The sequence below is a fragment of the Enterobacter sp. JH25 genome (assembly GCF_021725435.1).
In the GTDB taxonomy this organism is placed as follows: Bacteria; Pseudomonadota; Gammaproteobacteria; order Enterobacterales; family Enterobacteriaceae; genus Enterobacter; species Enterobacter intestinihominis.
The window spans coordinates 3,550,551-3,778,818 of record NZ_CP091319.1 but is presented as its reverse complement, the minus strand read 5'-3'; the positions used below and the strand labels follow the sequence as shown (position 1 = coordinate 3,778,818).

Here is a 228,268-nt window from a genome sequence, read left to right as displayed (position 1 = left end):
CTACGGCATTTTCAGCTCGGCGGGGCAGGCGTGCATCGCCGGATCGCGGCTGTTTATCCACGAGAGTATTTACGCCCCGCTGATGGCGAGGCTGCTGGAATTAACTCGCGGGCTGCGCGTCGGGCATCCGTTTACCGACGGCGTGCATGTAGGACCGCTGATCGGCGAGAAACATCGCCAGAGTGTGATCGAGTACGTCGAACTTGCGAAGCGGGAAGGGGGCCGCGTGCTGTGCGGCGGCGAGATCCCCGCCGATCCCGCTCTGGCAAACGGCAGCTTTTTCCAGCCAACCATTATCGAAGGGCTACACAACAGCGCCCGCGCATGTCAGGAAGAGATCTTCGGCCCGGTGCTGGTGGCGATGCCGTTTGGCGATGAAGCGGCGCTTATTCGCGAGGCGAACGACTCGGTTTACGGCCTGGCGGCGGGGATCTGGACGCGCGATACCGGGCGCGCCCTGCGTCTCAGCGAGCAGCTGGAGGCAGGCACGGTGTGGATCAACACCTACAAAGTTTTTGCGATTTCGACCCCGTTCGGGGGCTTTAAAGAGAGCGGTCTGGGCCGCGAGAAGGGTATCCAGGGGCTGAAAGCCTGGATGCAACAAAAGAGCATTTATCTGGCGACGGGTAACAGCGTCAACCACTGGTGCGACTGAGAAAGGGTGAGCAATGAGCGAAATGATAACCGTCGGCGACGCCATCGCCAGAACGCTGGAGCAGTATCAGGTTGAGGCCATCTACGGCGTCATCTCCATTCACAACCTGCCGATAGCGGATGCGGTTGGGCAGCGGGGCAATATCCGCTTTGTACCCGCGCGCGGTGAAGCCGGTTCCGTCACCATGGCCGATGCTCACGGGCGCTTTTCCGGCCTCGGCGTGGCGCTGACCAGCACCGGCGCGGGGGCCGGGAACGCGGTAGGCGCGCTGGTGGAAGCGATGAATGCCTGCACGCCGCTGCTGCATTTAACCGGGCAGGTAGAGAAAGCCTGGCTGGACGCCGACACCGGGTTTATCCATGAAACCCGCGATCAGCTGACCTTCCTGAAGGCCAGCTCAAAACGGGCGTACCGTATCAGCAATGCGAATCAGGCGATAGCCATTCTGCATAAAGCCATCCAGGACGCGCAGACCCCGCCGTGCGGACCGGTTTCGGTGGAAATCCCGATTGATATTCAGGGCGCCAAAATTCCGCTGTCGCTGGTAACTGCCCCGGTCAAACCGGCATCGGTTCCAGCCGTGGATACCGGGATGGTTGACGCGCTGTGGGCGCAGCTCAAACAGGCGAAACAGCCGCTGCTGTGGCTGGGCGGCGGGGCGCTGGGAAGCGCTGAGGCGGTGAAAAAACTGGCGGATGCGGGCATCACCGTGATTTCCAGCACCCACGCGCGCGGCGTGCTGCCGGACGACCACCGCGCCAGCCTGCGGGCGTTCCACAACTCGCCGTCGGTGGAGGCGCTCATTGCGCAGTGTGATTTTACGCTGGTCGCCGGTTCACGTCTGCGCAGCAACGAAACCCGCTCCTGGACGCTTGAGCTGCCGTCCCCGTGCGTGCAGATTGATATCGACCCGGCGGCAGCCAGCCGTAACTACTTGATGGATAGCACGTTGATAGCCGATTGTTCAGCGCTGCTTGGCGCGCTGGCTAAAAAAGTGCAGGGCCGCGAGTGGGGCAACGCGCAGTGGGATATGCAGGTGCAGCAGGCGGTCGGGCAAGCTGAGCAGGGGCTGCGCGAGCAGTGCGGCGCCTATGCGAAGCTTAACGACGCCATAGAAAAAGCCCTGCCGAAAGACGGCCTGCTGGTGCGCGATATCACCGTGTCCGGCAGCCTGTGGGGTAGCCGCCTGTTCAGGGCTAACGGTCCGCTGCTGAACATTCACTCCCTCGCCGGGGCGATTGGTATGGGACTGCCGATGGCCATCGGCACCGCGATTGCTAACCCGCAGCGCAGGGTGGTGGGACTGGTGGGCGACGGCGGCCTGAGCCTCAATTTAGGCGAGCTGGCGACGCTGGCGCAGGAGAAAGCCAACGTGACGCTGCTCATCATGAACGACGGGGGCTACGGCGTAATGCGCGGTATTCAGGATAAATATTTTGGCGGGCGTCAGTATTATAACGAACTGCATACACCGGACTTTACCCTGCTGGCGCAGGCGATTGGCCTACAGGCCTGGAGCGTTGAGCGGGCTGAGGACTTTGATGCGGTGATGACGGAAGCGCTGGCGATGCCGGGGCCGTCGGTGGTGGAAGTGCGGATGGGGCAGATTGGCGCCCTGAAGTTTGCCGGGCCGCCACAGAAAACGCTGTACTGATTGAGCCTTGTTGCCCGGTAGCGCGGCGCGCACCGGGCCGAAGTTTTATTTAATTCCGTCTGCCGCCATGCGGTCACGGATATGCTGCGCGCGTTCAACGGAGGCCGGGTGATCGTCAAACATGGAGCTTTGACGGCCTTCCTCCAGTTTCGCCAGTTTTTCGAAGCTGGTGGCTAAACCCGATGGATTGATTCCGCGTTTGCGCAACAGATCGTAAGAGTAGTCATCCGCTTCCGACTCCTGACGCTGGGAGAACTGGGAGTTAACCAGTTTCTCACCCACGTCGCCCAGCTGCGACTGGGACAGGCTGCCGACAATGCCGCCCGCAGAGGCCGCCGCAGCACGCACGGCATTGGTGCCCAGCGCAACCTGCATCCCTTTCTTCACGTGACCGAGAGCAACGTGACCCATTTCATGGCCGATCACCGCTTCCACTTCGTTGTCGGTCATCATGTCCATCAGGCCGCTGTAAACGCGGATACAGCCGTTAGCCATCGCGAAGGCGTTGACGTCTTTCGCCATATACACCTTGTAGTTAACCGGCTGACCGTTAATGTTGTCGCCCAGCGCGGAAGCAATCTTGTTCAGACGCTGCGTGTAGGTGCTGTTTGCCGGGGCAAGCGTAGCTTTTCCATCCATATCCTTACAGGCCTCGTCGCTCAGCGCTTTCACCTGCGCATCGCTCAATGAGTAGGCCTGAAAAGCTTCTGCGCCTGAGGTCATCAGGCCGTTAGAATCCATATTCTGACAGCCGCTTAGCAGGAGCGTTGTTCCCACAGCCAGCCCAATTGCACGCATTTTCATGATGTTGCTTCCGTACTCGTTAATCTGAATTAATTCCGAAAAATGCACCGTCAACGAAGCCGGTGTCGGGCTAAGTATAAGGAATATCTACAGGGGCGGGCGAGTAGATTGCGCAACATGCGAGCATGATCCAGAGATTTCTTAAGCTGCAAAAGAATGGTCCATGTACATGCCCTGCGGCTTGGGTTACATTGTTGGCACTTTTTTCCGGCGTAGCCCAAAACGCGCTGTCGTCAAGGGCATGGCCTTTAACAGTCCGATCTGGAGTTAAAATGTCCTCACGTAAAGAGCTTGCTAATGCTATTCGTGCGCTGAGCATGGACGCAGTACAGAAAGCCAAATCCGGCCACCCGGGCGCCCCTATGGGCATGGCTGACATCGCCGAAGTCCTGTGGCGTGATTTCCTTAACCACAACCCGCAGAACCCGGCATGGGCAGACCGCGACCGTTTCGTGCTGTCTAACGGCCATGGCTCTATGCTGATCTACAGCCTGCTGCACCTCACTGGCTACGATCTGCCAATCGAAGAGCTGAAAAACTTCCGTCAGCTGCACTCCAAAACTCCAGGTCACCCGGAAGTGGGCTACACCGCTGGCGTTGAAACCACTACCGGTCCGCTGGGTCAGGGCATTGCGAATGCCGTGGGTATGGCGATTGCTGAGAAGACCCTGGCGGCACAGTTCAACCGTCCTGGCCACGACATCGTTGACCACTTCACCTATGCGTTCCTGGGCGACGGCTGCATGATGGAAGGCATTTCTCACGAAGTGTGCTCCCTGGCAGGCACCCTGAAGCTGGGTAAACTGGTTGCGTTCTACGACGACAACGGCATCTCCATCGACGGTCACGTTGAAGGCTGGTTCACTGACGACACCGCCGCACGTTTCGAAGCCTACGGCTGGCACGTTGTGCGCGGCGTTGATGGCCACGATGCTGACTCGATTAAACGTGCCGTAGAAGAAGCGCGCGCCGTGACCGACAAACCGTCCCTGCTTATGTGCAAAACCATCATCGGCTTCGGTTCTCCGAACAAAGCGGGCACTCACGACTCCCACGGCGCACCACTGGGCGACGCGGAAATCGCACTGACCCGTGAAGCGCTTGGCTGGAAACACCCTGCCTTCGAAATCCCATCTGAAATCTACGCGCAGTGGGATGCGAAAGAAGTGGGCCAGGCGAAAGAAGCGGCCTGGAACGAGAAGTTCGCGGCTTACGCGAAAGCCTTCCCACAGGAAGCGGCTGAATTCACCCGTCGTATGAAAGGCGACATGCCGTCTGACTTCGACGCGAAAGCGAACGAGTTCATCGCGAAGTTGCAGGCGAATCCGTCTAAAATCGCCAGCCGTAAAGCGTCTCAGAATGCGATCGAAGCGTTTGGTCCTCTGCTTCCAGAATTCCTCGGCGGCTCCGCTGACCTGGCGCCATCTAACCTGACCCTGTGGTCTGGCTCTAAGCCAATCAACGAAGACACTGCCGGTAACTACATCCATTATGGTGTACGTGAATTCGGTATGACTGCGATTGCCAACGGTATCGCTCTGCACGGTGGTTTCCTGCCGTACACCTCTACCTTCCTGATGTTCGTAGAATATGCACGTAACGCCGTGCGTATGGCTGCGCTGATGAAACAGCGTCAGGTGATGGTCTACACCCACGACTCCATCGGTCTGGGCGAAGATGGTCCAACTCACCAGCCGGTAGAGCAGGTGGCTTCCCTGCGCGTGACCCCGAACATGAGCACATGGCGTCCATGTGACCAGGTTGAATCTGCGGTGGCGTGGAAATACGGCGTTGAGCGTCAGGACGGCCCGACTGCGCTGATCCTCTCCCGTCAGAACCTGGCGCAGCAGGAACGTACCCCAGAGCAGCTGGCAAACATCGCCCGCGGTGGTTACGTGCTGAAAGATTGCGCGGGCCAGCCTGAGCTGATCTTTATCGCGACCGGTTCAGAAGTTGAACTGGCCGTTGCCGCATGGGAAAAACTGACTGCTGAAGGCGTGAAAGCGCGCGTGGTTTCCATGCCGTCTACCGATGCGTTCGACAAGCAGGATGCCGCGTACCGCGAATCTGTACTGCCTAAAGCGGTCTCCGCTCGCGTGGCAGTGGAAGCGGGTATTGCTGATTACTGGTTCAAATATGTGGGTCTGAACGGCGCTATCGTCGGTATGACCACGTTCGGTGAATCTGCTCCGGCAGAGCTGCTGTTCGAAGAGTTCGGCTTCACCGTTGAGAACGTTGTCGCTAAAGCGAAAGAACTGCTGTAAATCTCTCCGTGAGGCAAAACGGGTCGCTCAGGCGGCCCGTTTTTATTTTGGTGGTATTTTCTTTGGTGTTAACAACATATATTTGGTGATTCCCATCACAAATACGAAAGGTTATAATATGTTTAATTTGCAATGGATATCACATTTATAGACTTGCTTTTTAATTTCTTGTTTTTAACGATCTGTTTTTATTCGTTTTATTAAAATCCACTCTGACATGCTCGCTATTTTCTCTCCGTTTGATTTCATTTTACCGCAGGCGTATTTTGTTTTTAGCGATACGTTGTACCCTAAAAATAAAATAAGGATGATATATGCGGTTAATTGATTATTTCCCTGAATCCTCAATATCAATAAAATCCGCAGCAAAGGACTGGCAGGAAGCCATTGATTTTTCCATGTCGTCTTTGCTGCAAAATCATTGTATTAACGCTGATTATATTGAGGCAATTAAAACCTCGACGCTCACTAATGGTCCTTATTACATTCTCGCTCCGGGTGTAGCGATGCCTCATGCCCGTCCGGAGTGCGGTGCCTTAAAAACAGGTATGTCATTAACGCTTCTTAAACAGGAAGTGCAATTTGCCGACGACAATGAGCCCGTAAAATTACTCATTGGTTTATCTGCGGCGGATGCGGATTCACATATCGACGCTATCCAGGCATTAAGCGAATTATTATGTGAAGAAGATATGCTGTCGGCGTTGTTAACCGCTAAGTCAGAAAAGCAACTGGCGGATATTATCGCTCGCGCATAATTATTCTCTCCTTTACAGGATATTATTATGGAACACAAGTCTGCTCGTGCAAAGGTCCAGGCTTTTGGGGGCTTTTTGACTGCAATGGTCATCCCGAATATTGGCGCTTTTATTGCCTGGGGATTTATTACCGCATTATTTATACCAACCGGATGGATGCCAAATGAGCATTTCGCCAAAATTGTCGGACCGATGATCACCTATTTACTGCCGGTGATGATTGGCTCTACCGGTGGACACCTGGTTGGCGGCAAACGTGGGGCGGTGATGGGGGGGATCGGCACTATCGGCGTGATCATCGGCGCGGATATTCCTATGTTCCTCGGCTCAATGATCATGGGGCCACTCGGCGGCCTGGTGATTAAGCATATCGACCGAATGCTGGATAAACGCATTCCAGCGGGTTTTGAGATGGTCATCAACAACTTCTCGCTGGGTATTGCGGGCATGATCCTCTGCCTGCTGGGGTTTGAAGTCATCGGTCCTGCGGTGTCGATTGCCAATAACTTTATTAAAGAGTGTATTGAATCACTGGTACATGCAGGCTATTTGCCGCTGCTGTCGTTGATTAACGAACCGGCAAAAATCCTGTTTTTAAATAACGCTATCGATCAGGGTGTTTATTATCCGCTGGGAATGCAGCAGGCTTCCGAGACGGGTAAATCCATCTTCTTTATGGTGGCCTCCAACCCCGGGCCGGGTTTAGGCCTGCTGCTGGCTTTTGCTTTTTTCGGCAAAGGGATGGCGAAAAAGTCAGCCCCCGGCGCGATGATCATTCACTTCCTGGGCGGCATTCATGAGCTCTATTTCCCTTACGTACTGATGAAACCACTGACGCTGATTGCGATGATTGCTGGCGGCATGAGCGGGACGTGGGTATTTAACCTGTTAGGCGGTGGACTGGTGGCTGGCCCAAGTCCGGGTTCGATTTTCGCCTACCTCGCGTTAACGCCTAAAGGCGCATTCCTCGCCACGATTGCTGGCGTAACGGCAGGCACGTTGGTCACCTTTGCGGTCGCCTCTTTTATCCTGAAGATGGATAAAAATAGCGAAGCTGAAACGGAAGATACTTTCAATGATTCTGCCAACGCCGTTAAAGCCATGAAGCAGGAAGGCAAGTTTTCTTACCAGGATGTTAAGCATATCGCTTTTGTCTGCGATGCCGGAATGGGCTCCAGCGCTATGGGCGCGACGACATTCCGGAAGCGCCTGGAAAAAGCCGGACAAAATATCGAAGTAAAACATTATGCCATCGAAAATGTGCCTGACGACGCGGACATTATTGTTACCCATGCCAGCCTGGAGGGGCGCGCTAAACGGGTCAGTGACAAACCGTTAGTGTTGATAAAAAACTATCTCGGCGATCCGCAGCTTGACGAATTATTTAAGCATCTAACGGCGAATTAATCTATCTGGTTCCTGGAGTCATTATGAAAACGAAAGTGGCTGCCATTTATGGCAAGCAGGATGTTCGTATCCGCGAATTTGAACTGCCCGAAATAAGCGACAATGAACTGCTGGTGAACGTAATTTCCGACAGCGTTTGTTTATCCACCTGGAAGGCAGCCAAATTAGGCAGTGAACATAAACGTGTGCCGGACGATCTGGAAAATCATCCGGTCATTACCGGACATGAATGTGCCGGGGTGATTGTTGAGGTCGGAAAAAACCTTGCCGGGAAATATAAAAAAGGTCAGCGCTTTGTTTTACAACCGGCAATGGGATTACCGAGCGGTTATTCCGCTGGTTACAGCTACGAATATTTTGGCGGCAATGCGACGTATATGATTATTCCAGAAGTCGCGATTAATCTGGGCTGCGTTTTACCTTATCACGGCTCCTATTTTGCGGCGGCTTCGCTGGCGGAACCCATGTGCTGCATTATCGGCGCCTATAACGCCAATTATCATACGACGCAATATGTCTATGAGCACCGGATGGGTGTGAAACCGGGAGGTAATATTGCGCTTCTGGCCTGCGCCGGGCCGATGGGAATTGGCGCTATTGATTATGCGATTAACGGCGGGATTCAGCCGTCGCGCGTTGTGGTGGTAGATATTGATGAGGCCCGCCTTGCGCAGGCGGAAAAACTCCTGCCGGTTGAGCTGGCGGCACAAAAGGGTATTGAGCTTATCTATGTCAATACCTCTGTACTGGAGAACCCGGCCGCTACGTTACGCGCATTAACTGACAATGTCGGCTTCGACGACGTGTTTGTCTATGCTGCGGTTCCGGCGGTCATTGAACTGGCTGACGATCTTCTCGCCGAGGACGGGTGCCTGAATTTCTTCGCCGGACCAACGGACAGCAATTTCAAGGTGCCGTTTAATTTTTACAACGTCCATTACAACAGTACCCACGTGGTGGGCACCTCCGGCGGCTCGACGGAGGACATGAAAGAGGCGATTGCGCTGAGTGCGACGGGCCAGCTTCAGCCGTCGTTTATGGTGACCCACATCGGCGGCCTTGATGCGGTGCCGCATACGGTACTCAACCTGCCGGACATTCCTGGAGGCAAGAAGCTTATCTATAACGGTGTCACCATGCCGTTAACGGCCATTGCCGATTTTGCCGAAAAGGGTAAAACCGATCCGCTTTTCCGGGAGCTGGCAAGGCTTGTGGAAGAGACTCACGGCATCTGGAATGAAAAAGCAGAGCGCTATTTGCTGGCGAAGTTTGGGGTGGATATTGGGGAGGCGGCAGCATGATGTCTCTGGCATGGCCGCTCTTTCGCGTTACGGAACAGGCGGCGCTGGCCGCCTGGCCGCAAACCGGATGCGGCGATAAAAACCGAATCGACGGGCTGGCGGTAACCGCCATGCGCGAGGCGCTAAACGCGATAGCGATTCGCGGGCGTATCGTCATCGGCGAAGGTGAGATTGACCATGCGCCAATGCTGTGGATTGGTGAGGAGGTTGGAAGCGGCGTCGGCCCGGCGGTAGATATTGCCGTCGACCCCATAGAGGGCACCCGCATGGTGGCGATGGGGCAAAGCAATGCTCTGGCAGTGATGGCGTTTGCGCCTGAGGGCAGCCTGTTTCATGCCCCTGATATGTACATGAAAAAACTGGTGGTTAACGCAGCGGCCGCCGGGGCAATCAGCCTCGATCTCCCGCTGGCAGAAAACCTTTGCAACGTTGCCCGGGCGCTGGGCAAGCCGCTGGAGCATCTGCGGATGGTGACGCTGGACAAACCGCGCCTGCAAAATGCAATTGCCGAGGCGACGCAGCTGGGCGTGAAAGTGTTTGCGCTGCCCGATGGTGATGTCGCTGCCAGCGTACTGACCTGCTTACAGGATAATCCTTATGATCTGATGTACACCACAGGCGGCGCGCCGGAAGGGGTGATCTCCGCCTGCGCGGTGAAAGCGCTGGGCGGCGATATGCAGGCGGAACTGATCGATTTCTGTGAAGCGAAAGGGGAGAGTCCTGAGAACCGTCGGGTCGCCATGCAGGAGCACCGCCGCTGTGCGGAGATGAAAGTGGAAGTCAATCGTATCTATACCCTTAGCGAACTGGTAAAGGGCAATGACATCCTGTTCAGCGCGACGGGCGTGACGGGCGGCGAACTGGTTAAAGGTATTCAACAGGTTGCGAAGGGTGTGCGCACGCAAACTTTACTGATCGGCGGCGCAGATCGAACGTGTAATATAATAGACTCTCTGCATTCACGGTGATTTATCGAGATACAAATGACGACGCTGACAGAAGACGATGTGCTTGAGCAACTGGATGCTCAGAATAACCTCCTCGCATTCATGACGACGGCACAGTCTTTTTTGCTCCAGGGCATTAAATGTTTTCTGCCGTCGCTGTTTGTCGATAACGATGAAGAGATCGTGGAATATGCAGTGAAGCCGTTACTCGCCCGGAGTGGGCCGCTTGATGACATTGATGTGGCGTTACGACTGATCTATGCGCTGGGGAAAATGGAAAAATGGCTCTACGCCGACATTACGCATTTTTCGCAGTTTTATCAGTATCTGAAAGAGCAGGATACGATCCCTGGCTTCGCCGATGACATCACCTGGGATTTTATCAGCAACGTTAATTGCATCACCCGTAACGCGACGTTATTCAGCGCGCTGGAGTCGATGAAATTTGCTGACTTTGCCGCATGGTCTGAGGTGCGCTTTACCGCAATGATCAAGACGGCGCTCACCCTGGCGGTAACGACAATTTTAAAGGAACTGACGCCGTGAAAATTGGGCTAACGGTTAACGGGCTACATGTAGAAGCACATTACCCTGATGACGAAATCGAAAATGTTCATAAGCCTTTGCTGCGGCAACTGGCGAAACTGCATTCTGCCAGCGCCAGCAAACGTACGATTGTTTTTCTCAGCGCGCCGCCCGGGACGGGCAAATCCACGTTGACCGCCTTCTGGGAATTCCTCTCTCGTCAGATGGAGGGGATGCCGCCGATCCAGACGTTGCCGATGGATGGTTTTCATCACTACAACGCGTGGCTTGAGGCCCATAACCTGCGTGCGTACAAAGGCGCGCCCGAGACCTTTGATGTCGACAGGCTTGCGCAACATCTGCGGCAGATAAAAGAAGGCGACAGTACCTGGCCGCAGTATGACCGACAAACGCACGATCCTGTCGAAGAGGCTATTGTGGTAACGGCCCCTGTCGTGATTGTTGAGGGTAACTGGCTGCTGCTTGATGACGAACGATGGCGAACGCTGATGGAATATTGCGATTTTTCATTGTTCATTCGCGCGCCCGCTGAAGCGTTACGTACGCGCCTGGTAGGGCGTAAGCTGGCCGGGGGACTATCTCAGGCCGACGCCGACGCGTTTTATGCGCGCACCGACGGGCCAAACGTGGAGCGTGTTTTGCGTCACAGCCGTTCTGCCAATGTGGAACTGATGATGTCGGCAAATGGCGAATACCGACTCGTTTGATCCTTCGCGGCTTTCCATGGGGGCACCGGTCAACCCGCCGCGTTTTACGTGGCGGGAAGAAAAGGGATTATTCCGGAAAAATGTGATGGAGATCAGATAAAATCGCTCTTAATCTGGACAGAGATTCCTTTTATTCCCCGATTCGCTTATTCTTGCTGAAGCGTTTCAGTCGATTAAATGTTCGACAATTGACCAATCAATCGCAGTTTGTGACAGCAAGGATTCCCCTTCGGGCGTCGCTGGATTACTCTTTCAGCCACCTCAAACTCAGGGATAGCTTTGCAGGAGATCTATGACCGTACGCGTAGCGATTAATGGCTTCGGTCGCATCGGGCGCAACGTGGTTCGTGCTTTATATGAATCCGGGCGTCGTGCGGAAATCACCGTGGTGGCAATCAATGAACTGGCGGATGCTGCGGGCATGGCGCATTTGTTGAAATATGACACCAGCCACGGTCGCTTTGCCTGGGACGTTCGCCAGGAAAGGGAACAGCTGTTCGTCGGTGACGATGCCATCCGCGTGCTGCATGAGAACAGTATTGAAGAGCTGCCCTGGCGCGAACTGGGTGTGGATGTGGTGCTGGACTGTACCGGCGTGTACGGTAACCGTGAACATGGCGAAGCGCATCTGAATGCTGGCGCGAAAAAAGTGCTGTTCTCCCATCCCGGCAGTCACGACCTCGACGCCACCGTCGTGTTTGGTGTCAACCAGCACGAGCTGCAGGCTGAACACCGCATTGTCTCCAACGCCTCCTGTACCACCAACTGCATTATTCCGGTCATTAAACTGTTAGACGATGCGTATGGCATTGAATCCGGTACCGTGACCACGATTCACTCCGCCATGCACGATCAGCAGGTTATCGACGCCTACCATCCGGATTTACGACGCACTCGCGCGGCGAGCCAGTCCATCATTCCGGTGGATACGAAACTGGCTGCCGGGATCACGCGTATTTTCCCGCAGTTTAACGACCGTTTCGAAGCGATTGCCGTGCGCGTCCCGACGATAAACGTCACCGCAATCGATCTTAGCGTGACGGTGAAAAAACCGGTAAAAGCCTGTGAAGTCAACCTGTTGCTGCAAAAAGCGGCACAGGGAGCATTTCATGGTATAGTTGACTATACGGAATTACCGTTGGTCTCAGTAGATTTTAACCACGACCCGCACAGCGCCATCGTGGATGGCACGCAGACGCGAGTCAGTGGTGCGCACCTCATCAAGACGCTGGTCTGGTGTGATAACGAATGGGGCTTTGCTAACCGAATGCTCGACACCACGTTAGCCATGGCCGCAAAAGGTTTCAGGTAGAGCGCACCTTGCGCTTGCAAAACTTTAAGAATCAACGAGAGGATTCACCATGTCTGTAATTAAGATGACCGATCTGGATCTGGCAGGTAAACGCGTTTTCATCCGTGCCGATCTGAACGTACCGGTTAAAGATGGCAAAGTGACCAGCGACGCGCGTATCCGTGCATCTCTGCCAACCATTGAACTGGCTCTGAAGCAGGGCGCTAAAGTGATGGTCACCTCCCACCTGGGCCGTCCAACTGAAGGCGAGTACAACGAAGAGTTCTCTCTGCTGCCGGTTGTTAATTACCTGAAAGACAAACTGTCCAGCCCGGTTCGCCTGGTGAAAGATTATCTGGACGGCGTAGAAGTTGCTGAAGGTGAGCTGGTTGTTCTGGAAAACGTTCGCTTCAACAAAGGCGAAAAGAAAGACGACGAAACCCTGTCCAAAAAATACGCTGCGCTGTGCGACGTATTCGTGATGGATGCATTCGGTACGGCTCACCGTGCGCAGGCTTCTACCCACGGTATCGGTAAATTCGCAGACGTCGCCTGTGCAGGTCCACTGCTGGCTGACGAACTGGAAGCGCTGGGTAAAGCACTGAAAGAACCTGCTCGTCCGATGGTCGCTATCGTTGGTGGTTCTAAAGTTTCTACCAAACTGACCGTTCTGGATTCTCTGTCCAAAATTGCTGACCAGCTGATCGTTGGCGGTGGTATCGCGAACACCTTCGTTGCTGCGCAAGGCCACAACGTGGGTAAATCCCTTTACGAAGCGGATCTGGTTGACGAAGCCAAACGCCTGCTGAGCACCTGTGATATCCCGGTTCCAACTGACGTTCGCGTGGCGACCGAGTTCTCCGAAACTGCTACCGCAACCCTTAAATCTGTTAATGACATCAAAGATGAAGAGCAGATTCTGGACCTGGGCGACGTTTCTGCACAGAAACTGGCTGAAATCCTGAAAAACGCAAAAACTATCCTGTGGAACGGTCCTGTCGGCGTGTTCGAATTCCCGAACTTCCGCAAAGGGACTGAAATCGTGGCTAACGCTATCGCAGACAGCGAAGCGTTCTCTATCGCAGGCGGTGGTGACACCCTGGCAGCTATCGACCTGTTCGGTATCGCTGACAAGATCTCCTACATCTCCACTGGTGGCGGCGCATTCCTCGAATTCGTGGAAGGCAAAGTCCTGCCAGCAGTAGCAATGCTCGAAGAGCGCGCTAAGAAGTAAGCCATTCAGGGGCAGGGAAACCTGCCCAATTTTCAGCGCGCTTAACAGAGCTCGCACCTTTTCTAACGGCCGAAGATACAGGACTAAGCAACATGTCTAAAATTTTTGATTTCGTAAAACCTGGCGTTATCACTGGTGATGACGTACAGAAAGTGTTCCAGGTAGCTAAAGAAAACAACTTCGCTCTGCCAGCAGTTAACTGCGTAGGTACCGACTCCATCAATGCCGTACTGGAAACCGCTGCAAAAGTTAAAGCACCGGTTATCGTTCAGTTCTCTAACGGCGGCGCTGCGTTCATCGCAGGTAAAGGCGTGAAAACTGACGTTCCTCAGGGCGCTGCTATCCTGGGTGCTATCTCTGGCGCACATCATGTTCACCAGATGGCTGAGCACTACGGTGTTCCGGTTATCCTGCACACTGACCACTGCGCGAAAAAACTGCTGCCATGGATCGACGGTCTGCTGGACGCAGGTGAAAAACACTTCGCAGCAACCGGTAAGCCACTGTTCTCTTCTCACATGATCGACCTGTCCGAAGAGTCTCTGGAAGAAAACATCGAGATCTGCTCTAAGTACCTGGCGCGTATGTCCAAAATGGGCATGACCCTGGAAATCGAACTGGGTTGCACCGGCGGTGAAGAAGACGGTGTGGACAACAGCCACATGGACGCTTCTGCTCTGTACACTCAGCCAGAAGACGTTGATTACGCTTACACCGAGCTGAGCAAAATCAGCCCACGCTTCACCATCGCAGCATCCTTCGGTAACGTGCACGGCGTGTACAAGCCAGGTAACGTGGTTCTGACCCCGACCATCCTGCGTGATTCTCAGGAATATGTGTCTAAGAAACACAACCTGCCGCACAACAGCCTGAACTTCGTCTTCCACGGCGGTTCCGGTTCTTCTGCTCAGGAAATCAAAGATTCCGTAAGCTACGGCGTAGTGAAAATGAACATCGATACCGACACCCAGTGGGCAACCTGGGACGGTATCCTGCAATACTACAAAACCAACGAAGCTTACCTGCAAGGTCAGCTGGGCAACCCGAAAGGCGAAGACCAGCCGAACAAGAAATACTACGATCCACGCGTATGGCTGCGCGCTGCCCAGACTTCTATGATTACTCGTCTGGAGCAGGCTTTCAAAGAACTGAACGCGGTTGACGTTCTGTAATTTGTACTGCTGACAGCACATCAGAAGGCCCGCAAATGCGGGCCTTTTTTTATGCTTTTTCAATATCCTGCAATACCTGATTTTGTGATCTGTTTGGCATTACCCGCTCTTTTTGTTTACCCTTTACTGACCTGCCTGTCCCCTTAAGGGATAGATTTTGTGTTTTGGTTTAGCAAAAGGAAGAATAAATGGAACAACTTGATGTTGTAGACAGCATCAATCACGCGGGTAACTGGCTGGTGCGCAACCAGGCGCTACTGCTGAGCTACGCTGTGAATATTGTTGCCGCTATTGCCATCATCATTGTCGGGATGATCGTGGCGCGTATCGTATCGAACGCGGTCAACCGGGTGATGGTTGCACGTCACATTGACGCCACGGTCGCCGATTTCCTCTCCGCGCTGGTGCGTTACGGCATCATCGCCTTTACGCTGATTGCGGCGCTGGGGCGTGTCGGCGTGCAGACGGCATCCGTCATCGCTGTGCTCGGTGCTGCCGGTCTGGCCATTGGTCTGGCATTACAGGGTTCGCTGTCGAACCTGGCGGCGGGCGTACTGCTGGTAACCTTCCGTCCGTTCCGTTCCGGTGAATACGTGGATTTAGGCGGGATCGCGGGTACCGTGTTGCAGGTACAGATTTTCTCTACCACTCTGCGTACTGTCGACGGTCGTATTGTGGTGGTACCGAACGGGAAAATCATTGCCGGCAATATCATTAACTTCTCCCGCGAGCCGGTGCGTCGTAACGAGCTGATCATCAGCGTGGCGTACGATTCCGATATCGATCAGGTGAAGTCTCTGATTACCAACATCATTGCTTCAGATGACCGTATTCTGAAGGACCGCGAGCAGACCGTTCGTCTGAATGAACTGGGCGCATCATCCATTAATTTTGTGGTGCGCATCTGGAGCAAAAGCAGCGATCTGCAAAACGTATACTGGGATGTGCTGGAGCGCATTAAGCGTGACTTCGATGCTAACGGCATCAGCTTCCCGTACCCGCAGATGGACGTAAACGTCAAAAAAGTCAAAGAAGCAGAGTAACGTCTCCGTAGGCCCGGTAAGCATCAGCGACACCGGGCTTTTCTTTTATTAGCCTCGCTAATCCCCAATTAATATTATCCATTTCCTCTAATGTCGTTCCCGCAGTATAGTCTGCCCCAGGACAACTCTGCGAGAATTACGTTATGTTATCTTACTATTTTCAAGGGCTTGCGTTAGGTGCGGCCATGATCCTTCCCCTTGGTCCACAAAATGCGTTCGTGATGAATCAGGGCATCCGCCGTCAGTACCATCTGATGATTGCCTTGCTGTGCGCGGTGAGCGATCTGCTGTTGATTTGCGCCGGGATTTTTGGCGGCAGCGCCCTGTTGATGCAGTCGCCGTGGCTGCTGGCACTGGTTACCTGGGGCGGCGTAGCGTTTCTGCTGTGGTACGGGTTTGGCGCCCTGAAAACGGCCATGAGCAGCAATCTTGAGCTGGCGAGCGCCGAAGTGATGAAGCAAGGGCGCTGGAAGATTATCGTCACCATGCTCGCCGTGACATGGCTTAACCCGCACGTTTATCTTGATACGTTCGTGGTGCTCGGCAGCCTGGGCGGACAGCTGGACATTGAGCCCAAGCGCTGGTTTGCGCTCGGTACGGTCAGCGCCTCCTTCCTCTGGTTCTTTGGTCTTGCGATCCTGGCGGCGTGGCTGGCGCCACGACTGCGTACCGCCAAAGCGCAGCGCATTATCAATACCCTGGTGGGGCTGGTGATGTGGTTTATTGCCTTCCAGCTGGCGAAAGAGGGCATTCATCACGTACAGGGATTGTTCAACTAAGCGTTGTCTTATGGACATCTGAACAAGACCCGCTAAGCTTGCTGGCATGAGCCCTGTTAACAGGGCACTCTTCGCAACATGGAGGAATGACAGTGAAGTTTAAGGTGATGGCCCTGGCGGCATTAGTAAGTTTAGGTGCGGTGTCGGTGCAGGCGAATGAACTGCCAAATGGCCCGCACATTGTCACTTCAGGTACGGCAAGCGTGGATGCGGTACCGGATGTTGCAACCCTGGCAATTGAAGTGAACGTGGCGGCGAAAGATGCTGCTTCCGCCAAGAAACAGGCAGACGATCGTGTTGCGCAATACCTCTCTTTCCTGGAACAGAACGGTGTCGCGAAAAAAGACATCAGCTCTGCGAACCTGCGTACTCAACCGGATTACGATTACCAGAACGGCAAAAGCATCCTGAAAGGCTATCGCGCCGTGCGTACTGTAGAAGTGACCGTGCGCCAGCTTGATAAGCTCAACGGATTGCTGGATGGTGCGCTGAAGGCAGGGCTGAACGAAATTCGCTCCGTCTCGCTGGGCGTTGCGCAACCGGAGAAGTATAAAGACGAAGCGCGTAAAGCGGCGATTGATGATGCCATTCATCAGGCGCAGCAGCTGGCATCCGGCTTCAAGAGCAAGCTCGGTCCGGTTTACAGCGTGCGTTACCACGTTTCAAACTACCAGCCAAGCCCGATGGTGCGGATGATGAAAGCGGACGCCGCGCCGGTTTCTGCTCAGGAAACCTACGAGCAGCCAACCATTCAGTTCGACGATCAGGTTGATGTGGTGTTCCAGCTGGAGCCGACTGAAAAGCCAGCTCAGTAACCCGTAGGCCGGGTAAGGCGAAGCCGCCACCCGGCTTGTTTTTCAATCCTGTCTTAACACCTTATGCCCAAACGCCAGCAGCGCGTCGGTGACGTTGCGCATCATGCGGCTTTCCGGCGCAAAACGGTGCCAGTACAGCATCCGGCGCTGATACAGCCCCGGAGTTAAATCAATCAGCTCACCGCTTTTCAACTCTTTCTCAATCTGCAGATGCGGGATCATGCAGCAGGTGGTTCCCTGACGTGCAAGCTGCACGAAGGCTTCGGACGAGTTAACGATATGACACGGCACGCTGCCCGGCGGCAGATCGAAGTTTTGCTGCAGGAAGGCCTGATGCATATCGTCCAGATGGTCGAACGCGACGGCAGGGGCTTTTAGCAGCGCGGCGCGGGTCACACCGTTCGGGAAATAGCGCTCGGCAAAGGCTTTTGAACCGACGAAGAGGTAATCCAGCGCGCCCAACTGATCCACCAGACAGCTTGGCAGCGCCTGAGGCTGAATACTGACGGCACCAACCACTTCGCCGCGACGCAGACGTTCCTGGGTGCGGGTTTCATCTTCAACCTGGAGATTCAGGCGGATAGGGGAGTCGGCCAGCACCGGCGCAAGGGCCGGCAGCAGCCAGGTTGCCAGACTGTCGGCGTTCACCGCCAGCGACAGCAGCAGCGGCGTGGAGCCGGTCTGTTCATCGCCCAGCCACTCATCTTCCAGCAGTTCAACCTGACGTAGCAGGGCGAGGAGCTTTTGTCCTTGCTCCGTTGGACGCGGCGGTACGGTACGCACCAGCAGCGGCTGCCCGAACATGTTTTCAAGCTGTTTGATACGCTGTGATACGGCGGACTGGGTGATGCACAGCTTTTGCGCCGCGCGCTCAAAACCGCGTTCACGAATAACTGCATCAAGTGCCTGTAGTGTTCTGTAGTCCGGACGTTTCATTGCTCTGGCTGACTCCTTAATTTTGCTTAATCTGCACTATGACACAATTTTCCCTTCGTGGCAGACGAAATCCATTCGACGTGTTCTATAATGCGCCCTGAGTTTTCACACCACAGGCAAAACGATCATGACGCAGGATGAACTGAAAAAAGCAGTAGGATGGGCCGCTCTCCAGTACGTACAGCCGGGTACCATTGTCGGTGTTGGTACGGGATCGACGGCGGCGCACTTTATCGATGCGCTGGGCACGATGAAGGGGCAAATCGAGGGCGCGGTTTCGAGCTCCGATGCTTCCACGGAAAAGCTGAAAAGCCTCGGCATCACTGTTTTCGACCTCAACGAAGTGGACCGTCTGGGCATTTACGTTGATGGCGCGGATGAAATCAACGGCCACATGCAGATGATCAAAGGCGGTGGCGCGGCGCTGACCCGCGAAAAAATCATTGCCTCCGTGGCGGATAAGTTCATCTGCATCGCGGACGCCTCCAAGCAGGTCGACATTCTGGGGAGTTTCCCGCTGCCGGTCGAAGTGATCCCGATGGCGCGCAGTGCCGTGGCACGTCAACTGGTGAAGCTGGGTGGTCGTCCGGAATACCGTCAGGGTGTGGTGACCGACAACGGCAACGTGATCCTCGACGTTCACGGCCTTGAGATCCTCGATGCCATTGCGCTGGAAAATGCGATCAACGGCATTCCGGGCGTCGTGACCGTAGGGTTATTTGCCAACCGTGGCGCGGACGTGGCGCTGATCGGCACGGCTGACGGTGTAAAAACCATCGTAAAATGATCTGACGGGGGGAGCGCTCCCCCCGCTAAAAAATTTTGAAAAGCTAAATTCGGTGACTTGTGTCACGTTTTTCCGCCTCTTTTGCCGATCCTTCCGCGTTTGTAAATTTCCATAGCATTTTCCTCTGTCATTTTGCTTTGTATGACTTTTCTTCAGAGTGCCGACGCAAACGTTCATATTGCTGCAATAGTTTTTTTTGATATGTTGGCTGCACGGGATTTATATCCAGCACAACATCAGTTCAGATAAAAACAGGGTCGGGTAAATGGCAAAGGTATCACTGGAGAAAGACAAGATTAAATTCCTGCTGGTTGAAGGCGTGCACCAGAAAGCGCTCGATAGCCTTCGCGCTGCAGGTTACACCAACATCGAATTTCACAAAGGCGCGCTGGATACTGAAGAGCTGAAAGCGTCCATCCGTGATGCCCATTTCATTGGCCTGCGATCCCGTACCCAACTGACTGAAGACGTTATTGCTGCGGCGGAAAAGCTGGTGGCGATTGGCTGTTTCTGTATCGGTACCAATCAGGTTGATCTGAATGCCGCCGCAAAACGCGGTATCCCGGTTTTTAACGCCCCGTTCTCCAACACCCGTTCCGTGGCGGAGCTGGTGATTGGCGAGCTGCTGCTACTCCTTCGCGGTATTCCGGAAGCTAACGCCAAAGCGCACCGCGGCGTGTGGAATAAGCTGGCCGCGGGCTCCTACGAAGCGCGTGGTAAAAAACTCGGGATTATTGGTTACGGCCACATCGGTACGCAGCTTGGTATTCTGGCGGAATCCCTTGGCATGCACGTGTTTTTCTACGATATCGAAAACAAACTGCCGCTGGGTAACGCGACGCAGGTGCAGCATCTTTCTGACCTGCTGAACATGAGCGACGTGGTCAGCCTGCACGTGCCGGAAAATGCGTCCACAAAAAACATGATGGGAGCGGAAGAGCTGGCGCTGATGAAGCCGGGCTCACTGCTGATCAACGCCGCGCGCGGTACAGTAGTCGATATTCCTGCGCTGTGCGATGCGCTGAAGCGTAAGCATCTGGCGGGTGCGGCGATTGACGTGTTCCCGACGGAACCGGCCACCAACAGCGATCCGTTCACCTCTCCGCTGTGCGAGTTCGACAACGTGATCCTGACGCCGCATATCGGGGGTTCTACTCAGGAAGCGCAGGAGAATATCGGCCTGGAAGTGGCGGGCAAGCTGAGCAAATATTCCGACAACGGTTCAACGCTCTCTGCGGTGAACTTCCCGGAAGTGTCTCTGCCGCTACACGGCGGGCGTCGTCTGCTGCACATTCACGAAAACCGTCCGGGCGTGCTGACTGCTATCAACCAGATCTTTGCCGAACAGGGCGTCAACATTGCCGCGCAGTATCTGCAAACGAACGCGCAGATGGGTTATGTGGTGATTGATATTGAAGCGGATGAAGACATTGCTGAGAAAGCATTGCAGAGCATGAAGGCCATTCCGGGGACGATTCGCGCGCGTCTGCTGTACTGATAGTGCGGTCTGTGGTGTCGGGTGGCGCTTACGCTTACCCGACCTACAATGTTCGTGCGGTCTGTGTGTCGGGTGGCGCTCACGCTTACCCGACCTACAATGCTCGTGCGGTCTGTGTATCGGGTGGCGCTTACGCTTACCCGACTTACAATGTTCGTGCGGTCTGTGTATCGGGTGGCGCTTACGCTTACCCGACCTACAATGTTCGTGCGGTCTGTGTATCGGGTGGCGCTTACGCTTACCCGACCTACAATGTTCGTGCGGTCTGTGTGTCGGGTGGCGCTCACGCTTACCCGACCTACAACGGTCGTGCGGTCTGTGTATCGGGTGGCGCTTACGCTTACCCGACCTACAAAGTTCGAGGATTTATGTAGGCCGGGTAAGGCGTAGCCGCCACCCGGCTTTGTTCTACCAGGTCCAGGTTTTACTGGGCGTCACCACCGCCGGTAACGGCACATCCCATTTCTCTACGGGTAATGCCTCCACGCCCTGACAATCATGCGCATAGCCCACCGGCTGCAATCCGTACTGCTGCCAGTTTTGTAGCGTTCTGTCGTAAAAACCACCGCCCATTCCCAGGCGCTGTCCCTGCTCGTCAAACGCCACCAGCGGCGTAATCAGCACATCCAGTTCAGATAGCGGCAGCACATCGCGCACGTCGAGTTTGGGTTCGGTGATTTTCAGACGATTCACCACCAGCTCGCTGTGCGGATGGTAGTGCAGAAACAGCAGATTGCCCCGGCTAAAGGGATGCAGCACCGGCAGATAAACTTTTTTCCCGGCGCGCCAGAGCTGGTCGATAAGCGGTTGGGTATCCAGCTCACCATCAAACGAAAGAAACAAGGCGACGGTGTTTGCCATCACCACAGGCGGATAGGCCATCATACGGGCGGCGGCCTGCTGGGCAAACTGTGCCTGTTGTTCGGCGCTTAAGGCACGACGACGCTGGCGAATGAGCTGACGGATATCCTGGCGTGAAGCAGAAACTTCAGGGAATTGAGTCATGGTAGTTGGTAGAAGAAGAGAGAGGGAATCTCCGAGATGCCGCCGCAGGCTGTAACCCTTGAACCCTTGGTTCAAGGTGAATGTGTCGTCATAGTTTTAAGGCTTCTCGGACGGACCGAGCATGCTCACCAACCATGGAGCGCCACATTCTTGTGGTATGAAATATCGGCTCAGGGGACTGGCCCGCTTGCAAACATCTCAGAGAAATTTTGTCTTCACAGTTACTCTACCATAGTCAACTGAGAAGTGTTATTCAAACTTTGGTCCCGGTCTTTCAGGACTGCGACCTTGATCAAGCAATGCCTGTTCAATGGTCTGCTGGAGCATTTTAATGCGCTGCTCCATGCTTGCCGCGTAATCGCGGGTCTTCGCTTTTTCCTGAGTCAGTTCATAGCTGATGTTCAACGCGGCGATGAAAACCAGCTGCTCAGTATTTGTGACTCTAGTGCGTTCTTTTAGATCTTGCAACCGCTGATTCAAATCGTCCGCAGCCTGATTCAAAGCATCCCTTTGTTCAGGCGGACAATTCACTCGCAGTGAACGGCCAAAAATCTGGAGATCGACGGGTTGTGCAGACATGCCACCTTCCTGCTGATTGACTGCGCTGCCTTCGCTTACTGCCCCGGGGGCTGCGAAGGGGCGACACTATAGCTACCCTGATGTGAAGATACAAGCCCTTTTCTGGTATCACCAGGGTCCAAAGTGGTAGCATATCATGAATATCCTCCCTTTGATGACGAATGCGTATGTCTATACAGAACGAAATGCCTGGTTACAAGGATTTAAACCAGTTACTGAACCAGCAGGGAGTCGGTCTAACCCCTGCCGAAATGCACGGTCTGATCAGCGGCATACTGTGCGGCGGAAACAGCGACAGCTCATGGCAGCCGCTGATCCACGACCTCACCAACGAAGGGCTGGCGTTTGGCCACGAACTGGCGGAAGCGCTGCGTAAAATGCACGCCGCAACCAGCGATTCCCTGGAAGACGATGGCTTTCTTTTTCAGCTTTATCTGCCTGAAGGCGACGATGTCAGCGTCTTCGATCGCGCTGATGCGCTTGCGGGTTGGGTAAACCACTATCTGCTTGGCCTGGGCGTAACCCAGCCTAAACTGGATAAAGTGACCGGCGAAGCGGGTGAAGCGATCGACGATCTGCGTAACATCGCCCAGCTCGGCTACGATGAAGACGAAGACCAGGAAGAGCTGGAGATGTCTCTCGAAGAGATCATCGAGTACGTGCGCGTGGCGTCTCTGCTGTGCCACGACAACTTTACGCGCTCGCAGCCGACCGCGCCGGAAGTTCGCAAGCCAACATTACACTAAGAAAAATAACGCACAGGAGGGTGTCATGGTTATCTCCAGTCAAGAGTATTCTCGCCGTCGTCAGGCGCTGCTGGCAAAAATGCAGCCGGGAAGCGCTGCCCTGATTTTCGCCGCGCCGGAAGTGACGCGCAGCGCCGACAGCGAATACCCCTATCGCCAGAGCAGTGATTTCTGGTACTTCACCGGGTTTAACGAGCCGGAAGCGGTACTGGTGCTGATTAAAAGCAATGACACCCACAACCACAGCGTGATTTTCAACCGCGTGCGCGATCTGACCGCGGAAATCTGGTTTGGCCGCCGCTTAGGTCAGGAGGCGGCGCCGGGAAAACTGGGCGTGGATCGCGCGCTGGCCTACAGCGAAATCAACCAGCAGCTCTATCAACTGCTCAACGGCCTGGACGTGCTGTACCACGCGCAGGGTGAATACGCGTATGCGGATGAGATTGTTTTCACTGCGCTGGATAAGCTGCGTAAAGGCTCACGTCAGAATTTGTCTGCACCCGCAACCCTGACAGACTGGCGACCGGTGGTGCATGAGATGCGCCTGTTTAAGTCTGAAGAAGAGCTGAACGTGATGCGCCGCGCGGGCGAAATCAGCGCCCTGGCGCATACCCGCGCCATGGAAAAGTGCCGTCCCGGTATGTTCGAGTACCAGCTTGAAGGGGAAATTCACCATGAATTTAACCGTCACGGCGCGCGCTTCCCGTCCTATAACACCATCGTAGGCGGCGGGGAAAACGGCTGCATTCTGCACTACACCGAAAACGAAAGTGCACTGCGCGACGGCGATCTGGTGCTGATTGACGCCGGCTGTGAATATCAGGGTTACGCGGGCGACATCACCCGTACCTTCCCGGTGAACGGTAAATTCACCCCAGCGCAGCGTGAAATCTATGACATCGTGCTTGAGTCTCTGGAGACCGCGCTGACGCTGTTCCGCCCTGGCACCTCCATCCAGGAGGTTACGGGCGAGGTGGTGCGCATCATGATTACCGGGCTGGTGAAGGTTGGCATTCTGAAAGGCGATGTGGACACCCTTATAACCGAAAACGCCCATCGCCCGTACTTTATGCATGGCCTGAGCCACTGGCTGGGGCTGGATGTGCATGACGTGGGGGCATACGGTCCGGAACGTTCGCGCGTGCTGGAGCCTGGCATGGTGCTGACCGTTGAGCCGGGGCTGTACATCGCGCCGGATGCCGACGTGCCGGAACAGTACCGCGGGATCGGCATTCGTATTGAAGATGACATCGTCATCACCGAAACCGGTAACGAAAACCTGACCGCGACCGTGGTGAAAAAAGCCGACGACATCGAGGCGCTGATGGCGGCGGCACGCGGATGAGCGTAATCATTGTTGGCGGAGGCATGACCGGCGCTACTCTGGCGCTGGCTATTTCGCAGTTAACCCAAGGCCAGCTTCCGGTGCATCTGGTTGAGGCGGTCGCGCCGCAGGCGACCGATCATCCCGGTTTCGACGCCCGCGCTATCGCGCTGGCGCAGGGAACCTGTCAGCAGCTTGCGCGTATTGGGATCTGGCAGGCGATAGCGGATTGCGCAACGGCGATCGGCACCGTTCACGTCAGCGATCGCGGGCACGCCGGGTTTGTGACGCTGGATGCCCACGATTACCGGATCGAGGCGCTGGGGCAGGTTGTCGAGTTGCATGACGTAGGGCTGCGGCTGTTCCGTCTTTTACAGGACGCGCCTGGCGTCACGCTGCACTGTCCGGCGCGCGTCGCCAGCTTTAACCGCCGTGACGAAGCCGTCAGCGTGACGCTGGACAACGGCACCACGCTGGAGGGGGAACTGCTGGTGGCGGCGGATGGTTCACGCTCCGCGATCGCCACGCAGTGCGGCGTCGAATTGCGCTCTGAACCCTATGGGCAGGTGGCGGTCATCGCTAACGTCTCTACGGCTGGCGCGCATAACGGCAGGGCATTTGAGCGCTTCACGGAGCACGGCCCGCTGGCCATGCTGCCGATGTCGAACGGGCGCTGCTCGCTGGTGTGGTGCCATGCGCAGGACCGGGCCGATGAGGTTCTCTCCTGGTCCGACGAACGTTTTAGTTCCGAGCTGCAAAAAGCCTTCGGCTGGCGGCTTGGGCGTATCACCCAGGCCGGAAAACGCGTGGCCTATCCGCTCGCGCTGACGACCGCATCGCAGACTGTCTCCCATCGCGTCGCTCTGGTCGGCAACGCCGCGCAGACGCTGCACCCCATCGCCGGGCAAGGCTTTAACCTTGGCCTGCGCGACGTGATGAGCCTGGCTGAGCTACTGGCGCAGACGTGGAGCGAACAACAGGATTGTGGCGCATACTCAGTGCTTAGCCATTACCAGAAACGACGTCAGGCGGACAAAGCGGCGACCATTGGCGTTACCGACGGTTTAGTCCACCTGTTTGCCAATCGCTGGGCACCGCTGGTTGCGGGTCGCAACCTTGGGCTGATGGCGATGGAACTGTTCATTCCGGCACGTGACGTGCTGGCGCAGCGGACCCTGGGTTGGGTCGCGCGTTAAGGAGTAATCACCGTGCAAAATGTTGATGTCGCCATTGTCGGCGGCGGAATGGTAGGACTGGCGCTGGCCTGTGGTTTACAGGGCAGCGGCCTGCGCGTGGCGGTGCTTGAGCAAAATGCGCCGCAGCCTGTGGCGCAGGATGCACCGCCGGAGCTGCGCGTCTCGGCGATCAATGCCGCCAGCGAAAAGCTACTGACGCACCTTGGCGTCTGGTCTGAAATCGTGGCGCTGCGTGCCAGCTGTTACCATGGCATGGAAGTGTGGGATAAAGACAGCTTCGGCCATATCGCGTTTGACGATGAAAGCATGGGCTACAGCCACCTTGGGCACATCGTTGAAAACGCGGTGATCCACCACGCGCTGTGGCAAAAAGCGCAGCAGTGCAGCGACGTCACGCTGATCGCACCGGCGAAACTTCAGCAGGTGGCATGGGGCGAAAACGACGCGTTTATCACTCTTGAAAGCGGCGACATGCTGACCGCGCGGCTGGTAGTGGGTGCCGACGGCGCCAATTCCTGGCTGCGTAACAAAGCGGATATTCCGCTGACCTTCTGGGATTACCGTCATCACGCCCTGGTTGCCACAATCCGCACCGAAGAGCCGCATGGCGGCGTGGCGCGCCAGATTTTCCACAATGATGGCATTCTGGCCTTCCTGCCGCTTGCCGATCCGCATCTCTGCTCCATCGTCTGGTCTTTAGAGCCGGAGAAAGCGCAGCAGATGCAGGAGGCGACGCCGGACGCCTTTAATCAGGCGCTATGCGTGGCGTTTGATAACCGTCTGGGCCTGTGCACGCTTGAAAGCGAACGCCAGGCGTTTCCGTTAACCGGTCGCTACGCGCGTCAGTTTGCGGCGCACCGTCTGGCGTTGGTGGGGGATGCGGCGCATACGATTCATCCGCTGGCCGGGCAGGGGGTGAACCTCGGCTTTATGGACGCGGCCGAGCTGGTTGAAGAGCTGCGTCGTCTGCATCGGGAAGGTAAAGATATTGGTCAGCATCTGTATCTGCGTCGCTACGAGCGCAGCCGCAAACACAGTGCGGCGATGATGCTGGCGGGTATGCAGGGCTTCCGCGAGCTATTTGCCGGAGCGAACCCGGCGAAAAAACTGCTGCGCGATATCGGCCTCAAACTGGCCGACACCCTTCCCGGCGTCAAACCGCAGCTTCTTCGTCAGGCAATGGGCCTTAACGATCTTCCCGACTGGTTACGTTAATCTCGATCCCCGTCACACTTTATTTTCCCGGCCTTCGCGCCGGGGAAATCTCCTCGTTTGAAATAATCTAATTTCACGTCATTTTTCGCATTAGAAAATCTAATCTTACTATTTTTATGTTACGGAAATTCGGCCCGTTTTTCCGCACGAAATATCACCATCTGCTAAATCCTGTTAGCTCGATGTTAATTTTATGCGGGTTTAATCGCATTTTACCAGTGAATAACTCTGTAGGCTTTTCAGCGATTTTTGGTCATAAGCTAATGTGATGACCCGTTTTACCTTATGGTTAACCGCCGGTTTCGGTGGTAAGTTCAGGTAAAAGAGAACGTTTGCGTCGGCCCTCGATCGCGAGGTCGACACCGGGTTTCACGGTGAATTTTTCAACGAGGAAAAGATGGCTCAACAGACTCCTTTGTACGAACAGCACGTGTTATGCGGCGCCCGCATGGTGGACTTCCACGGCTGGATGATGCCGCTGCACTACGGCTCGCAGATTGATGAGCACCACGCGGTGCGCACCGATGCCGGTATGTTCGACGTGTCTCATATGACGATTGTCGACCTGCGCGGAAGCCGCACCCGGGAGTTTTTGCGTTATCTGTTGGCAAACGACGTCGCCAAACTAAAAACGTCGGGCAAAGCGCTCTATACCGGCATGCTTAATGCCTCTGGCGGTGTGATTGACGACCTCATCGTCTACTACTTCACCGAAGATTTCTTCCGCCTCGTTGTAAACTCCGCCACCCGCGAAAAAGACCTCTCCTGGATTTCCCAACACGCTGAACCTTACGCCATCGACATCACCGTTCGTGACGATCTGTCGCTGATTGCGGTGCAGGGGCCAAACGCCCAGGCGAAATCCGCGTCTCTGTTCAGCGACGAGCAGCGCAAAGCAACCGAAGGCATGAAGCCGTTCTTCGGCGTGCAGGCGGGGGATCTGTTTATCGCCACCACCGGCTACACCGGTGAAGCGGGCTACGAAATTGCAATGCCAAACGAAAAGGCCGCCGATTTCTGGCGTGCGCTGGTGGAGGCGGGTGTGAAGCCTGCGGGCCTGGGCGCGCGCGATACGCTGCGTCTGGAAGCGGGGATGAACCTCTACGGTCAGGAGATGGACGAAGGCGTCTCACCGCTGGCGGCCAACATGGGCTGGACCATCGCGTGGGAACCGGCTGACCGTGATTTTATTGGCCGTGAAGCGCTGGAGATGCAGCGCGAGAAGGGCACTGAACAGCTGGTTGGCCTGGTGATGAAAGAAAAAGGCGTTCTGCGCGGCGAGCTGCCGGTGCGCTTCACCGATGCTGATGGCAATCATCGCGAAGGCGTGATCACCAGCGGAACGTTCTCCCCGACGCTCGGCTACAGTATTGCACTGGCACGCGTGCCAGCGGGGATTGGCGAAACGGCGGTGGTGCAGATCCGCAACCGCGAAATGCCGGTCAACGTGACCAAACCGATTTTTGTTCGCGCCGGTAAGCCGGTCGCCTAACTATTTTTATCAGGAGAACTTCAATGAGCAATGTGCCAGCAGAACTGAAATACAGCAAAGAACACGAGTGGCTGCGCAAAGAGGCGGACGGCACTTACACCGTTGGGATCACCGAGCACGCGCAGGAACTGCTGGGCGACATGGTGTTTGTTGACCTGCCGGAAGTGGGCGCAACCGTGAGCGCAGGCGACGACTGTGCGGTGGCGGAATCCGTTAAAGCGGCCTCTGACATCTACGCTCCGGTGAGCGGTGAAATTGTTGCCGTGAACGACGCGCTGAGCGACTCCCCGGAGCTGGTGAACAGCGAGCCTTATGAAGGCGGCTGGATCTTTAAGATCAAAGCCAGCGACGAAGCGCAGGTTGCCGCGCTGCTGGATGCGACCGCGTACGAAGCACTACTGGAAGACGAATAACGTTGTGCCGGATGGCGCTGCGCTTATCCGGCCTACAGATCTACGTAGGCCCGGTAAGCGTTAGCGCCACCGGGCAACAGCGTTACAGATAATTACGATTCACTGCACGTTTCAGGAACCATCGCTCATGACACAGACTTTAAGCCAGCTTGAAAACCGTGGCGCCTTCATTGAACGTCACATTGGGCCGGATGCTCAGCAACAGCAGGAGATGCTGAAGACAGTTGGCGCGGATTCATTAAACGCACTGATCGGCCAGATCGTGCCAAAAGACATCCAGCTTGCCACACCGCCGCAGGTAGGCGAGTCCACGACGGAGTTCGCCGCGCTGGCGGAGCTGAAGGCCATCGCCGGCCTTAACAAGCGCTATAAGTCTTACATCGGCATGGGCTACACCAACGTGCAGTTACCGCCGGTGATCCTGCGTAACATGCTGGAAAACCCGGGCTGGTACACCGCTTACACCCCGTATCAGCCAGAAGTCTCCCAGGGCCGTCTGGAAGCGCTGCTGAACTTCCAGCAGGTGACGCTGGATCTGACCGGTATGGATATCGCCTCTGCCTCGCTGCTGGATGAAGCCACTGCCGCCGCTGAAGCGATGGCGATGGCGAAGCGCGTGAGCAAGCTGAAAAACGCCAACCGCTTCTTCGTCGCGGCGGACGTGCATCCCCAGACGCTGGACGTGGTGCGCACCCGTGCGGAAACCTTCGGCTTTGAGGTGATTGTCGACGACGCTGACAAAGTGCTGGATCACCAGGACGTCTTCGGCGTGCTGTTACAGCAGGTGGGCACCACCGGGGAAGTGCATGATTACAGCGCGCTGATCGCCGAGCTCAAATCCCGTAAGGTTATTGTTAGCGTCTCCGCAGATTTTATGGCGCTGGTGCTGCTGACGGCGCCGGGTAAACAGGGCGCGGATATTGTCTTCGGCTCAGCGCAACGCTTCGGCGTGCCGATGGGCTACGGCGGCCCGCACGCGGCGTTCTTTGGCGCGAAAGATGAATTTAAACGTTCCATGCCAGGCCGTATTATCGGCGTATCGAAAGATGCCGCCGGTAACACCGCGCTGCGCATGGCGATGCAGACCCGCGAGCAGCATATCCGCCGCGAGAAAGCGAACTCCAACATCTGTACCTCGCAGGTGCTGCTGGCTAACATTGCCAGCTTATACGCGGTGTTCCACGGTCCGGCAGGTCTGAAACGCATTGCCAGCCGCATCCACCGTCTGGCCGATATCCTGGCCTGCGGTCTGCAACAGAAAGGTCTCAGACTGCGTCATGAGCACTACTTCGACACCCTGTGCGTCGAGGTGGCAGACAAAGCGGCCGTGCTGGCGCGCGCCGAGGCAGCACAAATCAACCTGCGCAGCGACATTCACAATGCGGTCGGTATTACGCTGGACGAAAGCACCACCCGTGACGATATCCTGACCCTGTTCAACGTATTGCTGGGTGACGCACAGGGTCTGGACGTTGATACGCTCGACAAAGAGGTTGCGCTCGACAGCCGCTCCATTCAGGAAAGCATGCTGCGCGACGACGCGATCCTGACTCACCCGGTGTTCAACCGCTATCACAGCGAAACCGAGATGATGCGTTACATGCACTCTCTGGAACGTAAAGATCTGGCGCTGAACCAGGCGATGATCCCGCTGGGCTCCTGCACCATGAAGCTGAACGCCGCGGCTGAGATGATCCCAATCACCTGGCCTGAATTCTCCGAGCTGCACCCGTTCTGCCCGGCTGAGCAGGCGGAAGGTTATCACATGATGATCAACCAGCTCTCCGACTGGCTGGTGAAGCTGACCGGGTACGACGCGCTCTGCATGCAGCCGAACTCCGGTGCGCAGGGTGAATACGCCGGTCTGCTGGCGATCCGTCACTATCACGAAAGCCGCAACGAAGGCCACCGCGATATCTGTCTGATCCCAAGCTCTGCCCACGGTACCAACCCGGCTTCTGCCCAGATGGCAGGAATGGAAGTGGTGGTTGTGGCGTGCGACAAAAACGGCAACATCGATCTGGCCGACCTGCGCGCGAAAGCCGAGCAGGCAGGCGACAAACTCTCCTGCATCATGGTGACCTACCCGTCCACCCACGGCGTGTACGAAGAAACGATCCGTGAAGTATGTGAAGTGGTGCATCAGTTCGGCGGCCAGGTTTACCTCGACGGCGCGAACATGAACGCCCAGGTGGGCATTACCTCTCCGGGCTTTATTGGCGCGGACGTGTCGCACCTCAACCTGCATAAAACGTTCTGCATTCCGCACGGCGGCGGCGGCCCGGGCATGGGCCCAATCGGCGTCAAAGCGCACCTGGCACCGTTTGTGCCAGGCCATAGCGTGGTGCAGATTGAAGGCATGCTGACCCGTCAGGGCGCGGTCTCCGCGGCACCGTTCGGCAGCGCCTCTATCCTGCCAATCAGCTGGATGTACATCCGCATGATGGGCGCGGAAGGGCTCAAGCAGGCCAGCCAGGTGGCGATCCTCAACGCCAACTACATCGCAACACGTCTGAAAGACGCCTATCCGGTGCTCTACACCGGCCGCGATGGTCGCGTGGCGCACGAATGCATCCTCGATATTCGTCCTCTGAAAGAAGAGACGGGCATCAGCGAGCTGGATATCGCCAAGCGTCTGATCGACTACGGCTTCCACGCGCCAACCATGTCGTTCCCGGTAGCGGGTACGCTGATGGTTGAGCCGACCGAGTCTGAAAGCAAGGTGGAGCTGGATCGCTTTATCGACGCCATGCTGGCGATCCGCAGCGAAATCGACCGCGTGAAAGGCGGGGAATGGACGCTGGAAGATAACCCCCTGGTTAACGCGCCGCATACCCAGAACGAACTGGTGGCAGAGTGGAACCACGGTTATACCCGCGAGCTGGCTGTCTTCCCGGCAGGTGTAGCAAACAAATACTGGCCAACCGTGAAACGTCTTGATGATGTTTACGGCGACCGTAACCTGTTCTGCTCCTGCGTACCGATGAGCGAATACCAGTAACGTTGTTCCTGTAGTAACGTAGGCCGGGTAAGGCGAAGCCGCCACCCGGCTTTTTTATTGGGAGAAAAGAATGGCAATTGCATTGGTCACCGGCGCCAGCCGGGGTATTGGTAAAGCCACCGCGCTACAGCTGGCAAGCGAAGGCTACACCGTTGCGGTGAATTTTCATCACAACATCAAAGCCGCGACAGAGGTCATTAATCAGATCGTGGACGCGGGCGGTAAGGCCTTTGCCGTGCGCGCGGATATCAGCGATGAATCGCAGGTGATGGCGATGTTCGACAGCATCGATCGCGAAGGTGAGCCGCTCGCCGCGCTGGTGAACAACGCCGGGATTTTGTTTGAACAATCCTCCATCGAAAACCTCTCAGCTGAACGTATTAACCGCGTGCTGTCCACCAACGTCACTGGCTATTTTCTCTGCTGCCGTGAGGCGGTGAAGCGCATGTCGCATAAACACGGCGGCAAGGGCGGCGCGATTGTGAATGTCTCCTCGGCGGCCTCACGACTGGGCGCACCGGGGGAGTATGTGGATTATGCTGCCTCCAAAGGGGCGGTGGATTCCCTCACCACCGGCCTCGCGCTGGAGGTGGCGGCGCAGGGCATTCGCGTTAACTGCGTGCGGCCAGGCCTGATTTATACCGATATTCACGCCTCCGGCGGCGAGCCGGGGCGTGTGGATCGGGTGAAGTCGCTGTTACCGATGCAGCGTGGCGGTCAGCCGGAGGAGGTCGCCCAGGCCATTACCTGGCTGCTGAGCGACAAAGCCTCCTATGTCACCGGTAGCTTCCTGGAGCTGGCTGGCGGGAAGTAACGCTACGACGCCAGCCACAGCCGCAGGCGCATTCCCCAGCCGCTGGTCCAGCCGGTGGTGATCGACTTCACTTCACCGTGAGAGATCACCACAAGCGTTGGCGTCACCTGAACGTCCCACCTACGCGCCAGTTCTCCGCTGGCGTCGTTGACCGTGGGCATCATCGCCTTCTTCTTTCTCATCCATGTTTCGAGCGTCGCGTTATCGCCCGAGCGCAGCGCAACCGACATCACGTTACCCCCGTCCGCGGCAATCGCTGCCACCGACGGCGTGGTGTAGCGGCAGACGCCGCACCATGTCGCCCAGACGTAGACCAGCAGCGGTCGCTCCTTACTCATGGCGATAAGATCGACGGGCTGGCCGTCGAGGGTGTGCAGTGCCGTCGCGGAGAAATTCTGCGGCAGCGCGGGCTGGCGGAAATAGTCCACCGCCAGGCTCACGGCTACGCCAATCAGCAGCCACACGGCCAGCTCGCGCAGCAGGCGCGGAAGCTTACTTGCCACGGGCGTTTGCCAGCTGTTCTTTGACCAGCCCCTCCAGATCGTCATACGGGATTGCGCCCGCCACCATCTGGTCACCGATGATGGTCGCCGGGGTGCCCTGAATATTCAGCACCTGCGCCAGGATCAGGTTCATCTTTACGCTGTCCATAGTTTTATCATCGGTTTTAATGCTGTCCGTCCCGGTCTTCACCTGTGCGGCGGCGATGCTGGCGTCATCGTGATAGCCCTTTTTCATCATCAGCCGCTGGTGTAGTGCCCAGAATTGATCCGGCGCCTGCTGCCACGTTGAGAGCGCCGCTTTCGCGGCATTTACCGAGCTTTGTCCCTTGAACGGCAGCAGTTTGATGATGAGCTGCACGTCGGGATTATCGTGCACGATTTTCTCCAGCATTGGGTCGAACTGCTTGCAATACGGGCAGTTGTAGTCTGTGAAGGAGACGATGGTGAGCTTCGGCGATGTCGCGCCGGTTCGCGGGCTGTTGGGGTCGTTAAACAGCAGTTTTGCCAGCTGGTCGTTGGAAGCGTCATCTGACGGTGCGGCGAAACCGAACGTTGATAACGACAGCAGTAGTAAGGCAACAAAGGCTCTCATGTTATTTTCCTTTTGCATCGGACAGGGTGCTCAGCACCGCTTCGCGGCTTAACAACGCAGGCAGCACGTGACCCTGCGGTAATCCCGGTCCGTAGATCTGGTTAAACGGCACGGCGGCGCTGCCGCGCGTGGTTAAAAACTGGCTGATGGTATCTGAGGGGCGGCTCCAGTCGCCGCGCAGGGCGACAACGTCCGGGGCGGAGAGCGCGACCTGCACGTCGTCGCGCAGCAGTACGTTGTATTTATTGGCTTTACAGGTCACGCACCAGTCGGCGGTCACGTCGACGAACACCCGTTTGTTCTCCGCCAGCGCGCGGACAATGGCCTGCTCGCTGAGCGGCTGCCAGTGAATACGATCGCGGCGGGAGCCCTCGCCGCCGGAGCCGGAAACAAACGCGACTACCCCGGCCACCAGTACAGCTAATACCCCGGCGCGCAGTGCCGTTTGCCAGCGGTAGCGCCAGGCGGTGACCAGCAGCAGCGCAAGGATCAGTAGCACGCCCAGCGTAATGACCGGCAGGCTGCCAATGTGCACCGTCAGCAGGCTCAGCAGCCACAGCGATGAGCCGAGCATCATCATCCCCAGCACTACGCGTACAACGTTCATCCAGCGCCCCGGACGCGGCAACCGCTGGGCCAGCCCCGGCCAGGCCGCCACCAGCAGCCACGGCAGGCTCATGCCGATACCCATCGCCAGGAAGATCCCCCACAGCAGGGGAAGCGGTGCCGCCAGCGCGACCGAGACCGCCGTCCCCAGGAACGGCGCGGTGCAGGGTGTCGCCAGCAGCGTGGCAAACGCGCCTTGCCAGAAATGACCCGCAAGCCCGTTGCCGCCGCGCGTGGCGAGGAAGGTGCTGGCGCCGGAAGGGAGACGGATTTCAAACAACCCCAGCAGGCTGGCGCTGAAGAGCACCATTACCAGCGCCATCGCGGCAATAAACCACGGGTTCTGGAACTGGATCCCCCAGCCGAGCGCCTGATTGCCTAAACGTAATACCGTCATCATCAGCGCCAGTGCGAGGAACGAGATCACGATCCCGGCTACCGATGCAAGAAACTGCCTGCGCACCTGACCGCGCGCCTGCCGTTCGGTTTGCATCAGCGTGCCCAGCTTCATGGCCAGCACCGGCAGCACGCAGGGCATAACGTTGAGGATCAGGCCACCAGCCAGCGCCATCAGCAGCACCCAGCCTAACGGGAGCGTCGGCGCGGCGTTCCCCGGCTGAATGCTCAGGCTGGACTCCTGCGCCTGCCCGCTATCGGCCAGAACCAGTGACAGGGTTTTGCCGCTGAGGTTGGGCGCGGCCTCGCCCCAGCTGTCCGTCACGGGCACGGTGGCGACCAGCGAATCACCGCGCACGGTGAGGGCCGGTTTGCCGAAATCAACATCATCCATACCGTCGATAAACAGCGACGGCGCCTGCCAGCCTGCGTCACGCTGCGCCGTTACGGTCAGCTTGCCGGGGGCATAGGTGGCGTTAAGCGTTGAGGTCAACCCGCCGCTGAGCGGAAGGGTGCCCATGGCCCGACTGAAATCGTAATCAAAACCGGCGCCTGCGGATGCGGTCATGTTCAGCGAAAACGGGTAGTCGGTAAGAATACAGACGTTGCTACAGGTGGAGAGCGTCAGCACGCCGCTCAGGATCGTCGGGACGTCGCCCCGCAGAGTGAGGGGAAAGCTGACATCGCCGTGATAGCCCTGCGTGGTGATGCCCGCGACGTCGAAACGCTGCGGCACAGGCCAGCGCCAGATCGCCTCGACGGGCTGATGCCATTTAATCGCGGGTGCGACGCCGCCTTCGCCCGGCGAGCGCCAGTAGGTTTTCCAGCCTTTTTGCAGGGTGACGTCCAGCAGCAGGCGGGTTTCGCCAGTGCTTTCAGGTTGCGCACGCAGCCTGACGCTGGCGTGCTGATTATCGGCGGCGCGCAGCAAGCCGCTGTCGGCAGCCTGGCTGAGGGGCAGCCATAGCCAAAGCAGGCAGACCAGCAGTCGCCTGAATACAGTAAACATAAATTTTCTCCGTAAATGATGAATTAACCTGAAGTAACAGGCGAAGGCTCATTCACGGAAGACGCATAATCGCAGATGCACCCTTAACCGGGGCGGGGAGATAACGCGGGGAGGCCACTGCCGTTCGCGGCGCGGTGGACTGGCTGCCAGCAACGCAAGCAGCAGGGTGACGGCAATCAGGGCGCCTTCAAACAAAACAGGCGGGACCGACATCAGCGACTTGGCGCTTAGCTCACACGGGGTTACCGGTGCGTCGGCACTCTCCTGCCCCTGCTGAACAGACTGGCTCGTGGCGGTGACGTTCATGACAAGCGCGTGCATCCCGGCCATCCGCTGGGCGGTACATATCAGTACCACCAGGCAGGCCAGGGCTACAAGCAGGATAGCGTTGCGTTGTCGCTTAATCATGTTCGCCTCAAATATTCAGGATGCCTATATTATCGGGCGAACATATTTTGGCAACGCAAAAGCTGTAAAGAAGTGTCTGGAAGATAAGCAGTTTGCCCTCTCCGCTTGCAGAGAGGGCAAGCCATTACAGCGTTTCGCCGTTGCTGGCAATGACGGTTTTATACCACTCAAAGCTCTTCTTACGGGAGCGGGACATGTCACCGGTGCCGTCGTCGTGCTTGTTGACGTAGATAAAGCCGTAGCGCTTGCTGTACTGGCCGGTGGTGAAGGAGACGCAGTCGATGCAGCCCCACGGGGTGTAGCCCATCAGATCCACACCGTCCCAGGTCACCGCCTTCATCATCTCTTCCACATGGGCGCGCAGGTAGTCGATGCGGTAGTCATCGTTGATGCTGCCGTCCTCTTCCACCTTGTCGTAGGCGCCGAAACCATTTTCCACGATAAACAGCGGCTTCTGGTAGCGTTCGTACAGTTCACACAGTGAATAACGCAGGCCCACAGGGTCAATCTGCCAGCCCCAGTCGGACGCCTTGACGTGTGGGTTCGGCACGCTGCCCTCGAAGCCGGAAATGGCGTCACCGGTGCCGCCTTCCGCTTTGACCGCGTTGGTCATGTAGTAGCTGAAACCTAAGTAATCGCAGGTGCCTTCACGCAGGATCTGCTCGTCGCCTGCTTCCATTTTGATGGAGAAGCCACGGCGTTCCCACTCGTTCAGCACGTAAGACGGGTAGTAGCCGCGCAGCTGTACGTCGGTAAAGACGTAGCGCTCGCGCATGGATTCCTGAGCAAACATCACATCTTCTGGCTTGCAGGAGTATGGATAGAGCGCCACCATCGCCAGCATGCAGCCGACTTTCATCTCCGGGTTAATGCGGCGGGCGGCTTTCACCGCCAGCGCGCTGGCCACGAACTGGTGGTGCAGCACCTGGTACATGGTCTCTTCCGGGTTGTCGTGCTCGGTATAGACCACGCCAGAGCAGCAGTAGCCGAACAGCGGCGCACGCCAGTTGCGCTGGTTGTTGATTTCGTTGAAGGTCATCCAGTATTTGACCTTATTTTTGTAGCGCTCAAATACCACTTCCGAGAAGCGGACAAAGAAATCGACTACTTTACGGTTGGTCCATCCGCCGTATTCCTGAACGAGGTGCAGCGGCATTTCAAAGTGGGAGAGGGTGATCACCGGCTCGATGTTGTACTTCAGCAGTTCATCGAACATGTCGTCGTAAAACTTCAGCCCCTCTTCGTTTGGCTGAGTTTCGTCGCCTTTCGGGAAGATGCGCGTCCAGGCGATTGAGGTACGGAAACATTTGAAACCCATCTCGGCAAACAGCTTGATGTCTTCTTTGTAATGGCCGTAAAAGTCGACGGCTTCGTGGTTCGGGTAATATTTGCCTTCAATCACTTCCTGCGTGATTTCACGCGGAACGCCGTGTGCGCCGCCGGTGAGCACGTCGCAAATGCTTGGACCTTTGCCGCCTTTGTTCCAGCCGCCTTCAACCTGGTGCGCCGCCACCGCGCCGCCCCATAAAAAATCTTTCGGTAAAGTGAGTTTTTTCATCTTTGCTATTCTCAATTCAGGACTTAATGATTTCGAGTCTAGCAAAGCGGAAATAAATGTCACGATATAACATTTTGCGGAAATTGTAATTTGTCACATCAAAAAAACAGGATGTTTTATTCTGTTAATTTCTTCGCCAGTTTCCGGCCTAATGATTCCAGAATATAGATGACGGGAATTTGGGTGGTTATATCGTAAACGCCGCCTATGCGCGTTTGGGGGACATGCCAGGAGAGATTAAAGTCCGCCAGTTTCGCGAGACGAGAATGTTCGTGGCTGGTGACAGAGAGCACCTTGCAGCGATGCAGGCTGAACTGGCTGGCGAAGCGCAGGATTTCCTCGGTTTCTCCGGAGACGGAAAGTACAATGGCCAGTGCATTTTTAGCCATATCGTTAGTGACCGGGAAATAAGGATCGTCGATATGGTTGCTGAATTTCCCGATATTTGAAAAGAAACGTGCGCCATATTTTGCCAGCGATCCGGACGTGCCTGCGCCAACAAAAATAATTCGTTCAGATGATAAAATAATATCGACGGCTTTATCTAATAACGCATCGAACTCTTCGTTATTTACGCTTTTAAAGAAGCTGATAATTTCACTGGCACCAAAATTCGCCTGCTGCGGCTCGTTCTGCTCCAGATAGAGTTTAAAGCGCACCCGAAATTCCGAGTAGCCTTCGCAGTTGAGCTTTCGGCAGAAGCGCAGGATAGTAGTGGTAGAGACTCCCGCCGCATCCGCCAGCTCGCGGATGGTCATGTACATCACTTTGTCACGGTTCTTAATGACATAGTTGTAGACCATCATTTCCAGATTGTTGAGGCTGGCAATGGCGGAATGGCTGAACATACTCACAATGGCTAAACTCGCTGTCGGACACTATCCCTGAAGCATACCATGATGACGAAGGGTGAGAGACGGATTTATCTCCTTGATTACTCAGATGTTAATGAAATTATTTACATCTGTGCGGTGGATTTATTTTGCATTATACTGATTTGTAAGGATAAATATTGATTACGGATTTATTTTAGCTAACAGGTGTTCACTGGAATCATTCTCAGTTAGCATAGACTGGCGATGAATAATCATCTTTTGTTTTCCCGGAGTTAAGTATGGTGAGCAGACCATTAATCGCACAGGGATATTCGCTGGCTGAGGAAGTAGCCAACAGTATAAGCCATGGCATTGGCCTGGTGTTTGGGATTGTCGGCTTAGTATTGCTGTTGGTGCAGGCGGTAGATACCAACGCCAGCGCGATGGCCATTACCAGCTACAGCCTGTATGGCGGGAGTATGATCCTGCTTTTCCTTGCCTCAACGCTGTATCACGCTATTCCGCATCAACGGGCGAAGATATGGCTCAAGAAATTTGACCACTGCGCAATCTATCTTCTCATTGCAGGCACTTACACGCCATTTTTGCTGGTGGGGCTCAACTCACCGCTGTCGCGTGGCCTGATGATTGTGATCTGGAGCCTGGCGCTGCTGGGGATCCTGTTCAAGCTGACCATCGCGCACCGGTTCAAAGTGTTGTCGCTGGTCACCTATCTGACAATGGGCTGGCTGTCGCTGATTGTGGTGTATCAGTTAGCCATTAAGCTGGCGGTGGGGGGCGTGACGCTTCTGGCGGTGGGCGGAGTGATCTACTCGCTGGGCGTGATTTTCTACGTCTGCAAGCGTATCCCGTACAACCATGCCATCTGGCACGGCTTTGTGCTGGGCGGCAGCGTGTGCCACTTTCTGGCAATTTATCTGTATGTTGGTCAGGTGTAGTTTTTTTGTAAGGTGCGGTCTGATGCCCTCACCCCGACCCTCTCCCACAGGGCTGAGGGTTCCCCAGTAATTTTTTTATGCAGAAGCAATAAAGTTGCTTTCTAAATGACTGAGGGCTGTCAGCGATGCCCTGGTCCGGCTGTAAATCGCTGAGGCGTTTGCCTTCCGGCCGGGGCGAGGCGCAGGGATGCGCCGAGAGGGCGGCTTTACAGGGACGTTGCCTCCGCCCGTACCCGATAAGCCGGAAGGAATGAGCCGAGGGCACCGCGAAGCGGCGATTTACCGCCGGGAGCCCGGGTCGCCAGGGTGGTGGCGACTGAGCCACCCTGGCACGCTCACCGGTCATGTCGTTACAGAGTAGCAAGGAACATAAAGTGAACGGAATGACCACCACCGCCGTATGTTCCCCTCACCCTAACCCTCTCCCCGGAGGGGCGAGGGGATTGCTCAGTGCTCGCATTAATTTGTGGGGAACCCTCAGCCCACAGGGAGAGGGTGAATATCAACACCGGGCGATACAGCATCAATCTTCCAGTGAATACGGCAGCGGCTCAATGCTGAGCGTGTTTGCATCGTCCCGCACGCGGAACACGCTGTCGGGCTCCATATCATTATTCATGACAACCTGCACCAGCAGGCGGCCATCATCGAGCTGGACGGCGGCTAACACGGTGCCGGTACGGCGCCAGTTTTCGCCCATCTTCATCTCGAGATCTTCACCCGCTTCCGGCACACGGCTGGCGTGACCAGCCAGCGTCCACAGGGCACGTTTGTTCGCGCCGCGGAATTTCGCACGCGCCACCATTTCCTGTCCGGTGTAGCAGCCCTTCTTAAAGCTGATACCACCCAGCGCCTGGATGTTTGTCGCCTGCGGGATAAACTGCGCGCTGTTTGCCGCGTCAATAACCGGCAGGCCCGCTTCGATGTTCAGCGCCAGCCACTGCTGGCTGTTGTTGAGCTGTGCTTCACCGCGCAGGGCGTCAGTGACGCGTTCCGCCGTTGCTTCGTCGGTTACCAGCAGGAAGCGCTCCGCCGGGTGTTCGAACCACAGAATGGAGGTCGCTCCCTCGCTGACCAGCTGTTTTTCAGCATCCGGCAGCTCGGCAAACAGGTTTTTCAGTGCTGCACGCGCCTGGAAACCCGCTACCCCCAGCAGAACGTGTTCATCGTCCGGGGCGATGGTGACTTTAGAAAAGACCGCGTATTTTTTCAGCTCTTTAAGCTGGGCGTCACGCAGGCTGCGACGCTCAATGAAGGCGAATCCGTCCTGACGGCGGAACAGACGCAGGTTGCTCCACATTTTTCCTTTTGGATCGCAATGCGCGGCCAGCAGATGCTGGTGCTCAGTCAACTGCGCCACGTCCGCCGTGACCTGGCCTTGCAGGTATTTTTCGCTGTCCGCACCGGTCAGTGTCGCCAGTGCCCAGTCATCAAGAGTAATCAGCGTCAGCGGCAGACGCGCAGAGGCGGCGGGCTGGCGAGGAGAAAATGGTGTAAATGCCATAGTGATGTCCTGAATTGCTTAACGCTTTGATAATACCTAATGGTAAAAGAGACTGTATTCAATGCAAGCGCTTTCAGCAGGCCATTCGTGCCATTACGCGGTTATGCGTGGCGCTACGCAAAATAGTGTAATCCGCTGTCTTTATAAGGATTATTCAGGAAGCCTGCTTGAGGTTCGCAATATTCCAGTAAAGAAACGGTCAAAAACACGTTACACTAGCAGGTGTTCCCGAAGAGCAATAATGAATACCGAACGGGATACCGACTGTGCCAAACGTAATGCAGGAAACAGAACATGGATATTAACAACAAGGCCCGTATTCACTGGGCGTGCCGTCGCGGCATGCGTGAACTTGATATCTCCATCATGCCTTTCTTCGAGTATGAGTACGACAGCTTAAGCGATGACGATAAGCGCCTGTTTGTCCGTCTGCTTGAGTCCGACGATCCGGATTTATTCAACTGGCTGATGAATCACGGCAAGCCCGCCGACACCGAGTTGCAACGGATGGTGCAATTAATTCAAACACGGAATCAGGAACGTGGTCCTGTGGCAATCTGATCTTCGCGTCTCGTGGCGCTCACAGTGGATGTCCTTACTGCTCCACGGTCTGGTCGCGGCAATGGTGTTATTGGTGCCGTGGCCGCTAAGCTATACCCCTCTGTGGCTGCTTTTGCTGTCGTTTGTAGTGTTTGACAGCGTGCGCAGCCAGCGTCGAATTAACGCCCGTCAGGGTGAAATTAAGCTGCTGATGGATTCTCGCCTGCGCTGGCAGGGAAAAGAGTGGGAAATGATAGGGACGCCGTGGATGCTCAACACCGGGATGATGCTACGGCTGCGTCGGGTCGAGGACAATCGTCGCCAGCACCTGTGGCTGGCAGCAGACAGTATGGATCCTGCGGAGTGGCGAGATCTGCGCCGGTTGATCGTGCAACAGCCGACGCAGGAGTAAATCAGCTGAACTGCTCGGCCATCTCACCCAGAATCTGCTCGCACCAGCTCTGGAGGCGCTCGTCGCTAAGATCGTACTGGTTGGTTTCATCCAGCGCGAGCCCGACAAACAGCTGACCGTCGGCAATAATCGGTTTTTGACTGGTGAACTCATAGCCTTCCGTAGGCCAGTAGCCGATAAAGGTCGCGCCCTTTGGCGCCAGTTTGTCGTGCAGCATGCCGAGTGCGTCAAGGAACCACTCCCCGTAGCCCAACTGGTCGCCCATGCCGTACATCGCAATGATTTTGCCTTCAAAATTGACTGAATCGAGCTGATCCCAGATGGCTTCCCAGTCTTCCTGAATCTCACCAAAGTCCCAGGTAGGGATACCCAGAATCAGCACATCGTACTGCTCCATCAAGGCAACCGCGTCATCTTTCAGGTTATGCAACGTCACCAGTTCCGGGCCAATAATGTCGCGAATTTTCTCCGCCGCCATTTCGGTGTAGCAGGTGCTGGAACCATAGAACAGACCAATATTCATCGCGTAACTATCTCAATTCTTGCTATGACTTTGCGCGTAGTGTACCAGAAACCGATGGCAATCAGGCATAATGGCCAGATTGCAGAACCATAGGGGTTGATGTGGAAAAGGATCTCGCACTCATCGAACAGTTTCTCGACGCGCTGTGGCTGGAGAAAAACCTCGCTGAAAATACGCTTAGCGCCTATCGTCGGGATCTCACTCTGCTGGTCGAGTGGCTGGCGCACCGGGGTCTGACGCTTGAAAGCGCACAAAGCGATGACCTGCAAGGGTTACTGGCTGAGCGGATGGAAGGGGGGTACAAAGCCACCAGCTCCGCACGTCTGCTGAGCGCCATGCGCCGCCTGTTCCAGCACCTTTACCGCGAGAAGATCCGCGCGGATGATCCCAGCGCACTGCTGGCATCGCCTAAACTGCCTCAGCGGCTGCCAAAAGATCTCAGCGAAGCGCAAGTTGAGAGATTATTACAGTCGCCCGCAGTTGACCTTCCGCTGGAGTTACGCGATAAAGCCATGCTTGAACTATTGTATGCCACGGGCTTGCGCGTTTCCGAGCTGGTGGGCCTGACGATGAGCGATATCAGCCTGCGTCAGGGCGTGGTGCGCGTTATCGGTAAAGGGAACAAAGAACGGCTGGTGCCGCTGGGTGAAGAGGCGGTCTACTGGCTGGAGACGTATCTGGAACACGGGCGTCCGTGGCTGCTGAACGGCGTCTCCATAGATGTATTATTCCCGAGCCAGCGCGCGCAGCAGATGACGCGACAAACGTTCTGGCATCGCATTAAACATTACGCCACACTGGCGGGTATTGACAGTGAGAAGCTGTCGCCGCACGTTTTGCGTCACGCCTTCGCGACGCATCTGTTAAACCACGGCGCGGATTTACGCGTGGTGCAGATGTTGCTTGGACACAGCGATCTTTCAACGACGCAAATATACACCCATGTCGCGACGGAACGCCTGCGGCAGCTACACCAACAGCACCACCCTCGCGCGTGAGTGCCGACGAATTGTTACAGGATCATATATGAAAAAGTCTTTAGCGCTGTTCACCCTGCTGGCAGCTTCGGTTTCCGGTTTTGCCCATGCGGATGATGCCGCCATTAAACAGTCTCTGACGAAACTCGGCGTCGCCAGCAGCGAGATCCAGCCAGCGCCGGTGGCTGGCATGAAAACGGTGCTGACCAACAGCGGCGTGCTGTACGTGACCGAAGACGGAAAGCACATCATTCAGGGGCCAATGTACGACGTGAGCGGTGCGCAGCCGGTGAACGTCACCAACCAGCTACTGATGAAAAACCTGAATGCGCTCGAAAAAGAGATGATTGTCTACAAAGCGGCGCAGGAAAAGCACGTCATTACCGTCTTCACCGACATCACCTGCGGCTACTGCCACAAGCTGCATGAAGAGATGAAAGACTACAACGCGCTGGGCATTACCGTGCGTTACCTGGCCTTCCCACGCGCTGGCGTGCAGAGTCAGCCTGAGCAGGATATGAAAGCGATCTGGTGTGCGAAAGACCGCAACAAGGCCTTTGATGACGCGATGAACGGTAAAGGCGTGAAGCCCGCCTCCTGCGATATCGACATCGCTAACCACTACGCGCTGGGCGTACAGTTTGGCGTGAGCGGTACGCCAGCCATTGTGCTGAGCAACGGCTATGTGGTGCCGGGCTACCAGGGGCCAAAAGAGATGAAAGCGTTCCTCGACGAACACCAGAAACAGACGGGTGGTAAATAATTCGCGTGAAAGCCCCGATAAAACTGCGCCGCCGCGATGCGGTTGAAACCGCGGATTTACCAGATACGCTTCCGCTGCTGTTAAAGCGGTTGTACGCCAGCCGTGGCGTGCGTACGGCAAGCGATCTTGAGCGCAGCGTTAAAGGCATGCTGCCCTGGCAAGCGCTGAGTGGCATCGAAAAAGCGACTGAAATGCTCTACGACGCGTTCCGTGACGGGACGCGGATTGTCGTGGTGGGCGATTTCGATGCCGACGGCGCAACCAGTACCGCGCTGAGCGTACTCAGCCTGCGTGCGCTGGGCTGCGATAACGTGGCTTACCTGGTGCCGAACCGGTTTGAAGACGGCTACGGCCTCAGCCCGGAAGTGGTCGATCAGGCCCATGCCCGTGGTGCACAGATGATCATGACCGTGGATAACGGGATCTCTTCTCATGCGGGGGTCGATCATGCCCATGCGCTGGGGATCCCGGTACTGGTCACCGATCACCACCTGCCAGGAGAAACCCTGCCAGACGCCGAAGCCATCATTAACCCGAACCTGCGCGACTGCGATTTCCCGTCGAAATCGCTGGCCGGAGTAGGGGTGGCGTTTTATCTGATGCTGGCGTTACGCACGTTGCTGCGTGATAAGGGCTGGTTCGAATCGCGCGGGATTGCCGTGCCGAATCTTGCGGAGTATCTCGATCTGGTGGCGCTGGGAACCGTGGCGGACGTGGTGCCGCTCGATACCAATAACCGTATTCTCACCTGGCAGGGCTTGAGCCGCATTCGGGCGGGCAAATGCCGTCCGGGGATCAAGGCGCTGCTGGAAATTGCCAACCGCGATCCGCTGAAGCTTGCGGCAAGCGATTTGGGTTTTGCCCTCGGCCCGCGCCTGAACGCGGCGGGGCGGCTGGACGATATGTCGGTTGGCGTTGCGCTGCTCCTGTGCGACAACATCGGCGAAGCGCGCGTGCTGGCCAGTGAGCTGGACGCACTCAACCAGACCCGTAAAGAGATTGAGCAGGGGATGCAGGCCGAAGCGCTGACCCTGTGCGAAAAACTGGAGCGCAGCGGCGATAACCTGCCGGGTGGGCTGGCGATGTATCACCCCGAATGGCACCAGGGCGTGGTGGGCATTCTGGCGTCGCGCATTAAAGAGCGTTTCCACCGCCCGGTGATCGCGTTCGCCCCCGCCGGGGACGGCACGCTGAAAGGCTCCGGTCGTTCCATTCAGGGGCTGCATATGCGCGATGCGCTGGAGCGTCTCGACACGCTTCATCCGAACCTGATGATTAAGTTCGGCGGCCACGCGATGGCGGCAGGCCTGTCGCTGGAAGAGGCGAAGTTCGACGAGTTCCAGCGTCTGTTTGGCGAACTGGTCACCGAGTGGATCGATCCGTCTCTGTTGCAGGGTGAAGTGGTTTCTGACGGCGAGCTTTCTCCGGCTGAAATGACCATGGAGGTGGCGCAGATGCTGCGCGATGCTGGCCCGTGGGGGCAGATGTTCCCGGAGCCGCTTTTCGACGGACGTTTTCGTTTGCTGCAACAGCGCATCGTGGGCGAACGCCATCTCAAAGTGATGGTGGAACCGGTCGGCGGCGGGCCGCTGCTCGACGGCATCGCCTTTAACGTTGATACCTCCATCTGGCCGGACAACGGCGTGCGCGAGGTTGAGCTGGCCTATAAGCTGGATATTAACGAGTTCCGCGGTAACCGCACCCTTCAGATCATCATCGACAATATCTGGCCAATTTAGCGTCAGTAATCTCTATAAAAAAGGGCGTGGATTCGGTACAATCCCGCTCTTATCACCGCATTTTGACAAGCTCATAAAAGAAAACAGACCATGTTTGAAATTAATCCGGTAAAAAACCGCATTCAGGACCTCACGGAGCGCTCTGACGTTCTTAGGGGGTATCTTTGACTACGATGCCAAGAAAGAGCGTCTCGAAGAAGTAAACGCCGAGCTGGAACAGCCGGACGTCTGGAACGAACCTGAACGCGCGCAGGCGCTGGGTAAAGAACGTTCCTCCCTCGAAGCCATCGTAGATACGCTGGATCAAATGGCGCAGGGTCTGGAAGATGTTTCTGGGCTGCTGGAGCTGGCTGTCGAAGCCGACGACGAAGAAACCTTTAACGAAGCCGTGGCAGAGCTCGACGTGCTGGAAGAGAAGCTGGCGCAGCTGGAATTCCGTCGCATGTTCTCCGGCGAATACGATAGCGCTGACTGCTATCTCGATATTCAGGCAGGCTCTGGCGGTACCGAAGCGCAGGACTGGGCCAGCATGCTGATGCGTATGTATCTGCGCTGGGCAGAAGCGCGCGGTTTCAAAACCGAGATTATCGAAGAGTCCGAAGGTGAAGTGGCGGGTATTAAATCCGTCACCATCAAGATTATTGGCGATTACGCCTACGGCTGGCTGCGTACTGAAACCGGCGTTCACCGCCTGGTGCGTAAGAGCCCGTTCGATTCCGGTGGCCGTCGCCACACCTCCTTCAGCTCCGCGTTTGTCTACCCGGAAGTGGATGAGGATATCGATATCGACATCAACCCGGCGGACCTGCGTATCGACGTTTACCGCGCATCCGGCGCGGGCGGTCAGCACGTTAACCGTACGGAATCTGCGGTGCGTATTACCCACATTCCAACCGGGCTGGTAACACAGTGCCAGAACGATCGTTCCCAGCATAAGAACAAAGACCAGGCCATGAAGCAGATGAAAGCGAAGCTTTATGAGCTGGAGATGCAGAAGAAAAATGCTGAGAAGCAGGCGATGGAAGACAACAAGTCCGACATCGGCTGGGGCAGCCAGATCCGTTCTTACGTCCTTGATGACTCCCGCATCAAAGACCTGCGTACCGGGGTTGAAACCCGTAACACGCAGGCGGTGCTGGACGGCAGCCTGGATCAATTTATCGAAGCAAGTTTGAAAGCAGGGTTATGAGGAACCAACATGTCTGAACAACAATCACAGGGCGCTGACGCGGTAGTCGATCTTAACAACGAACTGAAAACCCGCCGCGAGAAGCTGGCAGCGCTGCGCGAGCAGGGCGTGCCGTTCCCGAACGATTTTCGTCGTGACCACACCTCAGACCAACTGCACGCAGACTTCGACGGTAAAGAGAACGAAGAGCTTGAAGCGCTGAACGTTGAAGTGTCCGTGGCGGGCCGCATGATGACCCGTCGTATCATGGGTAAAGCCTCCTTCGTGACCTTACAGGACGTTGGCGGCCGCATTCAGCTGTATGTCTCTCGTGACGACCTGCCGGAAGGCATCTATAACGAGCAGTTCAAGAAGTGGGACCTGGGCGACATCCTGGGCGCTAAAGGTAAACTGTTCAAAACCAAGACCGGTGAACTGTCTATCCACTGCACCGAGCTGCGTCTGCTGACCAAAGCCCTGCGCCCGCTGCCGGACAAGTTCCACGGTTTGCAGGATCAGGAAGCGCGCTATCGTCAGCGCTACCTGGATCTCATCTCTAATGATGAATCCCGTAAGACCTTCAAAATTCGCTCCCAGATCATGGCCGGTATTCGCCAGTTCATGGTTAACCGCGACTTTATGGAAGTAGAAACCCCGATGATGCAGGTGATCCCAGGCGGTGCCTCTGCCCGTCCGTTCATCACCCATCACAACGCCCTGGACCTGGACATGTACCTGCGTATCGCGCCGGAACTGTACCTGAAGCGTCTGGTGGTCGGTGGTTTCGACCGCGTGTTCGAGATCAACCGTAACTTCCGTAACGAAGGCATCTCCGTACGTCATAACCCAGAGTTCACCATGATGGAACTTTATATGGCGTATGCGGATTACAAAGATCTGATCGAGCTGACCGAATCCCTGTTCCGTACCCTGGCGCAGGATATTCTGGGCACCACGCAGGTCCCTTACGGTGAAGAAGTGTTCGACTTCGGCAAGCCGTTCGAAAAACTGACCATGCGCGAAGCGATCAAGAAATACCGTCCGGAAACCAATATGGCGGATCTGGATAACTTCGACTCTGCGAAAGCGATCGCTGAAAGCATCGGTATTAAGGTTGAGAAGAGCTGGGGTCTGGGCCGTATCGTGACCGAGATCTTCGAAGAAGTGGCCGAAGCGCACCTGATTCAGCCGACCTTCATCACCGAATACCCGGCGGAAGTGTCTCCGCTGGCGCGTCGTAATGACGAGAACCCGGAAATCACTGACCGCTTCGAATTCTTCATCGGTGGCCGCGAAATCGGTAACGGCTTTAGCGAGCTGAACGATGCAGAAGATCAGGCGCAGCGTTTCCAGGATCAGGTTAACGCGAAAGCGGCAGGCGACGATGAAGCGATGTTCTTCGACGAAGACTACGTAACCGCGCTGGAACACGGCCTGCCGCCGACGGCTGGCCTGGGTATTGGTATCGACCGTATGGTGATGCTGTTCACCAACAGCCACACCATCCGCGACGTGATCCTGTTCCCGGCGATGCGTCCGGTGAAATAAGCCGTTAAGACGTAAAAAAAGCCCCGTGCGTTTATCGCCGGGGCTTTTTTATTGCGCCGCAAAAGCGCTGAGTTTTTCGCGCGCAGTGTTCGCTTCCTGCACCATCCAGGGACTAAATGCCCACGGTGTGGCGTCCAGCGCGCGGAAGAGCGCGTCCAGCTCCACCCACTGATACTCCATCACTTCGTCGCTATTGATTGCGAGGGTATTCGTTACGCGGGCGGCATAGACCGGGCAGATCTCGTTTTCAACGATCCCTGAAGGGTCGGCTTCACGGTAGCGGAACGCCGGGGCAACGGGGGTGATGTCGGTGATTTCGGCGCCGACTTCAAAGCGGCAGCGGCGTATAATCGCCTGCTCTGTCGCTTCGTCGGCCTGTGGATGTCCGCAAACGGAGTTGGTCCACACGCCGGGCCAGGCTTTTTTACTTAAGGCGCGCCGGGTAATCAGACATTCTCCGTTAGCGTTAAACAGCCATGAAGAGAAGGCCAGGTGTAGCGGGGTGTGTGACGTGTGCGCGGCGTACTTCTCCTGAGTGCCAATCACCTTTCCCTGGTCATTTACCAAAATAACGTGTTCTTGAATACTCATTGATGCTCCAGTGCCATAATGCTTAATGGTTCAGCACCATCAGCGGAATTATTATACTGCATTCTTATGCGAACGGTTTGGCCCACAGAGCGGAAAAGGGCATGACCCGCATCAGTTTGGGCTGCTATCATAGTGCGCCATTCACGCTGACCGAGGAGCTGTTTTGTTTGCAGGAAGCCTGACGAGAAACCCGATCATTGCCATTTTCTGCCTGACGCTGACGCTACTTATAGCAGGATGCTCGGGGAGTAAATCTTCGGATATGGGCAGTTATTCCGGTGCCGTCTATACCGTTAAGCGCGGGGACACGCTCTACCGCATCTCACGTGCCACGGGGACCAGCGTGAAGGAGCTGGCGCGCCTGAATAATATCTCTCCACCGTATACCATTGAGATAGGGCAAAAGCTCAAGGTTAACGGCGGTTCCTCCTCAGGGAAAAAGTCCTCAACGCGTAAAACAGCCAAAGTGACGCCATCCTATCAGGTGCCTAAATCATCCTGGCCGCCGGTCGGTCAGCGCTGCTGGATCTGGCCTGCAAGCGGAAAAGTGGTTGCGCCCTACTCGCTCTCGGAAGGGGGCAATAAAGGAATTGATATCGCTGCCGCACGCGGCACGCCGGTTTACGCTTCAGGGGCCGGAAAGGTGGTCTATGTCGGTAACCAGCTTCGTGGATACGGTAACCTGATCATGATTAAGCATGGTGAGGACTACATTACGGCATATGCGCATAACGACACGATGTTGGTGAATAATGGCCAGAACGTGAAGGCGGGGCAGAAGATTGCGACCATGGGCAGTACCGGGACGGATACGGTGAAGCTGCATTTCCAGATTCGCTATAAGGCCACTGCCATCGATCCGCAGCGTTATCTTCCGGCGCAGGGCAGTAAACCGAAGTGCTAAGTGATTATTTAATCGCCACTTAGTGGGGTAAAGGCTTGTATGAAGAGGCGTAAGGTCTATAATGCCTTACGCACCTCAAAGCGGGCGTAGTTCAATGGTAGAACGAGAGCTTCCCAAGCTCTATACGAGGGTTCGATTCCCTTCGCCCGCTCCAGTCTCCTCATAAATCAAGAAGTTATATTTCATCAGTTAGTTACGTTGCTCTGCTTTAGCAGGTACAACTAAAACTACCCACTGTTCTATACCCGTACCTGTCGCGTGATAGGTCTGTGGTACAAGGGAACATATCATCCACGCTGGCGGTGGTTCCAGGTTCTTACCGCGATAGTACAACAACGAACAAAAAGCCGCATACCTGGCATAACTCCCGAACAGATTGAACACACGCATTTAAGCCCGATGTGTGGCCCTATGAGCCACGTAAACAGGTGAATAGTGGTAATGCCCCGGTAGCTACAGATCCGGCTCTGCCAGCGCTTTGCTCACGCTCCGAAAGGTACACGAGCACCCTGATAAGGTGTGATACCCCTGACAATCTGATTTGGTCACTGGTGACTTTCGCAAAGCGAAACCAACTAGGTTGGCCTGTTGCAGTCGCTATGCTCCGCTTGTTGCTTCTACCACTAACGGGGCTTTATGGCTTCTATTGTCTGAAAGCTGATACATTGCACAAACATCATGTGGATTACTGTAAAGTTCATCACTATGATTATGTGTGCCATTGCCAGTTAAGAAATGCGGAGAGGACAATATGGATGTTACTGATGAGGCTTTGTTGAGTTCTGGCTTTACACCATCGGATTTGAAGAAGATAAAGAACAACGTTGAAAGCTATGGTGGAACGTTGGGGAATGCAATCAGGGACCTGGCTAGGCGATTTATTCTTGCCGTGTGGGTTGTATCCGGTTGCCTTGCTGTATTCATTTTTCTTGTGATGTTCGCATCTGAGCAGAGTGTTTTCTCTGGTGCTATTGGCCTTTCTTGTGGCGCAGCGGTTGCAATTTTTATACAACCGCCTGTACTTGCTTATAAATCTTGGCGATTCTGTAGAGCGAACAAATCTTAATTAGTACTGTTATCAGTAGCCAGAAGATCAAAAATGACTTTCGCTTTGACACCATATCCAGCGATTTTCATCGTTAGCTTAGGCTTGCTCATTGTGTCAACTTTTCGGTAGTAATCACGCGGCAGCCAACGGAATAATCGCCAAGCTCCGGGTTTCCTTGCTAAGCCGAAGATACTATAGACACTCGCCCCTAGAGTCACCGTATTATAAAGAGCTAATCCACTTTTTGGGCTAAACCCCATAAATTGCGCGGTCTCCATTGCGCCATCAGCAAAAATTCCTTCCGATTTGGATTGTTCACCATAGCGAAGATGGCTTGCTTCTTTTGTTATACCGTTAATACCATCAACAAATAAAACTGCTCCTGCAAGAACTCCAACAGGGGTCATAGTGGACATCATAACCATCCCACCAAATAATGCTGCTCCAGATACCACTATATGGATTGCCGAAATCACGTATCCGACGATTTTATTGTTTTCCCTGACAAATTCGACCTCCGCGTAAAGCTGTGCGGCTCTGGTTCTTAACAGGCGTTCTTGTTCGTGTAGATTATCCGTTTCGGCACGCAGATTTTTGATGCATGCAATGCATTCTTCATCGGTTTTGGCCCGTCGTGCAGTTTCAAATTCTTTATCTACAACCTGTTTTATCTCTTCGACAAACTTGATACGTGTAAGACCATCTTGCAAATAGAATGCTGACAGCCGGTTTGCTGTTTCGACTAGTTTCCGGGCCTCCAGATTCACCATGGTATCTGACCATGTTCTGTTCCAGCCCCTGTTAAGCAACGCAATATCCATTAAAGACTCCTTTCCAAAATGTGTCTGGTCATTTTACGTGCAATAAGGTCGAAGACAACAGGAAATACTTTCACAACCCGCCCCCGTAGGTGTCCCGTCTCTTTATCCTCCCAGTTTACATCCTCCTGCTTAAAATATCCCCGGCTCTATTATAGATCCGCTGAGTGGATCGATTAGCCGCCTAATAATTTCACTGAATCTGCATGAAATATCCTGGTGTTATCACTGCGTTACACTACTTTGCTTGCGTTGCAATTTGCCTCGCTTTATTACAACAGGCGAAACGCTGTCTTCCTGTGCCTTTGCCGTAACACTGCTGACTTGCTGGCAATGGTTGAGCGGTTAACAGAACGGGGTGTAGTTGTTCAGTTCCACAAAGAGGATTTTAAGACCGGGAAGAACTCTCCAGCAGGTAATATGATGCTGACCGTACTGGCAGCAGTTGCACAGATGGAACGTGAAACGATGCTGGAGCGCCAGCGTGAAGGTTACGAAGCAGCAAAAGCCGCAGGCAGGATCACCGGACGGGGCAAAGGTCGCTCTATTGATCGTGAAGCCATTAAAGCAGAACTCGCAGCAGGTAAAACCATTCGTGCAATCGCAGAAAGCCACAACGTCAGCACCAGAACAGTCATGAACATTAAGGCCGAAGCCTGAACAATTCTAAAACATCCCCACTTTGACCTCGCTCCGGCGGGGTTTTTTATTGCCTGAAATCCACACCAGCGCGAGCACCACCACCAATAGCTCCGTATGCTCCACCAGAAGCTCTACAGCTCGTCATCCCCACACAATTGTAAACTGTCAGACCCATATCACAGCGTCCCGCTGAGAGGCTCTCACAGGCCCAGAAATGGAGGGTTTTTCGTTGTTTTTGTACGAAAATTATTTATCTGTATAGAAGGGCGGATCGGTGATTGTGTTTAGCTGCGCCACAGATGGTAGTTCTGCCTGGGCCGCGCCATTACTGGCTTTGCTGCATGCACCACACTATAACGCCCATAGGTACAGACTTGTGTTTTGTACGTTCAGTGACCACTTCAGCATGATTAACTACGGATTATAGGCTATTTGAGGTGCATTTAATCTATTTTGTTCGCAGGATAGCCAGTGGCAAAGATCATCCACCTAATTTTTACAGAAAACCAGTATAGGATTGCCAATCTTCAGCCAGCGCGGAGAATGGTCGATACTTTCAGATGAAAGCGGGGGGGGATAATCAATACTCGGAGCGGATCAGGTGTCTGGACCGCCTCAGGTGTTGCCGTTGATTGTGCCATTGAAGCATGACGCGGACATATCAAACCATGTCAAAAATTCCGACATAAACCACTGAAGGAAGGTAAGTGGCTTTCCTCTGTCAGAGGGTAGGGAGGTTTTAGCAAAGTTTGTACATGAATCAATACTAAGTGTTAATCAATACAAAGTACTTCTGACTTTCGCAAAGCGAAACCAACCATTGTCGTAATGTCCTTGCATCACCCAAATAATAAGAAAGTGGAGATGGAATCTGCCGAAAAGTTTCGGCTGGATTGCTGTAAAGTTCATCATTATGATTGCTTGCATAATCAGCGATTGGAAAAACACTTTTGGGAGATAAGGGACGAGACGATATGAAAGTGACTGATGAGGCTTTGTTACGTTCAGGGTTTACGCAGCCCGAATTGCAGAAGATAAAAAGCAATATTGAAAAATATGGAGGAACGCCTGGAGAGGCCATAAATGACCTCGCTAGACGATTTGTTACCCTGGCGGGAGTGGTGGCTGTGTGTACCTTTACCCTACTGCTACTTTTCGTCTTCAGCTCACCTGATAGAGCAGCTGCATGGGGGCTGGCGATGATCTTTGGGGTTGCCATTATGTCCTTCGCACAGCCGCCGGTAATTTCCTATAAATCCTGGCGTTATCGAAAAAATACAAAGGATTAACGGGTTCCATTTTCTGCTGTTAACAGGTCGAAAATCACTTTTGCTTTAACGCCATAACCGATAATCTTCATTGTTATCTTAAGAGTGCTTATTGTGCTGACATTGCGATAGTAATCGTGTGAAAACCAGCGGAATAATCTCCAGGCTCCAGTTTTCGATCAAGTCCTACTTGGCTGCTGAATATACCTACAGGCTGGATAAAGAAAAGCTCACTGATTACTCTCTTGAACAGCAAGCCTCTATTTTAGCTGATTACTGGTTACTGCTGGTTTATGGGATTAGTAAGTGGTCTTATTATCAAAGGCCTGGGTGCATGGGGATGTACAGGGGCGTTAAACATGAAGTACAAAATGTTGCTGGGTGTTGTGTTCATCTTAACGGGATGCCCTGGGCCTGGTGATCGAATGGTAGATCGTGAATCTTCAACGGCATTAATCAAAGATAATCAAGTTTGTGTCGTGTCACCACTGGAGCCACAGGAACGGATCACTGCTATCCAAATTAACAGTGATAATAGCGACTCTCTTCACAAGATTTTTGATGACAAGCCCGTGTATGTTCAAAAGGGCGGGTGTCTTCCTGTGTTCGGATTTAAGTTTACACCTGGAGAGCGGTATTACTTCGCGTATGACGTCCAATCTGATAAATCAGGGTCACATTTAGTCACTGCTGTATTTTCTTATCCCAAAGAATAAGGGGCTGAACGCCCCATATTCTTAACGGCGTGTAAACGCCAACCTGAGCCCTAATCCAATGAATGTTACACCAACAATTCTATCCAGTATTTTCTGCAACCTTCTATTTTGCGAAACGGTTCCGGCTGCACTACCTGCAAGTACGGCGAACGTTAAATCAGTCATAAAAGCGATCAATGCGTAGGTCATTCCCAGGAGTAGAAAAGAAGCTGTCTGGTGCTCGCTTCCAGGCGCAACGAATTGAGGGAAAAAGGAGATGAAGAATAACAGTACCTTCGGGTTGGTTAAGGTAGTTATGAAACCTTTAGTAAGTAGACTCGTCAGAGTCGCTTTTGCCGTAACGCGTTCAGCTTCGTTGTGATTCGTGGTTTGCTTTGTCAGCGTTCCCCAAATCATCTTACTACCGAGATACACCAGATAAGCCGCACCGAGAGACTTAATGATGGTGAACATCATCGGAGATGCTGTTATCAACGCGGTTAAACCCACAGCGCTTGCAATTGCATGTGTGCAACTACCTAATGCTACACCAGCGGCAGAGATAATTCCCGCGCGTCTTCCATTAACCACGCTTTGACCTACCACGTAGGCTATATCAGGCCCAGGTGTAACGGAAAGGAGAAATACAGATAGGGCGAAAAGCCCAAAATGAGTTATGTCCAGCATAGCCATCTCCAGAAAAAAATTATGTACCTCCATGCTAACACTGAATTTTTATGCGTAAAGGGTGATTTTATATGCTTTTAGTCTGCTTTTGCTAAACAATGAATCACTCATGGCATAACACGCTAAGTTGCACATTTCCTGTACCCTGGATACCCTGAGATTAATCCTAATAACTCAAGGGTGAGTATGGCTAGCGGGAAGAGAAAGAATCAAAAGGAATCGCCTGAAGAAGAGTTAGAACGCCTGCTGGATGAGCTTGAACTCACACCGGAGCAACGGGAGTTTATCGAATCCATGCGAGAGGATAAGGGCGATCCCAGTAGTGAGTAACGCTTGTCTTAAGCCGAACGAGTACAAACGGCATTGTAAGCAATTCCTCTCCCGGTGCATGCAGAATCACGGTGCCTTTGTTCCGGCTGTCGCTGGAGTGTCATAAATATAATTACGCGCGCGCATAATTTAAAATTAAACCCTCTTTCTTTTTACGTAATCAATCGCCCCTGTTATATCTGTCGGCAAATTTTTTATTTCCCGGATCGCAGATGAAAACACGACTCCTCCTGTGCGCTGGCTTATTAGCTGCCTCCAGTGCCCATGCCAGCGCCCTCTATTTTTATGAAGCTGGCACCGAAGATACCGCGCTTGCCGGAGCAGGGCAGGCGGCTCGTGCGCAGGATGCCTCTACAATTATGACCAACCCGGCTGGCATGACGCGCTTACCGGATCATATTGTCACAGGTGGGTTACAGGTTATGGATGGCTCCATCGACAACCAGCTGGATAACGATGCCCATCAAAGCCCCGGCGATGTGATGAAAACCATCCCGAATGCCAGCGCCTTTTATAGTCAGAAGATAAACGATGATCTTTATGCCGGGGTCGGGCTTTACGGTAATTACGGCCTGGGGATCGACTACGGCAGCTGGGCGGGCGACAGACTGATTAAAAAGAGTACCATGGTAGCCATGACGCTCAGCCCCTCGCTGGCCTATAAGCTTAACGACCATCTTTCGATTGGCGCGTCCGCCAACGTTAACTACGGTTACTTCTCGCTGACTCGCAGCGTTAATGATGATGACTATCGGCGACGCGATGAAGACCTGGCCATGAGCTATCGGCTTGGGCTGCTGATGCAGCTAACTGACCAGACCCGAGCTGGTATTACCTGGAACAGCGAAACGGACTACAGCTTCAATATTGACGGCAACGCGCGTCTTCAGAACGGCACCTACGACCTGCCGGTGTCAGCACAAATCAGCGCGCCGCAGCAAATTATGCTCAGCCTTGTGCATGACATTAACCCGCAGTGGTCGGTTATGGGCGATCTCGGCTGGCAGGACTGGAGCCAGTTCGGCGCGCCGCAAATCGTCGTCGGGGACCAGCAGCTTAACAACGTCAGCCGCCTGAAGGACACGTGGCACGGTGCGGTGGGCGTGCAGTATCGTCCAACGCCTCAGTGGCGACTGAATGCCGGTGTGGCGTTCGATAGCTCGCCGTATGAAAGCCAGAGCGATGTGGCCTTAACCTTACCTACCGGCGATGAGTGGCGATTTGGTACGGGAGCCCAGTATCAAATCACCCCGGCCAGCAATATTGGTATTGCCGTGTCGTATCTTCATATGCAGTCGTCGCATGTGAAATCGCCGGTGGCGTTTGCCGGAAGTTACGACCATCCTTATCTTTGGTTTGCCAGCGTCAACTACAGCTATCAGTTTTGATCGCCTAACCGCTTAAAATATATGGTCTATAATGGCAGATACTGAATGTCAGAAGGTTGTACCATGCATATTTTACCGCCTGTTCGACCCGAAAAATCCATCGAACGACTGACCGCTATCCTTGAGCCGATAGCGGAGAAAGTGCACGTTGTTCCACGTAAGCGACTCACCTGGTTACGGAAGGGGAAACAGCAGATGTACCTCTTTCTGGAAGGGGAGCTGTCCCTGCTGCGGACATCGGATGGACTGGTGGTCGTGACCGTTTACGAGCCGCATTTGTTTGGTATTGCTGAGATGATCCAGCCTACGCAAGGCCATTTTCTCCGTGCGGAAAGGGAGTCGACCATTTTACGTCTCGATGCGGACAAGGCGGCCGAGTTATTCCGTGCCGAGGGCGTCTGGGAGGATGTCGCAGCGCTGCTCTCATACCATACGGCCTATTTGATATTCCGTGATGCGCAGGTACTCCAGCAGCGTACCTATTCCGTTATTCGTAACCACCTTCAGGAAATGATTTTGCTCCCGGAGGAGACGCGTTTGCGTACCACGATACTGGAATATATTCAGGATCGTACGCTGCTTTCTCGCAGTAGTATACTCAATGTATTATCCGCCCTTAAACAGGGAGAATATATTTCCTTTAAGCGCGGTGGGTATTTGCTTGAAGTCAGACACTTACCTGAATCATTCTAGGGGAAGTTTAAAATTAAACAGAAATGGAATTAACGAGGCTGTTAATTTTCTATATCGTTTGCTTTCTAAGTTTTATCTTTATTAAGTAAACGGTATATTTATGAAAAAGACAGTTCTCGCTTTGATTATGGTTAATGCGTTTACCGCCACTTCCGCGTTCGCCGCCGCTGATGCGGGCACCTGGTATGGCGGAGCGAAATTCGGCTGGTCACACTATTTTGATACCAATATGGGTTCAAAAGCGTTTGATAACAATAATTCCGACCACTTCGATTTTGACCATGATAATGTCGGTGGGGGTGTTTATACGGGTTACCAGATTACCCCATGGCTTGCGGTAGAAGGCGGTTATGATTATTTAGGCAACATGCAGATCAAGGGTCAGCATGGCGCAGGGGCGCAAATGAAGACGCAGGGTCTGCAAATGTCCCTGAAGGCAAGCTATGCCTTGACCAATGACTGGGATATCTACGGCCGTGCCGGTGCGATGGGCTATCGCGCTGAATCCGATGTAAGTGGTCACAATCGTTTTGAAACCGGTGTGCGCCCGCTTGCAGCTGTGGGTACTGAATACGCCTTCAATAAAAACTGGGCTGGCCGCCTGGAATATCAGTGGGTAAGCAATGTGGGTAATGCAAACCAGATCGGTGTGAGCAGCGACCTGAGTTCCGTCACCGCAGGGCTTAGCTATCGCTTTGGTCAGTACGACTGATGCATGTGATATGGCGATTAAGAAAAACCCGGCTGCTATGTTGCCGGGTTTTTTGTTGTCAGCTGGCGAATAACGGTTCAAGCATAATATGAATATTTTGCAGGCCCGTGACATTATTGTCTTTCAGGTATTGCTGATTAACCATATCTAACTGTTCCAGTTTGGTCAGCGAGGCGTAAACGCGTTGAACAGCGCTGTCCGCAACAAAAATTTCTTTTGCGGTAGTGTCCTGAAGATACTGTGATTTTACGCTGCGCGTTAAGTTATCGATCTGCTGTTTATTTTCCTGATAAAGAGACGCGATATGAGATATCTGTGCCTGCGGCGGTTTTTCCCCCGGTAATACCAGCGGAATTTGCAGATGATTAATCTTTTCAACGTTGTCTGGTGGTGGAGAGCTACATGCTGTTAATGTGCTCAGACTTAATATAGCGAAAAAGAACGGCAGGCTCTTCATCGAATCACTCCGGGGAAATAATTGGACTCAGCATTATCCCTGAAGGCCGCAGCGACGAAAGAATAAACTTATTTATTTATAAACGTTATTTCCATAGGTAAAAGAAAAGCCCGGTGATAGCCTCCTTTCCCCCCCATGTACCGCCAGCGTGAATATGACGCCTCGAGGATGTATGAAATTTAAAACTCTCGTTAGTGCGATGGCCGTTGCTGGTCTGCTATTGGCCTCGTTGATCTCATTGCCTGTCCTGGCACAAAAGGAGGTGAAGGAAGCCACTGCCCATACGAAACAAATGAATGATGCACTTTATGGTCAACTGCCCTTCTTTGATAAAACCGATTTCCGCAATGCGCATAAAGGCTTTATTGCCCCGCTGCCACCTGCGGTGATTAAAGGTGAAAAAGGCGCCGTTATCTGGAATCCCCAGAAATACGCTTTTATCAAAGAAGGGCAAAAAGCGCCGGATACCGTCAACCCGAGCCTGTGGCGTCAGGCGCAGCTGAATAATATCGGCGGTCTGTTTGAAGTCACGGAAGGCGTCTACCAGATCCGCAACCTCGATCTGTCGAATATGACAATCATAGAGGGCAAAGAGGGGATCACGGTTATCGATCCGCTGGTGTCTGCGGAAACGGCTAAAGCGGGCATGGATCTTTACGTTAAGCATCGCGGCAAACGTCCGGTTGTTGCCGTTATTTATACCCATAGCCACGTCGATCATTATGGCGGCGTGCGTGGCGTAATTGATGAAGCCGGGGTAATGTCCGGCAAAGTGAAAGTCTATGCGCCAGCCGGTTTTATGGAAGAGGCGGTATCGGAAAATATCATGGCCGGAAACGCCATGAGCCGCCGTGCCAGCTATATCCACGGAAACCTGCTGAAACCCGGTGTGAAGGGGCAGGTGGGGGCAGGACTGGGGACTACCACCTCAGCCGGAACGGTCACGCTCATCGCGCCCACTCACTCTATTACCGAAGAGGAGCAGAAAGAGGTCATTGACGGTCTCACCTATGACTTTATGCTGACGCCGGAATCGGAAGCACCGTCTGAAATGCTCTGGTATGTGGAAGAGAAAAAGCTGATCGAAGCAGCAGAGAACGTCACTCACACCCTGCACAATACCTACTCGCTGCGCGGGGCGAAAATACACGATCCGCTGGCATGGTCAAAGTACATCAATAACGCCATCGATCGTTGGGGTGATAAAGCGGAAATCATTATCGCGCAGCACCACTGGCCCACGTGGGGTAACAAAAAAAGTGGTGAAGCTGATGAAAAGCCAGCGTGATATCTACCGCTATATCAACGACCAGACGCTCAGACTGGCGAATAAGGGGCTGACGAGGGATGAAATAGCCGCTAATTTCGCCCTGCCTTACGGGCTGGCTAAATCCTGGGCAGGCCGTGGCTATTACGGCTCGGTAAGCAACAACGTCAAAGCCACCTATGTCTACTATCTTGGCTGGTTCGACGGCAATCCGGCGACGCTCGATGAACTGCCTCCGGTCGAGGCGGCGAAAAAGTATGTCGATTACATGGGCGGAGCCCGCGCGATCCTTGAAAAAGCCCGTGTCGATTATGCCCGGGGGAATTATCGCTGGGTGGCTCAGGTGGTCAGTAAAGTCGTTTTTGCCGATCCGAATAATAAAGCGGCGCGCGAACTGGAAGCCGATGCGTTTGAACAGCTGGGATACCATGCGGAGTCAGGGCCGTGGCGTAACGCCTACCTCACCGGTGCGCAAGAGTTGCGTAACGGCGTGAAGATAAAGCCGACGCCCAAAACCGCCAGCCCGGATGCGGTCCGTGCCATGTCGACTGAGATGATTTTTGACTACTTCGGCGTTCATCTTAACGGCGTCAGAGCAGCGAATGCCAGAGGCGTTTTTAACGTTGATTTAGGCCGCGAGGGCGGCAGGTATAAGCTGGAGCTGGAGAATGGCGTGCTAAACCACAGTGCCAATATCCAGGCAGAAGATCCGGATGCAACCATTACGCTCAGCCGCGAAACGCTGAACAAAATCATTCTTAAGGAGACCACGCTGAAAAAGGCGCAACAGGCAGGAGAGGTGACGATCGTCGGCAACGCCGCGAAGGTAGACGAAATGCTGCGCTGCATGGAGAGCTTCAGTTTCTGGTTTCCTGTCGTCACCCCTTAAAAGTAAAAAAGGCTGCTTTCGCAGCCTTTTAGCATTCGCCAGCAACAATTTGCCGGGTGGCGGCTTCGCCTTACCCGGCCTACACTCTGCGCTGCTTGAGCGCTAGATGACGCCGTCGCCGCCGTCTGAACACCAGACCTGCCCGGAGGTGTATGAACACTCATCCGAGGCCAGAGTGACATACAGCGGTGCGATCTCCACGGGCTGTCCCGGGCGTCCCAGAGGGGTACTCTCGCCAAAATGTTTCACTTTTTCCTGTGGCTGCCCCCCGCTGGGCTGGAGCACGGTCCAGTAAGGTCCGGGCGCTACCGCGTTCACGCGGATCCCTTTCGGACCCAGCTGTTTCGCCAGCGCTTTGGTAAACACCGCGAGACAGGCTTTGGTCTGCGCATAGTCAAGCAGTACGGCGCTCGGTTTTACCGCCTGTACAGATGAGGTGTTAATGATGGAAGCGGGAGCTTTCATGTGGCGCAACGCCGCCTTTGTGATCCAGAAAGGCGCATAGACGTTGGTTTTAAAGGTCGCGTCAAAATCTTCCGTGGTCAGTTCTTCCAGCGTCTCACGGTATTGCTGGCGGCCTGCGTTATTCACCAGGATGTCCAGCCCGCCCAGTTTTCCGACGGCCTGTTCCACCAGGTTCTGACAAAAAGTTTCGTCCCGCACATCGCCCGGAAGCGCGACGGCATTCCGTCCTTCCGCTTTAATCAGGGCGATCACTTCCGCAGCGTCTTCTTCCTCTTCCGGCAAATAGTTAATGGCGACATCTGCCCCTTCGCGGGCATAGGCAATGGCTACCGCGCGTCCGATGCCGGAATCGCCCCCGGTAATTAGCGCCTTCTTACCGGTAAGCCGGCCATGCCCTTTGTAGCTTGTCTCGCCGTGATCGGGAACAGGGTCCATTTCAGAGGCCAGGCCCGGTGGCGTCTGGGGCTGCTCCGGGAAAGGTGGCGTTGGGTAAGCGTTCGTACGTTGTTCATTATCACTCATAGCTAACTCCTTGTTAGGGGTGAGATTTGATGGATAGTTACAGCGTTAACGCTTCGCTGAATTATTTTTGCAAGTGGCTGACCCGCACTACGGGTGGGGATGATTTTTTATCGAGCGAGCCGCTAATACTGATCATGTTGTCAGGTTCCACGGTTCTGTCGTCAAATACGGCTTTCGGGATAATAACGTCGATTTTCCCGGTTTTATCCTGGAATACGTATTTATCGCCATTGCCATCAATAAGATTGCCGCGCAGTGAAATAGAGGCGCCATCATGCATCTCTTTTGCCTGAGTAATGGTCATAATGCGCGCATCATCGGTACCACGATAACCACTGTCCAGGGCATGCGGCGGTGGCGGCGCTTCACCCTTTTGTAACCCGCCGTTATTATCTGCCCATGCGGAAGGGATAATTAATATTAACAAGGCTGAAATCACTGATAATTTCATCTGATATCCTTCATTTTGGATGTCTTGACTTATTAAGTATTGTTGCTATTCCTTTATGTGGCAAATGTGATAAGTCTTAAAAGCATTTGCGTAGAAAAATCAAAAATTTCGGCAATTAAGCGAAACGGTGACAAAAGCCATGGAACCAAAAAATGAAAAAGTGCCTGGGATAAAAGAGAGTTATCGTTTACTGACGTTTGAGTATGCATTTCGTCAGGTGGGTTTTATTGTACTGTTAGGTATTATCGTGGCCGCGTTAGCCGGCCTGTTTTCCAGCGGTGCGGTTAGCGACGTGGAGAAAACAAACGAAGCAAAATCCCTGAACCTTAGCTATGAGCGCTTCGGCCGCCGCCAGACCGAATCGCGGATGACGCTGACGTTTCCGGTGACGTCTGAGGGTAAATATATTCTCAGCCTGACCAACGAAAGCAGCGACGTATATGAGCCGGGCAGCGTCTGGCCGCAGCCGGACAGCATGTATAGCCGGGGGAATACCCTGTTTCTCGTTTACGACAATCTGAAACAGAGCGATAAGTTCACCGTCCTGCTGTTCATCACGCCGACAAAAGCAGGGAAATGGACAAACAGCATCCGCGTAAACAACGGGCCAGATATCCGCTTCTGGCAGTTTATTTACCCCTAGGAGTCGAATATGGACATGGTTTTTCGTGCCCTGGCAATATACCTGTTTCTGGTGATCGTGTTTAAAGTCGCCGGACGGCGCGCCCTGCTGCAAATGACCAGCTTTGACCTTATTTTGCTCTTAATTATCAGTGAGGCGACACAGCAGGCGCTACTGGGCGAAGATTTTTCCGTCACCGGTGCGATGATTACAATAACAACGCTGGTGGTGGTGGATATTATTTTTGGCCTGATTAAAAAATATTCTTCTTCTGTTGAGAATGTTCTTGATGGCACCCCGGTGATATTGGTAGAGAATGGTATTCCCATTGCGGATAAACTGAAAAAAGTCGATGTATCCTGCGATGATATATTGGTTTCAGCACGCCAGAACCACGGCATAACGGAATTAAAGGATATTAAGTACGCGATCCTTGAGCGTAACGGCCATATTTCAATTATTCCTGAAGAAAATTAACTAAGGGGCACATCCATGAGCAACCTTATTCACGATAATAATACGACCATCAGCGAGCTGACGAAAAAGCTTGCCACGACGCTCACAGAAAGAGGACTGCGTCTAACCACGGCGGAGTCCTGCACCGGCGGTAATCTTGCGGTTGCGCTTTGTGCCGAAGAGAACACGGCGGAATTTTATGACGTTGGCATGGTGGTGTTCAGCGATGCGGCGAAGGAGAGGATCCTCGGCGTGCGGCACGAAACGATTGAGCGCTTCACCGCCGTCAGTGAACAAACGGTTACTGAGATGGCCGCTAAAATTCGCGATATTGCCGAGGCGGATATTGGTGTTGCCATCAGCGGCTATGCGGGACCGGAAGGCGGAGACGATGGCACGGCAGCCGGTACGGTCTGCTTCGGCTGGAATATTCGCGGACAGACGGAAACCCGCACCGTGCTGTTTTCCGGTGAATGTCAGGATGTGGTGGAAAAAGCGGTGCGTTATTCGCTGTCTGAACTGATCGAAATACTCTCCGGATGGGATAACGTCTGAGACAAGGGGAAAGGCTATGGCTGTTATCGTTATTACCGGCGGTACGGCGGGCGTGGGGAAAGCCACGGCGCTGCATTTTGCTAAAGCGGGCTACGATGTAGGCATTATTGCCCGCGATGAGCAGAGCCTGCGCTCCACAGAAGAGGAGTTGCGCCGTTTCGGGATCAACGCGTGTGCCATTCAGGCCGACGTGGCGGACAGCAAGGCGGTGACCGATGCTGCTAACGAAATTGAATACCGGCTTGGAGCCATCGATGTGTGGGTGAATAACGCCATGGGCGGGATGCTGGCGCCGTTTCGCACCATGTCCCCGGAGGAGTTTCGCCGCGTCACCGAGGTGACCTATCTGGGCTATGTTAACGGCACCCGCGCCGCGCTGGAGTTAATGACCCCTCGCGATCGTGGAACGTTTATTCAGGTTGGCTCCGCGCTGGCCTACCGTTCCATTCCCTTGCAGTCAGCCTACTGTGGCGCGAAGGCCGCGATCCGCGGATTTACCGATGCCGTACGCACCGAGCTGATGCATGAAAACAGCCGGGTGCAGATCGCAATGGTACAGATGCCGGGCCTCAATACGCCGCAGTTCGAGTGGGCGAGGAATAAATTTGCCTGGGCGATGCGCCCGGTTCCTCCCGTGTTTCAGCCGGAAGTGGCTGCCAGCGCTATTTTTAAGGTGGCGCAGAAACCGGTGCGGGAGCTGTGGGTGGGCAGCAGCACTGTCCAGTCGATTGTCGGGCAGTTTCTTTTCCCCGGTTTTCTGGACCGGCTGATGGTTAAAAAGGCCTGGGAAGGGCAGATGACCGATACGCTAAATGCGGATGACCGTCAGGACTATCTGGATCAGCCGGTTAACGATCTGCATAAAATCCACGGGCATTTCACCGACGAAGCAAAAGAGCGCGCCACCAGCGTTACCTCCGGCATGCCGGGGAAAGTGCTGCTCGGCTCCCTCGCCGTCACGGGCGCGATCGTGGCGCGTCTGCTGCTCTCGCGGAGACGATAATCAGCGCAGTGCGGTACGATCGGTCCAGAACCAGCGGTAGCCATAGCCGCTGAGGTTAAGCGCGACGGTTTTGCCGCATACCAGCGCGTCGTCGTAGCGTTTGTCCGCCAGGCATGCGGTCCAGGTCGCATGCCGGATCCCTCTGGCGGTAAAATTAACGGGCTTATCGCTGAAGTTAACGAAGGTCAGAATGCTGCGCGTGTCGGTTTCGTAATAGATCCCCAGTACCGCATCGTTGTCGATAGTAATAAGACGAAACGGCGCGACGCCGATCTCAGGAAACTCCGAGCGCGTATTGGCGATATCGATAATGCAGTGCAGGAGGGAGTTGCGGTGCAACAGCGAATCCGCCACGTTGATTTTTTGATAGCGGTACGGACCATGGTCAATCATTGGGGCGATAAAGGTTTTCGGGTCGGCATCTGAGAAACCGCCGCCCTGCGACCCGGCCCACTGCATCGGGGTGCGTACGGCGTAACGCTCCTCCAGATCTAAATCATCGCCCATTCCAATTTCATCCCCGTAGCGCATGACCGGTACGCCCGGCAGCGAAAACAAGACCGCATGGCAAAAGGCCAGCCGCTTTCGATCGCCCTTAAGCATCGGCGCCAGACGGCGGCGGATCCCTCGCTGATACACGCTCATCTCTTCATCAGGGGCGAAGGCATCAATGACGGTCTGCTTCGCTTTTTTGCCTATCCCTTCCAGATCCAGCTCATCATGATTGCGCAGCCAGTTGGCAAAACAGCAGGAGTCCGGCGGCACAATCATCTTTTTCACCGCGTTGCGCAGCGGTCGTGCGCTCTTCTCTGCAAGGCTGACGTAAAAGTACTTATTGAGCCAGAAATTCAGCACCAGGTTGAGCCGGTCATTCTGACCAAAATAATCTTTGTAGGCGTCGACCTCCACGTCGACTTCGCCGAGCAGGATCGCGTCCGGATTGCGCTGTTCGATAAGACGGCGCAGATGCTCCAGGATCCACAGGCCGCGTTTTTCATCTCCACGCCCGGCCTGTTTTGTCAGGTGCGACGCTGCATCCAGGCGAAAGCCCGACACCCCGAGCTTTAGCCAGAAGATGATGATGTTCTCAACCTCCTTCAGCACCGCCGGGGAGGCCAGATTGAGATCCGGCTCGTGGTGATAAAACATATGCCGGTAGTATTGCCCCGCTTCGTCGTCCCATGTCCAGACGCTCTTTTCCACGCCGGGGAACATCGGTGGCGTATCGTCCTCGTCCGTGTCAGACCAGAGATAATAGTCACGGTAGGGTGACTGCGGGTTGCGGCGGGCTTGCTGAAACCAGGGATGCGCATCCGAGGTGTGCTGGATCAGCAGCTCAATAATGACCTTCATCCCCAGCTCCCGCGCCTGTTCAATAAAGGCGATGATATCGTTGAGCTTGCCGAAGCGGGGATCGACCTGCAAATGGTCGCTTACGTCATAGCCTTCATCGAGAAAAGGGGTGAGGTAAAACGGGGTGATCCAGATAACCGTCGCGCCCATCCGGCGGATGTAGCGCAACTTCGCGGCGATCCCGGCGATGTCGCCACAGCCATCGCCGTTAAGATCGTAAAACAGGGCGGTATCAATCTGGTAAATAATGGCGCGTGTATGCCAGCCTGCCATAGCAATCCTTAGTGATAACCTTCGGTATCAGACACTTTGCCCCGGAAGACGTAGTAGCTCCAGGCGGTGTAAACCAGGATCACCGGGATGATTAACAGCGTGCCGATCAGCATAAACAGCTGGCTGGCAGGCGGTGCGGCGGCTTCCCACAGGGTGATGTGCGGCGGGATAATGTGTGGCCACAGGCTGATGCCCAGTCCGCTAAAGCCGAGGAAAATCAGGCCCAGCGTTAACAGGAACGGACGGGCATGGCTGTCGGGATTGCGCGTCAGCCGCCAGATCCATAGGCTGAATACCGCCACCAGAACCGGAACCGGCAGGAACCAGAAGAAGTTAGGCAGTGTAAACCAGCGCTCGGCGACAAACTGCCAGCCGAGCGGGGTCCAGATACTCACCACCGCAATAACGGCGATCAGTGCCAGCAGCACGTGCCGGGTCAGCTCACGCATCCGGTTTTGCAGCGCGCCTTCGCTTTTCATGATCAGCCATGTGGTAGCCAGCAGGGTATAGGCGACAATCAAACCCAGCCCGCAGAACAGGTTAAACGGGGTTAACCAGTCCAGCGAGGAGCCCACAAAGCGTCGCCCTTCCACGTCAAAGCCGTTGATCATCGCGCCGACCACGATCCCCTGGCTGAAGGTTGCCAGCAGGGAACCGCCAGCAAAAGAATAGTCCCAGAATTTGCGGTGGGAAGGGGTCGCCTTAAAGCGAAACTCAAATGCCACGCCGCGGAAAATAAGCCCGATCAGCATGGCCGTGAGCGGGATGGTCAGGGCATCGATAATCACCGCGTAGGCCAGCGGAAACGCGCCGAACAACCCTGCGCCGCCGAGAACCAGCCAGGTTTCATTTCCGTCCCAGACCGGTGCGACGCTGTTCACCATCACGTCGCGCTCTTTGGCATCGCCCACAAAGCTGAACAGCATGCCGATACCGAGATCGAAACCGTCCATGATGATGTACATCAGCGTGGGAAGACAATAATGGCAAACCAGATGACCGGGATATCGACGCCCATCAGATCTTCTCCTCTTCCGGAACAGACTCGGCGGCGGACAGCGGACGGGCAGGGGTGCCCGACGTATTAGACGTTAACGTGCCGACAGGCTGCGGCCCTTTCTTTATCAACCGGGCGAGATAAACATAACCCACGCCAAATACCGAACAGTAGACCACGATAAAAGCCAGCAGGCTGATGCTCATCTGCAACGTGCTGTGCAGAGACACCGCATCTATCGTGCGCAGATAGCCGTAGACGACCCACGGCTGGCGGCCCACTTCGGTGGTGACCCACCCGGCGAGCAGCGCAAGCAGTCCGGCTGGCCCCATGCACAGGGCAAACCAGTGGAATGGTCGCGAGTGATAGAGTCGGCGGCGATAGCGCAGCCAGACGCTCAGCACACCAAGCGTAATCATCAGCAGCCCCATGCCGACCATAATGCGGAAAGACCAGAAGACGATGAGCGAGTTCGGGCGGTCCTCTTTCGGGAAATCTTTCAGCGCCGGGACCTGTTTATCCAGGCTGTGCGTCAGGATCAGGCTGCCGAGCGCCGGAATTTCAAGCCCGTATTTGGTGCGCTCCTCCTCCATATCCGGTACGCCGAACAGCAGCAGCGGGGTAGCCTCGCCGGGCGGATTTTCCCAGTGGCCTTCAATCGCGGCGATTTTGGCAGGCTGATGCTCAAGCGTATTCAGGCCGTGCATATCCCCAACGACTGCCTGGATGGGCGCGACCAGCAGCGCCATCCACATGGCCATGGAGAACATTTTGCGAATAGCGGGCGTGTCGTTGCCGCGCAGCAGATGCCATGCCCCGGACGCGCCCACAAACAAGGCGCTGCACAGGAAGGCGGCGATGGACATATGGATCAGACGGTAAGGGAATGAGGGGTTAAAAATAATGGCCAGCCAGTCTTCGGGAATGACCTGACCATTCTGAATACTGAAGCCCTGCGGGGTATGCATCCAACTGTTGGAGGCGAGGATCCAGAAGGTGGACATCAGCGTGCCCAGCGCTACCATGCAGGTGGCAAAGAAGTGCAGGCCGGGGCCGACCTTGTTCCAGCCGAACAACATCACGCCCAGGAATCCGGCTTCGAGGAAGAAGGCGGTTAAGACTTCATAAGTGAGCAGAAGGCCGGTTATGCTGCCTGCGAACTGGGAAAATCCGCTCCAGTTAGTCCCAAACTGGTAAGCCATTACCAGCCCGGAAACCACGCCCATACCAAAGTTAACGGCGAAAATTTTCAGCCAGAAATGGTAAAGCGAGCGCCAGACATCATTTTTTGTGCGAAGCCACATGCCCTCGAGAACCACCAGATAGCTCGCAAGCCCGATGGTGATTGCCGGAAAGAGAATATGGAAAGAGACGGTAAAGGCGAACTGTATCCTGGCCAGATGAAACGCATCAAGCTCGAACATGCTCCGTACCTCTGGAACTGATAGCCCACAAGGCATTGCCAGACAGCCTCAGGCTGCCTGGCAAAACCGGTTACGGTTTTTTCTTACCCGCGCCAAGCTCGGCACCGGTAAGCGGATCGGCTTTAGGATCGGATTTCGTACGTGCGCACATTGCTTTGACCAGCGTAGCCTGCTCTGTTGTAAGCGTTACGCTTGCGCCGCCGTCACCGCCATCGACCGCTGGCTGAGGAGATTCCACGTAGTCGAAGTGCTTGTCGCTGTTCCAGCTTCCGCGAACTTCTCCCCCCTCAGACATATTGTAGTACTTGTTGGTGTACTCTTCGATTGGAGGCAATTTACCCGGTGGGAAGTTGTTACGGATCGACTGGAGCGCCTTCTCAAACGAAAGCTGGTGTGCTGCCTCACGCGTCATTAAAAACGCCAGCGCATCTTTAACACCTGGATCGTCCGTTACGTTAATAAGCCGTTCGTAGATAATTTTGGCGCGCGCCTCGGCCGCAATGTTAGAGCGCAGATCCGCGGTGGGTTCGCCAATGGTATCCACGTACGCCGCCGTCCACGGTACGCCTGCGGAGTTAGTGAGCGGAGTACCGCCCCCGTAGAGCAGGGAAGTGATATGACTGTCATTGCCGTTTTCGGTCATGGACCGGTACAGCTCCGCTTCATTTTCAACGCCTTCCGCCAGTTCACCTTTCGCACCCTTATTAAGCATACCCACCAGGGTGCCGATAATTTCCAGGTGACTTAACTCCTCGGTCGCGATATCCATCAGCATATCTTTACGACCGGGATCGTCGTCGCTCAATCCTTGCGTAAAGTAACGACATGCCGCGGCAAGTTCGCCCTGTGGCCCGCCAAACTGCTCAAGCAGAAGATTAGCCAGACCCGGATTCGGTTCGGCTACGCGTACTGTGTATTGCAGCTGTTTTACGTGTCGAAACATAGTTTCTCCCTCTTCCGTTATTTTTTCGCTTCAACGCCGTCCGCGTCGGAGCGCAGCAGGAACTGTTCCGTCGTCTGTGGAATATGTTGAATCAGCCAGTCCGCCATCTGGCGCTCTTCTTCCAGAATGGATTCAATGGCTGGAATGGAGGCGGTATCGCCCGCTTGTTTGGCCGCGGCCAGCAGAGAGGTGTAGCAGGCAATTTCAAACTGCTCAAAAACGTAGCCGCTGATGGAGCCTTTAACAATTTCGTCGGAAGGGAACATGCCGCCAATGGACTGGCCGAGCGCCGCCATTTTGCTCATGGAATCTTTTATGACCGAACGGGAAATATTATTGCGGTCGAGAATTTCTTCAAGCACGGTAATTTGATGTTTAGTTTCATTAACGTGTTGTTCAATTCGTGCACGTAAGTCGGGATAATTATCAATACGGCTGGCCATTGATTCCAGCATGGATTCGGCTTGCTTTTCCATCGCATGGGCATCGCGTAGCCAATCATGGTAGTGTTCTACATGATTCATAATTAACTCCTGTGATTTATTTTCTGGTTAATTGTTGGTGCTGATGCTCATCAAATTTTTATTTATCCTTTCTGGGCTTTTTGATTAATATTGCCGACAGCCAGATCGGTTAATTTGAGATCGGTTTCTTTTTCTTCTTCCAGTGTTTCTGCAAGAAGTTTAACGGCTTTTTTATAGCCTAATTGTTCAGCCAGGGTGGCCAGGGTGCCGTAGCTGGCAATTTCGTAGTGCTCGACTTTCTGTGCGGCGGCAATTAATGCAGCGTCACGCACTTCGTTTTTCTCAGTGCTCTCAATAACTTCGTTGGCTTCTTCAATTAAGCCTTCCATTGCAACGCATTTCATGCGCTTCAGCTTGAGGCCGGATTCCTGCTCAATAATCTGATCGATACGTTCGATCTGTCCCTGCGTCTCCTCAAGGTGAGCCGTGAAGGCAGCGCTCAGCTTCTCGCTTGATGCGGCGCGGGCTAACTTGCTCAGCGCGCGGGTCAGCTGCTTCTCAGCGCTATAGGTATCGGATAACAGGTGAATAAATACATCTTCAACAGTTTTCATATTCATATATTCGCTCCAGTGAAATAAAGGGAAGGTACTGCGAGCCGACAGGCCCGCAGCATGCTCTCGGTATATTTATAAGAGCTTTAAATAAGATCAGGAGTTATCAGATTTACGGCCCCCGCCGTGACTGTTCTGTCCCCCTTTCTTACCCGCTTCAGATGCGCGTTGCGGATCGTTTTTGAAATTACCGCCGCTGTGCTGGCCGCCTTTACGTCCAGCTTCTGATGCTTTTTCACGGTCTTGCGCGAAATTACCGGAACCACCACGATGTTGCTCTGCCATATATCAACCCTCATGTTGCGTTTATGTCAGGTGATACGATAAGTAATTCGTATCAGTTGTCGTTCAGAAATTAACATTAGTCGTTATGTGAGAAGAGTCAAATTTCCTGTCTGGGTTGTTTTGCACCATTTCCAGAGATGCGGGGGAAATACCGCTTCGTTACGATTTTTGAAAATCGGAAGTAAATCCATTGCTTAGGGGGAAATAAATTGTGTCGTTAGGATTCCGCTTAGCTAATAATCTTAATGTGAACGCGGCGGAAATGATTACAAGAATTGACGTAGCGCAAAAATATATCTTACCGACCTGAGTATTTATAATCGGAATAGTCTTAAGCGAGAAGTAAAATAACGAGCCGAAACAGTGTATCCGATCGTCGTTTTTGACGTGGTCAGGCGGATCGGGTGAGGGTATGCTGCATTTGTCACCACAATAATTACAGAGGCAATGTCATGGATCAGGAGCTACTGGATGCAGGGTACCGGGCCTATACCGGTGAGAAAATCGATGTCTACTTCAACACAGGGATCTGCAAACACTCGGGCAACTGCGTACGCGGCAGCGCGGCGCTGTTCGACCTGAAGCGTAAACCCTGGATCGCACCGGATGAAGTGGATGCAGAAACTGTTGCGCGCGTAATTGATACCTGCCCGAGCGGTGCGCTGAAGTACCGCCTAAAATAAGTGAGGAACCATGGATATTCTTGAAGGCCATAACAAGTTTTATGTCAACGACGCCGAAGGCAATCAGGTTGCGGAGATCGTCTTTGTCCCGACCGGCGAGCATCTGAGCATCATCGAGCACACCGATGTGGATCCGAGCCTGAAAGGGCAGGGTGTGGGTAAACAGCTGGTGGCAAAGGTGGTAGAGAAGATGCGCGGGGAGAACCGTAAAATAATCCCGCTGTGTCCGTTTGCGAAGCATGAGTTTGATAATACGCGGGAGTATGACGATATTCGGGCGTAAAACAGATGCCCGGCATTGCGCCGGGCAGCACACTCAACCGACAAACATCACCGACACACACAGCACACCCACAATCAGCGTCAGCAGGTTACCGATGGAGCGGTACGGTTTTAACGACGGGATCAGGTACGTCGACAGCGTCGGCATGATGAACAGGATCATGGCGATAAGCGGACCGCTGATGGCGTAAATCATCGAGATCGCATTCGGGTTGATGCAGCAGACCGCAAAGGTAATCAGCGACACGCCGAGAATCGAAACCGCGCGGTTAAAGGCACGACTTTTCTTCACACCCACCTGATTCAGCGACGATTTCACAATTTCCGTTGCCCCTTCAATCACGCCAAAATAGGTGCCGAGGAACGATTTCGACATCGCTATAATTGCCACGATAATACCGGAAATGCCCAGCCATGCCGGGGACGAAGGCATCATCGACAGCGCGGACAGGATCGTCACCCCTTCCTCTTTTGCCGCCACGATATAGGACGGTGGAATCGAAAGCAGGCAGCTGAACACAAAGAACAGCACGCTGAGGCAGATGATCAGGTACGCCACTTTCATGATTTTTTTGCATTTACCCATAGCCTCTTCACCGTATTTCTCGCGACGATCTACGGCGAAGGTCGAGATGATCGGGGTATGGCTAAAAGCGAAAACCATCACCGGGATCGATATCCACACCTGGTGCAGTGTATGCTGGTCGAAGGCCATCTGGCTGGTCAGAAGCGACGGCTGCCAGCTGCCCGTCAGATACAGCGAGACAAACAGGAAATAGGCGATCAGCGGAAAGACAAGGAAACCCATCACCTTAATGGTGATGTGCCGCCCCATCAGGAAGATCAGATTCAAAATCAGCACCACGCCAAAACTCACCAGCATCCGCACGCTGGTATCCACCGTCATCCGTTTCGCCAGCTGTTCAGTAAGTGAGTTGGTTATCGCCACCGCGTAAATCAGAACCACCACAAAGAAGGCCACGAAATAGAGCGTGGTGATGAGGTTGCCGATCTTTTTGCCGTAGTAATGGGAAACGGCACCGGTGATCCCTTCGTTGCCTTTCGTCTTCGACGACAGAATAAATTGCGCCAGCGCTTTATGCGGCCAGTAGGTTAAGGGATACGCCACAAGGGCGGTGATCAGCAGGACAATTGCGCCAGCAGAGCCGAGCTGAATGGGCAAGAACAGGGTTCCTGCGCCCACGGCAGTGCCGTAGAGGGCGAAACTCCAGAGAGTCTCTTCTTTTGACCAAATTTTCGACATTAGAGCAACGTATCAACTATAAAACGAACAAAAAGGAGTGCAATTTACCATAATTATGCGTTGAGGTCGCCGTTGCTTCGCTGGGGTTGGGCCGGAGAAGGTCTCCGGCCGGAAGGTCATTCGCTTGCCAGGGCGCGACGTTGCTGGCGGCGCTTGATAATTTTCTCCCGCAGGGTGTCATACGCCCAGTTGTAGAGCATGGTGTACGGCAGGAAGAACAGGAAGAAACCAATCTCCAGCGTGAAGGCCTGGAGCAGCGTCACGCCCAGCACGGCGGCAACGATGGTTACGCCAATCACAATAAAGCCGCATTCAAAACCCAGCGCATGCAGGGCGCGCACTTTTGCCGTGCGCTTCACCCGCTGAACGGGCCAGAAACGGTCGAAGCCAAAGTTATAGATAATGTTCCAGAGCATTGCCGTGGTCGCCAGAATAATAGTGAGACCCCCCATTTCAACCACCGAGCGGTGCATTAGCCACGCGGCCGTAGGGGCGAGGATCGCCGTAGCAATACCTTCAAAACAGACGGCATGGAAGATCCGCTCCGGCAATTTACGTTGGAGTGCATCCTGATGTTGCATATTTACCTCATATAGACGCCAGTATGGGCGTTGATGCGGCCTATTCTTATCGCTTAAGGTGATATATAAAAGATGGTATCCATCGATAAAGTAGATACATCATGCGTTATTCTCCCGAAGCACTGACCGCGTTTGTTGAAACTGTCGCCGCAGGTTCGTTTTCAGCTGCGGCACGACGGCTGCGTAAAAGCCAGTCCACCATCAGCACCTCCATCGCCAACCTTGAAGCTGACCTTGGCTTTGAGCTGTTTGATCGCTCGGCGCGTCACCCGGTGTTAACCGCCCAGGGTGAACAGGTGCTGGGCTATGTCCAGTCAATCCTCGCCGCCAGCGCGCGCCTTGATGAGCTGGCCGTATCCTTAACGGCGCAAACGGAGGCGCGTTTTACCTTTGTTCTCTCCGATACGCTTAACCCGGCCGTGCTGGAAGAGATGATGAGCCAGTTCGACCAGCGTTTTCCGCACACCGAATTTGAGTGCCTGATTGGGGAAGAGGAGGACGTGATCGATCTGCTGCAAAAGGAGCGGGCGCAAATTGGCCTGACGGAAGCACGCGACAGCTACCCGACCGATATTGGCGCGGCCCGCCTGCCTATGCAGACGCGGATGGCTATTTACGTTTCTGCCGGACATCCTCTGGCAGGGCAACATGAGACGCAGGCGGACGAGCTGCATGGCTGGCGCGAGCTGCGGCTGAGTACCTATCTTGAACGGGAAGCGCCCCTTGCGCGCGGGCCGGTCTGGTCTGCGCCGAACTACCTGCTGCTGCTGAGCATGGCGGTACAGGGCTTTGGCTGGTGCGCGTTACCCTGCGCGCTGGTCGACGAATTTGACGCATCGAAATCGCTGGTGCAGCTGAACGTGCCGGGCTGGCCGAGGTCGATTGCCATCGATCTGGTATGGAACAAAAGAACCCCGCCCGGCGTCGCCGGAAGCTGGCTGCGCCAGTACTTGCAGGACGCACGATAATCCTGTGACTAAACTCACTAATTTTAAACATTTGCGTCAATTGTTGATAACAATCCTCTACTATCGTCATGTCATTTTGCACAGAGGTCGTGATGAAAGATGTCGTTATAGTGGGTGCGTTACGTACGGCTATCGGCTGTTTTCAGGGAGCGCTTGCGCGTCACTCTGCGGTTGATCTCGGCAGCGTGGTGGTAAGAGCGCTGGTGGAACGCAGCGGGGTTGCCGCACATGAAATTGATGAGGTGATCCTCGGCCAGGTGCTGACCGCTGGCGCGGGACAAAACCCTGCGCGCCAGGCGGCGCTGAAGGGCGGCCTGCCTAATACCGTTTCGGCGATTACCATCAACGACGTCTGTGGTTCAGGTTTGAAAGCGCTCCACCTTGCGACGCAGGCCATCCAGTGCGGTGAAGCGGACGTGGTCATTGCCGGAGGGCAGGAAAATATGAGCCGCGCCCCGCATGTCCTGACCGACAGCCGGACCGGCGCGCAGCTCGGGAACAGTCAACTGCTTGACAGCCTGGTTCATGACGGGCTGTGGGACGCCTTCAACGACTACCATATGGGCGTAACGGCGGAAAACCTGGCGCGGGAATACGGCATCAGCCGCGAGCTTCAGGATGCGTATGCGCTTAGCTCGCAGCAAAAAGCGCGTGCAGCGATCGACTCCGGCCGTTTTCGCGATGAAATTGTCCCGGTCAGTACCCAACGCCAGAACGGCGAAGCGCTCATCGTTGATACCGACGAGCAGCCGCGCACCGATGCCAGCGCAGAAGGGCTGGCAAAACTCGATCCGGCCTTCGAAACGCTCGGTTCTGTAACGGCAGGTAACGCATCCTCCATTAACGACGGTGCGGCGGCGGTGATGATGATGAGTGAAAGCAAAGCCCAGGAGCTGGCGCTGCCGGTACTGGCGCGCATCAAAGCGTTTGCCAGCGTGGGTGTTGATCCTGCGTTAATGGGGATCGCCCCGGTCTATGCCACGCGCCGCTGTCTTGAGCGGGCGGGCTGGCAGCTGAACGATGTAGATCTGATTGAAGTCAATGAAGCCTTTGCTGCACAGGCGATCTCGGTCGGGAAAATGCTGGAATGGGATCCGCTACGGGTCAACGTCAACGGCGGTGCGATCGCGCTCGGTCATCCTATTGGCGCTTCCGGCTGCCGCATTCTGGTGTCGCTAGTCCACGAAATGAAAAAGCGTAACGCCCGAAAAGGGATCGCAACGCTCTGCATTGGCGGAGGGCAGGGGGTAGCCCTGGCTATCGAACGGTAATTTCCCCCTCTGCGCACAGAAAGCCTCCCTCGGGAGGTTTTTTTATGTCCGCAGAATCCTTTTTTAACACTTCTGCGTTCTTTCTTAAGCCCACAATAATTATTGCGCGGTGAATTATTCGCTTTGTGAAGTTCTTAGTGTGATCTCACGCCTGGAATTTATGCGTTATACGCCTTTTTTGTTGATGAGGTTCACGTCGATCTTTGCCAAAAAAAATGAAACAAATAATTTCGATCCTTGTCACTAAAATAACGGTACATAAAAAATAAACTCAAGTTTCATAAAAACGAAACGTTATTTTAATTGAGGGTTTTTTCATGTTTAAGAAATCTCTGCTCCTTGCTTCCCTTATTAGTGCCTCTTTTGCGGTTAGCGCCGTTACCGTCGATCTGCGTCACGAATATATTGACAGCGGCTCGAATGCCGACCGTGTTGCCGTCTCGCACCGCTTTGATAATGGCTTCGGTTTTTCAGTCGAGGCGAAGTGGAAATCAGGCGGGGACAAGGCAGATCAGCCATTCGCGGATGTGGTGGGGAACGGTCACGAAGATCAGATTAGCTGGCGCTGGAAAGCGACAGACAATATCGCCCTGACGCCTGCGTTTACGATTGAAAGCACAGACAGTCGTACCATTTATAAACCGAATCTGCATGTGCAATATAGTTTCGATAATGGCTTCTACGTGGCCGCGCGTTACCGTTATGAATATACCCGCTACCCGTCAAGCTCAAATAAGGACGATGATAAAGTTAACCGTGGTGATGCGTGGGTCGGTTGGGTATTAGGTGACTGGCGTACCGAGCTGAACTATGTTTACGCGAAAAGCTCTGAAGGCGTGGCCCGAAATAACAATAAAGATTATTCCAATGAATATAACGCCAAGCTCGCCTACAAATGGGATAAAAACTGGGCACCGTATGTTGAGGTGGGCAACGTGGGGGTTAAAGACACTGACGAACGCCAGACCCGTTTCCGTTTAGGCGTGGCGTACTCCTTCTGATAATCCAGCTTCTTCGCTAAAAACCGCCGGGTGGCGCTTCGCTTACCCGGCCTACACTTTCCTTCCACTCCGTCGTTTCGTATGCCGGGTGGCCCTGCGCTTACCCGGCCTACACTTTCCTTCCACTCCGTCGTTTCGTATGCCGGGTGGCCCTGCGCTTACCCGGCCTACACTTTCCTTCCACTCCGTCGTTTCGTATGCCGGATGGCGATGCGCTTACCCGGCCTACACTTTCCTTCCACTCCGTCGTTTCGTATGCCGGATGGCGATGCGCTTACCCGGATACACTTTCTCTCCAATCAGTCGTTTCGTAGGCCGGGTAAGCGTTAGCGCCACCCGGCAAAAAGCGCCGCAAACACCCAAAAAAAAGCCCTCCGAATCGGAGGGCAAGGCCAGTTACAGAAACACTAACTCATTCAGGCATGCAACATTTCAGGTTGCTCGGGGAGTTTCGCGATATAGAGGGCCGGTTTGCCGTCTTTATCGGAACTGTACAGCACCGCTTTTTCGTCCGGCGTGAAGGACGGATGCGGGTGGGTTACCTGGCGGCTGTTCGCCACCGTAGCCCAGGAAGTGTCATGACGGGCAATGCGGTAATAGGCTTTCTTCGCCACGTCAAAGGCATACAGATAAGGATCGTTATCAATGGTGTAGCCGCCGGTGTCTTTCACATCGACAGGCGTGCCGGAACCGTCGCCAACCAGCATGGTGCCGTCTACGTTGCTCATCAGGTGCGAACAGGCGGGCATGTTCATTACCGCTTCATTCACGCCGGTGTCCGGATTGAAGCGGGAGATGGTGCGCCCTTGCTGACCTTTCAGGTAAGAGACGTAGATCAGTGCGGATCCGTCCGGCACCCAAAATTCATGCGTGCAGCTTTCCCCTTCCGCGTGCGTTTTCACTTTCCGCACGTTGCTGCCATCTTCGTTGACCAGCCACATGCGGGCGTCAACCAGGTCGTGTGGCCCTTCATGACAGAAGGCCACGGTATTGTCATCGAACGGGCGATAAATCGGATGTCCCAGCCAGATCTTCTCGTCATGGATGGTGGTGCTTTCACCCGTTTTTAGATCAACGCGCAGCAGGCGGCAGTGCGGCCCTTTGTGGAAGAAGTCGTGGAAAATTTTCCAGTCGTTGAGTGGCGTCCAGTCACGTCTGGCAATCTCAATACCCACCAGTTTGGTGCAGTCGCTGTTCGCGACCCAGGTGCCGTAGCCAACCCACTCTTCCGGGACACGGTACACTTCGCGCTCTGCCAGCGTCTTTAAATCCACCTCAAGCAGGGTGCGATCGTTCTTCACATAGTAGAGGGATTGATCGTCCGGAGAGAGGAACCCGCCAAAGGTGTTATCGCCCGCGCCTTCGGTCAGCTGCACCGCTTCGGCGTTTTTCAGATCCAGCAGGTAATAGTTCCAGTGACCGTCGAACTCCCCGGCGAACAGCAGGTGGCTGCCATCGTTAAAGAAGCACTTCTGGTAAAAGTAGTTGCGATGACAGGTTACTTCCGGTGGGGTCAGGCGGGTAACTTCCACGCCTGTATCCGGATCGCGGCTGACCTCGTAGTTCAGCTTGACCCGCATACCTTTAGCCATAATGCACTCCTTTGAACGCGTAATATAGGTTGAAAACTAGGTGTTAAATTATCAAAACATCGTTTCATTGTGTGTGACTGACAGCGCAAATTCTCAGTTTCTTTAGCCAGATTGAGGGGCTTAAAGATTTATCGTGATCGAAACACCATTTCTGGCATAAACATACAGAAAAAATGAAACGTTGTTTTAAATGTGATTGAAAACCCCATGTACAGGGGATAATATGTGTTCATCACGAAAACGGAACATTGTTTCGTTATTCATCTTTGCCTTCGGGCACGATCAATTCTGGAGGTTTACGTGGACGTCAGACAAAGCATCCACAGTGCGCACGCAAAAACGCTGGATACTCAGGGGCTGCGCAGTGAGTTTTTAGTTGAGCAAGTGTTCGAAGCCGACAAGTACACCATGGTCTACAGCCATATTGACCGCATTATTGTGGGCGGGATTATGCCGGTGGCGAAAACCGTGTCCGTGGGCGGTGAAGTGGGCAAACAGCTGGGCGTGAGCTACTTCCTCGAACGCCGTGAACTGGGCGTGATTAACATTGGCGGGCCGGGCACCATAACCGTCGATGGCCAGTGCTACGAAATTGGTCACCGTGACGCGCTGTACGTCGGAAAAGGCGCGAAAGAAGTGGTGTTCGCCAGCATCGATGGCAGCAAACCGGCGAAGTTCTACTACAACTGCGCCCCGGCTCATACGACTTACCCAACCAAAAAAGTCACGCCAGCGGACGTTGCCCCGGTGACCCTTGGTGACAACCTCACCAGCAACCGCCGCACCATCAATAAATACTTCGTACCGGATGTGCTGGAAACTTGCCAGCTCAGCATGGGGCTGACCGAGCTTGCGCCGGGCAACCTGTGGAACACCATGCCGTGCCATACCCACGAGCGCCGCATGGAAGTCTATTTCTACTTCAACATGGATGAAGATGCCTGCGTGTTCCACATGATGGGACAGCCCCAGGAAACTCGCCATATCGTGATGCACAACGAGCAGGCGGTCATTTCGCCAAGCTGGTCCATCCACTCTGGCGTGGGAACGAAAGCTTATACCTTTATCTGGGGTATGGTCGGTGAAAACCAGGTCTTCGATGACATGGACCACGTCGCTGTTAAGGATCTGCGCTAGTCGCAGGCAGTTAAGCATACATCTGCCTGTTGGTGACAGGCGCTGAACGATTAAGGAACAAACATGATTCTGGATGCATTTTCTCTGCAGGGTAAAGTGGCTGTGGTTTCCGGGTGTGACACCGGGCTGGGGCAGGGTATGGCGTTAGGTCTGGCGGAAGCGGGCTGTGATATCGTCGGGATTAACATCGTAGAGCCAACGGAAACCATCGAGCGCGTCACCGCGCTGGGCCGTCGTTTCCTGAGCCTGACCGCGGACCTGCGCAAAATCGATGCGATCCCTGAACTGCTGGATCGCGCGGTGGCGGAGTTCGGGCATATCGATATTCTGGTCAACAATGCGGGCCTGATTCGCCGTGAAGATGCGATTAACTTCAGCGAAACGGACTGGGACGACGTGATGAACCTGAACATCAAGAGCGTGTTCTTTATGTCCCAGGCGGCTGCGAAGCACTTCATCGCGCAGGGGAAAGGCGGGAAGATCATCAATATTGCCTCCATGCTCTCTTTCCAGGGCGGCATCCGCGTACCGTCTTACACCGCATCGAAGAGCGCCGTGATGGGCGTGACCCGTCTGCTGGCGAACGAGTGGGCGCAGCACAATATCAACGTCAACGCGATTGCGCCGGGCTACATGGCCACCAACAATACCCAGCAGCTGCGTGCTGATGAAGAGCGCAGCGCGGCAATTCTGGAACGTATTCCAGCGGGTCGCTGGGGTCTGCCGAGCGATCTGATGGGCCCGGTTGTGTTCCTGGCTTCTCCGGCTTCGGATTACATTAACGGCTATACCGTCGCCGTTGACGGCGGCTGGCTGGCACGTTAATTCAGCCTTAATAAAGAACCTCTGCCCTCGGGTGGAGGTTTTTTTTGCGCCAAAATTGGCTTTATCCATATCCTTAAAGATGAAAAATCCATACTAAAAAGGAATAAATGACGGGTATCACACATTTATTGCTTAAATATTAACTAATTAATAAAAAATAAGGTTAAACCACCCTGATTTGAAATTGTAATGTCCATCACAGAACGGTATGTCGTAGCGAAATAATCCATATCTTCACCAGTTCCGACCTGACACTTTCTTCCGGTATCTCGTAATTTCACTTAACGAATTTCGCTGTTGAGGCAGGAAACTATGACATCTATAAATGACTCTACCCTTATGCCCGCTGCGCTGCGCGATACCCGACGCATGAACCAGTTTGTTTCTGTTGCGGCCGCCGTAGCCGGTCTACTGTTTGGTCTGGATATCGGCGTTATCGCTGGCGCACTGCCCTTTATTACCGACCACTTTACGTTAAGCAACCGCCTGCAAGAGTGGGTGGTGAGCAGCATGATGCTGGGCGCGGCCATCGGCGCGTTGTTTAACGGCTGGCTGTCGTTCCGTCTCGGGCGCAAATACAGCCTGATGGTTGGGGCGATCCTGTTCGTCGCAGGCTCCATCGGCTCCGCGTTTGCGACAAACATAGAAGTGCTGCTGCTTTCACGCGTGTTGCTTGGCGTAGCGGTGGGTATCGCGTCCTACACCGCGCCGCTTTATCTCTCTGAAATGGCAAGTGAGAACGTGCGCGGGAAGATGATCAGTATGTATCAGCTGATGGTGACGCTCGGTATCGTGCTGGCGTTTCTGTCGGATACGTACTTCAGCTACAGCGGCAACTGGCGGGCAATGCTTGGCGTGCTGGCGCTGCCTGCGCTGGTGCTGATTGTGTTAGTCATTTTCCTGCCGAACAGCCCGCGCTGGCTGGCGCAAAAAGGGCGTCACGTGGAGGCGGAAGAGGTGCTGCGCATGTTGCGCGACACGTCTGAAAAAGCGCGTGAAGAGCTGAACGAAATCCGCGAAAGCCTGAAGCTGAAGCAGGGCGGCTGGTCCCTGTTTAAGGCGAACCGCAACGTGCGCCGCGCAGTGTTCCTCGGCATGCTGTTACAGGCGATGCAGCAGTTTACGGGGATGAACATCATTATGTATTACGCCCCGCGCATTTTTAAAATGGCCGGTTTTACCACCACCGAACAGCAGATGATCGCCACGCTGGTGGTGGGGCTGACCTTTATGTTCGCCACCTTTATCGCGGTTTTCACCGTTGATAAGGCCGGACGTAAACCCGCCCTGAAAATTGGCTTTAGCGTGATGGCGCTCGGCACCTTAATCCTTGGCTACTGCCTGATGCAGTTCGATAACGGCACGGCGTCAAGCGGCCTCTCCTGGCTCTCCGTGGGCATGACCATGATGTGTATAGCCGGTTACGCGATGAGCGCCGCGCCGGTGGTGTGGATCCTGTGCTCTGAAATACAGCCGCTGAAATGCCGCGACTTTGGTATCACCTGTTCCACCACCACCAACTGGGTGTCGAACATGATCATTGGCGCGACCTTCCTGACGCTGCTGGATGCGATTGGCGCGGCAGGCACCTTCTGGCTCTATACGGTGCTGAACGTGGCGTTTATCGGTGTGACCTTCTGGCTGATCCCCGAAACCAAGGGCGTGACACTGGAGCATATTGAACGCAAGCTGATGAGAGGGGAGAAACTACGTAATATCGGCGTGTAATGTAATTGCCCGGTGGCGCTTCGCTTACCGGGCCTACGATACCGTGTAGGCCCGGTAAACGGCTTAGTGTTTACCGCATCGCACGTCTCAAAATACGCTCCGCCTGACGCTGGAAGTCAGCGGCCGTCTCTTCCACGGTTTTCTGGCCGTAGTCGATATACTGCAAAGAAGTACCGAACTGCGCCACAATCTGTGGGTCGTCAAAGTATGGCGAGACGGTGAGTTTCGCCGGCAGCGACTGCGCCAGACGCAGGCCTGCCACGGAAGGATCGTCCTCTTTAATGGTGCCGTCTTCAGTCAGATACTGCACCGCTACTTTGCTCAGCGGTACGCCACGCTCAAGGCCCAGCGTATCGACCCCTTCTTTGCTGTTGAGCAGGAAATTAATCAGCTTCGCCGCCGCTTCCGGGTTTTTGGTCGACTTACCAATCGACAGCATTTGCGCCGGTTTGAAGAACAGGCCCGCGTCGGTGGCGCCCGGCAGCATTGGGTAGCTGCCCAGCTCCAGTTTCGCCTGTGGCTTCAGGTTGTCGGAATATTTGTTGATGGTGGAGTTCCACATATAGGTGCCGCCCCATTCTCCCTGGATCCACGGCTTCATCTCATACATGTTGCTCTTACCAAACGAGGCATAGTATTTGGTGTCCGGCATGACGTGGCTGTCGATCAGCTTTTTGTAGGTCTGGAAGAACTCCACCCACTGTTCCTTTGTGTAGCTGAACTTTTTGGTTTTCTCATCCACCGCAGGAATGTTGTACTTCTGGATCATGTACGAATTCAGCAGCGCCAGCGTATCCTGGTGCTCGAGGATCACCGGGTAGTATTGCTTACCGAGCTTGCTCTCGAAGGTTTTACCGGCTGCCATCAGCTCGTCCCAGGTTTTCGGGTACGCAATACCCGCTTTTTTCCAGGTTTCGTCATTGAAGTAGAACACCCGCGCCGTCACCGAGATCGGAATGCCGTTCAGCTTGCCATCCACGGTGGTGGTTTGCAGCTCTTTGGGATCGAACTGCGACAGGTCGATCACCTCCTTCAACTTGTTCAGATCGTAGAAGCCGTCACCGGTTTTGGAGAAGATCGGCAGCCAGTTCCAGTTCGTCTGCATGACGTCCGGCTCGGTGCCGCCCGCAATCTGGGTGGTCAGACGGGAGAGGTGACCGTCCCAGCCGGTGTATTCCGCTTTCACGTTGATGTCCGGGTTCTGCTTATGGAACTCTTCCAGCGCTTTCAGAGTGACCTGGTGACGGCCATTGCCGCCCCACCAGGACATCCGTAAATCCACATTCTGCGCCATCGATGGCAAAGCGGTAAGGCCGAGGGTCGCGGAGATTGCTGCGCTTAAAAGCACGTTTTTCATTTTTATCACTCCATCAGAGAGAGAGGTTCTGTTCAGTTTTTGCGTCAAAAATATGACACTTGTTCATCTCAAACGTGAAATACACCTTACGATGAAGGCCCTTATCAATCATTGGCTTAGCTTCATCGGACGGGATTCGGGCGGTCAGTTCATAGTCCGCGACCTTCAGGTACACAAAGAATTCGTGGCCCATGTTTTCAACGCGCACCATCTCCCCGCTACAGCCGCCGTCCGGGAAGGGCTCATCAGAGAGCGATACAAATTCCGGGCGCACGCCGTAGAAGATCTCCTGACCCGCGTAAGCCGCGACTTTCTCCTGCTTCTCCGCGTTCAGCGGCATGGTTTCATCGCCAATGGCGATGTGCAGCTGGCCCGCTTTTTCGACCAGCACGCTTTTGCGTATATTCATCTCCGGCGCGCCGATAAAGCCCGCCACGAACATGTTCTTCGGCTTGTGGTAGAGGTTGTCCGGCGTGTCCACCTGCATGATATGGCCGAGCTTCATCACGCAGATGCGGTCGCCCATGGTCATCGCTTCGGTCTGGTCGTGGGTCACGTAAACGGTGGTCGCCGGTTTTCCGGATTTCTTCAGCTGCTTATGCAGGTCGGAAATACGGATACGCATCGAGGCGCGTAGTTTGGCGTCGAGGTTTGAAAGCGGCTCATCGAACAGGAACACATCCGGTTTTTTCACAATCGCACGGCCTACCGCCACGCGCTGCGCCTGGCCCCCGGAAAGCTGGCGCGGCAGGCGGTCGAGCAGCTCTTCAAGCTCAAGAATTTTGGCGGCTTCATTCACCTGGGACTCAATCTGATCTTTCGGCAGCTTGCTCAACTTGAGGCCAAAGGCCAGATTCTCGCGCACCGTCATGTGTGGATAGAGGGCGTAGTTCTGGAACACCATCGCAATCCCGCGCTCTTTCGGCGCGAGGTTGTTCACGATCTTGTCGCCGATACGCACCTCGCCGCCGCTGATGGTTTCTAGTCCCGCCAGCATGCGCAGAGTAGTGGATTTGGCGCAGCCGGATGGGCCGACGATCACCATAAATTCCCCTTCGGCGATTTTAAGATCGATAGCGTGTACCGCTTTAAAACCGTTGGAGTAGACCTTTTCCAGCTTGTTGAAAATAACTTCAGCCATGGTATTTCCCTCTTAACCTTTAATTCCGCTGCTGGTGACGCCCTGTACGAAGTAGCGCTGTGCCAGGAAGAAGACAATGATGGATGGCAGAATGGAGATGCTCGCCATTGCCAGAATTTCGTTCCACGGCGCCCCTTCGGTGACGTCGATGGACATTTTCAGCGCCAGTGCAATCGGGTATTTATCCACGCTGTAGACATAAATCAGCGGCCCGATAAAGTCGTTCATGGACCACATGAACTGGAACAGGGCGACGGAGATAATGGCCGGTTTAAGGATCGGCACAACCACGTACCACAGCACCTGAAGGGAGTTACAGCCGTCAATCTGCGCCGCCTCTTCCATGTCACGCGGGACGCCGCGCAGGAACTGGATCAGCATGAAGACGAAGAACCCCTGGGTGGCGAAGGCCAGCGGCAGGTACAGCGGCATATAGCTGTTCAGCATGCCCATTTCACGGAACATCAGGTACTGCGGGATCAGCAGCACGGTGCTGGGTAGCAGCATGGTGGTAATGAGCGTGGCGAACCAGAACTTCTTCCACGGGATCTCGAAGCGGGCAAAGCCATACGCCACGATGGTGGAGGAGATAATGGTCAGGATCACTTTCGGGATCACATACTTAAAGGTGTTCAGCATGTAGTGGCCGAAGTTGTACTCGGTGCCGGTTTTCCAGCCGTTGATGAAGCCGTCCCAGGTGGCATGTGCAGGCCACAGGCTCAGGGTGGTGAAGATCTCGTGGTTCGGTTTGAACGACGCGGAGAACATCCACACCAGCGGGTAAAGCATCAGCAGGCCGACAAACAGCAGGATCGCATAGCGAACGGTGGCATTGATTTTCTCTCTGCGCAGCGTGCGGGCTACTTCGCGTTCGGCGATGCTTCTTGCCGTGGAGAGTTGTTGAATATCAGCCATTTTTGCCTCCTTTATCGGCGGAGTAGAACACCCAGTATTTCGACGATTTAAAGGCGATACCGGCGAAGACGGCCACCACCAGGAACAGGATCCACGCCAGCGCCGCGCCATAACCCATATCGAAATACTTAAACGCGGTGTCGTAGATGTAGAGCGAGAACAGGTAGGTCGAATAGGTCGGCCCGCCGCCGGTGATCACGTACGGCCCGGTAAATTCCTGGAACGCCTGCGTGGTCTGCATGATGAAGTTGAAGAAGATCACCGGCGTAATCAGCGGCACGGTCACCTTCATGAACATCTGCCATTTCGATGCGCCATCGATCATCGCCGCTTCATACTGGGACTGCGGTACGTTTTGCAGCGCGGCCAGGAAGATGACCATCGCGGAACCGAACTGCCAGACGCGCAGCAGGGTAACGGACATTAGCGCCAGTGACGGTTCACCCAGCCAGTTCACCGGGTCAAAACCAAATACGCCGATAAAGCTGTTCAGCAGGCCATCGATCGCAAATAAGGCGCGCCACAATACGGCAATGGCGACGGAACTGCCGAGGATCGACGGAATATAGTAGGCAGTACGGAAAAATCCGATGCCGCGTAATTTAAAGTTCAGGACAAAGGCAATCCCTAATGCGAAGGCGAGCTTTAACGGAATGGTTAAAAATACGTATGCAAAGGTCACGCCCATGGATTTCCAGAAGAGCGTGTCTTCGGTAAACATGTAGCGATAGTTTTCGATGCCGTTAAACACCGGCGGACTCATCAAATCGTAATCCGTAAAGCTGAGGAAAAATGATGAGACGAAGGGGAATGCCGTAAAGAGTATCAACCCGATGATGTAGGGTGATATCCATGCGAGCCCCAGCAGCTTGTTTTCATTCATACATACCTACCTGGCGATCAATGGTTTAAAACGGAATCTGCTTTGTTACATCTTCCCAGGCCAGCATCGCGCGGCATGAGAGCTGAATTTTAGGGTGCAATATCTGGCGTCGGCTAAATATAAAATTGTTTATTAACGCTTTTTTGCCTTCCTCTTTGCGCTAAATGCGTTGGGTTTCAAAAGAGCTGAACCGCCGTTCTTGGATGCTAAAACATCGTTTTATTTTATATTATTGCGATTTATTTCTGCGTCATTCGCTTAATGATGGAAATGTGATCAGCGTCGAAACACTGTTTCAATATAGTGAGGGAGGTGGCATTTTTGACTTTCACGGACGTTCGTCGGGACTGCGAGGAGGCGAGACGAAGCACAAGTGGAAACGGGAAAAACAATAGTCACGCAGCGTGGCTAACTACCAGATCTGATAGCAGGTCTACAGATGTACCAATTCGGCATTCAGATAATTCTTACATTCTTGTATGATTTCTCAAACCGGAACCAGTCAGGCAGAATTTCACTGCATCCTTAAAAGAAGAACAGTTATGTCAGCAATGGATTTCAAACAACATACGGATCTCAACTTTCCTCACTATGCTCCCCCGGCGGTGAGCGCTAAAGAAATAGATCTCCTGGGTCTGCTGGACGTCCTGCTGGCAGCAAAAAAACGCATCATTACCATTGTGTTTGCATTTGCACTGGTCGGCCTGGCAATCGCCTTCCTGATACCGCAAAAATGGACCAGTAAAGCGGTCATTACGCCAGCGGAACAGACGCAGTGGAGTTCGCTGCGCCAGATGATGGTGACGCTGCAGGTGCTTGATGTGGACGTTAAAGTTACCCGTGCGGATGTATTTAATCTGTTTATCAAAAAGTTTCAGTCTCAGTCCCTGCTTGAAGAGTACATGAAGAGCTCTCCTTACGTGATGGCTCAGCTCGATGGCGCCGAGGTTGACCCGCTGGAGCTGCACCGCGCGGTGGTCAATATCGCCGAAAAGATGAAGGCTATTGATAACACCCAGGAAAAAAATGCTGATAAAGCACCGTATCTCTCCTGGACGTTAAGCTTCACTGCCCCAACGGCAGAGGACGCGCAGAAAGTGTTGAATGGTTACATTCAGTACATTTCCCGCATCGTCGAGCAGGAGACCATGCAAAACATCCGCGATCAGCTGATCCTGAGAACCAAAACGGTTCAGCAGCAGCTGGAGATGGATCGGGTTCGACTGACCAATATCCACAATACCAACCTGCAACGCCTTAACTACTCGCTGGAAGTGGCGAACGCGGCAGGGATCAAAAAGCCGGTTTACAGTAACGGACAGGCGGTGAAAGACGATCCGGATTACTCCGTCGCGCTCGGCGCGGACGGGATTGCGCAGAAATTGCAGATTGAAAAAAATCTGAAGGATGTTTCTGAGCTGAACGCCGATTTCCAGAACCGCGAATACTATCTGGCGCAGCTGCAAAAACTCTCCTTCGAAGACGTGAGCCTGGAGCCGTTCAAATACCAGCTCTCTCCTTCTATGCCGGTGAAAAAAGATGGCCCGGGCAAAGCACTGATCGTGCTGCTGGCGGGTATTCTGGGTGGGCTGTTCGCCTGTGGCAGCGTGCTGCTGCGCGAAGCAATGCGCTCCCGCAACCCGCTGCCGGAACAACTTCCTGAGCCGGTTACGGAATAACATGAAAAAAGGCGCTCTGATGAGCGCCTTTTTTTATTTCAGGAAATCCTCGCGTACCGGCGTAAAGGTATCCAGCAAGGTGCCGGGTTTGAGGCAAACGCAGCCGTGCATCACGTGCGGCTTTTTATAGAGAGTGTCGCCCGCCGTTACCACATGCTTTTCCTCGCCAATGGTGAACTCAAATTCCCCCGAGAGAACGTAGGTGAGCTGCTCATGCGGGTGGTTATGCAGCGGGCCAATCGCACCTTGCTCGAAATTCACTTCCACTGCCATCATCCTGCCGTCGTGCGCCAGAATACGACGCGTCACGCCGTTGCCCAAATCCTCAAGCGTGGTCTCTTTATGGAAAATAAACATATTTTCGCCCTGTTATGTAATGAAACATTGTTTCATTTAACTTATCTCAGCCGCAGCGAAAAGAAAACGTTTAGCCAAATAACTGGAAAGGCGATCACAAGTTTGCTTCACTGGGTGAAACGTACAGGAGGAAAGATGAAAACGATCGGTCTGTTAGGGGGCATGAGCTGGGAATCAACGATCCCGTACTACCGCCTGATTAATGAAGGCGTCAAACAGCGTCTGGGCGGTCTGCATTCGGCCAGCCTGCTGCTGCACAGCGTGGATTTCCATGAAATAGAAGCCTGCCAGTCGAGCGGGGAGTGGGACAAAGCCGGGCAAATGCTGGCAGACGCCTCACTTGGCCTGGAGCGTGCGGGCGCGCAGGGTATTCTGCTGTGTACCAACACCATGCATAAGGTGGCGTCGCATATTGAAGACCGCTGTTCGCTGCCGTTCTTACATATCGCGGATGCCACCGGGCGTGCCATACGTGCCGCCGGCATGACGCGCGTGGCGCTGCTGGGGACGCGCTACACCATGGAGCAGGATTTTTACCGCGGGCGGCTGAGTAGCCAGTTCGGGATTGAAAGCCTGATCCCGGAGGAGGCAGACCGGGCGCGCATTAACCAGATTATTTTTGATGAACTGTGCCTCGGCACCTTCAGCGAAGCTTCGCGCGCCTGGTACGTCAGCGTGATTGAGAAACTGGCGCAGCAGGGGGCGGAAGGAGTCATCTTCGGCTGTACCGAAATTGGCCTGCTGGTGCCGGCAGACCAAAGCCCGATACCGGTCTTTGATACCGCCGCCATCCATGCCGCGGATGCGGTGGAGTTTATGCTGTCATAAAGGTTTTTGCAGGTCAGGTAACCGAAGCGCCACCTGACGCGCGTGCGCAATCAGGTGTTCACTAAAGGCATCAACCAGCGCTGAGGCGGGCCGGTGCAGCGGGCGGATCAGGCTTACGGTAAAGGGAACGGAAACGCTAAAACGGCGCAGAACCACGCCGCTGCTGGCGTAGTCCATAGCCGTGAGCGGGTTCACCACCGAAATACCCACGCCCGCGCGCACCATCGCGCAAATTGATGCCGCACTGTGCGTTTCCATCACCATCCGCCGCTTCACCTGATGTTCGGCAAACAGGCCATCCAGAAGCTGTCGGTAGCTGTCGGTCTGCGACAGGCTGATATAGTTCTCACCGTGAAAATCTGCCGGGGTCAGAACTGCTTTGAAAGCAAGCGGGTGGCTGGCAGGCAGCACGCAGACCTCATCCAGCGAGAGCAGCTCCGTGCGTTCCGTTCCCGCTGGCGTGACGAGGGTTTCGGTCAGACCCAGATCGTGGCGCTGGGCCGAAAGCCACTCCTCCAGCAGCGGCGACTCCTGCGGCACGATGGTCAGGCTGACCTCCGGATAGCGGGCCAGAAACGGCTGTAGCAGTACCGGCAGGAACGACTGAGAAAAGACCGGCAGGCAGACGATGGACAACTCACCCTGGCGGAACTCCCTCAGGCTCTCTGCCGCGCTCACGATCCTGTCCAGCCCGTACCAGGAGCGCTGAACCTCCTCAAACAGGCGTAAACCCTGCACCGTTGGATGCAGCCTGCCGCGGGTGCGTTCAAACAACTTCAGCCCCAGCACTTTCTCAAAACGCGCCAGCTCGCGGCTGACCGTCGGCTGCGAGGTGTGCAGCATCTGCGCGGCTTCAGTGAGATTGCCGGTGGTCATCACCGCATGAAAAATCTCGATATGGCGTAGGTTAACGGCGGGCATAGGGCACCTGATGGCTGAGCGTGGTCCATATCATTTTTGCATAGACTCACGATAAAACGATATTTTTTATTCTCTTCAGGCTGTGGCGTAATGATAAAAAACAGAATACCGGAGACGACCATGCCACGCCCGCTCAACCAGACCGAAACCGATTTAAACGCCGATAACCTGCTGCGCCTGCCTGCCGAATTCGGCTGTCCGGTGTGGGTCTACGATGCGCAGATTGTTCGCGAGAAAATCGCCGCGCTGCATCAGTTTGACGTGGTGCGTTTTGCGCAGAAGGCCTGCTCCAATATTCATATTCTGCGCCTGATGCGCGAGCAGGGCGTGAAGGTTGACTCCGTATCGCTGGGTGAAATCGAACGTGCGCTGGCGGCCGGGTTTGATCCAAAGGCCGATAGCGACGCGATCGTCTTCACCGCTGACCTGATAGACGACGCCACGCTGGCGCGCGTGCACGAGCTGCAAATCCCGGTGAATGCCGGTTCGGTGGATATGCTGGAACAGCTTGGGCTGGTTTCCCCGGGCCATCGCGTCTGGCTGCGCATCAATCCAGGCTTTGGTCACGGTCACAGTCAGAAAACCAACACCGGGGGCGAAAACAGCAAGCACGGGATTTGGTATGCCGATATGCCTGCGGCGCTGGAGGTTTTACAACGTTACAACCTTAAGCTGGTGGGTATTCACATGCATATCGGATCCGGCGTGGATTATGGCCATCTTGAGCAGGTCTGTGGCGCGATGGTGCGTCAGGTTATCGATTTTGGTCAGGATCTGGAGGCGATCTCCGCCGGGGGAGGGCTTTCGATCCCTTACCGCGAAGGGGAAGAGGCGATCGACACGGATCACTATTACGGCCTGTGGAGCGCCGCGCGTGACAGCATCGCCGCTCATCTGGGCCATGCGGTGAAGCTGGAGATTGAGCCGGGTCGTTTCCTGGTCGCCGAAGCTGGCGTGCTGGTGGCGCAGGTGCGGAGCGTGAAGGAGATGGGAAGCCGTCACTTTGTGCTGATTGATGCTGGCTTCAACGACCTGATGCGCCCGTCCATGTACGGCAGCTATCATCACATCACCGCGCTTGCCGCCGATGGCCGCGATCTGGTCAACGCCCCGCGCATCGAGACCGTTGTTGCCGGCCCGCTGTGTGAATCCGGTGACGTCTTTACTCAGCAGGAAGGCGGGAAAGTCGAAACCCGTTCGCTGCCAGAGGTAAAACCGGGAGATTATCTGGTGCTGCATGATACCGGTGCGTACGGGGCGTCTATGTCTTCGAACTACAATAGCCGTCCGCTGCTGCCGGAAGTGCTGTTTGATAATGGCGTGGCGCGGCTGATTCGCCGTCGCCAGACCATTCAGGAATTGCTGGCGTTAGAGCTGGTCTGATTAAACCAGGGCCCTGTTGTCACCGAATCGCGTAACACCAGCGTGCCGGTGAACGGTGGGATCGCTTCAACCGGCTGGTTTTTTGCCAGCCGGATCGCCTGGTCGATCGCCGTGACGATCATGTTGTCGATCGGCAAATACACCGACGACAGGGCAGGCTCCAGCCACTTTGCGCTGGGGGCATCGTCAAAACCAAACAGCGAAATATCCTGCGGGATCTTCAGCCCGGCCTGGTGTAATGCTTTGGAGGCGCCCAGGGCCATGTCATCGTTACAGGCAAACAGGGCGCTGAACGATGTCTTTTCCGCAATCAGCTCCTTGCACAGCTCGTAACCCCGCGTCATGCCTGCATCGCCGTATTTAATCCGCCGCTCATCGAGACGAATACCGTGCTTCTCCAGCGCCTTACGGTAGCCCATCAGCCGCGCTTTACCCGTTGGGGTGTGGATCGGGACGGTGATACAGGCGATCTCCCGATGGCCCTGGCTTATCAGGTAATCCACCGCTTTGAAGGCTGCGTCCTGCTGTTCAAAGAAGACGCAGCGATCCGCCGCCTGGCTCACTTCGCGGTTAATGATCACCAGCGGCGTCTGCACGCTGTTGATCAGCTTCAGGATCGTCTTTTCGCTCATGTAACGCGTGTACAGCACGATGGCGTCGCACTTGCGGTCGGCGAGCATCTGCACCGCCAGTTCTTCCTGTTCAGGGGCATCGTGACCGTCGGTAACAATCAGCTGTTTACCGTGCGTTTCGGTCTGCCGTGACGCCTGCTGTAGCAAACGACCAAAGTAAAAACCGTCGAACGTCGAGACGACCAGACCGATGCTGTTGCTGGTCTGGTTAGCCAGCGAGCGCGCGAGAAAGTTCGGACGATAGCCCAGCTCCTCCATCGCGCGAAATACCTGCTGGCGCGTGCTCTCTTTAACCTGACCTGTGCCGTTCAGCACGCGCGAAACGGTGGCCTTCGACACGCCCGCACGCAGTGAGACATCCAGCATTGTTGCCATTCGAAATTCCTGTTTCCACGTAATGGTTTGCAGTTTAACACAGACCATCCGGCGCATAAGCGACGTGGGAAGGACAAAACCCCATAACGATCACGCTTTTCAGTAACGATCCTCGCCCGCGGAATAAATGCCTGTCATTGGTATACCAAAATGGTGATAAATCATAATCTGGAATACCTCTAACGGCGTTGGGAGCTTAATCACAGAACAAATCGCCTGTGGACGCTATTTTTGGCATACCAATAGTATCCGGCTGTACACCTTATTCAATAAAAGCCCTTTTACTGAGGTATTACCCTATGGCATTTCAGGAAAAACTGATCGACGCTCTGGGCAGTTTTGCCACTACCTTCAACAGCTATCGCTATATCCAGGCGATCAAGTCTGCGTTTATTACCTTAATGCCAGTCATCATAGTGGGGGCGTTCTCGGTATTGATCTCCAATATGGTGCTGGATCCGAAAAACGGTCTGGCGAGCTTTCAGTCGCTGTCGTTTCTCGCGGCCTTAAAGCCGATCACCAGCGCGCTCAACTACGCCACGCTGAACTTTCTCAACATCGGCGCGGTGTTTTTAATCGGCATTGAGCTGGGGCGTATTAACGGCATTAAGTCCCTGTTCCCCGGCCTGCTGGCGGTGATCTGCTTTATCTGCGTGACGCCGACCACGGTGGAAATGCTGGTGGACGGTGAGATGCACGTGGTGAAAGATGTGCTGCTGCGCCAGTTCTCAGATACCCGCAGCCTGTTCCTCGGTATGTTTATCGCCATCCTGTCGGTGGAGATCTACTGCTGGCTGGAAAACCGCAAGGGGCTGAAAATCAGGATGCCGGACACGGTGCCGCCGAACGTTGCCGCGTCGTTCTCTGCGCTGATCCCGGCCATTATCACCACCACCGCCATCGCCACCTTTGGCTTCGTGTTTCATCAGGTTACCGGCATGTATCTCTACGACGCGGTATACCAGGTGGTGCAACAGCCGCTGGAGCGCGTGGTGCAAAGCCTGCCGGGGATCCTTCTGCTGATGTTTGTCGCCCAGCTGTTCTGGGTGATTGGTATTCACGGCAACCAGATGATCAAGCCGATCCGCGAGCCGCTGCTGCTGGGGGCAATCACCGTTAACATGAGCGCGTTCGAGCAGGGCAAAGAGGTGCCAAACATCATCACCATGCCGTTCTGGGACGTCTATATGAGCATCGGCGGCTCCGGCCTGACCATCGGCCTGCTGATAGCCGTCATGATTGCCACCAAACGTAAAGAGATGAAGGAGATAGCCAAGCTCTCCATCGGGCCGGGTATTTTTAATATCAATGAGCCGGTGATCTTCGGTATGCCAATCATGCTCAACCCGATCCTGGCTATCCCCTTCATCATCACGCCGCTGGTGACGGGCTCGATTGGCTACTTTGCCACCGTGACCGGATTTGCCGGGAAAGCCGTGGTGATGGTGCCCTGGACCACGCCGCCGCTGATCAACGCCTGGCTGTCAACGGCGGGCTCCATGGGGGCGGTCATCACCCAGTTTATCTGCATCGTGACCGCGGTGATTATCTATCTGCCGTTTGTGAAAATTGCTTCACGCCGCGCAGAGCAGGCCGCACTGCAACAAGCCACCGATAACGCATGAGGATACGATGAGCACAAAACAGATAGCCATACCGCAAGATTTTATTCTGGGCGCGGCGGCATCGGCCTGGCAGACCGAGGGCTGGAGCGGCAAAAAGCCGGGGCAGGATTCGTGGATCGATCTCTGGTACATGAACGATCGTCACGTCTGGCATAACGGCTATGGTCCGGCGGTGGCAACCGACTTTATCAATCGCTTCCGCGAAGATGTAGCGCTGATGAAGCAGGCGGGACTGACGCACTATCGCACTTCGATCAACTGGTCGCGCTTTTTAACCGACTATGAAAATGCGACGGTAGATGAAGAGTACGCCGCGTATTACGACGCGCTGTTCGATGAAATGCACCGTCAGGGCATTGAGCCGATGATCTGCCTGGAACACTACGAATTGCCGGGCGTGCTGCTGGAGACCTACGGCGGCTGGGCGTCAAAGCACGTCGTCGAGCTGTTCGTTCGCTATGCAGAAAAGGTATTTGAGCGCTTTCACGGCAAAGTCACCCGCTGGTTTACCTTCAACGAACCGATTGTGGTCCAGACGCGCGTCTACCTTGACGCGCTGCGCTGGCCCTATGAGCAGAGCACCAGCACCTGGATGCAGTGGAACCACCATAAGGTGCTGGCGACGGCGAAAGTGGTGAAGCTGTTTCGCGAGAAAGGGTATGACGGCACGGTGGGCTGTATTCTTAACCCGGAAGTGACCTATCCGCGCTCCCGCACGCCGCATGACGTGCGAGCGGCAGAGATGTACGATCTGTTCTACAACCGCGTCTTTCTCGACCCGCTGGTGCACGGGCGCTATCCGCAGGCGCTCTTTACCCTGCTGGCGCAGCATCAGGTGCAGTGGGACTACACGGCTGACGAGCTGGCGCTGATTGCCGACAACACCGTCGATGAGCTGGGCATTAACCTCTATTACCCGCATCGCGTCAAAGCCCCGTCCCGCGCCTGGCACCCGGAGACGCCGTTCCATCCGGCGTACTACTACGAGCCGTTTGAGCTGCCCGGACGGCGTATGAACACCTCCCGCGGCTGGGAGATCTTTCCGCGCATTATTTACGACATGGCGATGCGGATTAAAAACGACTATCGCAACATTGACTGGTTTGTGGCGGAAAGCGGGATGGGCGTGGAGAACGAAGTGCAGTATCGCAATCGTGACGGTGTCATTGACGACACGTACCGCATCGCGTTTATCAGCGAACATCTCTACTACACGCTGCTGGCGCGGGAGGCGGGGGCAAACTGTCACGGTTATATGCTGTGGGCCTTCACCGACAATGTCTCCCCGATGAACGCGTTTAAAAACCGCTACGGGCTGATTGAGATCGACCTTGAAAATCAACGCGCACGGCGGGCAAAGAAATCAGCGTCCTGGTTCCGCCAGCTGCGCGATGAGCGTGTGCTGACGCTCAGGGTAGACGATGAATGGAAGTAAGCCTTCTGGTAAAATAGCGCACAAACTGGCCGGGGGGACGTCCGGCCCGCGCATTAACTGAAAAACACAGGTGAAAACGTGGATAAGGCTGTCATCCTGCCGGAAAAAAAACAGTACCAGGAAATTGGCGAGGATTTACGGGCGCAGATTATCCAGGGGCATTATCCCGTGGGATCGCGTCTGCCGCCGGAGCGCAACATCGCCGAGACGTATGGCGTCAGCCGCACTATCGTGCGCGAGGCGCTGCTGATGCTTGAGCTTCAGGGAACGGTGGATATTCGCCAGGGGTCAGGCGTGTACGTGATGCGCATTCCGGAAGAGCATGAAAACGAGGAAGAGCGTTTTCTGAACAGTGACGTTGGGCCGTTTGAAATTCTCCAGGCGCGTCAACTGCTTGAAAGCAACATCGCTGCCTTTGCCGCAAAAATGGCGACACGGGCGGACATCGACAACCTGCGCCGCATTATCGAGCAAGAGCAACGGGCGATTGCCGTCGACGATCGCAGTCAGGACAACAACAAAATGTTCCACCTGGTGCTGGCTGGGGCCACACAAAACCAGATGCTGCTGGCGACGGTTGAGAGCGTCTGGCATCACATGGACAGCAGTCCGCTGTGGCAGCAGTTCAATGGCCATATCGCCAGCCGCGCCTGGCGCCTGAAGTGGCTCGGAGACAGGCAAACCATTCTCGCTGCGCTCCGCCGCCGCGACGTGATGGGGGCGTGGCAGGCGATGTTCCAGCATCTTGAAAACGTCAAAAAGAGCCTGCTTGAGCTGTCAGACGAAGACGCGCCCGATTTTGACGGCTATCTCTTCGAATCGGTCCCTCTTTTCCAGGGGAAGCTGGTGTGAATATACTGCCGCTTCACGCTGCGCCGCAGTTTACACAGCAGGTGATCGACTGGATCTGGAACGCGTTTGGTGAAGGTATGCCGCGTGCCTTTTTCCAGAGCATTGTCGAGCACAGCCTGACGCCAGGCGAGTTACCGCTCACCTTTATTGCCGTTGATGATGACCAGCTGCTGGGCACCGTTGGGTTGTGGCGTTGCGATTTAATTTCCCGACAGGATCTTCATCCCTGGCTGGCTGCGCTGTATGTCGATGAAGCCGCGCGGGGAAACGGGCTGGCGGGAAAACTTCAGCAGCATGTTATCGGCTACGCGCGACGCGCCGGGTATCACGAGCTTCATCTCTGGTCTGCCTGCCGCGACTTCTACGAACGTTACGGCTGGCACTACATCGGTGATGCGCTGGAATACCCGGATAAAACCGTCCATCTCTATCGCTGTTCGCTCACGGCTTCCGCGGGCGATACCACCGAGTGACGGCGCACTAAGGTTGGGCTGAACAGGTGGGTAATTTCCGGTGGCGGGCGATGCTCGGCCAGCGCTAACGCCAGTTCTGCCGCCTGCGTTGCCATGGTCACAATCGGGTAGCGCACGGTGGTCAGGCGAGGGCGCACGTAGCGCGACACCAGCACATCATCAAAGCCAATCAGCGAAATTTCTGCCGGGACGTCGATTCCGTTATCATTCAGCACGCCCATCGCGCCGGCGGCCATGGAGTCGTTATAGCTGGCCACGGCGGTGAAATTCCGCCCGCGGCCCAGCAGCTCGGTCATCGCCTGCTCGCCGCCACTCTCATCCGGTTCTCCGTACGCCACAAGACGATCGTTGCACGGCAGACCGGCTTCGCGCAGCGCGTCGTAATAGCCCTGAAGGCGATCTTCCGCATCGGAAATTGGGTGGTTGGAGCACAGATAACCAATTCGGGTATGGCCCTGCTGGATCAGGTGACGGGTTGCGAGCCATGCGCCGTAACGGTCGTCGAGCGCCACGCAGCGGGTTTCAAATCCGGGAATAATACGGTTGATAATCACCATCCCCGGCATCTGTTTCATCAGATGGATCAGTTCGGCGTCGGGGATCATTTTGGCATGGACCACCAGCGCCGCACAGCGATGACGGATCAACTGCTCAATGGCCTGGCGTTCTTTCTGTTCATTGTGGTAGCCATTACCAATCAGCAGGAAATTACCGGTGTGATAAGAAACTTGTTCTACGGCTTTGACCATCGCACCGAAAAACGGATCGGATACATCCCCGACCACCAGCCCGATGGTTTCTGTCGACTGTTGGGCAAGGGCGCGTGCGTTGGCGTTAGGGTGATAATTCAGGTTTTCCATGGCGTCCTGCACGGCCTGGCGTGATGCATCACTCGCTTTAGGGGAGTTGTTGATCACGCGGGAGACGGTCGCGACGGAAACACCGGCCAGACGAGCCACATCCTTAATTGTCGCCATTCAATACCTTCTTATAGGGGTAAGCGTTTACACACTAACTAGTGTTGCGGAAAAGCGGCGCGCATTCAAGGGGAGCGGGTGAGCGTCCTCTGCAAACGTGAAGCAGAACATCCCTCGCGGTGTAATCGTTACACGGCCAGTCATGTCTGAATAATGTCAATCTGAACCTTTAGTTACACTTTGCCTCAGGCTGTTGCGATTGTCCGTTGGCAACGATGCGTTGTGAATTGCTAGAGTCGAGATCCCAGAGGTATTGATAGGTGGAATCAACTTCGGTTGATTAACACGATTTACACCAACCTGCGTTTTACGCAGGTTTTTTTTTGCCTGTAAGTTCAACCTGTAACAGCAAAAGAGATTATTCACACCTGGTTGCACTTCGGCTCATTCCCTTGCGTTTTCCTGCTGGCGAAGCCTGTCGCCGGAGGCCACAATCAAGATCCCAGAGGTATTGATTGGTGAGAATTCCTGGTACGTTTTCGTACTCTTCACTTGCACCAACCTGCGCGGATGCGCAGGTTTTTTTTCGCCTCTGTTTTTGCTATCGCTCCCTCACTACTTCTCGTGTAATCTGCCACCATTTATACCTTTCACACTGGCTGGCAAAGGGAGTTGAAATGCTTTTTGGGTTCTTCCGCACACTGTTTCGTGTCCTGTTTCGCATTCGCGTGACTGGCGATACGCAGGCACTCTATGGCGAGCGTGTTCTTATCACACCGAATCACGTCTCTTTTCTTGATGGCGTATTGCTAGCGCTTTTTTTGCCCGTGCGGCCCGTCTTTGCGGTGTACAGCTCCATCAGTGAAAAATGGTACATGCGCTGGCTCAGGCCGCTGATTGATTTTGTCCCGCTCGACCCTACCAAACCGATGATGATTAAACATCTGGTGCGTCTGATTGGGCAGGGGCGTCCGGTGGTTATCTTCCCGGAAGGGCGGATTTCAGTGACGGGCTCCCTGATGAAAATTTACGACGGCGCCGGTTTTGTCGCGGCGAAGTCTCAGGCCACCGTCGTGCCGCTACACATCGACGGGGCTGAGCTGACCTTTTTCAGCCGTCTGAAAGGGCTGGTGAAGCAGCGTCTGTTCCCGAAAATTACGCTGCATATATTACCGCCGACGTCACTGCCGATGCCCGAGGCGCCGCGCGCGCGTGACCGCCGTAAAATCGCCGGGGAAATGCTGCACCAGATTATGATGGAAGCGCGCATGGCCGTACGCCCGCGCGAAACGCTGTATGAATCGTTACTGTCGGCGCAGTATCGCTACGGTGCGAAGAAAAACTGCATCGAAGACATCAACTTTACGCCGGATACCTACCGTAAGCTGTTGACCAAAACGCTGTTTGTCGGGCGTATCCTGGAAAAGTACAGCAAACAGGGCGAAAAGATCGGCCTGATGCTGCCAAACGCGGGTATCAGCGCGGCGGTGATCTTTGGTGCCGTCTCCCGGGGCCGCATTCCGGCGATGATGAACTACACGGCGGGTGTGAAAGGGCTCTCCAGCGCGATTACCGCAGCACAAATCAACACCATTTTTACCTCCCGCCAGTTCCTGGATAAAGGCAAGCTGTGGCACCTGCCGGAACAGCTGACGCAGGTGCGCTGGGTGTTCCTGGAAGATCTGAAAGCAGACGTCACGACCGCCGACAAGCTGTGGATTTTCGCGCACCTGCTGATGCCGCGTCTGGCGCAGGTTAAGCAGCAGCCGGAGGATGATGCCATTATCCTCTTTACCTCCGGCTCTGAAGGCAACCCGAAAGGTGTGGTTCATAGCCACAAAAGCATTCTGGCAAACGTCGAACAGATTAAAACCATCGCTGACTTTACCGCCAACGATCGCTTTATGTCGGCGCTGCCGCTGTTCCACTCATTTGGTTTGACCGTGGGTCTCTTTACGCCGCTGCTGACCGGTGCCGAGGTGTTCCTCTACCCAAGCCCGCTGCACTACCGCATTGTGCCGGAGCTGGTTTATGACCGTAACTGCACGGTGCTGTTCGGGACGTCCACCTTCCTCGGAAATTACGCGCGCTTCGCCAACCCGTATGATTTCTTCCGCGTGCGCTACGTGGTGGCGGGGGCGGAAAAACTCCAGGACAGTACGCGCCAGATCTGGCAGGACAAGTTTGGCCTGCGGATTCTGGAAGGCTATGGCGTGACGGAGTGCGCGCCGGTGGTCTCCATCAACGTTCCGATGGCGGCAAAACCGGGAACGGTTGGCCGCATTCTGCCGGGGCTGGACGCGCGTCTGCTGGCGGTGCCGGGTATTGAAGACGGCGGACGTCTTCAACTGAAAGGGCCGAACGTCATGAACGGCTATCTGCGTGTGGAAAACCCGGGCGTGCTTGAGGCGCCGACGGCCGAGAACGTCAATGGCGAGGTTGAAACGGGCTGGTACGACACGGGCGATATCGTGCACTTCGACGATCAAGGCTTCGTGCAGATCCAGGGACGTGCAAAACGCTTCGCCAAGATCGCCGGGGAAATGGTCTCTCTTGAAATGGTCGAGACGCTGGCGACCGCAGTCTCGGCGGAGAAAATGCATGCGACCGTGGTGAAAAGTGATGCCAGTAAAGGCGAGGCGCTGGTGCTCTTTACTACTGACGGTGAACTGAAGCGTGATGCGCTTCTCAGGTATGCGCGCGAACATGGTATCCCCGAGCTGGCGGTCCCCCGCGATATTCGTTACCTCAAACAGTTACCGGTGCTGGGCAGCGGTAAACCCGATTTTGTGACCCTGAAGGGCATGGTTGAAGAGGCGGAACAGCATAATGCGTGAGTCAGTTCACACTAACACTTCAATCTGGTCGAAAGGCATGATGGCGGTTATCGCCGCCCAGTTTCTTTCCGCGTTCGGCGATAACGCGTTGCTGTTTGCTACGCTGGCGTTGCTGAAAGCTGAGTTTTATCCTGACTGGAGCCAGCCGATCCTACAGATGGTGTTTGTGGGTGCTTACATTGTATTTGCGCCGTTTGTTGGCCAGGTGGCGGACAGCTTCCCCAAAGGTCGGGTCATGATGTTTGCCAACAGTCTTAAGCTTCTGGGCGCGGCAAGCATCTGCTTTGGTATCAACCCGTTTGTTGGCTACACGCTGGTAGGCATTGGCGCGGCAGCTTACTCCCCGGCGAAGTACGGCATTCTGGGTGAGCTCACCACCGGCGATAAGCTGGTGAAGGCCAACGGCCTGATGGAGTCCTCCACCATTGCGGCTATTCTCCTGGGTTCGGTGGCGGGAGGCGTGCTGGCAGACTGGCATGTACTCGCCGCGCTTGGCATCTGTGCCCTGATGTACGGTGGCGCGGTGATCGCCAACCTGTTTATCCCCAAACTGGCCGTGGCGCGTCCGGGACAATCCTGGCGCTTCGGGCCAATGACCGGCAGCTTCTTCAACGCCTGCCGCGTACTGTGGCGTAACGGTGAAACACGCTTCTCGCTGATGGGCACCAGCATGTTCTGGGGGGCCGGCGTTACGCTGCGTTTCCTGCTGGTGCTGTGGGTGCCGGTGGCGCTGGGTATTACAGACAACGCCACGCCGACCTACCTGAATGCCATGGTCGCCGTCGGGATTGTGGTCGGGGCCGGGGCTGCGGCAAAACTGGTGACGCTCGAAACCGTTGCGCGCTGCATGCCCGCGGGGATCCTGATCGGCGTCGGCGTTCTGTTCTTCTCCCTGCAACATGCCATATTGCCAGCCTATGCCCTGTTGTTACTGATCGGCGTATTAGGCGGTTTCTTTGTGGTACCGCTCAACGCGCTTTTGCAGGAGCGCGGCAAGCAGACCGTCGGGGCTGGCAACGCCATTGCGGTGCAAAACCTTGGCGAAAACATGGCGATGCTGCTGATGCTGGGGATTTACTCGCTGGCGGTAAAAGCAGGTGCGCCGGTTGTGGCAATCGGGGTGGGGTTTGGCGCACTGTTTGCGCTGGCGATTACCGGGCTGTGGGTCTGGCAGCGTCGGCGGTGATATCTTTGCCGGGTGGCGGCTCCGCCTGACCCGGCCTACGTTTCGTGATGTTGGCGGATTTTGTAGGCCCGGTAAGGCAACGCCGCCACCGGGCAAATCGTCAACTTAAGGTGCCGGGTAAGTATAAACCTGATGCACCGCTTCAATCTCCGCTAAGACCTCTTCACTCAGGTTCAGGTGGAAACTCTCAATATTGGTTTTTAACTGATCCATTGTCGTTGCGCCGAGCAGGGTACTTGCCACAAACGGCTGACGACGCACGAAGGCCAGCGCCATCTGCGCCGGATCGAGTCCGTGACGCTTCGCGATATCCACATAGGCCGCCACGGCTTTTTGCGTCTGCTCGCCGCTATAGCGGGTGAAGCGGCTGAAAAGCGTGTTACGCGCGCCAGCCGGTTTCGCGCCGTTCAGGTATTTGCCCGTCAGGGTTCCGAAGCCCAGGCAAGAGTAGGCGAGCAGCTCCACCTCTTCGTACTGCGTCACTTCCGCGAGACCCACTTCATAACTGCGGTTCAGCAGGCTGTACGGGTTCTGGATGGTCACGATCCGCGGCAGGTCGTGTTTATCGGCCAGATGCAGATAGCGCATTACGCCAAACGCCGTCTCGTTGGAAACGCCGATGTAGCGGATCTTACCCGCGCGCTGGCATTCCGTAAGCGCCTCCAGTGTTTCCAGCAGGGTGACGGCCGGAGCACTCTCGTTCCAGGTGTAGCCAAGCTTACCGAAGCAGTTCGTCGGACGCTGCGGCCAGTGCACCTGATAAAGATCGAGATAGTCGGTTTGCAGGCGCTTGAGGCTGGCATCCAGCGCAGCACGGATATTCTTGCGATCGAGGATCTGGTTAGGGCGGATCCCGGCATCGTTATTACGGGAAGGGCCGCTAACCTTAGAAGCGATGACCAGCTTTTCGCGATTGCCGCGTTTCGCCAGCCAGTTGCCGACATACGTTTCGGTAAGACCTTGAGTTTCCGGGCGGGGAGGAACTGGGTACATCTCCGCCACGTCAATCAGGTTAATGCCCTGGCTGACGGCGTAATCGAGTTGTGCATGGGCATCGGCTTCGCTGTTTTGTTCACCAAATGTCATGGTGCCTAACCCCAGCTGGCTGATCTCCAGAGCGCTATGGGGGATACGGTGATAATGCATAGCCGGTTTCCTTTTTTAGACATACAGACCGCGTCAGGAACCTCCCGACAAAGGAATATAAACATGGCAGAGGGAAGGCAAAAGGGGAAGGAAAAAATCAAAAAGGCCAGCAAGCTACTGACCTTTATCTGTTTAACGCTCGATGATCTGGGAAACTTCGTCGCGATTAATTTGCATTTGATTGCCTTCGCGATCGCGGTAACTCACCAGACCGGTATCGTCGTCGACTTCGGGTTTGCCATCGGTCAGGATCATACGACCATCTTTCGTTGACATGACATAGTCGCTGCTACAACCCGATACCGCAAACGCTAAACCGACTGCTGAGATAATTACTGCCCATTTTTTCATCGTTCTCATCCTCACCTGGCTCGTATCAAATCATAGTGTAGTAATAACCTGATATTACGACAGGTGAAAGGGGGGAAATCTTAAAAAGGAGGAGATTATGTTAGCCGGAGCGCAAAATTGGTAAAAAACTATGTTTTCAACAGGAAGTGTCGTGCCAGCAGTGCACCGGTGAAATTCTTTTTAAGATAGAAGCCGCGCGGCAGCGTCAGGATCGGTTCGCCCTGTGCACCTACCGCTTCAGTGAGCGCTTTGCTGTTGGCGGCTTTGGGACGGAGTTGCAGCACTTCGCCATGCCGGGCGGTGATCTGTTCAACCTGTCCCAGCACAATCATGTCCATCAGCTCTTCCCAGTCCTGGGAAAGCTGTCTTTCTTCTTCTTCATCCGGGCTCCAGAGCAGCGGGGCGCCAACGCGACGCTCTGCCAGCGGGATCTGCCTGTCACCCTCAACGGGTACCCACAACACCCGCTTCAGCTTATGCCTGACGTGGCTGGTTTCCCATGTCACTCCGCTATTACCCGTTAGCGGCGCAACGCAGACAAAGGTAGTTTCCAGCGGCCGCCCCAGGCTATCAATGGGGATCGTCTTCAGTTCCACCCCCAGCGCCGCAAAATCTTGCTCGGGTTTACTGCCCGCGCTTGCGCCCAGCCAACGTTCAAGCAACACGCCGATCCAGCCTTTATCGCGCTTCAGATCGTTGGGTATCGTCAACCCCGCCATCACGGCCAGCTCGCCCAGTGCATAGCCTGCCAGACGTTGTGCCTGCTGGAGCAACTGGGCTTCACTGACGGGAGGAGAGAGCAGTGGGGCGAGAGAATGCATGCTGACAACCTTTTGGTTAAAAAATGAACTGATATTTTATCCCTTGTGGATAGAGTTTACTTTTTTCTGAGTATATATTCCATGTGGATGATTTATATTATGTTTTTTAGGAATGTATCCCGTCGCGCCATGGCTAAAAAACAGGTTGTGCAATTCTGGTCACTGACAATAAACAGGATCTTACACCATGTTATCCACAGAAAAATGGGATAACTGGGAATAACCGCCACTACTGTTTCAATTTACAGCCTTGACGTGCGATGAAAATCGAATTTTCACACAAATTGTGCCTAACTTATTGGCACAATCTGTGGATAAAACCGACGCTGTTCGATCTTTCATCACCAGGAAGATCTTTGATGTGACGATCGTCACGTTAATCGCCTTTGATACCCTAAATTTACGTTTAACTATATGAATTTAAATGATTTATTTTAAGTGATGAAAATTGCCGATTCGCCGGGCTACAAGGTTGTTCATCGGTAATTCCATACTTCTTCACAACTATATCCACAGAAAAGGTGAATAAAAATGGTCTCAGTCGCCCTCATCTGTTTATAACTCCTCACAAAATTGTGAGTTATTCAAATGTTATTAGGTTGCAGGCCTGTAAGAGAGTGGTTTACCGCCTCCCTGTAGTGTGAAACAATCATTCATATATCAGATTTAGTTTGGGGTAGTCCGGTGATTGATGACGATGGCTACCGCCCAAACGTAGGAATAGTAATTTGTAATCGTCAGGGGCAGGTGATGTGGGCCCGGCGATATGGTCAGCACTCCTGGCAGTTCCCGCAAGGCGGGATCAATCCTGGAGAGTCCCCAGAACAAGCGATGTACCGGGAGCTGTTTGAAGAGGTTGGTTTAAGCCGAAAAGATGTTCGCATCCTGGCTTCGACCCGCAACTGGTTGCGTTACAAGTTACCGAAACGTTTGGTGCGTTGGGACACAAAGCCGGTTTGTATCGGCCAGAAACAGAAGTGGTTTCTTTTGCAGTTGGTGGGCAACGATTCAGATATCAATATGCAAACCAGCAGCACGCCAGAGTTTGATGGCTGGCGCTGGGTAAGCTACTGGTATCCGGTTCGTCAGGTCGTGTCATTCAAGCGCGATGTATACCGTAGGGTGATGAAAGAGTTCGCAAGTGTCGTGATGCAGCTTCAGGAGACGACTCCGAAGCCACAGAGCGCACCTGCCTGGCGACGTAAAAGAGGTTAAGCTACGCAAATCATGCTCACCCGCTTGCGAGAAATAGTTGAAAAGGTCGCCAGTGCGCCTCGCCTCAACGAGGCGCTGAATATTCTGGTGACGGACATCTGTCTTGCGATGGAAACCGAGGTCTGTTCGGTCTACCTGGCCGACCATGACCGACGTTGCTACTACCTTATGGCAACCCGCGGTTTAAAAAAACCACGGGGACGTACCGTCACGCTCGCGTTTGATGAAGGTATTGTTGGCCTGGTCGGGCGACTGGCGGAGCCAATCAACCTTGCCGATGCGCAAAAACACCCCAGCTTCAAATATATCCCTTCCGTCAAAGAAGAGCGTTTCCGCGCGTTTCTTGGCGTACCGATTATTCAGCGCCGCCAGCTGCTTGGCGTGCTTGTTGTTCAGCAGCGCGAGCTGCGCCAGTACGATGAAAGCGAGGAGTCCTTCCTCGTCACGCTGGCAACGCAGATGGCGGCGATCCTCTCTCAGTCCCAACTGACAGCCCTTTTTGGTCAGTATCGTCATACGCGTATTCGCGCGCTTCCGGCCTCGCCGGGGGTCGCTATTGCCGAAGGCTGGATGGATGCCACGTTCCCGCTGATGGAGCAGGTCTACGAAGCCTCGACGCTGGATGAGGCGCTTGAGCGCGAACGGCTCACCGCTGCCCTGGAAGAGGCGGCGAATGAGTTTCGTCGCTACAGCAAACGCTTTGCCGCTGGCGCGCAAAAAGAGACGGCGGCCATTTTCGATCTCTACTCACACCTGCTTTCCGATGCGCGTTTGCGTCGTGAGTTATTTGCCGAGGTCGATAAGGGGTCGGTGGCAGAGTGGGCGGTTAAAAAGGTCATTGAAAAATTTGCCGAGCAGTTTGCGGTACTGACTGACGGCTATCTGAAAGAGCGCGCCGGCGATTTACGCGCGCTTGGGCAACGTCTGCTGTTCCACCTCGATGATACTATTCAGGGGGCTAATGCCTGGCCGAACCGGTTTGTGCTGGTGGCCGATGAACTCTCGGCGACGACGCTGGCGGAATTACCGCAGGACAGGCTGGCGGGCGTGGTGGTGCGCGATGGCGCAGCTAACTCCCATGCCGCCATTATGGTGCGTGCGCTCGGTATTCCGACCGTGATGGGGGCGGATATTCAGCCTTCCGTACTACATCGCCGTACGCTGGTGGTGGACGGATATCGCGGTGAGTTGCTGGTGGATCCTGAGCCGGTTCTCCTTCAGGAGTACCAGCGTCTTATTAGCGAAGAGAATGAATTAAGCAAGCTGGCGGAAGATGACGTCAACCTGCCCGCGCAGCTCAAGAGCGGTGAGCGGGTGAAGGTGATGCTCAACGCGGGGTTAAGCCCCGAGCATGAAGAGAAGCTCGGCAGCCGCATCGATGGCATTGGTCTCTACCGCACCGAAATACCGTTCATGCTGCAAAGCGGCTTCCCGTCAGAAGAGGAGCAGGTTGCGCAGTATCAGGGCATGTTGCAGATGTTTAACGACAAACCCGTCACGTTGCGCACCCTCGACGTCGGCGCGGATAAGCAACTGCCCTATATGCCCATCAGTGAAGAGAATCCCTGCCTCGGCTGGCGTGGGATCCGCATTACCCTCGATCAGCCGGAAATTTTCCTTATCCAGGTTCGTGCGATGCTGCGTGCCAACGCGGCCACGGGGAATCTCAGCATTTTGCTGCCGATGGTCACCAGTATTGACGAGATCGACGAAGCGCGGCGGTTGATTGAACGTGCAGGGCGCGAAGTGGAAGAGATGATCGGCTACGCGATCCCTAAACCCCGTATTGGCGTGATGCTGGAAGTGCCTTCGATGGTCTTTATGTTGCCGCAGCTGGCGACCCGCGTTGATTTTATCTCCGTTGGCACCAACGACTTAACGCAATACATTCTGGCGGTCGATCGCAACAATACGCGCGTGGCCAGTATCTACGACAGCCTGCATCCGGCGATGCTTCGTGCCCTGGCGATGATCGCCCGCGAAGCCGAGCAGCATAATATCGACCTGCGCCTGTGCGGTGAAATGGCCGGCGATCCGATGTGCGTGGCGATCCTGATTGGCCTCGGTTTCCGTCACCTGTCAATGAACGGACGTTCCGTTGCGCGTGTGAAATACCTGTTACGTCACATCGAACAAGATGAGGCGCATGAGCTGGCCGCGCGAAGCCTGGAGGCACAGCTGGCAGCCGAAGTGCGCCATCAGGTGGCGGCGTTTATGGAGCGACGCGGCATGGGCGGTTTGATCCGCGGCGGCCGCTGATCCCCACAATATAATGACTGCTCGGACGACCCCCTCTCCCTTGAGGAAGAGGAATGGGGTGAGGGGGAACAGCGCGCATAAAACCCTATACACATCTTTTACATCTCAGGCGCATCCTCCGCGCCTGCCTTATGCTATGATTCGCAACTTTGGAGCACCTGCCAACGGCGGGAATGCAATTCAGCCGCTGTCCACTTTCAGCGGAATAACAACATCTTGTGGTGACAGATGAACAGTGGTTATCTGCATTTTCCGGAATTCGATCCGGTTATTTTCTCAATAGGACCTGTAGCGCTTCACTGGTACGGACTGATGTACCTGGTGGGCTTCGTCTTTGCCATGTGGCTTGCTGGTCGTCGCGCCAGTCGTCCGGGCAGCGGCTGGACGAAGAACGAAGTGGAAAACCTGCTTTATGCTGGCTTTCTTGGCGTATTCCTGGGCGGGCGCATCGGCTATGTCCTGTTCTACAACTTCCCGGTATTCCTGAACGACCCGCTCTATCTGTTCCGCGTCTGGGACGGCGGCATGTCCTTCCACGGCGGACTGATTGGTGTGATCCTCGTGATGGTGATCTTCGCCAAACGCACCAAACGTAACTTCTTCCAGGTGGCTGATTTTATTGCGCCATTAATCCCGTTTGGGCTGGGTGCAGGGCGTCTGGGCAACTTCATCAACGGTGAACTCTGGGGGCGTGTCGATCCGAGCGTGCCGTTTACCATGCTGTTCCCGGGCTCCCGCGCAGAGGATATCGCGCTGCTGCCTTCGCATCCTGAGTGGCAGTCCATTTTCGATACCTACGGCGTTCTGCCGCGTCATATGTCTCAGCTTTATGAGCTGGCGCTGGAAGGTGTGGTGCTGTTTATCATCCTGAATCTGTATATCCGCAAACCGCGCCCAATGGGGGCAGTATCTGGTCTGTTCCTGATTGGCTACGGCGCGTTTCGTATCATCGTCGAGTTCTTCCGCCAGCCGGATGCACAGTTTACCGGCGAGTGGGTACAGTACATCAGCATGGGGCAGATCCTCTCCATTCCGATGATTGTCGCGGGTGCCATTATGATGATTTGGGCGTATCGTCGTCGTCCACAGCAACAACTTTCCTGAGGAATCATGAAACAGTATCTTGAATTGATGAAAAAAGTGCTCGACGAGGGCACGCCGAAAAACGACCGCACCGGCACCGGTACGCTCTCCATTTTTGGCCACCAGATGCGCTTCAATCTGCAAGAAGGCTTCCCTCTGGTGACGACGAAGCGCTGCCATCTGCGCTCGATCATTCATGAACTGCTCTGGTTCCTGCAAGGCGATACCAACGTTGCTTATCTCCATGAAAACAATGTCTCCATCTGGGACGAGTGGGCAGATGAGAACGGCGACCTGGGGCCGGTTTACGGCAAGCAATGGCGCGCGTGGCCTACCCCGGACGGCCGCCATATCGACCAGATCACGACCGTCATGAACCAGCTGAAAAATGACCCGGACTCGCGCCGTATCATTGTTTCTGCCTGGAACGTGGGTGAACTGGATAAAATGGCGCTGGCGCCTTGCCACGCGTTTTTCCAGTTCTACGTGGCGGACGGCAAACTCTCCTGCCAGCTGTATCAACGCTCCTGCGACGTGTTCCTCGGCCTGCCGTTTAACATCGCCAGCTACGCGCTGTTAGTGCACATGATGGCGCAGCAGTGCGATCTTGAAGTGGGCGATTTTGTCTGGACGGGCGGTGATACCCACCTCTACAGCAATCATATGGAACAGACGCATCTCCAGCTGACGCGCGAACCGCGTGCATTGCCGAAGCTTGTGATCAAACGCAAACCGGACTCGATCTTCGATTACCGTTTTGATGACTTCGAGATTGAAGGCTACGACCCGCATCCTGGCATCAAAGCCCCTGTCGCCATCTGATACGGCGAATCCTGACACAACCGGTGCTCTTTAGCGCCGGTTTTTTTTCGCGCTCGTTTTGTTCTTCGAGCCTGTTTCCAGAGACGATGTAACGCGTTGCAACGGGTGAAAATCTCCGGAAAGCGGCTCGTAATGTTCTGGTTTAACGCTCGCGCCTTTTCTGCCATTCCGCCACACTTCCGCCATGAAAAACGAACATGGCTTTACGCTTATCGAAACCCTTTTCGCCATCTCGCTGGTTGTGATCCTCAGCGCGACGGGTCTTTATGGCTGGAACAGCTGGCAACAGCGGCAGCGGCTCTGGCAGACAGCCTGTCAGGTGCGGGATTACCTGGCGTTCTTGCGAAACGACGCAAATCGTCACAACAGCGAGCACAGGATCGCGCTTCACGCTGACGGGAATCAGGCCTGCCTTGTCAGCGCTGTGGTCCCGGGCTGCGACAGCGGCGGCCCGTTCGTGATGAAACCGTTATGGCCGGAGGTCACGCTGAGCGACGTAACGCCTGCGCTGGGATTTTACGGCTTAAGGGATACCGCATGGGCCGGACATATTCGCGTGCAGAGCCGCGCCGGTGCGTGGTGGGTTATTGTCTCAAATGGCGGACGTATCAGGCTGTGTGATGCCGCAGGAGAAGGTGCATGCCAGTAAAACAAAAAGGGTTCTCCCTGCTGGAGGTCCTGATTGCGATGACGATAAGCAGTATTCTGTTACTCAGCACGTCACGTTTTTTACCGGGGCTACAGCGGGGTGTTTTACTGCAATCCGGGCAACGGGAGCTGGAAGATGAGGTGTGGCAACGCCTGCTTGCGATGGGTAAACAGCTCCAGCGAGCAGGATACTGTGCAGGGCATTGTCAGGGGCAAGGGTTAATTATCGGCAGGCAAGGGCGATGTGCAATTGTGCAGTGGGATGCAAACAGCAACGGCCAGTGGGATAACACCGCGTCAGAAAATGACAGCACGGGATTTCGGCTTGAAGCCGGAACGCTCGAAACGCTGCGGGGCGCGACATCCTGTGAAGGTAAGGGATGGGATAAGCTCACCGACCCAGATCGGGTCCTGATAGAGCAGTTTATGGTCACTAAAACCGATCGTGCTGGTTTTGCACCGGTAATCAATGTCGAGCTGCGTGCCCGCCGCAAAGGTGAACTGACTGCACCCTTTTCGGCTCGCCACACCGTAACGGGGTTTAATCTGTGAATCGTCAGCGGGGCATGTCATCGCTGGCGCTGGTCTTGTTATTGCTGGTGCTCGGCACGCTGATCCTCACCGGATTAAACCAGCAGTTGCAAACCTTTAGCACGCTGATGAGTGGTGAGAGTCTCTCTATTCGCCAGCAGGCTGCCTTGCAATCTGCACTGGAGTGGGGACGCGTTCAGGACTGGGCTTTACAGCCAGAGGTTCAGTGCAAGCAGACACAAGGTCTGCGGGTCTGTGTAAGGCTGTTTGAGGAGCGTGTTTTGCTTATTGCCGGAAATGACGATCTGTTGCTATGGCGAGGCGGGGATATCGCGGAAGGACAGATACGCTTTTCTGCCCACGGCTGGAGCGACTTCTGCCCCCTTAAGGAAAGTGCGCTATGTCAGTTACCCTGAGCAGACAAAAAGGATTTAGCATGGTTGAGGTTTTGCTGGCAATAATGTTGCTGGTTGTGGTTGTGACGGCGTTATCCGGATATCATCGCGCGCTGGCAGCCCGGTATGCGGCGCTTAGCCAGTATCGCCAGCTATGGCATCATGCGTGGAATCAGTCGCAGATCTCAACATTAACGCTCCCGCCGGGCTGGCAGGTCAGTCGGGGGCAGACAACACAGTCCGGATGTGTCAGCATCACGGTCACACTTATTTCTCCTCTGGGGCGGCAGGGCGCGTTGACGCGTCTGCATTGCCCGGTTAGCCGCTAGTCGGGAGCGTTTATGCTAAGGGTTTACCACTCAAATCGTCTGGATGTACTGGAAGCACTGATGGAGTATATCGTTGAGCAAGAGCGTCTTGACGATCCGTTTGAGCCAGAAATGGTGCTGGTGCAGAGCACCGGTATGGCGCAGTGGCTACAAATGTCCCTTTCGCAGAAGTTTGGCATTGCGGCGAATATCGATTTTCCGCTGCCCGCGAGCTTTATCTGGGAGATGTTTGTTCGCGTCCTGCCGGATATTCCTGAGCAGAGTGCCTTCAACAAACAAAGCATGGCCTGGAAACTGATGACGCTGCTGCCGGACATGCTGGCGCATGATGAGTTCGCCATGCTGCGCCACTATCTGAATGACGACACCGACAAGCGCAAACTTTTTCAGCTGGCCTCACGCACTGCTGACCTCTATGACCAGTATCTGGTTTACCGCGCAGAATGGCTGATTCGCTGGGAAGCGGGAGAATTAGTCGATGGGTTACCGGAAGCGCAAATCTGGCAGGCGCCGCTCTGGAAAGCGCTGGTCGAGCATACCGGGCAGCTCGGTCAGCCTAAATGGCACCGTGCTAACTTGTACGATCGCTTTATCTCAACACTTGAGAACACCGCAGAACGGCCAGCCCGTTTGCCGTCACGCGTGTTCATTTGCGGTATCTCCGCGCTGCCGCCTGTCTACCTGAACGCGCTAAAAGCGCTCGGTAAGCACATTGATATCCATATCCTCTTTACCAACCCATGTCGGCACTATTGGGGAGATATTCAGGATCCGCGCTGGCTTTCACGGCTGGTCACCCGCCAGCGTAAACGCCTCTTTGAGGAACGCGCCGTGCCGCTGTTTAAAGACACTGAAAACGCGGCGCAGCTTTTCGATGAAGAGGGGATTCAGAACCTGCCGAACCCGCTACTTGCCTCGTGGGGCAAGCTGGGGCGCGACTATATTTATCTGCTTTCAGATATCACCTCCTCGGGAGAGGGGGACGTGGACGCGTTTGCGGATATTACGCCGGACAGCCTGCTGCACAATATTCAGCTTGATATTCTGGATTTAGAAAACCGTGCCGTGGCCGGGATCACTGCCGAGGAGTTTGCGCGAAGCGATAAGAAGCGAAAACTGGATCCTGACGATCGCAGTATCGCGATCCACGTTTGCCACAGCCCACAGCGTGAAGTTGAAATTCTTCATGACCGCCTGTTGGCCATGTTGCAGGACGACCCAACCCTGACACCCCGCGATATCGTGGTGATGGTGGCGGATATCGACAGCTACAGCCCGTTTATTCAGGCTGTATTTGGCAGCGCAACGGGCGACCGCTATCTTCCCTACGCGATCTCTGACCGCCGTGCTCGTCAGTCACACCCGGCGCTACAGGCCTTTATCAGCCTGCTTTCGCTGCCTGATAGCCGGTTTATCTCTGAGGATGTGCTGGCATTACTGGATGTGCCTGTTCTGGCCGCACGCTTCAGCATTAACGAAGAGGGCTTGCGCTACCTGCGCCAGTGGGTCAACGAATCCGGCGTCCGCTGGGGAATCGACGATGATAACGTCCAGGAGTTTGAGCTGCCCGCGACTGGCCAGCATACCTGGCAGTTTGGCCTGACGCGTATGCTGCTGGGGTATGCGATGGAGAGCATCCATGGCGAATGGAATGACGTGCTGCCGTACGATGAGTCCAGTGGGTTAATTGCGGAACTGGTTGGTCACTTAGCCTCGCTGCTGATGCAGCTCAACCGCTGGCGCCGTGCATTGATGCAGCCCCGTCCACTCGAAGAGTGGCTGCCGATTTGCCGCGAAATGCTAAATGACTTCTTCCTGCCGGACAGCGAAACGGAAGCCGCCATGGCGCTTATTGAGAAGCAGTGGCAGGCCATCGTTGATGAGGGGGTTAATTCGCACTATCACGAGGCGGTTCCCCTTTCGCTTCTGCGTGATGAGCTGACGCAACGTCTCGATCAGGAGCGCATCAGCCAGCGCTTCCTTGCTGGGCCGGTGAATATCTGCACCCTGATGCCGATGCGTTCAATCCCGTTCAAAGTAGTCTGTCTGCTTGGCATGAACGACGGTATTTATCCACGTGCGCTGCCACCCCTTGGCTTTGATCTCATGAGCGCACAGCCGAAGCGGGGCGACCGCAGCCGCCGCGATGATGACCGTTATCTCTTCCTTGAGGCGCTGATGTCTGCGCAAAGCAGGCTTTATATCAGCTATATCGGCCGTTCAATTCAGGACAACAGCGAGCGTTTCCCGTCCGTGCTGCTGCAGGAGCTGGTGGACTACATCGGGCAGAGTCACTATCTGCCGGGCGATGAGGCCTGTAACTGCGACGAAAGCGAACGTCGGGTGAAAGCGCATATTACCTGTCACCATAGCCGTATGCCGTTTGATCCTGTCAATTACGTTCCTGATGAACTGCAAAGCTACGCCCGCGAGTGGCTTCCCGCTGCGAAGAACGCGGGCACACCGCAAACCGATTTCATTCAGGCGCTCGAACCGCGCGCCATAGACACCCTTACGTTTGAGCAGCTGCAGCGCTTTTGGGCCCATCCGGTTCGTGCTTTTTTCCAGCAACGCTTGCAGGTGAACTTCCGCTCGGAAGAGAGCGAAATCCCTGATGCGGAACCGTTTATTCTTGATGGACTGGAGCGTTTTAAGCTTAATTCCCAGCTTTTGAACGCGCTGGTTGACGAAGAAGACGCCAGTAAACTGTTCCGACGTTACAGGGCGTCGGGATTACTGCCGTATGGTGCGTTCGGCGAAATCGTCTGGGATGCCCAGTGTGAGGAGATGCAAGCGCTTGCTGACCGGGTTATCGCGTGTCGGCAACCGGCGAGCAGCATTGAAATTGATCTCGATTGTAACGGTATGCACCTCAGCGGCTGGCTCACGCACGTGCAGTCTGACGGGCTGCTACGCTGGCGCCCATCTATGCTCAGCGTTTCACATGGCCTGCAACTCTGGCTCGAACATCTTGTCTACAGTGCGAGTGGTCACGAAGGCGAAAGCCGGTTGTTTGTACGTAAGGACGGCGAGTGGCGCTTCCCGCCGATGGAGCCTGAGCAGGCGTTGACGTATCTGTCGCTTTATATTGAAGGTTATCGTCAGGGCATGAACAAGCCTCTGCTTTTGCTGCCTGAAAGTGGGGGGGCATGGATAAAAGCCTGTTACGACGCGCAGAATGATGCCATGTTAACGGATGAGGCTTCGCTCCAGAAAGCGCGCAGCAAGTTTTTGCAGGCCTACGAAGGGAACATGATGGTACGTGGCGAGGGCGACGATGTCTGGTATCAACGTTTATGGCGAACGCTGGAGCCAGAATATTTCGACATTATCACGGAAGAGGCGCAACGCTACCTGTTACCGTTGTTCAAATTTAAGCAGTCCTGAGTGCTGTATAAAAATTGCACAGTACGGGGTGTTCATTTATGATGCACCTCTTATCACGGACTGATGTACCCAAAGAAAGAGATGCTGGCGTGTCCAGCACGCACGTTGTTAATGATGTAGCCGTGATAAAGAGGTCGTAATGCCAGGCAGCACCTTGTTCAAAGCGTTTGTTTTGTTTATCGCCCTTTGGGCTCCCGTCACTCAGGCCGATTCCGGTTGGCAACCTGTCCAGGAAACAATCCGTAAGAGCGATAAGGACACCCGTCAGTATCAGGCGATTCGTCTTGATAACGGGATGACCGTGCTGCTGGTTTCCGATCCTCAGGCGGTTAAATCGCTCTCTGCACTGGTTGTGCCGGTCGGATCGCTGGAAGATCCTGACGCCCATCCGGGACTGGCGCACTACCTTGAGCACATGACGCTGATGGGGTCTAAAAAATACCCACAGCCTGACAGCCTGTCCGAATTTCTGAAAATGCATGGCGGCAGCCACAACGCCAGCACTGCGCCGTATCGTACCGCGTTTTACCTGGAAGTGGAAAATGATGCGCTTGACGGGGCGGTGGACCGTCTGGCGGATGCCATCGCCGCACCGCTGCTGGATAAAAAATATGCTGACCGGGAACGCAACGCCGTAAACGCCGAACTGACGATGGCGCGCACGCGAGACGGTATGCGCATGGCGCAGGTTAGCGCTGAAACCATCAATCCGGCGCACCCGGGTTCGCGCTTCTCAGGCGGCAACCTTGAAACGCTGAGCGACAAGCCGGGTAGCCCGGTGCTCGATGCGCTGCATGCGTTTCGTGAAAAATACTATTCCGCCAATCTGATGAAAGCGGTTATTTACAGCAATAAACCGTTGCCGACGCTGGCAAACATGGCTGCGCAGACCTATGGCAGGGTGCCAAATAAAAATATCGATCTGCCGCAGATTAACGTGCCGGTTGTCACGGACGCGCAAAAAGGCATTGTTATTCACTATGTGCCGGCCTTGCCGCGCAAGGTGTTACGCGTTGAATTCCGTATTGATAACAACACGGCGCAGTTCCGCAGCAAAACCGACGAGCTGGTGACTTATCTTATCGGTAACCGCAGCCCGGGTACGCTCTCCGACTGGCTGCAAAAGCAGGGGCTGGTGGAAGGTATTCGCGCTGACTCCGATCCCGTCGTAAACGGGAATAGCGGCGTGCTGGCCATCTCCGCGACGCTGACCGATAAAGGGCTGGCTCACCGTGACGACGTCGTTGCGGCCATTTTCAGTTATCTCTCTCTGCTGCGCGACAAAGGCGTCGATAAACGCTACTTCGACGAGCTGGCGCACGTGCTGGATCTCGATTTCCGCTATCCCTCTATTACGCGTGATATGGACTACGTCGAGTGGCTGGCAGATACCATGATCCGCGTGCCGGTGGAACATACGCTGGATGCGGTAAATATTGCCGATCAGTATGACGCCGGGGCGCTCAAAGCGCGTCTGGCGATGATGACTCCGCAGAATGCCCGCGTCTGGTATATCAGCCCGAACGAACCGCATAACAAAATGGCCTACTTCGTTGATGCCCCGTATCAGGTTGAAAAAATCAGCGAACAGACCTTCGCGGGCTGGCAGAAAAAGGCGGGGGAAATTGCGCTGAAGTTACCGGAGCTTAACCCCTACATCCCGGACGATTTCTCGCTGATCAAACCCGCAAAGGCCTATCCGCATCCGGAGCTGATTGTTGATGAGCCGACGCTGCGCGTGGTCTACACCCCAAGCCGCTATTTCGGCGACGAGCCAAAAGCGGATGTCAGCGTAGTGCTGCGTAATCCTAAAGCAATGGACAGCGCCAGAAACCAGGTGCTGTTTGCGCTTAACGATTATCTGGCCGGTATTGCCCTCGATCAGCTCAGCAACCAGGCTGCCGTTGGCGGTATCAGTTTCTCCACCAATGCCAATAACGGCCTGATGGTGAATGCCAACGGCTATACCCAGCGTTTGCCGCAGCTGTTCCAGGCGCTGCTGGACGGTTATTTCAGCTATACGCCTACGGAAGAACAGCTCGAGCAGGCTAAGTCCTGGTATGCCCAGATGATGGATTCTGCCGAGAAGGGTAAAGCCTACGATCAGGCGATTATGCCAGCACAGATGTTGTCCCAAATTCCTTATTTCCAGCGCGAAGATCGCCGCGCGTTATTGCCCTCAGTCACCTTAAAAGAGGTGCTGGCTTACCGTGATTCGCTGAAAACCAATACTCGTCCGGAGTTCCTGGTTGTAGGGAACATGAGCGAAGATCAGGCTAAAACGCTGGCACAAAACGTGCGTGCGCAACTGGGTTCAAAAGGCGATGAGTGGTGCCGTAACCAGGATGTGCTGGTAGAGAAAAAGCAGAATGCGATCTTCGAAAAAGCGGGAAGCAGCACGGATTCCGCGCTGGCCGCGGTGTTTGTCCCTGTCGGATATGACGAATTTACCAGCTCTGCCCAGAGTGCGGTGCTCGGTCAAATTATTCAGCCGTGGTTTTACAACCAGCTGCGCACCGAAGAGCAGCTGGGTTATGCGGTATTCGCTTTCTCGATGAATGTGGGCCGTCAGTGGGGGGTGGGCTTCCTTCTGCAAAGCAGCGACAAACAACCTGCTTACCTGTGGCAACGTTATCAGGCATTCTTCCCGCAGGCGGAAGCAAAACTGCGCGCCATGAAGCCGGAAGAGTTTGCCCAGATCCAGCAGGCGGTTATCGCCCAGGTGATGCAACCGCCGCAGACGCTGGGTGAAGAGGCCTCGCAGCTGAGCAAAGATTTTGATCGCGGTAATATGAAATTTGATTCGCGTGATAAAATAGTGGCCGAAATAAAACAGCTGACGCCACAAAAAGTTGCCGATTTCTTCCATCAGGCGGTAGTAAAACCGCAGGGTATGGCCATCCTGTCTCAGGTTTCTGGCAGCCAGAACGGGAAAACGGACTACGTAAAATCAAAAGAGTGGACCGTCTGGAAGAGCGTCAGCGCGCTGCAACAAACTATGCCCTGGAGTAAGAAAGAATGACCCATACCGCTGAGCCGCTTGATCCCCTAAGTTTACCTCTACAGGGTGAGCGACTGATTGAAGCCTCAGCGGGAACGGGAAAAACCTATACCATCGCCGCGCTCTATCTGCGTCTGCTGTTGGGGCTCGGCGGCAACGCCGCTTTTTCGCGCCCGTTAAGCGTGGAAGAGCTGCTGGTGGTAACTTTCACCGAAGCGGCCACTGCCGAGCTGCGTGGCCGTATTCGCAGCAACATTCATGAGCTGCGCATCGCCTGTCTGCGTCAGACGACGGATAACCCCCTCTACGCGAGCCTGCTGGACGAGATTGCGGATAAGCAACAGGCTGCGCAATGGCTGCTGCTGGCCGAACGGCAAATGGATGAAGCGTCCGTCTTCACCATTCACGGTTTTTGTCAGCGCATGCTGAGCCTGAATGCGTTTGAATCCGGCATGCTCTTTGAGCAGCAGCTTATTGAAGATGAATCCGAGCTTCGCTATCAGGCCTGTGCGGATTTCTGGCGTCGTCACTGTTATCCGTTGCAGCGCGACATTGCTGAAGCGGTTCACGCCCTGTGGAAAGGTCCGGAAGAGCTTCTTCGCGCCATCGACCGTTACCTGCAAGGCGAAGCGCCGGTCATTAAATCTCCTCCGCCTGCCGATGAAACGCTGGCCTCGCGCCATGAAAAGATCGTCGCCAAAATTACCGCGCTTAAGCAGAAGTGGAATGAGTCGGTTGGTGAAATTGATGCAATCATCGAAAACTCAGGCATCGACAGACGCAAGTTCAACCGTGGGAACCAGGGGAAGTGGATCGAAAAGATCAGCGCCTGGGCCCAGGAGGAGACGCGGGGTTACCAGCTTCCGGACGCACTGGAAAAATTTTCGCAGCGCTTTTTGACCGAGCGAACCAAAGCCGACGGTATTGTGCCTGAGCATCCCCTGTTTGTGGCGATTGAAGCGCTGCTTGCGGAGCCATTAACGCTCAATGACCTGATGATCACCCGCGCCATGACGGAGATCCGCCAGGCCGTCGCGCGCGAAAAACGTCGCCGGGGCGAGCTGGGGTTTGATGACATGCTGAGCCGCCTGGACGAAGCCCTGTCCAGCGAGAATGGTGAAGCGCTCGCCAGCGCGATCCGTACCCGTTTTCCGGTGGCGATGATTGACGAATTTCAGGACACCGACCCCCAGCAGTACCGCATTTTTCGCCGCATCTGGCGACAGCAGCCCGACACTGCCCTGCTGCTGATAGGCGACCCTAAACAGGCCATTTACGCCTTCCGTGGGGCCGATATCTTCACCTATATGAAAGCCCGTAGTGAGGTGGTCGCGCATTACACGTTAGATACCAACTGGCGCTCCGCTCCGGGGATGGTTGAGAGCGTCAATGCGCTGTTCAGCCGTATGGAGACGGCGTTTATGTTCAATGAAATCCCTTTCCTGCCGGTGAAATCCGCCCCAAAAAACGCATCCCTGCGCTTCGAAGTCAGCGGTGCGGTACAACCCGCCATGACCTTCTGGCTGCTTGAGGGGGAAGGCTATGGCGTTGCCGATTATCAGGCGGCGATGGCCCAGCACTGCGCCGCGCAAATCCGTGACTGGCTAAGCGCAGGCGCGCGCGGCGAGGCACTACTGTGGAAGGGGGAACAGGCATATCCTGTAAAGGCCTCTGATATTACCGTGCTGGTGCGCAGTCGTCAGGAAGCGGCGTTAATCCGCGATGCGCTAACGTTGCTGGATATTCCGTCAGTGTATCTCTCTAACCGCGACAGCGTGTTCGACACGCTGGAAGCCCAGGAAATGCTCTGGTTGCTTCAGGCGGTGCTGGCGCCGGAGCGCGAAAATACGCTTCGAAGCGCGCTGGCCAGTTCTATGCTGGGGTTGAACGCAAGGGATATTGATGAACTCAACCATGACGAAAACGCATGGGATGCGGTGGTAGAAGAGTTTGTCCATTACCGTGAACGCTGGCAAAAGCGCGGCGTCATGGCGATGCTGCGTGAGCTGATGACACGGCGTCAGATTGCCGAAAATATGCTGGCGACATCCGGCGGTGAAAGGCGTCTGACCGATATTTTACACATCAGCGAACTGTTACAGGAAGCGGGTACCCAGCTTGAAAGTGAACATGCCCTTGTGCGTTGGCTGGCGCAGCAAATCGCGGATCCAAACAGTAACTCTTCAAGCCAGCAGATGCGTCTTGAGAGCGATAAGCATCTGGTGCAAATCGTCACCATTCACAAATCCAAAGGTCTCGAATATCCGCTGGTCTGGCTGCCTTTCATCGCGAACTACCGGGTTCAGGATCAGGCCTTTTACCATGACCGCGAGACTTTCGATGCGGTGCTCGATCTCAGCAAGGCGGAGACCAGCGTTGAACTGGCAGAAGCGGAGCGTCTGGCGGAGGATTTGCGCCTGCTTTACGTGGCGCTGACCCGTTCTGTCTGGCATTGCAGCCTGGGCGTCGCCCCGGTTTTCCGCCGTCGCGGGGAGAAAACAGGGGAAAGCGATTTCCATTTAAGCGCGTTAGGGCGGCTTATTCAGCGTGGCGAGCCGAAAGATGCGGCGGGGTTGCGCCTCTGCATTGAGTCGCTCTGCGGTGACGATATCGCACTGCATATCCCGTCTCTGCCAGACAATAGCCGCTGGCAAATGGCGCAAGAGCCCGCGACCGACCTTAATGCGCGCCAGATCACGCGGGTGCTTGCCGACGACTGGCGCGTCACCAGCTATTCTGGCCTGCAACAGCACGGGCAAAGTATTGCGCTGGATCTCATGCCGAAGCTGGACGTGGATGCCGCAGGGGTGGGTGATATTCCGGTTGAACCGACGTTAACTCCGCATCAGTTCCCACGCGGCGCGTCGCCGGGCACCTTTTTGCACAGCCTCTTTGAAGAGCTTGATTTTACTCAGCCTGTCAGTGAGGAGTGGGTGCTGAAGATGCTACAGAGCGGGGGCTATGACGCGCACTGGCAGCCCGTTCTCACTGACTGGATCAACGCCATTTTGCAGGCACCGCTGACTGAGCAGGGCTTCGCTCTTCGTCAGCTAACGGCCAGAAATAAACAGGTTGAGATGGAGTTTTATCTGCCTGTCGCAGGCCCGCTTAAGGCCGACGCGCTCGATGCGCTTATCCGTCAGTACGATCCGCTCTCAGCCGGTTGCCCGCCGTTGAACTTCCGTCAAGTGCAGGGCATGCTGAAAGGCTTTATCGACCTGGTCTTCCGTCACGAAGGACGGTACTACCTGCTGGATTACAAATCGAACTGGCTGGGCGAGAACAGCGAAGCCTATACCCAGCAGGCGATGGCGGCAGCCATGCAAATGCATCGCTACGATCTGCAATATCAGCTCTACACGCTAGCGCTGCACCGCTATTTGCGCCACCGTATTGCGGATTACCGCTACGACGATCATTTTGGTGGCGTCATCTACCTCTTCTTGCGCGGGGTCGACGCTGCCGATCCGCGCTCCGGGATCTTCAGCACCCGTCCGGATGCGGAATTGATTAATAAAATGGATAACCTGTTTGCAGCAAACACGGAGGAGATGGCATGACGATGCAGGACTTATTGCTGGAAGCGGTAGAGCAACGCGTGCTGCGTCAGTTGGATGTGCAGTTTGCCATGATGATTGCCGCTGACCAGCCCGCCGTGATGCTTGCCGCTGCCCTATTGAGTAAAGACGCCGGAGAGGGGCATGTGTGTCTGCCGCTCTCGCGTCTGGTTGTTGACGAGAAAATGCCGCCTGTCCTCCAGTCCTGCTTTGCGCTGCTGGGGGAGAGGGTGGACTGGCAGAAAATTTTGCGCGAATCGTCGGCCGTCGGGCCGGGAGAAAACCAGGCGCCGCTGATCCTGACGGGGGAGCGCTTATATCTGAACCGTCTGTGGCGAAACGAACTGACGGTAGCGCGTTTCTTTAGTGAGACCAACGCGCCGCTTCCCTGCGACGAAGCGCAGCTTCGCCAGACACTGGACAGGCTGTTTGACTCCGGTGAGCCTACAGACTGGCAGAAAGTGGCGGCGGCCGTCGCCCTGACGCGGCGGATTTCGGTGATTTCAGGTGGCCCGGGGACCGGGAAAACCACGACCGTCGCAAAGCTGCTGGCAGCCCTGATCCAGCTATCAGGCGAGCAGCGATGTCGTATTCGTCTGGCGGCGCCCACCGGGAAAGCAGCGGCGCGACTGACCGAATCACTGGGCGGTGCGATGCAACAGCTGCCGCTCACTCAGGAGCAGCTTGCGCTTTTCCCGGGTGAAGCGAGTACCCTGCACCGTCTGCTCGGCGCGCAGCCGGGTAGCCAGCGGCTGCGCTACCATGCGGGTAATCCGCTGCATCTGGACGTGCTGGTGGTGGATGAAGCCTCCATGATTGACCTGACCATGATGTCGCGCCTGATCGATGCTCTGCCGCCGCATGCGCGCGTGGTTTTCCTGGGCGATCGCGACCAGCTCGCCTCCGTGGAAGCCGGGGCGGTACTGGGGGATATCTGTACCTACGCCAGCTACGGTTATACCGCCGCGCGGGCGCAGGAGCTTGCCCGCCTGACCGGCTGCTCGCTTGAACCCGATCACTCGCCGGTCGCAGGCGCACTGCGTGACAGCCTGTGCCTGCTGCAAAAAAGCTACCGTTTCGGTAGCAACTCCGGCATCGGCCAGCTGGCTGCGGCGGTCAACCGTGGCGATCGGCATGCCACGCGCACGGTGTTTGACGGCTCTTTCACTGACATTGAAAAGAAATCGCTGCAAAGCGGAGAAGAGTATCAGGCTATGCTTGAGGAGGCTCTCCATGGATACCAGCGTTTTCTGAGCTGCGTGCAGCAGCGCAGTCAGCCCGGGCAGGTCATTGCCGCATTTGGCGAATACCAGCTTCTGTGCGCATTGCGGGAAGGGCCGTTCGGCGTTGCGGGCCTGAACGACAGGCTGGAGCAGCTGATCGTGCAGAAACGCAAAATTAACCGTCAGCAGCATTCGCGATGGTATGAAGGCCGGCCAGTGATGATCTCCCGCAACGACAGTACGCTGGGGCTGTTCAACGGGGATATCGGTATTGCGCTCGATCGCGGTAACGGTTTGCGCGTCTGGTTCCAGCTACCGGACGGCAGCGTGAAGTCCGTCCAGCCCAGCCGTCTGCCAGAGCATGAAACGGCATGGGCGATGACGGTACACAAGTCTCAGGGCTCAGAGTTCAACCATGCGGCGCTGATCCTGCCGACACAGCTTTCGCCGGTCGTAACCCGTGAGTTGGTCTACACCGCCGTTACCCGTGCGCGCCAGCGTCTGTCGCTGTATGCGGATGAACGCGTGCTGGGACAGGCGATTGCCACTCGCACCGAGCGCAGAAGCGGATTAAGCGCGATTTTTGAATCTGTCTGAGTAATCACCCTCTCCGACAGGAGAGGGTGATTGTTATCCCAGGTCCGCCATTAACACCTTCGAGCGGCGCTGGTAGTTGTACATCTCTTTCTTACTTTCCGGCAGAGAATCAATATCCACCGGCGTGAAGCCGCGCTCCTGGAACCAGTGAATGCTGCGCGTGGTGAGCACGAACAGCTTGCTCAGACCCATCTGGCGCGCCTGTGCCGCCACGCGTTCAAGCAGCAGTTCCCCCCGCGAGGAGCTACGGTAATCCGGGTGCACGGCAACGCACGCCATTTCGCCAATCTGCTCTTCCGGGAACGGATAAAGCGCCGCACAGGCAATGGTCAGGTTATCTCGCTGGATGATGGTGAACTTGTCGATCTCCATCTCCAGCTGCTCGCGGGAGCGGCGAACCAGAATGCCCTGTTGTTCCAGCGGACGGATCAGCTCCAGAATGCCGCCGATGTCATTGATGGTGGCACGGCGGATCTGCTCGGCGCTCTCCATTACGATCTGCGTACCGATCCCGTCCCGGGAGAACAGTTCCTGCAACAGCGCGCCGTCTTCCTGATAGCTGATCAGGTGGCTGCGGCGTACCCCGCTGCGGCACGCTTTGACGGCGCCGCGCAGAAAACGCACGGTACCGGAATAGTAATCGCCTTGTGCTTCCAGCGCTTCGACGCGCGCCTGGGCTTCATTCGGAAAAAGTTCTGGCACAATCACGCCCTCATCGTTCACGACACCCTGTGAGGAGCAAAAGCCGATCATTTTTTCCGCTTTCAGCTTGATGGCCAGCTGGGTGGCAATCTCTTCCGAGGTCAGATTAAAACTTTCACCCGTTACGGAAACGGCAACGGGTCCCATCAGGACGATCGCGCCATTGTCTAACTGGCGGTGAATGGCTTCTTCATCAATGCGCCGGATGCGGCCGCTGTGGCAGTAATCCACGCCATCGTCCACGCCGAGCGGCTGAGCGATGATAAAGTTGCCGCTCACCACGTTGATGTGCGCGCCCTGCAGCGGCGTATTACTCAGGCTCATCGACAGGCGGGCGGTGATATCGAGCTGCAACAGACCCGCCGCCTGTTTGACCAGTTCGAGGGTTTTCGCATCCGTCACGCGGGTATGTTTGTGGTAGATCGGCTCATGGTGATGGGCGGCCAGGTTGGCTTCGATTTGCGGACGTGCGCCATACACCACCACCAGACGGATGCCGAGGCTGTGCAGCAGGCCGATATCATTGACGATACTGGAAAAGTTCTCATGCTCAATGGCTTCGCCGCCAAGCATGATGACAAAGGTTTTCCCCCGATGGGTGTTGATATAGGGAACAGAATGGCGGAATCCCTGGACCAGTTCGGTTCTGCGTTCCTTAACCATGACACAACCCTTAATGAATGTTTATTCGTTATTTATGTATTTTTATTCGATTGTGGCCGCGTGTGCAAGCCAAAATTTTCTGCGACACACAGAAAATAATAAGTAATCCGTGCGTTAACGTATGATTGTTTACCCTTTTATAGATGACAGTTTATGCGTCATTCGTTAAAGTTTTCGGTCAATTTGGGCGTTTTGTTCATCAATCAGATTTCTTGCTCGGGAGAAGCATGTCGGGATCCAATTCAGCAATAAGCCGCCGCCGCCTGTTAAAAGGGGCCGGGGCGATGTGGTTGCTTAGCGTCAGCCAGGTGGGTCTTGCCGCCACAAGCCAGGTAGTCGCGGTGCGCGTCTGGCCGTCGTCGACCTATACGCGCGTGACGGTCGAGTCCAACCGCGTGCTGAAATACAAACAATTTGCCCTCAGCAATCCTGAACGTGTGGTGGTTGATCTCGAAGGTGTGAATCTCAACTCCGTGCTTAAAGGCATGGCGGCGCAGATCCGTGGCGACGATCCTTTTATCAAATCGGCGCGTGTCGGGCAGTTCGATCCGCAAACCGTGCGCATGGTGTTTGAGCTGAAGCAGAACGTGAAACCGCAGCTCTTTGCCCTTGCGCCTGTTGCCGCCTTTAAGGAGCGCCTGGTAATGGATCTCTATCCGGCGAATGCAACGGATATTCAGGATCCGCTCCTGGCGTTACTTGAAGATTACAACAAAGGCGATCTCCAGCGGCAGGTCCCACCTGCGCAAAGTGGTCCTAAGCCGGGCAGGGCGGGGCGCGATCGTCCGATTGTGATCATGCTCGATCCTGGCCACGGCGGAGAAGATTCCGGCGCCGTTGGGAAATATCACACCCGCGAAAAAGATGTGGTGCTGCAAATTGCCCGTCGTCTGAAGGCGTTAATCGACAAAGAGGGCAATATGCGCGCCTACATGACGCGCAACGAAGATGTCTTTATCCCGCTGAAGGTCCGCGTGGCGAAAGCGCAGAAGCAGCGCGCGGATCTGTTTGTCTCTATTCATGCGGATGCCTTCACCAGCCGCCAGCCGAGCGGATCGTCGGTGTTTGCCCTGTCAACGAAAGGGGCGACCAGTACCGCCGCGAGATACCTGGCGGACACGCAGAACGCCTCGGATTTAATCGGTGGCGTGAGTAAAAGCGGGGATCGTTACGTCGACCATACGCTGTTTGATATGGTGCAGTCGCTGACCATTACCGACAGTCTGAAGTTTGGTAAAGCGGTGCTGGGCAAACTGGGCCGGGTCAACAAGCTGCACAAAAACAGCGTCGAGCAGGCCGGATTTGCGGTACTGAAAGCGCCAGATATTCCGTCCATTCTGGTCGAAACCGCGTTTATCAGTAACGTGCAAGAGGAACGCAAGCTCAAGACGGCTAAATTCCAGCAGGAAGTGGCGGAGTCGATTCTGGCGGGTATTCGGGCCTATTTCTCAGACGGGGAAACGCTGGCGCGGCGGGGATAGGGTACTACGCCGGGTATCTCGCCCGGCACTTTCACAAACGGCAGATACAAAAAAACACCCTTAAGGGTGTTTATTGTTTTAAGAAGTGTTGGTTGCGGGGGCCGGATTTGAACCGACGACCTTCGGGTTATGAGCCCGACGAGCTACCAGGCTGCTCCACCCCGCGTCCGTCTTTCTACACTTGTAGAAACTTACTTCTTCAAATTTGATTGGTTGCGGGGGCCGGATTTGAACCGACGACCTTCGGGTTATGAGCCCGACGAGCTACCAGGCTGCTCCACCCCGCGTCCGTCTTTCTACAGTCGTAGAAGATACTTCATCAAATTTTAATTGGTTGCGGGGGCCGGATTTGAACCGACGACCTTCGGGTTATGAGCCCGACGAGCTACCAGGCTGCTCCACCCCGCGTCCGTGGAAGCGCACTATACTCGGATAGGTTTGTGATGCAACCCCTTTTTCGCATAATTCATTATTTTGTATGCAAAATGAACGGGAATAGCCACTTTGGACTATTTTTTGTCCAGAATTTGCCAAAGGGAAGGCGATCGCATTTCATTACCACGATGGGTTTGTTATCTTCATCACGCGGAATTGGGCAACTAAAAGACGAGAAATAATGAAAGGACGTTGGGTGAAGTATCTGATGACAGGCGCAATGGTAGCGATTCTTGCGGCCTGCTCTTCCAAACCGACCGATCGCGGTCAACAGTATAAAGACGGGAAGTTATCCCAGCCTTTCTCTTTAGTTAACCAGCCAGATGCCGTGGGTGCTCCAATCAATGCCGGGGATTTCTCCGAGCAGGTGTACCAGATCCGCAAAGCGTCGCCGCGCCTGTATGGCTCACAGAACAACGTTTATAGTGCAGTGCAGGACTGGCTGCGCGCTGGCGGTGATACGCGCAATATGCGCCAGTTTGGTATTGACGCGTGGCAGATGGAAGGGGCGGATAACTACGGTAACGTTCAGTTTACCGGCTACTACACCCCGGTTGTCCAGGCACGACACACGCGTCAGGGCGAATTCCAGTATCCGATTTACCGCATGCCGCCAAAACGCGGTCGTCTCCCGTCCCGCGCTGAAATCTATGCCGGTGCGCTTAGCGAAAATTACGTGCTGGCCTACAGCAACTCGCTGATGGATAACTTCATCATGGACGTGCAGGGCAGCGGCTATATTGATTTTGGCGACGGCTCGCCGCTGAACTTCTTTAGCTATGCCGGGAAAAACGGCCATGCCTATCGCAGCATCGGTAAGGTGCTCATCGACCGTGGTGAAGTGAAACGAGAAGATATGTCGATGCAGGCGATCCGCGAGTGGGGCGAAAAACACAGCGAAGCGGAAGTGCGTGAGCTGCTTGAGCAGAATCCATCGTTTGTCTTCTTCAAACCGCAGAACTTTGCGCCGGTGAAAGGGGCGAGCGCCGTCCCGCTGATTGGCCGCGCTTCTGTGGCATCGGATCGTTCGATTATCCCGGCGGGTACCACGCTGCTGGCGGAAGTTCCTCTCCTCGACAACAACGGCAAATTCAACGGCAAGTATGAATTACGCCTGATGGTGGCGCTGGACGTGGGCGGGGCGATTAAAGGCCAGCACTTCGACATTTATCAGGGCATCGGCCCGGATGCCGGCCACCGTGCAGGCTGGTATAACCACTACGGGCGCGTGTGGGTGCTGAAGACAGCGCCGGGTACCGGGAACGTATTTAGCGGCTGAGTGTGGTATTCTGAGCGCAAGACGGATTACGGTTCAGGGTGAGGAATACCTCACCCTTTTTACATCTGAGGTTTTATGTCTGTGGTAATCAGCGATGCCTGGCGCCAGCGTTTCGGCGGCACGGCACGGTTATACGGTGAAAAAGCCCTGCAACTGTTCGCGGATGCGCATGTCTGCGTGGTGGGCATTGGTGGCGTGGGTTCGTGGGCGGCAGAAGCGCTGGCGAGAACCGGCATTGGCGCAATTACGTTGATTGATATGGATGACGTCTGCGTCACTAACACTAACCGTCAGATCCACGCCCTGCGTGATAACGTCGGTCTGGCGAAGTCCGAGGTGATGGCGGAGCGTATTCGTCTCATCAACCCGGAGTGCCGCGTAACGGTGATTGACGACTTTGTGACGGCAGATAACGTGGCGGAGTACATGAGCAAAGGCTACAGCTATGTGATTGACGCCATCGACAGCGTGCGGCCAAAAGCGGCGCTGATCGCTTACTGTCGTCGTTACAAGGTGCCGCTGGTGACAACGGGCGGCGCGGGTGGACAAATTGATCCGACGCAGATCCAGGTGGCAGATCTGGCGAAAACCATTCAGGATCCACTGGCCGCTAAGCTGCGCGAGCGCTTAAAAAGCGACTTCAACGTGGTGAAGAACAGTAAAGGCAAGCTGGGCGTGGACTGTGTGTTCTCGACAGAAGCGCTGGTTTATCCGCAGGCGGATGGTTCGGTCTGTGCAATGAAAAGCACGGCGGAAGGGCCAAAGCGGATGGATTGTGCTTCAGGGTTTGGAGCGGCCACCATGGTGACCGCCTCCTTCGGCTTTGTGGCGGTCTCTCACGCCCTGAAGAAGATGATGGCGAAGGCGGAACGTCAGGCCTGAGCCTGACGGGCGGCATCCAGCACCGCGTCGTTTAGCGCAATCAGTCCCTGACCGCGCGAGGCGCTAAGCTGCGTGCGAAGTCCCAGCTCATCAAACAGCGCCAGCGGAGAATGCGCCAGCAGCTCTGCGGCGCTTTTCCCTTCGATTGCGGTCAACAGCACCGCCAGCAGACCGCGAACAATGCGTCCCTCGCTGTCGCCGAAGAAATGCAGTTTCTCACCGGATATGCTAAACCCAAGCCAGACGCGGTTCTCGCAGCCAGCTATATCCTTCGCCTGCGATTTCAGTTCGTCTGACAGCGTGGGCAACTGTTTGCCCAGCAGGATCAACTGACGATATTTATCTTCCCACTGCGTGAGCGGGACGAAGGTCTGTTTTAACGTCTCTTCAGTGATAACGGTGCCGAACGGATGCCCGGCTAAGGCTGAACTTGTCATTAATCCACCAGTAATTCCAGGGCGCGGTCGACGGCGGAAACCAGCGCGTCGACGTCACTTTTTGTGTTGTACGGTGCAAACGAGGCGCGCAGGGTACCGCTCACCCCCATGGCCGCCAGCAGCGGCTGGGCGCAGTGCTGTCCTGCGCGCAGGGCAATGCCGTATCCGGCAAGCAGCGTCACCATGTCGCTATGGTGTACGCCCGCAAAATCAAAGGCGAGCAGGCTGGAGTCCTGGACGCGGAACGAGCGAAACCCGGGGCGTTTCTTAAGCTCTTCTTCTGCCAGCGTCGCCAGGCCCCGGCTCCAGCTTTCAGCCTGAGCCACGTCCGTATCTGCGAGAAATTCGAGCGCTGCGCTCAGACCGATAACCCCTGCCACGTTCGGCGTACCGGCTTCCAGGCGGTAAGGCACATCCTGCGTTTTGAAACCGTCGAAGGTGACTTCGGTAATCATCTTGCCGCCGCCGAGCCACGGCGTCATCCGGGCCAGCAGTTCAGGTTTGCCGTACAGCGCGCCGATACCGGTTGGCCCGTACAATTTATGCCCTGAGAAGGCATAGAAGTCGATATCCAGCGCCTGAACGTCAGCCGGAAAATGCACCACACCCTGCGCACCGTCGACCATTACCACCACGCCGCTGGCATGGGCAATCTCAATGGCGCGCGCCAGATCCGGACAGCCGCCGGTGACGTTGGACATCTGCCCCAGCGCCAGAATACGGCTGCGCGGCGTAATCAGCTCAGGCAGACGCGCCACGTCAGGCAGGAAGTCTGTACCCAACGGGAGTTTTACAACCCGTGCCCCGGTTTGTTCGACCACCATCAGCCAGGGCACCAGGTTGGCGTGGTGTTCCGCCTCGCTGACGATGATCTCATCCCCGGGCTGCAACAGCGGACGCGCGTAACATTGCGCCACCATGTTAATGGCCTCGGTAGTGCCCCGAGTCCAGACGATGTTCTTAGCGCTGTCAGCATTGATCAGGCGCGCGACCTGATCCCGTGCGGCTTCGTATTGCGCCGTTAAGCGCTGCGCGTCGGCATACTGGCTGCGATGCACGTTCCCGGCGCTCAGGCTGTAAAACTGGCGGGTTGCCTCAATCACCGCTTGCGGCTTAAGGGCCGTGGCGGCGCTATCAAGATAAATGCCGGCATCGGCCAGCGCAGGAAACTGTGCGCGAAACTGCGCAGGACTGAAAGCGTTCATGGAATTCCTCATATCGATTCTACGATCGTCGCGCAAATTCATCGGCAGGGCAAGGAAGTTGATATCTATCAGATTTGTCTGCTTATCCTGGCGAGTCTGAAAAAGCAGGTTATGCTAAATAGTGTTAGGCGGATGTTTTAGCCTGTTATAAATCGAGGTTTGAATAGCATTAATTGCTAAAGGAGAATAATCATGAAAAAGACAGCTGCAATCATTTCTGCCTGTGCGTTGACCTTTGCCCTGAGCGCATGTTCTGGTAATAACTACGTAATGCATACCAACGATGGTCGATCTATCGTCTCTGAAGGGAAACCGACAACCGATAATGATACCGGGATGATTTCATACAAAGATGCTAACGGGAACAAACAGCAGATCAATCGCAGTGACGTGAAAGAGATGAAGGAAATCGAGCATTAACAGTTAGATAAGCGAAAAAAAAGCACCGCAAGTTGGCGGTGCTACATTAATCACTATGGACAGACAGGGTAAATGTACAGGAAGTGAAAAATTGGTAGCGTTGCTACCGTGGTCTGAATCGCAGACCAATTGCAAACACAACAACACAACATCACAACCGTAAGCCAAAAGCCCTTCAGAACACGCATTCCAAAAAAAGCTTTTCGTTCCGGCTCAGGAAGTGCCGCCACTATAGGTATTTGCTGGTAGTTCCTCAACGGACAAATTATAATGGCTCAGATAAAAAAAACTAATAGGTTAAACGTTGTTTCCTATATGTTAAATCTCGTTAACATCTAAGCCAGATAACCATGTCCAAGCGATTGCCACCCCTAAATGCATTACGTGTTTTTGATGCAGCAGCACGCCACCTCAGCTTCACCCGCGCAGCCGATGAGCTTTTTGTGACACAGGCCGCAGTAAGTCATCAAATCAAGTCTCTGGAGGATTTTCTGGGGCTTAAGCTGTTCCGTCGCCGCAACCGTTCGTTGCTGTTGACCGAAGAAGGGCAGAGCTATTTTCAGGATATTAAAGAGATTTTCTCCCAGCTGACGGAAGCCACCCGTAAGCTTCAGGCACGGAGCGCAAAAGGCGCCCTGACTGTGAGTTTATTGCCCAGTTTTGCCATTCAGTGGCTGGTGCCGCGACTCTCAAGCTTTAACTCAACTTATCCGGGAATCGATGTACGAATCCAGGCGGTGGACCGTCAGGAAGACAAGCTTGCAGACGATGTGGATGTCGCGATTTTTTACGGTCGTGGTAACTGGCCGGGCTTGCGTGTTGAAAAATTATACGCAGAATATCTGCTGCCGGTCTGTTCACCGCTGCTGCTGACGGGGGAGAAAGCGCTCAAAACGCCCGCCGATCTGGCGCAACACACGCTTTTGCACGATGCGTCGCGTCGCGACTGGCAAACTTATACCCGCCAGTTAGGTCTTAATCATATAAACGTGCAGCAGGGGCCCATTTTTAGCCACAGCGCGATGGTGTTACAGGCTGCCATTCACGGGCAGGGCGTGGCATTAGCGAATAACGTCATGGCGCAGTCCGAAATTGAGGCAGGCCGTCTGGTTTGCCCATTTAACGATGTACTGGTCAGCAAGAATGCATTTTATCTGGTTTGTCATGACAGTCAGGCAGAACTGGGTAAAATAGCCGCTTTCCGGCAGTGGATACTGGCGAAAGCGGCAAGCGAGCAAGAAAAATTCCGCTTCAGGTATGAACAATAACGTTTGTGTGCCGGGCACGCATTAATTCAGGACTTAAACATGACCAGCCGATTCATGCTGATTTTCGCCGCGGTGAGTGGCTTTATTTTTGTAGCTCTGGGCGCGTTTGGCGCGCATGTCTTAAGCAAGTCTTTGGGCGTTGTGGAGATGGGCTGGATCCAGACCGGCCTTGAATATCAGGCGTTCCACACGCTGGCAATTTTTGGGCTGGCGGTGGCGATGCAGCGCCGTATCAGCATTTGGTTTTACTGGAGCAGCGTCTTTCTGGCGCTGGGTACCGTACTGTTCAGCGGCAGTCTCTACTGTCTGGCGCTGTCGCATTTACGCCTGTGGGCGTTTGTTACACCTGTCGGCGGCGTCAGCTTCCTGGCGGGTTGGGTTTTAATGTTTATCGGAGCTATCCGTCTGAAACGCAAGGGCGTTGTTCATGAATAAGGTTGTTTTATATTGTCGCCCGGGGTTTGAGAAAGAGTGCGCCGCGGAAATCACCGATAAAGCGGCGAAGCGTGAAGTCTTCGGATTCGCTCGCGTCAAAGAGAACGCGGGCTATGTGGTATTTGAATGCTATCAGCCTGATGATGCCGACAAGCTGGCGCGCGAACTGCCGTTCAGCTCGCTGATTTTCGCCCGTCAGATGTTTGTCGCGGGCGAATTACTGAAAGATCTTCCGCCGGAAGATCGCATCACGCCGATTGTTGGCCTGTTGCAGGGTGTGGTGGAGAAGGGCGGCGATTTGCGCGTGGAAGTGGCTGACACCAATGAAAGCAAAGAGCTGATGAAGTTCTGCCGTAAGTTTACCGTGCCGCTCCGCGCGGCACTGCGTGATGCGGGAGTGCTGACAAACTACGAAACGCCAAAGCGTCCAGTCGTGCATATCTTCTTTATTGCGCCAGGATGTTGCTACACCGGCTACTCGTATACCACCAATAACTCGCCGTTCTTTATGGGGATCCCGCGTCTGCGCTTCCCGTCAGACGCGCCGAGCCGTTCAACCCTGAAGCTGGAAGAGGCGTTCCACGTCTTTATCCCGGCGGACGAGTGGGACGAACGTCTGGCAAACGGCATGTATGCCGTCGATCTTGGCGCGTGCCCGGGCGGCTGGACCTATCAGCTGGTGAAACGCAACATGTGGGTTTCGTCTGTGGATAACGGCCCGATGGCGCAAAGCCTGATGGACACCGGGCAGGTCACCTGGCTGCGTGAAGATGGTTTCCGCTACCGTCCTACCCGTAACAACATCTCCTGGATGGTGTGCGACATGGTAGAAAAACCGGCGAAAGTCGCGGCGCTGATGGCCTCCTGGCTGGTGAACGGCTGGTGTCGTGAGACGATTTTCAACCTCAAGCTGCCGATGAAAAAGCGTTACGAAGAGGTGTCGCAGAACCTGGCTTATATTCAGCAGCAACTGGACGAACACGGGATTAACGCGGAAATCCAGGCGCGTCAGCTGTATCACGACCGTGAAGAAGTGACGGTGCATATCCGTCGCTGGTGGGCGGCCGTGGGTGGGCGTCGCGACGAGCGATAACGTTTGTAACGCCCGGTGGCGCTGTGCTTACCGGGCCTACAAAATCGTGTAGTTGTTTTAACGTTCTAACCTTAACTGCTGTAAATTCCCGTCCAGCTGTAAATCCGTCTGTAGCGTTGCGATTTCCCGGCAGATAAACGCCATCTCTTTATTCGCCTCCAGCTTTTTGCGCCATTTTTCCGGCACTTCCTCAAGCCTTGCGTAAATCCCTTCCAGATTCTGAAACTCCGTCAGCAGCTGTGAGGCACTTTTGGGTCCAATACCGGCGACACCCGGCACTCTGGAGCTGCTGATCCCCGCCAGCCCCCAGTAATCCGGCAATTGCTCAGGCGATACGCCAAACTCGCTGGCAATAAATGGCGCGTCCAGCCAGCGTTTTTGAAAGTAGTCGCGGATGCGGACCGTTGGAGAGAGCAGCTGGCAGTAGCCTTTGTCGGTTGAAACGATAGTCGCCTGATGCCCGGCGCTCGCGACTTTAACCGCCAGCGTTGCGGCTAAATTGTCAGCCTCATTACCGTGTGCGCCCCAGCACGGAACGCCGCGCTGTTCAAAGGCCGCGCGTATAACGGGCATTTCGGCGTGCAGATCGTCCGGCATCGGCGCACGCCCGGCTTTGTAGTCCGGCAGGCGCTGGTGCCGCCAGCCGGTATTGCGTGCTTCATCGTCGAATACGGCAACAGCGTGGGTGGGTTCGCTATGGCGAATGAGCTGCTCCAGCGCGTGTAAACAGGTGTCCTTGCAGGGGGTGCCCTGTACCGCGTGAATACGGCGAATCAGGTTAAGTGCATCGACGATAAGCAAATGAACGGCCACAGATAATCTCCCTTCTGTCTAATGGGGGAAGGGTAACACTGAGCGCAGCATGAAACTATGAATGGTGGGGAAAACAGGAAGAAGCCTCGCAAAACGAGGCTTCCTGAGAGGCTTAATCGCAGGTAACGATCTTCATCGCCAGGCCACCGCGGGAGGTTTCGCGGTATTTGGCGTTCATATCTTTACCGGTTTCGTACATGGTTTCGATAACCTTGTCGAGACACACGCGCGGTTCACTGGTGCGGCGCAGCGCCATACGGGCCGCGTTCACCGCTTTCACAGAGGCGATGGCGTTACGCTCGATGCATGGCACCTGGACCTGACCGCCGACCGGATCGCAGGTCAGCCCCAGGTTATGTTCCATGCCGATTTCCGCCGCAATACAAACCTGCGCAGGACTTGCGCCCAGCAATTCGGCCAGACCCGCCGCCGCCATAGAGCAGGCTACGCCCACTTCACCCTGACAGCCCACTTCCGCGCCGGAAATCGAGGCGTTCATCTTGTACAGTGAGCCAATCGCACTGGCGACCAGCATATACCGCGCGAGTGAGTTTGCATTCACTTCACGGATAAACTTGTCGTAATACGCCAGGACCGCCGGAACAATGCCGCACGCCCCGTTGGTTGGCGCGGTGACGACGCGGCCACCCGCGGCGTTCTCTTCGTTCACCGCCAGCGCGAACATGTTGATCCAGTCGACAACGGCCATCGGGTCGGTGGTGGTTTTGTCGGTGCTGACCAGCATGCGACGCAGCGCAGCCGCACGACGTGGAACACGCAGTTTCCCCGGCAGCACGCCTTCGGTGGTGATCCCGCGCTCAATGCCGCTGCGCATCACTTCCCAGACGTTTGCGAAGTGCTGTTCCAGCTCCTCTTTGCTGTGCAGGGCCAGCTCGTTTTTCATCATCAGGCCGGAGAGAGAAAGGCCTGTCTCCTGGCAGTGACGCTGTAAATCGGCCGCGTTTTTGTACGGGTACGGCACCTCAACGGCGGAGCCGTTGGTTTGACCAAAATGGTCTTCGTCGACGATAAACCCGCCGCCGATGGAGTAATACGTCTGGCTGTAAACCGCTTTATCGCCGACCAGCGCGGTAATGCGCATGCCGTTTTCGTGCAGCGACAGGTTATCCGCATGGAAATTCATGCAGTGGTCAACCGGGAATTCAACCTCATGCTCGCCGTTCGCCAGCAGCAAACGACCGTGGGTGTTCACGTCCTGGATAAAGCCAGGAATGGAGTCAATATCAACGGTATCCGGCAGGTTACCCGCCAGCCCCATGATAATGGCAATATCGGTATGGTGGCCTTTACCGGTCAGGGAAAGGGAACCGTATACATCGACAACCACGCGGGTGATGTCGTGCAAAATGCCGCGTGCAATCAAGTCATCCGTGAATTGTTTACCGGCTTTCATTGGTCCGACGGTGTGAGAGCTGGAAGGACCAATACCGATTTTGAAGATATCGAATACGCTAATCATGATGCGTCCATTGCTTCAGTCAGAGGGGAGGAGTGCGCCATCCGAAGACGGCGCAGGAGGTATTAGCTGAACAGCGAGTAGAAAATAGCGGAGATGGCAATCAGACCCATCACAACAACGAACACGTTGCTGATATGGCCGCTGTATTTACGCATCGCTGGCACTTTCTGAATCGCGTACATCGGCATCAGGAACAGAATCATCGCGATAATCGGGCCGCCCAGGGTTTCAATCATGCCCAGAATGCTTGGGTTCAGGGTGGCTACCGCCCAGGTGGTCACCAGCATGAACAGCGCGGTGATTTTGTTCAGACGGTTGATTTCAATGCTCTTGCCTTTACCGCGCAGAGATTTAATCACCATACCGTTGAAGCCTTCACGTGCGCCCAGGTAGTGGCCCAGGAAGGATTTGGTGATGGCGATAATCGCGATGATCGGTGCCATCCACGCAATCAGCGGTGCGTTAAAGTGGTTTGCCAGGTAGGACAGAATAGAGATGTTCTGCTCTTTCGCCGCCGCCAGATCCGCCGGGGAAAGGCTCAGCACGCAGCTGAACACGAAGAACATAACTGTCAGTACCATCATGATGTGCGCGCGAGCCAGGATGCTGGAGCACTTCTTCTCTGCGCCATTGCCGTACTCTTCACGCTTCGCCACCGCGAAGGAGGAGATGATTGGCGAGTGGTTGAAGGAGAACACCATTACCGGGATCGCCAGCCACAGGGTCAGTAGCAGGCCGTTACCGGTTGCGGATGCGCTGCTCAGAGACAGAGTTTCCAGCGCAGCGCCGTTCCACTGTGGGATCAGGTACAGCGCCAGCACCATCAGGGCTGCAACAAACGGGAATACCAGCACGCTCATCGCTTTGACAATCATCTGCTCGCCAAAGCGCACGATGGTCATCATACCGACGATCAGGATCAGGGACAGGATCGCACGCGGCGGCGGGGTCATCTGCAGCTGGTGCATCATGAAGCTTTCAACGGTGTTGGTGATAGCAACGCTATACACCAGCAGAATCGGGTAAATTGCGAAGAAGTAGAGCAGGGTAATCAGCTTACCTGCGCCGACGCCGAAGTGTTCTTCAACGACTTCAGTAATGTCTTCGCCCGGGTTTTTACCGGACAGCACGAAGCGGGTCAGGCCGCGGTGTGCAAAGAAGGTCATCGGAAAGGCGATGATGGCCATGATGATCAGCGGGATCAGACCGCCGACACCTGCGTTGATAGGAAGGAACAGTACACCAGCGCCGATTGCCGTGCCGTACAGGCCAAGCATCCACATGGTATCCGTTTTGCGCCAACCGCTTCGGGATTCAATCGAAGCAACGGTGCTGGTTTGAGTGGTTTCCATCTGTATCTCCTGGAGGAAGCAAATTGTCAGGTTTTTAGTCAAATCCGATGAAAAAGTGCCTGACGGTAATATGAAATTCGTTCAGTGACGGTTTTTTAATAATTTTTGCCCGTAACTATTGGCGGGCGGAAAGATACATTCTCGTTATGAATCTATCAGTGATCGCGATCCCAAATGCAATAATCCACTTATGATGTGGGCATATTTAGACCATTTATCTGTTAAAAAAACATCAAAGAGGATTTACGGGCGCGAAGGCTACCATTAACGACATGTTTTCGAAAAGGCTGACCCGCGAGATAGGTGTCTTTCGCTGTAAAGAAATAGGATTTTAGGATTTTCTGGCAGGTAATTTCGATTAAGGCTGATTATTTACGGTTTCAAAAACGAGGTAATCGTTTGCGCGGGCGCCAGATTTGTTAATAACATTGAAGATCGCTATGAATTACATCACTAATAAAAAAGCCGGATGACAATCCGGCTTGAGAGGAGGGAAAGGACGCTTTATTTGATGATTTCGTAACAGGGAATATAGGCAGAACCCGGAAGTTTCATGCGGTGCTGAGCCACAAAGCCCTGCAGCATGTCATCCATGCGGCGCATCATCTCCGGGTCACCGTGGATTTTATACGGCCCGAACTCCTCAATCGCGCGGATCCCCACCTCCTTCACGTTCCCCGCCACGATGCCAGAGAAGGCGCGACGCAGGTCGGCTGCCAGTACTTCCACCGGCTGATCCGGATAGAGTTTGAGGTTCGCCATGTTCTCATGCGACGGCTCGAAGGGGATCTGGAGATCCGGTGCGATACGGATGGACCAGTTAAAGCTGTAGGCATCCCCGGTATCACGACGGTTCTCTTTCACCAGCGGCATCGCTTTTTTCATCTGACGGGCCACTTCTGCGGCATCGTCAATAATAATGCGGTAGTGACGGCGCGCGTCTTCCCCCAGCGTATGCACGATAAATTCGTCCAGCACGCGGAAGTAGTCGGCGCTCTCTTTCGGGCCGGTCAGGATCAGCGGCAGAACCTGATTTTTGTTGGCCGGGTTCATCAGGATCCCGAGCAGATAAAGCAGCTCTTCCGCCGTACCTACGCCGCCCGGGAAGATGATAATACCGTGCGCGATACGGACAAACGCCTCAAGACGTTTTTCGATATCAGGCATAATAATCAGTTCGTTAACCAGCGGGTTAGGCGGCTCAGCGGCGATGATCGACGGCTCGGTCATGCCGATAAAACGGCCTTCTTTATAGCGTTGCTGCGCGTGTCCTACTGCCGCGCCTTTCATCGGCGCTTCCATCGCGCCAGGACCGCAGCCGGTACAGATGTTCAGCTCGCGCAGGCCGAGCTGATTACCCACGCGGCGGGCGTACAGGTATTCGGTTTCGTTAATGGAGTGACCACCCCAGCAGACGACCATGTTCGGCGCTTCGCCAACGTGCAGGGCGCGGGCGTTACGCAGAATGGAGAAAACCAGGTTGGTGATATGAACGGAGCTTTCCAGATCGAGATGCTGGAAACGACCGGCGTTGCTGAACTGTCCGTTAACAAACAGGATGTCGCGCAGCACGGCAAAAAGGTTGGCCTGAAGTGAGCGAATAATACGCCCATCGACAAACGCCTCTTCCGGCGGGTTGATCACTTCCAGCTTCACCCCGCGCTCGCGGCGCAGCACATTGATATCAAAACTTTCGAAGCGGGACAGCAGCTCTTTACTGTTGTCGGTCAGGCTTCCGGAGTTCAGTACAGCAAGTGAACAGTTACGAAACAGTTGATACAGGTCGCTACTGGCGGTGCGTTTAAGCATGTCCACTTCCAGTTGCGACAACATATCCATAGAGCCAAGCGGGCTAATATGTGTAATCAAGTGAGCTCCTTATGGGACGATTATCGTCTTTCCCTGTTGATTACAATAGCCCTGGCTTATGACGTTTCACAACACTTCGGGCGGAATACCGCCCGCATATTGTGAAAATATTTATCTTACTGGCGCACCAGCCGTCCGGTGGCAGGCACAAAATCGGTATTGGTGCGCCATGGGTTAATGTCCAGGCCGCCGCGACGGGTATAGCGGGCATAAACGCTCAGCTTTTCGGGCTGGCAGAAACGCTGGATGTCATTGAAGATGCGTTCCACGCACTGCTCGTGGAATTCGTTGTGATGACGGAATGACACCAGGTAACGAAGCAGCTTTTCCCGGTCAATCTGCGGGCCGCGATACTGGATCTGTACCGAGCCCCAGTCCGGCTGATGGGTGATAAGGCAGTTGGATTTCAGCAGATGGCTGACCAGCGTTTCGTCGACCACTTTTCCGCCCGCCGCGTTTTCCAGATAGTCGGTGCTAAATTCGTAGCTCTCCACATCAATGTCCTGATCGTCGATGCAGGTGCCGTGGAAACGGGCGATGGGCTGACCTTCCAGCTCATGCAGACGGTATAACGAGACGGTTACGTTCCCCTGCGCGCACGCGCTTAAATCACGTTCAAGCGTCTGTTGTACCTCGTCCCAGCTGTTAAATTTGGTCTGGTTAAAGCTGTTGAGATAGAGCTTAAAGCTCTTGGATTCAACCAGGTTTACGCTGGCGTAATCCAGCTCGACATGGCCCACGGCCACCTGCGGCAGACCGCGCGCATTCAGCCAGGAGAGTTCGTACAGCGTCCAGATGTCGCCGCCGACGAACGGCAGCGCGTCGGCATGAAGGCCAAGCGGATCGCGGTTCAGACTGCGCGGCACACCCTGAAGCAGGCTTGCGTCGTAGGTGTCGCGGTAATCGGTCGATTTACCCAGCGTTAAGCCCGTTAACGCCTGATGATTTTCGTAAGACATGTTTCATAGCCACTTTACAGGTACACTTAGGGGCTGAGTTTATCCTGTCTTACAAGAAGAGAGAAATCGGTGGATATCGAAACTGCAAATGCCCTGACGTCCTTCACGACCCGCTATTGCGATGCCTGGCATGAAAAGCGGGGGACGTGGCCGCAAAGTACTGACTTATATGGCGTGCCGTCACCGTGCATTATCGCTTCGCAGGATGATTACGTTATCTGGCAACCGAAACCGTTCACGGGCGAGCAGAATGTAAATGCGGTTGAACGCGCAATGGACATTGTGATACAACCTGCGCTTCATGCAATTTATACCACGCAGTTTGCCGGGGATATGACTGCATGTTTTGCAGGACAGCCGCTGACGCTGCTGCAAACCTGGAGCGAAGACGATCTTCAACGCGTTCAGGAAAACCTCATTGGTCACCTGGTCACGCAAAAACGCCTTAAGCTCTCCCCGACTCTCTTTATTGCGACGCTCGACAGTGAACTGGACGTCATTTCAGTCTGCAACCTGTCTGGCGAGGTCATTAAAGAGACGCTCGGCACCCGCAATCGCGACGTTCTCGCGCCTTCTCTTGCGGATTTTCTTACCCGACTTGAGCCGCTTCTGTAATCCATGATGCTACTGGACGTGTGAGAGATCTCTTACACGCACTGTGAGACATCGCCGAAACAATTAGCATTGTCTTAGGGATTTCAGATTAATATTAACTTCCCTTTCAACAGGTTAGCGATTTCCTGAAACGATTATCCCCGTTTCGCCAGGCTTACCTTGCTCACAGGATGGGTTGTAAGACGAGGCAGAATAGCGGATTCTATCTGTGTCGACAGGATGCCGACGCGAGAAACGAACATCAGGATGATGGCGTTTCTCACCAGGAACACGTCAGGACGACGCCGCAGGAAGGCTTCAGGATGAAGCAAAGTGGATCACGCAGGATGCGTAAGGGACACCTCCAGGAAGGAGAACGTGAGCCGGTCAGGATGGTCGGTGGGTCAGGATGGCCAGGACGTTTCAGGACGAAACCTACACGTCAGGATGATGTGAGCAGGAAGCAAAAGGTAAAGGGATGACCAGGCCTTCGGGCATCAGGAAAAGTTGTCACGGATGAGCAGGGAGCACGTATTGTAGCTGGAATGCTGCGAAACGAACCGGGAGCACTGTTTTTACAGTGCTCCCTTTTTTTATTTCTGTCTTCCGCAATGCTATGCTTCGCGCCATTCCGTTTTTCAGTTGAGGTTACTATGACGCATCACGATAGCGTTCGTGCGCAGTTGCACGCCATCGAAGCCCTTATGCGCCAGCATCAGCTGTGGCAGGAAAGTGCGCCGCAGCCAGACGCGTTCGCCAGCACCCAGCCGTTTTGTCTGGATACGCTGTCTCCATTCGAATGGCTCCAGTGGGTATTAATTCCGCGCATGCACGCGCTGCTGGAAGGGGGACACGCGTTGCCCCAGGCGTTTGCCGTCTCTCCCTATTACGAAATGGCGCTGGAGGCGACTCACCCGGCGCGCGACGTTATGTTGGTTGAGCTGGAAAAGCTGGATACGCTTTTCGCCGGTGACGATGCATGACGCTTGAGATCCTGTATCAGGATGAGTGGCTGGTGGCGGTGAATAAACCGTCCGGCTGGCTGGTACACCGAAGCTGGCTCGATCGCGATGAGAAAGTGGTTGTTATGCAAACCGTGCGCGACCAAATCGGTCAGCACGTCTTTACTGCCCACCGTCTGGATCGGCCAACCTCTGGCGTTCTGCTGATGGGGCTTTCCAGTGAGGCCGGGCGCCTGCTGTCGCAGCAGTTTGAACAGCACCAGATCCAGAAGCGCTACCACGCCATTGTGCGCGGCTGGCTGACGGATTCCGCCACGCTGGATTATCCGCTGGTGGAGGAACTGGATAAAATCGCCGATAAATTTGCCCGCGAAGATAAAGGTCCGCAGCCTGCGGTGACCGACTATCGCGGTATGGCGACCACAGAACTGCCGGTGGCGACCAGCAAATTTCCCACTACGCGATACAGTCTGGTTGAGCTTTTGCCCAAAACCGGGCGCAAGCACCAGCTTCGCCGCCACCTTGCACATCTGCGCCACCCAATTATCGGCGACAGCAAGCACGGCGATCTGCGGCAGAACCGCAGCGCGGCAGAGCACTTTGGCTGTAACCGACTGATGCTGCACGCCAGCGAGCTAAGCCTGACGCACCCGTTTACCGGCGAACCGCTGACTATTCGCGCGGGGCTGGACGAGGTCTGGATGCAGGCGCTGTCACAGTTTGGCTGGCTGGGACAACTCACCGAAAATGAAAGGGTTGAGTTTGCCGCAGGCAACGTTCAGGATGAACAGCAAGCGCAATAATGACGGGAGCAAAGCATGGCTGAAGTAGGTATTTTTGTCGGCACGATGTACGGCAACTCGCTGCTGGTTGCGGAGGAAGCAGAAGCAATCCTCGTCAATCAGGGCCATAAAGCAACGGTCTATGAAGACCCGGAGCTGGCGGACTGGGAAAAGTATAAAGATAAATACATTCTGGTGGTGACCTCCACCACCGGGCAGGGCGATCTCCCGGACAGCATCGTCCCGCTTTTCCAGGGCATTAAAGACCAGCTTGGCTATCAGCCAGATGTTCACTATGGCATCATCGCCCTCGGCGATAGCTCTTACGCCAATTTTTGCGGCGGCGGTAAGCAGTTCGACGCGCTGTTGCAGGAACAGCACGCTCAGCGGGTCGGCGAGATGTTACTGATTGATGCTGGCGAGCACCCCGAACCGGAAAGCGAGTCAAATCCCTGGGTTGAACATTGGGCCACGCTCCTGAACTAACCCTGTACTATACGAGCTGTAGGCCGGGTAGGGCGTAGCCGCCACCCGGCAACGAAGCTGCACCATATCCTCAATTCCGTGAAGTATCTTCCACCACTTTGGGCTTATGCCCCAAACCACGTTCCCCACGCCCGTCAATGTTGTGTTCCTGCACGGTGAGAGAACCGGTCACTCCTTCATATACTTTTCCCGTCACTATAAAACGGCTTCGGGCCGTACCAAAACCAAACACAAATCTCTCATTCTGATTACCCTACAGGTGCTGTACAGAATGAACCAGGCGAAAGCTATGTTTCAGGAGTGCAACAATGAGTACATTAAGCCACGCGGCGAGCAGCGCTGAGAAGCGCACCAACGCCCGATACTGGATAGTGGTGATGCTGTTTATCGTCACCTCTTTCAACTACGGCGACCGTGCCACGTTATCCATTGCCGGCTCTGAGATGGCAAAGGACATCGGACTTAATCCGGTGGGTATGGGTTATGTTTTCTCCGCATTTTCATGGGCCTACGTAATCGGCCAAATCCCTGGCGGCTGGCTGCTGGACCGATTTGGCTCAAAACGGGTCTATTTCTGGTCCATTTTCATCTGGTCGATGTTTACCCTGTTACAGGGCTTCGTGGATATCTTCAGCGGCTTCGGCATTATCATTGCGCTCTTTACCCTCCGCTTCCTGGTGGGTTTAGCGGAAGCACCATCTTTCCCGGGCAACAGCCGCATTGTGGCCGCCTGGTTCCCGGCGCAGGAGAGGGGAACGGCGGTAGCAATCTTTAACTCGGCGCAATACTTTGCGACGGTTATTTTCGCGCCAATTATGGGCTGGCTGACGCACGAAGTGGGCTGGTCGCACGTCTTCTTCTTCATGGGCGGGCTGGGGATCGTCATCAGCTTTATCTGGCTGAAAGTGATCCACGAACCAAACCAGCACCCGGGCGTGAACAAGAAAGAGCTGGACTACATTGCTGAAGGCGGGGCGCTGATCAACATGGATCAGAAAACCCAGAAAGCAAAAGTCCCGTTCAGCCAGAAATGGGGGCAGATCAAACAGCTCGTCGGCTCACGGATGATGATCGGTATCTATCTCGGCCAGTACTGCATTAACGCCTTAACCTACTTCTTCATCACCTGGTTCCCGGTTTACCTGGTGCAGGCGCGCGGGATGTCGATTCTGAAGGCGGGTTTTGTCGCCTCTGTGCCAGCCATCTGCGGCTTCGTGGGCGGGGTGCTCGGCGGGGTCATCTCCGACTGGCTGATGCGTCGCACCGGTTCGCTGAATATTGCGCGTAAAACGCCAATCGTGCTCGGCATGCTGCTCTCCATGACCATGGTGTTCTGTAACTACGTCAGCGCGGAGTGGATGATTATCGGCTTTATGGCGATGGCCTTCTTCGGTAAAGGCATCGGCGCGCTGGGCTGGGCGGTGATGGCAGATACCGCGCCGAAAGAGATCAGCGGCCTGAGCGGCGGTCTGTTCAACATGTTTGGCAACATTTCCGGCATTGTCACCCCAATCGCTATCGGTTACATCGTCGGCACCACCGGCTCCTTCAATGGTGCGCTGATTTATGTAGGCGTCCATGCGCTGGTGGCGGTACTCAGTTACCTGGTGCTGGTGGGGGACATCAAACGAATCGAGCTGAAACCTGTTGGGGAGCGCGGATGATGACAACGCAATCAAGCCCGATTGTGACGGAGATGAAAGTCATCCCGGTGGCGGGTCAGGACAGCATGCTGCTCAACATTGGCGGCGCGCATAACGCCTGGTTCACCCGCAACATCGTGGTGCTGACCGACAGCGCAGGGAATACCGGCGTCGGGGAAGCGCCTGGCGGAGAGGTGATTTACCAGACGCTGGTCGACGCCATCCCGCAGGTGGTTGGGCAGGAGGTCGCCCGCCTGAACAAGGTGGTTCAGCGGGTGCATAAGGGCAACCAGTCGGCTGATTTTGATACCTTCGGCAAAGGTGCCTGGACGTTTGAACTGCGCGTTAACGCGGTGGCGGCGCTGGAGGCGGCTCTCCTTGATTTACTGGGCAAGGCGCTGAATGTGCCGGTCTGCGAACTGCTGGGGCCAGGCAAACAGCGTGATGCAGTAACGGTGCTGGGCTATCTGTTCTACGTTGGCGACCGGACGAAAACCGATCTGCCGTATCTGGAGCGCTCGCCGGGCAGCCACGCGTGGTATCACCTGCGTCATCAGGAAGCGCTCTCTGGCGAGGCGGTGGTACGCCTGGCAGAGGCGGCGCAGGATCGCTACGGCTTTAAAGACTTCAAGCTGAAAGGCGGCGTTCTGCCGGGCGAACAGGAGATTGACAGCGTGCGCGCGTTGAAAAAATGCTTCCCGGAGGCACGCATCACCGTCGATCCGAACGGCGCCTGGCGGCTGGATGAAGCTATCGCGCTGTGCAAAGGACTGGGCGACGTGCTGACCTATGCGGAAGATCCGTGCGGCGCCGAGCAGGGCTTTTCTGGTCGCGAGGTGATGGCCGAATTCCGCCGCGCTACCGGGCTGCCGGTTGCGACCAACATGATCGCCACTAACTGGCGCGAAATGGGCCACGCGGTGATGCTGAATGCGGTGGACATACCGCTGGCTGATCCGCACTTCTGGACCCTTTCCGGCGCGGTGCGCGTGGCGCAGCTGTGCGATGACTGGGGACTCACCTGGGGCTGCCACTCCAATAACCATTTCGACATTTCGCTGGCGATGTTTACCCACGTTGGCGCGGCGGCGCCGGGTAACCCGACCGCCATCGATACGCACTGGATCTGGCAGGAAGGCGAAGCGCGCCTGACCAAAAATCCACTTGAAATCAAAAACGGCACCATTGCCGTACCGGATGCGCCGGGGCTGGGCGTGGAGCTTGACTGGGATCAGATCCACAAGGCGCATGAAGCGTATAAAAAACTGCCGGGCGGCGCGCGCAACGACGCAGGCCCGATGCAGTACCTTATCCCCGGCTGGACATTTGACCGTAAGCGCCCTGTATTTGGACGTCACTGATAAAAGGATCGAACGATGAGCACATTTTCTACCCCTGTAGTCACCTCCATGCAGATCATTCCTGTCGCGGGACATGACAGCATGCTGATGAACCTGAGCGGCGCCCATGCGCCGTTCTTCACCCGTAATATTGTGGTGATCAAGGACAACTCAGGGCATGCCGGTGTCGGTGAAATCCCGGGCGGGGAGAAGATCCGTAAAACGCTGGAGGACGCCATTCCGCTGGTGGTGGGTAAAACGCTGGGCGAGTACAAAAATGTACTGACCAGCGTGCGTACGACCTTTGCCGATCGTGATGCGGGTGGCCGTGGTCTGCAAACGTTTGATCTGCGTACCACTATCCATGTGGTCACGGGCATTGAAGCCGCGATGCTGGATCTGTTAGGCCAGCATCTGGGCGTCAATGTCGCCTCCCTGCTGGGCGACGGCCAGCAGCGCAGCGAAGTGGAAATGCTCGGCTACCTGTTCTTTATCGGCAACCGCAAACTCACCCCGCTGCCGTACCAGAGCCAGCCGGACGAAAAATGCGACTGGTATCGTGTGCGTCACGATGAAGCGATGACCCCGGATGCGGTGGTGCGCCTGGCTGAAGCCGCGTATGAAAAATATGGCTTTAATGACTTCAAGCTGAAAGGCGGCGTACTGGCGGGTGAAGAAGAAGCTGAGGCGATTGCCGCGCTGGCGAAGCGCTTCCCGCAGGCGCGCGTCACGCTGGATCCGAACGGTGCCTGGTCCCTTGATGAGGCGATCAAAATCGGTAAGCAGCTCAAAGGCGTGCTGGCCTACGCGGAAGATCCGTGCGGCGCAGAGCAGGGGTTCTCTGGACGTGAAGTGATGGCGGAGTTCCGTCGCGCCACCGGGCTGCCAACCGCCACCAACATGATCGCGACCGACTGGCGCCAGATGGGGCACACGCTCTCGCTGCAATCGGTGGATATTCCGCTGGCAGACCCGCACTTCTGGACGATGCAGGGCTCGGTTCGCGTGGCGCAGATGTGCCATGAGTTCGGCCTGACCTGGGGCTCGCACTCCAACAACCACTTCGACATCTCGCTGGCGATGTTCACCCACGTAGCGGCTGCTGCGCCGGGCAACATTACCGCTATCGACACCCACTGGATCTGGCAGGAGGGCAATCAGCGCCTGACCAAACAGCCGTTTGAGATCAAGGGGGGGATGGTGCAGGTTCCAGCTACGCCGGGGCTGGGCGTTGAACTGGATATGGATCAGGTCATGAAAGCGCACGAGCTTTACCAGAAACACGGGCTGGGTGCACGTGATGATGCGCTGGCGATGCAGTACCTGATCCCAGAGTGGTCATTCGACAATAAACGTCCGTGCATGGTACGATAAGCCAACTGGGACCGCTCCCATTGGCGGTCCCTTACGTGGTGTATGCTTAACGTAACTAACATGCGTAAGGATGGCTTATGAAAATTGTTATCGCTCCGGACTCGTATAAGGAAAGCTTGAGCGCGCTGGAGGTGGCGACAGCGATAGAGGTCGGTTTTCGCGAAATTTTCCCCTCAGCGGAGTACGTCAAATTACCGGTTGCCGATGGTGGCGAAGGGACGGTGGAAGCCATGGTGGCAGCCACCCATGGGCGTCTTGTCCATGTTCCCGTTACCGGGCCTTTGGGAGAACACGTGGAAGGGTTTTTCGGGTTATCCGGAGACGGGAAAAGCGCGTTTATCGAGATGGCGGCCGCGAGCGGTCTGGAGCTTGTTGCTCCTGCAAAGCGTAACCCGTTAATTACCACCTCGTGGGGGACCGGGGAACTGATCCGTCATGCGCTGGATGCGGGCGTTAAGCATATCATTATTGGCATTGGAGGCAGCGCGACCAATGACGGTGGCGCAGGCATGGTGCAGGCGCTGGGCGTAAAACTGCTGGATGCGAAAGCACAGCCCGTTGGGCCGGGCGGCGGCGAACTGGCAAGCCTTGCGCATATCGATCTTAGTGGGCTGGATGAGCGGCTGGCAGACTGTCGAATTGAAGTGGCCTGCGATGTGACCAACCCCCTGATTGGCGAGACTGGCGCTTCTGCGGTATTCGGTCCGCAGAAAGGGGCGACGCCGGAGATGGTCAGGACGCTGGACAACGCGCTTGCGCATTACGCAAACATTATCGCCAGGGATCTGGACATTGACGTCTTAAACCTGGCGGGGGGCGGAGCAGCTGGCGGAATGGGGGCGGCGCTGTATGCATTTTGCGGGGCACAGCTTCGTCGGGGGATTGAGATTGTCACCGATGCCCTGCATCTCGATGAACAGGTCGCGGACGCCGATCTGGTGATCACGGGCGAAGGGCGTATCGACAGCCAGACGATCCACGGCAAAGTGCCCGTTGGCGTGGCGAGAGTCGCGAAACGCTATAACAAACCGGTTATCGGCATTGCCGGCAGCCTGACGGCGGATGTTGGCGTGGTGCACGAGCACGGACTGGATGCGGTATTCAGCGTGATTTACACCATCTGCTCGCTGGAGGATGCGCTGGAAAATGCGCAACAGAATGTACAGATGGCCGCAAGGAATATTGCGGCGGCCATAAAGGTGGGGCAGGGGATGTCGCGTTAACGTTCGTGCTCCTGTAGGCCCGGTAAGCGAAGCGCCACCGGGCTTTTTCTTAGCTTCCCAACACCTTCATCGCTTCCCGCGTCACGTTGTCCATCTCGTCCAGCAGCTCCAGAAACTCCGGCTCAAGATCGGATTCTGGCGTACCCGCGCGGAGCTGCTGTTCAAGCAACTGGCAGAGATTTTTCAACCGCGGCACGCCGCTGTAGCCGCAGCTACCGTGCAGTTTATGGATGGCCTCCAGCAGCCCTTCAGGGTTTTCGCCCACCAGCTGTTCTTCAACCTTGTTACGGATCTCAGGCAGGAAGTCCACCAGCATTTGCAGCATATCGCGGGCCAGATCGGCTTTGCCTGCTGCCTGGCGCAGCGCCAGTTGCCAGTCAAACGTGGCATTCTGGTTAACGCTGATTTCCGGCGATTCAGCTGAAATGGTGTACGTCCCGCCAATGTGCCCCGGTTTGTAGCGCAGCAGCAGGCTGTGCAGCTTCTCTTCATCAATCGGTTTCGCCAGATAATCGTTCATGCCCGCACCCAGCAGTTTCTCTTTTTGTCCCGCCATCGCGTGCGCCGTCACGGCAATCACCGGCGTCTGCTGCTGGTGCGGAAGCTGACGAATTAATTCGCAGGCGCGGATGCCATCCATGCCCGGCATCTGAATATCCATTAGGATCAGGTCAAACTGCATCTGTTTGGCTTGTTCTACGGCTTCGGCGCCGCTGGTACACAGTTCAACGTGCTGAACCTGATCCTCAAGCAGCACGCCAATCAGCTTAAGGTTTGCCGGGTTATCATCCACGGCCATCACTGTCATCGGCAGCTTATGTTCGTCGTTTTCCAGCGGCAGGGACTGATGCGTCAGACGGCAATATTCAGTCAACGCAGGTAACAGCCGTGTGGCGGTGAGGGGTTTCAGCAGACATGCCGCCGCCCCGTCGTTTTTAAGCTCCTCGGCGTTGATTTGGGCGTGGCACGGCAGAGCCAGCAGCAGGTAGTCCGTCATTGAGGCAGCCTTTGCCAGCCGTTCCTGCTGCATGGTCAGTTCTCCGGTAAACGTCACCGGAATCCCCAGCAAAAGAATATCGTAATGATCGTTCGCCAGCGCAGAGAAGGTCGGGCTGTAGACCACCTCCAGCGGCGTGCTGCTTAATACATCCAGCGTACACTGCGCCGCGGCGGCGTTCGGTTCCACATAGGCCAGACGCATCCCTTTCAGGCAGTCGGTGACCGGACCGTCGGTTTGCACGTTCGGATTAAGATCAAGATTGATATGGAACCAGAAGGTCGAGCCCCGGTTAGGCTGGCTGTGGAAGGAGATATCGCCTCCCATCTCTTTCACCAGCTTTTGGGTGATCACCAGACCCAGGCCCGTTCCGCCGTGACGACGGGAAATGCTCGCATCGGCCTGGCGGAACGCCTGGAACAGACGCGACTGATCGCGCTCCGGAATGCCGATGCCGGTATCCCGGATCTGAACTTCAATCTGGACCTTATTATTACTGAGCGCCCTTTTTTCGACCAGAATGTCGATGTTGCCGCTCTCGGTGAACTTAATCGCGTTGCCCACCAGATTGGTGATGACCTGTTGCAGGCGCAGCGGGTCGCCAATGACGTTATCCGGTACGTCATTTTTGATATTGAGCGTCAGTTCCAGCCCCTTATCATGCGAGGAGTGGGCGAGAAGCGTGACCACGTCATCCAGTGTGCTGCGCAGCGGGAAGGGGATACTCTCCAGAATCAGCTTGCCCGCTTCCAGCTTCGAGAAGTCCAGTACGTCGTTAATAATGGTCAGCAGGTTGTTGGCTGAGCGTTCAATGGTATGCAGGTGGTCACGCTGGGTCGGGTTGAGCTCGCTTTTGAGCGTCAGACGGGTGAAGCCAATCACCCCGTTCAGCGGCGTGCGCAGCTCATGCGACATGTTTGCCAGGAACTCAGACTTAATACGGGCCGCCTCCTGAGCGCGTTTTTTCGCCAGATCCAGCTCCACGTTCTGGATCTCCATCTGCTCCAGCGTTTCGCGCAGGTCAGAGGTGGCTTGGTCAACGTTGTGCTGCATCTCTTCGTGATAAGCCGCCAGCGACATCGCCATTGAGTTGATGCCGTTTTTCAGCATATCCAGCTCGCCGAGCATGAAGCCTTCCACGCGGCTGTCCAACTGACCCCGGCGGATCCGGTCAACGGTATTCACCATGTTACGGATAGGCCCCGTGACGTCGCGCATCAGCCGCCAGCCGAAGATCAACGCGATGCCGATACAGAACAGCATCATCACGCCGGAGATGAATATTTCTTTGTACTGCTGGAGCCGCACCGACTTGAGATCCAGCTCCAGCGCCACATATCCCAGCATATTATTGCTGGACTTCGCATCGGACTGGGCGGATTCGTCGGGTGAATAGCTTTCTGAGATAATCGGCGTGCGCAGGATCATGATATCGCCGCGCCGCAGGACCGTGAGATGACGCGGGAAAGGGGTACCTTCCGGGATTTTCAGCGACGTGGGATCCAGATGGAAATTCGAGGTGACGAACAGACGGTTATGCTCATCGTAAACGGAAATGGCGCGCACAATCTCTGAATGACGGCGGTGCAGCACGCTGATTAACTGACCAATGGATTCACGGTTTTGCAGGTTCATACCGTACTCGCTGGAGACGGCCAGCGGTTCGATAATGCTGGCCCCGGCATCTTCAAGCTGTCTCTGCAAATCGTTATAGCGATGCACCACAAAGAAAATGCTCAGCAGCAAACCGATGAGAACGGTAGGAGCGAGGATCAAAATCATCATGCGCGCGCGCAGGCTGTAGTTGGTCATGGAGTTCCGTTATGGGACAATCAGGCTAATTATGTTTATTTGAGAACAATCTCGGCGATGGCGCAATTCTACTCTGCAAAACGACGCGTGACGACGCGTCAGATCATAACTGTTGAAGCCTCTGACCTCGATCCTTTTGGACAGGGGGTAGCGCGTCACAAGGGTAAGACACTGTTTATCACAGGTTTGCTGCCAGGAGAACGCGCAGATATTACGCTGACGGAAGACAAACGCCAGTATGCGCGCGGCCAGGTCAAGCGCCGTCTTAATGATAGCCCGGAGCGCGTGACGCCCCGCTGCCCCCATTTTGGCGTTTGCGGAGGCTGTCAGCAACAGCATGCCAGCACAGAATTACAGCAAAAAAGTAAAAGCAACGCGCTGGCCCGCCTGCTAAAACATGACGTCAGTGACATCGTTGCTGACCAGCCGTGGGGCTACCGTCGCCGCGCTCGCCTGAGTCTAAGCTACCAGCCAAAAACTGAAAGGCTGGAGATGGGTTTTCGCAAAGCCAGCTCCAGCGATATCGTCTCCATCACGCAATGCCCTGTTTTGGTGCCCCAACTTGAGGCACTGCTCCCGGCCGTGCACCACTGTCTTGCATCGCTGGATGGTGTGCGTTCGCTGGGCCATGTCGAACTGGTGCTGGCCAACGGCGGCCCGCTGATGGTGCTGCGCCACACCGCACCGCTGTCCAGGGCAGATCGCGAAAAACTGGAACGCTTTTCGCATTCTCATGAGCTTGCGCTTTTCCTCGCGCCGCAAAGCGAGATACTTGAGCAGGTTAGCGGAGACGCGCCCTGGTATGCGTCAGACGGGCTACGCTTAACGTTCAGCCCGCGGGATTTTATCCAGGTCAATGACGGCGTGAACCAGCAGATGGTGGCGAACGCGCTGGCGTGGCTTGACGTCCAGCCCACCGATCGGGTGCTCGATCTGTTCTGCGGTATGGGTAACTTTACCCTGCCGCTGGCCCGCAAAGCAGCAAGCGTGGTCGGGGTGGAAGGCGTTGAGGCGCTGGTGGCGAAAGGCCAGGAGAACGCCCAACAGAACGGCTTGCAAAATGTGACATTCTTTCATCAAAATCTTGAGGATGATGTTACTCAGCAACCGTGGGCTAAGCAGGGCTTTGATAAGATCCTGCTCGATCCGGCGCGCGCAGGTGCGCCGGGCGTGATGCAGCATATAATTAAACTCGCGCCTGAACGCGTGGTCTATGTTTCCTGTAACCCGGCGACGCTGGCCCGTGACAGCGAAGCATTATTGAGCGGGGGTTACCAGATTCGGCGTCTGGCAATGCTGGACATGTTCCCGCACACTGGACATCTGGAATCAATGGTGTTGTTCGAGCACATCTAATGAGTTTGGCTTGTCGACTTCGACAGGCCCTTGTCCCTAAAGGAGAGGACGATGGTTGCGGTAAGAAGTGCACATTTAAATAAAGCTGGTGAGTTTGACCCTCAAAAATGGATCGCAAGTCTGGGGATTTCCAGCCAGCAGTCGTGTGAACGCTTAACCGAAACCTGGGCCTATTGTTTACGCACAACGCAGGGGCATCCGGACGCTGAACTGCTGTTGTGGCGCGGCGTGGAGATGGTTGAAATTCTCTCCATGCTTAACATGGATATCGAAACGCTACAGGCCGCACTGCTGTTCCCACTGGCAGATGCTAACGTGGTGACGGAAGACGTGCTGCGTGAAAGCGTCGGCCAGTCCGTCGTGGCGCTCATCCACGGCGTGCGTGATATGGCCGCCATCCGTCAACTGAAAGCCGCGCAAACGGATTCTGTCTCTTCCGAGCAGGTGGATAACGTCCGCCGCATGCTGCTGGCGATGGTGGATGATTTTCGCTGCGTGGTGATCAAGCTGGCCGAACGGGTTGCCCATCTGCGCGAAGTGAAGGATGCGCCGGAAGACGAGCGCGTCCTGGCCGCCAAAGAGTGTACGAATATCTATGCGCCGCTGGCGAACCGTCTGGGTATCGGGCAACTGAAGTGGGAGCTGGAAGATTACTGCTTCCGCTATCTGCATCCGGCGGAATACAAACGCATTGCAAAATTGCTGCACGAACGCCGCATCGACCGCGAGCACTATATCGAGGAATTTGTCAGCGGGCTGCGCCAGTCGATGAAAGAGGAGAATGTGCGCGCCGAGGTCTACGGGCGTCCGAAGCACATCTACAGCATCTGGCGCAAAATGCAGAAGAAACACCTCGCCTTTGACGAGCTGTTTGACGTGCGCGCCGTGCGTATCGTGGCGGAGCGTCTCCAGGACTGCTACGCCGCGCTGGGGATAGTACATACTCACTTCCGCCATCTGCCGGATGAGTTCGATGACTACGTCGCGAACCCCAAACCGAATGGCTATCAGTCCATCCACACTGTGGTGCTCGGCCCCGGCGGCAAAACTGTGGAAATTCAGATCCGTACTAAACAGATGCACGAAGACGCCGAGCTGGGCGTCGCCGCGCACTGGAAGTACAAAGAAGGCACTTCCGGCGGCGCGCGCTCCGGTCACGAGGACCGTATCGCCTGGCTGCGTAAGCTGATTGCGTGGCAGGAGGAGATGGCCGACTCCGGCGAAATGCTCGACGAAGTGCGCAGTCAGGTCTTCGACGATCGCGTCTACGTCTTTACCCCGAAAGGGGATGTGGTTGATCTGCCGGCAGGCTCTACGCCGCTCGATTTCGCCTACCACATTCACAGCGACGTGGGGCACCGTTGCATCGGGGCGAAGATCGGCGGACGTATCGTACCGTTTACCTATCAGCTACAGATGGGTGACCAGATTGAAATCATCACCCAGAAGCAGCCAAACCCAAGCCGCGACTGGCTGAATCCAAACCTCGGTTACGTGACCACCAGCCGCGGGCGCTCTAAAATTCACGCCTGGTTCCGCAAGCAGGATCGTGACAAGAATATCCTTGCCGGTCGTCAGATCCTTGACGACGAGCTGGAGCATATCGGGATAAACCTGAAAGAGGCGGAGAAGTTCCTGCTGCCGCGCTACAACTTCAACGAGCTCGACGAACTGTTAGCGGCGATTGGCGGCGGCGATATCCGCCTGAACCAGATGGTGAACTTCCTGCAAGCGCAGTTCAACAAGCCAAGCGCGGCAGAGCAGGATGCGGCAGCGCTGAAACAGCTCCAGCAGAAAACCTACGCTCCGCAGCAGCGCAGCAAGGACAATGGCCGCGTGGTGGTTGAAGGGGTGGGTAACCTCATGCACCATATTGCCCGCTGCTGCCAGCCGATACCGGGTGACGATATTGTCGGCTTTATCACCCAGGGGCGCGGGATCTCAATTCACCGCTCCGACTGTGATCAGCTTGCTGAGCTGCAATCGCATGCGCCGGAACGTATCGTGGAAGCCGTCTGGGGTGAAAGCTACTCCGCTGGCTACTCGCTGGTGGTGCGCGTCACTGCCAACGACCGCAGTGGCCTGCTGCGCGACATCACCACCATTCTCGCCAACGAGAAGGTCAACGTGCTGGGCGTTGCCAGCCGCAGCGATACCCGCGAGCAGCTTGCCACCATCGATATGACCATCGAAATCTATAACCTGCAGGTGCTGGGCCGGGTGCTCGGTAAACTGAACCAGGTGCCGGATGTGATTGACGCGCGTCGTCTGCACGGCGGCTGAACATCCTCTTCTGTAGGCCGGGTAAGGCAACGCTGCCACCCGGCATTTTGACATCAGGACAGAACTATGACTCAAATCGACCGCCTGCTTGGCATCATGAAACGCCTGCGCGACCCGGAAAACGGCTGCCCGTGGGATAAAGAGCAGACTTTCGCCACCATTGCGCCTTACACGCTGGAAGAGACCTACGAAGTGCTGGACGCGATTTCGCGCGAAGATTTCGACGACCTGCGCGGTGAGCTGGGCGACCTGCTGTTCCAGGTGGTGTTCTACGCTCAGATGGCGCAGGAAGAGGGGCGCTTTAACTTTGACGACATCTGCGCCGCTATCAGCGACAAGCTGGAGCGCCGTCATCCGCATATCTTTGGCGATGCCTCCGCAGGCAACAGTGCGGAAGTGCTGGCGCGCTGGGAGCAGATCAAAAGCGCCGAACGCGCTGAAAAATCCCAGCACTCGGCGCTGGACGACATTCCCCTGAACCTTCCTGCGCTGATGCGCGCGCACAAAATTCAAAAGCGCTGCTCGGCGGTAGGGTTTGACTGGACCTCTCTCGGCCCGGTGCTGGAAAAAGTGCACGAAGAGATCGACGAAGTGATGCATGAAGCGCAGCAGGCCGTTGTGGATGAAGCAAAGCTGGAAGAGGAGATGGGCGATCTGCTGTTCGCGACCGTCAACCTTTCTCGCCACCTCGGTGTAAAAGCGGAAACCGCCCTGCAAAAAGCGAACATTAAATTCGAACGTCGCTTCCGCGAGGTTGAGCGCATTGTGGCCTCGCGCGGCCTGGAAATGAGCGGCATTGACCTCGAGGCGATGGAAGAAGTCTGGCAGGAAGTAAAACGCCAGGAACATGATCTCTAACGAAATTTTGCGATCAAGCGCAATTTGTGTGATTTTTTAAATGACAAGCGCTTGATTTGCGTCAAAAACATTTACCCAAAAGGGGCTATTTTCTCACTCCTTATGTTTGTCATGGCCTGGGAAGGAGACGGAGAATGAAAGTTTGTGGCGCTCGTCGTGTTCGGGTATACTACTTTCCCGTCCTGGTTATTCCATCGTTTCACCCTAACTTCTCAGGTTCAGCATGACAACGAACTATATTTTTGTGACCGGCGGGGTCGTATCCTCTCTGGGTAAAGGCATTGCCGCAGCCTCCCTCGCAGCCATTCTTGAAGCCCGTGGCCTCAATGTGACCATGATGAAACTGGATCCGTACATCAACGTCGATCCAGGCACCATGAGCCCAACCCAACACGGGGAAGTGTTCGTTACTGAAGACGGCGCTGAAACCGATCTGGATCTTGGCCACTACGAGCGTTTCATCCGTACCAAAATGACCCGTCGTAACAACTTTACGACTGGCCGTATCTACTCTGACGTTCTGCGTAAAGAGCGCCGTGGTGACTACCTTGGCGCGACCGTGCAGGTCATCCCACACATCACTAACGCCATCAAAGAGCGTGTCCTTGCCGGTGGCGAAGGGCATGACGTTGTGCTGGTTGAAATCGGCGGTACCGTAGGGGATATCGAATCCCTGCCGTTCCTCGAAGCGATTCGTCAGCTGGCGGTAGATATTGGTCGTGAGAACGCGCTGTTCATGCACCTGACGCTGGTGCCTTACATGGCGGCAGCAGGTGAAGTGAAAACCAAACCGACTCAGCACTCCGTTAAAGAGCTGCTCTCCATCGGTATTCAGCCTGATATCCTGGTTTGCCGTTCCGATCGCGCGATTCCGGCGAACGAACGCGCGAAAATTGCATTGTTCTGTAACGTGCCTGAAAAAGCCGTTATTTCAATGAAAGACGTCGATTCCATTTATAAAATCCCGGGCCTGTTGAAATCACAGGGTCTGGACGATTATATTTGTAAACGATTCAGCTTGAACTGTCCGGAAGCTAACCTGTCTGAATGGGAGCAGGTGATTTACGAAGAAGCCAATCCGGGCGGCGAAGTGACTATCGGTATGGTCGGCAAGTATATTGAACTGCCGGATGCCTATAAGTCAGTTATCGAGGCGCTGAAGCACGGTGGTCTGAAGAATCGCGTCTCCGTCAACATCAAGCTGATTGATTCGCAGGATGTTGAAACGCGCGGCGTCGAAATTCTCAAAGATCTGGATGCGATTCTCATCCCTGGCGGCTTCGGCTACCGTGGTGTTGAAGGCAAGATCGCCACTGCACGCTATGCGCGTGAAAACAATATTCCATACCTCGGCATCTGCCTGGGTATGCAGGTTGCGCTGATTGAATTTGCGCGCAACGTAGCGGGAATGGAAAACGCGAACTCTACGGAATTTGTGCCAGACTGTAAGTACCCTGTCGTGGCGCTAATTACGGAATGGCGCGACGAAGACGGTAACGTCGAAGTCCGTACCGAGAAGAGCGATCTGGGTGGCACCATGCGTCTTGGCGCACAGGCCTGCCAGCTGTCAGACGATAGCGTGGTTCGCAAGCTGTACGGCGAGCCGGTGATTACCGAGCGCCATCGTCACCGCTATGAAGTCAACAACATGTTGTTGAAACAAATTGAAGCTGCAGGTCTGCGTGTTGCAGGCCGTTCCGGGGATGATCAGTTAGTCGAGATCATCGAAGTGCCAAACCATCCGTGGTTCGTGGCCTGCCAATTCCACCCGGAATTTACTTCAACGCCGCGTGACGGGCATCCGCTGTTTGCAGGCTTCGTGAAAGCCGCCAGCGAGTACCAGAAGCGTCAGGCGAAGTAAAAAAAGTTAGAACGGCAACGCGTACCCCTGGTACGCGTTGTTTGTCTGGAGTTTTAGTTTAACTTGTACTGAGGAAAATCTAATGTCCAAAATCGTTAAAGTCATCGGTCGTGAAATCATCGACTCCCGTGGTAACCCGACCGTTGAAGCCGAAGTTCATCTGGAAGGTGGTTTCGTCGGTATGGCTGCTGCTCCATCAGGCGCATCTACAGGTTCCCGCGAAGCGCTGGAACTGCGTGATGGCGACAAATCCCGTTTCATGGGCAAAGGCGTACTGAAAGCGGTTGGCGCTGTTAACGGTCCTATTGCTCAGGCTATCGTTGGCAAAGATGCCAAAGATCAGGCTGGCATCGACAAGATCATGATCGATCTGGACGGTACTGAAAACAAATCTAACTTCGGTGCGAACGCAATCCTGGCAGTTTCCCTGGCGAACGCCAAAGCAGCAGCTGCTGCTAAAGGTATGCCACTGTTCGAGCACATCGCTGAACTGAACGGCACCCCAGGCAAATACTCCATGCCTGTACCAATGATGAACATCATCAACGGTGGTGAGCACGCAGACAACAACGTTGATATTCAGGAATTCATGATTCAGCCTGTTGGCGCGAAATCCCTGAAAGAAGCGGTGCGTATGGGTTCTGAAGTGTTCCACAACCTGGCTAAAGTTCTGAAAGCTAAAGGTATGAACACTGCTGTTGGTGACGAAGGTGGCTACGCGCCAAACCTGGGTTCTAACGCAGAAGCGCTGGCTGTTATCGCTGAAGCGGTTAAAGCAGCAGGCTACGAGCTGGGCAAAGACATCACTCTGGCGATGGACTGTGCAGCATCTGAATTCTACAAAGACGGTAAATACGTTCTGGCTGGCGAAGGCAACAAAGCGTTCACCTCCGAAGAGTTCACCCACTTCCTGGAAGACCTGACCAAACAGTACCCAATCGTTTCTATCGAAGACGGTCTGGACGAGTCTGACTGGGATGGTTTCGCATACCAGACCAAAGTACTGGGCGACAAAATCCAGCTGGTTGGTGACGATCTGTTCGTAACCAACACCAAGATCCTGAAAGAAGGCATCGAGAAAGGCATCGTTAACTCCATCCTGATCAAATTCAACCAGATCGGTTCTCTGACCGAAACGCTGGCTGCGATCAAAATGGCGAAAGACGCTGGCTACACCGCTGTTATCTCTCACCGTTCTGGCGAAACTGAAGACGCTACCATCGCTGACCTGGCTGTGGGTACCGCTGCTGGCCAGATCAAAACCGGTTCTATGAGCCGTTCTGACCGTGTTGCTAAATACAACCAGCTGATTCGTATCGAAGAAGCGCTGGGCGAAAAAGCACCTTACAACGGTCGTAAAGAGATCAAAGGCCAGGCATAAGCCTGAACTTTCGTTCTTATGAAAAAACCCGCTTCGGCGGGTTTTTTGTTTTCTATAGCAGAAGCGGCAGCGTGGCGCTGGCCGTTTGCTGGCTTACGTCACCGTAATGGCTGTCTACTGCGATAAGGGAAGTGGTAAGCAGTTCAACCAGCAGCATCACGCCAACCTTGGCATTGAGCGCACCTGCGCTCAGCGGTCCCTCGGGCTTGGCTGCAACCAGCTGTAAATCGCTCAGGGAGGCCAGCGGGCTGCGGGGCGTATTGCTGAGCGCCAGTACCTTAACGCCACGCTTGCGGGCGAGTTTCACCACGTGAAGCAGATCCCGTGTAGAGCCAGAACTTGAGATGGCCACCACCAGCGTCTCTTTCGAGAGCGTCGTCGCATTCATGGCGGCGCGATGCATATCGCTAAACAGCTGTGCAGGTTTGCCGAGTCGCAGCAGCTTGTAATGCAAATACTCCCCCAGAATCGCGCTGGCTGCCACCCCGTAAATTTGCACTGATTGCGCCTGATGCAGGGCCAGTGTCGCCTGTTCAAGCTGGGCCCGGTCGAGGAGTTTTGCGGTATCTTGCAGCGCCTGGACAGACTCATCCACCACGTTATCTATCGCATCTCCTGCCTGACGCTCTGGCAAACCCTGCTGAATATCCAGCGCAAGCGCCATTTTAAATTCGTTATATCCCTTACAGCCCAGCGTGCGGCAAAGGCGTGTGACGCTGGCCTCGCTGGTGCCGCTTTCACGCGCCAGCTCGGTGATCGTCAGGTAGAGCACCCTGGCAGGATCGTTGAGAACAAACTCCCCCAGTTTTTGTTGCGTTGGGCTGTACCCGGAAGCCTCCTGGCGTAGCTTCAGCAGCAGGTTTTCATGGTCCGACATGCTAGATCCTTAATGCGTTTCTCTGCCAACTAGTGTGGCGGAAAGCGGGGGAGAGATGCCAGTCATTTCGAAAAAGTATGATCGGCGTCCTGGTTTTTGGTGGTAATTTTCACAATTAAAATTATATGTGGTAAAAATTTTCATCAACAACCAGGGGGATAATAAAATGATGCAAATGTTCAGCGGAGCGTCTTCCGGCGGATGGTTTGAAAAAGCGCAGCGCTTTGGCAAATCCTTTATGTTACCTATCGCCATACTGCCCGCAGCAGGTCTGTTGTTGGGGATCGGCGGGGCGCTATCGAATCCGAATACGCTTACCGCGTATCCATTTTTAGACGTTGGCTGGCTACAGGCCATATTTACCATCATGAGCAGTGCAGGCTCGATTGTGTTCGCAAACCTGTCGGTACTGTTTGCTGTTGGAGTCGCCGTTGGGCTGGCAAAAAATGATAAAGGTACGGCAGGGCTGGCGGCATTACTCGCTTATCTGGTGATGAATGCCACTATCAATGCGCTGCTGATCCTGACCGGAAAACTGGCGCATGAGAACCCGGGCGCCGTAGGGCAGGGCATGACGCTGGGTATTCAGACGCTTGAAACGGGCGTGTTTGGTGGGGTCGTTATTGGGCTTGTGACCTGCGCACTGCATCATCGGTTTAATAAAATCGCGCTTCCGCAATTTCTGGGCTTTTTTGGCGGCTCACGCTTCGTACCCATTATCAGCTCACTGGTGGCGATACTCGTCGGCGCGCTGATGACCGTGGTCTGGCCGCATTTTCAGAAGCTGATCTTTGGCCTTGGCGGTCTGGTGGATGCCACCGGCTATCTGGGGACATTGCTGTACGGCTTCATCCTGCGCATGCTTGGCCCGTTTGGCCTGCACCACATCTTTTATCTGCCGTTCTGGACCACCGCGCTTGGCGGCAGTGAAATTGTTAACGGTCACCTGGTTGAGGGCACGCAGCGGATCTTCTTCGCCCAGCTCGCCGACCCGAACACGCAGCATTTCTATGAGGGCACGTCGCGCTTCATGTCCGGGCGCTTTATTACGATGATGTTTGGCCTGCTGGGCGCCTGCCTTGCGATGTACCACACGGCGAGGCCGGAGAACAAAAAGCGGGTTGCCGGGCTGCTGCTCTCTGCGGCGTTAACCTCATTCCTGACGGGAATTACCGAGCCCATCGAGTTCTCATTCCTGTTTATTGCCCCGGTGCTGTACGTCATTCATGCGCTGTTTGACGGGCTGGCGTTCATGCTCGCGCACATGCTGCACATCACCATCGGACAAACATTCTCCGGCGGGTTTATTGATTTCGTGCTGTTCGGCATTTTGCAGGGTGAAGCGAAAACTAACTGGATGTTCGTCCCGCTGGTGGGCGTACCGTGGTTCTTCCTTTACTACTGTACCTTCCGCTATCTGATCAAACGTTTTGATTTTGCCACGCCGGGCCGTGAAAAGGAGGCGTTGGCTGACGAGGCTACCCTGCCGCAAAGCGAGCGCGCCGCGGCGGTGATCGCCGGGCTGGGAGGAAAAGACAATCTGGATGACGTTGACTGCTGCGCCACGCGCCTTCGCGTCACGGTGAAAGACGGTAGCAAAGTCAATGAAGCAGCACTGAAAGCGACCGGCGCGCGCGGCGTTATCGTCCGCGGCAACGGTGTCCAGGTCATCTATGGCCCGCACGTCACCATTATCAAAAACGAAGTGGAAGAGATCTTATCGTAATGAAAACTGTACTGGATAACCTGAAAGGAAAACTGGTCGTCTCCTGCCAGGCGCTGGAAAATGAACCGCTGCACAGCCCGTTTATTATGTCGCGAATGGCGCTGGCGGCAGCCCAGGGCGGTGCCGCTGCGATCCGCGCCAATAGCGTGGTGGATATCAAGGCTATCAAAGGGCTGGTCTCACTGCCGGTCATCGGCATCATCAAACGGGACTATCCGGATAGCGAGGTGTTTATCACCGCGACGCTCAAAGAAGTGGATGAGCTGATGGCGGTCGCCCCGGACATCGTTGCGCTGGATGCGACCGCCCGGAAACGGCCCGGTGGCGTATCGCTGGACATGCTGATCGCGCAGATCCGCACCCGTTACCCTTCGCTGCTGCTGATGGCGGATATTGCCACCGTGCAGGAGGCCGTGACCGCGCAGGCGCTGGGGGTTGATTGTGTCGGAACCACCCTTTACGGTTATACGGCAGAGACCGCGGGCCATTCGCTACCGGAAAATGACTGCGCGTTTTTGAAAGAGGTGCTGTCTGCCGTCACGATCCCCGTGATTGCCGAAGGTAACGTGGATACCCCCGATCGCGCGGCCAGGTGTCTGGAGTTGGGGGCGCATACGGTTGTCGTCGGCGGGGCGATCACCCGACCGCAGCAAATTACGGAACGGTTTATGGCGGCAATTGGCGCGCAAAGCACCGATGGAGCATGATCATCTGACGGGGATCTGCGATACTTATCGTTTATTCCCTTAACAGAGTTGACTATGCAGTACCCGATTAACGAGATGTTCCAGACCCTGCAAGGCGAGGGTTACTTTACCGGCGTTCCCGCTATCTTTATTCGTTTACAGGGATGCCCGGTTGGCTGCGCCTGGTGTGATACCAAACATACGTGGGATAAGCTCGCAGATCGGGAAGTGTCGCTGTTCAGCATTCTGGCGAAAACCAAAGAGAGCGATAAATGGGGCGCGGGCAGTGCGGAAGATCTGCTTGCCATTATTGGTCGTCAGGGCTGGACGGCGCGGCATGTGGTGATCACCGGCGGGGAACCCTGCATTCACGATTTGATGCCCCTCACCGAACTGCTCGAGAAGAATGGCTATAGCTGTCAGATCGAAACCAGCGGTACCCATGAAGTGCGCTGCTCCCATTCAACGTGGGTAACGGTTTCACCGAAAGTGAATATGCGCGGCGGTTATGACGTACTGTCGCAGGCGCTTGAGCGTGCGGATGAGATCAAACATCCGGTGGGGCGCGTGCGTGACATCGAAGCGCTGGATGAACTGCTGGCGACGCTGACGGATGAGAAGCAGCGCGTGATCGCGCTACAGCCTATCAGCCAGAAAGACGATGCAACCCGTCTGTGCATTGAAACCTGTATCGCCCGCAACTGGCGCCTGTCGATGCAGACGCACAAATATCTGAACATTGCCTGATACTTTTGTGGCCCCGCTTAACGCGGGGCTTTTGTTGTTGGCAGTAAAGCCCAGGTCACGACTGCCGACCCAAGGCAAATCGCACTGTTGAACAGCAAGGCATACTGCGCGGCACTGGCCATTCCCATCGGCAGCCATAGGGCGTACAGCGATGCGGTGACCGCGATCCCCATTGCGCCGCCAAGGGAACTGCCCATCTTATAGATCCCTGAAGCCACCCCCACTTTGTTTTCAGGGGCATTCATTACCGCCGTGTCCGTTGAGGGCGTGGCGTAACATCCGAGCCCCAGCCCGAATAAAATATTGCTCAGAAAGACGGTGACAATGTAGACCTCTTTGCTTAAGAAGGTGCATGAAATCAGCGTAATACCTGTTGCGGTCAGCAGCGGGCCGGTCATCATCGGCAGCCTGGCGCCATAGCGCTGAAGCAGTTTTTCACCCACCCGGATCATCGCCAGTACGGTAACCAGATACCCCAGCGTCATCATACCGGTCTGTAGCGGTGACAGATGATGGCCTTGCTGCAACCAGATGCTGGCGATCATCATGGTGCCAATGCAGCCGTTGAGCAGGAAATTTGAGAATACCGAGGCGCTATAGGCCCTGTTTTTAAACAGGGCGAAATCGATCAACGCCGCATCGCCCTTCCGCCGCCCGGTAACGACAAAGCACATCAGTGCAATCACGGCTCCACACAGTACAAGAAGCGATAAACTGCTGCTCCAGCCCCAGCTGTGTCCTTTGCTGATAAACAGATTGAACAGCACCAGCATAAGGACAAAACTCACCAGGCCGCTGATATCCAGCTTGTGTCGACACGCATCAGGGCTGCGGCTTTCCGGCGTGGCGCGGATAAGTAATAGCGCGACCAGAGCCACCACTATCGACAAAATAAAAATCCAGCGCCAGCCCAGCGTGGTGGCGATTGCGCCTCCCACAAACGAGCTCAGGCTACTCCCGCCCCATGAACCAATAACCCAGAAGCTGATTGCGCGCTGGCGTGCTTTCCCTTCATACCAGGTCTTAATCAGCGCCAGCGTGGCGGGCATGATGCAGGCCGCGGATAGCCCCTGTATCGCTCTTCCCAACAGAAACAGGACGGGCTCCCATGAAATGAACAGCAGACCGCTTCCGATCATGCTCAAAATCAGGCCTGTCATGGTCAGGCGCATGCGCCCAAACTTATCGGCAAACCCACCGCAGGCTACGACAAAACAGCCGCTAAACAACGCGCTCAGGCTGACGGCCAGCGTAAGGGTTTCGAGGGCAATGTCGAGGCTATTCTGCATGGCCGGAACCACGTTGATAACCGACTGGGCAAACAGCCAGAAGGTCAGAACGCTCATGACGATACCCGCCAGCAGCCGATCGTTACCGGCGTAGGCGGATGCGTCTGTCAGGGAAACGGTACTCATAATGCAGTCCTCCCGGGAAGGTGCGAATCAGCGCAGATAGTGTTCGGTCAGTGCGGCCCACAGCGCCGCGCCGGTGAGGAGAATAGTGTCGTTAAAGTCGTAGCCCGGGTTATGCACCATGCAGCGGTCAGGCTCATCGCCAGCGCCAAGGGTGAAATAACAGCCATTGGGATTTTTCTCGAGCATGAACGCAAAGTCCTCGCTGCCCATAAACGCATTCACCTCCGCGACGGAATCCTGACCGAACAGATCGGTGGCGACGCTGCGCACCATCTCATTGGCTTGCGGATTGTTTTTCAGTACCGGGCTGCCATTAATGTGTCGAATGGTAGCCGTGGCATTGAAACTTTCCGCCTGCGCAACGGCGATATCATGGATGCGCTGTAGCACGGTTTGCCGCACGCTTTCATCCAGCGTGCGCACGGTAAGTTTCATCAATACTTTGTCGTTGATGATGTTGGGGGCATGTCCGGCCTGAATACTGCCTACGGTAACGACGGCAGGCTGAAAAGGGGTGATATTGCGCGAAACAATGGACTGCAAAGCGATAGTGATATGACAGGCAACCAGGGTGGCGTCTACGGTATGTTCTGGCACCGCGCCGTGCCCCCCCACGCCGTTAACCTCAATATGAAGGGTGTCCGAAGAGGCCATCATGGCGCCATCGCGCAGACCAATTTTTCCGACGGGCTGTGACGGCATATTGTGCAGACCAAAAATGTGGTCGCAGGGGAACAGGTCAAACAAACCGTCCTCTACCATAACGCGTCCGCCATACAGAAGTTCTTCCGCGGGCTGAAAAATAAGGTGCAGCGTGCCGTTAAAATTGCGGGTGCGTGCCAGGTACTCCGCTGCATACAGGAGCGTTGTGGTGTGGCCGTCATGACCGCAGCCGTGGAATTTACCCTCAACGGTACTGCTCCAGGCCTTGCCGCTGTTTTCCTGCATAGGCAGCGCATCCATGTCGGCGCGCAGACCCAGGCGTTTAGGCCCGTTACCCACCTTCAGTGTGCCGACCACACCGGTTTTCGCCAGGCCGCGATGAACCTCATATCCCCATTCCTCAAGCAACGCCGCAACGCGATCGCTCGTATTGTGCTCCTCAAAACCAATTTCAGGATGCTGATGAAAATAGCGACGTAATTCAGTGAATTGGGCCTCTTTGCCGCGCAGAGCTTCGATAATTGGATGTGTCATTTTTGTTATCCTTTTTATGCCAAACGGTGATAATTTCGAGTCTATGACGATCGCACTGCCAGAAAATGCATTTTTTTGTTGTAAAGCGACGGTTTTGTTTTGATTGTTTTTCATACAATTCCGTTATGACAAAAAAGAGCCGGTCATTATTTGTCTTTGATGAGGGGAAAGATGAATCAGCGGGGAGATGAATTTTGGGTGGAGATCCAGGACATTCGCCACTGCGTGGAGGATGAAGGCGATACGCTAACGTTGCTCTGGGTGCTGGAAGGGCGGGCTGAGCTGAATACCGATGTGGCACGTGACATCCTGGAGGCCAATACCCTTGCCATCATCAACCGTCATCGGCGCTGGCAGTTCACGAGCGAAACGGCAAATATCACCCTGCGCGTGTCCCTTTCCGGGCGCTGGGTGGTCCAGCTCTGCAATGATTTTTTTGTCCATGATTACGCTATACCGGCAGAAGCCGGAGGCGTCTGGCCCCAATGCGATGCGCTTCGCGATCTGCTGCGCCAGCTTCTTGTGGTCACCCTCATCAACGACCCACACCGCTACCGGCTGGAGGCGTACCGCTGGCTGAGCGAGATATTGCTGTTGCTGACCAGCCGCTTTCAGCAGCCCGCCCGGTTTTTGTCCCGTGAACTTTCCCCAGCGCACAGCAAACGCATTGCCCGGGTGATAGAGCGGATCAATGCCAGTTATTCTCGCCGTATTACGCTTGCGGAAATCGCCGCGAGTGAATATGTCTCTGAAGCCTGGCTCTCTCGTCTCTTTAGAAAGGAGGTGGGGATCAGTTTCATGCAGTACATCACCACCCTGCGGCTGGAAAAGGCGGCTGACGCGCTCCGTCTGACGAACCGACCGCTGCATCAGATTGCGCTTGAGCAGGGTTTCGCCAGCACGCGTATGATGACCGATCGGTTTCGGCGTGTTCACAATATGTCCCCGGGTGAGTTTCGTAAGTCCCGACGCCAGCACCCGGAGGCCACACGTGTTCGTACGGACAGGTGTGAGCAGCGCTATCCGGTGGCCATGGATAAACTGTTTAGCCTGCTCAATGAACCGGTGGCGCGCGGCTGGGGAGCCTCCCCGCTTATCGATCGACCGCAGCAGGAGCAGACACTGGATCTTGAGCAGCTTAATCCTCTCTCCACCTCGCTGCGTCGTATGCGGGTGGTCATTACCCTGCGTGAGCTCGACGATTTACTGCGTGAGGACGTTCGTCAGAATCTTGAAGCGATAAATGAGGCCATTCCCATAGAGGGAATTGATATCGCCGAACCTTTTCTCAGCAGCCGTCTGTTTGCCACCGGGTGGGATGACCCCCAGATGGCGGGCTACGCCTGCTGGTACAATCTGCATCAGCTCTTCACCTGGCTGGCAAAAAAGCAATGGACGGTGCTGCTGCACACCGGCGTAACGACCCGTCGCGATCTACTTGCCCGTTTTTTACAACGGTCGGTCAATCATTTTTCGCCCGAGATCACCGCGGGCTGGCACTTTGTCATGCACTGGTCAACACAGGCGAGTGAGGAGACCCGGGAGCAGGTCTGGCTGGCGCAGCAAAACGTCATACGCAACTATCTGCCACAGGCAAAGTTTGGTTTATGGCATCGATTTTCACCCGACAGCGCGGGCGTGAGCGACAATACCCTGTTCAGCTCAGCCATCCTGATGCAGGCCGATTTTCTTGCCTGTTCAGCCGATGCCAATGAACTTCTCGATCCTGCGCAGCGGGAGCCAGCCCAACTCTCTTCTACAGAAAATTATCCGGTACAGAAGATCCGCCAGATTATCGCCGCCCTTCGTCTGCGCAAATGTTCGCTTCCCGTCTGGCTTCTCTCCTGGAATACCCTCACCGGGAACACGCGGGCGACAAACGGCTGGTTTTTTCGTGGGGCGCTGCTGATGCAGAGCCTGCTCGGGCTATCGGAACAGGTCTGGCTAGGGGGATTCTGGCTCAATTCGGGCCTTCAGGGTGAAGCCCGTGCGAACAACACCATCGATACGTCAAGCCTTGCGCTACAGTACAACCATGGTCTTCCACGGCCGGTTTATTGGGTACTCTGGCTCTGGCAACGCCTGCGGGGCGAGGTGCTGGTAAACGACGGGCGTGTTCTGCTCACGCGCCATCACAATGGTTACCAGTTGCTGCTGCGTAATGTGGTGGTTTTTAATCCGCTCCTTTCCAGTGAAGAAGCATTCATCCAGCGTTTTCGCCAGCAGTATCATTTACACCTGAAGGGAATGCGCGGTATTTGGCGAATTAAACGCCATCTTTTCGATCAGCATAACGGCGCGCTCTATCCGTTGCTTGAAGGGGTAGGCAGCGAAAGCGGCCCTGACGAAGAGATGTGGCGCTGGATAGCGCACAAAGCGCGTCCAACGCTTTCCCTGTACGATGAACGCATTGATGACGGCTGGCAACTGACAGAATCACTGGAGAGTAATGCGCTGGTGCTCTATGAGTTTACACCGCTCGTGCCTCTTGAGGCCGAAACGGAGGAGATTCACTCCCCGCGGTAGACGCAGCCTGCCGTGCAGGTCTCTTTGATCATGACCGCGTTCAGCAGCGGCACAAGCGGTTTCATCTGATCCCAAATCCATTTCGCCAGCACTTCGCTGGTCGGGTTTTCAAGGCCCGGAATATCATTCAGATAGTAGTGATCGAGACGATCGTAGGTCGGCTTAAACGCGGCCTTCAGTTCGGCAAAGTCCATGATCCAGCCCGTATGGGGATCGACTTCACCGGTGATTTCAAGACGCACCATAAACGAGTGTCCATGCAGGCGGCCACATTTGTGCCCGGCAGGAACGTGTGGAAGGTGGTGTGCGGCTTCGAAGGTGAAATCTTTAAACAGTGTGGTGGACATCATAGCTCTCAGGAATGCGGAAAAAACCGCCGCATAGTACCGGAAAGCACAATTTTTATCATTAACTAAAACGGCTCTGAACGGTCACCGCCTCGTATTCATGGTGTTTATCGATTTTTGTTGTTTTATTTCATATGGTTATTTAATCGCTTTTATCGTTAAGAACGATAACTAAAACAGGTTAGTCCATTTGGTTATTAATTATTTCCATCCCTTCTTTAATTGTTATTATCCCCGCCGTTAACCTTATCTTCAGTTTGGATTTATTCGCTTAAAGTCCGCTTTGCTACTGGAACATAACGACGCATGACAACACAGGCCCCACCTTCAAATTTGCTTCCCCTTAACCCGGAGCAACTGGCGCGCCTCCAGGCCGCGACTTCCGATTTTTCACCCACCCAGCTTGCCTGGGTCTCCGGCTATTTCTGGGGAATGCTGAACCAGAAGCCGGGTGCTGTGGCAGGCGTCCCGCCAACGGCCGTTGAAATTCCTGCCATCACGCTTATCTCCGCTTCGCAAACGGGTAATGCCCGTCGTGTGGCCGAAGCGCTGCGTGATGACCTGCTCGCCGCGAAGCTGAACGTTAACCTGGTCAACGCCGGGGATTATAAATTCAAACAGATCGCGTCAGAAAAACTGCTGGTGGTGGTGGCGTCAACGCAGGGGGAAGGTGAGCCTGCTGAAGAAGCCGTCGCGCTGCATAAGTTCCTGTTCTCGAAAAAAGCACCAAAGCTCGAGGGCACCGCCTTTGCCGTCTTCGGCCTCGGTGATACGTCCTATGAATTTTTCTGCCAGTCCGGTAAAGATTTCGACAGCAAGCTGGCGGAGCTGGGCGCAGAGCGCCTGCTGGATCGCGTAGACGCTGACGTGGAATACCAGGCTGCCGCCGCCGAATGGCGGGCGCGCATCGTTGAGGTGCTGAAGGCCCGCGTCCCGAAAGAGACGCCAGTGCAGGCCGCCGTTACCGTAGCCGGCACCGTTAACGAAATCCACACCAGCCCTTACACGAAAGAGGCGCCGCTGACGGCGAGCCTGTCGGTAAACCAGAAAATCACGGGCCGTGATTCAGAAAAAGACGTGCGCCATATCGAAATCGATCTCGGTGACTCTGGCCTGCGTTACCAGCCTGGCGATGCGCTGGGCGTCTGGTATCAGAACGATCCGGCGCTGGTGAAAGAGCTGGTCGAGCTGCTGTGGCTGAAAGGCGATGAACCGGTTACCGTGGATGGCAAAACGCTCTCGATCTCCGAGGCGCTCCAGTGGCATTTCGAACTGACGGTGAATACCGCCAACATCGTTGAAAACTACGCCACCTTAACCCGCAGCGAATCGCTCCTTCCGCTGGTCGGGGACAAGGCGAAGTTACAGCAATACGCGGCGACAACGCCGATTGTCGATATGGTGCGTTTCTCTCCGGCACAGCTGGATGCTGACGCGCTGGTCGGCCTGCTGCGTCCGCTGACCCCGCGCCTGTACTCCATCGCCTCCTCGCAGGCGGAAGTGGAAAACGAAGTCCACATCACCGTTGGCGTGGTGCGTTACGACATCGAAGGCCGCGCGCGCGCGGGCGGGGCGTCAGGCTTCCTGGCAGACCGCGTGGAAGAAGAGGGTGAAGTTCGCGTCTTTATCGAGCACAACGACAACTTCCGCCTGCCGGCGAACCCCGAAACGCCGGTGATTATGATTGGCCCAGGCACCGGTATTGCGCCATTCCGCGCCTTTATGCAGCAGCGTGCGGCAGACGACGCGCCGGGTAAAAACTGGCTGTTCTTCGGCAACCCGCACTTTACTGAAGATTTCCTCTACCAGGTTGAGTGGCAGCGCTACGTCAAAGAGGGCGTGCTGACCCGCATCGATCTGGCCTGGTCCCGCGATCAGAAAGAAAAAGTATACGTACAAGACAAACTGCGCGAACAGGGCGCAGAGCTGTGGCGCTGGATCAATGACGGCGCCCACATTTATGTCTGCGGCGACGCCAATCGCATGGCGAAAGACGTTGAGCAGGCACTGCTGGAAGTGATTGCCGAATTCGGCGGTATGGATGCCGAAACGGCGGATGAATTTTTAAGTGAGCTGCGCGTAGAGCGCCGTTATCAGCGAGATGTCTACTAATGAGCGAAAAACATCCTGGCCCACTGGTGGTCGAAGGCAAACTGACTGATGCCGAGCGCATGAAGGTAGAGAGCAACTACCTGCGCGGTACCATTGCCGAAGATTTAAATGACGGCCTGACCGGCGGTTTCAAAGGCGACAACTTCCTGCTGATCCGTTTCCACGGTATGTACCAACAGGACGACCGCGATATCCGCGCCGAGCGTGCCGAACAGAAGCTGGAGCCGCGTCACGCGATGCTGCTGCGCTGTCGTCTGCCGGGCGGGGTAATCACTACGAAACAGTGGCAGGCGATCGACAAGTTTGCCGGTGAAAACACAATCTACGGCAGCATTCGTCTGACCAACCGTCAGACCTTCCAGTTCCACGGCATTCTGAAGAAGAACGTCAAGCCGGTGCACCAGATGCTGCACTCCGTGGGTCTGGACGCGCTGGCGACTGCCAACGACATGAACCGTAACGTGCTCTGCACCTCGAACCCGTACGAATCTGAGCTGCACGCCGAAGCGTACGAGTGGGCGAAAAAAATCTCTGAACATCTGCTGCCACGTACCCGCGCCTATGCGGAGATCTGGCTCGATCAGGAGAAAGTCGCCACCACCGATGAAGAGCCGATCCTCGGTCAGACCTACCTGCCGCGTAAGTTTAAAACCACGGTGGTGATCCCGCCGCAGAACGATATCGACCTGCACGCCAACGACATGAACTTCGTGGCGATTGCCGAAAACGGCAAGCTGGTCGGCTTTAACCTGCTGGTGGGCGGCGGTTTGTCCATTGAGCACGGTAACAAGAAAACTTACGCCCGCACCGCGAGCGAGTTCGGCTTCCTGCCGCTGGAGCACACGCTGGCCGTGGCAGAGGCGGTGGTTACGACCCAGCGCGACTGGGGTAACCGTACCGATCGTAAAAACGCGAAAACCAAATATACCCTTGAGCGCGTAGGCATCGAGACGTTCAAAGAAGAAGTGGAGCGTCGCGCGGGCATCAAGTTTGAGCCGATCCGCCCTTACGAATTCACCGGTCGCGGCGATCGCATCGGCTGGGTGAAAGGCATCGACAATAACTGGCACCTGACGCTGTTTATCGAAAACGGCCGTATCCTTGATTATCCGGGCCGTCCGCTGAAAACCGGCCTGCTGGAAATCGCAAAGATCCACAAAGGCGAGTTCCGTATTACCGCCAACCAGAACCTGATCGTCGCCAGCGTGCCGGAAAGCGATAAGGCGAGAATTGAAGAACTGGCCCGCGAGCACGGGTTGATGAATGCGGTGAGCGCGCAGCGTGAAAACTCAATGGCCTGCGTGTCGTTCCCGACCTGTCCGCTGGCGATGGCCGAAGCCGAGCGATTCCTGCCGTCCTTCACTGATAAAGTGGAGGCGATTCTGGAAAAACACGGTATTCCGGACGAGCATATTGTTATGCGCGTGACGGGCTGTCCGAACGGCTGCGGCCGCGCGATGCTGGCCGAACTCGGTCTGGTAGGGAAAGCGCCGGGTCGCTATAACCTGCACCTGGGCGGTAACCGTATCGGGACACGTATTCCGCGTATGTTCCGCGAGAACATCACCGAGCCGGAAATTCTCGATTCCCTCGACGTGCTTATCGGACGCTGGGCGAAAGAGCGCGAAGCGGGTGAAGGCTTCGGCGACTTTACGGTACGTGCGGGCATCATTCGCCCGGTGCTCGATCCCGCAAGGGATTTCTGGGAGTAATCCATCCTTTGCCCGGTGGCGCTTCGCTTACCGGGCCTACGGGTTTTGTAGGCCGGGCAAACGCAGTGCCGCCCGGCGAAACAGGCAAACGAGGTTCTTATGTCCGTACTCGATCTAAACGCCCTTAATGACCTGCCAAAAGTTGAACGCATTCTGGCTCTGGCAGAAACTAACGCCCAACTGGAAAAGCTCGACGCCGAAGAGCGCGTGGCGTGGGCGCTGGAAAACCTGCCGGGAGACTATGTGCTTTCGTCGAGCTTTGGCATTCAGGCGGCGGTCAGTCTGCATCTGGTGAATCAGATCCGTCCGGACATTCCGGTGATCCTCACCGATACCGGCTATCTGTTCCCGGAGACCTATCAGTTTATCGACGAGCTGACGGACAAGCTCAAGCTGAACCTGAAGGTTTATCGCGCAACCGAAAGCGCGGCCTGGCAGGAGGCGCGTTACGGCAAGCTGTGGGAGCAGGGCGTTGAGGGCATCGAGAAATACAATGAGATCAACAAGGTCGAGCCGATGAACCGCGCGCTGAAAGATCTTCATGCGCAGACGTGGTTTGCTGGGCTCCGCCGCGAGCAGTCCGGGAGCCGGGCAACGCTGCCGGTGTTGGCGGTGCAGCGTGGCGTGTTCAAAGTGCTGCCGATCATCGACTGGGATAACCGCACGGTGTACCAGTATCTGCAAAAGCACGGGCTGAAGTACCATCCGCTGTGGGATCAGGGCTACCTGTCGGTAGGCGACACCCATACCACGCGTAAATGGGAACCGGGAATGGCGGAAGAAGAGACGCGATTCTTTGGGCTGAAGCGCGAGTGCGGGCTGCACGAAGGGTAATGTTTTTTCGCCCGGTGGCGGCTACGCCTTACCGGGCCTACGTTTCGTGCCGTTGTAGGCCCGGTAAGCGCAGCGCCACCGGGCTTAATTGCATCAGGCTTTCCCCGCTTTCGCCAGCTCCTTCACCAGCGGCAGCATCACTTTCACGACATCCCGGCTGCGGTGCTCAATCCGCTGCGGCAGCGTTTTATCAATGTGCTGCTGATTATCCAGCCGCACGTCATGCCAGCTGGTCCCGTTTGGGAACGCCTTCGATTTAGCGCGCTGCTGATAGCCATCTTTTTTGCCCAGCGCCCAGTTAGTCGCCTCGACGTACAGCACCGGAATGCCCGCCTTATCAAACACTTCACCGTCATTACAGCAGCCCGTGCCTTTGGGATAATCGGGGTTACCGCCCGGATTTGTCGCGGCATAGACGCCATGCGTGCGGGCAAGCACCAGCGCGCGGTCGCGGGTGAGTTTACGTACGCTGCTCGGCGTGCTCTGTCCGCTATTAAAATAGAGCTTATCTCCCACGATCAGATTATCGAGGTTAATCACCAGCAACGTATTTTTCTTCTCCTCAGCGGTCATGCGCTTAAGGAGATTCTCAGCGCCGAGTTTTCCTTCTTCTTCACCGCTGGTCGCAACAAAGCGAATGCTGTATTTCGTCGGAATATTCTTCAGGCGTTCGGCCAGCTCAAGCATGACGCCCAGCCCCGCCGCATTGTCATCCAGTCCCTGAAGCGTCAGCCCGCCGAGGTTATTATCGACATCGGCGTCGCTCATCGGCGTGTAGGTATCAAGGTGCGCCATAATAATAATCTGCTCAGCCGCCTTTCCTTCGTGCGCCGCAATAACCGTGCTGCCGGTTACGTTATGCCAGTTTTGCGTTTTATTGCGAGTGGTATAGATGTAGCGGCTGTGGAAAGCGCGAATGTCGCTTTCATAGCCCATATCCGCAAACTGCTGACGAATATAGTCTGCCGAGAGCATCTCGGCTGGGGTTCCGGTCATACGGCCCGGAAAGACCGTCGCAATATGCCGCGCCTGCATACTGGCTATTTCACCGTAAGATTGATTTTTTGCCTGAGCCGGAAGGATAAAGAAAACGCCGAGCGCCAGGGCAACGAATCGGTGGCGCATTGCGGAAAACATAGTGAGTCCTTAAAAACAGAGCAAAATTTTAACCCGCATAGTATGAAACTGTGATCGGGTAGACACAATTTGAATTGCGCTTAAATGCCCGAAATTTCGCATGTTAAGCACTTTTTGATATTTGCTTTTTCACGGCGTTATTCCATTGAGTAACTACTCATTCCAATTCGTAATTTCATTCGATCTAAGCCGCCCCCTATAGTCCCTTTATTCCTGGTTGTTAGTGAGTTGTTGCCTGTGGACTATCTCCCCCTTTTTGCCGCCTTGAAAGACCGACCGGTACTGGTTGTCGGGACGGGTGAAATTGCCGATCGCAAAATCGCGTTCCTGCAACGCGCCGGGGCGCAGGTGCAGGTCGTTGCAGAGGCGGATTTTGAAGAGTCTCAGATCGACAGCGTGGTGCTGGTGATTGCGGCAACCGAAGATCGGGCGCTCAACCGCCGCATCTCCGACGCAGCCCAGGCCCGTCACCGTCTGGTGAACGTGGTAGACGACCAGCCGCTGTGCTCGTTTATCTTCCCGTCGATTGTTGACCGCTCGCCGCTGCTGGTGGCGATCTCCTCCGGCGGCACCGCGCCGGTGCTGGCGCGCGTGCTGCGGGAAAAAATCGAAGCGCTGCTGCCGACCAGCCTCGGGCGCATGGCGGAGAAGGCCAGCTACTGGCGCAACCACCTTAAAACGCGTCTGACCAGCGTGACGGAACGCCGTCGCTTCTGGGAGCGTGTGTTTCGCGGCCGCTTTGCCAGCCTGATGCATGCCGGTAACGAGACGGCGGCGCAACAAATTCTCGAGGACGAACTGGATAACCCCGGCAGTACGGGCGGGGAGATCATTCTGGTGGGCGCCGGGCCGGGCGATGCCGGGCTGCTCACGCTGCGTGGCCTCCAGGTTCTTCAGGATGCGGATGTCGTGTTCTACGACCATCTGGTCACCGACGGTATTCGCGAACTGATCCGCCGTGACGCGGAGCAAATCTGCGTTGGTAAACGTGCCGGCGAGCACTCCGTGCCGCAGCACGACACCAATCAAATGCTGATTGCCGCCGCGAAAGCGGGCAAGACCGTGGTGCGCCTGAAAGGGGGCGACCCGTTTATCTTCGGCCGTGGTGGCGAGGAGTTGCAGGCGGCAGCCGAAGCGCGCGTCCCGTTCCAGGTGGTCCCCGGCATTACGGCGGCGTCTGCCGTCACGGCCTACGCCGGTATTCCGCTGACCCATCGCGATTACGCCCAGAGCGTGACCTTTGTGACCGGGCATTATAAAGCCGACAGCACGCCGTTTGACTGGTCGCATCTCGCCCAGAGCCGACAAACGCTGGCGATTTATATGGGCACGATGAAAGCGGCAGACATCAGCGAACAGCTTATTCAGCACGGTCGCGATGCGGCGACGCCGGTAGCAGTGATCTCCCGCGGGACACGCGTCGATCAGCATGTCGCCATCGGCACTTTACAAGACCTTGCAACCCTGGCGAAAGACGCCCCGATGCCCGCCCTGATCGTGGTGGGAGAAGTGGTGCAGTTGCACAGCTCGCTCGCCTGGTTCCAACACACAACCGACACAGAAGGCTTCGGCGCTTCTGTTGTAAATTTGGCTTAAGGAACGGTTATGGACCAAAAACGACTTACTCACCTGCGGCAGCTCGAAGCGGAAAGTATCCATATTATCCGCGAAGTGGCCGCCGAGTTCTCTAACCCGGTGATGATGTACTCCATCGGTAAAGATTCCAGCGTCATGCTGCACCTGGCGCGTAAAGCGTTTTATCCGGGAACGCTGCCGTTCCCGCTGCTGCATGTGGATACCGGCTGGAAATTCCGCGAGATGTACGAGTTTCGTGACCGTACCGCCAAAGCCTACGGCTGCGAGCTGCTGGTGCACAAAAACCCGGAAGGGGTGGCGATGGGCATCAACCCGTTCGTGCACGGCAGCGCCAAGCATACCGATATCATGAAAACCGAAGGGCTGAAGCAGGCGCTGAATAAATACGGTTTTGATGCGGCCTTCGGCGGCGCACGGCGTGACGAAGAGAAATCCCGCGCCAAAGAGCGTATCTACTCTTTCCGCGACCGCTTCCACCGCTGGGACCCGAAAAACCAGCGTCCGGAGCTGTGGCACAACTACAACGGCCAGATCAACAAGGGCGAAAGCATTCGCGTCTTCCCGCTCTCCAACTGGACCGAGCTGGATATCTGGCAGTACATCTATCTGGAAAATATTGAGATCGTTCCGCTGTATCTGGCAGCAGAGCGCCCGGTCCTGGAGCGCGACGGCATGCTGATGATGATCGACGACGATCGCATTAATTTACAGCCGGGTGAAGTGATCAAAAAACAGATGGTCCGTTTCCGTACTCTCGGCTGCTGGCCGTTGACCGGCGCGGTGGAATCCAGTGCGCAGACGCTGCCGGAGATCATCGAGGAGATGCTGGTGTCGACCACCAGTGAGCGACAGGGCCGCGTGATTGACCGCGACCAGGCAGGCTCCATGGAGCTGAAGAAACGTCAGGGTTATTTCTAAGGAGCCGCCATGAATACGACTATTGCCCAACAAATTGCCGATGAAGGCGGCGTAGAAGCTTATCTGCACGCCCAACAGTACAAAAGTCTGCTGCGTTTCCTGACCTGCGGCAGCGTTGATGACGGGAAAAGTACCCTGATTGGTCGCCTGCTGCACGACACGCGACAAATTTACGAAGATCAGCTCTCTTCCCTGCACAACGACAGTAAACGCCACGGCACCCAGGGCGAAAAACTCGACCTGGCGCTGCTGGTGGACGGCTTGCAGGCGGAGCGCGAGCAGGGCATTACCATTGATGTCGCCTATCGCTACTTCTCTACCGAAAAGCGCAAATTTATTATCGCCGACACCCCGGGGCATGAGCAGTACACCCGTAACATGGCGACCGGCGCGTCCACCTGTGACCTGGCGATCCTGCTGATGGACGCCCGTAAAGGCGTGCTGGATCAGACGCGTCGTCACAGCTTTATCTCTACGCTGCTGGGGATCAAACACCTGGTGGTGGCGGTGAACAAAATGGATCTGGTGGACTACAGCGAAGCGCGATTCGACGAGATCCGCCAGAGCTACCTGACCTTTGCTGAACAGCTGCCGGGCAACCTCGATATTCGCTTTGTGCCGCTGTCGGCGCTGGAAGGGGATAACGTCGCCTCTCAGAGCGCGAACATGCCGTGGTACAGCGGCCCGACGCTGCTAGAGGTGCTGGAAACCGTTGAAATTCAGCGCGTGGTTGAGACCCAGCCGATGCGCTTCCCGGTGCAGTACGTAAACCGTCCGAACCTCGATTTCCGCGGCTTCTCCGGCACCCTTGCGTCCGGCTCGGTCAACGTGGGCCAGCGCGTGAAGGTGCTGCCGTCCGGCGTGGAATCGACCATTGCCCGTATCGTCACCTTTGATGGCGATCTGGACGAAGCAGGGGCAGGTGAAGCAGTAACCCTGGTGCTAAAAGACGAGATTGACATCAGCCGCGGCGATCTGCTGGTCGACGCGCAGGAAACGCTGGCGGCGGTGCAGGGCGCATCCGTGGACGTGGTGTGGATGGCGGAACAGCCCCTGACCGCAGGCCAGAGCTATGACATTAAAATTGCCGGCAAGAAAACCCGCGCCCGCGTGGACGGCATTCAGTTCCAGGTGGACATCAACAACCTGACCCACCGTGACGTGAGCGAGCTACCGCTGAACGGCATCGGTCTGGTGGATCTGACCTTCGACGAGCCGCTGGTGCTGGATCCGTATCAGCAGAATCCGGTGACGGGCGGGCTGATCTTTATCGACCGCCTGACCAACGTCACCGTCGGCGCCGGGATGGTCCGTGAGCCAAACGCGCAGGCTACCGTGGCCTCTGAGTTCAGCGCGTTTGAACTTGAGCTGAATGCGCTGGTGCGTAAACACTTCCCGCACTGGGGCGCACGCGATTTGCTGGGAGGCAAGTAATGGCTGCCCATGATGAGAACGTCGTCTGGCATCCTCATCCGGTCACCGTCGCCCAGCGCGAACAGCTCCACGGTCACCGTGGGGTTGTGCTGTGGTTTACCGGGCTGTCTGGCTCCGGTAAATCCACGGTGGCAGGCGCGCTGGAAGAGGCGCTGCATCAGCAGGGAGTGAGCACCTACCTGCTGGACGGCGACAACGTGCGTCACGGCCTGTGTAGCGATTTAGGGTTCAGCGATGAAGACCGTAAAGAGAACATTCGCCGGGTGGGAGAAGTCGCCAGCCTGATGGCGGATGCCGGGCTGGTGGTGCTGACGGCGTTTATCTCACCGCACCGCGCCGAACGTCAGATGGTGCGTGAGCGCGTGGGCCGGAATCGCTTCATTGAAGTGTTTGTGGATACGCCGCTGGCAATCTGCGAAGCGCGCGATCCGAAAGGGCTGTATAAAAAAGCCCGCGCGGGAGAGCTGCGAAACTTCACCGGTATTGACTCGGTTTACGAAGCGCCTGAATCCCCTGAGATTCATCTGGAAGGTCAACAATTGGTAACAAATTTAGTAAGCCAATTATTAGACCTGCTCAGACGGGACGATATTATCAGATCCTGAGACGGTATCGTTCGGGAGCTGTCTTCCCGAGCGATGAGTCACGGTCACAGGATTAGCTATGCGCAACAGTGAAAACTACATGATTACCACCGGGTCGGAACCGTTAACGACCGACGACGAGACGACCTGGTCCTTCCCTGGGGCGATTGTCGGCTTTGTGTCGTGGCTACTGGCGCTGGGTATCCCGTTTTTGATCTACGGTGGAAACACCCTCTTTTTCTTCCTCTATACCTGGCCTTTCTTCCTGGCGCTGATGCCCGTTGCGGTTGTGGTGGGCGTGGCGCTGCACTCCCTTTTCAACGGCAAGCTCCTGTATAGTACGCTCATCACTATCGCCACCGTTGTGGCCATCTTTGGCCTGCTGTTTTTATGGCTGATGGGCTAACTTACGGCATAATTAAAACCCCGCAGTAGAGTCCAGCGGAAAGTTATGGGATGATGATGCCGTTTTTTCAGGGGGCAGGATGGGTAAACTAACGCTGCTGTTGCTGGCTTTGCTGGTCTGGCTGCAATATTCGCTGTGGTTCGGCAAAAACGGACTGCACGACTACAGCCGGGTGAGCGATGACGTCGCGGCACAGCAGGCGACAAACGCCAAACTTAAAGCGCGTAACGATCAACTTTTTGCTGAAATTGATGACCTCAATGGCGGCCAGGAGGCGATTGAGGAGCGCGCACGCAATGAACTTAGTATGACTAAGCCGGGCGAAACGTTTTATCGCCTGGTTCCGGATGCGTCTAAACGCAATCAGGGCTCCGCACAAAACAATCGATAATCAGGCCCAGGATTACGACATGGCAGCAACTTTTTCGGACGTCTGTGCCGTGGTGCCGGCCGCAGGTTTTGGCCGGCGTATGCAGACAGAATGTCCTAAGCAGTATCTCTCAATTGGCGATAAAACGATCCTCGAGCACGCCGTGGCGGCGCTGCTGGCGCATGCCCGGGTGAAACGCGTTGTTATTGCCATCAGCCCCGGCGATGCACGTTTTGCGCAGCTCCCGCTGGCGAATCATCCTCAGATTACCGTCGTTGACGGCGGCGCAGAGCGGGCTGACTCCGTTCTGGCGGGCATTCAGGCTGCCGGGAACGCGCAGTGGGTGCTGGTGCACGATGCCGCGCGTCCCTGTCTGCATCACGACGATCTGTCGCGTCTGCTGGCCCTGAGTGAAACCAGTAAAGTGGGCGGCATTCTGGCCGCCCCGGTGCGTGACACCATGAAGCGTGCCGAACCGGGTAAACCGGCGATTGCCCACACCGTCGAGCGCGTCGATCTATGGCACGCGCTGACGCCACAATTTTTTCCCCGCGAATTACTCCACGACTGCTTAACGCGAGCGCTTAAAGAAGGTGCGACCATTACGGACGAAGCCTCGGCGCTGGAGTATTGCGGTTTCCACCCCACGCTTGTTGAAGGACGCGCTGATAATATAAAAGTGACGCGCCCGGAAGACTTACAGCTCGCGGAATTTTATCTTACCCGTACGACCCCTCAGGAGAAGGCATAATGCGTATTGGACACGGTTTTGATGTACACGCCTTTGGTGGCGTTGGCCCAATTATCATTGGCGGCGTGCGCATTCCTTACGAAAAAGGTCTGCTGGCGCATTCTGATGGCGACGTGGCGCTGCATGCGCTGACCGACGCGCTGCTGGGTGCCGCCGCGCTGGGCGACATTGGCAAACTGTTCCCGGACACCGATCCTGCTTTTAAAGGCGCAGACAGCCGCGAACTGCTGCGCGAAGCCTGGCGTCGTATTCAGGCCAAAGGCTACACCCTCGGCAACGTTGATGTGACGATCATTGCTCAGGCACCAAAGATGCTGCCGCACATCCCTCAGATGCGCGTGTTTATCGCTGAAGATCTGGGTTGCCATATGGACGACGTCAACGTCAAAGCGACCACCACGGAGAAGCTGGGCTTTACCGGTCGTGGCGAAGGCATTGCCTGTGAAGCCGTGGCGCTGCTGGTGAAGGCGGCCAAATGACGGATTTCGACAATCTGACGTATCTGCACGGTAAACCGCAGGGCAAGGGTCTGCTGAAAGCCAACCCTGAAGATTTCGTGGTAGTGGAAGATCTGGGTTTTGAGCCGGACGGCGAAGGCGAGCACATCCTGGTGCGCATTCTGAAAAACGGCTGCAACACCCGCTTCGTGGCGGACGCGCTGGCAAAATTCCTCAATATTCACGCCCGCGAAGTGAGCTTTGCCGGTCAAAAAGATAAACATGCCGTGACCGAACAGTGGCTTTGCGCCCGCGTGCCCGGCAATGCCATGCCCGATTTAAGCAAATTTGAGCTTGAGGGCTGTAAGGTACTGGAGTACGCCCGCCATAAACGCAAATTGCGTCTGGGCGCACTGAAAGGCAATGCCTTTACCCTGGTGTTGCGCGAAGTGACCGAACGCGAGGACGTTGAAAAACGCCTGAAGGCCATTAACGAACGCGGCGTACCAAACTATTTCGGTGCTCAGCGCTTTGGTATCGGTGGTAGCAACCTGCTGGGCGCGCTGCGCTGGGCGCAAAGCGGTGCACCGGTGCGCGATCGTAATAAACGCAGTTTTTGGTTGTCGGCGGCCCGCAGTGCGTTGTTTAATCAGATTGTGAGCGAACGGCTGAAAAAACCGGACGCTAATCAAGTTGTTGTCGGCGATGCGCTACAATTAGCGGGACGCGGAAGCTGGTTTGTGGCAACGGCCGAAGAGATGGCCGATGTCCAGTCGCGCGTGGACGCTAAAACGCTGATGATTACCGCCACCTTGCCGGGTTCAGGCGACTGGGGAACCCAGGGCGAGGCGCTGGCCGCTGAGCAGTCAGCGGTGGCGGATGCGCCAGAATTACAATCGTTGCTGGTGCGGGAAAAGGTCGAGGCGGCACGTCGTGCGATGCTCCTCTACCCGCAACAGCTGAGCTGGAACTGGTGGGATGACGTAACCGTCGAGTTACGCTTCTGGCTGCCGGCAGGTAGCTTTGCCACCAGTGTTGTCAGGGAACTTATCAACACGTCGGGTGATTATGCGAATATTGCTGAGTAACGATGACGGGATCCATGCGCCAGGTATTCAGACGCTGGCGAAACACCTCCGTGAATTTGCGGATGTGCAGGTCGTGGCTCCCGATCGTAACCGCAGTGGCGCGTCTAACTCATTGACGCTGGAATCTTCACTTCGCACCTTTACCTTTGAGAATGGCGATATTGCCGTCCAGATGGGGACGCCGACCGACTGCGTGTTTCTGGGCGTGAACGCGCTGATGCGCCCGCGGCCGGACGTTGTGGTCTCCGGCATCAATGCCGGGCCAAATCTTGGCGATGATGTGATTTACTCCGGCACCGTGGCCGCGGCGATGGAAGGGCGTCACCTGGGGTTTCCGGCGCTGGCGGTCTCGTTAAACGGTCACACCCACTATGACACAGCCGCTGCGGTGACCTGCTCCATTCTCCGTGCGCTTGGCCGCGAGCCGCTGCGTACCGGACGTATCCTCAATATTAACGTGCCGGACCTCCCGCTGGACGAGATCAAAGGGATCCGCGTGACGCGCTGTGGCAGTCGCAATCCTGCCGATCAGGTTATTCCCCAGCAGGATCCGCGCGGCAATACCCTGTACTGGATCGGCCCGCCGGGAGATAAATGCGATGCCGGGCCAGACACCGACTTCGCTGCGGTGGATGAAGGGTACGTTTCCGTTACGCCGTTGCACGTAGATTTAACCGCTTATAGCGCGCATGATGTGGTGTCGGACTGGTTAGATCGGGTCGGAGTGAACGCGCAATGGTAAGTAAACGTGTACAAACTCTTCTGGAACAATTACGCGCACAGGGGATCGCCAACGAGCAGGTGCTGAACGCGCTTGCCCAGGTTCCCCGTGAGAAGTTTGTAGATGAGGCGTTTGAACACAAAGCGTGGGAAAACGTGGCGTTGCCCATTGGGCAAGGCCAGACGATTTCGCAGCCCTACATGGTGGCGCGTATGACGGAGCTTCTGGAGTTAACGCCAGAGTCCCGGGTGCTGGAAATTGGTACCGGTTCAGGGTATCAAACCGCGATCCTGGCTCACCTTGTGCACCATGTCTGTTCGGTGGAACGGATTAAAGGGTTGCAGTGGCAGGCGCGCCGTCGCCTGAAACAGCTTGATTTACATAATGTATCGACACGCCACGGCGATGGATGGCAGGGTTGGCAGGCTCGCGCCCCGTTTGACGCCATCATTGTCACGGCAGCGCCACCTGAAATCCCCACTGCGCTTCTTTCGCAGCTGGACGAGGGTGGCATTCTTGTATTGCCCGTCGGCGATGAGCAGCAGCTTTTGAAGCGCGTTCGTCGACGCGGCGGCGAGTTTATTATCGATACCGTGGAAGCCGTGCGCTTTGTGCCCCTGGTTAAGGGCGAACTGGCCTGAGACTCGGATTTTTCCAGGGTTATTAAGGCAAATTCAGCGTATGGTGTGGCGCGATAGATTCGTGCCATTACGGTTATTTTTAAGTCACTGGTAGTTAACACATTCCTGGGGGATAAATGAGCGCGGGAAGCCCAAAATTCACCATCAGCCGTGTTGCGGCATTATCACTGGTTTCGCTCTGGCTGGCAGGCTGTACAAGTTCAAATAACGCGCCTGCGCCCGTCAGTTCCGTTAATGGAACCAGCGGCTCGGGTAACACGTCCAGCGGAATGTTGATCACCCCTCCGCCTAAAATGGGCACCTCAACGGCGCAGCAAACTCCGCAGATCCAGCCGGTTCAACGTCCAGTTACGCAGCCTACGCAGATTCAGGCAGTGGAACAGCCTGTTCAGACTGAAAATGGCCGCATAGTGTATAACCGTAAGTATGGGAACATTCCGAAAGGTAGCTATACCGGCGGCAGCACCTATACCGTGAAGCGCGGCGATACGCTGTTCTATATTGCCTGGATCACCGGGAACGATTTCCGCGATCTGGCACAGCGAAACAACGTCCAGGCCCCGTATGCTCTGGAAGTCGGGCAAACGCTTCAGGTTGGCAACGCGACGGGGACACCGCTTACGCCAGGCAACACCGTTTCAGCGGCCGACGTAACTGCGCAAAATAACAGCGTTACTCCTGCACAAAAAACCACCACGGTGGTTGCTTCACAACCTGTAATTACGTATTCTGAGGATTCAGGTGATCAGAGTGCTAACAAAATGTTGCCGAATAATAAAGGTACTGCGACTGTTGTCACAGCACCGACTACGGCACCTGTGGTTAGCTCTACTGTACCGACTGCAAGCAGTCAGAATGCCAGCTCGTCAATCACCACCTGGCGCTGGCCAACTGACGGCAAGATTATCGAGAACTTCGCTACCTCTGAGGGGGGCAACAAAGGGATCGATATCGCAGGCAGTAAAGGACAGGCAATCATCGCGACCGCAGACGGACGCGTTGTCTATGCCGGTAACGCACTGCGCGGTTACGGTAATCTTATTATCATCAAACATAACGATGATTACCTGAGTGCCTACGCCCATAACGACACTATGCTGGTCCGGGAACAACAAGAAGTTAAGGCGGGGCAAAAAATCGCTACCATGGGTAGCACCGGAACCAGTTCTACACGCTTGCATTTTGAAATTCGTTACAAGGGGAAATCCGTAAACCCGCTGCAATATTTACCGCAGCGATAAATTGACGGGGCATGCCAGCCAGGGTGTCTCGTCCAGGGATCACGGGTAGGAGCCACCTTTATGAGTCAGAATACGCTGAAAGTTCATGATTTAAATGAAGACGCGGAATTTGATGAGAACGGATCAGAGGCTTTTGACGAAAAAGCCTTAGTAGAAGAGGAACCCAGTGATAACGATTTGGCTGAAGAAGAGCTGTTATCGCAGGGTGCCACACAGCGTGTGCTGGACGCGACTCAGCTTTACCTTGGGGAGATTGGTTACTCCCCACTGCTAACGGCCGAAGAAGAAGTCTATTTCGCACGTCGTGCTTTGCGTGGTGATGTTGCCTCGCGTCGTCGCATGATCGAAAGTAACCTGCGACTGGTCGTGAAAATTGCCCGCCGTTACGGCAATCGTGGTCTGGCTCTGCTGGATCTGATTGAAGAGGGCAACTTAGGTCTCATCCGCGCAGTTGAGAAGTTTGACCCGGAACGCGGGTTCCGTTTCTCAACCTACGCGACCTGGTGGATTCGTCAGACCATCGAACGGGCTATTATGAACCAGACCCGTACGATTCGACTGCCGATCCACATCGTCAAAGAGTTGAATGTTTATCTGCGTACCGCGCGCGAGTTGTCCCATAAACTGGACCACGAGCCAAGTGCGGAAGAGATTGCAGAGCAACTCGACAAACCGGTTGATGACGTAAGCCGTATGCTGCGTCTCAACGAGCGCATTACCTCGGTTGACACCCCGCTGGGTGGTGACTCCGAAAAAGCGCTGCTGGACATCCTGGCCGATGAAAAAGACAACGGCCCGGAAGACACCACGCAGGACGATGACATGAAACAGAGCATCGTCAAATGGCTGTTCGAACTGAACGCCAAACAGCGTGAAGTGCTGGCACGTCGTTTCGGTTTACTGGGGTATGAAGCTGCGACACTGGAAGATGTCGGCCGTGAGATTGGCCTGACCCGTGAACGTGTTCGTCAGATTCAGGTTGAAGGGCTACGCCGCCTGCGTGAAATCCTGCAAGGGCAAGGTCTGAATATCGAAGCGCTGTTCCGCGAATAAGCAACCATTCGTCAGAAAAGGCCCGTCGTGAGACGGGCCTTTTTTATGTCTTACGATTGCGCCGTTTCGTGCAGCAAACGCCAGGTGATGTTATCCCCTTCCTGATTAAGCACTGCGGTTGACCAGCGCACGTTGACGGGCTGGCCTGGCCGGGTTTGCGTCTCCCGGTAATGGAGCACCGCGCCGTTGTCCCATGTCTGAAGCGTCGTTAGCGCATCAATGCCGATCCTGAGCCCGGGTCGGGTTCCCCGCTGCGTATATAAAAATTGGGCCAGAGCGTGATGATCTAAATGGGTGCCACTCGGTGGAACCATCAGAAAATCCGGACGGAAACGGGCGAGCAGGGCGTCCTGTTCGCCTTCGCCTGCACCTAACCAGTTTTCAAGGGCGACGTGGATGTCGAGGATCTCTTGTTCGAAATGGGTCATGGTTGCTCCTGTTGCAGTTGCGCAAGTAACTGCGTGTTATTAAGACGGTAGACGTACAGTACGGGCAGCAAAGTGATAACTGCGGCAAAAATAAACATCCCGTGCCAGGCGGCCAGCGGCGTAAAATAAGCTTGCATGAAGCTCAGCGCCTGCGCCAGCAGCAGGGCACCCGCAAAAAAGCTCAACTGACGATTCAGATTCCATAGCGCACTGGCATCAGGCATATCTTCCCGCCGCGTTGTCAAAAACGCGCTGCTCTGAGCCGTACTGCTGCAAAGGCTTCCCCCCGCACCCATTAACGCAAACGCAAAGGCAGGTAACAGCATAGCCGGGCCGACGTTAATTAAAAGCAGAATGCCCGTTGCCTGCAAAAGGCAACCGATGACCACCAGCGGCCGCGGGCCGATACGGTTGAAATAGCGTCCTGTCGCGGTGATAGCCAAAAACGATGCCACAGACCACGGCAGCATAAGCATGCCCGTTGCGGTGGGCGTCATATTGGCCTCGCTCTGAAGGTAATACATGCCCGTTACGTTCACGCCAATAAAGATGCCGGGTACGCATACATAGATAAGCATGGATAAGCGCAACAGCGGATCCGTCAGCAAAGACAGGTTTACTATTCTGGTGGTGTTTATCGGTGACGGTTCTGTTTTAAGCCACGCGCAGGCCAAAACAAAGGTGACAATGGCGACGGGCAGGGTGGCAAAAAATATCCAGCGCCAGGTGAATGTCTGAACCAGCATGCCGCCCACAGCCGGTGAGCAGGCGGGGGCAAGCAGCGCGACCAGCATCACCGCCGAGGTGAGTCTGGCCCGCTCATGAGGCTTAAACTGTTGCCAGGTCAGCGCCTGACCAACCGGGATCAGTAAACCCCCTCCGGCGCCCTGCACGACGCGCCAGGCAATCAAACTTTCCAGCGAAGATGAGAAACCCGCCGCAACGGAGGCCGCGCTAAAGAGAAGCAGTGAGAGCAGAATAACGCGCTTCGGCCCGACGCGGCGCGTCAGAATACTGCTGAATGGGATGACTAACGTCAGCCCGGCAATGTATCCGTTACTTACCCAGGCAAGCGCGGAAGGTGTGGTATTGAATGCGTGAGCCATCGCCGGAAAGGCGACGCTGGCAATAAACATGTTTATCAAATCAAGGAAAAAGCCGAGCAGAAAGACGACGGCGATTTTGCTGCGATACGTCATGGAAGTTCCTCCGGTGAGGTGGCGTATCGTATCGGCCCGCGCGTTACGGATAAACGCGACAAAGGACGATATACTGTCAATATTATTTTGACAGTTAACCAGGCAAGCGATGCTTAATTTACAGCGTACGGCGATGTTTATCGCCGTAGCGGACACCGGCAGTTTCACCGCCGCGGCGGAGGCGATGGGGCTGACAAAAGCGGTGGTCAGCTTTCATATTCGTCAGCTTGAAGAGGAGCTGGGCGTCACCCTGTTGCTGCGAACCACCCGACGCCTGACGCTGACCGAAGCGGGGAAGCTCTTTCATCAACGAAGCGTGATGCTGTTACGGGATGCAGAGCGATTGCAGGATGATGTTCGCGCCAACCACGCCGGGCTGACGGGAGAACTGCGGATCACCACCACGCCCGAGTATGGCTCGCAGGTGGTGGTGCCTTTGCTGGCTGAGTTTAGCCAGCTGCACCCTGATCTCCGCGTGCGGCATGTCTCGTCCTCTTTGCATGCCGATCTTATCGCCGAGCGCTTCGATGTCGCTATCCGGCTCGGCACGCTTGCAGATTCGCGCTACCACGCCGCGTTGATGACCTCCTTCACCATCCTGCCCGTGGCAACGCCAGGCTGGCTGGCAAACCATCCGGTTAACTCGCTGGAGCAGCTGGCGGAAGCGGACTGGATCATTCATGAGCGTTTAACCTCGCCGCTGCGCTGGCAGGTGAGAGGTGTTGATGAGCAGCCGGTTTCCTTTGAGATCAAGAGAGCGCCGCGCCTGTATGCAGACAGCGCCCAGGCGCTGATGGCTTTTGCCCTCGCGGGATGTGGAGTGGCGCTGCTGCCGGAGTGGCTGGTGCGAAACGCACTGGATGCAGGGGAACTGGTCTCGCTGTTACCGGCGTACACGTTCGCTCAGCAGGGCATCTATGCCGTTTATCCTGATGCCCGGCATGTGCCCGCGAAAGTGCGAACATTTATTGATTTTATGCGCGTCAGGGTTACTTAATCCTGCATCATCTTTTTAATGAGCGCTGAAAATTGCTCTCGTTCCGCGCCATTAAGGCGCCCTAAAAACGCCTCATCCACCTCATTTCCAATCGGTTTACTGCTCTCAAGCAGGGCCTCACCTTCGGCCGTCAGAAAGACAAACCGACGGCGCTTGTCCGCCGGATCGTGCTCGCGCCTGACCAGGCCGCGTGCTTCCATGCGGCTCAGCATTTCTGCCAGCGTCGCTTTGGTGCTCACCGCGACTTCAGTCAGGGCAACCTGCTCAATGCCAGGATTTTCAGCAATTGACCGCATCACCGCATATTGTGGTTTGGTCAGTTCGGGCAATGCGTGTTGCCACTGGGCGGTATGCTGTTGAAAAAGCTGACGTAGCAGGTGAAACGCTTCTTGTCTTAACTCCATGGACACTCCGACGGAAAAATACTCCCTCTATGATAGCCGCTCTCGGGCTGAATTTTAACGCGAGAGTTTTTAGCGAATAGTGTGATCGTATGCGAACGATCTTGTCAGCAGCAGGATCGAGGCGTAGTTTAGTTAATATGTTCGTATACGAACAAACTAATTGAGGTGCTGAATGAGATTGATTGTGGGAATGACGGGCGCGACGGGTGCGCCATTAGGCGTGGCGTTGTTGCAGGCGCTGCGGGAAATGCCGGAGGTGGAAACGCATCTGGTGATGTCGAAGTGGGCAAAAACCACGATTGAGCTGGAAACGCCCTTCACTGCGCATGACGTTGCTGCACTGGCGGATGTCGTCCATAGCCCGGCCGATCAGGCTGCCACCATCTCCTCCGGCTCGTTTCGCACCGACGGCATGATCGTCATTCCGTGCAGCATGAAAACGCTGGCGGGTATCCGCGCGGGCTACGCCGAAGGGCTGGTAGGGCGTGCGGCAGACGTGGTGCTGAAAGAGGGACGCAAGCTGGTGCTGGTTCCGCGTGAGACGCCGCTCAGCACCATCCATCTTGAGAACATGCTTGCCCTTTCCCGCATGGGCGTGGCGATGGTGCCGCCTATGCCTGCGTACTACAATCACCCGCAAACCGCCGATGACATAACCCAGCATATCGTGACCCGCGTTCTCGACCAGTTTGGTCTGGAGCATAAAAAAGCCCGACGCTGGGAAGGTTTGCAGGCAGCGAAACATTTTTCACAGGAGAATAAAGATGGCATTTGATGATTTGAGAAGCTTCTTGCAGGCGCTCGATGAGCAAGGGCAGCTGCTGAAAATTGAGGAAGAGGTAAACGCTGAGCCGGATTTAGCCGCCGCCGCCAACGCTACCGGACGCATTGGCGATGGTGCGCCTGCGCTGTGGTTCGATAATATTCGCGGCTTCACCGATGCCCGTGTGGTGATGAACACTATCGGCTCGTGGCAAAACCACGCTATTTCGATGGGGCTGCCAGCAAATACCCCGGTGAAAAAACAGATCGACGAGTTTATTCGTCGCTGGGACAAATTCCCCGTCTCGCCAGAGCGTCGTGCAAATCCGGCCTGGGCGCAGAACACGGTGGACGGGGAAGACATCAACCTGTTCGACATTCTGCCGCTGTTCCGCCTGAACGACGGTGACGGGGGCTTTTATCTCGATAAAGCGTGCGTTGTCTCCCGCGATCCGCTCGACCCCGAACACTTCGGCAAGCAGAACGTCGGGATTTACCGTATGGAAGTGAAGGGCAAGCGTAAGCTCGGCCTGCAACCGGTGCCGATGCATGATATCGCGCTGCATCTGCATAAGGCAGAAGAGCGCGGCGAAGACCTGCCTATTGCCATTACGCTGGGTAACGATCCGATCATCACCCTGATGGGCGCCACGCCGCTGAAATACGATCAATCCGAGTATGAGATGGCCGGTGCGCTACGCGAAAGCCCGTATCCGATTGCGACGGCTCCGCTGACCGGTTTCGATGTGCCGTGGGGGTCGGAAGTGATCCTCGAAGGGGTGATTGAAGGCCGAAAACGTGAAATTGAAGGGCCATTCGGTGAGTTTACCGGACACTACTCCGGCGGGCGCAACATGACGGTCGTGCGCATTGATAAAGTCTCTTACCGCACAAAACCCATTTTCGAATCTCTCTACCTGGGGATGCCGTGGACCGAGATTGATTATCTGATGGGGCCCGCTACCTGCGTGCCGCTCTATCAGCAGCTGAAGGCGGAATTCCCGGAAGTGCAGGCGGTAAACGCCATGTACACCCACGGCCTGCTGGCGATTATCTCCACCAAAAAACGATACGGCGGTTTTGCCCGTGCGGTCGGGCTCCGCGCCATGACCACGCCACACGGTCTGGGTTACGTGAAAATGGTGATTATGGTGGATGAGGACGTCGATCCGTTTAACCTGCCGCAGGTGATGTGGGCGCTGTCATCGAAGGTCAATCCGGCAGGCGATCTGGTGCAGCTACCGAATATGTCTGTGCTGGAGCTTGACCCCGGCTCCAGCCCGGCGGGGATCACTGACAAGCTGATCATTGATGCCACCACCCCTGTCGCTCCGGACAACCGTGGTCACTACAGCCAGCCGGTACAGGATCTCCCTGAAACCAAAGCCTGGGCCGAAAAACTGACCGCGATGCTGGCGGCACGTCAATAAGGAGGAAAAAATGATTTGTCCACGTTGTGCCGATGAACATATTGAAGTGATGGCAACATCACCGGTGAAAGGTGTCTGGACGGTATACCAGTGTCAGCACTGTCTGTATACCTGGCGCGATACCGAACCGCTGCGCCGTACCAGCCGCGAGCATTACCCGGAAGCGTTCCGCATGACGCAGAAGGATATTGATGAGGCACCGCAGGTGCCGACGATCCCGCCGATGCTGTAATAAAAAGCCCGGAGGCGGCTGCGCTTACCGGGCGATAATATTGTGCGGTCTTTTGCCCGGTGGCGCTACGCTTACCGGGCCTACGGGTTTTGTAGGCCGGGTAAGGCGAAGCCGTCACCCGGCAAAAAAGACCGCAGAGAACTAAACCAGACTCTTCAACCGATAAATCCACTCCAGCGCCTGACGCGGCGTCAGCGAGTCCGGATCGAGATTTTCCAGCGCTTCTACAGCCGGAGAGGTCTCTTCCGGCACCGCCAGCAGTGACATCTGCGTACCATCTATCTGCGTAGCTGCCGCATTCGGTGACAAACTTTCCAGCTCACGCAATTTCTGACGCGCGCGCTTAATCACCTCTTTCGGCACACCCGCCAGCGCGGCGACGGCCAGGCCATAGCTCTTGCTTGCCGCGCCGTCCTGCACCGTGTGCATAAAGGCGATGGTGTCGCCGTGCTCAAGCGCATCAAGGTGGACGTTAGCCACGCCTTCCATTTTCTCTGGCAGCTGTGTCAGTTCGAAATAGTGCGTCGCGAACAGCGTCAGCGCCTTGATTTTATTCGCCAGACTTTCCGCGCACGCCCAGGCCAGGGACAGGCCGTCATAGGTGGAGGTACCGCGTCCTACTTCGTCCATCAACACCAGACTGTTCTCTGTCGCGTTATGCAGAATGTTGGCGGTTTCGGTCATCTCGACCATAAAGGTAGAGCGACCGCTCGCCAGATCGTCCGCCGCACCCACACGGGTGAAGATACGGTCGACAGGGCCAATCTCAACCTTCTGCGCCGGAACGTAGCTGCCGATGTAGGCGAGCAGCGCGATAAGGGCTGTCTGGCGCATATAGGTACTTTTACCGCCCATATTGGGGCCGGTAATGATCAGCATCCTTCGCTGCGGTGACAGGTTCAACGGGTTGGCAATAAACGGCTCGTTCAGCACCTGCTCAACCACCGGATGGCGACCTTCGGTAATGCGAATACCGGGTTTGTCAGTAAAGGTAGGACAGGTGTAGTTCAGCGTTTCGGCGCGCTCGGCCAGGTTTACCAGCACATCCAGCTCGGCCAGCGCAGCGGCGCTCATTTGAAGGTCAGCCAGATGCGGCATCAGGATGTCGAACAGCTCGTCATACAGCTGTTTCTCCAGCGCCAGCGCTTTACCTTTCGACGTGAGCACTTTGTCTTCGTACTCTTTCAGCTCGGGAATAATGTAGCGCTCGGCATTTTTCAGCGTCTGGCGGCGAACGTAGTGAATCGGTGCCAGGTGGCTCTGCCCACGACTGATCTGGATATAGTAACCGTGTACGGCGTTGTAGCCGACTTTCAGGGTGTCGAGCCCCAGACGTTCACGCTCGCGGATTTCCAGTTTATCCAGATAATCCGTCGCGCCATCGGCCAGCGCACGCCATTCGTCCAGCTCTTCGTTATAACCCGGAGTAATAACCCCGCCATCCCGCACCAGAACAGGCGGCGCATCAATGATGGCGCGTTCCAGCAGTTCGCGAAGCTCGGTAAATTCGCCCATGGTTTCGCGCAGCTTTTGCACTGGCGCGCTGTCGATCTCTCCCAGCTGAGCGCGCAGTTCCGGCAACTGCTGGAAAGCGTGACGCATACGGGCGAGATCGCGTGGACGCGCGGTACGCAATGCCAGGCGCGCCAGGATACGCTCAAGGTCACCCACCTGACGCAGCACCGGCTGCAATTCGGTGTAACGATCCTGCAATGCGGCAATGGTTTGCTGACGGCCAATCAGCGTTTCGGTGTTGCGGATCGGCATATGCAGCCAGCGTTTGAGCATACGGCTGCCCATGGGGGTAACCGTGCTGTCAAGAACCGACTCCAGCGTATTTTCCATGCCGCCCGCGAGGTTCTGCGTGATCTCCAGGTTGCGGCGCGTGGCGGCATCCATGATGATGCTGTCCTGCTGACGCTCCATGGTAATTGAACGGATATGGGGCAGGGCGGTACGCTGCGTATCCTTCACGTACTGCAACAGGCAGCCTGCGGCACATAGCCCGCGCGGGGCATTTTCCACACCAAAGCCAATCAAATCGCGCGTGCCAAATTGCAGGTTCAACTGCTGGCGCGCGGTATCAATTTCGAACTCCCACAGTGGACGACGACGCAGGCCGCGGCGACCTTCAATCAGCGCCATCTCGGCGAAATCCTCTGCATAAAGCAGTTCTGCCGGATTGGTGCGCTGTAGTTCAGCCGCCATGGTTTCACGGTCAGCCGGTTCACTCAGGCGAAAACGACCGGAGCTGATATCCAGCGTGGCGTAGCCAAACCCTTTACCGTCCTGCCAGATCGCCGCCAGCAGGTTATCCTGGCGCTCCTGAAGCAGGGCTTCATCGCTGATGGTTCCCGGCGTCACGATGCGTACGACCTTGCGCTCAACGGGGCCTTTCGACGTGGCCGGGTCGCCAATTTGTTCGCAGATAGCGACAGACTCGCCCTGGTTCACCAGCTTCGCCAGATAGTTTTCAACCGCGTGATGCGGGATACCCGCCATCGGGATGGGCTCGCCTGCCGACGCGCCACGTTTCGTCAGAGAAATGTCGAGCAGCTGAGACGCACGTTTCGCATCGTCATAAAAAAGCTCGTAAAAATCGCCCATACGGTAAAACAGCAGAATTTCCGGATGCTGTGCCTTCAGCTTCAGGTACTGCTGCATCATCGGCGTATGCGCGTCGAAATTGTCGATTGTGCTCATGGAGTTATGATATCCATTTCTTTGAAAATATTACGCTTTGAGCGGCTCAATGGCCGATTGTTCCTTCTATTGTCGCATGAAAAAAAGGTGCGGCGCAGAAAAAAGTCACGACTTTACGAGGCATCTTCCGCTATTAATTCAATGATGATTTTTCCGTGCTCGACGCCCACCCGAACCTGCGAGTTGGTGGTAAATCCCGCTTGTTCAAGCCAGTCGCCTTTCAGGCTTAGCGCTGCGTGTACGCTGTAGCGTTTTGGAATTTTCGTTTTACGGTCTTCATGACGTTTTCTGAAGTAACCCACTTTTAAGTGCCGATAGGGTTTGGCGATCGCGATCTGTTGCATAGGCTCTCCGGTGAATGCGGTTATTTACACCTGTATAAAATACCAGTAAAACGCAGCGAGGGGAGGGGTAATTCTGGAAGGACGCTTCAGAAAACGGAATGCAATAACTGAAAATGTGCGGATAAAAAGGTATTATAAATGCACTTTATTGTTGAGGACGACGTTATGTCCGGTAAACGTATTTCACGAGAAAAAAAGACGATCGCCAGAATGATCGCCCTGTACGAAAACAGGTGTCCGCACGCCATAAAAGAAGAGGGGCACTATTCGGCGCTTAAGGCTTATGCCGATAAGCGGCTGGATAAATGCGTGTTTGGTGAGGAAAAACCTGCCTGCAAACAGTGCCCGGTGCACTGTTATCAGCCCGCCCGACGGGAAGAGATGAAGCAGGTGATGCGCTGGGCAGGGCCACGTATGTTATGGCGTCATCCGATTCTGACCATCCGACATCTGATCGACGATCGTCGTCCGGTTCCTGAATTACCGGAAAAGTATCGGCCCAAAAAATAACCGGCTCAGCGCCGCAGTGGACGACAAATCACGCTCAGGGCGACGGCGTGGCGCAGGCAGACAGAAAAAGAGCACCAAATATCCCTGCGCCAGCGCGGGAGCGATATGTACCCGCTGACGGAATGACGGGTTATTTCAGGCTCTCTTTATCGATTCCCAGACGCTTCATACGCGAGAGCAGGGTGGTACGCTTCAGCCCCAGCCGTTGCGCCGCACCTTTCGGTCCGGCTACCACGCCGTTGGTCTCCTTCAGCACTCGCATAATGAGCTGATATTCATCTTCTCCCTCTTTCGCAAGCTCGCTTGCGGCCACGGTCGTTTCAGAGAGAGTAACCTCTGGCAGGGAGAGCTGGAGCACGTTCCCGCGCGTCAGCAGGACCGCGCGCTCAATGACGTTTTCCAGCTCGCGCACGTTCCCCGGCCACTCCATCGCCGAAAGGGTGCGTAGCGTTTCGGCAGGAATACTGTCGATATTTCGCCCCATCCGGCGGGCAATCTTCGCGGTAAAGGCTTTCACCAGCAGCGGAATATCTTCCGGGCGTTCGCGCAGCGGCGGCAGGCAGATCGGGAAGACGTTCAGACGATAGTAAAGATCGCTGCGAAACTCGCGGTCGGCGACCATTTTTTTCAGATCGCGGTTGGTGGCGGCAATCAGACGCACGTCGGTCTGGATCAGCTTGTTGCTGCCGAGACGCTCGAACTCCTGCTCCTGCAAAACGCGCAGCAGCTTAGGCTGAAGCTCCAGCGGCATATCGCCCACTTCGTCGAGGAACAATGAGCTTTTATCCGCCAGTTCAAAACGGCCCAGCCGCTGGCTGCTGGCGCCGGTAAACGCGCCGCGCTCGTGGCCGAACAGGTCGCTTTCCAGTAAGCCCGCAGGCATCGCCGCGCAGTTCATCTTCACCATCCGGCGGCTGTTGCGGTTGCTCAGGTTGTGGATCGCCCGGGCAATCAGCTCTTTCCCTGTGCCGGTTTCACCGAGGATCAGCACCGTGCTGTCGCTCTGCGCCACCATCTCCACCTGCTTGAGGATGTTGTACATGGCATCGCTGCGTCCAATGATTTCGCCAAACTCGCTGTCCACATTGTTGAGCTGCTCGGTCAGCGCCAGGTTTTCGTCCACCAGCCGTTCTTTCAGACGGTGGATCTCCTGATAGGCGAGGGCGTTATCCAGCGCAATGGAGATACGTTCGGCGATCTGGCGCAGCAGCTTCAGGTTGGCGGTGGTAAATACGGCTTCATCGCACTGCGCCAGTTTAAGCACGCCGAGCATGGTGTTGCCGGACATCAGCGGCAGCAGGCACAGGGTCTGGATCTTGTTGCCCCAGGTGTTAAACAGCATCCGCTCGTAGGGCGCTACCGGATCCTGCTCGCTGAGGTTTAACAGCAGGATCTCTTTGCTTTTAAATACCCGTTCAGACAGGGTTCCCGCTTCGTCCACTTCGCTTTGCTCGTGCGCCGGGTTAGCTTCGTCGAGGTAGTGGGTGGAGTAGATGTTCAGCTTGCCCTTACGGTTGCCGCGCAGCGCAATGCTGATGGCATCGATCCTGAAATAGTGATGGATCTCTTTGGCGACTTCGCTCACCAGTTCGTCCATATCGAGACGCGACAGCACGGCATTGGTGATGGCGACCAGAATGCGGAAATTATCGCGCTCGCGGCTCAACAGGTCGTAATCCACGTTATTGGTGACGCGGCTTTGGATCTGCTCTGCCACGACGGCCACAATCTGCGTGAAGGTATGCAACCGCTCGTACTCCGCCTCGGTCCAGGGCTGGTCGTTATTACGGATAAACTCGCAGCCGCCAAAAATTTGCCCTTCCACCGCCAGCGGCAGCATGCTGTAGTGGCCGAACGGGTGGTAAAGGTTGCTCTCTGCCAGCTTCGGCCAAGCCTGGCGAAACTGGTCAAAATTGCAGTGCAGCGCTTCCGGGCGGGAGAGAATACGTCGCACCGGACCGTGGGCCAGAAACGTTTCATCTTCATATTCGAAGATTTTGCCGTTATCACGCGTTGAGAAATAGCTCGCGCGGTGGGTTGCGCTATGCCAGAGCACAATGGCGGCGCTGTCCGCCAGCGCTGATTGCCTGACCAGCCGCGTCAGGGCATCGCTCAGCGCGCCGAGGTCGGGCTGTTGTAAAAGTGTGCGCGTGATGTCAAACAGGCCCTGCTGTCCAAGATCGCTCATCGGTGTATACGGCATTATTGCTTTCCAATAGAAACTGGCAAAAAAGAGACATTCAGCGCTGACCGCTTTTGGCGCGGTCTAGCAAATTCGGGGTAACGGTTCAGCGTGCGGCAGATCCAGCGTGCGCTTCACGCCGTAAAGCCCGGTCAGGCGCACCCCTTTGCGCTCAACCACGTCGCCGATGATGGCCGCGTCTTTCCCTAAGGGATGTGCGCGCAGTTGTTCAAGTACGGCTTCCGCCGCCGTGCGTTCCACGCCGATCACCAGCTTACCTTCGTTGGCAAAGTTAAGCGGGTCTAGCCCTAATAGCTCGCACAGCCCGCGTACAGCAGGCTTAACGGGCAGGCCGCGCTCGGTTAGTTCAATTCCGCAGCCGCTGCTTGCGGCAAATTCGTGTACGACGGCATTCACGCCGCCTCGCGTGGCGTCGCGCAGGGCTTTTACGCCCGGCATGTCGCGCAGCGTCTGGATCAGCGGCGTGAGTACCGCGCAGTCACTGCGCAGCTCGCCATCCAGCCCTAAGCCTTCACGCAGGTTCAGGATGGTTGCCCCGTGGCAGCCCAGCGTGCCGCTGACAATCAGCACGTCGCCTGCACAAAGCTGCTGCGCGCCCCAGTGAATGTCGGCGGGGATCGCCCCCATTCCGGCGGTGTTAATGAAGAGCTTATCCGCCGCGCCGCGCTGCACCACCTTGGTATCCCCGGTCACGATGGCGATCCCCGCCTCGCGGGCGGTGTGCGCCATGCTGTTGACCACCGCCGTGAGCGTCTCCATGGGTAACCCTTCTTCGAGGATAAACCCGCAGGAGAGGTAGCGGGGGATCGCGCCGCTGACGGCCACGTCGTTTGCCGTGCCGCAGACGGCGAGCTTGCCGATATCGCCGCCCGGGAAGAACAGCGGGTCAATCACGTAGCTGTCGGTAGAGAACGCCAGCCTGTCGCCGTGGGCGGTCAGGGCCGCGAGGTCAATACGCGCCTGATCTTCCTGCTCGGCGAGCCAGGGGTTGTTAAAGGCTTCCATGAACAGCCTGTTAATCAACTGCTGCATCGCCTGTCCACCGCTTCCGTGCGCCATTTCCACCGTGTTCATGCTTCACACTCCTGGTTGCGATAGTGATACCACGCGGCGCATGCCCCTTCGGAAGAGACCATCAGCGCGCCAAACGCGGTTTGCGGGTTACAGGCGTTGCCAAATAACGGGCAGTGATGAGGTTTGCATTTGCCGGTGAGTACGTCGCCACAGCGGGCGCGGGGATCGTCGCACACCTTCTGCGGCTGCGGGCGGAAATGCGCTTCGGCGTCGAAGGCGCGATACGCGGGCGTCAGGTGTACGCCGGATTCGGCAATCAGCCCCAGTCCGCGCCACTCGCTGTCGCCTTCGACGCTAAACACGTCGGCTATCGCCTGCTGTGCCCGTCTGTTACCTGCATCGGGCACCACGCGGCGATACTGATTTTCCACCACACTCAGGGCCGCTATTTTCTGCTCAACCAGCATGGTCACGCCTTGCAGTAGATCAAGTGGCTCGAAACCAGCCACCACTAACGGACGATTGTACTGTTCAGCGATAAAACTGTAGGCTTCTGTGCCGATCACCATGCTGACGTGGCCTGGCGCCAGAAACGCGTCGATACCGTTATCCGGCGCTTCAAGCAGGCTGCGCAGCGTGGGAATAAGCGTGATGTGCTGGCAGAAAAAGTAAAAGTTAGTGACGTTGCGGGCTTTCGCCTGCTGGAGGGTAATGGCGGTGGCGGGCATGGTGGTTTCAAAACCCAGCCCGAAAAAGACGACCTTACGCTCAGGATTAGCCATCGCCAGCGTCAGGGCATCCATCGGTGAGTAGACGATCCGCACGTCCGCGCCGCGCGCCTTCGCCTGGAGCAGCGAGCCATTTTTTCCCGGTACGCGCATGGCGTCGCCAAAGGTGCAAAAAATCACACCGGGACGGCTGGCGATGTCGAGACAGCTGTCGATGCGCCCCATCGGCAGCACGCACACCGGGCAGCCGGGGCCGTGGATAAACTCGATGTTCTCCGGCAGCAGCTGGTCGAGGCCAAATTTAAAGATGGTGTGGGTGTGTCCGCCGCACACCTCCATGATCCGCAGCGGTTTTTCTTTCGTGTAGTCCAGCAGGGACGCGCGGGTTTTCAGGCGATCGATAAGCTGCAACACCTGCTCAGGCGCGCGATATTCATCAACGTAACGCATGTGTTATCGCTCCTCGCCATACAGCAGGGCGCCTACGTCCGGCTCGACGTCAAACATATTCTGTAGCGCGTCCAGCGTATCGCGGGCTTCTTCCTCATTAATCACGCTCATGGCAAACCCCACGTGGACCAGCACCCACTGGCCGAGACGCGATGCGCCGGTCTCATCGTGGCTGCCCACCAGCGTCAGATCGACATCGCGCAGGATGCCGCAGACCTCCACTTTGGCCTGATTGCCGTCGATCGAATGAATTTTTCCGGGGACGCCTATGCACATCGTTCGCTCTCCAGCCAGTTCAGCCAGGCATCCATCCCGTCGCCGTGCGTGGCGGAAACCAGCAGGATCTCAATGTCCGGGTTCACTTCCCGGGCGTAAGCCAGGCACTTATCCACGTCGAAATTCAGGTACGGCAGCAGGTCGACTTTGTTCAGCAGCATGAGGGAGGCGGCGGCAAACATATGTGGATACTTCAGCGGCTTGTCTTCCCCTTCGGTCACGGAGAGCACCGCCACTTTATGCCGCTCGCCAAGGTCGAAGCTTGCCGGGCAGACCAGGTTGCCGACGTTTTCAATAAACAGGATGCCGTTGTTCGCCAGCGGCAGGCGCGGGGCGGCGTCGGCAATCATCTGCGCGTCCAGGTGGCAGCCCTTGCCGGTGTTGACCTGAATCGCGGGCGTACCGGTTTCGCGGATGCGCGCCGCGTCGTTTACCGTTTGCTGATCGCCTTCGATAACGGCGCAGGAGACACGTTTATTCAGTCGTTTGAGGGTTTCGGTCAGCAGGGTGGTTTTACCGGAGCCGGGGCTGGAGACCAGGTTCAGTACCAGCTGTTGACGGGCGGCAAAGCGGGCACGATTGCGGGCGGCGAGCTGGTTATTTTTGTCCAGCACATTGATCTCCACCTCCAGCATCTCGCGCTGGCTGATGCCCGGCGCGTGGGTGCCTGCTTCGCCGTGGCCGTAATGCAGGTCGCCCGCGTCTGAACGCTGCGGCGCAAAGGTGATGCCGGTCAGTGCCGCCGCGGGACGCGGGGCAGGAGAAAAGGGTGCGGAGCGAAACGCGGAGTGGGGACGGTGTTCATCCCCTTCTATATACAGGTTGCCTTCAGCGCAACCGCAGGTACTACACATACATTACTCCTTCTCGATTTCGAGGCGTTGGATCTGCATACCGTCATCCGCCACGATGCGCAGCCCGCTGCTCTGGCACTGCGGACAGCGCTGTACCTTCGATGACAGCAGCGTGACGTACTGCTGACACTGCTCGCACCAGCACTCCGCCTGCTGCTCCTCGATATGCAGTGCGCAACCCTCCGCCAGCGTGCCGCGGCACACCAGCTCAAAACAGAAGGTGAGGGCGCTGGTCTCGACGCAGGAAAACGCCCCGACCTTCAGCCAGACGCCGGTCACGCGCTTCGCATGGTTCTGCACAGCCTGCTGTTCGATAAGTTCCAGTGCCCGCTGGCAGAGGGTGATTTCGTGCATGACGCCTCCTTAATGAATTGCCCCTTTAATGCAATAACAGTGCCAGCTTGATTTGCGTTACGGCGTGACGATGTCAACGCTGTCGAAATGACACGTCGACACCGCAGCGGTGACAGTGCGCATCTCTTTAAAATCCATTTAAATCAATAAATTAAAAACTGGCACGAAATCTGCTTAACAGCCGCTAACTCCATTAACCGGATACCTTTTATGACTATTTGGGAAATTAGCGAAAAAGCGGATTACATCGCGCAACGTCATCAGCAGCTTCAGGATCAGTGGCACCTCTACTGCAACTCTCTGATTCAGGGGATCACCCTCTCAAAAGCCCGTCTGCACCATGCCATGAGCTGCGCGGCGCAGGGGGATATGCGCTTTGTGTTGTTTGGACACTTCACGATTTTTGTCACCCTGGCGGAGAGCTTCAACAGCCACACCATTGAGTATTACGTTGAGACAAAAGAGGGTGAAAAACAGTGTATTGCGAAAGCCCAACTGATGGCCGACGGCATGGTGGACGGTCACGTCAGCACCCGCGATCGCCAGCAGGTGCTGGAGCACTATCTGGAGAAAATCGCGCCGGTTTATAACGGCCTCTACGCTGCCGTTGAGCACGATCAGCCGATCAACCTGAAACAGCTGATCGACGGAAAATCCTCCGCGAACGTGGCCTGAAAAGCGAGTGTCGAGAAGTGTCGATAAGACAGTTTTTTTTCGTCAAAAATGACCATCACCAGAGGATGACCCGGTGAACCGTTTTGTAATTGCTGACTCGACGGTCTGTATTGGCTGTCGAACCTGTGAGGCGGCGTGCTCGGAAACACACCGCCTGCACGGGCTACAGTCCATGCCGCGCCTGCGCGTCATGCGTAATGAGAAAGAGTCTGCCCCGCAGCTCTGTCACCACTGTGAAGACGCGCCATGCGCGGGCGTCTGTCCCGTCAATGCCATCACCCGCGTTGACGGCGCGGTACAGCTGAACGAAAGCCTGTGCGTGAGCTGCAAGCTGTGCGGCATCGCCTGTCCGTTTGGCGCCATTGAGTTTTCCGGCAGCCGTCCGCTGCATATTCCGGCGAATGCCAACACCCCGAAAGCGCCGCCTGCGCCGCCGGCACCGGCACGCGTGAGCACGCTGCTGGACTGGGTGCCGGGCATTCGCGCCGTCGCGGTGAAGTGCGACCTGTGCAGCTTCGATGAACAAGGTCCGGCCTGCGTGCGCACCTGTCCGACCAAAGCGTTAATTCTGGTTAATATTCGCGACATCGCCCGCACCAGCAAACGCAAGCGCGAGCTGACCATCAATACTGACGTCGGCGATCTTTCGCTGCTGCGGGCGCTTAACGAGGGGGCGAAATGAACGCGATAGTTATGATGACCAGCGGCGTGGCCTGGTTTGCCACCGCCGCTGTCCTGGCGCTGCTCCTCTCCTTCCATAAAACGCTGAGCGGCTGGATCGCCGGTATCGGCGGAGCGGTCGGCAGCCTGATGACGCTGGCGGCGGGCGGCGTTGTCCTGATCGACGGCCAATCCGTCGACACCCTCATCCCGCTGATCCACCACGCCGTTGAGCTTACGCCGCTAAATGCCATCTGGCTGGTCACCTTTGGTCTGTGTGGGCTGTTTATCAGCCTGTTTAATATCGACTGGCACCGCCATCAGCACACCAACGCCAACGGCCTGCTGGTCAACCTGTTGATGGCCGCCGCGGTCTGCACTGTTGTCGCCAGCAACCTCGGCGCGCTGGTGGTGATGGCTGAAATCATGGCCCTGTGCGGCGTGTTCCTGACCGGATGCAGCGCCTCCGGCAAGCTGTGGTTTGCGCTCGGACGACTCGGCACGCTGCTGCTGGCGCTGGCCTGCTGGCTGGTGTGGCAGCGTTTCGGCACGCTGGACTTTGCCGTGCTTAACGGCCAGCCGCTGGGGAATGACGTCTGGCTGTTGGGCGTAGTCGGTTTTGGCCTGCTGGCCGGGATTATCCCGCTGCACGGCTGGGTGCCGCAGGCGCATGCTAATGCCTCGGCCCCGGCTGCCGCGCTGTTCTCCACCGTGGTGATGAAGGTCGGTCTGTTCGGCATCCTGACGATAACCCTGACGGGCGGCCAGCCGCCGCTGTGGTGGGGCGTGGCGCTGCTGATTGCGGGGATGATCACCGCATTTGTCGGCGGGCTGTACGCCCTGATGGAGCATAACATCCAGCGCCTGCTGGCGTACCACACCCTGGAGAATATCGGCATCATCCTGCTCGGCATGGGCGCGGGTGTCAGCGGGCTGGCGCTCAACCAGCCGGCGCTGATTGCCGCCGGGTTTATTGGCGGTCTGTATCACCTTATCAACCACAGCCTGTTTAAAAGCACCCTGTTCCTCGGCGCGGGCAGCGTCTGGTTTCGCACCGGGCACCGCGATATTGAAAAGCTCGGCGGGATTGGCAAAAAAATGCCCGTCATTTCGCTGGCGATGCTGGTCGGGCTGATGGCGATGGCCGCGCTGCCGCCGCTGAACGGCTTTGCCGGGGAGTGGGTGATCTATCAATCCTTCTTCGCGCTCGGCCAGAGCGACGCGTTTATCGCGCGGCTGCTCGGCCCGCTGCTGGCGGTTGGGCTGGCGATTACCGGGGCACTGGCGGTGATGTGTATGGCGAAGGTTTACGGCGTCACCTTCCTGGGCGCGCCGCGCACCCGCGAAGCGGAAAACGCCTGTTGCGCCCCGGTGCTGATGGCCACCAGCGTGGTCGCGCTGGCGCTGTGCTGTATCGCAGGTGGGGTTGCCGCGCCGTGGCTGCTGCCGCTTCTGGGCCACGCCATTCCGCTGCCGCTGGCTACGGCGCATACCGTCGTGTCCCAGCCGATGATGGCGATGCTGCTGATTGCCGCGCCGCTCCTGCCGTTCGTGCTGATGCTGTTCTTCAGACGCGACCGTCTCGCCTCCCGCTCGCGCGGCGCGGCGTGGGCCTGCGGCTACGAACACGAGCAGTCGATGGTCATCACCGCCCACGGTTTCGCCATGCCGGTGAAGGAGAACTTCGCCGCCGTGCTGAAGCTGCGCCACTGGCTGAACCCGGTGGGCTGGGTGCCGGGCTGGCAGAGCGCCGCCGTGCCCGTGCTGTTCCGCCGCCTGGCGCTGATCGAGCTGGCGGTGCTGGTGGTGATTGTCATTTCACGAGGAGCCTGACATGAGTTTGTTACTGGCAATACTTCAGGCGCTGGTGCTGTTCGCCGCCGCGCCGCTGCTGTCGGGCATCACGCGCGTGGCGCGCGCCCGGCTACACAACCGTCGCGGGCCTGGCGTGCTCCAGGAGTACCGCGATCTCTTCAAGCTGCTCTCCCGTCAGAGCGTCGCGCCGGATGCCTCAGGTTGGGTGTTCCGCCTGACGCCGTTCGTGATGGTCGGCGTGATGCTGACCATCGCCACCGCGCTGCCGGTAGTGACGGTGGGCTCGCCGCTGCCCGTGCTTGGCGATCTGATTACGCTGATCTACCTCTTCGCCATCGCGCGTTTCTTCTTTGCGATTGCGGGCCTGGACACCGGCAGCCCGTTTACGGGTATCGGCGCCAGTCGCGAGGCGATGCTCGGCGTGCTGGTTGAGCCAATTCTGCTGCTGGGTCTGTGGGTCGCCGCGCAGGTTGCTGGCTCGACCCACATCAGTTTCATCACCGACACCGTTTACCACTGGCCGGTTTCACGTTCGCTCCCGCTGGTGCTGGCGCTCTGCGCCTGCGCGTTCGCCACCTTTATCGAGATGGGCAAGCTGCCGTTCGATCTCGCGGAAGCGGAGCAGGAATTGCAGGAGGGGCCACTCACCGAGTACAGCGGCTACGGCTTTGCGGTGCTGAAGTGGGGCATCAGCCTCAAGCAGCTGGTGGTGTTGCAGATGTTCGTCGGCGTTTTCTTCCCGTGGGGGCAGATGACGCACTTCTCTGCGGGCGGCCTGCTGCTGGCCGTTGTGGTGGCTGCGCTCAAGCTGCTTATCGGCGTGCTGGTGATTGCCCTGTTTGAAAACAGCATGGCGCGCCTGCGTTTTGTCGAAACGTCACGCATTACCTGGGCTGGTTTTGGTTTTGCATTTTTAGCGTTCGTCTCCTTGCTGGTGGCGTGATTAAAGAGAGTGTTTATGTCTGAAGAAAAGAAAGGTCAGCAGTATCTCGCCGCGTTGCATCAGGCTTTCCCGGGCGTGGTGCTGGAGGAGTCCTGGCAAACCAAAGACCAGGTAACCGTCACCATTAAGGTGAACTATCTGCCGGAAGTGGTGGAGTTTCTCTACTACCAGCAGGGCGGCTGGCTGTCGGTGCTGTTCGGCAACGACGAGCGTCAGCTGTGCGGCAACTATGCGGTGTACTACGTGATGTCGATGGAGCAGGGCGAGAAGTGCTGGCTCACCGTGCGCGTCGAAGTTGACCCGAACAAGCCGGAGTACCCGTCCGTCACGCCGCGCGTACCCGCCGCCGTCTGGGGCGAGCGCGAAGTGCGCGACATGTACGGCCTGGTGCCGGTTGGTCTGCCTGACGAGCGTCGTCTGGTGCTGCCGGACGACTGGCCGGATGAACTCTATCCACTGCGCAAGGACAGCATGGACTACCGCCAGCGTCCGGCCCCGACAACCGACAGCGAAACCTACGAGTTCATCAACGAGCTGGGCAGCAAGAAGAATAATGTGGTGCCGATCGGCCCGCTGCACGTCACCTCTGACGAACCGGGCCACTTCCGCCTGTTCGTCGACGGCGAAAACATTATCGACGCCGACTACCGCCTGTTCTACGTCCACCGCGGCATGGAGAAGCTGGCGGAGACCCGCATGGGCTACAACGAAGTCACGTTTCTTTCTGACCGCGTGTGCGGCATCTGCGGCTTTGCCCACAGCACCGCCTACACCACCTCGGTGGAGAACGGCATGGGGATCGTGGTGCCGGAACGCGCGCAGATGATCCGCGCCATTCTGCTGGAGGTGGAACGCCTGCACTCACACCTGCTGAACCTCGGCCTGGCCTGCCACTTCGTCGGCTTTGACTCCGGGTTTATGCAGTTCTTCCGCGTGCGTGAGGCATCAATGAAGATGGCGGAGATCCTCACCGGGGCGCGTAAAACCTACGGCCTGAACCTGATCGGCGGGATCCGCCGCGACCTGCTGAAAGACGACATGATCCAGACCCGCCAGCTGGCGCAGCAGATGCGCCGCGACGTGCAGGAGCTGGTGGACATGCTGCTCAGCACGCCAAACATCGAGCAGCGCACCGTCGGGATTGGTCGTCTTGACCCGGAAATCGCCCGCGACTTCAGCAACGTCGGTCCAATGGTGCGCGCCAGCGGCCACGCCCGCGACACCCGCGCCGATCACCCGTTCGTCGGCTACGGCCTGCTGCCGATGACCGTGCACAGCGAGCAGGGCTGCGACGTCATCTCCCGCCTGAAGGTGCGCATCAACGAGGTGTTTACTGCGCTGAACATGATCGACTACGGCCTCGATAACCTGCCGGGCGGCCCGCTGATGGTTGAAGGCTTCACCTACATTCCAAACCGCTTTGCCCTCGGATTCGCCGAAGCGCCGCGCGGGGATGACATTCACTGGAGCATGACCGGCGACAACCAGAAGCTCTACCGCTGGCGCTGCCGTGCGGCGACCTACGCCAACTGGCCAACCCTGCGCTACATGCTGCGCGGTAACACCGTCTCTGACGCGCCGCTGATCATCGGCAGCCTCGACCCGTGCTACTCCTGCACCGACCGCATGACCGTCGTGGACGTGCGCAAGAAGAAAAGCCAGGTGGTGCCCTACAAAGAGCTTGAGCGCTACAGCATCGAGCGTAAGAACTCGCCGCTGAAATAAGGACTCGTCATGTTTACCTTTATCAAAAAAGTGATCAAAACCGGCGCGCAGACCAGCAGTTATCCGCTGGAGCCGATGCCGGTGGATAAAAACTTTCGCGGCAAGCCGGAGCACAACCCGCAGCAGTGCATCGGCTGCGCGGCCTGCGTCAACGCCTGCCCGTCGAATGCCTTAACGGTGGAAACGGACCTGAAAACCGGCGAGCTGGCCTGGCAGTTTAACCTCGGGCGCTGCATCTTCTGCGGCCGCTGCGAGGAGGTCTGCCCGACGGTAGCCATTCGCCTGTCTCAGGAGTACGAGCTGGCGGTGTGGAAAAAAGAGGATTTCCTCCAGCAGTCGCGCTTTGCGCTGTGCAACTGCCGCGTCTGCAAGCGTCCGTTCGCCGTGCAAAAAGAGATCGACTACGCCATCGCGCTGCTGAAGCACAACGGCGACGTGCGTGCGGAGCATCACCGTGAAAGCTTCGAAACCTGCCCGGAGTGCAAACGTCAGAAATGCCTGCTGCCGTCTGACCGCATCGATTTAACCCGTCATATGAGAGAGGCCAGCTGATGGAAAACTTACTCGGCCCGCGCGACGCTAACGGCATTCCGGTGCCGCTGACGGTGGAGGAGTCCATCGCCAGCATGAAGGCGTCGCTGCTGAAAAAAATCAAACGCTCGGCCTACGTCTATCGCGTGGACTGCGGCGGCTGCAACGGCTGTGAGATCGAAATCTTCGCCACCCTGTCACCGCTGTTTGACGCCGAACGCTTCGGCATCAAAGTGGTGCCGTCCCCGCGCCACGCGGATATCCTGCTGTTCACCGGCGCGGTCACCCGCGCGATGCGCTCGCCTGCGCTGCGCGCCTGGCAGTCTGCGCCGGATCCGAAAATCTGCATCTCCTACGGCGCCTGCGGCAACAGCGGCGGCATCTTCCACGATCTTTACTGCGTCTGGGGCGGCACCGACAAAATCGTGCCGGTGGACGTTTACATTCCGGGCTGCCCGCCGACGCCCGCCGCCACGCTGTACGGTTTTGCCATGGCGCTCGGCCTGCTGGAGCAGAAGATCCACGCCCGCGAGCCGGGCGAGCTGGACAACCAGCCAGCCACTCTCCTGCACCCGGATATGGTGCAGCCGCTGCGGGTGAAGATCGATCGCACGGCGCGCAGGCTGGCGGGTTACCGCTATGGCCGTCAGATTGCCGACGATTATCTGCGTCTGCTGAGCCAGGGCGACCATCAGGTGGCGCGCTGGCTGGAGGCCGAGAACGATCCGCGTCTCAATGAGATCGTGGCAAACCTGAACAGTATTGTGGATGAGGCGCGTATCCGATGAGTGAAACGGTGGTGTTCAGCCAGCTGAGCCGTAAGTTTATTGATGAGAACGATGCCACGCCGGATGCGGCGCAGCAGGTGGTCTATTACAGCCTGGCGATTGGGCACCACCTCGGGGTGATCGACTGCCTGGAGGCGGCGTTAAGCTGCCCGTGGCCCGAGTACCTGGCGTGGATCGCCACGCTGGAGGAGGGCAGCACGGCGCGGCGCAAAATGGAGGGCGTGCCGAAGTACGGTGAGATCGTCATCGACGCCAACCATATCACGATGCTCGCCAACGCCTTTGACGCGGCGCTGAGCGTACAAACCCCGGCGCAGCAGGCGTGGAGCAAAACGCTGCTCGGCATGCTGCACGATATTCATCAGGAGAGCGCCATCTACCTGATGGTGAGGAGATTACGTGACTGACGTTTTACTGTGTGTCGGCAACAGCATGATGGGCGACGACGGCGCGGGCCCGCTGCTGGCGGAGATGTGCGCCGCGAACCCGCCGGGCAACTGGGTGGTGATTGACGGCGGCAGCGCGCCGGAAAACGACGTGGTGGCCATTCGCGAGCTGCGCCCGGACAGGTTGTTAATCGTCGATGCCACCGATATGGGGCTCAACCCCGGCGAGATCCGCCTGATTGACCCGGACGACATCGCCGAGATGTTTATGATGACCACCCACAACATGCCGCTGAACTACCTGGTGGATCAGATTAAAGACGACGTGGGTGAGGTGCTGTTTCTGGGCATTCAGCCGGACATCGTCGGGTTTTATTATCCGATGACGCCGCCGGTGAAAGAGGCGGTGGACGTGGTGTATTCACGGCTTGCCGGGTGGGTTGGGGACGGGGGTTTTCAGCCCCTCACCCCGGCCCTCTCCCCAGAGGGGAGAGGGTGAAAACCGCATCGAGCAGTTTGTAGGCCGGGTAAGGCAACGCCGCCACCCGGCAAAACAGGCTACGCCAGATCCGCCCCGTTACTCGCAATCACCTTCTTATACCACCAGAACGATTTCTTGCGCTTTCGATCCAGCGTGCCGTTCCCGGCGTCGTCGCGGTCGACGTAGACAAATCCATAGCGCTTGCTCATCTCCCCGGTTGAGGCCGAGACCAGGTCAATGCAGCCCCAGGTGGTGTAGCCCAGCAGCGGCACGCCGTCCTCAATCGCGTCACCCATCGCACGGATATGCTCGCGCAGGTAGCTGATGCGGTAGTCGTCGTTGATCTCGCCGTTTTCATCAATGACGTCCTTCGCCCCGAGGCCGTTTTCCACCAGGAACAGCGGCTTCTGGTAGCGGTCATACATCATGTTCATGGTGATGCGCAGCCCGAGCGGGTCGATGCCCCAGCCCCACTCGCTCACCTGAATGTGCGGGTTGCGCAGGGACTTCACGATGTTCGCCGCGCTGGTGTTGCCCGCGTTCATATCCGCCGACGCGCAGCGCGAGGCGTAATAACTGAACGAGACAAAGTCGACGGTGTTTTTCAGCAGGTCGTCGTCGCCGGGGTCTTTCACAATCACCACGCCTTTCTCGCGGAACACGCGGGCGGAGTAGGCCGGATAGCTGCCGCGCGCCTGCACGTCGATAAAGAACAGGTTCTCGCGGTCTTTCTCCAGTGCCATCCACACGTCTTCCGGCTTGCAGGAGTAGGGGTAGAAGTTACCGCCCGCCAGCATGCAGCCAACCTGGTTTTCCGGGTTCACCTCGTGGGCGATTTTGGTCGCCAGCGCGCTCGCCACCAGCTCGTGGTGCGCGGCCTGGTATTTCACCTGGTCTTCGTTTTCCCCTTCCTCAAACACCAGCCCCGCGCCGGAGAACGGGCTGTGCAGCATAATGTTGATTTCGTTGAAGGTCAGCCAGTATTTCACCAGCCCGTTAAACGCCTCGAAGCAGGTGCGGGCGTAGCGGGCGAAGAAATCCACCATCTTACGGTTGCGCCAGGAGCCGTACTCCGTCACCAGGTGCATCGGCACGTCGAAATGGCAGAGCGTCACCAGCGGCTCGATGTTGTACTTTTTGCACTCCTCGAACACCGCGCGGTAGAAGGCAATGCCCTCCTGATTTGGCAACGGTTCGTCGCCGTTCGGGTAGAGGCGGCTCCAGGCAATCGAGGTGCGGAACACCGTAAAGCCCATCTCCGCCATCAGGGCAATGTCTTCTTTGTAACGATGGTAAAAATCAATCGCCTCGTGGCTCGGGTAAAATTCGTCGTCACGCAACGAAAACCGTTTTTCCTTGCCGACTTTTACCGCCAGACGGTTTGCGCCGTGGGGGATCATATCGACCGTCGTCAGTCCTTTGCCGCCTTCACGGTAAGCACCTTCACTCTGGTTGGCGGCAAGCGCGCCGCCCCATAAAAATCCTTGTGGAAAAACAGACATTCTTACCTCGCTTTCAGTTTATGCTTCTGCTGCTTTGTTCTGTACCGGTGCGGTTTGCAGGGCGCGTGCTTTTTCGGCTTCGTCTTCTACCGGGATATCTTCAAACCCTAACAGCAGGGTCAGCACGAACGACAGCACCACCGCCAGACCCATCACACCAAACACCCAGACGATGGTCATCGGGTTGGCCGGGTCGAAGAACTGCACGCTGGTGAACAGCCCCGGCGCCGCCATGGAGTGGCTGGCAAGACCGGCCATGCCGGCCACCGCGCCGCAGATAAAGCCGCTGATCAGGCTCGCAATCAGCGGACGTTTCAGACGTACCGCCACGCCGTACAGGGCCGGTTCAGAGATCCCCGCCATGATGGCGGAGGCCGCAGCCGCCAGCGCCGTCTGGCGCAGCTCCGGGTTTTTGGTTTTCCACGCCACCGCCAGCGACGAACCGCCGAGCGACAGGTTGGCGCCGATTTCCGACGGCATCACCATCCCTTCTTTGCCCGTTTCGGCAATGGTCTAGATGATGGTCGGCGTAAACACGCGGTGCATCCCGGTCATCACCAGCAGCGGCCACAGCGCGCCCATAATGGCAACGGAGAGCCAGCCCAGATAGCCGTGAATGGTGTAGACCAGCGCGGAGATGGCGCTACCGATCCAGATCCCAAGCGGGCCAATCAGCACGATGGCGAGCGGGGCGGCAATCAGCACGATCAGCATCGGCTTGAGGAAGTTTTTGGTCACCGCCGGGGTGATGCGATCCACCCAGCGTTCGATATACGACAGGCACCAGGTCATCACCAGGGCCGGGATAACGGTATAGGTGTATTTCACCGCCGTCACCGGAATTAAGGCAAATTCTACATGCTCGCCCTGCGCCGCTTTCGCCATCAGCTCGATAAAGCTCGGGTGAACCAGTACGCCCGCAATGGCTATCGCCAGGGACATGTTGGTTTTGAACTTCACCGCTGCGGAAGCCGCCACCATCAGCGGCAGGAAGAAGAACGCGCCGTCGCCAATAACGGTCAGGATCGTCAGCGTCGGGTCACCTTTGCCCAGCACGCCGGTCATCTCAAGGATCATCGCCAGCAGCTTGACCATCGACCCGCCGATGATCGCCGGGATCAGCGGAGACATGGTGCCGATCAGCGCGTCGAGGATCCCGGCGCCAATCCGGCGCAGCGTAAGCTTCTGTGGACCTTCCGCTACGGCAGGTTGCAGGTTGGCGGGCAGCAGGCTCACCACTTCACGGTATGCCTGGGACACGGTGTTGCCGATGATCACCTGGCACTGATTGTCGTTGCGCACCACGCCGAGCACGCCGCTGATGCTTTTCAGACGCGCGGCGTCGGTAAGGCTTTCGTCTTTCAGAACGAAGCGCAGGCGCGTCATGCAGTGGGTGACGGCGACGATGTTCTCTTTACCGCCCAGCGCGCTAACCACGTCATTTGCCAGCGCAGCGTAATTTTTTGCCATCGGATGTGATCCTGTTATCGTTGTGAGAAGTGTAGGAAACCGGTTTCACATAATCATCATGAGTTTCTTTTAATGAAACAAGACCACTTTTTATGCATTTTTTCGTTTCGTGATGACGATCACTCGTGGCCGTATAAAGCGTGATAACGCCGCTGCGACAATTTTTCTGCGGTGAAGTACACTGCGGCTCATCAGATTTGAATGGAATAACACTATGACCACGATGCTGGAAGTGGCGAAGCGGGCAGGCGTGTCGAAAGCGACGGTCTCCCGGGTGCTGTCGGGGAACGGTTACGTCAGCCAGGAGACGAAAGACCGCGTGTTTCAGGCCATCGAAGAGAGCGGGTATCGCCCCAATCTGCTGGCGCGAAACCTGGCGACCAAACGCACCCAGACCCTGGGGCTGGTGGTGACAAACACCCTGTACCATGGGGTCTACTTTAGCGAGCTGCTGTTTAACGCCGCGCGGATGACGGAAGAGAAGGGGCGTCAGCTAATCCTGGCGGACGGCAAGCACAGCGCCGAAGAGGAGCGCGAGGCGATCCAGTACCTGCTCGACATGCGCTGCGACGCGGTGATCATCTACCCGCGTTTTCTGAGCGTGGAAGCGCTGGACGAAATTATTGAGAAATGCGAGCAGCCGATTATGGTGCTCAACCGCCGTTTGCGGAAAAACAGCAGCCACAGCGTCTGGTCCAATCATAAAGCGTCGTGTCAGGACGCAGTATCGCAGTTGATCGCGAAAGGCCACCGGGAGATTGCGTTTATCACCGGTTCGCTGGATTCCCCCACCGGCGTGGAGCGTCTTTCCGGCTACAAGGACGCGCTGGCGCAGCACGGCATTGCCCTGCGTGACGCGCTGATCGCCGAAGGGAAGTGGAGCCCGGCCAGCGGCGCGGCGGCGGTCTCTCAGCTGCTCACCCGCGGCGAAACGTTTACCGCCCTGGTGGCGAGTAACGACGATATGGCGATTGGCGCCATCAGGCAGTTGCACGAGAGCGGCGTCGCCACGCCGGGCGCGGTGTCCGTCATCGGCTTTGACGACGTGGCAATCGCGCCCTATATCGTGCCGTCCCTCTCCAGCGTGCGTATTCCGGTAACGGAGATGATCCAGGAGACCATCAGCCGCCTGATCTTCATGCTCGACGGCGGTGAGTTTAAGCCTCAGCAAACTTTTTCCGGCGAGCTTATCCTGCGCGGCTCCGTCATTGACGGCCCGCATCGCTGACGTCGACATCTGTCATCGTCACAAATGACGATGACAGATCCTCTTCTTTTTTATTTCGCTTTAAAATCAATGTGTTAAATATTGGCACGGTTTATGAATAGCTTCGCGCATAACAGTTATGCCGGAGAAGCAGATGAACCGTTTTATTATGGCCGATGCCAGCAAATGCATTGGTTGCCGTACCTGTGAAGTGGCGTGCGTGGTGTCCCATCAGGCGGAGCAGGATTGCGCCTCCCTGACCCCCGATACCTTCCTGCCGCGCATCCACGTCATTAAAGGCGTGAATATTTCCACCGCCGCTATCTGTCGCCAGTGCGAAGACGCGCCGTGCGCCAACGTCTGTCCGAACGGGGCGATTAAGCGCGAGAAAGGCTTCGTGCATGTGATGCAGGAGCGCTGCATCGGGTGCAAAACCTGTGTGGTGGCGTGTCCGTATGGCGCGATGGAGGTGGTCGTTCGCCCGGTGGTGCGCAACAGCGGTATCGGGCTGAGCGTGCGCGCGGAGAAAGCCGAAGCCAATAAATGTGACCTCTGCTACCACCGCGACGCCGGTCCGGCGTGTATGGAAGCCTGTCCGACGCATGCGCTGGTCTGCGTCGATCGCGATAAGCTCGAACAGATGAGTGCCGAAAAACGCCGCCGTGCGGCGTTCGACACCTCGTCATCGCTGCTGTTTTAAGCTGCAATGCGCGTTAACGGCGTACAGCTTCGGGTGCGCGGCAAGGTGCAGGGGGTAGGATTTCGTCCCTTCGTCTGGCAGCTTGCACACCAGCTGGGGCTGGCGGGCGACGTGTGCAACGACGGAGAGGGTGTCCTGGTGCGTCTCGCGGGTAGTGGGGGTGACTTTACCGCGAGACTGCGCCAGGACTGCCCACCGCTGGCGCGCATCGATCGCGTTGAAACGCAGCCGTACAGCTGGAATACGCTGCCGGACGAGTTTGTCATCCGCCACAGCGAGAGCGGGGCGATGGACACGCAAATCGTCCCGGATGCCGCCACCTGTCCCGCATGCCTGGCGGAGATGCGCGATCCGCGCGAGCGCCGTTATCGCTACCCGTTTATCAACTGCACCCACTGCGGGCCGCGGTTTACCATTATCCGCGCCATGCCCTATGACCGCCCGGCCACGTCAATGGCGCCTTTCCCGCTCTGTGTGCCCTGTGAAACGGAGTACCGCAACCCGGCTGACCGGCGTTTTCACGCCCAGCCGGTGGCCTGCCCGGACTGCGGGCCGCAGCTGGAGTGGCAAGCCGGGGATGCTGCTGCCACCCGCGAATCGGCGTTAAGCGCGGCGGTGGAGAGATTGAAAAACGGCGGGATTGTGGCGGTCAAAGGGCTGGGCGGATTTCACCTGGTCTGCGACGCGCTTAACCCACAGGCGATTCGGAAATTGCGGGCACGCAAGCAGCGCCCGACCAAGCCGCTGGCGGTGATGATCCCGCATGCGAACGATCTGCCGGAGGCCATCCAGACGCTGTTAGGTTCACCCGCTGCGCCGATTGTGCTGACGCCAAAAGCCTGCCTTCCTGCGTTTCCTGAGGAGATTGCGCCGGGGCTGAATACAATTGGCGTGATGTTGCCTGCGAACCCGCTCCAGCATTTGCTGATGTTGGACTGCCAGCGCCCGCTGGTGATGACCTCCGGCAACCTCAGCGGCCATCCACCCGCCATAAGCAACCAGCAGGCGCTGGAAGAACTCAGTGACGTCGCTGACGGCTTCCTGCTGCACAACCGCGATATTCTTCAACGGATGGATGATTCAGTAATGGATCGGGACGGTGCGATGCTGCGTCGCGCACGCGGTTTTGTGCCGGATGCCATCACATTGCCCGCCGGATTCCGCGACATCTCGCCCATGTTATGCACCGGCGCGGAGATGAAAAATACCTTCTGCCTGGTACGTGGCAACCAGGCGGTGCCGAGCCAGCATTTTGGCGATCTGAGCGACGAGGGCGTAGAGGCGCAGTGGCGCAGTGCGCTCTCGACGATGCAGGACATCTACGCCTTCCAGCCAGAGCGCGTGGTGTGCGATGCCCATCCGGGATATCACGCCCGACAGTGGGCCCGGGCGCAGGCGCTGCCCGTTGAGACCGTGCTGCATCATCATGCGCATGCGGCAGCGTGTCTGGCGGAGAATGGCTGGCCCCTCGACGGCGGGGATGTTATTGCCCTGACGCTGGATGGGATCGGTATGGGTGAGAACGGCGCGCTGTGGGGCGGCGAGTGCCTGCGGGTGAACTATCGCGACTGCGAACGGCTGGGCGGTCTGCCAGCCGTTGCGCTGCCGGGGGGCGATCTGGCGGCAAAACAGCCGTGGCGCAATTTGCTCGCCCACTGTCTGGCGTTCGTACCTGACTGGCAGCAGTACCCGGAAACCGATGCCGTACAGCGTGAGAACTGGCCGCTGCTGGCAGCGGCCGTGACGCGCGGTATCAATGCGCCGCGGGCCTCCTCCTGTGGTCGTCTGTTTGACGCCGTGGCCTGTGCGCTGGGCATTGAAACGCAACGCTATGAGGGCGAAGCCGCATGCCGGCTGGAGGCGCTGGCCGAACGCTGTGCAGGGGTTGATCATCCGGTGACGCTCAAGACGGATAACCTTGCGCTGTTCTGGCAGCAGTGGCTGGCCTGGCGGGCGGAGCCCGGAGAGCGCGCCTGGGCCTTTCACGATGCGCTGGCAAAAGGGCTGAGCGAACTGGCGGCAACGCATGCCCGCCGACGGTCGCTCTCTACGGTGTGCTTCAGCGGAGGTGTCCTTCACAACCGCCTGCTACGCGCGCGCCTTCGTCATTACCTTTCTGATTTCACGCTTCTTTTTCCTTCGCGCCTGCCCGCAGGCGACGGAGCGATCTCCTTCGGGCAGGCGGTGGTTGCTGCCGCCCGATCATGTTCACAAAGGATTTAAAATGTTACGACTTTTACGCAATGAACCTCGTGCAGCGTGCCTGCTGCTGGCTCTGGTGATGGCTAACCTGCTGGCCTGGGGGCTGGCGTGGCACACCTTTAGCGGCAGTACGGCGCTGATGGCGGCCAGCCTGCTGGCCTGGTGTTACGGACTGCGTCATGCGGTGGATGCCGACCATATCGCCGCGATTGATACCGTGACGCGTAAGATGATGCAGCAGGGCAAGCGCCCGTCCGGCGTGGGCGCATGGTTTTCCCTCGGACACTCCACCATCGTGGTGCTGGCCTCCATTGCCATCGCCGCCACCGCCACGGCGTTTCAGAAAAATATGGAATGGTTCCACGAAACCGGCAGCCTGATTGGCACCGCCGTCTCCGCCACCTTCCTGCTGGCGATGGCGCTGGTGAATATGGTGATCCTGCGCGGCGTCTGGCGCAGTTTTCAGGCACTAAAACACGGCAGGCCCGTGCAGGGCGACATCACGCTGCCTGCCCAGGGTGGCGTCATGAACTGGCTGTTCGGCAAAACCTTCCGCCTCGTCAATAAAAGCTGGCAGATGTATCTGGTGGGCTTCCTGTTTGGCCTCGGCTTTGACACGGCCACCGAAATCGGCGTGCTGGGGATCTCCGCCGCCAGCGCCTCCAGCGGGATGTCGGTGTGGTCGATCATGATCTTCCCGGCGCTCTTCGCCAGCGGCATGGCGCTGGTGGATACGCTCGATAACCTGCTAATGGTGGGTGCCTACGGCTGGGCATTCAACAAGCCGCAGCGCAAGCTGTACTACAACATGACCATCACCGGCACTTCGGTGGTGGTGGCGCTGTTTATCGGCGGGCTGGAAGCGCTGGGTCTGCTGATGGACAAGTTCTCCCTCAGCGGCGGCGTGTGGGATCTGATTGGTGCGGTGAACGATAACCTGGGCGACGCCGGGTTTGTGGTGGTCGGGCTGTTTGTCGCCTGCTGGCTGATCTCAATGGCGAACTACCGCTGGCGCGGTTATGACGCGCTGGTGGTGCGGTCCTGAACCACGCAGCCCTGTTTTTGCCCGGCGGCGCTACGCTTGCGCGGGCCTACAAGGTTTACCTTTATGGTGTTAAGTTGGCCGGGTAAGCGGAGCGCCACCCGGCATGACGAGGGTTAAGCAGGTAACGATTTCAGCAGCGCGAAGGCCTCCTTCATTCTGTCTTCGCTGACCACAAAGGCGCGCATCTGACCGACAGTATCGGTGCCGCGAGCTACCATGCCCTGAGCCGAAAGGGCAATCTCCCAGTTCAGATCCTGACGCTGCGTTTCACCTGCGAGATGCAGCGGTAGTTCCGGCGTTTTTATCTTCACCAGCATGGCGGGTAATTTCACCGGGGCGTTGCCGCCGAGCAGGTTTTTCGCCAGGAACATGGCGCTTAACTGAATCGGTTGCAGGAACGGCAGCACCTGGCCGTTAATTTCCGCGCAGTCGCCCAGGGCATAAATGTCCGGCTGGGTGGTTTGCAGGTAGCTGTCTACCTTCACGCCGCGATTGATCTCTGCGCCTGCGCGGTGCGCCAGCGCGGTTTCCGGGCGCAGCCCCGTCGCCGCAATAACCACATCCACTTCCACCCTGCGGGTGCGGTCGAGCGTCGCACAAATGCCGGTTTCGGTTTTACTCAGGCTCTGCAACTGCGATTTCAGCAGCAGATGCACGCCCATGTCGGTCAGACGATGCTGTAAGCGACTGCTTACTTCTGCCGGCATCAGCGCTGACAGAATGCTGGCCGCGTGGTCAACCAGGGTGACGGATTTTCCCGCCCGGCAGAAGTCCATCGCCAGCTCGGTGCCAATCAGCCCGCCGCCGACAATCATCACCCGTGTGGCGTCGCGTAACAGGGTCTCGCTGGCCTGATACTCCTGCTGACTGTTGAGCGTGACCATCAACTCGCGGCCCTCAACCGGCGGCACAAACGCCGATGCCCCCGTCGCCAGCACCAGCTTGTCGTACTGCCAGGTTTTATCTTTCGCGTTCACCACGTGGGCGTCGGCGTCGATATCGGTGACCCAGGTGTACGGAAACAGACGCAGATTAAATTGTTCTGCAAACTCCCCCGCCGTCTGGCGGGTGAGATCGTCGGCGCGCTGATTTTGGCTAATGACGTGGCTTAAATCAGGCTTGTTGTACTCATCCATGCTGTCGGCGGCGATCACCGTCAACGGCACGTTAGCATCCTGTTTGCGGATATTTTTCACCAGCTGGCGGGCGGCAAAGCCCGAGCCGATAATGACGATGCCGTGGCTCATTTTGCCTCCGTTGCCAGTTCATCAAAGACGTCTTTTCCGAGGGAACATTCCGGGCAGAGGAAGTTGTCCGGCACCTCGCTCCACGGTGTACCCGGCGCGACATCCTGCAACGGCTCGCCCAGCTCGGGATCGTAAATCCACTGGCAGACGCTGCACTGCATGCAGGGGCCGAGGTCGGCAGCGGCAGGAGCGGCTTCTGCTACGGCTTCCGGCGCAGCAGCCGCGGCGGGTGCGGTTTCCGGCAGCGGCGCAAGCGCCCACTGGCGGGCAATGTCGCGACCGTGCTGGCGACAGATTTCCAGCGCGTCGAGATCCGGACGCCATTTCGCCTTCAGGCTCAGGGACATCTCAAAACCGGCATCCTGTAAACGGGTGGAGAGACGGTCTACCGCGCCGCCGCTCCAGCCGTGTGAACCAAAGGCGCTGGCGCGTTTGTTACGGAAGCGCAGGCCGGTCATCTCTTCCACCAGTCCGGCAATTTTCGGCATCATCACGTTATTCATGGTGGAGGTACCCACCAGCACGCCTTTGGAGCGGAAGACGTTGGTCAATACCTCATTCTTATCGCTGCGCGCCACGTTGAAGATTTTCACTGCCACGTTCGGGTCCACTTCGTTGATGCCCTGGGCAATGGCGTCCGCCATCATGCGGGTGTTGTTGGACATGGTGTCGTAGAAGATGGTGATGCGGTCTTCCTGATAGTCCGCCGCCCACTTCAGGTACAGCTCGACGATCTGGGTTGGATTTTCACGCCATACCACGCCGTGGGAGGTGGCAATCATATCCACCGGCAGGTTGAAGCCGAGGATCTCGGTGATTTTTGGCGTGACCAGACGGCTGAACGGCGTCAGGATGTTGGCGTAGTAGCGCTGGCACTGTTCGAACAGCTCGGTCTGATCCACTTCGTCGTTGAACAGACGTTCGTCGCAGTAGTGCTGGCCGAAGGCGTCGTTGCTGAACAGCACCGCGTCACCGGTCATGTAGGTCATCATGCTGTCCGGCCAGTGCAGCATTGGGGTTTCCACGAAGATCAGCTGTTTGCCGTTGCCGATATCCAGCGTGTCGCCGGTTTTTACGGTGTGGAAGTTCCACTCTGGATGGTGGTGGTGGCCGTTGATGGAGTCAATGGCGTTGGTGGTGCAGTAGATCGGGGTATCCGGAATGTGGGACATCAGCTCGGTCAGCGCCCCGGCGTGATCCTCTTCCGCGTGGTTGATGATGATGTAGTCGATGTCGTTCAGATCGATTTCGCTGCGCAGGTTCTGCACGAACTCGCGGCTGAATTTGTGATCGACGGTATCGATCAGGACGTTTTTACCTTCGCGAATGAGATAGCTGTTGTAGCTGCTGCCGCGCAGCGTTTTGTATTCCGTCCCGTGAAAATCACGTACTTCCCAGTCACGTTGACCCACCCAATGAATGTTATTTTTAACCAGAATAGACATAGCAACCTCAACTTAATACGGCGTTTTCAAATAAGATGACTGTCATATATCAAGTTGCGTGCCAGTTTTTTAACTCATTGAAAATAATGTATTTATATTTTTATTCTCCCTAATAGGTAGTCATTTTGACTATCTTAAAAATTGTCAATATGACACTATGTGTTGTCAAATTGACAGTGAGGCAGAGATGAGCTTTTCCGTAGATGTGCTGGCGAAGATCGCCATAGAACTGCAAACCGGTATCGGTCATCAGGACCGCTTTCAGCGGCTGATCTCCACGTTGCGCCACGTGCTGGATTGCGATGCCTCGGCGCTGCTGCGTTACGAAGGGCGGCAGTTTATTCCGCTGGCTATCGACGGTCTGGCGAAGGACGTACTCGGGCGGCGCTTTACCCTGGAGGGCCACCCGCGTCTGGAAACCATCGCCCGTGCGGGTGATGTGGTGCGTTTCCCGGCAGACAGCGATCTGCCCGATCCGTACGACGGCCTGATCCCCGGGCAGGAGAGCCTGAAGGTGCACGCCTGTATCGGCCTGCCGCTGTTTGCCGGGCAGAACCTGATTGGCGCGTTAACCCTCGATGGCATGTCGCCGGATCAGTTCGATACCTTCAGCGACGAAGAGCTACGGCTGATTGCCGCGCTGGCGGCCGGGGCGCTGAACAACGCCCTGCTGATAGAACAGCTGGAGAGCCAGAATATTCTTCCGGGTAGCCCGACGGCGTTTGAGCAGGTGGCGCACACCGAAATGATCGGACTTTCGCCGGGCATGGCGCAGCTTAAAAAAGAGATTGAGATTGTCGCCGCGTCTGATTTGAACGTGCTGATCTTCGGGGAGACCGGCACCGGTAAAGAGCTGGTGGCGAAAGCGATCCACGAAGCCTCGCCCCGTGCGGTGAACCCGCTGGTGTATCTCAACTGCGCGGCGCTGCCGGAAAGCGTGGCGGAAAGCGAGCTGTTCGGACACGTCAAAGGGGCCTTTACCGGGGCGATCAGCAACCGCAGCGGCAAGTTCGAAATGGCTGATAACGGCACGCTGTTCCTCGATGAAATTGGCGAACTCTCCCTTTCGCTCCAGGCCAAACTGCTGCGGGTGTTGCAGTATGGCGATATTCAACGCGTGGGTGACGATCGCAGCTTACGCGTGGATGTGCGCGTGCTGGCGGCGACGAACCGCGATCTGCGCGAAGAGGTGCTGGCGGGCAATTTCCGCGCCGATCTGTTCCACCGTCTGAGCGTGTTCCCGCTCACGGTGCCGCCGCTGCGCGAGCGGGGCGATGATGTGGTGCTGCTGGCGGGCTTTTTCTGCGAACAGTGTCGGCTCAAAATGGGGCTTTCCCGCGTGGTGCTAAGCCCCGGCGCGAGGACGCACCTGCTGTGCTACGGCTGGCCGGGTAACGTGCGTGAACTGGAACATGCGATTCACCGCGCGGTGGTGCTGGCGCGGGCTACGCGTTCGGGGGATGAAGTGGTGATTCATGCGCGCCATTTCGCGCTGCATGAGGAAACGACGCCGTCCGTGAAGCCGGTGATACCTGAGAGCGTGAACGAAAACCTGCGCGAGGCGACGGATGCGTTCCAGCGTCAGATGATCACCCGCGCCCTGGAGCAGAATAACCGCAGATGGGCGGCATGCGCGCGGGCGCTGGAGATGGACGTCGCCAACCTTCACAGGCTGGCGAAACGTCTGGGGCTTAAGGGTTAAATAATCCCCGCCTGGTAGAAGTCTTGCAGGTTGATCGCGCCGCACAGCCTGCCGTGCTCGTCCACCACCGGCGCAGCGGTGATTTTGCGCTTCATCAGCACCTCTTTGGCTTCAATGGCGCGGCTGTCGGCATTCAGCGTCAGCCCGCCCCGGGTCATTGCTTCGGATACCCGCGCCTCCAGCTTGCCGCCGCCCACCAGCCAGCGGCGCAGGTCGCCGTCGGTGAAGACGCCCTTCACCTGGCGGTTGTTGTCGCATACCGCAACCAGCCCCAGACCGGTGCGGCTCAGCTCCAGCATGGCGTCCATCACGCTGGTGTCGAGTTTGACCTGAGGAATGGCATCGTCCGTGCGCATCAGGTGGTGAACCTTGTTGAGCAGACGTGCCCCAAGCGCGCCAGCAGGATGGGAACGGGCGAAATCCTCTTCGTTAAAGCCGCGCGCCTGCATCACCGCCATCGCCAGCGCGTCGCCCATCATCAGCGTGTTGACGGTGCTGGAGGTCGGTGCCAGGTGCATCGGGCAGGCTTCGCGCTCAACGGAAATATCCAGCGTTGCTTTCGCGGCCAGCGCCAGCGGCGAACGGGATTTGCCGGTCATCGCTAACAGGGCCACCGATTTTTCTTGCAGGCGAGGGATGATGAGATCCAGCTCTTTGGCTGAACCGGAGTAGGAGATGAACAGCATCACGTCGCGGCTTTCGATCATCCCCAGATCGCCGTGCAGCGCTTCGGCAGGATGCACGAAGAACGCCGGTGTGCCGGTGCTGGCAAGCGTCGCGGCAATCTTCTTGCCGATATGACCGGATTTACCGATACCCGCCACGATCACTTTGCCCTCGCAGTGGATAATGGTGTTGGCTGCACGAACAAAATCCTCACCCAGACGCTCCGGCAGGCGGCTGGCTTCCTGTAGCTCCAGCAGCAGAGTCTGGCGGCCTGCGTTTAACAGAAAATCACTCATTTTTCTCTCCGGTTACGATCACGTCGATGCCCTTCGCTTCCAGCGCTTTTTTAAATGCCGGATCGATACCTGCGTCGGTAATCAGCTTATCGACGCTTTCAAGGCTACAGACAATGTTGGGGCTTTTACGGCCAAACTTCGACGAGTCCGCCATCAAAATCACTTCCCGCGCGGCGTTGCACATCGCTTTGCTGACGCTGAACACCTCGTTGAAGGTGGTCACGCCCGCGTTGAGGTCGATGCCGTCCGTGCCCATAAACAGCTTATCGAAGCTGAAGTGGTCGAAGGCATTCTCCGCCAACTGCCCGTGAAACGACGCGGATTTTTTACGGAAGGTGCCACCGGGCATCAGGATGGTCTGCTCGCTGTCGAACTCTGACAGGGCATTGACGATATGCAGGCTGTTGGTCATCACGGTGATGTTATTAAAGCGGCTGAGCAGCGGGATCATCTGCAGGACGGTACTGCCAGCGTCGAGGATGATGGAATCGCCGTCCTGGATAAATTTGACCGCAGCTTCGGCAATCAGCGCTTTCTGGTGCGTATTAATCAGCGTCTTGTGATCGATAGGCGGGTCGGCTTCGTCTTTATTGAGCACCACGCCGCCGTAGGTACGAATGACGGCGCCGGAGTTTTCGAGCAACACCAGGTCCTTGCGTATTGTCGTGCCGGTGGTGTCAAAGTAGTGGGCCAGATCCTCTACCGAGCACTTTCCCTGCTTTTGCAGATGCTCAAGTATGGCCGCCTGCCGCTGACGTGGTTTCATAGGCGCTTCGTTCCTTACGTTGCGAAATGATAATTCCGCAAGTTTATAACTTTCACAACGAAATTATCCATGTTTCAGATTAAGCGCTAATGATAGTGCATTCTGACAGAGTGAATCATGGGGGAAGATCACATCAGGTTGTAATTCATGCAGCAACATGCCGTTGATCGCCTGGATTTTCACCGGGCGGGCAAAGACGGTCATGCCGCGCATGATGAGGGAATCGCAGACCTTATTGTTTTCATCCAGCGCAACAGCGACGACAACCCGCGGTTTGAAGCGTCCGCCGGAACGCCCGACGCCCACACGGCCTTTCTGGCACAGGGCGTCAAACGCGCGGTTAAACTGATGGATTTGCCAGCCGCCAAATGCCATCTGACAGAACCAGGAGAGGGCGGCGAAGGTGATTAATGCGGTTACCATATCGGCTCCTTAATTGCCGGGTGGCGGCTGCGCCTTACCCGGCCTACGGGGATTGTAGCCCCGGTAAGTGCAGCGCCACCGGGGATTAAACTCAGAACATCACCTGCCCACCGGTGACGTTAATCGACTGCCCGGTGCAGTACGAGGCTTTCGGGCTGGCGTAAAACAGCAGCATGTTCAGCACGTCCTGATAATCACACCCGCGCTTGAGCGGCACTTTGTCGATGTAGTACTGCTCCACTTCTTCAGCTTTGATGCCGAGCTTGGAGGCGTACTGCGGAAGCAGGGACTGGAACATCGGCGATTTCAACAGGTTACCCAGCATCAGCGAGTGAACGGTGATGCCGTATTCGGCCAGATCCAGCGCCAGAGACTGCGTCAGCCCCACGCCGCCAAACTTCGCCGCGCTGTAGCCGGAGTTGTGCTTGCTGCCCACTTTCCCGGATTTCGAGTTGATCTGAATGATGCGCCCCTGAATACCATCGCGCATCATCAGCCGGGAAAACTCACGGGCGCAGAGGAAATAGCCCACCAGATTCACCTGCAACGAGCGGTCAAAATCCCCCAGTTCGAAATCGCTGATAAAGGCCGCTTTCGCGATCCCCGCGCTGTAGACCAGCAGGTCGATACGCCCAAATATCTCATCTACGCCGCGGGCCAGCGCCACCACGCTCTGCTCGCTGGTGGCGTCGGCACCAAATCCGTACGCCATCCCTTCGCCAAACTCGGTGTTGATGGCGTCCGCCACGCGGGCGGCTTTTTCACTCTGAATGTCCACAACCGCCACGCGGTAACCCTCTGCGGCAAGCCCACGGCAGAGGAACTCGCCTAAGGTTTGTCCCCCACCAATGACAACGGCAACCTGACTCATGTGTTTCTCCTTAATTACGCAACAAATTTTAACGTACAGCCTGGTGTGACAGCCTGCGGAACCGGCCCCTCAACGTGAACCGTGCCGGGATACTCCGCCTGCGGTTGCCCATCAAAACGCAGGGTGATGTGCCCCAGCTCGCGCAGGTTTTGTTCAGCGACGTCGCCGACGGCGGTCACGGCATAGCGCGCCTCGCCCAGCTCAAGCTGGCTCCCGGCCTTCAGCTCGCCGTTTAGCTCGCCGTGGCAGTGGATAAAGCAAAACTCTTCGATATCCGCAGGCGCCCCTTCGCGGAAGGTGATCAGCATCTGGTCGCTCAGCGCATCGGCCGCGCTCTGGCCGATGCGGGTAATGGTGGTCTGGTAAATCACGGTCATGGCAGGAACCTCTTATTGATAAATAAAGCCGGAGACAAACCAGGCAATCAGCACCGTGGGCGCGCCCGTCAGGAAGCGGCTCACCAGCACGGAGGGGACGCCCACGCGCACGGTGTCCTGACGTGCTTCCGCCAGCGACAGCCCGACGGGGATGAAGTCGCACGCCGCCTGAGCGTTAATGGCGAAAAGGGCTGGCAGAGCGAGGTGCGGGGGAATGTTGCCCAGACCAATCTGTACGCCAATCAGCACGCCGATGACCTGGGCAATCACCGCGCCCGGGCCGAGAAACGGCGACAGCAGCGGGAAGGAGCAGATCAGCGCCAGCGTCACCAGGCCGAGCGGGTGGCTGGCGAGCGGGGCGAGGCCGTGGGCAATCCAGTCGCCGAGGCCGGAGGCCATGATGATACCGATCAGCGCCGAGACGAACGCCATAAACGGCAGAATGGTTTTCAGCACCGTGTCGATGGTGTCGCGCCCGGACTGGAACAGCACCGCCACGGCGGACCCCATCCCCATCCCGACCTTCGCCAGCAGGCCATCGCTCTGCTCGGTGATTTTTTTGCTGGTGTCGTACTCGCGCGGGGCCGCTTTTTGCGGCGCGGATGTGCCATTCACCAGCGTGATGTTGTCCTCCTTCACCCCAGAGACATAAATATCCTCAAGGATGTACTGCGCCAGCGGGCCGGATTTCCCGGTGGAGTGAATATTTACCGTCGGAATGCGGCGCTTCGGATAGATGCCGCAGCGCAGCGTGCCGCCGCAGTCGATCACCGCCACGCCGATTTCCGCTTCCGGCGGTTCGCCTTCCTTGAAGCCGTCGACCGCTTCCCAGCCCGTCAGCTCGTGCAGCCTGTCGACGATCGCCGGGCGCGTGCCTGCGGTGATGTACACAATCTTTTTGCCTTCGGTGGCGTCGAACTCCAGCGGGCCGCCCCAGCCGCCCGTGCCTTTCTCAATGCGGATCCGGTTCATGCTGTGGCTCCTGAAAGATGGACTTTCTGTTCAAGCTGGATGCCCATTTTTTTCTCAAAAATGGCGGTGGTGAGATCCGTCACCCAGCCGCGGAAGAAGTTGGTGACCAGACCGACCAGCAGGTAGCTCACCGCCAGCGGGCCGAGCGGCAGGCCAAGCGTGGTAAGGCCGCTGGCGATCCCGAGATAAACGAACAGCTCGCCGGGGTTGATGTGCGGGAACAGGCCGTTCATGGAATGGCAGCTGTAGGAGGCGGCGGCGTAATAGCTCGGCTTGTACTTCTCTGGCATAAAGCGGCCGAGGCTTAAGGTCATCGGGTTGCAGAACACAAAGGTGCCGATGAAGGGCAGGATCAGGTAGCGGGACAGCGGGTTTCCGGCGCAGCGCTGGGCGAAGCGTTCAATACGCTGCTGGCCGATAAAGTTAATCAGCGCGTTCATGATCACCAGCAGGCTGATCAGCAGGGGCAGGATCCCGGTCACCATGCCGGTGAATACCTCGCCGCCTTTCTGAAAAAGCCCGATGAACCACTCGGCGCCGTGGGTGATGGTTTCTATCATTCTTCTCTCCTGTAGGGCGTTTGTTTTTGTCTGCTCGGGGCTAATAATAATCAAATTGAAAGCTTTTAAAGTGTTAATTAGATCTCACAATGAAAGAAAAATGGATTAATTTGAAAGATAATTGGTAGGGCGAATGATTTTCGATGGAAAAAAGCGCGGATTTGCGTTGGGGAGGTGTGTACCGCTTCCTTGAGGTGTTGCGGATGCTTTACCATACTGGGTTCTTACCGAACTCGTTAAATGGATGCCACATGTTCAAGCGTCGTTATGCAGCGCTGTTACCTGCGCTTATTCTCCTGTCCGCCTGTAGTAGCAAACCCAGGACTGAAGCTGTTCAACAAACGGCGGGCGCGCCTTCCGGCGGGTTTCTGCTTGAGCCGCAGCACAATATGATGCAGATGGGCGGCGACTTCGCGAATAACCCTGCGGCCGAACAGTTCATCGATAAAATGGTGAGCAAGCACGGTTTTGATCGCCAGCAGCTGCATGCCATTTTGTCTCAGGCGAAGCGTCTGGACTACGTGCTGCGCCTGATGGACAGGCAGGCGCCGACGGCCCAGGTGCCGACCGGGCCAAACGGGGCGTGGCTGCGCTATCGCAAACAGTTTATTACCCCGGACAACGTGCAAAATGGCGTGGTGTTCTGGAATCAGTATGAAGACGCCCTGAACCGCGCGTGGCAGGTCTATGGCGTGCCGCCGGAGATCATCGTCGGTATTATTGGGGTCGAGACTCGCTGGGGACGCATTATGGGTAAAACCCGCATCCTCGATGCGCTGGCGACGCTCTCCTTCAACTACCCGCGCCGCGCCGAGTATTTCTCCTCTGAACTGGAAACCTTCCTGCTGATGGCGCGAGACGAACAGGACGATCCGTTAGATCTGAAAGGGTCGTTCGCCGGTGCGATGGGCTACGGCCAGTTTATGCCGTCCTCCTATAAGCAGTACGCGGTAGATTTTAACGGGGATGGTCACATCAACCTGTGGGATCCCGAAGACGCCATTGGCAGCGTGGCCAACTACTTCAAAGCGCACGGCTGGACGCCGGGCGGCCAGGTGGCGGTGCAGGCAAACGGCGAGGCGTTTGGTCTGGAAAACGGATTTAAAACCAAATACAGCGTGGCGCAGCTGGCAGCGGCAGGCTTAACGCCGTCGCAGCCGCTGGGCAATGTTGACCAGGTGAGCCTGCTGCGCCTGGATGTCGGAACCGGTTATCAGTACTGGTTCGGACTGCCGAACTTCTACACCATTACCCGCTACAACCACAGCACGCACTATGCGATGGCGGTGTGGCAGCTGGGGCTGGCGGTGTCTCAGGCGCGTGTGCCGGCAGCGTCACCGTTTAGCCAGTAAGTCCCCTTATGCCTCCCTCTCCCTGTGGGAGAGGGCTGGGGTGAGGGCACCCGCCCGCACCTGTTTCCCGCAGAAACATTTCGCCACATTCCCATTTCACTCCCGCCGTTTACATCTTAATCGTCTTTCATTATTGTTATGTTATAACATAATTTTTAATTGAGATATCCATGTCCCTGTTTTCTCTCTCATCCCCGGTTCGTCTGCTGCTGGCGCTGATGCTCATTCTGTTTCTCGGCCTGGCCGTGCGCTGGGCGGTGGCGTTGCCATGATCGTGATGAACGACCTGGTGGCGGGTTACGATCGCCAGCCCGTTACGCGCGCACTGTCCGGCGTGATTGAACGCGGGAGCATGACCGCCATCGTCGGGGCCAACGGCTGCGGCAAATCCACGCTGCTGAAAACGCTCGCTGGCTTTCTTCCGCCCGTCAGCGGTACGTTTCGCTGGCAGGGGAGACGTCCGGTGGTGGGCTGGCTGGCGCAGCGTCACGCGCTGGAGGCGCAATTTCCTCTGACCGTGCAGGACGTGGTGAGCATGGGCTGCTGGCCAGAAATCTCGCTATTTGCCGGTTTTCGTCGG

At 56.1% G+C, this 228,268-nt stretch carries 212 protein-coding genes, 4 tRNA genes, 1 other RNA gene and 5 pseudogenes (2 of these 222 only partly in view); 140 read left to right on the top strand and 82 right to left on the bottom strand.

Annotated elements, in window-relative coordinates; translation table 11 throughout:
- Positions 1 to 655, top strand: partial view of an aldehyde dehydrogenase gene (locus tag L2Y28_RS18085; RefSeq protein WP_022649335.1) — the 3' end only. The gene continues 815 nt to the left of window position 1, outside the view; 655 of the gene's 1,470 nt are visible here — the last part of the coding sequence; its start codon lies off the left edge, out of view; it ends in the stop codon at positions 653 to 655.
- A gap of 13 nt (positions 656 to 668) precedes the next feature.
- Positions 669 to 2,309, top strand: a complete 1,641-nt coding sequence (locus L2Y28_RS18080; RefSeq protein WP_022649334.1) for a thiamine pyrophosphate-binding protein — start codon at positions 669 to 671, stop codon at positions 2,307 to 2,309.
- A gap of 45 nt (positions 2,310 to 2,354) precedes the next feature.
- On the opposite strand, the gene L2Y28_RS18075 is transcribed toward L2Y28_RS18080, so the two are convergent.
- Positions 2,355 to 3,113 carry a M48 family metallopeptidase gene (locus L2Y28_RS18075; RefSeq protein ID WP_003860073.1) on the bottom strand — a complete coding sequence of 253 codons (759 nt, stop codon included), beginning with the start codon at positions 3,111 to 3,113 and terminating at the stop codon, positions 2,355 to 2,357.
- A gap of 272 nt (positions 3,114 to 3,385) precedes the next feature.
- On the opposite strand from L2Y28_RS18075, the gene tkt reads away from it, so the two are divergent.
- The 13 genes from tkt (at position 3,386) to L2Y28_RS18010 (ending at position 17,377) form a co-directional block, all read left to right on the top strand.
- Positions 3,386 to 5,377, top strand: a complete 1,992-nt coding sequence (gene tkt, locus L2Y28_RS18070; RefSeq protein ID WP_022649333.1) for a transketolase — start codon at positions 3,386 to 3,388, stop codon at positions 5,375 to 5,377.
- A gap of 314 nt (positions 5,378 to 5,691) precedes the next feature.
- The gene (cmtB, locus tag L2Y28_RS18065) at positions 5,692 to 6,135 is read left to right on the top strand and encodes a PTS mannitol transporter subunit IIA (RefSeq protein WP_022649332.1); all 444 of its coding nucleotides are present in this window, start codon (positions 5,692 to 5,694) and stop codon (positions 6,133 to 6,135) included.
- 27 nt (positions 6,136 to 6,162) lie between these two features.
- On the top strand, positions 6,163 to 7,542 hold the full coding sequence (locus L2Y28_RS18060; protein WP_022649331.1) for a PTS mannitol transporter subunit IICB: 1,380 nt from the start codon (positions 6,163 to 6,165) through the stop codon (positions 7,540 to 7,542).
- A gap of 23 nt (positions 7,543 to 7,565) precedes the next feature.
- A complete protein-coding gene (locus tag L2Y28_RS18055) occupies positions 7,566 to 8,843 on the top strand; it encodes a zinc-binding dehydrogenase (RefSeq protein ID WP_022649330.1) in 1,278 nt (425 codons plus the stop codon).
- Entirely contained in the window at positions 8,840 to 9,811 is a 972-nt protein-coding gene (glpX, locus tag L2Y28_RS18050) for a class II fructose-bisphosphatase (RefSeq protein WP_022649329.1), read from the top strand. The genes L2Y28_RS18055 and glpX overlap by 4 nt, the downstream gene beginning before the upstream one ends.
- Before the next feature lie 15 nt (positions 9,812 to 9,826).
- The gene (locus L2Y28_RS18045) at positions 9,827 to 10,336 is read left to right on the top strand and encodes an MltR family transcriptional regulator (RefSeq protein WP_022649328.1); all 510 of its coding nucleotides are present in this window, start codon (positions 9,827 to 9,829) and stop codon (positions 10,334 to 10,336) included.
- Entirely contained in the window at positions 10,333 to 11,043 is a 711-nt protein-coding gene (locus L2Y28_RS18040) for a nucleoside/nucleotide kinase family protein (protein WP_022649327.1), read from the top strand. Before L2Y28_RS18045 ends, L2Y28_RS18040 begins: the two co-directional genes overlap by 4 nt.
- 292 nt (positions 11,044 to 11,335) lie before the next feature.
- Entirely contained in the window at positions 11,336 to 12,355 is a 1,020-nt protein-coding gene (epd, locus tag L2Y28_RS18035) for an erythrose-4-phosphate dehydrogenase (RefSeq protein ID WP_022649326.1), read from the top strand.
- Positions 12,356 to 12,404: 49 nt separating this feature from the next.
- Positions 12,405 to 13,568, top strand: a complete 1,164-nt coding sequence (gene pgk / locus L2Y28_RS18030; RefSeq protein WP_015571809.1) for a phosphoglycerate kinase — start codon at positions 12,405 to 12,407, stop codon at positions 13,566 to 13,568.
- 92 nt (positions 13,569 to 13,660) lie between these two features.
- Positions 13,661 to 14,740 carry a class II fructose-bisphosphate aldolase gene (gene fbaA / locus L2Y28_RS18025; protein ID WP_017692704.1) on the top strand — a complete coding sequence of 360 codons (1,080 nt, stop codon included), beginning with the start codon at positions 13,661 to 13,663 and terminating at the stop codon, positions 14,738 to 14,740.
- 188 nt (positions 14,741 to 14,928) lie between these two features.
- Positions 14,929 to 15,783: a small-conductance mechanosensitive channel MscS gene (locus L2Y28_RS18020; protein ID WP_022649325.1), complete on the top strand. Its 855-nt coding sequence runs from the start codon at positions 14,929 to 14,931 to the stop codon at positions 15,781 to 15,783.
- Positions 15,784 to 15,926: 143 nt separating this feature from the next.
- Positions 15,927 to 16,562, top strand: coding sequence for an arginine exporter ArgO (gene argO / locus L2Y28_RS18015; protein ID WP_022649324.1), 636 nt, complete (start codon positions 15,927 to 15,929; stop codon positions 16,560 to 16,562).
- Between the two features lie 92 nt (positions 16,563 to 16,654).
- Positions 16,655 to 17,377, top strand: coding sequence for an oxidative stress defense protein (locus L2Y28_RS18010; protein WP_022649323.1), 723 nt, complete (start codon positions 16,655 to 16,657; stop codon positions 17,375 to 17,377).
- A gap of 42 nt (positions 17,378 to 17,419) precedes the next feature.
- Here the strand turns inward: L2Y28_RS18010 and argP are convergent, their stop codons facing one another.
- Positions 17,420 to 18,313: a DNA-binding transcriptional regulator ArgP gene (gene argP / locus L2Y28_RS18005; protein ID WP_003860089.1), complete on the bottom strand. Its 894-nt coding sequence runs from the start codon at positions 18,311 to 18,313 to the stop codon at positions 17,420 to 17,422.
- Positions 18,314 to 18,440: 127 nt separating this feature from the next.
- Here argP and rpiA point away from each other — a divergent pair, with 127 nt between their 5' ends.
- The 3 genes from rpiA (at position 18,441) to L2Y28_RS17990 (ending at position 20,972) form a co-directional block, all read left to right on the top strand.
- Positions 18,441 to 19,100: a ribose-5-phosphate isomerase RpiA gene (rpiA, locus tag L2Y28_RS18000; RefSeq protein ID WP_022649322.1), complete on the top strand. Its 660-nt coding sequence runs from the start codon at positions 18,441 to 18,443 to the stop codon at positions 19,098 to 19,100.
- A gap of 265 nt (positions 19,101 to 19,365) precedes the next feature.
- The gene (serA, locus tag L2Y28_RS17995) at positions 19,366 to 20,598 is read left to right on the top strand and encodes a phosphoglycerate dehydrogenase (protein ID WP_022649321.1); all 1,233 of its coding nucleotides are present in this window, start codon (positions 19,366 to 19,368) and stop codon (positions 20,596 to 20,598) included.
- Positions 20,599 to 20,612: 14 nt separating this feature from the next.
- The gene (locus L2Y28_RS17990; protein ID WP_126510663.1) at positions 20,613 to 20,972 is read left to right on the top strand and encodes a hypothetical protein; all 360 of its coding nucleotides are present in this window, start codon (positions 20,613 to 20,615) and stop codon (positions 20,970 to 20,972) included.
- A 34-nt stretch (positions 20,973 to 21,006) separates the two neighbouring features.
- Here L2Y28_RS17990 and L2Y28_RS17985 read toward each other — a convergent pair whose 3' ends face one another.
- From L2Y28_RS17985 to zapA, 3 genes are all read right to left on the bottom strand, one after another.
- Complete coding sequence (locus tag L2Y28_RS17985) at positions 21,007 to 21,603, bottom strand: 5-formyltetrahydrofolate cyclo-ligase (RefSeq protein WP_022649320.1); 597 nt, start codon at positions 21,601 to 21,603, stop codon at positions 21,007 to 21,009.
- A 24-nt stretch (positions 21,604 to 21,627) separates the two neighbouring features.
- Positions 21,628 to 21,811: non-coding RNA, 6S RNA (ssrS, locus tag L2Y28_RS17980), on the bottom strand.
- A 41-nt stretch (positions 21,812 to 21,852) separates the two neighbouring features.
- Entirely contained in the window at positions 21,853 to 22,182 is a 330-nt protein-coding gene (zapA, locus tag L2Y28_RS17975) for a cell division protein ZapA (protein WP_003860096.1), read from the bottom strand.
- Positions 22,183 to 22,349: 167 nt separating this feature from the next.
- Here zapA and L2Y28_RS17970 point away from each other — a divergent pair, with 167 nt between their 5' ends.
- The 8 genes from L2Y28_RS17970 to L2Y28_RS17935 all read left to right on the top strand — a co-directional run bounded on the left by L2Y28_RS17970 (position 22,350) and on the right by L2Y28_RS17935 (position 32,383).
- Positions 22,350 to 22,928: a YecA family protein gene (locus tag L2Y28_RS17970; protein WP_003860099.1), complete on the top strand. Its 579-nt coding sequence runs from the start codon at positions 22,350 to 22,352 to the stop codon at positions 22,926 to 22,928.
- A 31-nt stretch (positions 22,929 to 22,959) separates the two neighbouring features.
- A complete protein-coding gene (gene pepP / locus L2Y28_RS17965) occupies positions 22,960 to 24,273 on the top strand; it encodes a Xaa-Pro aminopeptidase (protein ID WP_087878253.1) in 1,314 nt (437 codons plus the stop codon).
- Positions 24,270 to 25,448, top strand: coding sequence for a 2-octaprenyl-6-methoxyphenyl hydroxylase (gene ubiH / locus L2Y28_RS17960; protein ID WP_022649318.1), 1,179 nt, complete (start codon positions 24,270 to 24,272; stop codon positions 25,446 to 25,448). Before pepP ends, ubiH begins: the two co-directional genes overlap by 4 nt.
- A 12-nt stretch (positions 25,449 to 25,460) precedes the next feature.
- Positions 25,461 to 26,663 (top strand): FAD-dependent 2-octaprenylphenol hydroxylase, encoded by a 1,203-nt coding sequence (gene ubiI / locus L2Y28_RS17955; RefSeq protein WP_022649317.1) that lies wholly within the window; start codon positions 25,461 to 25,463, stop codon positions 26,661 to 26,663.
- Between the two features lie 397 nt (positions 26,664 to 27,060).
- Positions 27,061 to 28,155 carry a glycine cleavage system aminomethyltransferase GcvT gene (gene gcvT, locus L2Y28_RS17950; RefSeq protein WP_022649316.1) on the top strand — a complete coding sequence of 365 codons (1,095 nt, stop codon included), beginning with the start codon at positions 27,061 to 27,063 and terminating at the stop codon, positions 28,153 to 28,155.
- 23 nt (positions 28,156 to 28,178) lie between these two features.
- Entirely contained in the window at positions 28,179 to 28,568 is a 390-nt protein-coding gene (gene gcvH / locus L2Y28_RS17945; RefSeq protein ID WP_006811885.1) for a glycine cleavage system protein GcvH, read from the top strand.
- 127 nt (positions 28,569 to 28,695) lie between these two features.
- Positions 28,696 to 31,569: an aminomethyl-transferring glycine dehydrogenase gene (gcvP, locus tag L2Y28_RS17940; protein WP_022649315.1), complete on the top strand. Its 2,874-nt coding sequence runs from the start codon at positions 28,696 to 28,698 to the stop codon at positions 31,567 to 31,569.
- A gap of 70 nt (positions 31,570 to 31,639) precedes the next feature.
- On the top strand, positions 31,640 to 32,383 hold the full coding sequence (locus L2Y28_RS17935) for an SDR family oxidoreductase (protein WP_022649314.1): 744 nt from the start codon (positions 31,640 to 31,642) through the stop codon (positions 32,381 to 32,383).
- Positions 32,384 to 32,385: 2 nt separating this feature from the next.
- On the opposite strand, the gene L2Y28_RS17930 is transcribed toward L2Y28_RS17935, so the two are convergent.
- The 6 genes from L2Y28_RS17930 to L2Y28_RS17905 all read right to left on the bottom strand — a co-directional run bounded on the left by L2Y28_RS17930 (position 32,386) and on the right by L2Y28_RS17905 (position 38,303).
- On the bottom strand, positions 32,386 to 32,886 hold the full coding sequence (locus L2Y28_RS17930) for a protein disulfide oxidoreductase (protein WP_032622379.1): 501 nt from the start codon (positions 32,884 to 32,886) through the stop codon (positions 32,386 to 32,388).
- Positions 32,876 to 33,478, bottom strand: a complete 603-nt coding sequence (locus L2Y28_RS17925) for a DsbA family protein (protein ID WP_022649312.1) — start codon at positions 33,476 to 33,478, stop codon at positions 32,876 to 32,878. Before L2Y28_RS17925 ends, L2Y28_RS17930 begins: the two co-directional genes overlap by 11 nt.
- A gap of 1 nt (position 33,479) precedes the next feature.
- Positions 33,480 to 35,489 carry a protein-disulfide reductase DsbD gene (locus tag L2Y28_RS17920; RefSeq protein WP_022649311.1) on the bottom strand — a complete coding sequence of 670 codons (2,010 nt, stop codon included), beginning with the start codon at positions 35,487 to 35,489 and terminating at the stop codon, positions 33,480 to 33,482.
- 48 nt (positions 35,490 to 35,537) lie between these two features.
- Positions 35,538 to 35,897: a hypothetical protein gene (locus tag L2Y28_RS17915; RefSeq protein WP_022649310.1), complete on the bottom strand. Its 360-nt coding sequence runs from the start codon at positions 35,895 to 35,897 to the stop codon at positions 35,538 to 35,540.
- A gap of 124 nt (positions 35,898 to 36,021) precedes the next feature.
- Entirely contained in the window at positions 36,022 to 37,455 is a 1,434-nt protein-coding gene (gene bglA, locus L2Y28_RS17910; protein ID WP_022649309.1) for a 6-phospho-beta-glucosidase BglA, read from the bottom strand.
- A gap of 116 nt (positions 37,456 to 37,571) precedes the next feature.
- Positions 37,572 to 38,303 carry a MurR/RpiR family transcriptional regulator gene (locus L2Y28_RS17905; protein WP_022649308.1) on the bottom strand — a complete coding sequence of 244 codons (732 nt, stop codon included), beginning with the start codon at positions 38,301 to 38,303 and terminating at the stop codon, positions 37,572 to 37,574.
- A 266-nt stretch (positions 38,304 to 38,569) separates the two neighbouring features.
- On the opposite strand from L2Y28_RS17905, the gene L2Y28_RS17900 reads away from it, so the two are divergent.
- Complete coding sequence (locus L2Y28_RS17900; protein ID WP_022649307.1) at positions 38,570 to 39,229, top strand: hemolysin III family protein; 660 nt, start codon at positions 38,570 to 38,572, stop codon at positions 39,227 to 39,229.
- Positions 39,230 to 39,752: 523 nt separating this feature from the next.
- Here the strand turns inward: L2Y28_RS17900 and ygfZ are convergent.
- Positions 39,753 to 40,733, bottom strand: coding sequence for a tRNA-modifying protein YgfZ (gene ygfZ, locus L2Y28_RS17895; protein WP_022649306.1), 981 nt, complete (start codon positions 40,731 to 40,733; stop codon positions 39,753 to 39,755).
- A gap of 294 nt (positions 40,734 to 41,027) precedes the next feature.
- On the opposite strand from ygfZ, the gene sdhE reads away from it, so the two are divergent.
- Positions 41,028 to 41,294, top strand: a complete 267-nt coding sequence (gene sdhE, locus L2Y28_RS17890; protein ID WP_003863437.1) for an FAD assembly factor SdhE — start codon at positions 41,028 to 41,030, stop codon at positions 41,292 to 41,294.
- Positions 41,275 to 41,685, top strand: coding sequence for a protein YgfX (locus tag L2Y28_RS17885; RefSeq protein WP_022649305.1), 411 nt, complete (start codon positions 41,275 to 41,277; stop codon positions 41,683 to 41,685). Before sdhE ends, L2Y28_RS17885 begins: the two co-directional genes overlap by 20 nt.
- A 1-nt stretch (position 41,686) precedes the next feature.
- On the opposite strand, the gene fldB is transcribed toward L2Y28_RS17885, so the two are convergent.
- Complete coding sequence (gene fldB / locus L2Y28_RS17880) at positions 41,687 to 42,208, bottom strand: flavodoxin FldB (RefSeq protein WP_015571793.1); 522 nt, start codon at positions 42,206 to 42,208, stop codon at positions 41,687 to 41,689.
- 101 nt (positions 42,209 to 42,309) lie between these two features.
- On the opposite strand from fldB, the gene xerD reads away from it, so the two are divergent.
- The 5 genes from xerD (at position 42,310) to lysS (ending at position 48,403) form a co-directional block, all read left to right on the top strand.
- Entirely contained in the window at positions 42,310 to 43,206 is an 897-nt protein-coding gene (xerD, locus tag L2Y28_RS17875; protein WP_003863442.1) for a site-specific tyrosine recombinase XerD, read from the top strand.
- 28 nt (positions 43,207 to 43,234) lie between these two features.
- Positions 43,235 to 43,948, top strand: a complete 714-nt coding sequence (gene dsbC, locus L2Y28_RS17870; RefSeq protein ID WP_022649304.1) for a bifunctional protein-disulfide isomerase/oxidoreductase DsbC — start codon at positions 43,235 to 43,237, stop codon at positions 43,946 to 43,948.
- A gap of 5 nt (positions 43,949 to 43,953) precedes the next feature.
- Complete coding sequence (gene recJ / locus L2Y28_RS17865) at positions 43,954 to 45,687, top strand: single-stranded-DNA-specific exonuclease RecJ (protein ID WP_022649303.1); 1,734 nt, start codon at positions 43,954 to 43,956, stop codon at positions 45,685 to 45,687.
- 90 nt (positions 45,688 to 45,777) lie between these two features.
- Positions 45,778 to 46,876, top strand: a protein-coding gene (gene prfB / locus L2Y28_RS17860) for a peptide chain release factor 2 (protein ID WP_096147815.1) whose coding sequence is annotated in 2 segments (ribosomal slippage) — positions 45,778 to 45,852 and positions 45,854 to 46,876 — 1,098 coding nt in all. Because the reading frame shifts where the segments join, the coding sequence is not laid out codon by codon here.
- Between the two features lie 9 nt (positions 46,877 to 46,885).
- Positions 46,886 to 48,403, top strand: a complete 1,518-nt coding sequence (gene lysS / locus L2Y28_RS17855; RefSeq protein ID WP_022649302.1) for a lysine--tRNA ligase — start codon at positions 46,886 to 46,888, stop codon at positions 48,401 to 48,403.
- Positions 48,404 to 48,451: 48 nt separating this feature from the next.
- Here the strand turns inward: lysS and idi are convergent, their stop codons facing one another.
- Complete coding sequence (gene idi, locus L2Y28_RS17850) at positions 48,452 to 48,994, bottom strand: isopentenyl-diphosphate Delta-isomerase (RefSeq protein ID WP_022649301.1); 543 nt, start codon at positions 48,992 to 48,994, stop codon at positions 48,452 to 48,454.
- A gap of 163 nt (positions 48,995 to 49,157) precedes the next feature.
- On the opposite strand from idi, the gene actS reads away from it, so the two are divergent.
- From actS to L2Y28_RS17835, 3 genes are all read left to right on the top strand, one after another.
- Complete coding sequence (actS, locus tag L2Y28_RS17845; RefSeq protein ID WP_022649300.1) at positions 49,158 to 49,898, top strand: amidase activator ActS; 741 nt, start codon at positions 49,158 to 49,160, stop codon at positions 49,896 to 49,898.
- An 80-nt stretch (positions 49,899 to 49,978) separates the two neighbouring features.
- Positions 49,979 to 50,052 (top strand) — tRNA-Gly (locus L2Y28_RS17840).
- A 597-nt stretch (positions 50,053 to 50,649) separates the two neighbouring features.
- Positions 50,650 to 50,964 (top strand): hypothetical protein, encoded by a 315-nt coding sequence (locus L2Y28_RS17835; RefSeq protein WP_015673660.1) that lies wholly within the window; start codon positions 50,650 to 50,652, stop codon positions 50,962 to 50,964.
- On the opposite strand, the gene L2Y28_RS17830 is transcribed toward L2Y28_RS17835, so the two are convergent.
- A complete protein-coding gene (locus tag L2Y28_RS17830) occupies positions 50,961 to 51,767 on the bottom strand; it encodes a DUF4225 domain-containing protein (RefSeq protein WP_022649283.1) in 807 nt (268 codons plus the stop codon). The genes L2Y28_RS17835 and L2Y28_RS17830 overlap by 4 nt on opposite strands.
- 240 nt (positions 51,768 to 52,007) lie before the next feature.
- Here L2Y28_RS17830 and L2Y28_RS17825 point away from each other — a divergent pair, with 240 nt between their 5' ends.
- The 4 genes and pseudogenes from L2Y28_RS17825 (at position 52,008) to L2Y28_RS17805 (ending at position 54,390) form a co-directional block, all read left to right on the top strand.
- Entirely contained in the window at positions 52,008 to 52,424 is a 417-nt protein-coding gene (locus L2Y28_RS17825) for a recombinase family protein (RefSeq protein WP_223862065.1), read from the top strand.
- 956 nt (positions 52,425 to 53,380) lie between these two features.
- A complete protein-coding gene (locus L2Y28_RS17820) occupies positions 53,381 to 53,695 on the top strand; it encodes a hypothetical protein (RefSeq protein WP_022649281.1) in 315 nt (104 codons plus the stop codon).
- A gap of 172 nt (positions 53,696 to 53,867) precedes the next feature.
- Positions 53,868 to 54,095, top strand: a pseudogene (locus L2Y28_RS17810) (hypothetical protein); the annotation flags it as partial.
- Positions 54,034 to 54,390: a putative T6SS immunity periplasmic lipoprotein gene (locus L2Y28_RS17805; RefSeq protein WP_032622375.1), complete on the top strand. Its 357-nt coding sequence runs from the start codon at positions 54,034 to 54,036 to the stop codon at positions 54,388 to 54,390. The pseudogene L2Y28_RS17810 and the gene L2Y28_RS17805, both read left to right, overlap by 62 nt.
- 21 nt (positions 54,391 to 54,411) lie before the next feature.
- Here the strand turns inward: L2Y28_RS17805 and L2Y28_RS17800 are convergent, their stop codons facing one another.
- Positions 54,412 to 55,056, bottom strand: coding sequence for a LysE family translocator (locus L2Y28_RS17800; protein ID WP_022649280.1), 645 nt, complete (start codon positions 55,054 to 55,056; stop codon positions 54,412 to 54,414).
- Positions 55,057 to 55,242: 186 nt separating this feature from the next.
- On the opposite strand from L2Y28_RS17800, the gene L2Y28_RS17795 reads away from it, so the two are divergent.
- The 4 genes from L2Y28_RS17795 to L2Y28_RS17780 all read left to right on the top strand — a co-directional run bounded on the left by L2Y28_RS17795 (position 55,243) and on the right by L2Y28_RS17780 (position 58,179).
- Positions 55,243 to 55,386 (top strand): hypothetical protein, encoded by a 144-nt coding sequence (locus L2Y28_RS17795; RefSeq protein ID WP_022649279.1) that lies wholly within the window; start codon positions 55,243 to 55,245, stop codon positions 55,384 to 55,386.
- 212 nt (positions 55,387 to 55,598) lie between these two features.
- Positions 55,599 to 56,774: an OmpP1/FadL family transporter gene (locus L2Y28_RS17790; protein WP_022649278.1), complete on the top strand. Its 1,176-nt coding sequence runs from the start codon at positions 55,599 to 55,601 to the stop codon at positions 56,772 to 56,774.
- Positions 56,775 to 56,837: 63 nt separating this feature from the next.
- Positions 56,838 to 57,467, top strand: coding sequence for a winged helix-turn-helix transcriptional regulator (locus tag L2Y28_RS17785; RefSeq protein ID WP_022649277.1), 630 nt, complete (start codon positions 56,838 to 56,840; stop codon positions 57,465 to 57,467).
- Between the two features lie 100 nt (positions 57,468 to 57,567).
- Positions 57,568 to 58,179, top strand: a complete 612-nt coding sequence (locus tag L2Y28_RS17780) for an outer membrane beta-barrel protein (RefSeq protein ID WP_022649276.1) — start codon at positions 57,568 to 57,570, stop codon at positions 58,177 to 58,179.
- Positions 58,180 to 58,237: 58 nt separating this feature from the next.
- Here the strand turns inward: L2Y28_RS17780 and L2Y28_RS17775 are convergent, their stop codons facing one another.
- The gene (locus L2Y28_RS17775) at positions 58,238 to 58,636 is read right to left on the bottom strand and encodes a hypothetical protein (protein ID WP_022649275.1); all 399 of its coding nucleotides are present in this window, start codon (positions 58,634 to 58,636) and stop codon (positions 58,238 to 58,240) included.
- Between the two features lie 172 nt (positions 58,637 to 58,808).
- Between L2Y28_RS17775 and L2Y28_RS17770 the strand changes: the two are divergent.
- Positions 58,809 to 60,792: pseudogene (locus L2Y28_RS17770) on the top strand (alkyl/aryl-sulfatase).
- Between the two features lie 102 nt (positions 60,793 to 60,894).
- Here L2Y28_RS17770 and L2Y28_RS17765 read toward each other — a convergent pair.
- Positions 60,895 to 61,779, bottom strand: coding sequence for an SDR family oxidoreductase (locus L2Y28_RS17765; RefSeq protein ID WP_022649272.1), 885 nt, complete (start codon positions 61,777 to 61,779; stop codon positions 60,895 to 60,897).
- Between the two features lie 61 nt (positions 61,780 to 61,840).
- On the bottom strand, positions 61,841 to 62,230 hold the full coding sequence (locus L2Y28_RS17760; RefSeq protein ID WP_022649271.1) for a YdeI family stress tolerance OB fold protein: 390 nt from the start codon (positions 62,228 to 62,230) through the stop codon (positions 61,841 to 61,843).
- Between the two features lie 139 nt (positions 62,231 to 62,369).
- Here L2Y28_RS17760 and L2Y28_RS17755 point away from each other — a divergent pair, with 139 nt between their 5' ends.
- Genes L2Y28_RS17755 through L2Y28_RS17740 form a run of 4 tightly spaced genes read left to right on the top strand, consistent with a single transcriptional unit; the run spans position 62,370 to position 64,866 of the window.
- Positions 62,370 to 62,873 carry a hypothetical protein gene (locus L2Y28_RS17755; RefSeq protein WP_022649270.1) on the top strand — a complete coding sequence of 168 codons (504 nt, stop codon included), beginning with the start codon at positions 62,370 to 62,372 and terminating at the stop codon, positions 62,871 to 62,873.
- A gap of 9 nt (positions 62,874 to 62,882) precedes the next feature.
- On the top strand, positions 62,883 to 63,329 hold the full coding sequence (locus tag L2Y28_RS17750) for a DUF421 domain-containing protein (RefSeq protein ID WP_022649269.1): 447 nt from the start codon (positions 62,883 to 62,885) through the stop codon (positions 63,327 to 63,329).
- Between the two features lie 15 nt (positions 63,330 to 63,344).
- A complete protein-coding gene (locus L2Y28_RS17745) occupies positions 63,345 to 63,863 on the top strand; it encodes a 2-oxo-tetronate isomerase (RefSeq protein ID WP_022649268.1) in 519 nt (172 codons plus the stop codon).
- A gap of 16 nt (positions 63,864 to 63,879) precedes the next feature.
- On the top strand, positions 63,880 to 64,866 hold the full coding sequence (locus tag L2Y28_RS17740) for an SDR family oxidoreductase (RefSeq protein ID WP_236919563.1): 987 nt from the start codon (positions 63,880 to 63,882) through the stop codon (positions 64,864 to 64,866).
- Here the strand turns inward: L2Y28_RS17740 and L2Y28_RS17735 are convergent, their stop codons facing one another.
- From L2Y28_RS17735 to L2Y28_RS17705, 7 genes and pseudogenes are all read right to left on the bottom strand, one after another.
- Positions 64,867 to 66,492, bottom strand: coding sequence for an alpha-amylase family protein (locus tag L2Y28_RS17735; RefSeq protein ID WP_022649266.1), 1,626 nt, complete (start codon positions 66,490 to 66,492; stop codon positions 64,867 to 64,869). It lies immediately after the preceding gene.
- Between the two features lie 8 nt (positions 66,493 to 66,500).
- Positions 66,501 to 67,510 (bottom strand): annotated as a pseudogene (cydB, locus tag L2Y28_RS17730) (cytochrome d ubiquinol oxidase subunit II).
- Positions 67,510 to 68,913: a cytochrome ubiquinol oxidase subunit I gene (locus tag L2Y28_RS17725; protein WP_022649264.1), complete on the bottom strand. Its 1,404-nt coding sequence runs from the start codon at positions 68,911 to 68,913 to the stop codon at positions 67,510 to 67,512. The pseudogene cydB and the gene L2Y28_RS17725 overlap by 1 nt, the downstream one beginning before the upstream one ends.
- A gap of 70 nt (positions 68,914 to 68,983) precedes the next feature.
- On the bottom strand, positions 68,984 to 69,856 hold the full coding sequence (locus tag L2Y28_RS17720) for a manganese catalase family protein (RefSeq protein ID WP_022649263.1): 873 nt from the start codon (positions 69,854 to 69,856) through the stop codon (positions 68,984 to 68,986).
- Positions 69,857 to 69,873: 17 nt separating this feature from the next.
- A complete protein-coding gene (locus tag L2Y28_RS17715) occupies positions 69,874 to 70,380 on the bottom strand; it encodes a ferritin-like domain-containing protein (RefSeq protein ID WP_022649262.1) in 507 nt (168 codons plus the stop codon).
- Between the two features lie 62 nt (positions 70,381 to 70,442).
- Positions 70,443 to 70,940 (bottom strand): ferritin-like domain-containing protein, encoded by a 498-nt coding sequence (locus L2Y28_RS17710; protein WP_003862851.1) that lies wholly within the window; start codon positions 70,938 to 70,940, stop codon positions 70,443 to 70,445.
- A gap of 90 nt (positions 70,941 to 71,030) precedes the next feature.
- Positions 71,031 to 71,219: a general stress protein gene (locus L2Y28_RS17705; RefSeq protein ID WP_022649261.1), complete on the bottom strand. Its 189-nt coding sequence runs from the start codon at positions 71,217 to 71,219 to the stop codon at positions 71,031 to 71,033.
- A 452-nt stretch (positions 71,220 to 71,671) separates the two neighbouring features.
- Between L2Y28_RS17705 and yjdI the strand changes: the two genes are divergently transcribed.
- Together yjdI and L2Y28_RS17695 are read left to right on the top strand one after the other, a co-directional pair.
- On the top strand, positions 71,672 to 71,902 hold the full coding sequence (gene yjdI / locus L2Y28_RS17700) for a 4Fe-4S mono-cluster protein YjdI (protein WP_022649260.1): 231 nt from the start codon (positions 71,672 to 71,674) through the stop codon (positions 71,900 to 71,902).
- Between the two features lie 10 nt (positions 71,903 to 71,912).
- Positions 71,913 to 72,185, top strand: a complete 273-nt coding sequence (locus tag L2Y28_RS17695; protein WP_006811846.1) for a GNAT family N-acetyltransferase — start codon at positions 71,913 to 71,915, stop codon at positions 72,183 to 72,185.
- A gap of 33 nt (positions 72,186 to 72,218) precedes the next feature.
- Here L2Y28_RS17695 and L2Y28_RS17690 read toward each other — a convergent pair whose 3' ends face one another.
- Both L2Y28_RS17690 and L2Y28_RS17685 read right to left on the bottom strand, forming a co-directional pair.
- Positions 72,219 to 73,448, bottom strand: a complete 1,230-nt coding sequence (locus L2Y28_RS17690) for an amino acid permease (protein WP_022649259.1) — start codon at positions 73,446 to 73,448, stop codon at positions 72,219 to 72,221.
- A gap of 116 nt (positions 73,449 to 73,564) precedes the next feature.
- A complete protein-coding gene (locus L2Y28_RS17685; RefSeq protein ID WP_022649258.1) occupies positions 73,565 to 74,029 on the bottom strand; it encodes a multidrug/biocide efflux PACE transporter in 465 nt (154 codons plus the stop codon).
- Positions 74,030 to 74,130: 101 nt separating this feature from the next.
- Between L2Y28_RS17685 and L2Y28_RS17680 the strand changes: the two genes are divergently transcribed.
- From L2Y28_RS17680 to L2Y28_RS17670, 3 genes are all read left to right on the top strand, one after another.
- Positions 74,131 to 74,997, top strand: coding sequence for a LysR family transcriptional regulator (locus L2Y28_RS17680; protein ID WP_022649257.1), 867 nt, complete (start codon positions 74,131 to 74,133; stop codon positions 74,995 to 74,997).
- Positions 74,998 to 75,089: 92 nt separating this feature from the next.
- On the top strand, positions 75,090 to 76,268 hold the full coding sequence (locus L2Y28_RS17675; protein WP_022649256.1) for an acetyl-CoA C-acetyltransferase: 1,179 nt from the start codon (positions 75,090 to 75,092) through the stop codon (positions 76,266 to 76,268).
- Between the two features lie 317 nt (positions 76,269 to 76,585).
- Positions 76,586 to 77,269 carry an oligogalacturonate-specific porin KdgM family protein gene (locus L2Y28_RS17670; protein WP_022649255.1) on the top strand — a complete coding sequence of 228 codons (684 nt, stop codon included), beginning with the start codon at positions 76,586 to 76,588 and terminating at the stop codon, positions 77,267 to 77,269.
- A gap of 416 nt (positions 77,270 to 77,685) precedes the next feature.
- Here L2Y28_RS17670 and L2Y28_RS17665 read toward each other — a convergent pair whose 3' ends face one another.
- Positions 77,686 to 78,861, bottom strand: coding sequence for an oligogalacturonate lyase family protein (locus L2Y28_RS17665; protein ID WP_022649254.1), 1,176 nt, complete (start codon positions 78,859 to 78,861; stop codon positions 77,686 to 77,688).
- A 300-nt stretch (positions 78,862 to 79,161) separates the two neighbouring features.
- Between L2Y28_RS17665 and kduI the strand changes: the two genes are divergently transcribed.
- The 3 genes from kduI (at position 79,162) to L2Y28_RS17650 (ending at position 82,551) form a co-directional block, all read left to right on the top strand.
- Positions 79,162 to 79,998 (top strand): 5-dehydro-4-deoxy-D-glucuronate isomerase, encoded by an 837-nt coding sequence (gene kduI / locus L2Y28_RS17660; protein ID WP_017382863.1) that lies wholly within the window; start codon positions 79,162 to 79,164, stop codon positions 79,996 to 79,998.
- 63 nt (positions 79,999 to 80,061) lie between these two features.
- Positions 80,062 to 80,823, top strand: coding sequence for a 2-dehydro-3-deoxy-D-gluconate 5-dehydrogenase KduD (gene kduD, locus L2Y28_RS17655; RefSeq protein ID WP_003862835.1), 762 nt, complete (start codon positions 80,062 to 80,064; stop codon positions 80,821 to 80,823).
- Positions 80,824 to 81,135: 312 nt separating this feature from the next.
- Positions 81,136 to 82,551 (top strand): sugar porter family MFS transporter, encoded by a 1,416-nt coding sequence (locus L2Y28_RS17650; protein WP_022649253.1) that lies wholly within the window; start codon positions 81,136 to 81,138, stop codon positions 82,549 to 82,551.
- Positions 82,552 to 82,621: 70 nt separating this feature from the next.
- On the opposite strand, the gene L2Y28_RS17645 is transcribed toward L2Y28_RS17650, so the two are convergent.
- Genes L2Y28_RS17645 through L2Y28_RS17630 form a run of 4 tightly spaced genes read right to left on the bottom strand, consistent with a single transcriptional unit; the run spans position 82,622 to position 86,847 of the window.
- The gene (locus L2Y28_RS17645; RefSeq protein WP_022649252.1) at positions 82,622 to 83,908 is read right to left on the bottom strand and encodes an ABC transporter substrate-binding protein; all 1,287 of its coding nucleotides are present in this window, start codon (positions 83,906 to 83,908) and stop codon (positions 82,622 to 82,624) included.
- 13 nt (positions 83,909 to 83,921) lie between these two features.
- Positions 83,922 to 85,049, bottom strand: a complete 1,128-nt coding sequence (locus L2Y28_RS17640) for an ABC transporter ATP-binding protein (RefSeq protein WP_017382861.1) — start codon at positions 85,047 to 85,049, stop codon at positions 83,922 to 83,924.
- A gap of 12 nt (positions 85,050 to 85,061) precedes the next feature.
- Positions 85,062 to 85,964, bottom strand: a complete 903-nt coding sequence (locus L2Y28_RS17635; protein WP_022649251.1) for a carbohydrate ABC transporter permease — start codon at positions 85,962 to 85,964, stop codon at positions 85,062 to 85,064.
- A complete protein-coding gene (locus L2Y28_RS17630) occupies positions 85,957 to 86,847 on the bottom strand; it encodes a carbohydrate ABC transporter permease (RefSeq protein WP_003862825.1) in 891 nt (296 codons plus the stop codon). Before L2Y28_RS17630 ends, L2Y28_RS17635 begins: the two co-directional genes overlap by 8 nt.
- Before the next feature lie 542 nt (positions 86,848 to 87,389).
- On the opposite strand from L2Y28_RS17630, the gene wzz(fepE) reads away from it, so the two are divergent.
- On the top strand, positions 87,390 to 88,526 hold the full coding sequence (gene wzz(fepE), locus L2Y28_RS17625) for an LPS O-antigen length regulator Wzz(fepE) (protein WP_022649250.1): 1,137 nt from the start codon (positions 87,390 to 87,392) through the stop codon (positions 88,524 to 88,526).
- Between the two features lie 33 nt (positions 88,527 to 88,559).
- On the opposite strand, the gene L2Y28_RS17620 is transcribed toward wzz(fepE), so the two are convergent.
- Positions 88,560 to 88,883 (bottom strand): cupin domain-containing protein, encoded by a 324-nt coding sequence (locus L2Y28_RS17620; protein ID WP_022649249.1) that lies wholly within the window; start codon positions 88,881 to 88,883, stop codon positions 88,560 to 88,562.
- A gap of 135 nt (positions 88,884 to 89,018) precedes the next feature.
- On the opposite strand from L2Y28_RS17620, the gene L2Y28_RS17615 reads away from it, so the two are divergent.
- The gene (locus tag L2Y28_RS17615) at positions 89,019 to 89,711 is read left to right on the top strand and encodes an aspartate/glutamate racemase (RefSeq protein ID WP_022649248.1); all 693 of its coding nucleotides are present in this window, start codon (positions 89,019 to 89,021) and stop codon (positions 89,709 to 89,711) included.
- Here L2Y28_RS17615 and L2Y28_RS17610 read toward each other — a convergent pair.
- On the bottom strand, positions 89,706 to 90,632 hold the full coding sequence (locus L2Y28_RS17610) for a LysR family transcriptional regulator (protein WP_022649247.1): 927 nt from the start codon (positions 90,630 to 90,632) through the stop codon (positions 89,706 to 89,708). The two genes, L2Y28_RS17615 and L2Y28_RS17610, sit on opposite strands and share 6 nt — an antisense overlap.
- A gap of 120 nt (positions 90,633 to 90,752) precedes the next feature.
- Here L2Y28_RS17610 and lysA point away from each other — a divergent pair, with 120 nt between their 5' ends.
- Positions 90,753 to 92,015 carry a diaminopimelate decarboxylase gene (gene lysA, locus L2Y28_RS17605; RefSeq protein WP_022649246.1) on the top strand — a complete coding sequence of 421 codons (1,263 nt, stop codon included), beginning with the start codon at positions 90,753 to 90,755 and terminating at the stop codon, positions 92,013 to 92,015.
- Here the strand turns inward: lysA and L2Y28_RS17600 are convergent.
- The gene (locus L2Y28_RS17600; protein ID WP_022649245.1) at positions 91,985 to 93,022 is read right to left on the bottom strand and encodes a LacI family DNA-binding transcriptional regulator; all 1,038 of its coding nucleotides are present in this window, start codon (positions 93,020 to 93,022) and stop codon (positions 91,985 to 91,987) included. The two genes, lysA and L2Y28_RS17600, sit on opposite strands and share 31 nt — an antisense overlap.
- Before the next feature lie 299 nt (positions 93,023 to 93,321).
- Here L2Y28_RS17600 and L2Y28_RS17595 point away from each other — a divergent pair, with 299 nt between their 5' ends.
- The 4 genes from L2Y28_RS17595 to L2Y28_RS17580 all read left to right on the top strand — a co-directional run bounded on the left by L2Y28_RS17595 (position 93,322) and on the right by L2Y28_RS17580 (position 97,407).
- Positions 93,322 to 94,647 (top strand): PTS sugar transporter subunit IIC, encoded by a 1,326-nt coding sequence (locus tag L2Y28_RS17595; protein WP_006811828.1) that lies wholly within the window; start codon positions 93,322 to 93,324, stop codon positions 94,645 to 94,647.
- Between the two features lie 7 nt (positions 94,648 to 94,654).
- Positions 94,655 to 96,082, top strand: coding sequence for a glycoside hydrolase family 1 protein (locus L2Y28_RS17590; RefSeq protein WP_022649244.1), 1,428 nt, complete (start codon positions 94,655 to 94,657; stop codon positions 96,080 to 96,082).
- A 78-nt stretch (positions 96,083 to 96,160) separates the two neighbouring features.
- Positions 96,161 to 96,934 carry a GntR family transcriptional regulator gene (locus tag L2Y28_RS17585; protein WP_022649243.1) on the top strand — a complete coding sequence of 258 codons (774 nt, stop codon included), beginning with the start codon at positions 96,161 to 96,163 and terminating at the stop codon, positions 96,932 to 96,934.
- A complete protein-coding gene (locus L2Y28_RS17580) occupies positions 96,931 to 97,407 on the top strand; it encodes a GNAT family N-acetyltransferase (RefSeq protein ID WP_022649242.1) in 477 nt (158 codons plus the stop codon). The genes L2Y28_RS17585 and L2Y28_RS17580 overlap by 4 nt, the downstream gene beginning before the upstream one ends.
- Here the strand turns inward: L2Y28_RS17580 and galR are convergent.
- Positions 97,362 to 98,384, bottom strand: coding sequence for an HTH-type transcriptional regulator GalR (galR, locus tag L2Y28_RS17575; protein WP_003862806.1), 1,023 nt, complete (start codon positions 98,382 to 98,384; stop codon positions 97,362 to 97,364). The genes L2Y28_RS17580 and galR overlap by 46 nt on opposite strands.
- Positions 98,385 to 99,001: 617 nt before the next feature.
- On the opposite strand from galR, the gene aas reads away from it, so the two are divergent.
- Complete coding sequence (gene aas, locus L2Y28_RS17570; protein ID WP_022649241.1) at positions 99,002 to 101,161, top strand: bifunctional acyl-ACP--phospholipid O-acyltransferase/long-chain-fatty-acid--ACP ligase; 2,160 nt, start codon at positions 99,002 to 99,004, stop codon at positions 101,159 to 101,161.
- Positions 101,154 to 102,347 carry a lysophospholipid transporter LplT gene (lplT, locus tag L2Y28_RS17565; protein ID WP_022649240.1) on the top strand — a complete coding sequence of 398 codons (1,194 nt, stop codon included), beginning with the start codon at positions 101,154 to 101,156 and terminating at the stop codon, positions 102,345 to 102,347. Before aas ends, lplT begins: the two co-directional genes overlap by 8 nt.
- Positions 102,348 to 102,452: 105 nt before the next feature.
- Here lplT and L2Y28_RS17560 read toward each other — a convergent pair whose 3' ends face one another.
- From L2Y28_RS17560 to L2Y28_RS17545, 4 genes and pseudogenes are all read right to left on the bottom strand, one after another.
- Positions 102,453 to 103,493, bottom strand: a complete 1,041-nt coding sequence (locus tag L2Y28_RS17560) for an NADP(H)-dependent aldo-keto reductase (protein ID WP_015571754.1) — start codon at positions 103,491 to 103,493, stop codon at positions 102,453 to 102,455.
- Positions 103,494 to 103,625: 132 nt separating this feature from the next.
- Entirely contained in the window at positions 103,626 to 103,844 is a 219-nt protein-coding gene (locus tag L2Y28_RS17555) for a YgdI/YgdR family lipoprotein (RefSeq protein ID WP_003862794.1), read from the bottom strand.
- A gap of 128 nt (positions 103,845 to 103,972) precedes the next feature.
- Positions 103,973 to 104,665 (bottom strand): DNA mismatch repair endonuclease MutH, encoded by a 693-nt coding sequence (mutH, locus tag L2Y28_RS17550; protein WP_022649239.1) that lies wholly within the window; start codon positions 104,663 to 104,665, stop codon positions 103,973 to 103,975.
- Positions 104,666 to 104,820: 155 nt separating this feature from the next.
- Positions 104,821 to 104,895, bottom strand: a pseudogene (locus tag L2Y28_RS17545) (hypothetical protein); the annotation flags it as partial.
- Positions 104,896 to 105,349: 454 nt separating this feature from the next.
- On the opposite strand from L2Y28_RS17545, the gene rppH reads away from it, so the two are divergent.
- The 12 genes from rppH (at position 105,350) to recD (ending at position 123,712) form a co-directional block, all read left to right on the top strand.
- Entirely contained in the window at positions 105,350 to 105,880 is a 531-nt protein-coding gene (gene rppH, locus L2Y28_RS17540) for an RNA pyrophosphohydrolase (RefSeq protein WP_032622373.1), read from the top strand.
- Between the two features lie 12 nt (positions 105,881 to 105,892).
- Complete coding sequence (gene ptsP, locus L2Y28_RS17535) at positions 105,893 to 108,139, top strand: phosphoenolpyruvate--protein phosphotransferase (protein ID WP_022649237.1); 2,247 nt, start codon at positions 105,893 to 105,895, stop codon at positions 108,137 to 108,139.
- 228 nt (positions 108,140 to 108,367) lie between these two features.
- On the top strand, positions 108,368 to 109,243 hold the full coding sequence (gene lgt, locus L2Y28_RS17530; RefSeq protein WP_022649236.1) for a prolipoprotein diacylglyceryl transferase: 876 nt from the start codon (positions 108,368 to 108,370) through the stop codon (positions 109,241 to 109,243).
- Positions 109,244 to 109,249: 6 nt separating this feature from the next.
- Positions 109,250 to 110,044 (top strand): thymidylate synthase, encoded by a 795-nt coding sequence (gene thyA / locus L2Y28_RS17525; RefSeq protein ID WP_006811817.1) that lies wholly within the window; start codon positions 109,250 to 109,252, stop codon positions 110,042 to 110,044.
- Positions 110,045 to 110,228: 184 nt separating this feature from the next.
- Positions 110,229 to 110,693 (top strand): prepilin peptidase-dependent protein, encoded by a 465-nt coding sequence (locus L2Y28_RS17520; protein WP_022649235.1) that lies wholly within the window; start codon positions 110,229 to 110,231, stop codon positions 110,691 to 110,693.
- Entirely contained in the window at positions 110,684 to 111,244 is a 561-nt protein-coding gene (locus L2Y28_RS17515; protein ID WP_022649234.1) for a prepilin peptidase-dependent protein, read from the top strand. Before L2Y28_RS17520 ends, L2Y28_RS17515 begins: the two co-directional genes overlap by 10 nt.
- A complete protein-coding gene (locus L2Y28_RS17510; RefSeq protein WP_022649233.1) occupies positions 111,241 to 111,639 on the top strand; it encodes a DUF2509 family protein in 399 nt (132 codons plus the stop codon). The genes L2Y28_RS17515 and L2Y28_RS17510 overlap by 4 nt, the downstream gene beginning before the upstream one ends.
- Positions 111,624 to 111,947: a prepilin-type N-terminal cleavage/methylation domain-containing protein gene (locus L2Y28_RS17505; RefSeq protein WP_022649232.1), complete on the top strand. Its 324-nt coding sequence runs from the start codon at positions 111,624 to 111,626 to the stop codon at positions 111,945 to 111,947. The genes L2Y28_RS17510 and L2Y28_RS17505 overlap by 16 nt, the downstream gene beginning before the upstream one ends.
- A gap of 12 nt (positions 111,948 to 111,959) precedes the next feature.
- The gene (recC, locus tag L2Y28_RS17500; RefSeq protein WP_022649231.1) at positions 111,960 to 115,334 is read left to right on the top strand and encodes an exodeoxyribonuclease V subunit gamma; all 3,375 of its coding nucleotides are present in this window, start codon (positions 111,960 to 111,962) and stop codon (positions 115,332 to 115,334) included.
- Between the two features lie 139 nt (positions 115,335 to 115,473).
- The gene (ptrA, locus tag L2Y28_RS17495; RefSeq protein WP_022649230.1) at positions 115,474 to 118,356 is read left to right on the top strand and encodes a pitrilysin; all 2,883 of its coding nucleotides are present in this window, start codon (positions 115,474 to 115,476) and stop codon (positions 118,354 to 118,356) included.
- Positions 118,353 to 121,895 (top strand): exodeoxyribonuclease V subunit beta, encoded by a 3,543-nt coding sequence (gene recB, locus L2Y28_RS17490; protein ID WP_022649229.1) that lies wholly within the window; start codon positions 118,353 to 118,355, stop codon positions 121,893 to 121,895. The genes ptrA and recB overlap by 4 nt, the downstream gene beginning before the upstream one ends.
- Positions 121,892 to 123,712, top strand: a complete 1,821-nt coding sequence (gene recD, locus L2Y28_RS17485; RefSeq protein WP_022649228.1) for an exodeoxyribonuclease V subunit alpha — start codon at positions 121,892 to 121,894, stop codon at positions 123,710 to 123,712. Before recB ends, recD begins: the two co-directional genes overlap by 4 nt.
- Before the next feature lie 33 nt (positions 123,713 to 123,745).
- Here recD and argA read toward each other — a convergent pair whose 3' ends face one another.
- A complete protein-coding gene (gene argA, locus L2Y28_RS17480) occupies positions 123,746 to 125,077 on the bottom strand; it encodes an amino-acid N-acetyltransferase (RefSeq protein WP_022649227.1) in 1,332 nt (443 codons plus the stop codon).
- A gap of 227 nt (positions 125,078 to 125,304) precedes the next feature.
- Here argA and amiC point away from each other — a divergent pair, with 227 nt between their 5' ends.
- The gene (gene amiC, locus L2Y28_RS17475; RefSeq protein WP_022649226.1) at positions 125,305 to 126,558 is read left to right on the top strand and encodes an N-acetylmuramoyl-L-alanine amidase AmiC; all 1,254 of its coding nucleotides are present in this window, start codon (positions 125,305 to 125,307) and stop codon (positions 126,556 to 126,558) included.
- A gap of 89 nt (positions 126,559 to 126,647) precedes the next feature.
- On the opposite strand, the gene L2Y28_RS17470 is transcribed toward amiC, so the two are convergent.
- The 3 genes from L2Y28_RS17470 to L2Y28_RS17460 all read right to left on the bottom strand — a co-directional run bounded on the left by L2Y28_RS17470 (position 126,648) and on the right by L2Y28_RS17460 (position 126,966).
- Positions 126,648 to 126,724 (bottom strand) — tRNA-Met (locus tag L2Y28_RS17470).
- Positions 126,725 to 126,768: 44 nt separating this feature from the next.
- Positions 126,769 to 126,845, bottom strand: a tRNA-Met gene (locus L2Y28_RS17465).
- A gap of 44 nt (positions 126,846 to 126,889) precedes the next feature.
- Positions 126,890 to 126,966, bottom strand: a tRNA-Met gene (locus L2Y28_RS17460).
- A 208-nt stretch (positions 126,967 to 127,174) separates the two neighbouring features.
- Between L2Y28_RS17460 and mltA the strand changes: the two genes are divergently transcribed.
- Both mltA and tcdA read left to right on the top strand, forming a co-directional pair.
- Complete coding sequence (mltA, locus tag L2Y28_RS17455) at positions 127,175 to 128,272, top strand: murein transglycosylase A (protein ID WP_022649225.1); 1,098 nt, start codon at positions 127,175 to 127,177, stop codon at positions 128,270 to 128,272.
- A 75-nt stretch (positions 128,273 to 128,347) separates the two neighbouring features.
- On the top strand, positions 128,348 to 129,154 hold the full coding sequence (gene tcdA / locus L2Y28_RS17450) for a tRNA cyclic N6-threonylcarbamoyladenosine(37) synthase TcdA (protein WP_006811804.1): 807 nt from the start codon (positions 128,348 to 128,350) through the stop codon (positions 129,152 to 129,154).
- On the opposite strand, the gene csdE is transcribed toward tcdA, so the two are convergent.
- Together csdE and csdA are read right to left on the bottom strand one after the other, a co-directional pair.
- Positions 129,145 to 129,591, bottom strand: coding sequence for a cysteine desulfurase sulfur acceptor subunit CsdE (gene csdE / locus L2Y28_RS17445; RefSeq protein WP_022649224.1), 447 nt, complete (start codon positions 129,589 to 129,591; stop codon positions 129,145 to 129,147). The two genes, tcdA and csdE, sit on opposite strands and share 10 nt — an antisense overlap.
- Positions 129,591 to 130,796: a cysteine desulfurase CsdA gene (gene csdA / locus L2Y28_RS17440; RefSeq protein WP_022649223.1), complete on the bottom strand. Its 1,206-nt coding sequence runs from the start codon at positions 130,794 to 130,796 to the stop codon at positions 129,591 to 129,593. The genes csdE and csdA overlap by 1 nt, the downstream gene beginning before the upstream one ends.
- Before the next feature lie 192 nt (positions 130,797 to 130,988).
- Here csdA and L2Y28_RS17435 point away from each other — a divergent pair, with 192 nt between their 5' ends.
- From L2Y28_RS17435 to rlmM, 4 genes are all read left to right on the top strand, one after another.
- Positions 130,989 to 131,216: a YgdI/YgdR family lipoprotein gene (locus tag L2Y28_RS17435; protein WP_015571738.1), complete on the top strand. Its 228-nt coding sequence runs from the start codon at positions 130,989 to 130,991 to the stop codon at positions 131,214 to 131,216.
- Positions 131,217 to 131,566: 350 nt separating this feature from the next.
- Entirely contained in the window at positions 131,567 to 132,484 is a 918-nt protein-coding gene (gcvA, locus tag L2Y28_RS17430) for a glycine cleavage system transcriptional regulator GcvA (RefSeq protein ID WP_022649222.1), read from the top strand.
- A 39-nt stretch (positions 132,485 to 132,523) separates the two neighbouring features.
- Entirely contained in the window at positions 132,524 to 132,919 is a 396-nt protein-coding gene (locus L2Y28_RS17425; RefSeq protein WP_003862756.1) for a DUF423 domain-containing protein, read from the top strand.
- Positions 132,912 to 134,012, top strand: coding sequence for a 23S rRNA (cytidine(2498)-2'-O)-methyltransferase RlmM (rlmM, locus tag L2Y28_RS17420; protein ID WP_022649221.1), 1,101 nt, complete (start codon positions 132,912 to 132,914; stop codon positions 134,010 to 134,012). Before L2Y28_RS17425 ends, rlmM begins: the two co-directional genes overlap by 8 nt.
- Positions 134,013 to 134,069: 57 nt before the next feature.
- Here the strand turns inward: rlmM and xni are convergent, their stop codons facing one another.
- The 5 genes from xni to queF form a co-directional block, all read right to left on the bottom strand.
- Entirely contained in the window at positions 134,070 to 134,825 is a 756-nt protein-coding gene (xni, locus tag L2Y28_RS17415; RefSeq protein ID WP_058655649.1) for a flap endonuclease Xni, read from the bottom strand.
- Positions 134,826 to 134,937: 112 nt separating this feature from the next.
- Entirely contained in the window at positions 134,938 to 136,305 is a 1,368-nt protein-coding gene (locus tag L2Y28_RS17410) for an L-serine ammonia-lyase (protein WP_022649219.1), read from the bottom strand.
- Positions 136,306 to 136,367: 62 nt separating this feature from the next.
- On the bottom strand, positions 136,368 to 137,657 hold the full coding sequence (locus tag L2Y28_RS17405) for an HAAAP family serine/threonine permease (RefSeq protein WP_022649218.1): 1,290 nt from the start codon (positions 137,655 to 137,657) through the stop codon (positions 136,368 to 136,370).
- Positions 137,658 to 138,161: 504 nt separating this feature from the next.
- A complete protein-coding gene (ppnN, locus tag L2Y28_RS17400) occupies positions 138,162 to 139,526 on the bottom strand; it encodes a nucleotide 5'-monophosphate nucleosidase PpnN (RefSeq protein ID WP_022649217.1) in 1,365 nt (454 codons plus the stop codon).
- Positions 139,527 to 139,642: 116 nt separating this feature from the next.
- Positions 139,643 to 140,485 (bottom strand): NADPH-dependent 7-cyano-7-deazaguanine reductase QueF, encoded by an 843-nt coding sequence (gene queF, locus L2Y28_RS17395; protein ID WP_022649216.1) that lies wholly within the window; start codon positions 140,483 to 140,485, stop codon positions 139,643 to 139,645.
- 69 nt (positions 140,486 to 140,554) lie between these two features.
- Here queF and syd point away from each other — a divergent pair, with 69 nt between their 5' ends.
- The gene (syd, locus tag L2Y28_RS17390) at positions 140,555 to 141,100 is read left to right on the top strand and encodes a SecY-interacting protein (RefSeq protein ID WP_022649215.1); all 546 of its coding nucleotides are present in this window, start codon (positions 140,555 to 140,557) and stop codon (positions 141,098 to 141,100) included.
- A 134-nt stretch (positions 141,101 to 141,234) separates the two neighbouring features.
- On the opposite strand, the gene L2Y28_RS17385 is transcribed toward syd, so the two are convergent.
- Positions 141,235 to 141,411, bottom strand: coding sequence for a hypothetical protein (locus L2Y28_RS17385; protein WP_154816618.1), 177 nt, complete (start codon positions 141,409 to 141,411; stop codon positions 141,235 to 141,237).
- A 321-nt stretch (positions 141,412 to 141,732) separates the two neighbouring features.
- Between L2Y28_RS17385 and L2Y28_RS17380 the strand changes: the two genes are divergently transcribed.
- The 7 genes from L2Y28_RS17380 to L2Y28_RS17350 all read left to right on the top strand — a co-directional run bounded on the left by L2Y28_RS17380 (position 141,733) and on the right by L2Y28_RS17350 (position 148,889).
- The gene (locus L2Y28_RS17380; protein WP_022649214.1) at positions 141,733 to 142,062 is read left to right on the top strand and encodes a YqcC family protein; all 330 of its coding nucleotides are present in this window, start codon (positions 141,733 to 141,735) and stop codon (positions 142,060 to 142,062) included.
- Positions 142,059 to 142,844, top strand: coding sequence for a tRNA pseudouridine(65) synthase TruC (gene truC / locus L2Y28_RS17375; protein ID WP_022649213.1), 786 nt, complete (start codon positions 142,059 to 142,061; stop codon positions 142,842 to 142,844). Before L2Y28_RS17380 ends, truC begins: the two co-directional genes overlap by 4 nt.
- Before the next feature lie 15 nt (positions 142,845 to 142,859).
- Positions 142,860 to 143,309, top strand: coding sequence for a flavodoxin (locus L2Y28_RS17370; protein ID WP_022649212.1), 450 nt, complete (start codon positions 142,860 to 142,862; stop codon positions 143,307 to 143,309).
- A gap of 308 nt (positions 143,310 to 143,617) precedes the next feature.
- Entirely contained in the window at positions 143,618 to 144,973 is a 1,356-nt protein-coding gene (gene gudP, locus L2Y28_RS17365) for a galactarate/glucarate/glycerate transporter GudP (RefSeq protein ID WP_022649210.1), read from the top strand.
- Positions 144,973 to 146,313, top strand: a complete 1,341-nt coding sequence (locus L2Y28_RS17360; RefSeq protein WP_032622393.1) for an enolase C-terminal domain-like protein — start codon at positions 144,973 to 144,975, stop codon at positions 146,311 to 146,313. The genes gudP and L2Y28_RS17360 overlap by 1 nt, the downstream gene beginning before the upstream one ends.
- Positions 146,314 to 146,328: 15 nt before the next feature.
- Positions 146,329 to 147,666 (top strand): glucarate dehydratase, encoded by a 1,338-nt coding sequence (gene gudD, locus L2Y28_RS17355; RefSeq protein WP_022649208.1) that lies wholly within the window; start codon positions 146,329 to 146,331, stop codon positions 147,664 to 147,666.
- Positions 147,667 to 147,743: 77 nt separating this feature from the next.
- Positions 147,744 to 148,889: a glycerate kinase gene (locus L2Y28_RS17350; protein WP_022649207.1), complete on the top strand. Its 1,146-nt coding sequence runs from the start codon at positions 147,744 to 147,746 to the stop codon at positions 148,887 to 148,889.
- Between the two features lie 49 nt (positions 148,890 to 148,938).
- Here L2Y28_RS17350 and barA read toward each other — a convergent pair whose 3' ends face one another.
- Positions 148,939 to 151,698, bottom strand: a complete 2,760-nt coding sequence (gene barA / locus L2Y28_RS17345; RefSeq protein WP_022649206.1) for a two-component sensor histidine kinase BarA — start codon at positions 151,696 to 151,698, stop codon at positions 148,939 to 148,941.
- 57 nt (positions 151,699 to 151,755) lie between these two features.
- On the opposite strand from barA, the gene rlmD reads away from it, so the two are divergent.
- The 5 genes from rlmD (at position 151,756) to eno (ending at position 159,437) form a co-directional block, all read left to right on the top strand.
- Positions 151,756 to 153,054 carry a 23S rRNA (uracil(1939)-C(5))-methyltransferase RlmD gene (gene rlmD, locus L2Y28_RS17340; RefSeq protein WP_022649205.1) on the top strand — a complete coding sequence of 433 codons (1,299 nt, stop codon included), beginning with the start codon at positions 151,756 to 151,758 and terminating at the stop codon, positions 153,052 to 153,054.
- A 51-nt stretch (positions 153,055 to 153,105) separates the two neighbouring features.
- Positions 153,106 to 155,337 carry a GTP diphosphokinase gene (gene relA / locus L2Y28_RS17335; protein WP_022649204.1) on the top strand — a complete coding sequence of 744 codons (2,232 nt, stop codon included), beginning with the start codon at positions 153,106 to 153,108 and terminating at the stop codon, positions 155,335 to 155,337.
- Positions 155,338 to 155,403: 66 nt separating this feature from the next.
- Positions 155,404 to 156,195, top strand: coding sequence for a nucleoside triphosphate pyrophosphohydrolase (mazG, locus tag L2Y28_RS17330; RefSeq protein ID WP_022649203.1), 792 nt, complete (start codon positions 155,404 to 155,406; stop codon positions 156,193 to 156,195).
- A gap of 223 nt (positions 156,196 to 156,418) precedes the next feature.
- Complete coding sequence (gene pyrG, locus L2Y28_RS17325) at positions 156,419 to 158,056, top strand: glutamine hydrolyzing CTP synthase (protein WP_022649202.1); 1,638 nt, start codon at positions 156,419 to 156,421, stop codon at positions 158,054 to 158,056.
- A gap of 82 nt (positions 158,057 to 158,138) precedes the next feature.
- A complete protein-coding gene (gene eno / locus L2Y28_RS17320; protein WP_022649201.1) occupies positions 158,139 to 159,437 on the top strand; it encodes a phosphopyruvate hydratase in 1,299 nt (432 codons plus the stop codon).
- Between the two features lie 52 nt (positions 159,438 to 159,489).
- On the opposite strand, the gene L2Y28_RS17315 is transcribed toward eno, so the two are convergent.
- Positions 159,490 to 160,314 carry a MurR/RpiR family transcriptional regulator gene (locus L2Y28_RS17315; RefSeq protein ID WP_015571725.1) on the bottom strand — a complete coding sequence of 275 codons (825 nt, stop codon included), beginning with the start codon at positions 160,312 to 160,314 and terminating at the stop codon, positions 159,490 to 159,492.
- Between the two features lie 166 nt (positions 160,315 to 160,480).
- On the opposite strand from L2Y28_RS17315, the gene L2Y28_RS17310 reads away from it, so the two are divergent.
- Genes L2Y28_RS17310 through queE form a run of 3 tightly spaced genes read left to right on the top strand, consistent with a single transcriptional unit; the run spans position 160,481 to position 163,473 of the window.
- The gene (locus tag L2Y28_RS17310; protein ID WP_023330180.1) at positions 160,481 to 162,040 is read left to right on the top strand and encodes a maltose/glucose-specific PTS transporter subunit IIC; all 1,560 of its coding nucleotides are present in this window, start codon (positions 160,481 to 160,483) and stop codon (positions 162,038 to 162,040) included.
- The gene (locus tag L2Y28_RS17305) at positions 162,040 to 162,747 is read left to right on the top strand and encodes an N-acetylmannosamine-6-phosphate 2-epimerase (protein WP_022649199.1); all 708 of its coding nucleotides are present in this window, start codon (positions 162,040 to 162,042) and stop codon (positions 162,745 to 162,747) included. Before L2Y28_RS17310 ends, L2Y28_RS17305 begins: the two co-directional genes overlap by 1 nt.
- A gap of 54 nt (positions 162,748 to 162,801) precedes the next feature.
- Positions 162,802 to 163,473, top strand: a complete 672-nt coding sequence (queE, locus tag L2Y28_RS17300; RefSeq protein ID WP_006811780.1) for a 7-carboxy-7-deazaguanine synthase QueE — start codon at positions 162,802 to 162,804, stop codon at positions 163,471 to 163,473.
- A 17-nt stretch (positions 163,474 to 163,490) separates the two neighbouring features.
- Here the strand turns inward: queE and L2Y28_RS17295 are convergent, their stop codons facing one another.
- Positions 163,491 to 164,888: an MFS transporter gene (locus tag L2Y28_RS17295; protein ID WP_022649198.1), complete on the bottom strand. Its 1,398-nt coding sequence runs from the start codon at positions 164,886 to 164,888 to the stop codon at positions 163,491 to 163,493.
- 27 nt (positions 164,889 to 164,915) lie between these two features.
- A complete protein-coding gene (locus L2Y28_RS17290; protein WP_022649197.1) occupies positions 164,916 to 166,085 on the bottom strand; it encodes a M20 aminoacylase family protein in 1,170 nt (389 codons plus the stop codon).
- A gap of 171 nt (positions 166,086 to 166,256) precedes the next feature.
- On the opposite strand from L2Y28_RS17290, the gene L2Y28_RS17285 reads away from it, so the two are divergent.
- Entirely contained in the window at positions 166,257 to 168,611 is a 2,355-nt protein-coding gene (locus tag L2Y28_RS17285) for a helix-turn-helix domain-containing protein (protein WP_022649196.1), read from the top strand.
- Here the strand turns inward: L2Y28_RS17285 and queD are convergent.
- On the bottom strand, positions 168,596 to 168,961 hold the full coding sequence (gene queD / locus L2Y28_RS17280; protein WP_236919562.1) for a 6-carboxytetrahydropterin synthase QueD: 366 nt from the start codon (positions 168,959 to 168,961) through the stop codon (positions 168,596 to 168,598). The two genes, L2Y28_RS17285 and queD, sit on opposite strands and share 16 nt — an antisense overlap.
- Positions 168,962 to 169,264: 303 nt before the next feature.
- Here queD and cysJ point away from each other — a divergent pair, with 303 nt between their 5' ends.
- The 3 genes from cysJ (at position 169,265) to cysH (ending at position 173,616) form a co-directional block, all read left to right on the top strand.
- On the top strand, positions 169,265 to 171,070 hold the full coding sequence (cysJ, locus tag L2Y28_RS17275; RefSeq protein ID WP_022649195.1) for an NADPH-dependent assimilatory sulfite reductase flavoprotein subunit: 1,806 nt from the start codon (positions 169,265 to 169,267) through the stop codon (positions 171,068 to 171,070).
- Positions 171,070 to 172,782 (top strand): assimilatory sulfite reductase (NADPH) hemoprotein subunit, encoded by a 1,713-nt coding sequence (cysI, locus tag L2Y28_RS17270; RefSeq protein ID WP_022649194.1) that lies wholly within the window; start codon positions 171,070 to 171,072, stop codon positions 172,780 to 172,782. Before cysJ ends, cysI begins: the two co-directional genes overlap by 1 nt.
- 99 nt (positions 172,783 to 172,881) lie before the next feature.
- Entirely contained in the window at positions 172,882 to 173,616 is a 735-nt protein-coding gene (cysH, locus tag L2Y28_RS17265) for a phosphoadenosine phosphosulfate reductase (protein WP_022649193.1), read from the top strand.
- A gap of 93 nt (positions 173,617 to 173,709) precedes the next feature.
- Here the strand turns inward: cysH and L2Y28_RS17260 are convergent, their stop codons facing one another.
- Entirely contained in the window at positions 173,710 to 174,753 is a 1,044-nt protein-coding gene (locus L2Y28_RS17260; RefSeq protein WP_022649192.1) for an aminopeptidase, read from the bottom strand.
- Between the two features lie 237 nt (positions 174,754 to 174,990).
- Between L2Y28_RS17260 and cysG the strand changes: the two genes are divergently transcribed.
- The 11 genes from cysG to L2Y28_RS17205 all read left to right on the top strand — a co-directional run bounded on the left by cysG (position 174,991) and on the right by L2Y28_RS17205 (position 183,699).
- Positions 174,991 to 176,349, top strand: coding sequence for a siroheme synthase CysG (cysG, locus tag L2Y28_RS17255; RefSeq protein WP_022649191.1), 1,359 nt, complete (start codon positions 174,991 to 174,993; stop codon positions 176,347 to 176,349).
- A gap of 9 nt (positions 176,350 to 176,358) precedes the next feature.
- Positions 176,359 to 177,267 (top strand): sulfate adenylyltransferase subunit CysD, encoded by a 909-nt coding sequence (cysD, locus tag L2Y28_RS17250; RefSeq protein WP_022649190.1) that lies wholly within the window; start codon positions 176,359 to 176,361, stop codon positions 177,265 to 177,267.
- Positions 177,268 to 177,276: 9 nt separating this feature from the next.
- Positions 177,277 to 178,701, top strand: a complete 1,425-nt coding sequence (cysN, locus tag L2Y28_RS17245) for a sulfate adenylyltransferase subunit CysN (RefSeq protein WP_022649189.1) — start codon at positions 177,277 to 177,279, stop codon at positions 178,699 to 178,701.
- A complete protein-coding gene (gene cysC, locus L2Y28_RS17240) occupies positions 178,701 to 179,306 on the top strand; it encodes an adenylyl-sulfate kinase (protein WP_022649188.1) in 606 nt (201 codons plus the stop codon). The genes cysN and cysC overlap by 1 nt, the downstream gene beginning before the upstream one ends.
- 58 nt (positions 179,307 to 179,364) lie before the next feature.
- Positions 179,365 to 179,691 carry a DUF3561 family protein gene (locus tag L2Y28_RS17235; RefSeq protein WP_022649187.1) on the top strand — a complete coding sequence of 109 codons (327 nt, stop codon included), beginning with the start codon at positions 179,365 to 179,367 and terminating at the stop codon, positions 179,689 to 179,691.
- A gap of 79 nt (positions 179,692 to 179,770) precedes the next feature.
- Entirely contained in the window at positions 179,771 to 180,082 is a 312-nt protein-coding gene (ftsB, locus tag L2Y28_RS17230; RefSeq protein ID WP_003862095.1) for a cell division protein FtsB, read from the top strand.
- Positions 180,083 to 180,101: 19 nt separating this feature from the next.
- Positions 180,102 to 180,812 (top strand): 2-C-methyl-D-erythritol 4-phosphate cytidylyltransferase, encoded by a 711-nt coding sequence (gene ispD / locus L2Y28_RS17225; RefSeq protein WP_000741569.1) that lies wholly within the window; start codon positions 180,102 to 180,104, stop codon positions 180,810 to 180,812.
- Complete coding sequence (gene ispF, locus L2Y28_RS17220) at positions 180,812 to 181,291, top strand: 2-C-methyl-D-erythritol 2,4-cyclodiphosphate synthase (protein WP_003862097.1); 480 nt, start codon at positions 180,812 to 180,814, stop codon at positions 181,289 to 181,291. Before ispD ends, ispF begins: the two co-directional genes overlap by 1 nt.
- The gene (gene truD / locus L2Y28_RS17215; RefSeq protein ID WP_022649186.1) at positions 181,288 to 182,337 is read left to right on the top strand and encodes a tRNA pseudouridine(13) synthase TruD; all 1,050 of its coding nucleotides are present in this window, start codon (positions 181,288 to 181,290) and stop codon (positions 182,335 to 182,337) included. The genes ispF and truD overlap by 4 nt, the downstream gene beginning before the upstream one ends.
- The gene (gene surE, locus L2Y28_RS17210; protein WP_022649185.1) at positions 182,318 to 183,079 is read left to right on the top strand and encodes a 5'/3'-nucleotidase SurE; all 762 of its coding nucleotides are present in this window, start codon (positions 182,318 to 182,320) and stop codon (positions 183,077 to 183,079) included. The genes truD and surE overlap by 20 nt, the downstream gene beginning before the upstream one ends.
- Positions 183,073 to 183,699 (top strand): protein-L-isoaspartate(D-aspartate) O-methyltransferase, encoded by a 627-nt coding sequence (locus L2Y28_RS17205; protein WP_022649184.1) that lies wholly within the window; start codon positions 183,073 to 183,075, stop codon positions 183,697 to 183,699. Before surE ends, L2Y28_RS17205 begins: the two co-directional genes overlap by 7 nt.
- Before the next feature lie 94 nt (positions 183,700 to 183,793).
- Here L2Y28_RS17205 and L2Y28_RS25590 read toward each other — a convergent pair whose 3' ends face one another.
- Positions 183,794 to 183,925, bottom strand: a complete 132-nt coding sequence (locus L2Y28_RS25590; protein WP_306173474.1) for a peptidase — start codon at positions 183,923 to 183,925, stop codon at positions 183,794 to 183,796.
- Between L2Y28_RS25590 and nlpD the strand changes: the two genes are divergently transcribed.
- Positions 183,867 to 184,940, top strand: a complete 1,074-nt coding sequence (gene nlpD / locus L2Y28_RS17200; protein ID WP_306307778.1) for a murein hydrolase activator NlpD — start codon at positions 183,867 to 183,869, stop codon at positions 184,938 to 184,940. The genes L2Y28_RS25590 and nlpD overlap by 59 nt on opposite strands.
- A 60-nt stretch (positions 184,941 to 185,000) precedes the next feature.
- Positions 185,001 to 185,993 carry an RNA polymerase sigma factor RpoS gene (rpoS, locus tag L2Y28_RS17195; protein WP_022649182.1) on the top strand — a complete coding sequence of 331 codons (993 nt, stop codon included), beginning with the start codon at positions 185,001 to 185,003 and terminating at the stop codon, positions 185,991 to 185,993.
- Between the two features lie 50 nt (positions 185,994 to 186,043).
- Here rpoS and L2Y28_RS17190 read toward each other — a convergent pair whose 3' ends face one another.
- Together L2Y28_RS17190 and L2Y28_RS17185 are read right to left on the bottom strand one after the other, a co-directional pair.
- Positions 186,044 to 186,421, bottom strand: a complete 378-nt coding sequence (locus L2Y28_RS17190; RefSeq protein WP_022649181.1) for a DUF4440 domain-containing protein — start codon at positions 186,419 to 186,421, stop codon at positions 186,044 to 186,046.
- Complete coding sequence (locus L2Y28_RS17185) at positions 186,418 to 187,620, bottom strand: MFS transporter (protein ID WP_022649180.1); 1,203 nt, start codon at positions 187,618 to 187,620, stop codon at positions 186,418 to 186,420. Before L2Y28_RS17185 ends, L2Y28_RS17190 begins: the two co-directional genes overlap by 4 nt.
- Positions 187,621 to 187,729: 109 nt before the next feature.
- On the opposite strand from L2Y28_RS17185, the gene L2Y28_RS17180 reads away from it, so the two are divergent.
- On the top strand, positions 187,730 to 188,617 hold the full coding sequence (locus tag L2Y28_RS17180; protein WP_022649179.1) for a LysR family transcriptional regulator: 888 nt from the start codon (positions 187,730 to 187,732) through the stop codon (positions 188,615 to 188,617).
- Here the strand turns inward: L2Y28_RS17180 and L2Y28_RS17175 are convergent.
- Positions 188,614 to 189,021 (bottom strand): MarR family winged helix-turn-helix transcriptional regulator, encoded by a 408-nt coding sequence (locus tag L2Y28_RS17175; protein ID WP_015571704.1) that lies wholly within the window; start codon positions 189,019 to 189,021, stop codon positions 188,614 to 188,616. The two genes, L2Y28_RS17180 and L2Y28_RS17175, sit on opposite strands and share 4 nt — an antisense overlap.
- Before the next feature lie 172 nt (positions 189,022 to 189,193).
- Between L2Y28_RS17175 and L2Y28_RS17170 the strand changes: the two genes are divergently transcribed.
- The 3 genes from L2Y28_RS17170 to L2Y28_RS17160 are packed head-to-tail and all read left to right on the top strand — an operon-like array spanning position 189,194 to position 191,445.
- Positions 189,194 to 189,796, top strand: a complete 603-nt coding sequence (locus L2Y28_RS17170; RefSeq protein WP_003862111.1) for a non-oxidative hydroxyarylic acid decarboxylases subunit B — start codon at positions 189,194 to 189,196, stop codon at positions 189,794 to 189,796.
- The gene (locus L2Y28_RS17165; RefSeq protein ID WP_022649178.1) at positions 189,786 to 191,213 is read left to right on the top strand and encodes a non-oxidative hydroxyarylic acid decarboxylases subunit C; all 1,428 of its coding nucleotides are present in this window, start codon (positions 189,786 to 189,788) and stop codon (positions 191,211 to 191,213) included. Before L2Y28_RS17170 ends, L2Y28_RS17165 begins: the two co-directional genes overlap by 11 nt.
- A 10-nt stretch (positions 191,214 to 191,223) precedes the next feature.
- The gene (locus tag L2Y28_RS17160; protein ID WP_022649177.1) at positions 191,224 to 191,445 is read left to right on the top strand and encodes a non-oxidative hydroxyarylic acid decarboxylases subunit D; all 222 of its coding nucleotides are present in this window, start codon (positions 191,224 to 191,226) and stop codon (positions 191,443 to 191,445) included.
- A 141-nt stretch (positions 191,446 to 191,586) separates the two neighbouring features.
- On the opposite strand, the gene mutS is transcribed toward L2Y28_RS17160, so the two are convergent.
- Both mutS and L2Y28_RS17150 read right to left on the bottom strand, forming a co-directional pair.
- Positions 191,587 to 194,148, bottom strand: a complete 2,562-nt coding sequence (gene mutS, locus L2Y28_RS17155; protein ID WP_236919561.1) for a DNA mismatch repair protein MutS — start codon at positions 194,146 to 194,148, stop codon at positions 191,587 to 191,589.
- Positions 194,149 to 194,261: 113 nt separating this feature from the next.
- Positions 194,262 to 194,492, bottom strand: a complete 231-nt coding sequence (locus L2Y28_RS17150) for a SymE family type I addiction module toxin (RefSeq protein ID WP_022649175.1) — start codon at positions 194,490 to 194,492, stop codon at positions 194,262 to 194,264.
- Between the two features lie 165 nt (positions 194,493 to 194,657).
- On the opposite strand from L2Y28_RS17150, the gene L2Y28_RS17145 reads away from it, so the two are divergent.
- The gene (locus L2Y28_RS17145; protein ID WP_022649174.1) at positions 194,658 to 195,002 is read left to right on the top strand and encodes a nitrous oxide-stimulated promoter family protein; all 345 of its coding nucleotides are present in this window, start codon (positions 194,658 to 194,660) and stop codon (positions 195,000 to 195,002) included.
- A gap of 130 nt (positions 195,003 to 195,132) precedes the next feature.
- On the opposite strand, the gene flhA is transcribed toward L2Y28_RS17145, so the two are convergent.
- The 6 genes from flhA to hypA form a co-directional block, all read right to left on the bottom strand.
- Positions 195,133 to 197,205, bottom strand: coding sequence for a formate hydrogenlyase transcriptional activator FlhA (gene flhA, locus L2Y28_RS17140; RefSeq protein ID WP_023330179.1), 2,073 nt, complete (start codon positions 197,203 to 197,205; stop codon positions 195,133 to 195,135).
- A gap of 63 nt (positions 197,206 to 197,268) precedes the next feature.
- Positions 197,269 to 198,279 (bottom strand): hydrogenase expression/formation protein HypE, encoded by a 1,011-nt coding sequence (gene hypE / locus L2Y28_RS17135; RefSeq protein ID WP_022649172.1) that lies wholly within the window; start codon positions 198,277 to 198,279, stop codon positions 197,269 to 197,271.
- Positions 198,276 to 199,397: a hydrogenase formation protein HypD gene (hypD, locus tag L2Y28_RS17130; RefSeq protein WP_022649171.1), complete on the bottom strand. Its 1,122-nt coding sequence runs from the start codon at positions 199,395 to 199,397 to the stop codon at positions 198,276 to 198,278. The genes hypE and hypD overlap by 4 nt, the downstream gene beginning before the upstream one ends.
- Before the next feature lie 3 nt (positions 199,398 to 199,400).
- Positions 199,401 to 199,673: a HypC/HybG/HupF family hydrogenase formation chaperone gene (locus L2Y28_RS17125; protein WP_022649170.1), complete on the bottom strand. Its 273-nt coding sequence runs from the start codon at positions 199,671 to 199,673 to the stop codon at positions 199,401 to 199,403.
- A complete protein-coding gene (gene hypB, locus L2Y28_RS17120) occupies positions 199,664 to 200,527 on the bottom strand; it encodes a hydrogenase nickel incorporation protein HypB (protein WP_022649169.1) in 864 nt (287 codons plus the stop codon). The genes L2Y28_RS17125 and hypB overlap by 10 nt, the downstream gene beginning before the upstream one ends.
- Before the next feature lie 3 nt (positions 200,528 to 200,530).
- Entirely contained in the window at positions 200,531 to 200,881 is a 351-nt protein-coding gene (hypA, locus tag L2Y28_RS17115) for a hydrogenase maturation nickel metallochaperone HypA (protein ID WP_022649168.1), read from the bottom strand.
- A gap of 210 nt (positions 200,882 to 201,091) precedes the next feature.
- Here hypA and hycA point away from each other — a divergent pair, with 210 nt between their 5' ends.
- From hycA to hycI, 9 genes are all read left to right on the top strand, one after another.
- Positions 201,092 to 201,556, top strand: a complete 465-nt coding sequence (gene hycA / locus L2Y28_RS17110; RefSeq protein ID WP_022649167.1) for a formate hydrogenlyase regulator HycA — start codon at positions 201,092 to 201,094, stop codon at positions 201,554 to 201,556.
- Positions 201,557 to 201,629: 73 nt separating this feature from the next.
- Positions 201,630 to 202,238 carry a 4Fe-4S dicluster domain-containing protein gene (locus L2Y28_RS17105; RefSeq protein ID WP_022649166.1) on the top strand — a complete coding sequence of 203 codons (609 nt, stop codon included), beginning with the start codon at positions 201,630 to 201,632 and terminating at the stop codon, positions 202,236 to 202,238.
- Positions 202,235 to 204,049: a formate hydrogenlyase subunit 3 gene (gene hycC / locus L2Y28_RS17100; RefSeq protein ID WP_022649165.1), complete on the top strand. Its 1,815-nt coding sequence runs from the start codon at positions 202,235 to 202,237 to the stop codon at positions 204,047 to 204,049. The genes L2Y28_RS17105 and hycC overlap by 4 nt, the downstream gene beginning before the upstream one ends.
- 1 nt (position 204,050) lies before the next feature.
- Positions 204,051 to 204,974, top strand: a complete 924-nt coding sequence (locus tag L2Y28_RS17095) for a respiratory chain complex I subunit 1 family protein (protein ID WP_022649164.1) — start codon at positions 204,051 to 204,053, stop codon at positions 204,972 to 204,974.
- A 15-nt stretch (positions 204,975 to 204,989) separates the two neighbouring features.
- A complete protein-coding gene (hycE, locus tag L2Y28_RS17090; RefSeq protein WP_022649163.1) occupies positions 204,990 to 206,699 on the top strand; it encodes a formate hydrogenlyase subunit HycE in 1,710 nt (569 codons plus the stop codon).
- A 9-nt stretch (positions 206,700 to 206,708) separates the two neighbouring features.
- Complete coding sequence (locus L2Y28_RS17085) at positions 206,709 to 207,251, top strand: formate hydrogenlyase complex iron-sulfur subunit (RefSeq protein WP_022649162.1); 543 nt, start codon at positions 206,709 to 206,711, stop codon at positions 207,249 to 207,251.
- On the top strand, positions 207,251 to 208,018 hold the full coding sequence (locus L2Y28_RS17080; RefSeq protein ID WP_022649161.1) for an NADH-quinone oxidoreductase subunit B family protein: 768 nt from the start codon (positions 207,251 to 207,253) through the stop codon (positions 208,016 to 208,018). Before L2Y28_RS17085 ends, L2Y28_RS17080 begins: the two co-directional genes overlap by 1 nt.
- Positions 208,015 to 208,425 carry a formate hydrogenlyase maturation HycH family protein gene (locus tag L2Y28_RS17075; RefSeq protein ID WP_022649160.1) on the top strand — a complete coding sequence of 137 codons (411 nt, stop codon included), beginning with the start codon at positions 208,015 to 208,017 and terminating at the stop codon, positions 208,423 to 208,425. Before L2Y28_RS17080 ends, L2Y28_RS17075 begins: the two co-directional genes overlap by 4 nt.
- Positions 208,418 to 208,903: a hydrogenase maturation peptidase HycI gene (gene hycI / locus L2Y28_RS17070; protein ID WP_022649159.1), complete on the top strand. Its 486-nt coding sequence runs from the start codon at positions 208,418 to 208,420 to the stop codon at positions 208,901 to 208,903. The genes L2Y28_RS17075 and hycI overlap by 8 nt, the downstream gene beginning before the upstream one ends.
- Before the next feature lie 59 nt (positions 208,904 to 208,962).
- On the opposite strand, the gene L2Y28_RS17065 is transcribed toward hycI, so the two are convergent.
- On the bottom strand, positions 208,963 to 210,387 hold the full coding sequence (locus tag L2Y28_RS17065; protein ID WP_022649158.1) for a 6-phospho-beta-glucosidase: 1,425 nt from the start codon (positions 210,385 to 210,387) through the stop codon (positions 208,963 to 208,965).
- Positions 210,388 to 210,405: 18 nt separating this feature from the next.
- A pseudogene (ascF, locus tag L2Y28_RS17060) lies at positions 210,406 to 211,857 on the bottom strand (PTS cellobiose/arbutin/salicin transporter subunit IIBC).
- 214 nt (positions 211,858 to 212,071) lie between these two features.
- Here ascF and L2Y28_RS17055 point away from each other — a divergent pair.
- The 4 genes from L2Y28_RS17055 (at position 212,072) to L2Y28_RS17040 (ending at position 217,011) form a co-directional block, all read left to right on the top strand.
- Positions 212,072 to 213,085, top strand: coding sequence for a LacI family DNA-binding transcriptional regulator (locus L2Y28_RS17055; protein WP_022649156.1), 1,014 nt, complete (start codon positions 212,072 to 212,074; stop codon positions 213,083 to 213,085).
- Positions 213,086 to 213,218: 133 nt separating this feature from the next.
- Positions 213,219 to 213,764 (top strand): electron transport protein HydN, encoded by a 546-nt coding sequence (gene hydN / locus L2Y28_RS17050; protein WP_017382793.1) that lies wholly within the window; start codon positions 213,219 to 213,221, stop codon positions 213,762 to 213,764.
- Between the two features lie 6 nt (positions 213,765 to 213,770).
- Positions 213,771 to 215,987 carry a carbamoyltransferase HypF gene (gene hypF / locus L2Y28_RS17045; protein ID WP_022649155.1) on the top strand — a complete coding sequence of 739 codons (2,217 nt, stop codon included), beginning with the start codon at positions 213,771 to 213,773 and terminating at the stop codon, positions 215,985 to 215,987.
- 1 nt (position 215,988) lies between these two features.
- Positions 215,989 to 217,011 carry a HoxN/HupN/NixA family nickel/cobalt transporter gene (locus L2Y28_RS17040; protein ID WP_022649154.1) on the top strand — a complete coding sequence of 341 codons (1,023 nt, stop codon included), beginning with the start codon at positions 215,989 to 215,991 and terminating at the stop codon, positions 217,009 to 217,011.
- Positions 217,012 to 217,124: 113 nt separating this feature from the next.
- Here L2Y28_RS17040 and norW read toward each other — a convergent pair whose 3' ends face one another.
- Positions 217,125 to 218,258, bottom strand: a complete 1,134-nt coding sequence (gene norW, locus L2Y28_RS17035) for an NADH:flavorubredoxin reductase NorW (protein ID WP_022649153.1) — start codon at positions 218,256 to 218,258, stop codon at positions 217,125 to 217,127.
- The gene (norV, locus tag L2Y28_RS17030; RefSeq protein ID WP_022649152.1) at positions 218,255 to 219,703 is read right to left on the bottom strand and encodes an anaerobic nitric oxide reductase flavorubredoxin; all 1,449 of its coding nucleotides are present in this window, start codon (positions 219,701 to 219,703) and stop codon (positions 218,255 to 218,257) included. Before norV ends, norW begins: the two co-directional genes overlap by 4 nt.
- A gap of 187 nt (positions 219,704 to 219,890) precedes the next feature.
- On the opposite strand from norV, the gene norR reads away from it, so the two are divergent.
- Positions 219,891 to 221,405 carry a nitric oxide reductase transcriptional regulator NorR gene (gene norR, locus L2Y28_RS17025; RefSeq protein WP_022649151.1) on the top strand — a complete coding sequence of 505 codons (1,515 nt, stop codon included), beginning with the start codon at positions 219,891 to 219,893 and terminating at the stop codon, positions 221,403 to 221,405.
- On the opposite strand, the gene gutQ is transcribed toward norR, so the two are convergent.
- The 7 genes from gutQ to srlA all read right to left on the bottom strand — a co-directional run bounded on the left by gutQ (position 221,402) and on the right by srlA (position 226,336).
- The gene (gutQ, locus tag L2Y28_RS17020) at positions 221,402 to 222,367 is read right to left on the bottom strand and encodes an arabinose-5-phosphate isomerase GutQ (protein WP_022649150.1); all 966 of its coding nucleotides are present in this window, start codon (positions 222,365 to 222,367) and stop codon (positions 221,402 to 221,404) included. The genes norR and gutQ overlap by 4 nt on opposite strands.
- Positions 222,360 to 223,133, bottom strand: coding sequence for a DNA-binding transcriptional repressor (locus L2Y28_RS17015; RefSeq protein WP_015571676.1), 774 nt, complete (start codon positions 223,131 to 223,133; stop codon positions 222,360 to 222,362). Before L2Y28_RS17015 ends, gutQ begins: the two co-directional genes overlap by 8 nt.
- Before the next feature lie 63 nt (positions 223,134 to 223,196).
- Positions 223,197 to 223,556, bottom strand: coding sequence for a transcriptional regulator GutM (gene gutM, locus L2Y28_RS17010; RefSeq protein WP_022649149.1), 360 nt, complete (start codon positions 223,554 to 223,556; stop codon positions 223,197 to 223,199).
- Between the two features lie 91 nt (positions 223,557 to 223,647).
- Positions 223,648 to 224,427 (bottom strand): sorbitol-6-phosphate dehydrogenase, encoded by a 780-nt coding sequence (gene srlD / locus L2Y28_RS17005; RefSeq protein WP_022649148.1) that lies wholly within the window; start codon positions 224,425 to 224,427, stop codon positions 223,648 to 223,650.
- Between the two features lie 14 nt (positions 224,428 to 224,441).
- Complete coding sequence (srlB, locus tag L2Y28_RS17000; RefSeq protein ID WP_022649147.1) at positions 224,442 to 224,804, bottom strand: PTS glucitol/sorbitol transporter subunit IIA; 363 nt, start codon at positions 224,802 to 224,804, stop codon at positions 224,442 to 224,444.
- 12 nt (positions 224,805 to 224,816) lie between these two features.
- The gene (locus L2Y28_RS16995) at positions 224,817 to 225,776 is read right to left on the bottom strand and encodes a PTS glucitol/sorbitol transporter subunit IIB (RefSeq protein ID WP_022649146.1); all 960 of its coding nucleotides are present in this window, start codon (positions 225,774 to 225,776) and stop codon (positions 224,817 to 224,819) included.
- The gene (srlA, locus tag L2Y28_RS16990; protein WP_003862164.1) at positions 225,773 to 226,336 is read right to left on the bottom strand and encodes a PTS glucitol/sorbitol transporter subunit IIC; all 564 of its coding nucleotides are present in this window, start codon (positions 226,334 to 226,336) and stop codon (positions 225,773 to 225,775) included. The genes L2Y28_RS16995 and srlA overlap by 4 nt, the downstream gene beginning before the upstream one ends.
- A 251-nt stretch (positions 226,337 to 226,587) precedes the next feature.
- Between srlA and mltB the strand changes: the two genes are divergently transcribed.
- Positions 226,588 to 227,688 (top strand): lytic murein transglycosylase B, encoded by a 1,101-nt coding sequence (mltB, locus tag L2Y28_RS16985; protein WP_022649145.1) that lies wholly within the window; start codon positions 226,588 to 226,590, stop codon positions 227,686 to 227,688.
- Positions 227,689 to 227,956: 268 nt separating this feature from the next.
- On the top strand, positions 227,957 to 228,268 hold the 5' portion of the coding sequence (locus L2Y28_RS16980) for a metal ABC transporter ATP-binding protein (RefSeq protein ID WP_022649143.1). It continues 342 nt past the right edge of the window; 312 of the gene's 654 nt are visible here — the first part of the coding sequence; the start codon lies at positions 227,957 to 227,959; its stop codon lies beyond the right edge, outside the window.

Coding starts and splice junctions, on each gene's coding strand:
- L2Y28_RS17675 (WP_022649256.1), top strand. CDS start 75,090: ATGAAAGATGTCGTTATAGTGGGTGCGTTACGTACGGCTATCGGCTGT.
- kduD (WP_003862835.1), top strand. CDS start 80,062: ATGATTCTGGATGCATTTTCTCTGCAGGGTAAAGTGGCTGTGGTTTCC.
- hypD (WP_022649171.1), bottom strand. CDS start 199,397: ATGCGTTACGTTGATGAATATCGCGCGCCTGAGCAGGTGTTGCAGCTT.
- L2Y28_RS17760 (WP_022649271.1), bottom strand. CDS start 62,230: ATGAAATTATCAGTGATTTCAGCCTTGTTAATATTAATTATCCCTTCC.
- L2Y28_RS17595 (WP_006811828.1), top strand. CDS start 93,322: ATGGCATTTCAGGAAAAACTGATCGACGCTCTGGGCAGTTTTGCCACT.
- L2Y28_RS17800 (WP_022649280.1), bottom strand. CDS start 55,056: ATGCTGGACATAACTCATTTTGGGCTTTTCGCCCTATCTGTATTTCTC.
- L2Y28_RS17920 (WP_022649311.1), bottom strand. CDS start 35,489: ATGTTTACTGTATTCAGGCGACTGCTGGTCTGCCTGCTTTGGCTATGG.
- srlD (WP_022649148.1), bottom strand. CDS start 224,427: ATGAGTCAGGTTGCCGTTGTCATTGGTGGGGGACAAACCTTAGGCGAG.
- L2Y28_RS17260 (WP_022649192.1), bottom strand. CDS start 174,753: ATGTTTTCCGCAATGCGCCACCGATTCGTTGCCCTGGCGCTCGGCGTT.
- serA (WP_022649321.1), top strand. CDS start 19,366: ATGGCAAAGGTATCACTGGAGAAAGACAAGATTAAATTCCTGCTGGTT.
- thyA (WP_006811817.1), top strand. CDS start 109,250: ATGAAACAGTATCTTGAATTGATGAAAAAAGTGCTCGACGAGGGCACG.
- L2Y28_RS17610 (WP_022649247.1), bottom strand. CDS start 90,632: ATGCCCGCCGTTAACCTACGCCATATCGAGATTTTTCATGCGGTGATG.
- L2Y28_RS17015 (WP_015571676.1), bottom strand. CDS start 223,133: ATGAAACCACGTCAGCGGCAGGCGGCCATACTTGAGCATCTGCAAAAG.
- L2Y28_RS17935 (WP_022649314.1), top strand. CDS start 31,640: ATGGCAATTGCATTGGTCACCGGCGCCAGCCGGGGTATTGGTAAAGCC.
- argA (WP_022649227.1), bottom strand. CDS start 125,077: ATGGTTAAGGAACGCAGAACCGAACTGGTCCAGGGATTCCGCCATTCT.
- gutM (WP_022649149.1), bottom strand. CDS start 223,556: ATGGTAACCGCATTAATCACCTTCGCCGCCCTCTCCTGGTTCTGTCAG.
- L2Y28_RS18075 (WP_003860073.1), bottom strand. CDS start 3,113: ATGAAAATGCGTGCAATTGGGCTGGCTGTGGGAACAACGCTCCTGCTA.
- truD (WP_022649186.1), top strand. CDS start 181,288: ATGACGGATTTCGACAATCTGACGTATCTGCACGGTAAACCGCAGGGC.
- L2Y28_RS17680 (WP_022649257.1), top strand. CDS start 74,131: ATGCGTTATTCTCCCGAAGCACTGACCGCGTTTGTTGAAACTGTCGCC.
- L2Y28_RS17160 (WP_022649177.1), top strand. CDS start 191,224: ATGATTTGTCCACGTTGTGCCGATGAACATATTGAAGTGATGGCAACA.
- L2Y28_RS17640 (WP_017382861.1), bottom strand. CDS start 85,049: ATGGCTGAAGTTATTTTCAACAAGCTGGAAAAGGTCTACTCCAACGGT.
- L2Y28_RS17405 (WP_022649218.1), bottom strand. CDS start 137,657: ATGGAAACCACTCAAACCAGCACCGTTGCTTCGATTGAATCCCGAAGC.
- lysS (WP_022649302.1), top strand. CDS start 46,886: ATGTCTGAACAACAATCACAGGGCGCTGACGCGGTAGTCGATCTTAAC.
- csdA (WP_022649223.1), bottom strand. CDS start 130,796: ATGAACGCTTTCAGTCCTGCGCAGTTTCGCGCACAGTTTCCTGCGCTG.
- gcvP (WP_022649315.1), top strand. CDS start 28,696: ATGACACAGACTTTAAGCCAGCTTGAAAACCGTGGCGCCTTCATTGAA.
- surE (WP_022649185.1), top strand. CDS start 182,318: ATGCGAATATTGCTGAGTAACGATGACGGGATCCATGCGCCAGGTATT.
- srlA (WP_003862164.1), bottom strand. CDS start 226,336: ATGATAGAAACCATCACCCACGGCGCCGAGTGGTTCATCGGGCTTTTT.
- L2Y28_RS17315 (WP_015571725.1), bottom strand. CDS start 160,314: ATGTCGGACCATGAAAACCTGCTGCTGAAGCTACGCCAGGAGGCTTCC.
- mltA (WP_022649225.1), top strand. CDS start 127,175: ATGAAAGGACGTTGGGTGAAGTATCTGATGACAGGCGCAATGGTAGCG.
- L2Y28_RS17125 (WP_022649170.1), bottom strand. CDS start 199,673: ATGTGCATAGGCGTCCCCGGAAAAATTCATTCGATCGACGGCAATCAG.
- amiC (WP_022649226.1), top strand. CDS start 125,305: ATGTCGGGATCCAATTCAGCAATAAGCCGCCGCCGCCTGTTAAAAGGG.
- queE (WP_006811780.1), top strand. CDS start 162,802: ATGCAGTACCCGATTAACGAGATGTTCCAGACCCTGCAAGGCGAGGGT.
- L2Y28_RS17665 (WP_022649254.1), bottom strand. CDS start 78,861: ATGGCTAAAGGTATGCGGGTCAAGCTGAACTACGAGGTCAGCCGCGAT.
- argO (WP_022649324.1), top strand. CDS start 15,927: ATGTTATCTTACTATTTTCAAGGGCTTGCGTTAGGTGCGGCCATGATC.
- L2Y28_RS17165 (WP_022649178.1), top strand. CDS start 189,786: ATGGCATTTGATGATTTGAGAAGCTTCTTGCAGGCGCTCGATGAGCAA.
- L2Y28_RS17615 (WP_022649248.1), top strand. CDS start 89,019: ATGAAAACGATCGGTCTGTTAGGGGGCATGAGCTGGGAATCAACGATC.
- mutS (WP_236919561.1), bottom strand. CDS start 194,148: ATGAGCACAATCGACAATTTCGACGCGCATACGCCGATGATGCAGCAG.
- L2Y28_RS17835 (WP_015673660.1), top strand. CDS start 50,650: ATGGATGTTACTGATGAGGCTTTGTTGAGTTCTGGCTTTACACCATCG.
- L2Y28_RS17985 (WP_022649320.1), bottom strand. CDS start 21,603: ATGACTCAATTCCCTGAAGTTTCTGCTTCACGCCAGGATATCCGTCAG.
- L2Y28_RS17765 (WP_022649272.1), bottom strand. CDS start 61,779: ATGAGTGATAATGAACAACGTACGAACGCTTACCCAACGCCACCTTTC.
- lgt (WP_022649236.1), top strand. CDS start 108,368: ATGAACAGTGGTTATCTGCATTTTCCGGAATTCGATCCGGTTATTTTC.
- L2Y28_RS18080 (WP_022649334.1), top strand. CDS start 669: ATGAGCGAAATGATAACCGTCGGCGACGCCATCGCCAGAACGCTGGAG.
- barA (WP_022649206.1), bottom strand. CDS start 151,698: ATGACCAACTACAGCCTGCGCGCGCGCATGATGATTTTGATCCTCGCT.
- cysN (WP_022649189.1), top strand. CDS start 177,277: ATGAATACGACTATTGCCCAACAAATTGCCGATGAAGGCGGCGTAGAA.
- recD (WP_022649228.1), top strand. CDS start 121,892: ATGACGATGCAGGACTTATTGCTGGAAGCGGTAGAGCAACGCGTGCTG.
- bglA (WP_022649309.1), bottom strand. CDS start 37,455: ATGAAAAAACTCACTTTACCGAAAGATTTTTTATGGGGCGGCGCGGTG.
- mazG (WP_022649203.1), top strand. CDS start 155,404: ATGACTCAAATCGACCGCCTGCTTGGCATCATGAAACGCCTGCGCGAC.
- L2Y28_RS17645 (WP_022649252.1), bottom strand. CDS start 83,908: ATGAAAAACGTGCTTTTAAGCGCAGCAATCTCCGCGACCCTCGGCCTT.
- L2Y28_RS17310 (WP_023330180.1), top strand. CDS start 160,481: ATGATGCAAATGTTCAGCGGAGCGTCTTCCGGCGGATGGTTTGAAAAA.
- L2Y28_RS17670 (WP_022649255.1), top strand. CDS start 76,586: ATGTTTAAGAAATCTCTGCTCCTTGCTTCCCTTATTAGTGCCTCTTTT.
- L2Y28_RS17590 (WP_022649244.1), top strand. CDS start 94,655: ATGAGCACAAAACAGATAGCCATACCGCAAGATTTTATTCTGGGCGCG.
- mutH (WP_022649239.1), bottom strand. CDS start 104,665: ATGCATTCTCTCGCCCCACTGCTCTCTCCTCCCGTCAGTGAAGCCCAG.
- dsbC (WP_022649304.1), top strand. CDS start 43,235: ATGAAAAAGTCTTTAGCGCTGTTCACCCTGCTGGCAGCTTCGGTTTCC.
- L2Y28_RS17755 (WP_022649270.1), top strand. CDS start 62,370: ATGGAACCAAAAAATGAAAAAGTGCCTGGGATAAAAGAGAGTTATCGT.
- L2Y28_RS17790 (WP_022649278.1), top strand. CDS start 55,599: ATGAAAACACGACTCCTCCTGTGCGCTGGCTTATTAGCTGCCTCCAGT.
- rlmM (WP_022649221.1), top strand. CDS start 132,912: ATGAATAAGGTTGTTTTATATTGTCGCCCGGGGTTTGAGAAAGAGTGC.
- cysC (WP_022649188.1), top strand. CDS start 178,701: ATGGCTGCCCATGATGAGAACGTCGTCTGGCATCCTCATCCGGTCACC.
- hycC (WP_022649165.1), top strand. CDS start 202,235: ATGAACGCGATAGTTATGATGACCAGCGGCGTGGCCTGGTTTGCCACC.
- ubiH (WP_022649318.1), top strand. CDS start 24,270: ATGAGCGTAATCATTGTTGGCGGAGGCATGACCGGCGCTACTCTGGCG.
- L2Y28_RS17080 (WP_022649161.1), top strand. CDS start 207,251: ATGGAAAACTTACTCGGCCCGCGCGACGCTAACGGCATTCCGGTGCCG.
- L2Y28_RS17560 (WP_015571754.1), bottom strand. CDS start 103,493: ATGCATTATCACCGTATCCCCCATAGCGCTCTGGAGATCAGCCAGCTG.
- L2Y28_RS17905 (WP_022649308.1), bottom strand. CDS start 38,303: ATGTTCAGCCATTCCGCCATTGCCAGCCTCAACAATCTGGAAATGATG.
- tcdA (WP_006811804.1), top strand. CDS start 128,348: ATGTCTGTGGTAATCAGCGATGCCTGGCGCCAGCGTTTCGGCGGCACG.
- L2Y28_RS17150 (WP_022649175.1), bottom strand. CDS start 194,492: ATGCAACAGATCGCGATCGCCAAACCCTATCGGCACTTAAAAGTGGGT.
- cysI (WP_022649194.1), top strand. CDS start 171,070: ATGAGCGAAAAACATCCTGGCCCACTGGTGGTCGAAGGCAAACTGACT.
- recB (WP_022649229.1), top strand. CDS start 118,353: ATGACCCATACCGCTGAGCCGCTTGATCCCCTAAGTTTACCTCTACAG.
- L2Y28_RS17170 (WP_003862111.1), top strand. CDS start 189,194: ATGAGATTGATTGTGGGAATGACGGGCGCGACGGGTGCGCCATTAGGC.
- L2Y28_RS17735 (WP_022649266.1), bottom strand. CDS start 66,492: ATGGCAGGCTGGCATACACGCGCCATTATTTACCAGATTGATACCGCC.
- L2Y28_RS17360 (WP_032622393.1), top strand. CDS start 144,973: ATGACAACGCAATCAAGCCCGATTGTGACGGAGATGAAAGTCATCCCG.
- glpX (WP_022649329.1), top strand. CDS start 8,840: ATGATGTCTCTGGCATGGCCGCTCTTTCGCGTTACGGAACAGGCGGCG.
- fldB (WP_015571793.1), bottom strand. CDS start 42,208: ATGAATATTGGTCTGTTCTATGGTTCCAGCACCTGCTACACCGAAATG.
- pyrG (WP_022649202.1), top strand. CDS start 156,419: ATGACAACGAACTATATTTTTGTGACCGGCGGGGTCGTATCCTCTCTG.
- L2Y28_RS17290 (WP_022649197.1), bottom strand. CDS start 166,085: ATGACACATCCAATTATCGAAGCTCTGCGCGGCAAAGAGGCCCAATTC.
- rlmD (WP_022649205.1), top strand. CDS start 151,756: ATGGCGCAATTCTACTCTGCAAAACGACGCGTGACGACGCGTCAGATC.
- L2Y28_RS17900 (WP_022649307.1), top strand. CDS start 38,570: ATGGTGAGCAGACCATTAATCGCACAGGGATATTCGCTGGCTGAGGAA.
- argP (WP_003860089.1), bottom strand. CDS start 18,313: ATGAAACGTCCGGACTACAGAACACTACAGGCACTTGATGCAGTTATT.
- cysD (WP_022649190.1), top strand. CDS start 176,359: ATGGACCAAAAACGACTTACTCACCTGCGGCAGCTCGAAGCGGAAAGT.
- L2Y28_RS17235 (WP_022649187.1), top strand. CDS start 179,365: ATGCGCAACAGTGAAAACTACATGATTACCACCGGGTCGGAACCGTTA.
- L2Y28_RS17740 (WP_236919563.1), top strand. CDS start 63,880: ATGGCTGTTATCGTTATTACCGGCGGTACGGCGGGCGTGGGGAAAGCC.
- L2Y28_RS17505 (WP_022649232.1), top strand. CDS start 111,624: ATGTCAGTTACCCTGAGCAGACAAAAAGGATTTAGCATGGTTGAGGTT.
- hypF (WP_022649155.1), top strand. CDS start 213,771: ATGCGCGTTAACGGCGTACAGCTTCGGGTGCGCGGCAAGGTGCAGGGG.
- ygfZ (WP_022649306.1), bottom strand. CDS start 40,733: ATGGCATTTACACCATTTTCTCCTCGCCAGCCCGCCGCCTCTGCGCGT.
- L2Y28_RS17795 (WP_022649279.1), top strand. CDS start 55,243: ATGGCTAGCGGGAAGAGAAAGAATCAAAAGGAATCGCCTGAAGAAGAG.
- lplT (WP_022649240.1), top strand. CDS start 101,154: ATGCGTGAGTCAGTTCACACTAACACTTCAATCTGGTCGAAAGGCATG.
- L2Y28_RS17180 (WP_022649179.1), top strand. CDS start 187,730: ATGCTTAATTTACAGCGTACGGCGATGTTTATCGCCGTAGCGGACACC.
- rpiA (WP_022649322.1), top strand. CDS start 18,441: ATGACGCAGGATGAACTGAAAAAAGCAGTAGGATGGGCCGCTCTCCAG.
- gutQ (WP_022649150.1), bottom strand. CDS start 222,367: ATGAGTGATTTTCTGTTAAACGCAGGCCGCCAGACTCTGCTGCTGGAG.
- cysJ (WP_022649195.1), top strand. CDS start 169,265: ATGACAACACAGGCCCCACCTTCAAATTTGCTTCCCCTTAACCCGGAG.
- L2Y28_RS18020 (WP_022649325.1), top strand. CDS start 14,929: ATGGAACAACTTGATGTTGTAGACAGCATCAATCACGCGGGTAACTGG.
- relA (WP_022649204.1), top strand. CDS start 153,106: ATGGTTGCGGTAAGAAGTGCACATTTAAATAAAGCTGGTGAGTTTGAC.
- L2Y28_RS17720 (WP_022649263.1), bottom strand. CDS start 69,856: ATGTTTCGACACGTAAAACAGCTGCAATACACAGTACGCGTAGCCGAA.
- L2Y28_RS17205 (WP_022649184.1), top strand. CDS start 183,073: ATGGTAAGTAAACGTGTACAAACTCTTCTGGAACAATTACGCGCACAG.
- norW (WP_022649153.1), bottom strand. CDS start 218,258: ATGAGCCACGGCATCGTCATTATCGGCTCGGGCTTTGCCGCCCGCCAG.
- fbaA (WP_017692704.1), top strand. CDS start 13,661: ATGTCTAAAATTTTTGATTTCGTAAAACCTGGCGTTATCACTGGTGAT.
- L2Y28_RS17650 (WP_022649253.1), top strand. CDS start 81,136: ATGACATCTATAAATGACTCTACCCTTATGCCCGCTGCGCTGCGCGAT.
- csdE (WP_022649224.1), bottom strand. CDS start 129,591: ATGACAAGTTCAGCCTTAGCCGGGCATCCGTTCGGCACCGTTATCACT.
- hycA (WP_022649167.1), top strand. CDS start 201,092: ATGACTATTTGGGAAATTAGCGAAAAAGCGGATTACATCGCGCAACGT.
- gudP (WP_022649210.1), top strand. CDS start 143,618: ATGAGTACATTAAGCCACGCGGCGAGCAGCGCTGAGAAGCGCACCAAC.
- hypE (WP_022649172.1), bottom strand. CDS start 198,279: ATGAACACGGTGGAAATGGCGCACGGAAGCGGTGGACAGGCGATGCAG.
- L2Y28_RS17085 (WP_022649162.1), top strand. CDS start 206,709: ATGTTTACCTTTATCAAAAAAGTGATCAAAACCGGCGCGCAGACCAGC.
- truC (WP_022649213.1), top strand. CDS start 142,059: ATGACGCTTGAGATCCTGTATCAGGATGAGTGGCTGGTGGCGGTGAAT.
- galR (WP_003862806.1), bottom strand. CDS start 98,384: ATGGCGACAATTAAGGATGTGGCTCGTCTGGCCGGTGTTTCCGTCGCG.
- L2Y28_RS17305 (WP_022649199.1), top strand. CDS start 162,040: ATGAAAACTGTACTGGATAACCTGAAAGGAAAACTGGTCGTCTCCTGC.
- aas (WP_022649241.1), top strand. CDS start 99,002: ATGCTTTTTGGGTTCTTCCGCACACTGTTTCGTGTCCTGTTTCGCATT.
- queD (WP_236919562.1), bottom strand. CDS start 168,961: ATGATGTCCACCACACTGTTTAAAGATTTCACCTTCGAAGCCGCACAC.
- L2Y28_RS17830 (WP_022649283.1), bottom strand. CDS start 51,767: ATGGATATTGCGTTGCTTAACAGGGGCTGGAACAGAACATGGTCAGAT.
- L2Y28_RS18055 (WP_022649330.1), top strand. CDS start 7,566: ATGAAAACGAAAGTGGCTGCCATTTATGGCAAGCAGGATGTTCGTATC.
- epd (WP_022649326.1), top strand. CDS start 11,336: ATGACCGTACGCGTAGCGATTAATGGCTTCGGTCGCATCGGGCGCAAC.
- L2Y28_RS17775 (WP_022649275.1), bottom strand. CDS start 58,636: ATGAAGAGCCTGCCGTTCTTTTTCGCTATATTAAGTCTGAGCACATTA.
- L2Y28_RS17425 (WP_003862756.1), top strand. CDS start 132,524: ATGACCAGCCGATTCATGCTGATTTTCGCCGCGGTGAGTGGCTTTATT.
- L2Y28_RS18060 (WP_022649331.1), top strand. CDS start 6,163: ATGGAACACAAGTCTGCTCGTGCAAAGGTCCAGGCTTTTGGGGGCTTT.
- L2Y28_RS17705 (WP_022649261.1), bottom strand. CDS start 71,219: ATGGCAGAGCAACATCGTGGTGGTTCCGGTAATTTCGCGCAAGACCGT.
- pgk (WP_015571809.1), top strand. CDS start 12,405: ATGTCTGTAATTAAGATGACCGATCTGGATCTGGCAGGTAAACGCGTT.
- yjdI (WP_022649260.1), top strand. CDS start 71,672: ATGGATCAGGAGCTACTGGATGCAGGGTACCGGGCCTATACCGGTGAG.
- L2Y28_RS17685 (WP_022649258.1), bottom strand. CDS start 74,029: ATGCAACATCAGGATGCACTCCAACGTAAATTGCCGGAGCGGATCTTC.
- L2Y28_RS17780 (WP_022649276.1), top strand. CDS start 57,568: ATGAAAAAGACAGTTCTCGCTTTGATTATGGTTAATGCGTTTACCGCC.
- L2Y28_RS17745 (WP_022649268.1), top strand. CDS start 63,345: ATGAGCAACCTTATTCACGATAATAATACGACCATCAGCGAGCTGACG.
- gcvH (WP_006811885.1), top strand. CDS start 28,179: ATGAGCAATGTGCCAGCAGAACTGAAATACAGCAAAGAACACGAGTGG.
- recC (WP_022649231.1), top strand. CDS start 111,960: ATGCTAAGGGTTTACCACTCAAATCGTCTGGATGTACTGGAAGCACTG.
- L2Y28_RS17295 (WP_022649198.1), bottom strand. CDS start 164,888: ATGAGTACCGTTTCCCTGACAGACGCATCCGCCTACGCCGGTAACGAT.
- gudD (WP_022649208.1), top strand. CDS start 146,329: ATGAGCACATTTTCTACCCCTGTAGTCACCTCCATGCAGATCATTCCT.
- idi (WP_022649301.1), bottom strand. CDS start 48,994: ATGAGTATTCAAGAACACGTTATTTTGGTAAATGACCAGGGAAAGGTG.
- sdhE (WP_003863437.1), top strand. CDS start 41,028: ATGGATATTAACAACAAGGCCCGTATTCACTGGGCGTGCCGTCGCGGC.
- ptrA (WP_022649230.1), top strand. CDS start 115,474: ATGCCAGGCAGCACCTTGTTCAAAGCGTTTGTTTTGTTTATCGCCCTT.
- L2Y28_RS17040 (WP_022649154.1), top strand. CDS start 215,989: ATGTTACGACTTTTACGCAATGAACCTCGTGCAGCGTGCCTGCTGCTG.
- tkt (WP_022649333.1), top strand. CDS start 3,386: ATGTCCTCACGTAAAGAGCTTGCTAATGCTATTCGTGCGCTGAGCATG.
- L2Y28_RS17925 (WP_022649312.1), bottom strand. CDS start 33,478: ATGAGAGCCTTTGTTGCCTTACTACTGCTGTCGTTATCAACGTTCGGT.
- L2Y28_RS17435 (WP_015571738.1), top strand. CDS start 130,989: ATGAAAAAGACAGCTGCAATCATTTCTGCCTGTGCGTTGACCTTTGCC.
- L2Y28_RS17380 (WP_022649214.1), top strand. CDS start 141,733: ATGACGCATCACGATAGCGTTCGTGCGCAGTTGCACGCCATCGAAGCC.
- norR (WP_022649151.1), top strand. CDS start 219,891: ATGAGCTTTTCCGTAGATGTGCTGGCGAAGATCGCCATAGAACTGCAA.
- L2Y28_RS17175 (WP_015571704.1), bottom strand. CDS start 189,021: ATGGAGTTAAGACAAGAAGCGTTTCACCTGCTACGTCAGCTTTTTCAA.
- L2Y28_RS17710 (WP_003862851.1), bottom strand. CDS start 70,940: ATGAATATGAAAACTGTTGAAGATGTATTTATTCACCTGTTATCCGAT.
- L2Y28_RS17715 (WP_022649262.1), bottom strand. CDS start 70,380: ATGAATCATGTAGAACACTACCATGATTGGCTACGCGATGCCCATGCG.
- L2Y28_RS16995 (WP_022649146.1), bottom strand. CDS start 225,776: ATGAACCGGATCCGCATTGAGAAAGGCACGGGCGGCTGGGGCGGCCCG.
- flhA (WP_023330179.1), bottom strand. CDS start 197,205: ATGCCGTATACACCGATGAGCGATCTTGGACAGCAGGGCCTGTTTGAC.
- L2Y28_RS18045 (WP_022649328.1), top strand. CDS start 9,827: ATGACGACGCTGACAGAAGACGATGTGCTTGAGCAACTGGATGCTCAG.
- srlB (WP_022649147.1), bottom strand. CDS start 224,804: ATGACCGTGATTTACCAGACCACCATTACCCGCATCGGCCAGAGCGCG.
- L2Y28_RS17600 (WP_022649245.1), bottom strand. CDS start 93,022: ATGGCAACAATGCTGGATGTCTCACTGCGTGCGGGCGTGTCGAAGGCC.
- L2Y28_RS17145 (WP_022649174.1), top strand. CDS start 194,658: ATGTCCGGTAAACGTATTTCACGAGAAAAAAAGACGATCGCCAGAATG.
- L2Y28_RS17750 (WP_022649269.1), top strand. CDS start 62,883: ATGGACATGGTTTTTCGTGCCCTGGCAATATACCTGTTTCTGGTGATC.
- L2Y28_RS17690 (WP_022649259.1), bottom strand. CDS start 73,448: ATGTCGAAAATTTGGTCAAAAGAAGAGACTCTCTGGAGTTTCGCCCTC.
- cysH (WP_022649193.1), top strand. CDS start 172,882: ATGTCCGTACTCGATCTAAACGCCCTTAATGACCTGCCAAAAGTTGAA.
- hydN (WP_017382793.1), top strand. CDS start 213,219: ATGAACCGTTTTATTATGGCCGATGCCAGCAAATGCATTGGTTGCCGT.
- L2Y28_RS17095 (WP_022649164.1), top strand. CDS start 204,051: ATGAGTTTGTTACTGGCAATACTTCAGGCGCTGGTGCTGTTCGCCGCC.
- eno (WP_022649201.1), top strand. CDS start 158,139: ATGTCCAAAATCGTTAAAGTCATCGGTCGTGAAATCATCGACTCCCGT.
- L2Y28_RS17915 (WP_022649310.1), bottom strand. CDS start 35,897: ATGATTAAGCGACAACGCAACGCTATCCTGCTTGTAGCCCTGGCCTGC.
- zapA (WP_003860096.1), bottom strand. CDS start 22,182: ATGTCTGCACAACCCGTCGATCTCCAGATTTTTGGCCGTTCACTGCGA.
- L2Y28_RS17285 (WP_022649196.1), top strand. CDS start 166,257: ATGAATCAGCGGGGAGATGAATTTTGGGTGGAGATCCAGGACATTCGC.
- norV (WP_022649152.1), bottom strand. CDS start 219,703: ATGTCTATTCTGGTTAAAAATAACATTCATTGGGTGGGTCAACGTGAC.
- L2Y28_RS17805 (WP_032622375.1), top strand. CDS start 54,034: ATGAAGTACAAAATGTTGCTGGGTGTTGTGTTCATCTTAACGGGATGC.
- L2Y28_RS17190 (WP_022649181.1), bottom strand. CDS start 186,421: ATGACCCATTTCGAACAAGAGATCCTCGACATCCACGTCGCCCTTGAA.
- L2Y28_RS17055 (WP_022649156.1), top strand. CDS start 212,072: ATGACCACGATGCTGGAAGTGGCGAAGCGGGCAGGCGTGTCGAAAGCG.
- lysA (WP_022649246.1), top strand. CDS start 90,753: ATGCCACGCCCGCTCAACCAGACCGAAACCGATTTAAACGCCGATAAC.
- L2Y28_RS17185 (WP_022649180.1), bottom strand. CDS start 187,620: ATGACGTATCGCAGCAAAATCGCCGTCGTCTTTCTGCTCGGCTTTTTC.
- L2Y28_RS17635 (WP_022649251.1), bottom strand. CDS start 85,964: ATGGCTGATATTCAACAACTCTCCACGGCAAGAAGCATCGCCGAACGC.
- L2Y28_RS17695 (WP_006811846.1), top strand. CDS start 71,913: ATGGATATTCTTGAAGGCCATAACAAGTTTTATGTCAACGACGCCGAA.
- L2Y28_RS17350 (WP_022649207.1), top strand. CDS start 147,744: ATGAAAATTGTTATCGCTCCGGACTCGTATAAGGAAAGCTTGAGCGCG.
- L2Y28_RS17075 (WP_022649160.1), top strand. CDS start 208,015: ATGAGTGAAACGGTGGTGTTCAGCCAGCTGAGCCGTAAGTTTATTGAT.
- L2Y28_RS17785 (WP_022649277.1), top strand. CDS start 56,838: ATGCATATTTTACCGCCTGTTCGACCCGAAAAATCCATCGAACGACTG.
- hypA (WP_022649168.1), bottom strand. CDS start 200,881: ATGCACGAAATCACCCTCTGCCAGCGGGCACTGGAACTTATCGAACAG.
- L2Y28_RS17520 (WP_022649235.1), top strand. CDS start 110,229: ATGAAAAACGAACATGGCTTTACGCTTATCGAAACCCTTTTCGCCATC.
- L2Y28_RS17515 (WP_022649234.1), top strand. CDS start 110,684: ATGCCAGTAAAACAAAAAGGGTTCTCCCTGCTGGAGGTCCTGATTGCG.
- L2Y28_RS17630 (WP_003862825.1), bottom strand. CDS start 86,847: ATGAATGAAAACAAGCTGCTGGGGCTCGCATGGATATCACCCTACATC.
- ptsP (WP_022649237.1), top strand. CDS start 105,893: ATGCTCACCCGCTTGCGAGAAATAGTTGAAAAGGTCGCCAGTGCGCCT.
- ispD (WP_000741569.1), top strand. CDS start 180,102: ATGGCAGCAACTTTTTCGGACGTCTGTGCCGTGGTGCCGGCCGCAGGT.
- L2Y28_RS17370 (WP_022649212.1), top strand. CDS start 142,860: ATGGCTGAAGTAGGTATTTTTGTCGGCACGATGTACGGCAACTCGCTG.
- gcvT (WP_022649316.1), top strand. CDS start 27,061: ATGGCTCAACAGACTCCTTTGTACGAACAGCACGTGTTATGCGGCGCC.
- L2Y28_RS17725 (WP_022649264.1), bottom strand. CDS start 68,913: ATGTTCGAGCTTGATGCGTTTCATCTGGCCAGGATACAGTTCGCCTTT.
- gcvA (WP_022649222.1), top strand. CDS start 131,567: ATGTCCAAGCGATTGCCACCCCTAAATGCATTACGTGTTTTTGATGCA.
- rpoS (WP_022649182.1), top strand. CDS start 185,001: ATGAGTCAGAATACGCTGAAAGTTCATGATTTAAATGAAGACGCGGAA.
- L2Y28_RS17065 (WP_022649158.1), bottom strand. CDS start 210,387: ATGTCTGTTTTTCCACAAGGATTTTTATGGGGCGGCGCGCTTGCCGCC.
- hycE (WP_022649163.1), top strand. CDS start 204,990: ATGTCTGAAGAAAAGAAAGGTCAGCAGTATCTCGCCGCGTTGCATCAG.
- ftsB (WP_003862095.1), top strand. CDS start 179,771: ATGGGTAAACTAACGCTGCTGTTGCTGGCTTTGCTGGTCTGGCTGCAA.
- L2Y28_RS17620 (WP_022649249.1), bottom strand. CDS start 88,883: ATGTTTATTTTCCATAAAGAGACCACGCTTGAGGATTTGGGCAACGGC.
- L2Y28_RS17970 (WP_003860099.1), top strand. CDS start 22,350: ATGTCTATACAGAACGAAATGCCTGGTTACAAGGATTTAAACCAGTTA.
- hypB (WP_022649169.1), bottom strand. CDS start 200,527: ATGTGTAGTACCTGCGGTTGCGCTGAAGGCAACCTGTATATAGAAGGG.
- L2Y28_RS17555 (WP_003862794.1), bottom strand. CDS start 103,844: ATGAAAAAATGGGCAGTAATTATCTCAGCAGTCGGTTTAGCGTTTGCG.
- ispF (WP_003862097.1), top strand. CDS start 180,812: ATGCGTATTGGACACGGTTTTGATGTACACGCCTTTGGTGGCGTTGGC.
- L2Y28_RS17820 (WP_022649281.1), top strand. CDS start 53,381: ATGAAAGTGACTGATGAGGCTTTGTTACGTTCAGGGTTTACGCAGCCC.
- cmtB (WP_022649332.1), top strand. CDS start 5,692: ATGCGGTTAATTGATTATTTCCCTGAATCCTCAATATCAATAAAATCC.
- mltB (WP_022649145.1), top strand. CDS start 226,588: ATGTTCAAGCGTCGTTATGCAGCGCTGTTACCTGCGCTTATTCTCCTG.
- queF (WP_022649216.1), bottom strand. CDS start 140,485: ATGTCTTACGAAAATCATCAGGCGTTAACGGGCTTAACGCTGGGTAAA.
- L2Y28_RS17410 (WP_022649219.1), bottom strand. CDS start 136,305: ATGATTAGCGTATTCGATATCTTCAAAATCGGTATTGGTCCTTCCAGC.